The following is a 230,686-nucleotide window of genomic DNA, read 5'->3' on the forward strand; positions in this document are numbered from 1 at the left end:
AACTTACCAGGAGAAGATGGAATACAGCTTACCCGTGACGTGAGGAACATATCTGACATCGCCATCATCATGGTCACAGGCCGAACTGACCCCATCGATCGGATTTTAGGTCTTGAAATGGGCGCAGATGACTATGTCACCAAACCGGTAGAACCGAGAGAGCTGCTGGTACGTGCTAAAAACTTGTTATGGCGTATCCAGCTTACCCGTGATGCTTTGGAACAGGCAGAGGCAGCCTGGTCGCAACTGGAAAAGGATGATAGCAGATTCCGTTTTCTGGACTTTGAATTTGATGTTGCTCAGCGTCAGCTGTCAAAGGGCAACGATATGGTTAAGCTAACCAAAGCAGAATATGAGTTGCTGGTCGCTTTCATTACCCACCCATGCAGGGTGTTGGGTCGAGACCGGCTTCTAAATCTGATTTCTCATCGGGTTGATGCTCCGAGCGATCGTACCATTGACGTTTTGATCCGCCGGTTGAGAAACAAAATGGAGGAAAGCATTAAAAACCCCAAGATTTTTATCACCGTACACGGTGAAGGGTACCTTTTTGCGCCAGAGGTCGTTTAGATCCGTGAATATCACAATCAAAGCCAAGCTTTCACTCATTATGTGCGCCTCATTGCTGACAATGAGTGTTTTTTTTATCACAAACCTTATGCATACGGAAAAATATGTTCTAGAGGCGGAAAAAAACAATGTAAGTGTTAAGGTTGCTAAGTTATTGAATGATAATTTAAAGGGCCAGGTTGATACCGTTACCCGCTCGCTTTCCTATTATTACGAAAATTCGAAGCTGGGTAATATCAAGGCAGAATTAGCGACTGATATTACTACGTTCAGAGATACCATAGACAATATTTATTACAACAGTGCTTCTGCGGCCGATGCCGAAACCAGCATTCACGCATTTATCAATGAATACCGCTGGGACAATGGCCGCTATATTTTTGCCTATGATGCAGCCTCGATAGTGAACAAGGCAAACGGAATCAACGCCGGTATTATCGGTACCAGTGCTTATGATAAAAAAGATACCAATGGTAATTATTACGCCAGAAATATTGTCAGCGAAGCCAAAGCCAATGCGATTGGTTTTAGCAGCTATCATTTTTTAAACCCGGTAACCCAAAAAATCGAAGAAAAACTAACGGCCTCGTTTTACTTCGAACCGTTAAACCTGGTAATTGCGACGGGTGAGTACATCAGTACGCTAAGGCAAGATGAACTTGAGGCCGCTCTTAAGACCATCAGTTCATCAAAATACGGCCAAAATGGCTACTTTTGGGTACAAGATAAGAACGGTAAAGTTCTGGCGCATCCCAAGACTGAAATTATCGGCACTGTCATTCCATCAACGACATCAAGAATTGCCGCCAGAATACAAGGCCAATCCGAAGTCTTTGTTAAAATTGCTTACGAAAATCCGACCTCCAAACAAACAGAGAGCAAAATTGCCTATGCCCGAAATATTTTTCCCGAATGGGGCTGGACCATAGCTACGGGAACGTATGAGAGCGATATCACTAACATTCAGGATGGGCTGACGAGCGCAACGGCAGACATTTTCAATGACAGAGTATACATGAGCATTGCTACTGCCGCGGTACTGCTGATTATTGCGCTGCTGGTTGCAGCCTGGTCGATCAATAAGATCGTTAAAGGATTAGTGGTTCTCAAAGAGCGCATTGATACCTTATCGACCGGCGAAGCAGATTTAACCTCGAGAATTGATATTACGTCGCATGATGAGTTGGGTGATATTGGCAATTCGGTAAACAACTTTATTATTTACCTGCAATCGATGACCTTGGAAATCTCGCAAGCCTCTGCAGATATTACTGACGGTATTAAGCACGCTTCCGAAGCGGCCGCAAACACTCCAAAAGCCAATGACCAAGTACTGTTGGCAACAGATGATGTGTTTGAGGCTCCTGGCAGTATGACGGCCGTAATAAGAAAACTGGCGGCAGGTGATCTCTCCGTCGATATTCCGCAGGGAGAGAGTGACGAGATTGGCCACCTCGCGGATGCAATATCGGTATTTAAGAAAAATGCTGTGGCCCTGCGGGAGCACCAGAATGAACTGCAAAAACTGGTAGATGAACGTACTATGCAGCTTACCGAGGCTAATAACGCACTCAACAGTGAAGTCGCCAAGCATGCAAAAGCACGAGAACAAGCGGAACAGGCTAACAAAGCCAAATCGACTTTCCTTGCCCACATGAGCCATGAGATCCGTACCCCGATGAACGGGATAATGGGAACACTTCACCTCCTTGATGATACAGCTTTGGACAGCGCACAAAAACACTACACTAAAACCATTACGTCATCAGGCGAAATTTTGATGGGGGTACTCAATAATGTTCTGGATTATTCTAAAATCGAAGCTGGGTATTTTAATATAAATAAAACAAATTTTCACACCAAGTCGATTGTGGCCAATGTTGTCAACATGCTTAAAGCCAGAGCCAAAGAAAAGAACATCACACTCACCTACGCCATCGCAAACGATGTTCCCAACTATTTGTATGGCGACGTCAACAAGATCATTCAAATTCTCACTAATTTGGTTGGTAACGCGATTAAATTTACCAATATGGGAAGCGTCACAATCCGAGTGCAACTCAGCGAGCAACTGGCGGCAGAGTGTTTTTTGCTCACATTCGAGGTGTTAGATTCTGGCAAAGGCATTCCTGAAGCAAAACAGGCCGTTATTTTTGAGCCATTTGAACAGGCGACTCAATCAGAGCGCGGTACCGGATTAGGCTTGCCTATCAGTAAGCGATTCGCTGAGATGCTTGGCGGGGAGTTAACCGTATACAGTGAGCCCGATATCGGTAGCCGGTTTATTCTCACTCTGCCGTTGAATGCCGGGGAGAAAGATGAACTGATATCCACTGAAGAAAATGTTTCCCTTACCGTTCCGCCACTGAATATTTTACTGGTAGAAGATAATGAAACGAATGTCCTGGTCGCGAAAGGATTCCTGGACAAGCTTGGTCATAAGGTTTTTGTCGCCATGACAGGAGAAATGGCACAACGCGCAATAGATAACCATCATGTCGACATCATCTTAATGGATATTCATCTACCGGATACTGACGGTGTTACGCTGACGGCTAGATTAAGAGAGAAAGCGAATCGCTATATCCCCACTATCGCCTTCTCTGCCCATGTTTTCCGGCAAGACATTGAATCATATCTCGAGGCCGGCCTCGATGGTTTTTTAGGTAAACCGGTACAGTTTAAGCGAATGCAGACTGTCATCGCTAATGTCTATAACAGCCAACCCGGAAAGTTCGATGCAGTTAGGGATATAGAGCAGGACATGGATAAAAAAGAACCTGCCGTCACTCTTTTTGACCACTCGGTGTTGGAAAAGGACAGACAGATCCTTGGAGATGGGCTAGTACACGAAATAGTGGCGATGTTTTACGAACGCTCGGCCGCGCTGATCAAAGAGATAAAAACAGAGAGCTCCGCCCGAAAACTTGAGATGACAGTTCACAGCCTAAAAAGCTCCGCCGGAGCCATCGGTCTAATCGCCCTGAGTAAAGCCTGCGAGGAGCTGGAAATAGCTTGTAAGCAAGGTGCTGATGCTCAGGAGTTAACTGCATTGTCAGTAGCCTTACTTGCTATCTATCATCCTTCTATCGACAGACTGAAAGAAGAATTTTAAGGCAAAAACAAGGGCATGCCATTAAACATCAGAATGTTTCGGCATTGCCCCTTGTTTACTGGTTTCTCTTTTTTGTCTCCTCCTCATATCGCTTGCTTGTCCTGATTTCGTCCGTACTTTCAAAACACCTCTCATAATTAAACATCTCTTTCGCCTTACTAAAACGGACTGGATTGTATCTAAATCTTTGATATTTATTAGTTAGATCAGGCGCGACAACGCAGGGAAGGACAGTCTGTTCATAATTTTACGCATTTCTTTAATACTTGTTCCCAAAATAAATGCATGATTTGTACATCAACTGATTGCACTTTACCTGTTGCATAGGCTGAAAGAAACTTCTGAGACAAGAAGTACTTCTGTTGTATTTTTTAGAGGAATAGAAGAGATGTCACTACCACATGTAATTTTAACTGTGCTGAGCAATCGCGACGCAACCGGTTACGATATTACCAAAGAATTCTCACGCAGCATCGGTTATTTCTGGAAAGCGAGCCACCAACAAGTGTATCGCGAATTGAATAAAATGGCCGACAACAACTTGGCGATCGCCCGACTCGAACCGCAGAATGGTAAACCCGATCGTAAGGTCTACTCCATTACCGATCTGGGGCGCAAGGCTCTGTTTGAATGGTTCCAGCAGCCTGCTCAAAATCCAAAGATCCGCGATGAGTTCTTGGCCAAACTACTGGTTTGTGGTGTTCATAATTCAGAACCATTGCAACAACAGCTTGAGGCACTCATTCAAGAGTCTCACTCGTTAATGAACAACTATGATGAACTGGAAAAAAGCCACTTTGCAAATTACAAAGAGATGGATCGCCAGTCTCGTCTTGATCGCCTGACTCTGCGGCGCGGTATGCATAACCGCCAAGCGTGGATTAACTGGGCAGAAGAAGTCCTCATTGAGCTTAAAGCCATCGACGGTTCTGGAACCAGCGGTGCGGGAGAAGTCCTTCTTTGTGGATAGGTTGCCAGAGGTGGATGTGTTTACTTTCTCCTTATAGCACCCGTGCTTAACAGGTTGTTGATAATGTATTAAATAAGAAAAAGCCTATCGACAGCCTTCATGAATATCTTTTTCATGAGCGATCTAATTTAAATATAAAAAGAATGTTTTTTAAATGATGTGTGTAAAGATTAAGGTTTAGCCTCATGAATTTAACAATAAAAGCCAAGTTGGCTGCATTGCTGTGCGTACCATTGCTGACAATGAGTGGTTTTTTTATTACAAGTCTTATGAACACGGAAAATGCTGTTCTTGAGGCGGAACACAGCAATGTCAGTGTGAAGGTAACTCAGTTACTGAATGATAACTTAAAGGGGCAGGTTGATACCGTTACCCGCTCTCTCTCCTATTATTATGAGAGTTCGAAACTGGAAAATATCCAGGCAGAGTTGGCAACCGATATCGCTACATTCAGAGATACCATTGAGAGCATTTATAACAACAGTGCTTCTGCAGCCGATGCAGAAACCAGTATTTATGCTTTTATCAATGAATATCGATGGGATGATGGCCGGTATATTTTTGCGTATGATGCCGCAACGGTTGTGAACAAGGCCAACGGTGCCAACAGCAGGATTATCGGCACCAGTGCTTATGATAAAAAAGACACTAATGGCAGCTACTATGCTCAGAATATTGTCAGCTCTGCCAAAGCCAATAAAGTGGGTTTCACCCGTTATCATTTCATTAATCCAAAAACCAAAAAAACCGAAGAAAAACTAACGGCATCGGTCTACTTTGAACCGTTGAACCTGGTGATTGCGACGGGTGAATACATCAGTACCCTAAGGCAAGATGAACTAGAGGCGGGAGTTAGGGCCATCAGCTCATCAAAATACGGCCAGAATGGCTACTTTTGGGTGCAGGATAAGAACGGCAAGATCCTGGCCCACCCCAAAGCAGACCTTATTGGTACTGTTATCCCGAGCACAACATTAAAAATTGTCAACAGTATTAAAGGCCAGTCTGAAGCTTTTGTTAAAATAGCTTTCGAGAATCCGACGACCAAACAGACAGAAAGCAAATTTGTCTATGCCCGGAATATTTTCCCAGAATGGGGTTGGACCATTGCCACCGGCACTTATGATAGCGACGTCACCAGTATACAGGAAGGCTTAACGAGCGCCACGGCAGACATTTTTGATAACAAAGTGTCCATGAGTATTGCGATTGCCGCGGCACTCCTGATTATTGCTCTGCTGGTTGCAGCCTGGTCGATCAATAAGATTGTTAAAGGTTTAGTTATGCTCAAAGAGCGTATTGATACCTTATCGACAGGCGAAGCCGATTTGACCTCGCGGATTGATGTTACTTCTCATGATGAGCTGGGCGACATTGGCAATTCGGTCAACAACTTCATTATTTACCTGCAATCGATGGTTCTGGAAATTGCGCAAGCCTCTGCTCATATCACTGAGGGTATCAAGCAGCTTGATGTGCAGTCAGATCAAAATAACCAGGCGTTACTTAAACACGCGTCGGAGACGGATCAAGTCGTCACGGCGATTACGGAAATGAGCGCAACGGCAGAGACAGTCGCCCAGAATGCTACCGAGACAGCCACTAACACTCAAAAAGCCAATGACAAGGCGATGTTGGCAAAAGATGATGTGCTTGAGGCGTCTGGCAGTATGATGGTTCTGGTGGATGAAGTGGGTGCCGCATCTGCGAGCATCAACACCATGAACGAGAATACTCAGCAAATTGTCAGTGTGTTAGGTGTGATTGGTGAAATTGCTGACCAGACTAACTTGTTGGCACTCAATGCCGCTATCGAAGCTGCACGCGCCGGGGAGCAAGGACGCGGCTTCGCCGTGGTTGCCGATGAAGTACGATCGCTTGCCGCACGTACTCAGTCCAGCACTGCAGAAATCAATGAGATATTAACAATATTACGTCAGGATGCTGCTAGTGCGGTTGCTGCAATGGATGTGACGAAAACAAGCTGCGAACGTACCGCTGAAAATGCCGAGCGAGTATCTAACAGCCTGGATGCGGTGACCGGTTCGATTGTCGAAATCAATGATCTCAGCACCCAGATTGCAACCGCTTCTGAAGAGCAAAGCTCGGTAACCGAAGAAGTCAGCCGTAATATGAATAACATCCGCGAGATGGTTCATGAGTTGACCCAAAATGGACAAGCGACGGTAGACAGTACACAAAGCCTGGCTGCTGCCAACGCCCAACTGAACACCCTGGTCAGTAAGTTTAAATTACAATAGGCTTTTCAAGTAATGTAACAAAGACAATTTAGGTTAATACTGAACAGTTAAGGCTTCTAATCAATTTAGAAGCCTTTTTTATGCCACTATTTTAATTGTTTCTACATAGCGGGTCTTATTGTGCAAGCGACCAGGCGGTGACGGGGTGCCACTCAGTTTTGGTATCTGCCAGTAATTGCAAGGTTGTCACGTTATGGTGAGTAAAAAAGCGCGAACTCATTACGTATTCACCGTCATTAAGGAATATCTCCAGTGATGACCGATCCGCTAAAATCTGCAGTTTAATATCGGCCTGTTCGGTCATTTTTATTTCGCGGATCAACTCACCATCGGTTTTCATAGCATGGCTGCGATCAAGCACGATGCGCTGGCTATCACTGTCAACAATCAAATCGCAATAGTGCTCGCCATCATCCATCAAGCGCAGCGTTTTACTTCCCGATGCCGGCCAGTTCAACGTTGTTTGCAGTTCAACACTTTTGATCTCAAGGCTCAGTGTTTCGTGTTGAGTCGCCTGATCAAAGGTGAATAGCTGCTGCTGGCTTCGCAGTGTTTGTAGTTCACGTGCTGGGCGTTGATACAGCTTGCCATTTTTCCAGCTCAGTTCACGCAGACAGGTCAATTGATGTAACCAGCCATCAGTAACGCTTGGTTGGTTGATTTCATCAGGCAGTCCCATCCAGCCAACCATCAAACGACGACCGTCGGCGGCTTCAGCTGTCTGCGGGGCATAGAAATCAAAGCCATAATCTAATGTTGTTAGATCACTGAGAGTCAGTGCATCTTGCTTGCTGAGTGTCGCTTTTCCGTAGCCGTTATGGTGGGGAACTGTGTAATGTTCACTGTTTGATTCGATACCTTGCGGGCAGAGAATGCCCAACAGCTGATCGTTTAGTTCGAACAGGTCCGGACACTCCCACATGTATCCGAAATCACCCAATTCTTCCCCGAATAAGCCGACATAATCCCATTTACGCAGATCATTCGAACGGTAAATAACGAGTCGGCCTGTTTCACTCTCATGCTGAGCGCCAAGCAGCATGATCCAGTGATCACCGTGGCGTACTACTTTCGGATCGCGACAATGTGGTGTAATTCCAGGCGGTAACTCCGGAATAACCGGGCCGTGCTTGGTAAAATGGATACCATCTGTTGAAGTTGCAAGGCATTGGGTAGTGATACGGTCACGCTGTTCACCGATACGGACATTGCCGGTATAAAATAGCATTAGCTCGTCTCCCTGGCTGACGGCATGGCCAGAGAATACCCCGTGACTGTCGAACCAGTCTGACGGGCATAACGCAACAGGTTGTGAAGTCCAGTTGATTAAATCTGTACTGGTGACATGCGCCCAGTATTTGTCTTTATGAACACAGCCGTGAGGGTGCAGTTGATAGAACAAGTGGTACTCACCGTTGTGATAGATGAATCCATTCGGATCGTTCAGCAGCCCTTGCGGCGGGGCAATATGCCAAAGCGGTCGATGCGCCGACGGTTTTTCTTCTAAAGCAGAGGTCAATGCCTGACGCTGGTTTGTATCAATGATCTGGCCAAGGTATTGCCAGTCCTGCTCTGATAGCGGCGTGCCTGGTTGCCAGCTCAGCTGAGATAAAACATCGTTGAAAGGGAATGCCATGGCAACATCAGTGCGTAATGCTGGATCGGTTAATTCAACGATGAGTGCATTGTCGACTCGGAGTACTCGTTGAATATTTTGGCTCCCACCACAGGTGTTAATCAATTCAGTCAGTGTCATCAGGTTCAGGCCTTGCTGTAGTTGGGCTGAATGCGTTTCAGCAACATCATTTTAGTGTTCTTTATGGTTCATCCGATAATTTAAATTTCGGGAACGTTCCAAATATGGGTGAGGTTAGTTGGAATTGCAAGATAAGATCATGGGATCAAGAAAAAGCACACAAAAAGTGTGTGCCAGATCAAAAGAATCGTTAGGGAAGTGGGGGGATAAGTGGTTAGGAAAAGAGCCGGTACTAGCAGCTCTTACGTTGAACCCAGTCAAACCCAAGTACCAGCTTGGCAACTTGGCTACGGCCTTGCTCAATGATTTCCAGTAGCATTTTAGCGGCATTGCTGCCTGCGGGCTCAAAGGCATAGTCAAAGGTAGAGAGCCCCGGAGAGACCACTGATGCCATTTCGTCGTTACCGACACCGATAACCTTGATGTCTTTGCCTGGTGCTAAGCCTGCTGCTGCGATCGCCTGAATTGCACCGATAGCGATGCGATCGGTTGCGCAGAATACGCCGTCTGGCTTGGTGTTTTCACGCAGTAGCTGAGCCATTTCTTCACGGCCTGAATCAATCGAAAACTGGCCTTGAGTATGGAATGTTGGTACAGGTAATCCTATAAAACTCAATGCGTTACAGAACCCTTCGAAGCGCATCTTATCAACGGCGATGTCATCACTTTGCACACCTAAAAAGCCAACGTTGCGACAGCCAGCCTGATGCAGTTTTTCGGCTGCGCAATAACCCACACGATAGTCGTCGTGGATAACACTTGGGATGTTATGACTTGAACCATCCTGGCCGATTAATACGACCGGGGCCCCTGAGCGTTTGATGGCTTTGACCAGTTCGTCATCAATATGGGTGGCAAACATGACAATGCCTTCGACCCGTTTCTGGTTGAACAGATCCAGATATTGCAGTTCTTTACCTGCTTGCTGGCAACTGTTCGCAAGAAGTACTTGCTTGCCTGATTCCTCAAAAACCCGACTTAAGCCATCGACCCCTTGTGATACCGCATTCGAGGTAACGCGCGGCACAATGATACCTATCAGGTTGGTTTTATTGGACTTTAAATCCTTTGCGACTTGATTGACGACATAGCCACATTGTTCGACGGCACGGCGGACCTTCACTTTGGTCGCCTCTTTTACGCCGTATTCGTCATTAATGACGCGTGATACTGTTGATTTTGAAACGCCAGCAAGGCGTGCGACATCATGTAAGCTCGCCATAAATTCTCCTTTGTTTACGCCATGATCTTCTATTTTTGGGATAGTTTGCAAATAGCAGGGCTGATAATCCCGCAATAAAGTGATAGCGATCACGCATATTGGCGTGTGATGAAATTTTTCATCGATCTTGGTCACACAAGAAAACAAGTATCTTGACGACATTGACAGTATCAATAAAACTTTATTTCGGTAACGTTCCCGAAGCGAGTTGGCTCGTCATTTTTTTGGAAACAAAAAGAGACGAGGATCCTACAAGAGCTTAACGCCAATATTGGATTAAGCTGTAATTAACCAGGTGCAGAGAAGCAGGTAACAGTCTCTGGCCGCGACGGAGGTAGAAGATGGACTTTCCAAGCATAGCCCGACAACTGATTGAAAAACTGGGCGGTAAAGATAACATCGCAGCGGCGGCACATTGTGCGACTCGCCTGCGTTTGGCCCTGCATGATGAAAGTAAGGCAGATCTAGAAGCTATCGATAATATCGATGGTGTAAAAGGGCAGTTTCAGGTAGCAGGTCAAATCCAGATTATTTTTGGTTCCGGTATCGTGAATCAGGTTTATGCTGCGATGAGCAAGCTCACCGGGCAAAGCGAAATGTCGACCAAAGAGGTCTCATCTGCGGGTGCACAGAAACAGAATGTGGTGCAGCGGGCAGTAAAAGGATTATCGGATATTTTCGTACCGATTATTCCGGCTATCGTTGCTGGTGGTCTGTTAATGGGTTTGTTCAATGTTCTGACTGCAACAGGGCTGTTCATTGACGGGCAATCATTGATTGATGCCTATCCCGGCATGGCCGACTTAGCATCGATGATTAATACTTTTGCTAACGCGCCATTTGTTTATCTTCCTGTTTTATTAGCGTTCTCAGCAAGTAAGAAGTTTGGTGGTAATCCTTTCCTCGGTGCGGCGCTGGGTATGCTGATGGTTCACCCCGATCTATTAAATGGTTGGGGTTTCGGTGGCGCGAGTGTGAGCGGCGGCATTCCGGTCTGGAACATCTTCGGCTTCGAAATTCAGAAAGTCGGCTATCAGGGCTCGGTATTGCCTGTGCTGGTTTCAGCCTTCATTCTGGCAAAAGTTGAAAATGGTCTGCGCAAAGTGATCCCTTCGGTACTGGATAACCTGCTGACGCCAATGCTGGCCATCTTTATTACCGGTTTTCTTACCTTCACATTAGTGGGTCCTATCACTCGTGATGCGGGCTTCCTGCTTGGCGACGGTCTAAACTGGTTATACGAATCGGCCGGCTTTATAGGCGGCGCAGTGTTTGGCCTGGTGTACGCACCGTTTGTTATTACCGGCATGCACCATAGTTTCATCGCCTTTGAAACCCAGTTACTGGCAGATATTGCGGTGACGGGCGGTACGTTTATTTTCCCTATCGCGGCAATGTCTAATGTGGCGCAAGGCGCGGCAGCTCTGGCCTTTGGGTTTAGCACCAAAGATAAAAAAGCCAAAGGGATTGCGATGCCATCGGGTGTAACGGCACTACTGGGTATTACGGAACCTGCGATGTTTGGTGTGAACTTGAAACACCGCTATCCGTTCATCGCGGCAGTGGTTGGTGCCGCATCGGCAAGCGCATTTATCACCTTGTTCAAAGTGAAGGCGACGGCACTGGGTGCGGCAGGTCTCCCGGGTATCATCTCTATTGCTCCAAATAGCGTGTGGTTCTATGTCATTGGTATGGCGATTTCCTTTGCGGTAGCCTTTGGCCTGACATTGGTACTGGGCGCACGAGCAAAGTTTAAAGCGGTTGCAGCCACAGCCTGATCACTGCAATACGCAATATTACAGTCAGGTAACTTGGGTATATATAAGCCGGCATGATGCCGGCTTTGTTGTTTTTGCCTTTTCTTTTTGGCATGAGTATTAGCCGTAATGGGTGACTAGGCAAACGCAAATTTAATCAATCACTTGTCAATAACTCGATTTATCTGTTTACTATGTATGTTTTTTGCAGCTAAATCGGGTTAGTACGTGGAAAAAAGAAAAAGAACAACCATTGCAGATATCGCCAAACTGGCAGGCGTGTCAAAAACGACGGCTAGTATGGTGCTAAATGGCCGTGCATCTACATTTCGTATTAAAGAAGAGACCCGACTACGTGTGCTAGAGGTTGCGCGGGAGAATCACTATTCCCCGAATGTGCATGCGAAATCACTACAAGCCTCTCGCTCAGATGCGATCGGTTTGGTGATCCCTGATTTAACCAACTTTGGTTTTGCTTCAATTGCCCGTGAGTTAGAACGTTTATGCCGGGAATCGGGATTACAGTTGTTGATTGCCTGTTCTGAAGACGATCCAGCCGCCGAAAAAAAAGCGGTAGAAGGCCTGATCCGCCGTCAGGTTGATGCTTTAATTGTCGCGTCTAGCGAAACAGGTGATGAATATTATCAATCGCTTACAAAGCAGTTACCGGTCATCCAGTTAGACCGCCATATTGGCCAGTCTGTGTTGCCATTGGTGCTGACTGATGCAGCACGTGCGACTGCCGATTTAATTGAAAGCATTGCCAAAGAAGGGCTGTCAGAATTCTATTATTTCGGCGGCCAGCTTGAGCTGTCGCCAAGTCGTCACCGCCTGGCTGGTTTTGAACTCGGTCTTAAGCGTGCGGGGATCGAAACGAAACCAGAGTGGATCCGTCACCGTGATTACCAGACTGCATCAGGTTATCTGATGATGCAATCGCTGCATCAGGATCTTGGTCGCTTACCACAAGCGCTATTTACGGCTTCTTACACGTTATTAGAAGGCGTATTGCGGTATTTAAAAGATCACGAATGTCTTAATGCACTGGTTGATAAAGAAATGCGGCTGGCCACATTTGATAATCATGACTTACTTGATTGCCTGCCATTGAATATCGACTCGATAGCACAGAACAATCAACAGCTAGCCAAAACCTGTTTTGAGCTTACGTTATCCCTCATTAATGAAAAATCACCGGCAATATCTTCTGTTGTCCTCGATGCTGATATTTTCTGGCGCAGTAAAAATAAGTGATACAGATATGACCAATAACTGCACTTAAATACTATGAGGATGATTGATTAAAACAGTCGAAGTCAGTCATCCCAGAAACCGCCAAACACTGAACTTGCAGGCTTTCTCAAAATTCACCTGGCGGTTATCAAGGATCCATCATGCACGGAAGGTTCAGTGGATTGTGGATCCCGGATATTTCGTTCCTCTATTCCGGTCCGGGATGACGAAATTAATCTTCTTAGTATTATCCCGTCATATTTTCAAACGCAGATCAGATCCCTCTCTCTGCTTTTTTGATCTTATTAATTCCGCTTTTACTCAATTTCCCTATAACGCCAGCTCACAAAACCCCCTTGTTTTACTCTGTTGATCACAAAGCTAAACGGTTTTAGCGTAAAGATCTCGATATGCTAAATCGATTTAACAATAATGACGACGTTGTTTAGTGGTTTACAAATTAACTTGATAGATGGAATTAGAATGATGAAGAAAAGCCTCTTATCACTTGCCGTGTCTTTTGCTGTAACTTGTTCTGGTGCCGCCTGGGCACAAGGCGATGCGACAGACTTAGAGCAGAGAATAGCTAACTTAGAGCAGCGTTTAAAAAAAGCGGAACAAGTGGCAGGTGATGCCGAGAGCAAAGCCTCTGCTTTTGAATTTCATGGATATGCCCGGGCAGGCTTGTTGATTGATGACAACCTGAACGGTGCGACGGGAGTTGGGCCATACATGACTGCAGCCGGTGCGCTGGGTGGCGCTGTCGGTCGTCTGGGTATCGAAGATGATAACTATGTTGAGGTCGTGCTTGATCATAATATCAATCAGGAAGACGGTTCGTGGTCGAAATATCGGATCATGCTGGCAGACAGTGTAGAAACCAATAATGAATGGACTGCCGCTGATTCACAGCTGAATGTACGACAAGCGTTTGCGGAACTTGGTGGCTTGGAATCCTTTAGCGGTGCATTTACTTCTGCTTCCATCTGGGCGGGTAAGCGTTTTGATCGGGATAACTTTGATATTCACTTTATGGATACCGATATCGTCTTCCTTTCAGGGGCGGGTGCTGGTATTTATGATGTTCAGTTCAGCGATGACTGGCAAACGAATTTTTCTGTATATGGACGTGATTTCGGTACAATTGACAGCGAAAATCTGGACGTTGAAAACTACATTGTGACCATGAATAACTACTTTGGTCAATGGCAGTTGATGTTGAACGCAATGACCGCCGTAGACAATGAAGGTAGAGATGTAACCGACACGTCTCCGTCCAAACGGGCAGAAAATGGCTTCCATGGCATGCTGGCTTATCATGCAGACAGTTTTTACGGTGTGAGTGAAGGTTTTTCTAAATTCGGTGTGCTGTTCGGCCAGGGTTTAGGGGCCGAGCTCAAAGGCATTGGTTCTAATGGTGATCTTAATGAAGATGCTAAAGCGGCCCGCTTGTTCAGTTATGGCGTAACCCACTTTGCGGATAACTGGCGAATTGCGCCTGCATTTTTGGCAGAGTATAGCCAAGACCGAGTAAAAGACGGTGATGAGTTCATGTGGGCTACGGTCAATGTCCGTATGGCACAAGAACTGACCAAAAACTTCGAAATGGTTTACGAAGGTTCATACCAGTATATGGATCTGGATAACGGTACAGAGCAAGCCAACGGTAGTTATTACAAAGCCACTGTTGCGCCAACCTTTAAGTTAGATACCTCTGGCGGTTTTTTCCAGCGTCCTGAAATTCGTTTTGCGGCTTCTTATGTTGATTGGAGTAAAGATCTGAATGACTACTCAGTGAGCCTGGCAACTGACGCGAACACCATGGGCGAGGGGGGAGAGTTTATCTTCGCGATGCAGATGGAAACTTGGTTCTAATCGAAAAACTAAAAAGCCGAGCAATGCTCGGCTTTTTTATGCAACGATAACCGCAGATTACTCTGCAATTTCTGCGTTGTGGTAAACGTTCTGGACGTCGTCACAATCGTTCAGTGCATCAAGGAACTTCTCGAATGCTGCTACGTCATCACCTGACACTTCTGTCATGGTCTGAGGGACGAAAGCAATTTCTTCTACGTCCAGCACTGCGTCAGGCATTGTTGCTGCAAGTGCATTTTTAACCTTGAAGAATTCCGTATGAGGAGCATAAACAGTAATGACACCGTCTTCGCATTCGATGTCGCTAACATCAACATCTTCCATCATCAGGTTTTCTAGAACCGCTTCTTCATCGTCACCTTTAAACTGGAATACAGCTTGGTGCTCGAACATGTGACCAACAGTACCTGGACCGCCGATTTTTGCATTGTTTTTTACAAAGCACTGACGAATGTCCATAAAGGTACGGTTGTTATTGTCAGTCAGGCAATCAACGATAACCATACAGTTGCCCGGGCCGAAACCTTCGTAGCGCGCAGTAGCAAAATCTTCACCTGCACCACCTTTGGCCTTGTCGAGAGCCTTCTCGATGACATGGCTTGGTACCTGATCTTTTTTTGCTTTCTCGATCAAGCGCTTAAGTGAAAGGTTGCTGTCTGGGTCAATGCTACCGTTTTTCGCACAGACGTAGATCTCTTTACCGTATTTTGAGTAAACCTTGATCTTTGCGCCTGCTGTTTTTGCCATAGACAATTTGCGTACTTCGAACTTTCTTCCCATGAGGAATAACTCTCTTCTATCAGTTTTTGGGACTCTGTTGTCGCGAATTTTAACAGCTACCAGCCCGTAAAGGCTAGTAGGATTTGATTGGCTATTGTCTGATTTCCTGACATCAGTCAATTCCTGGTATTTTCAGTAACATTTATGAAAAGAATCAGGATGCTACCTTTAACTGTCAGCAACACTTTCGATTACATAAGCATCATCTGACATCATAATGGTTGTCGCTATTCTTAATTGAAGGCGGCAGAGATACGAATGCGAATTCATTATTTGAAAGCAAAAAATGCGGCTTTGCTTTTTGGTGCTATAGATTTGATCTTAACCTTCCATTAATGCTTGAATACTAGCCACTTAAACTGTTCGCCCCTTTACAGCCTTAAAAGAGGTGGGTATTATTCACCGCACTGGAGAGATGGCTGAGTGGTTGAAAGCACCGGTCTTGAAAACCGGCATACGTTTATAGCGTATCTAGGGTTCAAATCCCTATCTCTCCGCCAAATTAAAAAAGAAAAAGCCGTTGATTATCAACGGCTTTTTTCGTTTCTGGGCATTGCAAGCATCCACAATAGGATTGACTGAGGCAATGTACCTATGCCGCGCTGAAACTTGCACCTAGTATACCGACATCTGCCTGCCTAAATTGAAGTGGTCAATCAGTACGTCCATGAACAAAACCTGCGGCATGCTGCAAGAGATAAAATAAAGAAGAACGGCTACAGGAAATTGCGCGTTTACACAGGCGGAAGAAGCAGAAGTCGCTCTCGAATAATAGCCCGTATAATAAATGATGCGTCAATGGATCCTATGTTTGAATTTGAATGAAATTATTGTGATCAACTTATCATAGTTGGACTAAATTCAGCTAATAGAGCATTTAAATTACTGAGATTATATTCACAATTGACGAATCATTTATAAAAAAAAAGACATTAGAGCCAGAGTACCAGCATTATCGCGGATAATTAATCGTATAACTATCGTCAATTCTATTAATTGGCAATTCCTAGTGAAGTGATATTTTGATGCTTATCACATTTCCCCTAAATAAATTCACTTACCATAGCGCCACTTTAATCATTCTCTAAAAGAATGATCTATTAAAGATAATAATTACTTCTGTACTATATAATAAAGAGAAATTTGGACATGAGCAGCGATATCATTAAGCTTTCAAGAAATACTGAAAATGCACCCCAAAGTGCAGTGTCTACACAAACTGTAGCTTTTTCTCACTATAATAATTTTTCAGCTCAGCTGCCTGTAGATCCTAAAACTGGTGAAATTGTAGTTGGTACGGTAAAAGAGCAGGCAAAGCAGTGCTTAACCAACATTAAAGCAATCGTAGAAAGTATCGACCATGTTATGGACGATGTTGTTAAAATCAATATCTTCGTTAAGAATATCGCAGATATTGACGCGATCGACGAAGTGTACACAACCTTCTTCCAAGGTCCTCTTCCTACACGCACGGCAGTAGCTGTTGCAGCGTTACCGATGAGTGATGCTTTAGTGCAAATGGATGCGCTTATTTCAAACGGTGAAGGCACCGCTCCACAAGCACCTTGCGCACTGATCAAAGTATCAAGAAACACTGAAAATGCACCACAGGGTGTGTACACACAAACTGTCGCTTTTTCTCACTACAATAACTTGGCTTCTCAATTACCTATCGATCCAAAAACGGGTGCATTGGTAACGGGCGGTGTAAAAGAGCAAACAGAACAGTGCTTAAGCAACATTAAAGCTATTTTAGAAAGTATCGATCACGTAATGGATGATGTAGTTAAAACAACTGTCTTCCTGAAAGATATTTCGGATGCTGACGCTGTAAATGAAGTTTTTGCCAAATTCTTCCCTGGCTATGTTCCGGCTCGCACCGTTGTTAGCGCAGCAGCTTTACCTATGGATGCTTTGGTGCAAATTGATACTGCTGTGTCGCACGGCGACGGTACACCACCACAGCTTCCAGAAGACACTCGTCTACTTGTTATTGAAGCAAACAACACGGAAAATGCACCAGCAGTTCCATATTCACATACAGTCGCTTTCTCTCACTACAACCACATTTCAGGTCAATTACCTCTAGACCCTAAAACGAATGAAATTGTAGCTGGTGATGTAAAAGCGCAAGCTGAACAATGCCTAAACAATATTAAGGCAATTATTGAAAGTGTTGATCACGTGATGGACGACACTGTTAAAATCAATATCCAGCTTACTAATGTCGAAGATATTGACGCTGTAAACGAAGTTTACACTACGTTCTTCAAAGGCGATCTTCCGGCAAGAACAGTTGTTGGTGTTTCAGCTATCCCTATGGGTGCTTTAGTTCAAATTGATGCTGTTGTTTCTAACTGTGAAGGTACACCTCCACAAGCATAATTGGCATTTAATTTCGGCTAAGTAGTGCTTTAATGGCTATAAGCTGAATCCATTCTACAACGATTGGGCAGGTTTTATTATTTGATGGTTTAAATAACGGTCAAATTTAAAGCCTGCCCTTTTTTTTCTTCAATTTAGAAATAGCTCGCACGTTTATTCCTCCCGCTTTACCGACCAAACATTTAAGATCAATGACGTGGTATCAGTAAATTCTAGTATCGTGTCGGTTTAATGCTGATCGAGTGGGTTACCTGCCTAACAGTCGCGAGTTTGCATCAGCAGAAATGCTGGGGCTTTCTTGTCTAGCTTTCAGTGAAAGCGATTACGTACAGACTTGAGATACTTTTTTGCTAAATCGATGACTAGAGCACTATTGTTATTCATATACGGACCCCTTTAGTTGAAATTAACCGTAACGACTGGTTGTTCAACAATCTGCTAGAGGTAATTATGAAGAAACAGCTAAAAGTAGTCGTAACGGGCGGCCCCGGTGGCGGAAAGACCACGGCACTCGACCTTTTCCGGCGAGAGCTTTGCGATCAACTAGCGATTGTTCCAGAGGCGGCAACTGTTCTCTTCTCTGGTGGTATAACTCGTTCGAGCAATGAACCAGTACTTAAAAATGTTCAAAAAGCCATTTTTTCTCTTCAGCAAAATTTAGAGGACATCCAAAAAAACAAGTATCCCAATAGGCTTCTTGTCTGTGATCGAGGAACATTAGACGGTCTGGCTTACTGGCCGGGAACGGAAGAGAATTTTTTTCAGGAAGTAAACTCTAACTTTGAAAATGAAATCGTTCGCTACGATGCGGTCATTTTCTTTGAATCTGCTGCCGCAAGCGGGCATGATATTTCCAGTAACAATCCAGTCAGAAATGAAACGTCAAAACAGGCCGCTGAACTGGATAAAAAGTTACAGGACATTTGGTCGAAGCACCCCCATTATTACTTTGTTGGTAGCTCAGAATCCTTTGTAAGGAAAATCATGTTCGGAATCATGACCATCGAAAATGTTATCAACAGACACAATAAAGAGAATGGAAATTAAAACGAGCGGCTCCCGTCTTTGCACGTTAAAGCCCATAATGTTTTAGACACTATGGGCCATTTGGTATCAGGTTCGAATTAATTAATCAGTTAATTGCTAAATTAAACAACGAAAGTGGATACTTTAGCATTGAGTTGTGCGGCTTGATTACTTAGCGACTGTGCTTGCTGACGAGCTGCCTGGGCATCATCGGCAAGCTGATCCGTCACATCTTTAATCGATGTTGTATTTTGAGTGATTTCATCCGTCACTTGGGTTTGTTCTTCGGCTGCAGTCGCAATCTGGGTTGCCATATCACTGATTAATGCAACGGAATCATTGATCTGTTCAAGCGCCGCCGTTGCCTGATCTGCATCTTCAACCGAGCACTGGGCCAATTTAGAGCTGGTTCCCATCAAGCCAACCGCTTTAGATGTTGTTTGCTGCAAGGTTGCAATCATGCTCTGAATTTCTTCCGTTGAAGTGTGGGTGCGCTGTGACAAGACACGCACTTCATCGGCTACAACGGCAAAACCTCGACCTTGCTCACCCGCTCGAGCCGCTTCAATTGCAGCATTTAGGGCCAATAAATTTGTCTGCTCTGCAATACCCTGAATTGTCGACAATATACTGTTGATCCCTTGTGCATGTTCATTCAACTCGCTGATAACGTCCGTCGCCTGATTCACTTCTTCAGCAAGGTTGTTAATTGAGGCCCGGCTCTGTATGACCAGCTCACGACCGCTATTGGTGTGAGCTGTTGAATCTTGTGCGACACGAGCCGTTTGCTCGGCGTGAGAGGCAATCTCTTGCGTTGCTGAAGCCATTTCAGTTACAGCTGTCGCGACCATGCTAATTTCATCTTGCTGACGGTTTAATTCATAAGCAGACTTGTTTGCAAGGCTCTCGCCAGCTTCGGATGCCTGACTTAGCTCTGCACCTTGGGTTCGAATATGACCGATTAAGACCTGTAAGCTTGCAACAAACTGATTGAAGTTACGGGCTAGATCACCGACTTCATCATTTGAATCAAGCGTGATACGTTGGGTTAAATCACCACCGCCCTTAGCAATAACCGACAGCGCACTTGATACTTGCTGTAATGGCTTAAACAGGTAAGCACATAGCATGTTAAACAGAAACACGCAGATAACGACAACCAGTAGTGTCATCAACATCTGCTCATATAAAGTATTATAAAGAGGAGCAACAACAGAGTTGTAATTAACGACGATCACTGTCTTTAGGTCAGTGCCATGAATGGGAGAGACAAAGATATACCTGTCTTGACCGGTAATCCGTATTTTTTTAACGTAACCCTCACGAGCTATGCGTTTGAGCAGAGAGTCTGTTAATTCTTGGTCTTTTACCGTTACTGACTTGTTTAATAATGAGGTATCGGCGTCAGCAAAAATATTACCTTCGCTATTTGCAATGAACATATAGCCTTCGCCAGGCAGTAACACGTCATCAAGCTGCTTTATGATGCTAGACATTTCTACATCGGCACCTAGAACGGCTTGCTGACCAAAAATAGTGATAGCCTTGGCCATAGAAACCACGCTGGCCCCGGTGGCGGCGGCGACAGTTGGGTTCTCGACGGTTACTGTACCGTTTAGCGTGATTGCATGTTGATACCAGCCCCACTCACGGGGATCATCATTGCCCGGTGGTAAAATAACGTTATTAGCATTCTCCTGAGTCCCATCAGGAAAAGCTAAGAAAACATTATCAAAACCTGCTGAATCTCGAACTTGCTGAAGGCGTTGAAAAAGCGTTTCTCTTGTAATAGTGACTGGCATTGCAGACAGGGCTGCGCCTTTTGCATCCATCCAGTCAGCCACATAGTAATTATAAGCGGAAGCGGCACTTTTAAGCCGCTCGTTAATATCGTCGTCTAAGCGACCGAGGGAGGAAAAGAAGGAGAGCACAGTGACGACAAGAGCGCCGATAATTATGGCAGCACTAGCTGACAGCGCCAACTTTTGCCTGAGTGTCATGTTAAACATCATTATCCCTATGTTATGTAAAGTAAAAATAGCACTTAGCCGCTATTATTTTGGAGCTCGAATAAAATCGAGCTAATTATACATATTTAAGATTCAAAAACCTCTCAAATTCGTACGGTTAATTCCTTTAAGGGATACTGCTAGCTTCTTTAATTTATCGGCGTTTTTTTACATCAGCGAAAAATATAAACATGTCATCCTGGAATAGATTGGCATATATCCGGGATCCAGTTTTGACCTTGTGCTTCTTAGAAACCGTATAAGTTCGTTTCGCTTCTTGCGGGGGGACGATGTGTGGTGACGGAATTTAACAATGTGCAATGTACGGTAAAGGTGGTAGATATTGGTAAATCGACGCCAATTTATACCTTGTTGTCGATACCCGTTAGGCATTCTTTATGGACGTAAATCAGGGGGTAATATTTGTATCGGCGATAATAGTTGTTTGTATATAGCTCTGCAGGTTGCTGCTGATGTGAAAAATAAAAAAGGCGCCTGGAAGGGCGCCAAAAGGAAGTTGCGTGCAAGAACAACTTAATGAATGATCTGCTGTAAAAAGTTCTGGGTGCGATCAAATTGGGGGTGACTAAAAAATTCTTCCGGTGTGTTTTGCTCGATAATCTCGCCGGCATCCATGAAGATGACCCGATCGGCGACTTCGCGGGCAAACCCCATTTCATGGGTGACACATAACATGGTCATGCCGTCTGATGCCAGTTCACCCATAACATCCAATACTTCGCGGACCATTTCCGGGTCGAGGGCTGACGTTGGTTCATCAAACAACATGACCTGGGGCTGCATGCACAACGAACGCGCAATGGCGACACGCTGCTGCTGGCCGCCAGAGAGTTGGCCGGGATATTTGTGCGCCTGTTCGGCGATACGCACCCGTGTCAGGTATTCCATGGCGAGTTCTTCCGCTTCTTTTTGCGCCATCTTTTTCACCCAAATTGGCGCGAGGGTGCAGTTCTCTAATACCGTCAGGTGAGGAAAGAGGTTAAAATGCTGAAAGCACATCCCCACCTCACGGCGTACCAGTTCGATATTTTTCAGATCATCCGTCAGTTCCGTTCCTGCCACTTTGATCTGGCCGAGCTGATGTTCTTCAAGGTGATTGATACAACGTATCATGGTTGATTTTCCCGAACCAGATGGTCCGCAGATCACAATTTTTTCCCCTTTCTTAACATCCAGATTAATGTCTTTTAAGACATGAAAGTCACCGTACCATTTATTGACCTTCTGCAGGCGGATCACTGAATCCGGCGCGACACTCTGATAAACACTCTTCTTTAACATGTTAACTTCCTTGTAAATTATCGATGGCCGGTGTGGAGTTTATTTTCCAGATGGAGGCTGTATCGAGACATCCCAAAACACATTACCCAAAAGACCAATGCAGCAAACAGGTAACTCTCTGTCGAAAACCCAAGCCATGCCGGATCGCTGTTTGCCGACTGGGCAATACCCAAGACATCGAACATACCGATGATCAGTACCAGGCTGGTGTCTTTCAGCAAGGCGATGAAAGTATTCACAATCGATGGAATACTGATTTTCAATGCCTGTGGCAAGATCACCAACCGCGTTTTTTTCCAGTAGCTCAGGCCCAATGCCTCTGCTGCTTCATACTGGCCTTTAGGGACAGATTGCAGACCGCCACGGATCGCTTCTGCCATGTAAGCGGAGTTAAACAGCACCACGCCGATCAGGGCCCGTAGTAATTTATCGATCTCGGTACCGCCAGAGAGAAACAGTGGTAACATTACTGATGCCATGAACAGTACCGTGATCAATGGGATACCACGCCAGAACTCGATATAAATGGTGCTCATACTACGTAACACAGGCATCTCAGAGCGCCGGCCGAGTGCCAGAACGATCCCAAAAGGCAGTGAAGCCAGAATGCCGGTTAAGGCTATAATTAGGGTGACCAGCAAGCCGCCCCACATGTGGGTACTGACAACCGGTAAACCAAATACGCCACCATGCAGCAATAATGTTGAGATCACTGGAAACGGCAGCACGGTGAACCCCAGTGCCCACTTTTTGTGGGGGAGGCGTTCTACGAGTAGCCATGTCATGAGTCCGGCTAGCAGAGCAAAGAACAGTACCGGACGCCAGACCTCTGCCTCGGGGTAAAAGCCAAACATAAACTGTCCAAAACGCGCCTGAACAAATACCCAGCAGGCGCCTTCGCGGGAGCAGTCCTCACGGGTGACACCGACCCAGTCAGCATTGAGGACTGTCCATTGCAGAATGCGACTGGCTCCAATAATGATCATTCCGAGTAATGCGGCACTTACCACGGTATTCAACGCGCTGGAAAATAGATTCTTGCGCAGCCAGGCTGAGCTGCCTGTGATTTGCGACGGAGGTGCATCCGATGGTGCAAAATGAAATTTTCTCATAGCGGGTTACCTCTCCACCAACGCAATCTTGCGGTTATATATATTCATTAAGAGCGATGTCAGTAAACTGATCGTCAGGTACACCGCCATGGTCATGGCGATAATCTCGATGGCCTGTCCGGTTTGGTTTAACGTGGTCCCGGCAAATACCGACACCAGATCGGGGTAGCCAATGGCCATCGCCAGTGAAGAATTCTTCACGAGGTTGAGGTATTGGCTGGTTAACGGAGGAACAATTACCCGCATTGCCTGAGGAATGACGATCAGACGCAAGGTATGGCTTGTTTTCAGCCCCAAAGACCCGGCAGCCTCTGTTTGTCCGTGATTGACCGAACGAATACCGGACCGAACAATTTCAGCGATAAACGAGGCGGTATAGATACACAGTGCAATTAACAGGGCAAACAATTCTGGCATTACGCCAATACCGCCACGAAAGTTGAACCCTTTGAGTTCTGGAAACTCCAGGCTGATGGGGTGCCCTGCCAGCAGGTATGTGATGCTTGGTATCGCTACCAGCACACCCAGAGAATAACGCCAGGTATGGATCTGGACGCCGCTTTGTTGCTGCTTACGACGAGCCCAAAGCTGAATTGCCACAACAATGCTTAGACTCATGACCAGTGCGGCAATGACCACTTGATAGCCGGTCTCAAACACAGGGGCGGGCAGAAATAACCCTCTGACATTGAGGAAAATCATATCACCGAGTGCCAGGCTCTGTCTTGGTGATGGAAGCGCCTGCAAGACAACGAAATACCAGAATAAAATTTGCAACAGCAGCGGGATATTACGAAATATCTCGATGTAGACGTTAGCCAGGCGGCTCAATAGCCAGTTCTTCGACAACCGGGCGATACCAACGGCAAAGCCAAGTATTGTGGCAAAAGTAATACCCAACACCGCAACCAGTACGGTATTTAACAGTCCCACCAAAAAGGTACGGCCGTAGGTATAGCTTTCGTTATATTCAATCAGTGACATTCCTATCCCAAAGCCGGCGGTTTGGTTCAGGAACTCAAAACCGGTAGCAATTCCCCTTTGCTCGAGATTATCCAACGCGTTATTAACAACCGTGTATAAAAACAGCCCGACACTCAGAATAAGTAAAGCCTGAAAGAATATTGATCGCACGCCGGGATGATATATTAGCGAGCGAAGGTTAAATGATGGTTTGCTATTTTCTGCGTGAATCCCGCACTCCTGTGTTTTATTTTTAACGGAGGCTTGATCGTTAATTTTTAATAATTCGTTTTGAGCTTTGTCTTTATTACTGACAGTATAAAATTCTGCTTCACTCAGTGTCATACAACTACCCTATTGATACTATGGGGTGCTAACCCATACCTTTCGGAAGCGGACTAACCAGCGGGTGAGGCCAAAGCCTCACCGCATACTTCATCTTAAATTTACGTGGCTAGCGGACCGGGGGAGCGTACATAATGCCGCCATCAACCCATAGCGCATTCAAGCCACGAGCAATTTTCAACGGTGAACCGGTGCCAACCGTACGTTCAAAACTTTCGCCGTAGTTACCCACTTGTTTAATGACTTGATAAGACCAATCATCGCTCAAGCCAAGACCCGTACCTTTAGGACCATCCAACCCAAGCAGGCGGCGGACATTGGGATCGTCTGATTTCATCATAGTTTCAATATTCTGCGTAGACACACCATATTCTTCCGCATTCACCATCAGGCTCAGTGTCCACTTCACGATGTTGAACCATTTGTCATCACCTTGTCGAACCACGGGACCCAGCGGCTCTTTTGAGATCACTTCAGGCAGAACAACTGCTGATGTCGGATCAGCGAGCTTTATACGCAGAGAGTAAAGCTGTGATTGGTCAGAAGTCAGTACGTCACAACGACCCGCTTCAAAGCCTTTAACGGTCTGATCTGACGTATCAAATACCACAGGCTTGAAGCTCATGGCGTTAGCCCGGAAGTAATCTGCCAGATTTAATTCGGTGGTCGTACCCGACTGAATACACACAGACGCGCCATCAAGTTCTTTGGCCGAGGTTACCCCCAGATCTTTATCAACCATGAAGCCCTGACCATCGTAGTAGTTCACGCCGACAAAGTTGATACCCAAGGCGCTGTCACGCTGCAGTGTCCAAGTGGTATTGCGTGACAGTACATCGATTTCACCGGACTGAAGAGCCGTAAAACGTTCTTTTGCCGTCAGTGGAATAAACTGTACCTTAGTAGCATCTTCCAACACGGCAGAAGCGACGGCTCGGCAAAATTCCACATCAATGCCTTCCCACTTACCTTTAGCATCGGTGCTAGAGAAGCCCGGTAAGCCGGTACTGACGCCACATTTTAAGATACCGGCTGATTGAATCTTGGCCAATGTTGCCGAATCACTTGGAGTACCAGCATATGCTGTAGAGACGACTCCAGCCATTAATAATGATGATGTAATCAAAGATGCAGAAAATAATTTTACTGTTTTTTTCATGGTGACATCCTGTCTTTTTTTGAACAAGGTAGTGTTTATGTTTAAGCGGTTTTTCATATATGAATTACGGGCTCCACTGATTTTATTGTTTGTGTTTTGTTATTCATAAATAGGTGGTTTTTGTTTCCTGTTTCCTGTTTCTTATTTTGCAATCGTTATGCCATGAAAATACCAGAATCATGAATAGTGCAGTGTTTAGAGTTTTATTCCGATAATGTCCGGGTGTTAGGAGTGATTAACTATAAAATTTAAATTTAATGAAATATAAGGAATGTCATTATTTTATTGAGGTTTGCCGCACGACCATAACAGTGCACACCTGCACCATTTTAGTTTCAATCGTAAATATCTGATGCACCAACCTATAGCAATGAAAGCTCAAAATAGTGAGTAATATTAAAAGAGGGTGAAATAGCGACACTTCTAACGTTAGGTTGAACTTAAAATGGGCGTTCATATATGTGACTTAAAGAACGGTTGATGTATTAATTTTACTTGGTTATTATTTTATGGTTTAAGAAAATTTAAGAAGGAATTTAAAGTGATCAAAAAACGATTTTTCAAAACTAAAGATGAAGTAGAAGTGACATTTGAATGGCCTAAGGGGGATATTAACAATATTGCTCTTGCTGCTGATTTTAATCAGTGGCAAGCAACACCGATGAAGCTAAATAAAAAAACAAAAACCTATAACGTTAAAGTTAGGCTGCCGAAAAATCAGAGCTATCAATTTCGTTATATTATAAATGAAAGCCTGTGGGAAAATGATCCAAAAGCCGATGGCTATATCAAAAATAACTACGGTGACGATAATAGTATCTTATCAACATCAGTAACGGTATAGAATGCCCCAAAGGGCCGCCAGAAGACAGCCTCTTGATCACAGCTTGTGAACAAGAGGTTTCATCAACCGCTGATCCCAGGATAGTTTGTAAATTGCCCTTCTTTCTGATCGCGTTGGCCATTTTCGCGATAGGGTCATCTTTCCTTTCCCGGAGATTCACAATAATACGAAGCTGTAAGCTTAAACACGCTCTACCATCGCTCTGATTTTTTTGAGGTGTTCATCGAGATCATGATGGTGAAAACGATCGAAAATCGTTTTTTCTTTACCGCAAATAAGGCATTTTCTTTTCGGCATCTGATAGCCGGAACGTGAAATGGTTTGCCCATCGGTATCTAAGACATCCAGGTTCATGAGCCGACCGAGCTGATGTCCATGCTCAATTTTTATCATTGCGGCTTTTAAAAGGGTGCCTGAAGGCGCATCTATAATAAAAATGGCTTCTGGGCCGGTCATTTTATGCAGTATTTGCCTTGTCGTGATTGACCAACCACGATCGGCGCAAGCGAGAGTAAGTGCTTCAATCCCTTGCTCGAATATCGTCTTTGACTGAGAAGTGTTTTTTGCTGGCCCCGGAATATTAATCGTGAATGTCACTAAGGGCTGTGAGTAACGTTTCAGCCAATCCTGTTGTCTCTGTATCCTGTCTTCTACATTGACAAGGTGCTCAAATAAACCAGTGGCAGGTGCTGTTTCTGCATCAGAAAATATAAGCATAATTTCCCCTTTTTCTTATATGAGTCATTGAATTGATTAGTATTGATAGTGTTTGAAAACCCTGCCTGTCAGTTTGATCACCAGCTCATAGGCAATGGTGCCAATATGCGTGGCGACTTTTTCAATGGGCAGCTCTGAGGTACCCCAGAAGATCACCGAATCGCCGGCTTTATCATCGGCATTCGGGCCAAGATCGACCGTAAGCATATCCATAGAAACTCGACCGACAATGGGCACGATACGGCCATTAACCCATACGGGGGTACCTTCGGGCGCTGACCCCGGGTAGCCATCACCATATCCCATGGCCACCACGCCAATTTTTGTATTACGTGGTGAAGTCCAGATTTCGCCATAGCCAACGGGTTCGCCGAGTTGATGAGAACGGACTGCGATCAGCCGGGATCGTAACGTCATCACTGGGCGCAAACCTTGCTTAGCACCAGATCCATTACGCTTTGGTGAGATACCGTATAACGCGATCCCTGAACGAACCTGATCGAAGTGGGAATTGGGCCAGAATAAAACCCCGGCAGAGTTGGCGAGGGTTTTCTCTCCGGGAAATGCCCGGGTCAACTTTTCAAAACGGTGTAGTTGATCAAGGGTGGTTGTTGAATCCGGCTCATCGGCGCAGCTGAAGTGGGTGATAAACCCCGGCTCACCGTCAAGATTATCGCAAGCCTGTAATCGCGCCACGTAGCCTGAAAGTTCATCGGGATGTACGCCAAGGCGGTGCATCCCGGTATCGACTTTTAACCAGGTTTTGATTGGTCTTGTTAGTTGCATTGACTCCAGCGCGGCGAGCTGCTCTGGGTGATGAACAACGGTTTGTAAATTTTGCTCGGCGGCAATGATTAAGTCCTCTGAGCAAAAGCAGCCTTCTAGCAACAAGATTGGTTGTTGGATCCCGTCAGCTCTGAGTGATAACGCTTCTTCTAGGCGAGAGACGGCAAACATGTCTGCTGCCGGTAAGGCTTTCGCAATCTGGCTGGCGCCATGGCCATAGCCATCCCCTTTGAGAACCGCGATCAGCTTACTGTTCGGGCAATACCTTTTTAGCCTCTGGTAGTTGTGGTGCAAGGCTTGCAGATTGATCACGGCTTCAGCAGTTACCATACTTACTCCCTGTTGTTGCTTATGTGGTTGCAAAATCACGATGAAGTACTTGTAGTAAAAGGCAATAAACAGGCCAAAACAAATAGAATCAAAAATAAAGTACGGGATATGGGGGAAATTGAAGAGGTGTTTCAATTGAATATGTTTGAATATTTTTGATATCAACCTCAGTTGGATCTTAAATAGTGATAAAAGTTGTTCTGCACGCCATAAGCCGCCAATAGTAGTGATTTGCTCGCGGCTGCACTGCCAGTGTAATACTGATTGTCGTCTGGGCTTGGTGACATTCTGGCCTCGGTATTATCAGGCAGTTCCTCTTTGCATAATGTTATATGGTGCACTATAAAAATACATTTGCATCAGTTTAGTGCATTAATTGAGTGAGAAGTGATAGTTAAAAGACCAGGTGTATTTCAATAAAGCCAGATAATTAACTTAATTTATGCTGTCGAGAGAGAATTATTGAAGGGTACATTAAATCCGAACAATAACGGCAATGATGGCGTTTCTGCCTTCAAATTTATATCCGTCATCCAAAAAATATCAAGCTAAGAAATCGATTTTTCCAGTATGAAAATTCACAATAATCATATTAGATACATATTCTAACTATTGTCGCTCATAAAGAATAAAGCTCTTTATAGTGTGGTGTTATATAGAAGAGTAAAGCTCAGTATGACCACCTGAAAATTTTCAGCCATTCTGATTAGGTCATGGTGTGATTAGGACGGTTTTTGGAAATAAATATTGCCCCATGGACAAAAGTGTCACGGTTCTTGCTGGTAAGTGTTTGAGGGAATAACCGGTTTCTATTGTTCGAATTGAAACGATGGAGACAAACATTTAGTTATGTTTCAGGAGAGATATACATGGAACTTAAAAAGCCTTACTTGCTATTTCTTGGTGATGCCGCCGATCCTCTTGCCGCCAAAGTTGCTCAGGGGATCAAACAGTGGCACCCGGAACATTGTGTCGGTCAGTATCGCCTTTCTGGCTGTCAGGCAGACTGCGGGCTATCGGATATGGATATTACTGAGGCAAGCGATGCTGGTGCGAAAACCTTAGTGGTTGGAGTGGCTAACCGCGGAGGCATCATTTCTGAACAGTGGCTGGGTGTTTTGCTTGAAGCGCTTGACGCGGGGATGGATCTGGCTGCAGGCCTGCACAATCGCCTGAATGATATTCCCGAGCTGGTTGACTGCGCTAGCCGTGCTGGCCGTCAGCTGTTCGATGTTCGTTATCCGAGCCAAAGTTTTCCGGTGGCCAATGGCCGTAAGCGTACGGGCAAGCGTCTGCTGACAGTGGGTACTGATTGCTCCTGCGGTAAGATGTACACCTCGCTGGCAATTGAAAGAGAGATGCGCCGGTGCGGCATGAATGTCGATTTTCGCGCTACCGGTCAGACAGGGCTCTTGATCAACGGGGGCGGTGTCAGTGTCGACTGTGTGGTGTCGGATTTTATTGCTGGGGCGGTCGAAGTTATCACTCCGGATAATGTTGCGGATCATTGGGATATCATTGAAGGTCAGGGTTCTCTGTTCCACCCGTCATTTGCTGGCGTGACGACAGGGTTGATCCACGGTGCTCAACCCGATGCGCTGGTACTGTGCCATGAACCCACCCGAACCCACATGCGGGGTTTACCCGACTATGCCCTGCCTGAACTAAAAGCTTGTATGCAAGCCAATTTGGCAACCGCGAGGCTGACCAACCCTGATGTACGTTTTGTTGGGGTTTCGGTCAATACTTCCCAGCTTGAAGCCGCTGAAGCAAATTACATTATGGATAAAATCGAAACCGAATTAGGGCTTCCTGTCGTAGACCCATTTCGCCAAGGGGTTGATCGCATCATCGATCAACTCAGCGAAGGGAGAAAATGAAATGAAAATCCGACGCTATACCCAAAGCTGGCCGATCCGAGGCAGCTTTACAATCGCCAGGGGAAGCAGAACCCAAGTTGACGTGGTTATCGTCGAGCTGGAAGGGCAGGGCATAACCGGTCGAGGTGAATGTGTACCCTATAGTCGTTATGGTGAATCGGTGGCCACGGTATTGGCCCAGCTGGAACAGGTGATCCCTCAGCTTGAAGCTGGGCTTGATCGGATTGACCTGCAGGAGCTGCTTCCAGCAGGTGCAGCGCGCAATGCGCTGGATTGTGCTTTCTGGGATTGGGAATGTAAAGCTGCCGGTATGTCAATTTGGCAACGTCTGGGGTTGAGTCCGGAGCCTTTGGTTAGTGCTTACACACTTTCTTTGGACACCCCAGCCAAGATGGAACTTGTTGCACGGGAGCATGCAGCTCGCCCCTTGCTGAAACTGAAGCTTGGCGGTGCTGGCGATCTGGATCGGGTGGCTGCGGTGCGTCGAGGTGCACCCAAGGCAAAAATTATTCTCGACGCCAATGAGAGCTGGACTCCGGCACTTTATCAAGCGTTGGTTCCAGAACTGGTTAAGCTGGGTGTCACGATGATCGAGCAACCTTTACCGGCCGCAGAAGACGCCATACTGGCTGAGTTGCCGCATCCAATTCCCCTATGCGCCGATGAATCTTGCCATGATCGGCAGAGCCTTCCGGCGTTGATTGGCCGTTATGAAATGATCAATATCAAAACCGATAAAACCGGCGGTCTGACTGAAGCTCTGGCACTTAAACACGAAGCCGAACAAGCGGGTTTTGAAATCATGGTGGGCTGTATGCTTGCCACTTCTCTGGCCATGGCTCCGGCTTTTGTGGTGGCTCAAGGGGGGCAAATAGTCGATTTGGATGGGCCGTTGCTGCTTGATATTGACAGGGAAAACGGATTTGAATTCACTCAGCAAAAAATGCAGGTATTTCAATCTGGCTTATGGGGTTAAAGTTTCGTTAAATGGACAAAATTGTACTAGAAAAATAGAATAAGAGGGAACAAATTATGGAACGCATTGTTTATTTGAATGGTAAATATGTCAGCGAAGCGGATGCGAAGATCTCTATCTTTGACCGGGGCTTTTTGTTTGCTGACGCGGTATATGAAGTCACTGCTGTGCTGGATGGAAAATTAGTGGATAACGCCGGCCATCTGGCGCGCCTGAAGCGCTCCTGTGACGAGGTGGATTTAGAGCTGCCGGTGACGGCTGAAAAGTTGACGTCTATCCAAAAAGAGCTGGTCAGATTAAATAATCTTGAAGAGGGGGGAATTTACCTTCAGCTTAGCCGTGGTAATGCCGGTGACCGTGATTTTGCCTATCCCGCAGAGACTAAGCCAACTTTAGTTTTATTTACTCAGGCTCGCTCTTTGCTGGAAAGCCCGAAAGCGGAAAAAGGCATTAAAGTTATTTCATTGCCCGATATCCGCTGGAAACGGCGAGATATTAAAACCGTGGGTCTGCTCGCACCCTGTATGGCGAAACAGGCCGCGTTATCGGCTGGTGCTGACGATGCGTGGCTGGTGGAAGATGGCTATGTCACCGAGGGCAGCGCTAACAATGCCTATATCGTTACCGCAGACGGCACGTTGGTGACTCACCACCTTAGTAACGATGTCCTTCATGGGATAACTAGAAAAAGCCTGCTGAAATTGGCAGAGGAGGCTGGTATTCAAATTGAAGAGCGCAGATTTACCATAGAGGAGGCCTGTGAGGCCAAAGAAGCATTCATCAGCTCTGCAACCACTTTTGTCTGGCCGGTTATCAGCATTGACGATTACCCAATTGGTGATGGTAAGCCAGGACCAGTAGCGAGCATGCTGCGCACGATTTATATTGATATCGCCCTATCCTCGGCAGATTAAGTTCTACCATTGGTTGCTTAGAATATCCGTCGCCTTCATGAATATTCGTTCTACACTCAAAAGATAATAAATTTTGAGGAGTCTTCGGCATGGATATTGGCGTTATCAAGGAGATAAAAAACAGAGAGAACCGTGTCGCCCTGACCCCGAACGGGGCAGAGGCACTGGTGGCAGCCGGGCATACCGTGAAAATCGAGACGGGGGCCGGTGATGGCTCTGGCTTTTCCAATGAAGCCTATCGAACGGCTGGGTGCCAGATCGTTACGGTTGATACTGCCTGGGATAGTGAGCTGGTACTAAAGATCAAGGAGCCGCTGATAAGTGAATATCCCTACCTTAAAAGTCAGATCCTCTTTACCTATTTTCACCTTGCCGGAGTAGATCGAGCTCTTACCGAGGCGTTGTTGAATGGCGGAACGACGGCTATCGCTTACGAAACTGTTGAGAATGACCGAGGAAAGCTTCCCTTGCTGGCACCAATGAGTGCTGTTGCCGGTAATATGGCAATCACGATAGGTAGCTACTATCTGGCTAAATTTGCTGGAGGCAAAGGGATGCAGCTTGGTAGTGTCATGGGCAAGCGTTACGGAAAGGTCGTTGTACTTGGCGATGGTGTTGTCGGTCGTCATGCCGCGAAAGTTGCCGCCGGAATGGGTACTAATGTGGTGATATTTACCCGGCACCCCGACCGCAGCTCTGAACTGAAGCAAGATATATCAGGAAACCTTCGCGTGGTTTTGTCGTCGCCAGAGGTGATTGCAAAAGAATTGTTGGACGCCGATCTATTGATAGGAGCCGTGTTGTGTCCGGGTAGCCGTGCGCAGCACGTGGTATCAGAATCCATGGTGGCCACCATGCAACCAGGTAGTGTGATTGTTGATGTCAGTATTGATCAGGGCGGATGCATTGAAACCTCCCGGCCAACGTCGCACTCTGCTCCGGTTTTTCAGGAGCAGGGGGTCACTCACTACTGTGTAACTAATATGCCGGGAGCCTACCCGAGAACCTCGACAATAGCATTGACCAGCGCCACTTTAGATTACGTATTGCGCCTGGCCTCGGGAGGAATATCTGAATTAAGAAAGGATAACGGCTTCGGTAAGGGGCTCAACACTTACCATGGTCACATCACGTGCCGGCCGGTAGCGGAGAGCCTTCAGATGTTATCAAGATTCAGAGCATTCTCGGAAATTACCGGTTAGGGATCTGTTCTGAGCGTATTCTCAATTAAGATTGCTTTTTAGATTTTGCATCTTTGAGGATTTCTCTGATACGTTTATTAGATACTCGTTTAGCCATAAATAAACTCCTTCTTAATAATTAAAATCGGATACGCTAATTTGGATCGGGCGGTAATAACTATAGTTAAAGCGTAATACCTCCGATCTGACGTCAGTATTAATCCCTAGATATAAATGGAATACTGTCGTTCTGGTTTCAATATACAGAACTAAGTGATAAAGAGTATTTATAATTGCTGATTTTTCGCAGATATCAACTGCTATGTTTTATATAAATCTCTGAGCATTTGTTCTGGCTCGGTTTTAATTTTTGAATTATACAGCGAGGATAAAATAAACTCTTATGATTATGACACTAATAGGGGTTTTATAATTTTTATACAAAATGTGATGTTAGCCGTAAACTGAGGGGAAGGTTGACAATCTTCTTCGGTAGGCATTACTTGTGACCACTTTGTTCGTTTATTGCCCGATCGTCACTTATGTGGAAATTAAAACTTTACACTATTTCGAGCTGTCTGTATTATTCGCCGCACTGGAGAGATGGCTGAGTGGTTGAAAGCACCGGTCTTGAAAACCGGCATACGTTTATAGCGTATCTAGGGTTCAAATCCCTATCTCTCCGCCACTTTATGATGAAAACGGGAACTGAGAAATCAGTTCCCGTTTTTGCGTTTGCGATAGTATAAATCATCGCCATATTACAGCCATTGAATTCAATTTTTTTTGCTAAGTTAATATAGTTGCGATCAACCGTTGCGAGTAGCAGTTGCTTCAGTGATTCCTCATCAGCCGTTTTGATATAGTTCTGTATATTCAACACGAACTGTTCTAGATGTTTCTTTCCAAATTTTCGATCTGAACCAGCAGAAGCGACACTCACTCTCTCGGCCAGTTTTAATACATCGGCTTTAAAATCAGCAGAATGGATAGTGCGTTTTTCCTTGTTTGTCATGATTCACCTCATTAAGGATGTTACTCACTTAATTCAGTGTCTGAAACTGCCGGGACAGATCATGAGTTCGAATTCACAAAACAGAGATTTATTTGCAACGGTAAGCTTACATTACTGGTTGCATATTAGTCTTTTTGAACGTTATCACAGATAGACAAATTGAAAAGGAATTAAGCTTGCTTTACCTCATCCGAGGACTGACAAGGAGAAGTTACGTGAAAAAATATCTGATTCTACTCATAACACTGGTTTTACTGCCTTTTACTGCCCTGGCATTTTCTAACTATGCACAAGCTGAGACTAAAGGGTACACCGAAACCCAATATCCTATCGTTTTAGTTCATGGCTTATTCGGCTTTGATACCCTTGCAGGTGTCGACTACTTTTACGGGATCCCATATGCGCTTAGTAAAAGCGGCGCTAAAGTCTATGTTGCTCAAGTTTCCGCAACAAACAGTACAGAACTGCGAGGAGAGCAGTTGCTGGAGCAAGTGGAAAATGTGCTTGCAGTAACCGGAGCTGAGAAAGTTAACCTTATCGGCCATAGTCATGGGGCTCCGACAGCCCGTTATGTAGCGTCGGTTTCACCGGAACTAGTCGCTTCTGTTACTAGTATTGGTGGGGTGAATAAAGGCTCGGCCGTTGCTGATATTGTACGCGGTGTTGTGCCAGAAGGCTCTGTCGTAGAAGGCTTATCCGAGAAACTTGCGGCTGGCCTAACCACACTCATCGGCTTGTTATCTGGCGGTTCAGATTTACCGCAAGATGGTTTAGCTTCTTTGGAGGCTCTGACTACTGAGGGCTCATTAGCGTTTAATGTTTTATACCCGGAAGGCGTACCTACCTCGGCATGCGGTGAAGGTGAATTCTTGGCTAGTAACGATGTCTATTATTATTCTTGGTCAGGAAGCTCAACTTATACCAATATGTTGGATCCTATTGATCCGGCGCTGGCGATTTTGGGATTGGCTTTTAGCGAGCCTACTGATGGCCTTGTCGGGCACTGTAGTTCACACCTTGGAAAAGTGATTCGTGATGATTACAAAATGAATCACCTTGATGAAATTAATGGCCTTCTTGGGATACATCATCTTTTTGAAACAGATCCGGTTACACTGTATCGCCAACATGCTAATCGACTTCAATTACAAGGACTGTAATTCATGAAAAAGACTACGTTAGCTATAGTGGGTGTAATAGGGCTGCTTGTTGGCGTAGTCTTGTTATCGGATTTAACCAACATAGATAAACCGGGAGTACAAGTACGTTCTCAAGGCGACACAACTGTTGATAACGAAAGCCCCAAGGATTTATTTGAGTACATGCTGTCAGGTCTCGGCGAGTCAGATCTGCCTGGTATTGAAGCAAATTTCAAAACATATTCAGAACTGAATAGAAATATAATGCTTGAACAAGGGATGGATGAAGCTTTATTTGAAAAGTACCTGGCTTACAAACAAGCCTTACTTGAGTTTGCGCCACAATACACCGATGTCGATTTAAACACTTTAAGCGACCTACATCAGTTATTGCTTGCACTTCAACAGCAAATTTTCACTTCGGATGAAATCAAAAGAATTTTTAGCGATGAGAATATGCTACGTGAGCTGGCAATAAAAAAATTAACAATAACTCAGCAGGCAGGAAGTCCCGAAAAAATATACGAACAGTGGCAAGCTGAACTTGATAACCTGTCTCCCAATATAAAAGAAGCATTTAGCAATGCGGCTCTATTAGGCAGCATACAGCAAACGACCACTTTGGAGAGTCGGGAACGTTTTTTAGTCAGGCAGGAGTTGGTAGGACAAGAAGCTGCTGCCCGGCTGGAAGCCTTAGATCAACAACGTGTAATTTTTAATATGAAGGTGAAGGATTACTTGGCTGAACGCCTGTCAATCATAGAAAACACTTCGTTAGACAATGAGATGAAAGTTAGCAGTATAAACGAGCTACGACGACAGTGGTTTGATGACAAACAGCAGAAAAGGGTGCAGGCCCTGGAGAAAATTAGCGATAGTAAAGTGGTCACTCGTTAGTGAGTTTACACTTGATCTGAAGACTTAAAACTAAAGTTAATTATAATTATTTAATGTCCCATCGGATTATTGGCATCAAGCCCAAAAATCTGATCTTAATGACTGCACGGAATGACAAGTCGATCAAATATTGACCACGCCTATATATGAAGAGCCACATCAATCCTTTATAAAGCGAGATAATAATTAAAACAAAGGAATGAAACATGTCGTGCTATAAAATTAAACGTGGTCTGACTTTATCTATTACCCTGCTGCTATCTTTCAGTGTCAATGCATCTGAAAACGGAACCATGATGCAATACTTCCACTGGTACAACAGTAATGATGGGACGTTATGGAGTGATGTCCAAAATCACGCACCAGATCTTGCACAAAACGGTATTACGGCACTTTGGCTGCCACCCGCCTATAAAGGTGCCGGCGGTAATTCCGATGTCGGTTATGGTGTGTACGATATGTATGATCTGGGTGAGTTTAATCAGAAAGATTCTGTGCGAACCAAATATGGTACAAAAGAGCAATACCTTACTGCTATTAGCGAAGCCCATAAAAACAATATTCAAATCTATGGTGATGTTGTATTCAACCATCGTGGAGGAGCGGACAATAAAGTATGGGTAGATACTAAGAAAGTTGACTGGGACGACAGAAACAAAGAAATCGGCGACAAATGGATTGAAGCCTGGGTTGATTTTACCTTCCCGGGAAGAAACGATAAATACTCCAGCTTTCACTGGACCTGGTATCACTTTGATGGCGTAGACTGGGATGATGCTGGCAAAGAAAAAGCAATATTTAAGTTTAAAGGCATCGGCAAAGGGTGGGACTGGGAAGTCAGTTCAGAAAAAGGCAATTATGATTACCTGATGTATGCCGATTTAGATATGGATCACCCTGAAGTTAAGCAAGAGCTAAAGGATTGGGGCGAATGGTATATCAATACAACGGGAGTTGATGGTTTCAGATTAGATGCAGTAAAACACATCAAGTATCAATACCTACAGGAATGGATCCAATATCTGCGAAACAAAACAGGTAAAGAATTGTTTACTGTGGGTGAATATTGGAATTATAACGTTAATAATCTGCATAATTTCATCACTAAAACACAAGGTACGATGTCGTTATTCGACGCGCCGTTGCACATGAACTTTTATCAGGCATCGAAATCCGGTGGTAACTACGATATGAGACAACTCATGGACGGCACCTTGATGAAAGATAACCCTGTTAAAGCTGTTACTATTGTCGAAAACCATGATACGCAACCGCTGCAGGCATTAGAATCTACCGTCGATTGGTGGTTCAAGCCGTTGGCCTACGCCTTCATTTTGTTGAGAGAAGAAGGCTACCCCAATGTCTTTTATGCCGATTACTATGGCGCACAGTACACGGACAAAGGGCATGACATCAATATGGTACCGGTGAAGCACCTGAAAGAGTTAATCACAGCACGAAAAAATTATGCCTACGGTAAACAAAACAACTATATGGACGATCCGAACATTATCGGCTGGACGCGTGAAGGCGATCTGGAACATCCACAGTCCATGGCTGTTATCATGACCGATGCGGCAGGTGGTGGTAAATGGATGTACGCAGGTAAAGCGAGCACCGAATTTAAAGATCATCTGTCTAACAGATCAGAAAGCGTATGGACGAACAGCGATGGCTGGGCATACTTCCCCGTTAATGGTGGGTCCGTTTCAGTTTGGGTAAGCAAATAACGCAACCATGTTGCTCATCCTCATCGGGGGATGGGCCTCGTCGGCAAAGGTATTAACTTTCGGCGGGATCACGATATCGGCGTCCGGGAAGTGGTCTTCAACCGTCTGAAACACTGCATTAGTATCAGTTTTTTATCCAGAAACAACACTGTGAACCGACACGATAAAAGATAGGCGCTCTTTTTCCATCGAATGATAGGAAAAGAGCGCCTTAGGCCGAGAGTTTTAGCTGAAGTGCCGAGCTATGACTTATGCTTTACGAATTTTGGCTGGCAGAGACTGACGTGCTGCGGCACCAACCACCCAATCGAGCATGACGCCTTTCCCTTCTCTGGTTGGATCGATCAGGCCAATATCGTTGATATTCACGCCGTCATAGCCGTTGGTTTTGGCAGGCTGTTGTTTGTCACCAATCCAATGTGCACGCTGACCGAGTTCGGTATGGCCAAAGCCGTGTTCGAAGCCCAAGGTTCCCGGTCGAATCCCAGTTAATACCATGGCCAACGCTTTGATGCTGGCATTAGGCGTTTCGATGATAAACGGGTCACCGGTTTTGATGCCGGCTTGCTCGGCATCGCTCGGGTGGATGTAAACCGGATTGACACCTTTGAGCGAGTTCAGTCGTGGCGACAGGTTAGACACGGCACTGTGAATGTTGGATTTAAAGTTGGTCAGGCTGAATGGCCAATCTGAGCTTGGGTACTGCGTTTCAAGTGGTGTACCGTCAGCGAGTTTTTGAGGATGCCACGTTGGGCAGCCAGTATAAAATTCGCCGGTCATAGTATTTCTTGCGCTGCCGACACGTTCATTCCAGATCGCGATTGGACGATTCCATTTGTATTTCATCTGGTCGCCTCTATACGTTTCGGTTGCATTTTCAAAGCGTCCGCCCCGGGCAAAAATAAATGCCACGCGCTTCATTTCATCCGCAGTCAGTGTTTTTTGCATGCTTGGCAGTAGACGCTCAAGGCCTGACCAGGCAATATCTTCTGCAGTTACTGGCGGAACGCCTCCTTTGACATACGCCAGGTTTGCTGCTGAGCGCAGGTAGAAGTCTTCCGCAGAATGAATACCGTGCCATTGGCCGTTACTCCCCTGAATAGCGTTGTCACCAAAACCGCCCAGCTGCATTTTTTTTGCTACATCAATCAGGAAGTTTTCGAGACAGATTCTGCGACCGTCAGCGGTTTTTTCTGTGCGGGGCTCAACAATTGGCCAGCGCGCAGTGATCGATTTCACTGGCACGCCATGCCAAGGTGTTGCCATGCCCCAACTTTCGTAAGTGACCGTGTCAGGTACGATGTAATCTGACAGGGCAGTGGTTTCGTTGATGAAGGCATCGACTGAGATCAACAATCCTAACTGCTTTGGGTCTTTCAGTTTGTCTTCTAGTAGTGTTTTCAGCCCCGGTACGCCATAGATCGGATTCGCCATGTGGTTGATCCATGCTTTGGCGCGATAAGGGTAGCCATCAACCGCGGCGGATAAGTGTTCGGTCAGAAGCGGAGCCGAAATGGGATACCAGGGAGCGCGAGTTGGGTATGGCGATTCTCCTGCTGCGACGCGGCGTTTGTATTCGCTGGTTTTGTGATATGGAAATTTACTGCGCGATAGGAAGATGCCTTTTGGTGCGGTTTTACCGGCAAATTTGGTGAAGTCGTAACGCGGGCCATTGGCTGAGGTTGGGTAGCCGCCGGCTTTTGCCATGGCCCCGCCCTTCATGTTGATGTTTCCGATCAGTGCATTGAGCATCAAAATGGTGAACGCATTGTAGAAGCCATTGGTGTGCATGTTGCCACCATGGGTATCGACGATAGCTCTCGTTCCATGACTGGTAAAACGTTTCGCCAGTTCGATGATTTGAGGGACTGGAATTTCACACTGTTTGCTGTAGAAATCTAGATCGTATTTGAATGCTTCTTCCTTCAAACGCTGCAGGGAAGATTTAACCCGAACAGAACCCGACGCTAGCGTTACGTCGCGATCGATAAACAGAGCCGCGGGATCTGTTTGGGTGTGTAAACCGAATTCGTCGCTTTGGGCATCGACGATGACATAGGGATCAGAGTCTGATAATGCTTTACCTTCAAATGACATGTCCAGATCCGATGCGCGCAGAAAGGTGCCGTTACGAGGGTGTTTTTCATCACTGATAACTAGGTGAGTTGCGTTACACCAATGCGCCGTGCCTGCACGTTGCATCGCATTGACGCCAGGTTGAGCGAGGAAGGTTTTGTTGTAGCGCTCGTGGTCGATGATCCACTGAATCATGCCCAGAACCAACGCTGAATCGGTGCCCGGCTTGATTGGCAGCCAATGGTTGGTGTCTCCGGCCGCCAAGCTTGAAGAGCCTGCCGGTAAAGTCGGCGTGATGATCGTATATTCAAGGTTGCCTTCAGTACGGGCTTTCGCGAGTTGGCGAGCCTGACGTTTGAACGGGTTGCCCGCCTGGGCTGGCGACATTCCAATAAAAATCACGTATTCCGCGTTGTCGAAGTCTGGCTTCAAGTGCGCGTACTTATCCAGATCGTTCATTAATGCGCCGCTGCCTGCGCGGAAAGCGTAGCCACAATAAGAGCCATGGTGACCAAAGTTGCGCGTACCATAGCTGTTGAAGGCAAAACGTTTAAAGATGTCATCACGCCCTTCGTTGCCCGCATTCGTCATCAATAATTGGTTGGCTTTCGGGCCATATTCGGGATTTTGCGGATCGACAGGGGTCTCAAGATCGCGAATATCTCGCAAGCCGTCGACATGACCCTCACCAAATAAGTCGCCACCTTCTACCACTTCTTCGATCAATTGCTCGTAACTGATCGGCTCCCATTTACCTTCGCCTCGTTGACCAACACGTTTAAGGGGCTGGGTGATGCGATATGGACTGTTGCGAACTTCCAACATGCCGTTGCCACGAGCACAGGCGGTTGAGCGTCCTTCTAAACCAGATTCGCCTGCCATGCTCAGATATGCCTCTTTCACTGGCGTTTCGAAAGGAATGTGCTGTTGATGGGATAGGGGGTGGTAAGGATTTCCCCCAATTCGCAAGATTTCATCGTTGCGATTATCGATGCGTACCCTTAGCCCACACAGCGTCCAGCAACCAAAACACATTGACGGTGCCACGCGTTGATTCGGGTTTGGGATTAAGTTGCCTTTGTCATTGACCTTGTATTCTGGCTCCAGTGAGTTGCCGTGGTGAATATCACGGGTTTTCTTACCTGCAGTGCCTTCAACCACTCCTTCTATCATGTGTTTTGTGGTAGTGGAATAGCCTGCAGCAAAGGCACCAAGTCCACCGATGGCAAGGCCAGATTTCAAAAACTGACGGCGTTTGTTCTCCATAATGAAATCCTTTTAAATCAGTGTTCGGTTAAGGGGGTATGTGACAATGGTTTTTGTACTGGCTGGATCAGTTCAGAGCTCAGTAGTGCAAGCGCGAGCCAGAGTCCCAGCATGCCAATAATGCCCAGTAATCCGTTGCTTCCGATCGGGAAATCGTACGGATAAGGGCCAACATCAAATTTGGCGATGGTTTGAACTTCCATCATGGTGATCCAGCGAACCAGCCAGGTGGTCGTCAATGCCCCAATAGACATGATGATCAGGCCCATGATGCGATAGTTGTCACGTAGCATGATGAACGAAAGCAGTACACTGCCCAGCAATGTTGCGGTCAGCAAAGCGATGTTGTTGACCCACAGAGTGTCTGAATATAGTGAAAATGCCGCATTGTTCGATGCCCAGATAGGGACGAGCAATAACGCCAATACCCCGCAGATCGCTGTACATTGCCTTAAGAGGCGGGTATCGCCCGTCGTTAGTGCTTTTTCTTCCTTATCGCTAGGAAACAGCATCCAGATCAGCAATGAGAAGCCAACCGCACCAATGAATGCGGTGACAAACCATATTATCGGTGACGCTGGCTGGTGCCACAGAGAGCGTGATTGAACAACAGCAATTTCAGCGCCCGTGTACAGAGCGATAGTTAGGCCTGATAAAACGGTAACCACGGCTGCTATTAGCATGGTTCTACGGCTCGTTTCCCACTGACCCAACGACAACTTGGAAATCAAAGGCAGGATTTTGCCGGAATGATTACTGAGGCTCATCAGATCCTTACGCAGGTACAGCCATGCTGTGACAACTGCCAGCCCGGAGAAAACGGGCAGAAATAGAGAACCAAGTGACATCCAGGACCAAGGCGTTATATGAGCGTAGAAGTGCCAGGCGCGTCCCGGCTGGTGCAGGTCGCCTGTTAACGCTAATGGGCCAACGATGGCACCAATGGCGAGGGTCAGCACCAGTGCTGCTCGAAGGCGATGACTGGTATGATTGTCAAACAGCAACGCAATCAGAAACAGCATTGCAGCAGCGTAAGCTGAGCCGATGTAAAAAAAGTATTGGACGGCCCACGGAAGCCAGGCAATCGCCTGAGGTTGAACTAATACTTCGGTAATGTTCATGCCTTTTCTCCTTGCGGATCGTAAATTGCGGGTTGACCTTCAATTCGTTGTGTAAAGCGTTCGTTCATGCCGATGTAGAAGACGTGTGGTTTTGTATCTTCATCCGGCTTGAGTACTTTGATGTCTTCCTGATGTTCGCTCATCAGACGACGGATCTCACTTGATGGATCGTTCAGATCACCAATCACGCGAGCACCGCCGACGCAGGTTTCCACGCAGGCAGGTAATAGCCCCTCTTCTAAGCGATGCGCGCAGAACGTGCATTTGTCTGCGGTCAACGTATTTTTATTGATGAAGCGGGCATCGTAAGGGCACGCTTGCACGCAGTAGGCACAAGCGACACAGCGGCTGTTGTCGACCATGACGATGCCGTCTTCACGTTGGAAGGTGGCTTGCACCGGACATACCGCAACACACGGCGGGTTATCACAGTGGTTGCACAAACGTGGCAGCATAAGCGATTTTACTTCTTGGGTGGCTTTTGAGCCGTCTTCAAGTGTGACTTCATATTGCTTTACTGTGGTACGGAATTGGCCGATAGGGGCTTGGTTTTCGATGCTGCACCCGACGGTACACGCTTGGCAGCCTACGCATTTACGTAGGTCGATAATCATGGCGTAACGCTTGCCAACCTGACCTTTGCGATCGGGTTCGTTGTTGTTTCTAATAACGACCCCGGCCGTTGCGGTACCAATACCGGCAATGGGTATCAGCGCCGCACCCGCGGTGACGACGCTGAGGAAACGACGTTTGGTGGAATCCATAACTCACCTGCTAAGATTGATTAGTGCTTGTTTTCATTGTCAGAAATGCAGCGCTAAGTCGATATAGTGGATTTCCACATACCCCGCTCAAACTTGATCTAAAACAACTGTGGGTCACCCCATCTTGCTGCTATTCTTGTGTCTGTTATTTTCGAGGGATAAAAACAATTCACGATGAAAAAAAAAGCCATATTCATTCAGCTATGGATTGTTTTCTTAGGGTTTTTACCCGTTATAGCTCACTCTGTTCCGGTTACCATTTCCCTTAATAAAAGACCGGCCACGAAAGAGCTGATCGATGTGGGTGTACTCGCCATTCGCGGTCATCTTTACGCCCAGCAACGTTGGCTGCCGACGATGGATTGGCTGAATCAGCAGATCCCTGAGGTTCAATTTGTGCTGCATCCTCTGGACCTCGATGGCATGGCGGAAGCGGTGAAAAATCAGAGTATGGATTTCATTGTGACCAACCCCGGTCAGGCGGTACGGTTAGGTCGTCAGTATGCGCTCTCGTGGATAGCAACACTTATCAGTCAATCGCCAAATAACTCCAATTACGGCATTGGCTCTGCTTTGGTCGTACGAGCGGATTCTCCTTATATGACTTTGGAAGAGGTCGCGAGTCTACCCATTGCTGCCGTCTCTGAAAACGCATTCGGTGGCTATTTGACGTTGAGGTATCAAGTGGTCGAACAGGGTTTAGACCCGAATGATTTCTTCTCAGATGTTCGATATTTGGGCTTTCCAATCGACGCTAATCTGTATCAACTACGTGATCACAATGTCGAAGCGGCGGTTGTTCCTGCTTGTCTTGTTGAACAAATGGAGAAAGAAGGACTGGTGGAAGCGGGGCAATTTCGAGTACTGAATACTCGCGCGCTGGCGAACACTTCCTGTTTGGTTTCGACACCCTTGTATCCAAATTGGTCGTTTGCCAAAACCGAGCGCGGTTCATCCCAATTGGCGAAAAAGATCAGTCGCGCTTTGTTGGCGATGCCAGAAGACAACCCTGCAGCCGTTTTGGCTAAAGCATCCGGCTGGACCTCACCGGTGAGCCTGCTTTCCATCGATAAACTTTATCAGGCATTGGATCTTCATCCTTTACAGCAACCCTGGTGGAAAGAAGCACTGCGCTGGCTACGCTTACATCAAGAATGGGCGTGGGCGCTGTTTTTGTTTGTCATTGTGCTGAACGTTTATCATTTTTGGTTGGAATATCGTTTTAGCAAAAGTAAACAGGCGCTGGCTCAGACCTTGCTGCGTCTCAAAGAGAAGAGTGAGATGTTAGAGCACTCGCAGCGCGTGGCGATCGTCGGTGAGCTGGGGAGCAGTCTGGCACACGAGATCAACCAGCCATTGGCGGCAATTCGTAATTACAGCGAGGGTGGGTTGTTGCGGCTTGCCAAAAAACGCCCTTATGAAGATATTGTGCCGGTGCTGGAGAAAATTCAGACACAGGTTGAACGAGCAGATTCGATTGTTTGTCGCTTGCGTAAGCTGATTAAAAAACGCAGTGTGGATATGGCTCCCTGCAATGTTGAGCATCTGATTTCAGACACTGTGGAATTGCTTAACTTTCGCCTGCAAAAGCAGAGCGTCAGCATTGTTTGTACCACAGAAGGTCGCGCGCGGATGATTGAAGCTGATGCGGTCGGGCTGCAACAAGTGTTGGTGAATGTCATTAATAACTCAATAGACGCTTGCGTGACGTACAGAGAGGCGCACCTTGGTCACATTGAGGCAAAAGTGGCGCTGCATACTGATTATCACCATGATCATGTGTCTATTCATGTGGTCGACAACGGCACTGGGTTAGAGCAAAACAATCCGACAGAAGCGTTTGTCAGCACTAAACCAGAAGGGTTGGGGCTGGGCTTAGCGATTTGCCGTGATGTGGTGGAGCTTCATGGCGGCGAGTTTATTATTCAATCGATTCTGCCACACGGCTGTGTCGTGGAAATTTCGATACCATATCAGATATTGCGCGATTCGAGCCAACAAGCAGGCCATGTTTAAACCTCAGGGAGAGGCGAATGAACGATACCGATAAACAGCATCCGGTTTACGTTGTGGATGACGATGAGTCAGTGCGCGACTCTCTGGCGTTTATGCTTGAAGAATATGACTTTGCTGTCAGTACGTTTGAAGACGGACAGCTGTTTCTCGACTCTGTGGATATTCATCAGGCGGGATGTGTGATTCTTGACAGTCGGATGCCGAATTTGCGTGGTCAGCAAGTACACCAAATTCTCAATGAGGCCAAGAGTCCACTCGCGGTGATTTATCTCACCGGACATGGTGATGTGCCAATGGCCGTCGATGCCCTGCAAGCTGGCGCGATACATTTTTTCCAGAAGCCAGTGCGGGGCGTCGATTTAGCTGAGGCTATCCTACAAGGGCAGGTACAGTCGGCTGCTAACCTGGACATAATCGCGGCGAGAAGCGCGTATGAATCACTCACAACCAGAGAGAAAGATATTCTGCGTTTGATCATTTCCGGAAAACGTAACATTCGAATTGCCGATGAGCTATGCATTGCAATGAGAACCGTGGAAGTACATCGCGCCAGTTTGTTGAAGAAATTCTCTGCCAAGACCGTAGCGGAGTTGGCTTATGTGTTTGGCAAGTTGGTATGGTAACGCCATGGAACTGCACGGTGAATAACGGTCACTCAGGCATAAGGTTAGTCTGCGTCTTCACCTGAAGGCGGTTTTGGTAACATCAGATTAAGAAGCACCGTTGTAATCGTGCCCGTCGCGATACCTGAATGAAAGAAGGTCGCTATTTCATCCGGCAGGTGCTGGACTAAAAGAGGCTCAAATGTGACGGCCAAACCGGCTGCCAGCCCGACACAAACCACTAACGCGTTGCGTTTGGTATCACTGGCTTTAACCAGCATCCGGATCCCGGTATAGGCAATCATCCCGAACATCACCAGACCGACCCCGCCAATCACAGGTTTGGGGATCGTGACGGCAAGGGCGGCAAATTTTGGCAGCAGACTCGCCATGATCAGCAAGCCTCCGGTCGTCGCGACAACATAACGGCTGGCGACGCCTGTGAGGCCGACAATCCCGACATTCTGGCTGAAAGAGGCCAGTGGCATCGCTGTCAGAATGGCGGCCAGCGTACTCCCCAGCCCATCCGCTAATAGTCCCCGTTTTAAATCATGACCGGTGACGTTAACATGGCAATTATTGCCCAGGGCGATGAAATCCCCAGTGGCCTCGGCGATCACCACCAAATACACCAGACTCATACTGGCAATGGCTCCTAAGGAGAAGCTAAAACCATATTTGAATGGTTCAGGGCGAGCAAACCAATGGGCTTCAGAGATTTGCTGCCAGTCGACCATCTCCAAAGCCAGCGCGATGAGATAGCCGCCAGCAAGGCCGATAACAATCGCCGCCGCGGCCAGCGTGTTTCGGCCATAAGCTGAAATTGCAACGACGATCGCAAGCGAGATCAGAGCCAGAAACAGTTTTGGCAAGGAGGCAAAATCTGGACTGGCAACCGGGGCATCGCCGATCCAGTTAATGGCGATCGGTAAAATGGTCAAGCCGATCAGAGTGACGGCCACACCGCTGACAACGGGGGGGAAGAGTGCGCGCACCTTATGCATATAAAAGCTGGCTGCAATCACTACCAGTGAGCCGACTAAAGCCGCGCCCATGATGCTGCTGACTCCCCCTTCTTTGCCGATAACAATCGCGATGCCCAAAAATGCGAAACTGGAGCCCATTACCACAGGTAAGCGGATCCCGACAGGTCCGAGGCCTAGACACTGGATGATTGTCGCGATACCGGAGGCCAACAGAGAGGCATTGATCAGAGTGACAACGTCACTGGCTGGCAGGCCGATGGATGTGGCGACAATCAGCGGCATGGCAACGATACCCCCAATAGAAGCCAGCATGTGCTGGAGGGCTAACAACAGGGTTAAGCCAAGTGGCGGACGGGTATTGAGGGAATAGAGCAGCTTCATACTGACTGCGGGTGATGGTTGGCTTGTTGCTGATCCTGCTCTTGATAGTGAGCAATCAACTGCGCGGCGACAGAGACGGCGATCTCTGCCGGATGTTTTCCTTTCACCACCCGGATGCCGATAGGGCAGGTCATTCGTTCGATGTCCGTCTGGCTGTAACCGCGTTGGAGTAGCCTGTGGCTAAACTGCTTACATTTGGTTGTTGAACCAATCAGACCGAAATAGGCGGTATCATCGCGTTTGAGGATCGCGCGGGTAAGCTCGAAATCAAGTTGATGGCTGTGCGTCATCACCAGATAATAACTGCGGGGTGGTATCTGACTCACCTCAGCGACCGGATCATCGCTGATGACTTTTGTTGTGGCTGACGGAAGCGGATCAGGGAAGGCACCGTCGCGCTCGTCAATCCACGTCACCTTGAACGGGAGGGTCGAGACGATATGGATCAGAGCGTTGGCAACATGTCCGGCACCGAATAGCGCAAGGTGGTTTGCCTGCCGGCAGAGCGGTTCGAAGCTGAGAGTGGCAACACCGCCGCAGCATTGGCCAAGTCGGGCACTCAGGTTGAAGCGTTCTATTTTCAACTGGTGATCACCGGCCTGCAGCATCTCCCGCGCGATTTGTGTGGCCTGATATTCGAGGTGGCCCCCTCCGATGGTGGCAATCACTGAGTCACGGGTCACCACCATTTTGGTACCGATGTCGCGAGGCACCGATCCCTTTTCTTCCAATACGGTAACCAGTACGCAGGCTTCGCCTTGTTCTTGCAGCCGGGCCAGTTGGTGGATCCAGTCATCGCCGAACATACGCAGATCCTTCCGGGTCAGTTTGATGTGCGCTTAATTTCCGTTTTGATTTTGGCACTTTTTTTCAGTCTTTGAATCATCCGGTTGCTGTACGCTTTTAATCGCCCACAGTACCCGCTCCGGAGTCGCCGGGGTATCAAGTGTGGGCATTGTGCCGCTCTCCGAAGTATAGGTTATGGCATTTTTCAGCGCGCTCAGTACCGAGATTGCCAGCATAAACGGAGGCTCGCCAACGGCTTTCGAGTGAAAAATAGTCTGTTCCGGGTTTGCATTGTGCTCTAGCAGCTGGGTACGGAAATCAATCGGGACATCAGCAATGGTCGGGATTTTATAGCTGGCCGGACTGCTGGTGGCTAAGCGGCCATGCTGGTCCCAGACCAGCTCTTCTGTGGTCAGCCATCCCACCCCTTGGATAAAGCCGCCTTCGATCTGACCTTTGTCTATCGCCGGATTCAATGACGACCCCACATCATGACAAATATCGGTGCGGAGAATTTTGTATTCACCGGTCAGGATATCGACAATAACTTCGGAACAGGCGGCACCGAACACGTAGTAATAGAAGGGGCGACCACGTGCTTGCTTTTCGTCATAATGAACCTTCGGTGTGCGGTAGTAACCGGTACTCGATAGCGATACTTGATTGAAGTAAGCCAGCTGAACCAGCTCTGCAAACGGCAATTTATTATTACCGATGTGAACGAAACCTTTGGTGAAAACCACCTGATCTTCGCTGATCTTAAAGTGTGAGCTGGCAAACGTGATCAGCCTATGTTTGATGGTTTTAGCGGCATTTTGCGCCGCCTTGCCGTTCAGATCGGCTCCGGATGAGGCGGCAGTGGCCGATGTGTTCGGCACCTTATCGGTGGTGGTAGCGGTGATTTGGATCTGATTGATATCGACCTGAAATTCCTCTGCCACAATCTGGGCTATTTTGGTGTTCAGGCCTTGCCCCATTTCTGTTCCGCCGTGGTTGAGATGGATGCTGCCATCGGGGTAGATATGGATGAGGGCCCCCGCCTGGTTAAGGAACGACGCGGTAAATGAAATACCGAACTTCACCGGAGTGAGCGCCAGCCCTTTTTTGAGGATCGGGCTGTGTTGATTAAATGCATTGATAGCCAGGCGCCGGGCATGGTAGTCACTGCTGGTTTCAAGCTGCTCGGTAATAACTTGTAGCAGGTTATGTTCTACCGTCTGGTAGTAGTGGGTGATATTGCGCCCTTCGCCGCCATAGTAATTGGTTTTGCGTACCTCCAGCGGCTCTTTTTTGAGGTAGCTGGCGATCTCATCCATGATGTGCTCGATGGTCACCATGGCTTGTGGTCCGCCAAAGCCGCGGCAGGCGGTATTGGAGGCGATATTGGTTTTGCAGCAATACGCGGTAATGCTGACATTACTGAGGTAATACGCATTGTCGCAGTGGAACATGGCGCGATCGATAATGGCGGCAGACAGATCCGGGGAGAAGCCGCAGTTACTGGCCAGCGTGATTTCAATGCCCTGAATGGTGCCGTTGTCATCAAAGCCGACACGGTAGCGGTTATAGAACGGATGCCGCTTGCCTGTCATCAACATATCTTCATTCCGGTACAGGCGGATCTTAGCCGGACGTCCGGTCAGGTTGGCGACCACCGCAGCCATGCAGGCCGGGCCGGCCGCTTGTGTTTCTTTGCCGCCGAAGCCACCGCCGATCCGGCGGGTATCGACAGTCACATTGCGCATTGGTGTGCCCAGTACCTTTGCGACCTGCCTTTGGACATCGGTCGGGTTCTGGGTCGACGCATAGACGACCATCCCGCCGTCTTCGGTCGGCAAGGCACTGCTGGCCTGCGTTTCCAGATAGAAGTGCTCCTGCCCGCCGATATGGATCTCACCGCTCAAGACATGGGCGGCAGTGCTGAGTGCAGTGTGTGGATCTCCCCGTTTTTGCCAGTGGCGGTCATTGACAAAATGCTTTTTCGTCAATGCCTCTTTGATATCGAGAATAGCAGGCAGCGGATCGTATTCGATAATTGCCGCCTGTGCTGCCTGATAGGCCGTGTCGGGATCACTGGCGGCAACAACAAGTATTGGCTGACCGACGTATTCCACCTTGCCATCTGCCAGCAGAGGATCACCGGGGAAAATCGTCCCGATATCAATCTCGCCGGGAATGTCCTTGCTGGTGATAACAAGCGCCACCCCGTCATAGTCATAACAAGGGCTAATATCTAATTTGGTAATGTTGGCGTGTGCGTGGGGGCTTAACCGGGCATACAGGTGGAGCTGGTTCGGAAACTCAAGGCGGTCATCGACATATACGGCTTCGCCCGTGACATGTTTGCCAGCACTGTCGTGCTGTACGCTGTGACCAACGCCAGTTCTTAAGTCTTGGTTAACATCCGCGATAATGTCAGCGTGCTCTAGTGCAGTTTTTTTTGGTTTAGACATAAGAGGTCACCCTGGTTTCGATTTGGCTGTTTTGCTGCTCGATAAAAAAGCGGTAGAGCATGTTGGCCGCCGTTTGGCTACGATACGCTTTGCTGGCACGGAAATCTGACAAGGGGGCAAAATCAGACGCCAGTGCTGCCATCGCCGAGTTTATCGTGGCAATGTTCCACTTTTTTCCAATCAATTCCTGTTCACAGTGAACGGCCCGTTTGGGTATTTCCGCCATGCCGCCGAAGGCGATCCGGGCAAACGTGACGGTATCGTCTTCGAGTTCGATATTGAATCCGCCACAGGCGGCAGAAATATCATCTCCGAGCCGTTTCGATACCTTATAGGCACGGAACGTTTTGCTGGCCTCCGGTTTGGGAATGATGATTTTTTTGATAAATTCGGATGGCCGCAGGGCGGTTTCCTTATAGCCGAGATAATAATCTTCGACAGGAATGGTGCGAGACTCTCCACTTCGGCTCAGGGTGATGCCTGCATCCAGTGCGATCAGCAGCGGCGGGGTATCCCCGATGGGAGAAGCATTGCCGATGTTGCCCCCCAGCGTTGCTTGATTGCGGACCTGCTTTGATCCAAAGCGACGGAGGATCTCGCCAAAGTCCGGGTAGTGCTTGTTGAGTACGCCGTAGCAATCGCTGAGAGGCACGTTCGCCCCGATGACAAGGTGGTGATTGGTCTCATTCACTACCTTCATATCCATTACCCGACTGACATCAATCAGCGTCTCGATCTCACGGTGGCGCTGGGTGACGTCAACGGCCAGATCGGTGCCGCCTGCGACGATGCGAGCATGCGGATAAACCAGAAGCAATTCCGCCAGCTCATTTATCGTTGCGGGTGAAAAGCTGGAAAGATTGTTTAACTGCAGGGTTGCCGGTTCGTTGCTGATGCTATTGAGCTTATCGATGGTCGATTGCACCTGTTCGGCAAAGTGATCCTGCCAGGGCGCTTTTTTACTTAGCGACAATGCCGCGTCGATGATCGGGCGGTAGCCGGTACATCGGCACAAGTTACCGGACAGGAATTCGAGAACATCCTGTTTATCGGTCTTCGGATGGTTTTTGCTGAGCGCAAACATCGACATAATAATTCCGGGAGTACAATAGCCGCATTGCGAACCATGAAAGTCAACCAGCGCCTGCTGAACCGGGTGGAGAGAGCCGTCTTTGCTTTGCAGGTCTTCAACCGTGATGAGCTGCTTGCCGTGAAGGGCTGATACGAAGGTAAGACAGGCGTTAACAGAACGATACTGCAACTGTCCGTTGCTCAGTTCACCAAGAACCACTGTACATGCACCGCAATCACCTGAACCACAGCCTTCTTTGGTGCCGGTTTTCTTTGCTTTGGTACGCAGGTAATTGAGTACCGTCATGTTCGGTGAGAGCTGAGTTTCTTCTCGCTCTGCCTGGTTGAGTAAGAACTTAATCAAGAGACCTCCTTGGCTTGCCGCAGAGAGGGGAGAGGTATTTGGTCTTTACCAATTATGGCAGTGCTACCGTCTTCTGCCATTTCGATGGGTTGTCAGAATTAATGTTCTGCTTCAATGAAAGTAAAGCCAGTGTTTATTTTGAATATCAAAAGATTAAATTATCGTTTATTATTTTTTTAATAATATTTTATTATGTGGTGATTTGTGGTTAATCAAAAATGGCTGGCAACATTTATGATGTTGGTGAAGACAGGGCACTTTACTCACGCAGCAGAAAAAATGCACATGACCCAACCCGGGGTAAGCCAGCATATAAAAAAGCTGGAAGAACAGCTAAAAACAACGTTAATCAATCGCTACGGTAAACAATTTGAATTGAGTTTAGCGGGGGAGAAATTATATCAATACGGCCAACAAATGCTGGCATTAGAAGAGCAATTACACCAGGCAATCGAACAGGATGATCCCCTGCAGGGAGAATGTCGTTTTTCGTGCTCTGGTACTTTAGCCATGCATCTTTATCCCCATTTTCTTACTTATCAATGTAAACATAGCGGGTTAAACGTATCCGTAGAGGCAGCGCCAAACCAGAACATTATTGATGATCTTTTAGAGAACAAGATAGATATCGGCATCGTAACACAACAAGTGTATTCTGATGAATTAGTGCAATATCAGGTTGGTCAAGAAACGTTGCAGTTGGTGCTTCCCATTCAATATAAAAATGCAGAAATAGACTTTACCTTCCTCAATACACTCGGTTTTATTAATCATCCTGATGGTTTTTATTATCTGGATAAAGTATTAAAAGCCAATGATTTTAATTCATACAGAGGCCGTGATAGCCTCAATATTAAAAGTTATATCAATCAGTTAAGCCAAATATTGCTTCCTGTATCGCAAGGGGTAGGCTTTACTGTACTGCCAGCCAGAGCTATTGCTCAATTCGAACCACAGCAATCATTGTATGCCGCCCCGCTGACTCACAATGTGACCGAAAAACTCTACTTAACAAAAAAACGATACCGTCAACTCCCTGCACGCTATGAGTGGTTTGAGGAAACGATTTGCCAGTTGCTTAAGTTGTAGTTCTTTTTGTTAACGAGGGTCAAGTGCGCTGACGGGACTGTTTTACTCCGTTCATATTGGCGTACAACTCCGACAGAGTTAAGAATAATGGCATCAATAACGGGTTATCATGTACTAATAGCTATAATTTTAGTGAAGGTGTGACGGGTATCACGATGCTGTTACGAAATAAAATACAGTAAGCGCATTCTGCAACATTTAATATGCTGATTTAAAAAGATTTAGTGTATGGCGAGTGTCTTTTATCTGCGATCATCGGTATTTGGAAAATATTGAGACACCAGTAAATACCATTATGAATTAAGTCTATGTTTAATAAGAATAAATTTGGATGTAGTCAATCGCAAGCGCAAGACTGCGTAATAAAAACCACTATATATGTAGTGTGATCGAGGTATAGGTTTCGAATCATCGAGTTGTCTACGCAGTTTACGTAGCATAGTATCAACCAAAGAAAGCGCTTTCTTTGGTTGATTTTGAATCAATTTAATAAAAATGACCGGTCACGAAGCCGTCAAGCAATGAAGTGAGCGCTTTTTTAACGTTTCCCTTAATGTGAAGGATTATGTAATGCATAATAAAAAGGTTTTAGCTGCCTTAGTATGTGGCTTAATGTTCTCTGCAAATGGTGTTGCAGCTGATGAGATTAAGCAGGGTGGAACATTGACAGTGCCTATCATAGGTACTGGTTTTGTTGACAATTTCAATCCATATACGACTAAAGACTTGCTTCATGGTGTGATGTTTGAACCATTATTAGCTTTTAATAACATGACCGGTAAAACTGAATATCGTCTGGCGAAGTCGGCTGATTATTCTGATGATCTGAAGACAATTACGGTTAAATTACGTGATAGTCTGAAGTGGTCTGATGGCTCACCATTAACAGCAAAAGACGTAGCATTCAGTTTCACAATGACCAAAGACGCACCAGCGTTCGATCAAAAAGGTATTTGGACTGGTGGCAATCTTGCGAGTGTAACTGCTCAAGATGCTACGACAATTGTATTTGAATTAAATGAAGCTGATTCGACCTTTATCTGGAATCTGGCGAGTTATCATATTGTACCAGAGCAAATTTGGAGCAAGGCGAAAGACTTGACCACGTTTACTAACCCTGATCCTGTTGGTAGTGGCCCAATGACGGTGGTTAAGTATGTCAAGTCACAGCAGATGGAGCTTTGCCGTAACCCACATTACTACCTTGAGAACCGCCCATATCTTGATTGTATAACTTATCGTTCATACAATGATAATTCTCAAATTCAGCCGGCATTAATGAAAGGTGAAATTGACTGGGGCTCAAACTTCATTGCCGATATTGAAAATACTTTTGTTGCCGCAGATCCTGAAAATAATCATTTTTGGTATCCGGCTAATGATGCTATCCATCTTTATGTTAACACTAAAGAAAAGCCATTCGATGATCTTAATGTACGTAAAGCATTATCGATGGCATTGGATCGTGAAGCCATCGTTGATATTGCAGCCTACGGTTATCCAACAGCAAACTATAATGTAGGTGGTATTGCCGAACTTTATAGTACAAGCATTAGCAAGCAAGTTAACGATAAATATAAAGATATCACCAACTATAATCCTGAAAAAGCGAAGCAATTGCTTGATGCGGCCGGTTATAAAGATCTTGACGGCGATGGCTTCAGAGACACGGCTGATGGTAAGAAAATTGAATTTGATATTGAAGTAGTCAATGGCTGGACTGACTGGATCCAAGTTGTTCAGATGGTGACTGAATACTACGAAGAAATTGGTATTAAAGCGAATGTCAAAACCGTCGATTGGGCAGTGTATGATAAATCTCTGAAAGATAGCGAATACAAGATGTCGATTAACTGGTCAATGGTTGCGACTAACCCAATTTTGGCTTACCAGGAATATTTCTCAACATCACGTATTGGTAAAACCTGGCACGCTGGCCATGGCGTCCATTCAGAAGATATTGATGCCCTGATTGATAGCTTTGGTAAGACCAAAGATCCCGTAGAGCAGAAAAAGATTATTGATGAACTTCAGGAGTTTACAGCTGATAACTTGCCGTTTATTCCACTGTTTTCTAATCCAACTTGGTTCCAGTATAACAGCTCGAAAATTGTAGGCTGGCCGAACAAAGATAATCCGTATGTTCAACCGGTTTGGTATGATGGCGGTAAGCGAGTGTTAATTCTCAATAATCTTCACCTTAAGTAATTGTAAATAATTTAAAGAGCCATATTTGTGGCTCTTTAATTACCGGAATATTTTATGAGCTTTTTAATACGCAGACTGAGTTTTTATTTTATTGCTTTTCTTATAGCAATATCCTTTAATTTTTTACTGCCAAGATTGATGCCGGGAGACCCGGTTGATGCCTTATTCGCAGCTGCGCAAGGCCGTATGGATCCTGCTCAGATGGATGCAGTGAGAGAAATGTACGGTTTTATGGACGGCTCAGTATTCGAGCAATATATCGCATATATCCAAAGTGTTTTTACGCTTGATCTCGGGCCATCAGTATTAATGTTCCCGGTGAGTGTTACTGAAGTCATTGCGATGGCTCTGCCATGGACCATGTTTCTGGCTCTAGGTTCGCTCATTGTTGCTTTAATTATTGGTGTCAGCATCGGTACATATGCTTCATATCGTCGCGAAGGCCTGTTTGGACAAATCGCGCCGCCAGTATTAGCGTTTATTAGTAATTTCCCTTATATCGTTACAGCGCTGCTACTGTTTTATTTCTTTGGTTTGCAGCTTGAACTCTTGCCGCTTGCATACACGTACGACCCAGCCCTAGAGCCGGGATTGACACTCGAATTTATCGGAAGTGTTTTAAAGCATGCTGTTTTACCTTTGGGATCAATGATTATCGTTGGTATCTCAACGTGGGTCTTCAATATGCGTAATGCAATGATCAATGTGCTTGGTGAAGATTACGTCACCATGGCTGAAGCCAAAGGGCTGAGCAGTTATCGGGTGATGTCTCGATATGCGGGAAGAAATGCAATATTACCCGTAGCAACTGCAATCGCGATGGCGATTGGTTTCTCTTTTGCCGGTTCAATCATGACCGAGGTCGTGTTTAATTACCAGGGGCTGGGTAATATTCTGCTCAAAGGTATCGTTGCTCGAGATTATCCTCTTATCCAGGCAATTTTACTTATTCTGGTCTCTGCCGTGCTTACTGCAAACTTCATAGCAGATCTTCTTTATGTCTGGCTTGACCCACGGATTTCTAAATAAGGTTTGAATATGAGCAAGTTAATAGATTCAATCGACGATACAAATATGTCTGTTCAAAATTTTACTAACTCATTGATAAAGGTCAAAGAGAAGTGCTCAAAAATATTTGCATTCTTTCATGGCAACCCGCCAGCGATTATTGGTGGAGTATTAATATCAATGGTGTTGATCGGGGCGTTAATGGCCCCGGTTTTGGCGACACATAATCCGGATAAGCGTGTTGCTCGGCCACATATGCCGCCAAGTGCTGAGCATATTCTTGGTACAACACGAAGTGGCCGTGACGTGTATAGCCAGGTGCTTCACGGAGCGAGAAAGTCACTGACTGTTGCCTTATCGGCAGGTCTTATTGCGATGACGCTGGCAGTGACTATCGGGGTTTCATCCGGTTATCTGGGCGGAAAAGTGGATGAATGGCTTAACTTCATCACCAATGTTTTTCTGGTTTTCCCGCAACTACCGTTGCTCATCGTACTGGCTGCTTTTTTGGGACAGGTTGGTTCGATGGTTATCACACTATTACTCGGAATAACGTCATGGCCATGGGGGGCACGGGTAATACGGTCGCAAACTATGGCACTGAGAAACAAAGAATTCATCATTTCAGCGGAAGTCATGGGAGAGTCCAAACTGCGCATTATTTTTGTTGAAATTCTGCCTAATTTAGTTTCGATTGTGTTTGGTGGCTTCCTTGGCACGGTGATCTACGCGATGGGTTCAGAAGCAGGTCTGGGTATTCTTGGTTTAGGTGATGCAACTGAAGTCAGCTGGGGATCAATGCTGTATTGGGCGCAAACCTCGTCTGCTTTATATACCGGCGCGTGGTGGGAAATGATCGTACCGGCAATGGCACTAGCGATTACGGGCGGCTCACTGGCGTTAATCAACATGTCTATTGATGAAGTCAGCAATCCAAAACTTAGAACGGGTCCACACATGAAATTGTGGAAAAAACTCAAGAAAGAAGCTGATCAACGCCGGGGCTTATTATGAAAGACGTATTATTAGAGATTAATAATCTTTGTGTCGACTATGTTTCTCCAAACGGAGTCGCAAGGGCGGTCAATAATGTCAGCCTGAGCATCGCGCCTGGCGAAACTCTGGGTATTGCCGGTGAATCCGGCTGCGGAAAAAGCACCTTGGCATTTGCGATTTCACGTCTGCACAAAGCACCGGCGTTAATATCTGAAGGTGAAATTCTTTATAAGAATCGTGATGTTTTAAAAATGTCAGATAAAGAATTGCGAAACTTCCGCTGGAATGATGTTTCCATTGTCTTTCAGAGCGCAATGAACTCTTTAAATCCGGTTATCACCATTGGCGAGCAGCTTACTGATGTGATTGTGGCTCACAAAAGAATCAGCTTTAAAGACGCCTCTGCAAAAGCTGAAGAGTTGTTAGCCATCGTAGGTATACATGCCGACCGGATGGCCAGCTTTCCGCACCAGCTTAGCGGCGGCATGAGGCAGCGTGTTGTTATTGCCATTGCACTGGCACTTGAACCTAAGCTGATCATCATGGATGAGCCGACGACGGCATTAGATGTGGTGGTAGAGCGCGAAATTCTGAACGAGCTATACGATTTAAAAACCAAGTTCGGGTTTTCAATTCTGTTTATCAGCCATGACTTAAGTTTAATGGGTGAAATCGCTGATCGTATTGGTGTTATGTATGCCGGTAACCTGATTGAGATTGGTGATGCTGAAACAGTCTTTGGTAATCCGTCACACCCTTATACAAAAGGCCTGATTGCTTCATTCCCGACAATTCACGGGCCAAAAGAACGCTTGTATGGTATTCCCGGAAATCCTGTAAATTTATTAAGTATTCCCAAAGGATGTAATTTCCAGGACCGTTGTGGTGATTGCATGGCGGTATGTAAGACAGCTGAACCTCAACTGGCTCAGCTGAATGCCCATCACGAAGCAGCATGTCATAAATTATAAGGAATTAATGATGGGTACGATGAACAATCCAGAAGTAGTACTTTCAGTCCGTAACCTGGTAAAAGATTTTCCCGTTGGTCAATCAAGTAGTAAAAACAGCTTCATGCGTGCGGTTAACGACGTATCGTTTGATTTGTGTAAAGGTGAAGCGCTTGCCATTGTTGGTGAGTCTGGCTCTGGCAAGAGTACCGGCGCACGGATTCTAACGCGTATTTACGATGAGACTGCCGGCGATATCTACTTCAAGGGACAACCCTTAAAGGAATACATTAAAGAAAATGGCAGCCTGGAGTACGCGCGTCAGGTGCAGATGATCTTTCAGGACCCGTTTGGTTCTCTGAATCCGGTTCATACCATTTTCCACCATATTGCGCGCCCGTTACTGATCCATAAACGGGCAGAAAAAGAAGCGATAGCCAAGCTGGTTTATGAACTGCTTGAGCTCGTGGGTTTGTCACCGGTCGTTGAGACGGCCGAGAAATATCCTCATGAGTTAAGTGGCGGGCAAAGACAGCGAGTCGCGATAGCACGTGCCATTGCCGTTTCTCCTGAAGTAATCCTGGCAGATGAACCTATCTCAATGCTGGATGTTTCAGTTCGCCTTGGTATTTTAAACTTAATGGCGGATTTGAAAGATAAGCATGGTATTTCATTCATGTATATTACGCATGATATTGCAACCGCAAGATACTTTGCTGAAAAAACCGCGGTAATGTATGTCGGCCATATGGTGGAGTGGGGTAATAGCGATAAAGTCACACAAACCCCGCAGCATCCATATACCCAGCTATTACTTTCTGCCGTTCCAGAGCCAGGAAGGGGAGGACGTCGAGAGCTGAGTGCTAAAAAAGGCGAAATCCCATTGTGGAAGCCTGATACAAAAGGGTGTCCATTCGCAATGCGCTGTCCGCGAGCGATAGATTGTTGCGCCGAGAGTTTCCCTGCTGTTACTCAAATCGCAGATGATCACTTCATCCGGTGCCATAATATTTAGTTTTTCCAAATATTATTTTTAACTCATCGCTTAAAGAAAGCGCTTACTTTGGTTCAGTTAGTTATGACTACAGAAAACATTAATACTTCATCGGATGATATTTCAGGAAAGTTTGTATCATTAGATGGCGAGAAATACTATGTGATTGAGAATGTCGATCACATGAAGCCTTTTTTCATCAGTGTTGTATCGTCCAGCGATCACTGGTTATTCATTTCATCTACAGGCAGCTTATCTGCCGGTAGAATTATGCCTGAAAACGCCTTGTTCCCTTATAAATCAGTTGATTATATCCATGAGAGCGCTGAAAATACGGGTAGTAAGACAATCGTCAAGGTGTTAACCGAAGAAGGGACCATGCAATGGGAACCGTTCAATGTTCACCACAATGGCCTTTATCATACTCAGCGGAATCTTTATAAGAATGTCGCGGGTGATAAAATTGTTTTTGAAGAAGTTAACTTTGATCTATCGCTGACGTTTAAATATCAGTGGAACACCAGTGATCAATACGGTTTTGTCCGAACATCAACACTGAAAAACCACTCAACGCAACCGGTAAGGCTTGAGTTGGTTGACGGCATTCAAAATATTTTGCCTTCAGGGGCACCGTTGTCGGCATTGCAAGATCGTAGTGCGTTAGTCGATGCTTACAAGTGGAACGAACTACTGCCTGAATCTGCTCTGGCGACGTACAGCATGTATGCCAAGCTAAGTGATCGAGCTGAGCCTGCGGAATCATTACGAGCAACAACGGTGTTCAGTATTGCCGATGGTTGTGAGGCAATCTTACTTTCTAGCGAGCAACTTGGCGCTTTCCGCCGCGGCGAACAAATCGCGAATGAAACACTGCGACGTGGCTTGCGGGGGGCGTATTTTATTTATAAGCATTGTGAACTTGGTGCTGAAGAAGAAAATAGCTGGCAGATCATCGCTGACATCGATAAGACTCATGCTGATATTGTTGATTTAAAACACCACTTGATGTCTGCAGAAGCGGTTAAAAATGATATCAACCGGTCAATTAAAGACAACCACCAGGACCTCTTAATGCTGATGGCTGGCAGTGATGCCTCCCAGAAAACAGCAGAAGAAGAGACCACCGTTCATCACTATGCCAATGTACTGTTTAATAATATGCGTGGCGGTGTCGTGGTCGATCAGTACTGGCTGGATAAGAAAGATTTTGTGCAGACACTGACCAATTCAAACAAAGTCGTCGCATCCAGACATGCCGATTTTTTTGCTGGTTTGCCGGATCGTATCGGTTATGAAGCGCTGATGGCTTTAGCGACAGAGCAAAATGACAAGCAGCTTTTACGCCTTTGTTATGAGTACCTGCCTTTAACATTTGGCCGCCGCCATGGTGATCCGAGCCGCCCGTGGAACCATTTCGAGATTAAAGTAAAAGATACCAACGGTGAGCGATTGCTATCGTATCAGGGAAACTGGCGAGATATTTTCCAGAACTGGGAAGCGCTTGCTGTTAGCTATCCTAATTTCATAAAGTCGTTCATTGCCAAGTTTGTCAATGCATCGACAGTTGATGGCTATAACCCTTACCGAATTACCAAAGAGGGCGTTGACTGGGAAATTTTAGATCCGGAAGACGCATGGAGTAACATTGGTTATTGGGGCGATCACCAGATTATTTATCTGTTGAAGTTTCTTGAGCTGTCAAAAAAATATCAGCCACAGGAACTTAATGAGTTACTAAGCTGTGACATTTTCAGTTATTCGAATGTGCCTTATGAAATTAAGGCTTTTGATGAACTATTTGATGACCCTAAAAATACCGTTGTATTCAACCAAAATAAGCAAGAGCGTATTACTGATTGGGTCGCAGAGTTTGGTAGCGATGGTCGACTGCTGCTGAATGATAATTGCGATGTCTATCTGGTCAACCTGACTGAAAAGCTAATGGTGCCTTTGCTGGCGAAACTGGGCAACCTCGTTGTGGATGGTGGCATTTGGCTTAATACACAACGACCAGAATGGAATGATGCCAACAATGCCATTGTCGGAAATGGCCTGTCGATGGTGACGCTATATTATATGCGTCGCTATGTTGCCTTCTTACAAAATCTGCTGAAAGACAATACGATGAGTCTTGACTTGTCATCAGAATTGGTTGATTGGATTGTTGCTACAACACAGATCTTAAATGAAGTAAAAACCGAGCTAAAACAGAAGAGTATTACCCGACAAACTCGAAAAGCGCTATTGAATAAACTTGCTATTGCTGCAAGTGATTACCGCACTGCCATCTATGAAAATGGCGGGTTCTCCGGGAAGACTCGAATTGACACTGAGTTTATCAATAACCTGCTAGATGTCAGTCTCACGGTTATTGATGCAAGTATCAGTTCTAACCGACGTAAAGATGGTTTGTATAATGCTTATAATATCATCAGCTATTCATCTGAAAGTGCAAACGTTGATGAGCTCTATCCGATGCTTGAGGGGCAGGTTGCGGTATTAAGTTCGGGAGTATTAACACCAGAACAAGCCGTTGCCTTGTTAGATAAACTGTATTCCAGTGATTTATTCCGGGTTGATCAGCAAAGTTTCATGCTCTATCCGGACCGTGACTTAACCAGCTTCGCTAATAAAAACAAGCTGGATGCATCGCGCGTATACGGTAATATTTTGCTGAGAAAAATGGTCCAGAATGGTGATTATCGATTGGTTGAACCTGATACCGAAGGTTTTTACCATTTTAATGCAAATTTCGAAAATGCAGGATTTTTATTAGCTGTACTCAAAGATGTTGAGCGTGATTACAAGGAAACTGATAGCGAAACATTGACGGATGTACTGAATTGCTATGAAGAGGTGTTCAATCATCAGGCATTTACTGGACGTTCAGGCACGATGTTCGGCTATGAAGGACTTGGCTGTATTTATTGGCACATGGTGTCTAAGTTATTGCTTGCCGTTCAGGAAAATTATTTCGCTGCATCGAAGATTGATCCGCATTCTGAAACAACTCAAAAACTGGCTGAATACTATTACAGAGTACGATCAGGGATTGGATTTAATAAAACGCCTGAGAATTACGGCGCGTTCCCGACGGATCCTTATTCGCATACACCTAAACACGCTGGCGCTCAGCAGCCAGGTATGACAGGGCAGGTGAAAGAAGAGATCCTCACTCGATTTGGTGAACTAGGGCTATGCATTGAAGACGGTATGATTCACATCAAACCTTCCTTATTAAGAAAAGCTGAGTTTTTGTCTGCAAGTGCCCGCTTCGATTTCATTAACCTCGATAGCGAGAACGAGACAATTATCTTACCGGAAAATTCACTGGCGTTTACCTACTGCCAAGTTCCTGTTGTCTACCAGGCTCAGGAAGAAGGTGAAGGGCAGATCAAGGTCGTGCTGAATAATAATGAAAGCATTTATCTGTCGGGTATGTATTTGAATACCGAGATGAGCCGTCATCTGTTTTCCCGAACCGGTGAAATTAAAGAGATCACCGTGTCTATTCCGTCATCATTGTTAATGGCCTAGGTACTGCGGGAGCTAATGTGAATAGTCATCTAGTCGAGATGTCTGAATATGATGAGGTGGGCTACTCGCCATTGATTGATTTCCAGTCATGGCGAGTGGCAATACTGAATTATATCGATGAATTAGATGCTGATAAAATTGATAATTTTCAGTGTCATAACGAAACCGATGAGGTGTTTGTCTTGTTGTCAGGAAAGTGCATTCTGTTTTGCGCGGAGCTTGATGACGAACACAATATCATTGATATTTCCACTTGGGATATGGAACCAAATAAAACCTACAATATTAAGCGTGGCGTATACCATACGCATACGCTTAGTGATGATGGCAAGGTTCTGATTGTGGAGAACAGTGATACCAGTGACGGCAATTCCCCCAAAATAATGATTGATGACAGTATTCGCGACAGGTTGGTGAAATTAACATCTGGTTTGTGGGCGTAATTGTTTTCAGTACTCATAAAAGGCAGTTCATCTGCCTTTTATTTATGGGAGAAGCCGAGTCTGTTCGCTCGTTTATTCTTCATTGTCACGGAGAGTGTGGCTTTGATATCGGCCGAATAGCCCGGGGATTGTCCTGATTTGAGGTAAGGTAATGGGGAGAGTTACTTCCCATTACCTATCAACGTTGTTAATTTAATTTCTTAACGGAGTCTCTGATTATCAGCTCTGGTGTCAGTTTACCGTTCAGTGGGTAAGACTCATTATTGAGTAAAGACAGAACTCGTTTCGCGGCTTCTGTTCCCATTTCGCTGACAGGGAAGTTAACAGTAGTGAGCTTAGGGCGAATATGCTGGCTATAAGTGTCGTTATCGAAACCAACAATCGAGATATCGTCCCCCACCGACAGGTTTCTTTCACTGCATACATCATAGGCCGCTAAGGCGATATTATCATTTTGACAGAATATCGCAGTGATCTCGTTATTGCGATCGAGTAATCGCCTGACTGTTTCGTGATTACCTTCATGATCAAAACGGCCTTCGACAATTAAATTCGCATCATACGGAATGCCATATTCAGATAATGCATTCCTGTAGCCCTGTAAACGGTCACGGCTGTCAATTTTACTGAGCTGCCCGGTAATACATGCGATTTTTTCATGTCCATTATCAAGCAAGTACTTAGTGGCGAGATATCCACCTAACTCGTTATCAATGCAGATGCAGTTTTCTGATAATTCAGGAATGTAACGGTTAAGAATAACGGTCGGTGACGTTTCTTTCGCAATTTTAATCAATTCATCATCAGAGAGCATATCGGAATGAATGATCAAGCCATCAACTTGTTTAGACTGTAAAAATCGAATTGAGTCGCTCTCTTTTGTTTTTGATTCCTGACCGCTGGTAACAATTAAATGAAGATTTTTCTGACGAACAGTGTTTTCCGCTGTGTGCATCAAGGGACCATAAAAGGGACCATCCAGAGAGCCAACAAGCATCCCGATACTGTTTGAACGACTCGATGCCAGTGCCTGGGCAAATGCATTTGGTTTATAACCAAGTTGCTCTATGGCTTTAAATACCTTGATCTTATTTTCTTCTTTGACCGTAGGATGTCCATTTAAGGCTCTGGAAACCGTCGCTTGAGAAACCTGGGCAAGTTCGGATACATCTTTAATGGTGATCAACTTTATTTCCTTACGATGATTGTTTTTTGAACGGCTCAAACTCATCTGTTTTGCAGATAAGCAATACAGGTGCTGTCTTACTACGTCAACATCAATATTTTCGGACTCAATAATTCAATTTTGACCGTATCGTGATATTAGTGCAAGCGCTTTCTAGAAGATATGTGATGCTTGAGAGGGGAGTAAAAAAATGCATTTATATCAGCGAACTATAAGCATTATTGCTATCTGATGTTATATGCTGAAACCGGATATATCTCTGATTATAGTAAGTTGATAGAGGAGCCAACGACAAGAATATCGTCACGGTAATCAACAAATGAGAATCCTCTGTGGTAGTGCAGTGATATAACAGATTAATTTAACAATAATATCAATCTCTTAAGTGTAATTTTGGATGGGGTGTGATGATGGTCACATTTGTCAGGAAAGTGATGTTCTTGTTAATATTGTGAATTCGATCTCGTGAAAGCGCTTCCTTTGGTGATTGTGATCACTTTAAATGCAAATGTTTACTCCTATAATCGGTTTTAAAGGTGATTTAGGAGGTTGTTTAATAAGTTTCTCTTATTAATTCTGAATTAATAGTTAGCTTATCAAGCATACTACCCCTTTTTTTTACCTAATTGAGAAAGCGCTTTCTTTCTCAACGTTAATGGAAATACAAATAACAATTTTGGAGTTAGAATGAAATTATCAAACCTTACCCTTGCGTGCCTGTTAGCAACATCAACTTTATCGGCGTCCCATTTTGCTAATGCAGAATCAGACGATTTCGCATTCACTGGCTACGCACGTTATGGTATGCATTATGCGAATAATGGAAACGATTATGTAACCGCTGATGGACAACTTGCCGGTAACGCAGCAGGTCGTTTAGGAAATGAAACTAACGGTGGTGAATTCCAATTTTCTAAAGGTTTTGAAGGTCCCAATGGTACAAAATGGGATGTTGTACTTATGCTTGAAAACTGGTGGAAAATGCCAGGTTCATTAGAAAAAGAAGACTCTAATGGTGATACGTTCACTGATGATGTAGGTAATGGTGACGTCTTCCTGAAAAAATTCTATGCAGGCGCATCTAACGTATTCGCGTCACAGCCAAATGCCTATGTTTGGGCCGGTCGAGATTTCCACCAGCGTCCTCAGGAAGGCCTGAATGACTATTTCTTTATGACTCATGATGGTCAGGGTGCCGGTATCAAAAACCTTGAACTGGGTAACGTAAAATTAAATGTTGCCTTTGTGGCACAAACAGACGGTAGCAGTTGGACTGGCACTGGCGATAACGGTGACTATGCACTTACCACAAAACTACATGATATTAAGCTAGCCGATAACGTTGATCTAAGTATCTTTGCTAATTATGGCTTGTCTTCAGATGACTCAGCTGAAGCTGACATCAAGGCGTATCAAGTCGGTACGATCTTCAACTTTAATGGTAAAAAACTGAGTCTTCGTTACACGGATAACACCGATAACTCTGCATTCAACAAGACAGAAGATTTAAATACGATATATGCCAGTTTCCAAGGTGGTATGTCTTTGGGTGATAGCACTACGCTAGATTACCAGCTTGCTTATCACAACAATGACGGTGCTAATGATGCCGCTGATGATCGTACTAACTACAGTGCGATTGTTCGCCCAATGCATTCTTGGAACGATATCCATTCGACTTGGCTAGAAGCAGGTTACTCTCTGGTTGATTATGACAATGCTGATGAAAATGCAGCATGGAAGGTTACTCTGTCTCAAAACATTGCTATCGGTAAAAATTCTTGGGATCGCCCAATGCTACGTTTTTACGCAACAGTGGGTGATGCCGATAATAAAGTTGCGGGAGATGGTTCAGAAATCATTGGCGATACTACCCGTGACACATTTGCAGTTGGCGCAATGTGGGAAGCTTGGTGGTAAACCAATAATCTCTTCAATGTAAGTTGTCTATGGTATTCACTATTTTCAGCCTGATAGGGCCGAATATTAATTATTAAGCTTTCCGCTTTTGGAGAGCACCGCCAAACAGGTGGTGCTCTCACTTTTCCTTAATAAAAAATTAAAGTAAAGGATTACATAGTGCGTAATAATAAAAAAATACTACCATGTTTAATCGCGCTGGCATTAATTGCAGGGTGCAATGAATCAGATAATAATTCAGTTACCGATTTAACACAGTCTAAAGTCCCCTATTTTGGTGATTGGCCAGTTATTAAAAGTGCCATTCAGAAAAATGAAGTAATTGAAAATAAAATTATTGAAATACTGGTTCAAATGACGCTCGAAGAGAAAGTCGGTCAGATGATCCAGCCTAATCTTCTAGAGGTGACGCCGGAGGAAGCAAAACAGTATAAACTAGGTTCACTGTTAAATGGGGGAGGGGCTTGGCCCGGTGAAAATAAATACGCTACAGCAGAAGACTGGGCAAAAGAGTCAGACAAATATTGGCTTGCACTAGAAGACGCTTTTGCTGGCCGCGGATTTAAAATTCCATTTATGTGGGCAACGGATGCGGTTCACGGTCATAACAACGTTTTCCAAGCGACGGTTTTCCCGCATAACATTGGCTTAGGTGCGGCAAATAACCTAGATTTGATTTATGAAATTGGCAAGGCGACAGCGGAAGAAATTGCAGCAACAGGCCTGGATTGGACATTTGCACCCACGGTGGCCTCACCTCGTGATTACCGCTGGGGACGGGTTTACGAAGGCTACTCAGAAGACCCAGAAATCATTTATCAATACGCAGCTAAGATGGTTGAAGGTATTCAAGGTGGGGCTGACGGTCTGGCTGGCGAGCGAAATGTTATTTCAAATGTGAAGCACTGGGTCGGTGATGGCGGCACTCAAGATGGTGTCGACCGTGGCGAGAACCACTACTCCGAAGACTACCTGCGTAATATTCATGCCACAGGTTATTTCGCCGGGCTCAATGCCGGGGCCCAAGTAGTTATGTCTTCATTTAACTCCTGGCATAACGATGCTAATTACGATCAGGTTGAGGGCGGAGATTATAATAAAAAACTGCATGGCAGTAAGTATCTGATCTCCGATGTTCTTAAAAACAAAATGGGCTTTGACGGTATTGTCGTTACCGACTGGAACGGCCAGAACGAGCTCAATGATTGTAGTGCCTCAAATTGCCCAGCCGCTGTCAATGCAGGCAACGATGTGTTTATGGTTACCGCGAATAGCGACTGGAAGGCATTCTATACCAATGTGATTGCCCAGGTGAATGACGGCACGATTCCTATGGCGCGTATAGATGATGCGGTAAGCCGTATCCTGCGGGTAAAACTGCGTGCTAACTTGTGGGAAAAACCGATGCCCTCTGAGCGAACATTGGCTGGTCAGCAACAGCTGCTGGGCTCTGCAGAGCACCGTGCCCTCGCACGTGAAGCGGTTAGTCAGTCATTGGTATTGTTGAAAAATGAAGGCAGTATTTTGCCTCTATCGAATGATCAGAAAATCTTGATTGCAGGTAGTGCCATCAACAATATTCAGAAACAGACCGGTGGCTGGTCGCTGACCTGGCAGGGTAATGAAAACACCATAGAAGCTGACTTCCCGGGCGCGACAACCATGCAAATGGCGCTGGAGGATGTTGTCGGTAGTGAAAACATCATTACCGATATGAGTGAAGCGACCGAAAATACCGTAGCGGTCGTCGTTATCGGTGAAGACCCTTATGCGGAAATGTTTGGTGATATCAAGTCCAATAAGACATTGGAATTCTCTTCCATTAAGGCTTCTTATAGAGCTGACTTAGATAAAGTCAGAGAATTGAAGGACGCTGGCCTGAAAGTAGTGACCGTGTTCTATTCTGGTCGACCGCTATATGTGAATGAAGAAATCAACAATTCGGATGCCTTTGTTGCGGCATGGTTGCCAGGTACTGAAGCTGGTGGTATTACTGACGTCTTGTTTAACAAAGATGGTAAGGACTTTACAGGTCACTTGTCTTATTCATGGCCGATGAAAAAATGTTCGACCACCATCAACCGTATTGCGCCCAATATTAAGGATTACGTGACTCCGGCACCGGAGCAGGATATTAGCGGTGAGCACAAGCCCCTGTTCCCTTATGGTTATGGTCTGTCTTATAGTTCAACGACAACATCTGAAAATGACTTAAATAACCTCGTTCTCGACCCGCGTGATTATGGTTGTGGCCAGGAAGCCCCAGACAATGGTGTTGCAACATCGAATATGGAAGTGTTCGGTCGTGAATCTTCAGGGGAGTTTGTTGCACGGATCGGCGGTGCAGCAAATGGTTGGGCTGGCCTTGATGTGTCAAACGGTAGTACAACCTCGATTGGTGGTTTAGCTACGAGTCCAATCAACTATAAGCATCAGCAAGATGCTTTGAATGTTGTATTTGATGGCACCGATGTTGCGCAGCTGTACCTTCAGACAGAAGATACAAAGACGGTAGACAAAAATGCCTATTTTAACGCCGATTCCACGTTGCAGTTTGATATCAAAATGATCAAGTCACCGACGGCAGATACGACGCTTGCCATGCACTGTGAGTGGCCATGCCTTGGTGATGTCAAAATCAATAATGTGCTACCGGCCGTTTCGACGGAATGGACAACAATGAAGTTTGCGCTTAGCTGTTTTGCCGAGGAAGGTATGGAGTACTCAATGCTTAATACCCCGTTCCTGCTGACAACAACGGGCGAAATGGCGTTTGATTTAGGCGAAATCCGTTTTGTACCGCGTAGCCTCGATGCAGCCAGCGATGAAGTAGATTGTGCGGCATTAGCAGTACCTGCACTGCCAGCCTTAGATGAGGCTATCTCTTACATTTGGAGCGATACCTGGAGCCCGAGTGTCGGAGTGTGGAGTGCTCATACCGGCAGTGATTGGAGTCCTGCGCCAGATCATGTTTCAACCACAACGACTGTTGATGGTGACGGGGCGACAGTTGTGAATGTCACTTACAATGCGGCCAGTCCTGCAGATGACAAAGCGGTTATTTTCTTGAGCGGTGAAACGCAGAATTTAACGAACTATGTCGAGGCGGGTACTTTAGAGTTTGATCTGTTGGTTACTTCATATGGTGACAATGTTGATGGCTTAGTGATTAAAATGGAGTCATCACAGGAAAATGCAGCGAGTCCTGATTATTCTTTAGGGAATATAGCTACAGGAACATGGACCGCTATTTCAGTGCCTGTCAGCGGCTTAGGTATCGATGACATCGTAGAAAGTGTTGATAAACCTTTGGCGATACTACCAGCATGGGGCAATTCGCAAGCGGGTGTTGAATTTAGCGTTAAGAATGTTCGCTTAGTGAAGTAAAAAACAACAGGTGGAAGGAAGTAACCTTCCACCTGTTCTATTTTTAAATCGCTATCTATACCCAAGTGACCTCAAGATGCTTGTTCAGCGAGAATTTATTGGCTTCTAGGCAAGGCGCTGATTTGAAGACATATTGTTCTACGTTAATAATCAGCAACGCAGCATAGGAGCCAATAAAACTCGCCCTTCGGGAGTGAGTCAGTGTGCCCACTTCTGTGTCAAATGTGTTTGAAAGGGATGGCCATTCCTACACACATTTTCCTTGAATTGAACACGCTGAACTCACTCTGAATCCTGCACCTTGAGGTCACTTGGGTATATATATCCCAACTACTTGAGAGTACATATTTGTATGTCTTTCAGGTGGTTTGGGTATAAATGCCTTTTACCCCAAAATGGAATTCAAGAATATTATGAAAAAAATTCGCCAAACCTCGGTTATTAAACGTATGTATGCCGGGTTTGCATTAATGGTATCACTGCTTGTCGCGACAGTAATATTGATGTTGGATGGAACAACCCGCATTCATAATCAGCTTCAATCTGTAACCTCAGATGCTTTTCCTCTTGTCTCATTGGCTAACCAAACCAGTGTTAGATTATTAGCGGCAGATAAAATATTTAAAGATTTCCTTACCAGCCCAAATGCCGAACGAATGCAAGGCTACGAAGAAAAATTTAGTTTGGCGCATAACGGCTTTAGTTCTGCGCTTGGGAAACTATCTGAAATATCTAAAGACAATCCGGTATTAAATAGCCAGCTAACTGCACTGCTTGCGCTGGAAGATCGTTATTTCTCTGAATCCCAGAAAGCGATGGAAAATTACCGAACTCAGTTAAGTGCTCAGCAAGAGAGACAAAAAGCAGTCCGCCGTTTCCAACACCTGCAAACAGAGTTAAGGGTAGGGATGAAGGAGTACATCAACAACCAGGAAAATATTGCGGTTAAGTTGATGGCAAAAAGTTATTTTATCAAGCTTAAACAGACAGAAACGATCACTTCAGATGCATTGGCCAGTGACAATATAGAAACAATCACCAAAGCGCTTAAAGATAATAAGCGCAGCGTCACCCGGCTCAATTATGCTTATAGGGGACTGATAGCTCAGTTACCGTCGCTTAAGAATACCTTTGATCCTTCTGTAGAACAGTTTACCCGGGATATCGGTAAAAAAGGTGGCGTACTGAATCAGCACTTCAGTTATGTCGAGGCGGGTCACCGTCTGTATGCCAATATTTCTGTGCTTACCAGTGAAGTTGATCAAGCGATGGCTATCCTTGAAACGTTTCGTACTGAAGCCGATAAACTGATGGAAAATGCGATCGAAAGCGCGAATGAGAGCTACATTGACGGCTACACCCAAGCCATCGTCATGGGGGTTTTAGTGACTTTCTTTGCTGTTTTCCTGGGTTGGCTACTGGCGAGAAATGTACGTAAACCGTTAGTTTCTATGCTCAAAACCCTTGAAGCGTTAACGGGGGGGGATATGACCCAGCGAGTGGATGAGCATACGTTTACTGAGTTCAACCAGCTCAGTAATCACATCAATACACTGGCTTCTAATTTGCAGGATATCTTGCGAAAACTCAGTGTGGCCTCGGGCAACTTAGCTCAGGTTGCCGAGCAAAATCAGGCAACAACAACAGAGTCCAAATCGCGTTTGAATGATCAGCGGCAGCAAACGTCATCGGTTGCCACTGCGATGACAGAGATGGAGCAGTCGGTTAAAGATGTCGCTAATAGTGCGCAGAGCTCTATGGCTAAGGTTCATGAAGTTGAAGTTGCAGCTCGAACCGGTAGAGAGGTCATGAGCAGTAATATCTCGACGATCCACCAGCTATCAGAGCGCCTTGATGAATCAGTAACGGTGGTTTCTACGGTTCAGGTGATGAGTAGCGACATTGGCTCGATCTTGGATGTTATTCGCCATATTGCCGATCAAACCAACTTGTTAGCACTGAATGCTGCTATAGAAGCGGCTCGTGCCGGTGAGCAAGGACGGGGTTTTGCGGTTGTCGCCGATGAAGTCAGGGTGCTGGCAAAACGGACGACAGATTCGACAGCAGAGATTGAAAGCATGATTCAAAATTTGCAGCAGAGCTCTGGGCAAGCTTCATCAGTGATGCAAAGTTGTGTCAGGGAAATGCATAAAAGTATCTCCCAGTCATCCGATGCTAACAGCGCGATGGAAGAAATTCAGGGAATTATTATTGAGATCAGCCAGATGAGTAGCCATATAGCGCAGGCGGCTGAAGAGCAAAGCTCAACGTCCAATATGATAGCCCGCAGTCTCGAGGATATCAGTCATATAGCCGATGCCAATTATTTATCAATGGAGCAGGTTGCGGAAGTGAGCGGCAGACTAGATGAACTCGCCCATGAACAAAATGGCTTAGTGAATCGGTTTACAGTTTAGTGAATGACTTAAGTCTTGAGCGTGATGTGGTCGATGTACTGAATAATCAGGATCTAGGCTGTTATGTAAGAATGCCCGCTCGATCCATTCAGACCCTGACCATTGATTAATATCACTTTAGTTTATAGTAAAGAGCGCAAGACTGATAATTTCACAACCTTGCTCGGGATCTGACCTGTTTCCGACCGTGAAGAAATATTTAAAATATATTAAATCATTTAGTTAAGGTGTTTTTTGCGCTTTTTTCCTGAGCTGATAACGTCAAAAATATGTAAGCGCTTACGATAAAAGTAAAAGTTAAGGCCATATTCATAGCCTTAACTTTTACTTCTACTTACGTTCAGAACAGATCAGGCCGTACCATTGTGCATCGATACAAATACCTTTGACGGCTTTTTCATTGCTCACAACTTCGCAGCGATGGGTCACTTGTTTCAGTTTGCATGCTTGTTGTACATCATTCAGAGTTGGTGTAGAACTTTGTGCTGCTATTGTTGGAGGTAAAAACATCAACAATGCAACAGACATTGAAATTAACCATTTCATATAAAACTCCTCTATTATCGCCATTGTAACCAACGATAATTATAGACCTAGCTTCTGTACCACGATTCTCAATTCTGAGGTGAAGTGAATCTGCCTTATTCTGACTTTAAACCGCATGTTGTGATTGATAGTTGAGCAATCTATGGAAAAATAGCAAATATTGATTATCTGTTGAGCACTTGAGCTTGGAAGGTCTTTACAGCTTTTATTCAGCAGCGTATTATTCGCCGCACTGGAGAGATGGCTGAGTGGTTGAAAGCACCGGTCTTGAAAACCGGCATACGTTTATAGCGTATCTAGGGTTCAAATCCCTATCTCTCCGCCACATTCTAAAAAGCCAGCTTAATTGCTGGCTTTTTTTCATCTGTTACTTGAGAAAGAGACAGATAGAGAAAGGCGCAGATCTGTCTTTTTTACTCGTAAACAGGGTCGACTTCAGGCGTAACAGAACCTCCACTTTTAGCAATCATCAGTGATCCTAAAATAATAATCTATAGATCTGAATCTTAAATAAAAATCGTTGTTCGGACTTGAACTCAGGTATAAATTAATTCTCATTCTTTCTATTTAATCGAAGTTTCTAACGCAAGTTCCATCATTTGGTTGAAAGTGGTTTGACGATCAGCAGAGCTTATCTTTTCACCTGTGATGATATGGTCTGAAACGGTTAACATGCTCAATGCCTGTACTCTATTTTGTGCTGCGATCGTAAATAATGCCGCTGATTCCATATCCAAAGCCAATATGTTCATTTTAAGTAAGGCCGGTAGCAGGGCTTCAGGATCCTCGTAAAAAAAATCATTGGTAAAAATGTTACCGTAACGAACTGGTACGTCTTGCATATCTGCAGTTTGCCAGCAAGCTTTTAGTAATTCAAAGTCCGGAACTGCAGCGTAATCATAGCCAGCAAAACGCGCCCTGTTCATCGCATTCCCTGTACTAGCTCCATTGGGTACAATGATATCACGCAAGGAAATATCGCTTGCAACACCACCGCAACTGCCTATACGGATCAGTTTTTTGGCACCAAACTCTTTGATAAGTTCATTGGCATAAATCGCCATCGACGGGGTTCCCATACCGTGAGCCATCACAGATATTTCTTGCCCTTTATACTCTCCGGTATAGCCAAGCATGTTACGCACATCACACACTTGTTTGGCATTGCTCAAATATGTTTGGGCAATGTATTTTGCTCTAAGCGGATCGCCTGGCATCAATATCGTTTCTGCAAAATCACCACGATTAGCATTAATATGAGGAGTCATAATATCACCTTAGTTAGTCTCAATGGCTGCAATATAATTGACACGAAGGGCATAGTATTAGGACAATTGTCTGGTTATGGCCGATATAGCTCTCAGTTTTGGATAAAATATTCACCATGAAGTCAATAAATCAGATAATAAAGCATGGATATCAGCTGTTCTGTCAATCGATGGAAAGACACAACTTAGCGACAAAAATATTCCAGCCAGATCAATACCTTTTACGTCAAGGGCAACAGATCACCGAGCTGTATTGGGTTGATATTGGCCAGTTTTCGATAGTCTATACGGCTCAGAATTCTAGGCGTTATAGTCTTGGCCTTAACTTTGTTGATAACCATCTTTTTGGCGAAGATGAATTCTTGACCAGTAGTCCCTGTCAGTTTGACGTACAAGCAAGTGAAGTGATTGAAGCTAAAATCATTCCTGTCTTTGTTATGACGGAGATTCTTCAGCAAGATCCCAAGATTGCGATATGGCTAAGTAGTTCTATGTCAGAACGCTATCAAGATGGGATGGCAAACACTATGAACCGATTCCTATGTCCACTGTTGTTTAATATAGCTTGGGATATTTACCAGCGTCATATCGGAACTAAACCAACGGTTAATTATTCCCTGGTGTATAAAGAAGCGGAGCGGTTTGGTACATCAGAGCGGGTGTACCGGCGAGTAGTGAAGCAATTAATTGAGATGCAACTGATCATTAAGAGCGATAACCAGCTTCTAGTGAACGATTTAGATAAGTTACATAGATTCATTCAGCAACCTTAACACTGTAGTACCAGTCAAATCCTCCTATCTTCTTACATTCGGTACGAAAAAAAGGGCTTATTAGCGCGAGTGAACGCTTCAAAAATTCGCTGCTCAAGTCCACATCTTCTAGTTGATGATGATATTTGGTAATGAAAAGTAGTTCATTGACGTCGTAATATTTTCGTTTTATTAGCGTGACTAAAAATGATTACCGATATAAAGAATAAACATGGTTGCTGTCAGAAACTTCCCGGAAGACAGTAAAGAATTGAGTGAAAAATGGATTGTGATATTAGTCATGATTTGGATTCACGACATAAAAATTGCGTTGAATATATTATAGGTGACATTGGTCACAGAAGGGGTATGGAACCATTTGAGGGCGTTAATGGCTGGTTAAATATTGTTGTTGCATTGTTTGTTTGTTGTTGGGTTTGTTGTAGTAATCATCAATATTAATTCTTCCCATTCATTTTTATAATTTAGTTAATAGCCTCTATTTTGCTAGTTTGAGGGTGTTCGGAATACAAACTAACAGAATAATTCAATCACAATAGGAATCCAATATGGACATAAGTAGCATATGGCGCAAAGGTGATTGGGCTGCTTTTTTTGGCCTCTTCACAAACAATTTAACCAACCTACTAACAATGATGGGACTGTTGCTTTTCGTTGTTGGTCTCCCTAGAGACTTTGTTATGGGCCAGGTAGCACCAGCCTTTGGTCTTGCAGTAATGTGCGCAAGCGTTTTCTATGCTTGGTTTGCTTATAAACTGAAAAAGGAAACGGGTCGAGATGATGTAACAGCACTGCCTTCCGGTCCAAGTGCTCCATCAATATTTACGGTAACTTTTCTTGTTATCATGCCGGTTTACCAATCAACTCAAAACGCAGAATTTGCCATTCAAATTGCGCTAGTCTGGTGCTTCGTAGAAGCTATGATCTTGTTGATCGGCTCATTTTTTGGTGATGCTATTCGTCGCATCGTGCCAAGAACGGTCCTTCTTTCATGTCTTGCCGGGTTAGGATTAACTTTATTGGCAATGAACCCGATGCTTCAAGCGTTTACGACGCCAGTAGTATCGTTTGTTGTATTAGGGATTATTTTTATCAACTGGTTTGGGAAAAAGCCCATTTTTCCTAAGATCCCAACAGGGTTATTACTGATTATTGTAGGTACGGTGCTGTCTTGGATGTTCGGACTTCAGTCTGCGGACGCCATTGTTGCTTCCTTAGCCGACGCCGGTTTCAACCCCCCTCAAGTTCACATCAATGATTTTATTGACGGCATTCCTCATGCTCTTCCTTACTTAGCCTCTGCAGTACCACTGGGTCTGGCCAATTATGTGTTTGACTTAGAGAATATTGAAAGTGCGGATGCGGCTGGAGATTCTTATCCGACTCGAAAAATTATGACGGTGAATGGATTCTCTTCAATGCTTGGCGCATTTATGGGAAACCCTTTCCCTGTAACGGTATATGTCGGTCATGCTGCTTATAAAGAGATGGGTGCGAGTATTGGTTATACCTTGGTTAACGGCGTAACGATGTTCTTGGTTACAGTCTTAGGTTTAGGCGGAGTACTACTAAGCATCATTCCGGGTTCAGCAATTGCACCAATTCTTGTATATATCGGTATCGTAACGGCTAACCAAGTGGTTCGGGAATCACCAAAAACAGAAGTTCCGGTTATTTTTGTTTGTTTATTCCCTTGGATTGGTTATTGGGCTCTAACCATGTTTAAAAACACTTTGGCAACTGCCGGAACATCGGCTGCAGAGGTCGGAATAGATGCTCTGGCTGCTAAAGGTATCTATTATGAAGGCATGGTAGGGTTAGGAAATGGCGCGCCACTAGCAAGTTTATTGTGGGGTTGCATGGCGATATTTGCGATTAATAATACACCATTGCGCGCTATTGTTGCTGCGTTAGTCGCTGCTGGTCTTTCTCTTATCGGGTTTATTCATGCAAACGGTGTTGGATTCGCACAACCAGACTCCATGATGTTTGTTTATTCATATTTAATGTTGGCCGGATTATTTGGAATTAAGCATTACGTAAATGTAAAAGAAGAAAATATGTTGAAAAACCAAAATATTCAATCTGTATCAGAAACGGCATAAATTGGTGATTGAAATGGAAATAAAAGAAAAAGTATCGCTTCATGAACTTGTTAAAAATAATTCAATAAAAGAAATTATTGAAAATATAAATGAAGTTGATGATATAGATCATAGAGATAGTAACGGCTGCACACCGCTTATGGTTGCTGTTCAGTTAAATAATTTAGCTATTGCAAAAGTGTTGATAGATAACGGAGCTGATGTAAATGCTAGAGATGTGAATATGCTAACACCATATTTATGTGCTGGAGCAAATGGGTTTCATGAATTGTTGTCACTAACGCTGTCTGCGGGTGCTGATGTCAATAGCGTAAACCGCTTTGGGGGAACTCCGTTGCTTCCTTCAAGCGAAAAAGGCTTTTTACGGACCGTTCAGGTGAGCCTGAATGCGGGAATCCCTGTGAACCATGTTAACCAACTTGGTTGGTCGGCATTGCTAGAGTCCGTTATTCTGGGTGATGGCGGCTATTTATATAGTGATATTGTTGAAGTTTTAATTTCTTCAGGAGCCGATATTCATCTTAAGGATCGAAATGGTCTCAGTGCGCTTGATTATGCAAAAAAACTCGATCAAAAGCACATTGTCGATTTGATGGAAGATGGAGACTCAATCAAAAGTCAATACACAAAGTCATTGCAACTTATCAAGCGTCATATTCAGAATTTTGACTATGAAGCAGCACTAGACGTATTGAATGAAAACAAGCATGACTTCCCAGATGAGGTTATCTATTTCTACTATTACGGCTATGTGTTGACGGAGCTTAAACGCTACGATGAATCGATTATCGCTTATAGGAAAGGATTAACGGCTTCTGAAGGTAAAGTAGAGTTTTATCTTTATATTGCAAACAGTTACCGATTGAATAAGAAAGCCGAAGAAGCACTTATCGAATTTGATAATGGGATTAGTTCTGATCCGGGTAATGATTTTATACGCTATCATAAATCTAACTATTTACGAGAGCTTGGAATGCATTGTGAAGCGGTTGAGGAGATGACAACGTTGTTAAAGCAACAGCCTCAGAGATACGACTTCTCATTTCATAAAGCGAATAGTCTGCGTACATTAGGTTTACATGAAGAAGCTATTTCAGCCATTGAAAATGCAATTACTCATGATTGCGGGAATGCCCTATATCACCTGCATAAAGCACAGTCATTAGAACTTATCGGGCGTTATCAGCAAGCGTTAATGATTATTGATAATGCTTTATTAATTTGTGATGAGCAGTCAGATTTGATTAAGTACAAAGATAGATTATCCAATTTAATGGCATAGGGAAATACTGAAATATAACCTCGTCAATATGCCAAAAAATAATTTTGGTTGAAATGGTTGATGTAAGGTCTTCAGAGTTTTTATATATTTCGTAAGTATAATATTCGAGGCAAAAAATGGTCGTTAAAGTAATTATTAAAAAGAACACATATTTTGATTCGGTTTCATTAATGGCACTATCAACAAAAATTAATGAAATGGAAAATTTAGAACAAGCTGTTGTCGCAATGGCGACAGAAATGAACAAAGGTGTATTAGACAATGTAGGGCTTTTACTGCCAGAGGTAAAATCGGCGAATAGTGGTGACTTGTTTATTGTTGTGAAAGCAGATAGCGAAGCCATCTGTGATGAGGCTTTAGTAAAAGTAGAGGACCTTCTAAAAGGGCGTGATAAAGCTGTGTCGGGTTTAGGGGGCAATGAAAAGAAACACGCAACACTAAAGATCGCGATTGAGCATGTTCCGGATGCTAATCTGGCTATTATTTCTGTACCGGGTGAGTTCGCAAAACGTGAAGCCATGATTGCATTGAATAATGATCTTCATGTCTTGATGTTTAGTGACAATGTTTCTGTTTCTGATGAGGTTGAATTAAAAACATTTGCCCATGATAAAGGTCTATTAATGATGGGGCCTGACTGTGGTACCGCAATTATTAATCATGTCGGGCTTTGTTTTGCTAATGAAGTTCGGCATGGAAATATCGGTGTGGTTGGTGCCTCGGGAACCGGCAGTCAAGAAGTCACCGCCAGGATCCATGACTTCGGCGGTGGTATCTCACAACTTTTAGGTACAGGCGGCCGCGATCTTAGTGAAGAGGTTGGCGGTATCATGATGCTTGACGGTCTACGCGCATTAGAATCAGATCCGGCAACCGATGTGATTGTTATCGTGTCTAAACCTGCGGCAAAAAGCGTCGAGAAAAAAGTACTTGAATTGGTTAAAACGTTTAGCAAGCCAGTCGTCGTTTGTCTGCTTGGTGGGGATGAAGCACCGGTAATTGAAGCGGGTGCATATTTTGCTAAAACGACAAAAGAAGCGGCACTCCAAGCGGTTCTTCTTACCGGAGTGGATGAAGCAAGCATCAATAAGAGAGCATTGAATTTACCGTTGATTGAAGAAGTCAAAGCCAAGCTAGCACCAGAGCAAAAGTATGTTCGAGGCTTGTTCTGTGGCGGTACATTGTGCGAAGAAACGATGATGCTAACGCGTGAATTTTATAGCGATGTCTATAGTAATATTGCCAAGAATCCAGATCAGCGCCTAGCGGATATTAATGTGAGTCAAAGGCATACTTTCATTGACTTTGGTGATGACGATTTCACCAATGGTCGACCGCACCCGATGATTGATCCTTCTTCCCGTATTGAGCGTCTGCTACAAGAAGCTGACGATCCAGAAGTCGGTGTCATTGTTTTAGACTTTGTAATTGGTTATGGCTCGCATCTCGATCCTGTCGGGGTAACGCTGCCAGCGATTATTGAAGCAAAGAAAAAAGCTAAGGCGCGTGGTCAGCATCTGGAAATCTTAGGTTATGTGCTTGGCACCGACAGCGATACACCAAAACTAAGTGAACAAGTCAATAAATTAGCTGAAGTGGGCGTAACTGTTTCAAGTAGCAGTCAAAACACTGGGTTATTATCAAGAGCATTTGTGAGTAAGGGAGAATAATCAATGAATAAGATCGAAAAGCTATTTTCAAATGTGAACGTTATTAACGTTGGTGTTGAGTTTTTTAAAGATGATATTAGCAAGCAACAAGCGCCTGTCTCACAAGTAAATTGGCAACCCATTGCCGGTGGTAATGCGAAAATTATCGAAGCATTAGATAAATTAGCACAGCCAGAGATTGCAGAGCGAATTAATAGCGCGAATGAAGAAGCGGTGAGACGTATCATTGAATCTCACCCTCTACTGGTGGGTTATGAACGTGCGATTGATGTTGTTCCAGGGATGACCAAAACAACAATTTTACACGCAGGTCCCCCTGTTTGTTGGGAGGACATGAATGGTCCAATGCGTGGCGCAGTAAGCGGAGCCCTTATTTTTGAAGGCCTGGCCTCTAATATGGATGAAGCGTTTAAACTTGCTGCTTCTGGTGAGATTACATTCTCGCCATGTCATGAGCATGACTGTGTCGGTTCTATGGCTGGGATAACTTCTGCTTCGATGTATATGCATGTGGTGGAAAATAAGACTTTCGGTAACGTCGCATACACAAATTTAAGTGAGCAGATGGCAAAAATACTGAGAATGGGGGCGAATGATGAAAGTGTGATTGAGCGCCTTATCTGGATGCGAGATGTTCTTGGTCCGATGCTGAAAGCGGCCATGGATAAGGCAGAACCAATCGACTTACGCCTAATGCTGGCACAGGCTCTGCATATGGGTGATGAATGCCATAACCGCAACAATGCCGGAACAGTATTGTTGGCTCAAGCATTAACACCACTAATTCTTGAAACTGATTTCAGCACAGAAGAAAAAAGAGCAGTCTTTGACTTTATTGCTTCGAGTGATTATTTCTCGGGCCCGACATGGATGGCAATGTGTAAATGTGCGCTTGACGCCGGTCATGGTGTGGAAAATAGCACAATTGTAACAACCATGGCACGTAATGGTGTTGAGTTTGGTATTCGTATAAGTGGGATCCCTGGCTTCACATGGTTTACCGGTCCTGCACAAAAAGTGGTTGGTCCACTATTTGCCGGATATAAACCCGAAGATTCCGGTTTAGATATTGGAGATAGTGCAATCACAGAGACTTACGGGATAGGTGGTTTTGCGATGGCCACGGCACCAGCGATTGTTGCCCTCGTGGGGGGAACAATAGATGACGCGATTAATTATTCGATTACGATGGATGAAATCACAACCGCGCTTAATCCAAATGTAACCATCCCATTGTTGAACTTTAAAGGTATTTCCTCAGGTATAGATATACGGAAAGTTCTGGAAACGGGTATTTTACCTATTATAAATACGGCGATTGCGCATAAAGAACCGGGCGTAGGAATGATTGGTTGTGGTATTACTAACCCGCCTGTAGAGTGTTTCGAAAAAGCCTTGATTACGTTTGCTGAAAATATCAAATAATATCCATGGCGTTATTTTTTAAATTAATAAAATAATCATATTTTCTATCAATAGCGCATGTTTTAAAATTCATGCGCTATTACTATAGGAAAATCACCTGTGTATTACATCTTATTGTTTGTCTAGTAATTATTATTTAAATTTTCACTTAAACGGAGTTTTTATGAAAAATATAGCAATCGCTTTATCATTGTTCACTGCTTTTTCTGGTTCAGTAATGGCAGAGACTCTTTATAATGGTGATGTTGTTCAAGGACGTAAAGTAATCACGCAGTTAGATGTCTCTGACTTTGACAATAATACCGTAAATGAACTTTTTTTCCGTGCAGGAGATGAGATTAATACCGGACAGTACTATTATGTACCGGTCTCTGTATTGAAAGGGAAAAATCCGGGTAAAAGTGTCATGTTTGTCGCTGGTGTGCATGCTAATGAAATGAACCCATATTTAACGGCAAATCTCATAAAAGAAAATCTTAATACGGAACAAATGTCAGGTACTGTTACGATTGTCCATCAGTATAACATTCCTGGTCTTATCGCTAATATTAGAGAGTATGTTCCATCTGGCCCTGTAAAGGTGAACAGTAACCTTAACAGACAAGTGGCTTTAGTTACAAAAAAAAGTAGTAGCCAGCGATATTCTTATTCCCTTTGGAATAATTTACTAAAAGATAATGCTGATTATGCTTTAGATATGCATACGGCTAATCCAACTACATTTCCATTAGCAGCTTATTCGGATTTAAGTATCCCTGAAGTAAAAGAACTGACACGGTTGTTTCCCTTAAATGCAACAATCAATAGTTCAAGTGTTACTTCAGTAGCCGGTGCATTTAATAGTATTGGAATTCCCGCATTCACGCTAGAAATTGGTTCACGTGAGGTTTATGAGCCTGAATGGGTTGAAAAAGCACTTGAAGGGTCTATGAACTTATTGCGGTTCTCAGGTGTAATCAAAGGCAAGGTAGCAAAGTTTGATGATATCGTTGATACAAATGTATGGGTAGATGTAACGGCTGAACATGGTGGCTTTGTCGTACCAAAGGTAAAAGTGTTGGATACGGTTAAAAAGGGAGACTTGATGTTTGTTCAATACAGTGCGTTTGGTGAACAGATCAAAGAATATAATAGCCCCGCAGACGGCCTTGTTATTCAAGTAGTACAAAATCCAATGGCTGAGGCTGGATCACAATTAGGTTCTATTGCCTACTTTGACGAAACTAAGAGTCTTGCAGATAATGCAGGTTCCGGTTCAGTTATAGTTAAAGACATCTCAGAAAAAAAATAAATAGTATAAACAATAATTTCCGTTAAACGAGGTTGTTTGGGTATAAACAGCCTAAAGATGTTTAGGCTGTTTATTTATTTTAACCGATATTCCGCAGCAGTTTTAGGAATAAACCACTTCATATAGCTTGCCGAGATATAAACAGACGAAATCTGCATCTGCACGCCAAAGCTGAATGCGACGAACATTATGGGGTGCTCCATCGTTCTTATTGCCTCGAATGCCGGTCGACATGATGTCGGAGAATAGTGATAAAAACGTTTAGATACACACTGCCTACTTATAAATTATTTTTTTGAAGGTGAATCACATGACAAGTGAAAAAAATGATAATGTTTTTTTAGAGCCTGAATATGAACTTATTCCGGTACCGGTGGATAAAAGAAAATCTCTGCCGTCAGTCGCCGCAGTTTGGTTTGGATTTCCGATGGTACTGACAAGCTGTGTAATTGGCGGCGTGATCACATCCATGCTCGGATTCAAGCTAGGCGTTGCGTCGATTCTTGCTGGAAATCTACTTCTTTGCCTGATCGTTGGCACCTTGAGTTGGCTGGCAGGATCCACGGGAATGAGCTTTGCGATGACTGCGCAAAGAACATTTGGAAAGAAAGGCTATTGGATCGTTTCCGGTATGCTTTCTGTCGTTGTGGTGGGCTGGTTTGCGTTGATGGTAGGCTTGACCGGCGACACAATGTTTAAATCTTTCGGTGCAAGTTTGCTGGGAATGACTTTGTTGGGCGGCATTTTGTATGTCGCCGCGACGTTCATCGGCGTTAAGGCGTTGACCGCTCTCGGGTGGATTGCGGCGCCGCTGTATCTTGTTCTGGGTTCTCTTGGTGTTGCTTTTGCCATGGACTCGGGCAATGTCAGCTGGTCGGAGATTGTCAACTACCAGCCAGGTGAGATGGCGTCTGCATTCTCCTTTGGGGCGGCAGTTACTCTGATTTTTGCTACTTTTGCAGATTCAGGCACTATGACCGCAGATTTTACACGGTGGGCAAAAAATGGACGCGAGGGCTTTTTAGCTGCATTTTCTGCTTTTCCAGTCGGAAAGTTTTTGGCAGAGGTGATTGGGGCGATCATTGTGGCAACTGGAGTTATTGCCAACCCTGAGCTCGATGGCGGAAACTTTATGCTGGTCTTGTCAGGTCACGGTCCTCTACTGACAATCTTGGCAATCGTATTTATTTTTATCAACTTGGGAGTAGGATGCACTCATTGCCTTTATAACGCGGCTGTAGGTTTCTCTCATATGACTGGAAAAAGTATGAGAACGCTGACGGTGGTCCTGGGAGGGATAGGAATTTTGGTCGCGATGACAGGTATCTGGAATGCTTTTCAGGACTGGCTGAATCTGCTTGGCCTGATTGTCCCCCCGATTGCAACGATTATTATCGTGGACCAGGTGATTCTGCATAGAAAATTACACAATAATGCTCACCTGCTGAATTGGGAGCCGCGTGCATTTATCTCATGGGCCTTGGCCTCCTGTGTCGCATTGCTTGTCAATTTCAATGCGCCTCAGTATTCCGTGGTAATTTGCGGTATTGTTTCTGCTGCAGTTTTCTACCTGGCTGCAAGAACTCTATTCAAATTTGAACCATTGAGTGTTGAGCAGAGTGCTGAGTGATGAGTGTTTTCACATCAATCATAGAGGCATACTTCTCAGAACAGTTGTAAGGTTCTGAAAACATCGGAGCGACTCGCGGTTATTTTAACTGGGGGCGTTCCGTTTTTCAGGATTTACTGACTGTTTCAACCGGTATCCGGTCTTAAATCCGAGATTCCGCAGCAATTTCAGGAATAAACCGCTTCATATAGCTTACCGAGGAGTTTGACTAAACGTGTCTGATAATCTTTGATGCCTGTTATGAACCTTTGGTCGCCTAACTCAAGTGTATCTATCCCCTCAAACTTCAAGAATACCCAACGCGCGGTCGGTTTTGAGGTGGTCTTGTTCTTAACCATGCTGGGGAAGAATTCTTCGCTCATGGCTAACTGCTCACGGATTTTGTGCTCGAGCCCTGCATATAAACGGGTATCCCAGCTTGGTTCTCACAGATGGGCTCCAGTACCACTTGGTTTAATTCTGGGCGATGATAACGACTGTAACCTTTGACCAGTCGGATGGTATTGATGTATTTAAAGAAGTTTAAGCTGTTTTTTATTTGAAGGAAAGCCAAATAGTTTTACGCCTAAATAAATACCGCAAAGTGTGTCATGTCCAGATGAGTGGCCATATTTCATTACTTTGTCTAATCTATCCATAAAGAGAATTTCGTTGTCTATTGCGTTATAAAGATTGATAATATCTTCATTAAATTGCTTTTTGGTTGCAAGCAGTAGCATCTCCCTACTGATATCTGTTGTTTGATCAACACGGATCAGGCAGGAACTTGATATAACCTGAAAATAATCGTTTTTTGTATATACTAAGAACGACATTAAGCCAACAAGTAAATCATCGAATGATGGCGTTAAGCCTGCGCCGAATCCGATTGTGAATTTTAAATCAATAGAGTGGCTTTTATTTTCAAGTTCATTTATAAAATCATTTAAGTAAGGCGTGATATAATTTTCCATCATAGAGGAGTAGTATGATTTACTGCTTGAAATATCATCGTTATAATGCTTGCAAAGCAAGGGATAAATACCCATTTCCGTTTCATTTTTTGCTAGATATTTATTTATATTTCTCATTTGAGAAAAATCGATGAAATGATGACAAGGCAGAGAGGGATCGAAGATGTCTATATTGTCTGTATCGACATAGAGTTGGAAAAAACTTTCCTTTATGTTGCTGTTATTTGAAATTTTAGTTAATTCAACCGTATCTCCAATAGCCATTTGGCCATCAAAAAAAGATGAATCTAACATAATACTTGCTGGATTCATCTGTTTGTTCTTTAATAATAAAGAAATTAATCTATTTTCACTTTTAAGATTGCATGTCGATTTGTAAATAGAATGGATAGTCGTAGTTATAGTTCCATTCTTATCTATGATGTCACAAATTGGTCTCGAAATTTTAATTGCTTTCATGTTAATGTGCTTACAATGTTTTGTTGTGGTTTAAGATTGAACATTTTCACTAGTTCACTTGCTATTTTATTTATGATGATACTGTGGGAATCGCTCACATAAAGCGCCAAGTAGAAATCATTTACAGGGGCATGAATTTGTAATTCTTCTATTATTCTATGCTCAGATGTTTTGCATTTTTCAGGTAACAATGTAATACCGAACCCAACAGATGATGCAGTAATAATAGCTGATAGGTCACTGCTGCAATAATTAACACGACTACTATATCCTAATTTATCCAGTGAGTTTAGAATATGGTCTCTATATAAAGCACCAGTGGGGAATAGGACAAGCGGAATGATTTTTTTATCAAATGTTGGATGGTTTTCACTGTCAAGCCAGACGAGAGTCTCTCGTCGATAGGCGTAAGCATTTCCGAGTATGGGTTGCTTAACTAAAATCAGATCATACTTTCCTGTTAGGTAGGATTTGTATAGGTCATTACTCAACCCAGAGGTAAATTCAAATAAAATATTATAGTCTCTTTGAAACTCAACAATCCCTCGAGTCACGTCTACAGACAGATCATCAGGAACCCCTATTTTTATTACTTCTTGTTCTGAGTTTTTATTTAAATTGTCAATCATTAAATTATTTAAGTCTATAATTCTATGAGCATGGCGTAAAACAAACTCTCCTCTCTCTGTTAACTTAATCTTTTGAGATGAGCGTATTAGTAGTGTGCATCCTAGTATTGACTCAAGACGGTTTATTTGTTGGCTTATGGTAGATTGAGAATTATGGACTCTTTCTGCTGCTCTTGTAAAGCTACCCGTTTCACACACAGCAATGTAGGCTACAAATAGTTGCGGAGGGATTAGATTCATTATTGACACACCTATCATCACTGAAAAATGAAACGTATTTTCCAATATATTACACTATAATTAATAATATTAATTATAACTGATTCACATTTTTTATTCTAAATACAGATGAAATTATGTGTTGTAGGGGCGATTATACATATAGTGTTATCATCGTTTCAATATCGTTCAGTAATGTGTGATGTTTCTGGAAAAAATAAAAATGATTTTTATAGGTATTTTGTGATGGGTGTTTTAGTTGAAGTTCATGTTGCTATATCGCTTTTTTGTTGGCTTTGTATTGTATAGAGAAAGCGGGAGTATAATACTGATGACATATTTTCGCTTAATTTCTCAACAGCGGGGCGCTCGTTGTTAGAATAAAGAGTAATTACCATGGGGAGTTCGTTACCAAACCCTTTAAACGGCCTGACTCTTCGACCTATCGTTGCACCTACAGGAAGTAATGTTATACCAAGCCCCGCTTCTACCGCTGAAAGTACATTATTGATGCTACTGCTTGAAAAAGCGACATACCAATGTTTACCTTCGTGATTAATACGCTCAAACATTGTATCACGGTAAAGTCCACCGGGTGGAAAAGTAATTAGGGGTAATGGCTCTGTCCACGGGGGATGCAAATCAATAGATTCATACCAAGCCATCGGCTCTGGAAATACTGAACGCCGATCCGATGCAGGAGTTGATTCTTTGACAACGATAATATCGAATTCGTCATTTCGAAACCTTTGAATCAGATCTAAACTAAGCCCAGTTGTCACATCAAGGTGATTTTCTTTGTTTTGTTTAGCAAAATCAGCGAAAGCAAGGGTCATATCTGACGTCGCGATATCATCCGGCAAACCTATTTTTATCGATGCACTCCCTGCTGGGTTAGAGAGTAAAGCTTGAGCTTCAAATTGTAAGGATAATATTTTCCGCACATAACCTAATAGTTTTTCACCTGTACTCGTGAGTTTAATCGGTCTTTGAGTTCGATCGAATAACTCCCATCCAACGATGTCTTCTAGCCTGTTAATCTGCTGACTGACCGTAGATTGTGTAAGATGTAAATGATCGGCAGCTAAGGTAAAACTGCCTGTATCGGCGAGGGAAACAAAAGCACGCAGCAGGCGAGGTTCAAACATCACGATATTCTCATCATGGATATAGTTAATATTATTGTTTGCTATCGGGCGTCTGAAATTCAGAACCTGACAAATATTAAAAGCTTTTACCTGATATGGGAAATAGTATTTATTTTTTGAATACTATCTATTTATAGAATTAATTTCCTTATTTATGCAAAGTACACTTATAGTGACACCATGATGATTCGGACATTGTATTTTGAAATACCGGGAGGAAAAATGCAAAACCAAAATCCATTTCTTGAAGAAGCACTGATATTGGCACGTAATAACGTTGCTCAGGGGGGACGGCCATTTGGTGCGGTAGTTGTCAGAGATGGCAAGGTAGTTTCCCGTGGCGTTAACCGTATGCTGGAAAACAATGATCCGACGGCTCACGCTGAGCTTTTGGCACTGCGTGAGGCGGGTCAAGTTCTCAATTCAACGCGCCTTGATGGTTGTTCGGTCTACGCATCAGGACAACCTTGCCCAATGTGTCTGGCCGCGATACGGATGTCAGGGATAACAGAAGTCGTTTATGCTTATTCGAATGATCAGGCCGAACCTTACAATCTGTCGACTGCCAATATAGCGAAACAACTGTCCCTTCCTCTTGATCAGCAGAGTTGGGCATCCATCAAGCACATACCTCAAAGGGAATATGATAAAGAAGATCTTTATGAACTATGGGCTTCACACTCCTCTGATCCTAACTGAAAGTAAAACCAATGAAAAAGCACGGCTACTTGAGAACTCAGTTTAAGTTGTTGGCTCTTGTTGTTTTGATTGGCCTTAATCTAAGGCCATTTTTAGTTGCGCCTGGGCCCATTCTGGCTGATATCATAAATGAGATTGGACTGAGTTATAATCAGGTCTCTATTCTCACTCTACTGCCAATGCTACTGATGGGGCTTGGCGCATTTGGGGTAGCGATTATCCCACCTGTCGTTAGGTCACGTAGCGGTTTGCTTATTGCTTTAGGCTTATTAACCGGCGGATCTTTATTGCGACTGTTTGTAACTAACAGCACCACGCTCATTTTTACCGCGGCATTATGTGGGATAGGGGTTGCCTATATCCAATCGATCCTTCCCGGTATGATTAAAGCTCACTTTCCCCAAAGTACTCCGGCGATAACGGGTATTTACTCTGCGACGCTGATGGTAGGAGGGGCATTAGGCGCGCGGTTGATGCCTGTTTTTTTGGACTCAGGGTATGACTGGCAAGAAGCTCTGGCGTGGCTGGCACTGCCAAGTTTTATTGCATTTATTGTTGCTTTTTTTATTGTATCCGAAACAAAGGCAGCTTTACCTAACAAAGCCCGCGTTAGTCAGTTGCTGCGTCGGCCTCGAACCTGGACTCTGATAGCTGCGTTTGGCATGGTCAATGGAGGCTATGCTTCGATGGTCACTTGGTTAGCGCCTTTTTATCAAAGCTTAGGAGCCAGCATAGAAAGCTGTGGTAATTTAGTGGCGGTGATGGCCGTTAGCCAAGCGGTTTTTGCTATTGGTCTGCCAGCTTTAACCAGAAAACATAATGATCGCCGGCCTTGGTTGCTCGTGACAGTGATAATGCAAGGGGTAGGTTTTTGGGGGCTGACCTATTTACCTGATTTATCTCCTACACTTTGGGCGGGTGTCTGTGGGGCTGGCCTTGGAGGAGCTTTCGCCTTAGGGATTGTCACTGCACTCGATCACTCCCCCTGTCCCGAAACTGCGGGCTCCCTAGCGGCACTTATGCAAGGTGGCGGATTTTTGATCGCTTCTGTGTCTCCATTGCTATTTGCACAATTACATCAATGGACCTGCGAGTTTTCCTATGGTTGGGGTATGCACCTTATGTTGGTGATAGTAACATCAATTATTTATATAACCTTCAACCCAAAGCATTATGCCAATGAAATACGCATAACCCATGTTGTGTAGACGTTGGATAACCATTGAGGTTTATCCAACACCTCACTTAACTCGATATGTTAGCGGAAAAATAACTGACTAAATGGATTCAATAACGTCGCCACTCCGGAGGTGAAGCGTAACGGACCATCTAGCAGGGTTAAACAAAGGCAGTCCTGTCCCGCCCGGGTTTTCGGTGAGTGCTTATTTTCAGAGGTCTGAATAATAAAGTCTCCCGGTCCGTAGCTGTGATGTTCATCGATAAACCGTCCTGATAAAACCAGGGTGATTTCCTGTCCCTGATGGGTATGCTCCGGCAGGGAGCTATCAGGCGCCATGTAGATGAAGTTCATTTTGCTCTGACCACCTGTCGACACATGGGCCCGCTGTATTTTACCCGGCAGGCGACTCCAGTCCCCGATTTTATCTTTGTGACGTTGTAATACCCGCGGCAGGTGGAATTCTTTGTCACCCAGCTTTAGAACATCAGAACTCGCAACCGGCTCTAATACCTCAGGCTCTGCAGTCCGACAGAGAATTTGGCTTAACATTTCTGTCAACCCACTTGTCATAGGTTTGGTCGGTGTCGACTCCAGCTCCTGTGAATAACTGTCTTCAAGCTCATCGATACGCAGTCGGCATTCGATGCAGTATTCCAGATGGGCACTCATCATAATGCTGGAGGCTGGATCGAGATCGCCTGCGGCATAGCGGGCCAGAGTATCATCGCTCGGATGAAAGTGAACATTAGCCATCCAGTGCCTCCTTCATTTTTTGTAATGCTAATCGTAAACGGCTTTTTACTGTTCCTAATGGCACACCCAGCGCGTCCGCAGCCTCAAGGTGTGATACACCTTGAAGGCAAATCATCCTGACGACCTCGGCCTGAGCCGGAGGTAGCTGGTTTACCAATTCCTGTAACTCCTGCTTGACGATCGGTTCAAATTCTTTTGGCAGCCTGTCCGAATCCCGTTCGTCACTGAGTACCGGCCATAAGTCATCACCTTGTACCCAGTCTTGCTGATGCTTAGTCCGTCGCAGTAAATCGAATTTGACGTTACGGGCAACAGAGTAAATCCATGTTATTGCCGCTCCTTTAGATTCGTCATAAAGATGGGCCTTTAGCCATATTTTTAACATGGTTTCCTGGACCACTTCTAATGCCATTGACTCGTCCCTGAGTTGTTTCCGGGAGAAATTGAGCAGACGTGGAGCGACCTCGACGAACAGACGTTCGTAGCTTTGTTGACACCGTGTATGAGCAATATTGAACAATAAGTCGCCCATATCACTCACCGCGGAAGCTTCGCTGACCATAAGCTCCTTAATGTTGCCGAAATGAGATAACTGAATCGAATTTTTCATCGTATCACTTAGAAGCATGGTATCCATACCTCTTTAACGCAACTTTACGGTATAACGATCACTGCGATGTATGTTTTTTAAATGGGTAACGGCGGTAGATTTAAATAGATAAAAGAATTAATGACATACAGACAAAACAGAAAATAAGTCTTAAGTTGGCTGATCCAGCCTAAGCCTTGGGGTGTAATCACTCCTGACTAACAAAAACAGGAAGAGGGTAAAACCAAATGAATGCTTACTCGTTAGGATTAATGCTCGGCGCCACAACACTGCTATTTGGATGTAATGACTCAGACTCTGATCACCCGGAATCCCAGATCCGCGTAACACATGCCAGTGCTGATGCGCCGCTGGTTGATATTAAACTGAATGGCGCCACAGTTGAGGGGCTCAGCCAGGTCGATTATCAGGTTGGCAGCGGCCTCATCAGTCTTGAGTCCGGCGCCTACGATGTGAGTGTTGAGGCATTGCTGGCTGGCGACGCATCGGCAGAAGTGATTGGGGCCAACCTAAACTTTGCACCGGATATGCAATATGACATTGTCGCGCTGAACTACACCGCTGGCATTGAACCGGTGGTGTTATCCCGTGACGCTATCTCGCCGGCAAACAACGAGGTTCGGATTGATGTGTTGCACGCCCATCCCGATGTCCCTGGGGTCGATGTCTATCTGACCACGGACGATATTGCTGATCAGTCACCCGCTATCAGTGGCCTTGAATTTAAAGTCGACAGTGCTGATCTGCCTGTAAGCATCCCGGCGGGAACCTACCGAATCCGACTTACCCTCAGCGGTGATAAAGGTGTTGCCTTTGACAGCGGGGAACTGGATCTGGCTGGCGGCAGCGATCTGATGATCACCGCCGTACCCAACGTCGATGGTGGTGCTGTCTCGCCAGTCAATCTGCTGGTCGCTGATGGCACTGCGGTGAATATACTGCGCAGCACTGAAGAAAAAGCGGCCGTACGTGTCGTTCATACCGTAGATGATGCGCCGGCTGTGGATGTGCTGGCTTCCGGCTCTGCCGTAGTCGGTCTGACAGATATTGAATTCAAGGAATTTCGCAGTCTCGATCTTGCCCCTGACAGTTACGATCTGAGTGTTGTCGCTTCTGCAGATAACAGCCTGGTCGTGATCGATGCCCCGGGAACCAGTTTTGAGGCAGGAACTACCACCAGTATCTATGCTGTAGGTAAGTTAAATTCAGTGAACGATTCAACCATCGAACCCCTGGTGATAGGCGAAGATCTGCGCTCGGTTGCGACTTATGCCAAATTGCGGGTTGTTCATGCCAGTCCAGCCGCAGATAGTCTGGGACTTGTGGATATTCACGCCTCTGCCGATGGCGCATTTAATGAGACTACGGCTGTTCTGCAAGGGGTTGCGTTCAAAGGTACGGCTACATTGAATGTGCCTGCCGGAACCTACTTTCTGGCGGTGATCCTGGAGGGTGATGGCAGCTTTACTCCGGCAGTGTCGGCAACAGCAACCGTTGATGACGGCGGGGTTTACTCTGTTGTGGCAACCGATGATTTTGGCGGTGGTCTGGTGCTGAATGTCGATAACATAGCACCATGAAAGCTTAATGTAAGGAGTTGATTTTAGATTAATAATTGGTTGTTCTGATGCCGGTCAGAAGGTTTGGCCGGCATCGTCTATGTCAAAGTTTGTAAATAAAATGCGATGGGAGTGATCTTTTCTCAGTTCTGCCCTGTATACCTATATATAAGTTAGTGCTTAGTGTGAGGAAAAAGACAATGCGTATTCCAGTTGGTATAAGTGCCTGTGTACTTGGACAAAACGTTCGTTTTGATGGTGGACACAAAAGAAATCGTTTTGTTGCCGAAGATCTTGCACAATATTTTCAGTTCCAGCCAGTCTGTCCCGAAGTCGGTATTGGGTTACCAACCCCTAGGCCGGCTATTCGTCTGTTAGATATGGATGGGGAGCAGCGCCTGGTCGGCACGAAAGATGCGAGCCAGGATCACACTCAAAAGATGATGATTTTTAGCGATAAGAAGATCCCGCAACTTCAGGAACAGGAACTGTGCGGCTACATTGTGTGTGCCAAATCACCAACCTGCGGCATGGAGCGGGTAAAGCTATACATGGCCAATGGCAATACCATCCCGGGGGGAACAACCGGCATATTTACCCGTAAGCTGATGGAAAAAATGCCCTGGTTGCCTGTCGAAGAAGATGGCCGTCTGCAAGATCCGGTATTAAGAGAAAACTTCGTTTTTCGCGTATTTGCGCTTCATGACTTATACCAGTCACTCAACGGCAACCTGACCCGGGAGGCCATTGTTAAATTCCATTCCCGTTATAAGTTGGTGCTGATGGCACATAACCTGACTTCATACCAATCTCTGGGTCAGTTGGTGGCAGCAATTAAAGAGTGGGATATTGAAGAGTTCTTCATCGCGTACCGTCTGCAATTTATGACAGCGATTAAGCATAAAGCGAACAACCGTACTAATACTAATGTGTTAATGCACATGCAGGGTTATTTCAAACGGTTGCTGGATAAAGAACAAAAGGCAGAGCTGACGGCGTTAATTATTAATTATCGCAAAGGTCACCTGCCATTACTGGCACCTGTGACCTTGTTCAAGCATTATTTGCAGCAGCACCCCAATGAGTATTTGCAATCGCAACGATTCTTAAACCCTTATCCGGAAGAGCTTAAGCTGCGTTATTCGTTGTGAATTTAGAGGCAATCAATTTATTGCCTATGATGATTGGTAAAGGACACAGATGGAAAAAGTAATAACAACAGCGTTCTGGAAGAGTAATGTCAAGGTTTTTACAAGGAGCGGTAATGAGCAGTAAAGGAACGCATTTGCTGTGGTTCAGGGCTGATCTGCGGACTGTCGATAATACCGCGTTACGTTATGCCTGCATGTCGGGACAGCCCGTGGTGGCTTTGTATGTTGCGACGCCGAGGCAGTGGCTTGAACACGATGTGGCTCCGATCCAGGTTGATTTTATTCAGCGCCGATTGCGGGTATTACAACAACAACTCCGTGAATTGAATATCCCGTTGCTGATTTGCGAAGTTGGTGATTACCTTTCTATTCCTGAGTTAATAACAAATCTGGTTAAGCAGTACCAGATATCCCATGTGTTCTGTAATAAGCAGGATGAATGGAATGAGCAACAACGGGATCATCATGTTGGTCAGGCTATGGCTAGCATGCAGGTCGAATTCAGTGTTGTTGATGACAGTTGCGCCATAGCGCCGGGGAGAGTGAAAACCAAGCAGGGTCAGCCTTTTAAGGTGTTTACTCCCTTTCGGCGCGAGTGGCTGAACGTCTATCACTCATTATTGCCTGAAGCGCAGCCCGCGCCTCAAGCGGTCGTGGTGCATCCGGTAACAACATCACTGCTGGATCAGGAAAACACCTCAACGTCGTTTACTTATCCGAAAAAAGACAGTGTGTTATGGCCGGTCGAAGAAGATGCCATACGTCAGCGCTTAGAGGCCTTCTGTTCAGAAAAAGTACAGCTATATCATCAGCACAGAGATTTCCCCGCCATTGACGGCACTAGCTGTTTATCGCCTTACTTAGCAATTGGTGCTTTGTCGGCCAGGCAATGTCTCAGTATGTTAAGAAGTCTATTTCCTCAGTGTCTTGAACCCTCGGATCAAGGTGCGTTTTGCTGGTTGAATGAATTGATCTGGCGAGAATTCTACCGCCACCTGACAGAAGCTTACGGTAAGTTAAGTCGGAACCAGCCTTTTCATGCCTGGACATCGAAAATCAGATGGCGAGATGCGGATGAAGATCTGAAATGCTGGCAGCAGGGGCAAACGGGTTTTCCTATTGTTGATGCCGCGATGCGACAGCTGCTGGTGACGGGATGGATGCATAACCGGCTTCGGATGATTGTTGCCAGCTTCCTTACCAAAGACCTGTTAATTGACTGGCGGGCGGGAGAGCAATGGTTTATGTCTCACCTTATTGATGGTGATTTCGCCTCTAATAATGGCGGCTGGCAATGGGCCGCATCGACAGGTACCGATGCGCAGCCCTATTTCCGAGTGTTTAATCCGACCCTACAAGGCCAGCGATTTGATCCAAACGGTGATTTCATTCGTATATGGATAAAGGAGCTGAAAGATGTTCCAAATAAATATATCCATACCCCCCATCTTTGGGATGGGGCAAATACATTAGATTACCCGCGACCTATTGTGGATCATAAACAGGCCCGCTTGCTGGCCATCGAGAGCTTTAAGCAGGCTAAGGCATTAGTTCAGGAAAATATATAGGCGACTCAAAAGCGGGTAATAAAAGGAGAGCGAGATGTCAGCGCCATCAAATAAGACCATTGCACATTTTATTGATACTTATAGCCAGCTGACGAAAAACAATCTAGCCGAGCTTGAAGATATTTATCACCAGGATGTGGTATTTGAAGATCCGGCCCATCGTATTGATGGGTGGAATGATCTTCATCATTACTTTAAAAATCTATATAGCACGATTAATAGCTGTGAATTTGTCGTTCATTCCTGGCTGGCCGACGAGACGCAGGCGTTTGTGCAATGGACAATGACTTTCTCGCATCCTGATTTGGAAAAAGGCCGGTTGCGGCGTGTTGAGGGTTGCTCCCAGCTTCAGTTTAAAGATGACCGAGTTATTTATCATCGTGATTATTTCGATCTGGGGGAAATGATTTACGAGGGTGTGCCGCTGCTTGGCAAAGTTATTCGTCATATTAAAACGAGGTTGGGGCAATGAAACAGGTTTTAATTACCGGTGCCAGCTCGGGAATAGGTCGGCAGCTTGCGATTGACTATGCCGCGGAAGGGTGGCGAGTCATCGCTTGCGGTCAAAACCAGGATCGCCTCGCCGATCTGGCAGAAAATAATAATCTCATTACGCCTTTGTCATTTAGTGTGTCTAATATTGATCAGGTGAAGCAAGCAATTGAAAGTCTTGAAGACTTACCGGAACTGATCATTCTCAATGCCGGTACGTGTGAATATATCGAACATGGGGTTATTGATTCTGCGCTATTTAAGCGAGTTTTTGATGTCAATGTCTTCGGTTTGCTGCATTGCATTGAAGCCATGCAGTCACGATTTACGTCTTCGACCCACTTAGTGGTCGTTGGCTCGTCGGCGTCTCATGTGCCGCTGCCACGGGCTGAAGCGTATGGCGCGTCGAAAGCGGCGGTGGCCTATCTGACCCATACATTGGCAATTGATCTAGCGCCTCTAGGCGTTACGGTGACCTTAGTCAATCCTGGTTTTGTAAAAACGCCATTGACCGATAAAAACGATTTTCAGATGCCGATGCTGGTAACGGCAGACTATGCCTCGGAAAAAATCCGTCAGGGTATCTCTGCGGGCAAAATAGAAATCAATTTTCCACTAAAGTTTAGTTTGATACTTAAATTCATTGCGCTCTTGCCACTGGGTCTGCAGTTGATGGCGATTAAGCGGTTCACAAGGAAGTGATCATGAAAATAGCAATTATAGGTTCAGGTATTTCAGGATTAAGTTGCGCTTGGTATTTACATCAACAGCATGACATCAAGGTGTTTGAAGCGAATGATTACATCGGCGGACATACGGCCACGGTTGATGTCAGCGTACCGAGTGGGCGTTATGCGATAGATACCGGTTTTATTGTCTTCAACAACCGGACCTATCCGAATTTTGAACGCTTGCTGGCTGAAATTGGTATCGAGGGACAGCCAACTGAGATGAGCTTCAGCGTTTGCAATCAAGTAAACGGACTCGAATATAACGGCCACAGCTTTTCTTCCCTGTTTGCCCAGAAGCGAAATCTGCTCAATCCTCGTTTCTACTACTTTCTGTATGAGGTATTGCGGTTTAACCGGCTGGCGAAAAGCGCCGCCAACAGCGATACGCTCCGAACGGGAACCTTAGGAGACTTTTTATCCCGCCATGGCTTTGGTGAGTATTTCAGTGAAAACTATATTCTGCCGATGGGAGCCGCGATCTGGTCTTCATCCCTGTTTGATATGCGCGGATTCCCGCTCGAATTTTTCCTGCGTTTTTTCCTCAACCACGGTTTACTTGATATAGCCGACAGGCCTCAGTGGTCCGTGATCCCAGGTGGCTCCAGGGAGTATGTTCGCAAAATCACGCCGGCATTTGCCGATAGCATTGCATTGAATACCCCGGTTGTGGGCGTGACCCGCAGGGACGGTATCGTAGAGATTGAAACCGAGCACGGCGTTGAATGTTTTGATCAGGTGATCTTTGCCTGCCACAGTGATCAGGCGCTGGCGATGCTGAAAGATGCCACCACTGATGAGAAACGGGCACTGGGTGCTATTGAGTATCAGGATAATGAAGTCGTGCTTCATACCGATCCCCGGGTACTGCCTGAAGCCCGCGCTGCCTGGGCATCCTGGAACTATCGCCTGGAACCGGACAAGCAGACCGGTCGATCACAGGAGCATATGCTCGCAACCCTGACGTACAACATGAACATTCTGCAGGGGCTCGATGCGCCGGAAACCTTCTGCGTCACCCTTAATCAGAGCGAAAAGATTGATCCCGATAAAATATTGCGCCGTTTTGTGTATGCCCATCCGGTATTTTCGACCCAAAGTATCATTGCCCAGCAATCGCGTTCTGATATCAACGGTAAACAGGGCTGCTGGTTCTGTGGTGCCTACTGGTACAACGGTTTTCACGAAGATGGAGTAAGAAGTGCCTTAGATGTGGTGGCTGGGATCAATGCCAGCGAAGAGTCAGTGTTCACCAGTAGTAGTAGAAATACTACCAATGAAGATCTGGTTGGTGCCAGCCTGAACAGTAGGGCAGGTCTATGAACAGCGGGATCTATGTGGGCAGTATCAGGCACCGGCGTTTCACGCCGGTCAGTCATGAATTTGTTTACCCTTTATTCATGCCATTGATCGACCTGGACGAATTGGAGGAGTTAACTCAAACTATCCGTGGTTTTGGCTTGTCGCGGTTAAGTTTTGCCCGTTTTAAGCGTACCGATTATATGCAGGGTGAGTGTTCATTACGCGAGGCGGTCAGAGATAAGGTTGAGCACCTGACTGGGGAACGGGTGGGCGGAAAAATTCTGATGTTGTGCCAGCTTCGTTACTGCGGATTTTATTTTAGTCCGCTCAATCTTTATTACCTCTATGACAAGAATAACAAATGGCGGTATATGCTGGCGGAAGTCAGTAACACGCCGTGGAACGAGCGCCATTATTACGTTATTCCAGCCGTTTCGCAGTGGCAAGACAAGGTATGGAGTGAACCGAAAGCCTTTCATGTCTCGCCATTCAACCCAATGGCGCAACAATATCAATGGCGAATTAGTGAACCCGGTGACAGGGTGTTTGTGCATATGGAAAACCACCCCGATAATAACCGTTCACTCACAAACCACTCACTTGATAATAGCAACAACGACGGCAAAATTTTCGATGCCACTATGGCATTAAGCCGTCAGCCGTTTACATCAGGGGTATTGCTAAAGTTGTTGCTCAAAACGCCGGTAATGGCCGCCAAAGTGGTGTTTGGCATTTATTGGCAAGCACTCAGGCTTTGGATTAAAGGTGCACCATTTTACCCGCATCCCGCTAGCGAGAAAGATAAACCCGACAGAGCGGTTAGTGATACAGAATATGCCAAGGACGCCACCGTGCACAAGGCGGCAACTCGTAAAGAAAAATTGGGGGCTCATGATGTTAAGAAGTGACATTAACTATCCGGCGGTATCAGCTTCAAGGCCTGATAACGTTGCAAGAAAAGTCGTATTTAAAGTGTTGGCAAAATTACAGGGAGTAGGGCTGACGCTGGTTGAAAAAGAGGGGGATACCTATCATATCGGTGATCAGAGCGCCGAGCTGCAGGCGCAATTGATCGTTAATCATCCAGCTTTTTATAAACGCATTTTGACCGGAGGCAGCATTGCAGCGGGTGAAGCCTATGTTGATGGCTGGTGGGATTCTCCTGATATAACGCAAGTGGTTCGGGTGATGGCCCGCAACATGCCGATTCTGGATAAGTTGGAAGCCAAAGTAGGTTGGCTGACCAAACTTGCCTCTAAAATTACCCACAAGTTACGTCGTAACAATAAAGATAATGCCAGACAAAATATTTCCGCGCACTATGACTTGGGCAATACGCTGTATTCATCATTTCTCGATCCGAATATGCTCTATTCCTGTGCAATTTATCGAACAGAGGATGATGATCTGGTTTCGGCGCAAATCAATAAAATGGAACGCTTGTGTTGCCAGCTAAATCTTAAGCCGACCGATCATTTGTTAGAAATTGGCACCGGATGGGGCGCATTGGCGATTTATGCCGCTAAACATTATGGTTGTCGTGTCACTACCACCACAATATCTCAAGAGCAGCACGATTGGGCAAAAGAGCGTATCGAACAGGAAGACCTCTGTGATCAAATCACCCTGTTGCTTGATGATTACCGGGATTTAACCGGTCAGTACGACAAGGTTGTGTCTGTCGAGATGGTCGAGGCGGTCGGAAAAGAGTACTTAACAACTTATATTCAGAAGTGCCAGTCGTTATTAAAACCTGGGGGCTTACTGGCGCTCCAGACGATAACTATTAGTGATCAGCGTTATGATAGCTACAGCCGCGGGGTCGATTTTATCCAGAAGCATATCTTCCCGGGCGGTTTCTTGCCATCAATTACCGTATTGGTCAATCACATGACCAGACACAGTGATTTTGTAGTCAGAGATATAAAAGATATTGGCATCGACTATGCCAGAACCCTGTCAGACTGGCATCAGGCGTTTAATCAGAATGCAGATAAACTGGCTCAGTACGGTTATGACCAACGCTTTGTACGCATGTGGCGTTACTACTTCTGTTATTGCGAAGGCGGATTTTTAGAGCGCAGTATCAGCACTGTTCAGCTTGTTGTCAGTCGTCCGCACTGACGGGAGCTCAGAACGTGAATTTTCATCGCGACTTACCGACAGCAAAAGGCTCAGACATGCCAAGACTTCATTTTCTTGCCATTACCCTTGGTTTTAATCTTTATTGGTTGCTCGCTGTCTGGGGTCAGTTTGATTATATCTGGCTGTTAATTGTGATGCTTATTGGCTGCTGGTGGACATTCCGGGGGAGCTGGCGATTTGCCATTATTGCCGGTATTACCGGCATATCAATGGATATGTTGCTGAGTTATTTCGGAGTGTACCAGTTTGCCGGGAATGCTCTCCCGCTGTGGCTAATATTGCTCTGGCTCGGCTTTAGTTCCTTTGTCTGGCTGGTAAGAAAAGTGATCCAGAATTACCCCCCATACGTATTGGTTATTATAGGAAGTATTGGTGGAATGATCAGTTATTGGGCGGGATTTCGCTTAGAAGCCGTCAGCTGGCCATTGGGTATACCGGTTACTGTGATAATCCTTCTGGTGGCCTGGCTGGTTTATTTCATGATTCTTTTAGTACTCCTGAAAAAATGTATCCACCGTTGGGAGGGATAAAACATGACTGGTTATCAGCATATAAAACAATACCGGGCCAATATGTCGCTGACTGCTATTGTGAGCATGATCTTATTACTGGCCGTGACTTCAGCGAATGCCGGATCTTACTGGCAGATCTGGAAAACAGTCGGACGCGCAGAGCTGAGCTGGGGATTTTGGGTGATTTACGATTCGGAATTACGTACGCCGGATGGGACTTATAATATTGATCAACAAGAGATGGCATTGGTGATTCGTTATCGCCGAGATATCGATAAAGAGGATTTGCTGGAAGCGACGGATAAGCAGTGGGCGCATCTGGGGATTGACCGGTCGATGCGTCAGCAATGGTTAGGTCAGTTGTCGCTAATCTGGCCTGATGTGAAAAAAGGTGATCGACTGATTTTCGTAGTAAATGAGCAAGGTGCGGCATTTTATCTGGATCAGCGCTTGCTAGGCACCGTGGAGAGCGAGGAGATGGCGAAGGCTTTTCTCGGGATATGGCTGGATCCGAAAACTGCTTATCCTGAAATAAGAAGTCAGTTGATTGGATAATCTTCATAATAAAGGAATAAAAGGATGACTCAACGATTACGGTTCTGGTTCTTTTCGCTATCGATTTTACTCTTGTCTGCCTGCTCAACCTCTATCAGCGAATATGACCAATCGCAACCAAAGTTTGACCTGTTTGAGTATTTCGAAGGGGAAGTATTGGCATGGGGGATGGTTCAGAACTATAGCGGAAAGCAGATACGCCGGTTCGATGTCAGGATCCAGGGAACCGTCGACGGAGATGCACTGACCTTAAAAGAAGATTTCCTTTTCGATGATGGCGAGCAACAACAAAGAATATGGAAAATCACCCGCGGCAGTAACGACACTTATATTGGTAAAGCGGGTGATGTAGTGGGGGAGGCTAAAGGTGTGGCCGTTGGTAACGCATTGAATTGGCAATACACATTACGCGTGCCAATAGACGATACCAGCTACGATATTCGTTTTGACGACTGGATGTTCCGTCAGGATGAGACACGGATGTTTAATATTGCCGAAATGACAAAGTGGGGTTTTACAGTCGGAAAAGTAACCCTGTTTTTTGAAAAGCAATAACAGCTATGGTCACACTACTTCAAGATGCAGAATTCAGCGGGCTTTAGGCAAGGCCGCTCAGTACCGTAGGTGACAGCGATGAAACAACTTTTTCTTCTTCGCCATGCAAAATCCTCTTGGGATGATCCGACGCTGGATGATCATGATCGACCGTTGAACAAAAGGGGAATGAGAAATGCCTCTGCAATGGTCGAACGGTTAAATGCCTTGCTGGCAACACCGCAAAGGGTCGTTACAAGCAGTGCAATCAGGGCACAGCAGACGGCGCATATTTTCGCTCAGGGACTGGCCAATACACCGGAGCTTGAAATCAGTACTGAACTGTATACTGAATCGGCGTTTGAATTGCTCGCTCAGATTAAAGCAACCGACGATCGGCTGAAACGAGTGATGATGGTTTGCCATAATCCTGCGATTAATGATCTGATGAATATGCTTGGCTTTGAGATCGAAAATGTACCGACATGTGGCATTATCGTGTTTGGGTTTAATGTCTCATCGTGGCAGGAACTGGGGAATGGAAAAGTGATTCCGATTTATTATGATTATCCTAAGCGGCTTAAATCATAACAGATAGTTTCGTCGGGTGTGGTTGCTTATATATTTGAGGGATATTTATTCGTGTTGATGATAGTTTTGGCAGTTAACAATAAATTTTCCGTAAGCCACTTTACAGCTTGAACAGACCTCTGTATTATCCGCCGCACTGGAGAGATGGCTGAGTGGTTGAAAGCACCGGTCTTGAAAACCGGCATACGTTTATAGCGTATCTAGGGTTCAAATCCCTATCTCTCCGCCATATACAAAGAAACCGCTGACTTGTCAGCGGTTTTTTTATGCCTGATGCTTGGGAGAACCAAGGGTTCAAATCCCTATCTCTCTGCCACATTAAAAACAAAAAATCCGTTGATTATCAACGGCTTTTTTGTGTTCGAAGCTTATCAAGTTACGATACAGCAAAATTTTCATGTTGTAACCGCAGTTAAAGAAAGCTTACTGGCTTAACCGTTACTAGCTTTTGTGTTGTTCAAATACTCTTTGGACCAAAAAATGGATGCTTTATGTGAACAATTTACAGATCAAGTGGGTTTGATTGTAACGGTAAGCCTAGAATACCCCCCGATACCTAATGCTTGTCAATATTCGCGCAGAAAGGCGCAAGCAAAGGATGATTAGTTCGAACCATCTCTCTCAATTCAGAAATAATTTTACCTGTCGCATCTTTGCGCCAGCCAAAAGATATAGGGGAGTTACTGCGAGGATTTGCAACATTGCGAGTGATCAACTGCCCAGAATTAAGGAGTCGCATGGCAATGTTTTTAGGTAAAAAACCGACTCCAATGCCCTGAGTATGCATATGCACTTTAGTTTCAAAATCAGGGACAATTAACTCTTTTTGCCCCTTGAGCAACCATGCTTTACGTCGAACAAGATGACGACTGGTGTCTTCGACGTTAATCGCTGTGAATTTTCTAAGTTCATCATCTGACAGTATTTTATGACAACGGCTCACAGCATGGGTAGGTGAAGCAACAAACATCCATGTGATTTCCCCCATAGACGTAGATTCAAGATCATTACTGATCGAATGCCAACCCGGCGCACCAATAGCGAACTGAGAGTCTTCTGACAGCAGTGAACCCCAAACACCATTATACACTTCACGGAAAAAACAAATTTCGGTATTTGGGTATTTATCATGCAAGTAGCTGGTAAGTCTTGTAACGGCAAATCTATCATAAAGCAATTCGTTAACTGCGATACCGACAGATTGCTCAATATTATTTTTCATTTGATGAATGTCTGTACTTAGTCCAGAAAAATCATTAATAAGTACTTCCAGTCTGTTTTTTAAATACTCTCCGTCAGACGTTAACTTAACACAGCGTGTACTTCTTTTGATCAGTTCCACACCAAACTCTTTTTCTAGCGATTTGATGCGGTAAGTCACTGTTGCTGTTGAGCGATGAACCTGCTTTGCCGCCTGATTGAACGAGTTGCAATTTGCAACAGCTAAAAAGGTTCTGATTGATTCAAGGTCTAAGTTGAGCATTATCTAATTCCTATCTGCTCATTAAACCAGAGCAAGAATAACTATGTTGACGACAAGCAAAGCAAAACACGACATCAAGTAGAAAGGTTTTAACGCATTAACTGTGTCTGTGTACGACTCTCCGCCTATGTCTTTTGCGACAAAAAGACTCAAACCAAATGGCGGGGTAAACATACCAATGGCTCCGGTCACCGCCATAATAACACCAATAGCAACAAGTGATACATCAAGGCTCTTACTTATTGCTACAATAATACCACTGAGAATAACGGCCAAAGATGTAACATCAATCAGCATACCCAGGACTAAAAAAATAATATTGAGAAGTAATAAAGGTATAAAAAGGTTATCAAAGCCACTGAATAATGAATAAATAACATTAAGAACATTACTCTCAGCAATCAACCAACCAAGTAGACTGGCGGCAGCCATAATGATCATGATTTGGCTACAGGTTAAAGCTGATTGGACCGCAATTTGGAAAATTGACTTTAGCGATAAATCACGATAAATAAGGCTACCTAAAAAAATACCGTAGGCAATAATAATAACACCAGCTTCAGTTGGGCTTGTAATACCTGTTGAGATGCCAACTATAACAATAGTCGGAAGTAACAACGACGGTGCAGAATCGATAAACTGATTCACAAGTTCACGAAAAGAAGCCAATTTCTTTCGCGGATATCCATTAATTCTGGCATAAATAGCTGTTCCGAGCATAAATAAGCTGCCAAAAATAAATCCACCAATTGCACCGTACTTGAAGAGATCTTGAACGGATGATCCCGTTACGACACCATAAACGATTAGGAATATACTTGGAGGAATGACAATACCTAATGAGCCGGTACTGACAATGAGTCCCAAGGTAAACTTTTTACTGTATCCGCTATCAAGCATAGATTTAGTTGAAAGACGTCCAACCGTTAACACGGTTGCAGGAGCTGACCCACTGATCAGTGAAAAAAACATTGAACTTAAAACGGTTGAGATCGCCATTCCACCGTGGAGGTGGCCAAAAATTTTTTTCATAAATAAAACTATTTTTTCACCAATACAGGATGAAGAAATAATATTTCCAGCAAAAATGTATAATGGGATCGCGAGTAAAGAGTATTTGTCAATGCCACTATATAATTGTTGTGCTATAAGTTCAGGGTAAATATCACCTCGGATGAATATATACACCAACGAGGAAAATAAAATTGCGCCATAAATGGGCATTCCAATAATAATAAGTGCTAACAGCATGCAAACAAGTAAAATGATCATAAGGTCACCTCATAATTGCTTGCTGGTTTATTGAACAACATCATAATGAAAACAACAGGAATAATAACATAGTTAAGCCATGTCGGTAGTCCTGTGGTAGATGATGTCTGACCATAAGGTATAATAATATTTAAAAAGGAAATAGAAACTAAACCAACTGCAAGCTGGGTACTAAGCATAAGTAAACGTGTCACCTTCTTTAATATTGGAAATTTATCTTCAATTACAGTGATATTGATATGTCTTTCACGATAAGTTAGGTCGATAGCGCCGATATAAACCATCCAGATCATTAATGTACGTGCTATTTCGTAAGACCAACTGAGTGAAGTGCCAAACAGACTACGCAGTATAACCTCTGAAATAAGTAAAAGAGTAACACAGAGCATTAATCCCCCTAGAGCGACATAGAAGATTTTAGATCTGATCATTTTTCATTTCCTCTGATCCTAACAATCATCTTCTGAGTTTCAGGATCAGCTTCAACTTGAAGAAATTTACGTTTTAAAGGTGTGATAAAGTTTGACGAAACTAACTTGGTGGATCCTGAACTCAAAATTTCCTGCAGGTAACTCTGCTCAAGTTCTGATGAGATTCTGCGTTGCTCATTTCTAGCCGTTTGCTCTGCAGCGCGAAGGATTCGTTTTTCCTCGTCATTTAGCGAATCAAACCAACGTGATGATACAATAAACGCATATCCAAGATACCCGTGATTACTAAGAAGAAGCTCATTTTGAACTTCGTAAATTCGCATCTTTGCGATAGAGACAATTGGGTTTTCCTGACATTTAGCTAGACCATGCTGCAGGGCGACATAAATTTCACTGAAAGGGATCACTAGCGGAAGTGCCTTAGCTGCTTGATATTGCTTATTAAGAACATCACTCGCCATAATGCGAACGGGTATGCCTTTAAGAATTTCATCTTCTTCAGGCTTCTCTTGGCTAAAGACATTATTACAGGTAATTTGCTTGAAGCCGGATTCCCAGAAGCCAACTCCCTCGATGCCTTTACTTCGCATATCATCCAGCATCTCAGCTCCGATCGGGCCATCCAACACGCGATAAGCACTCTCTTTATTGCCAAACAGGTATGGGTAGTCAAGTGTTTTTAAACTGGGGCTAAAGTTGGCTAATTTTGATGTCGGAACAACGGCTACTTGAATAATACCAATTTGTAAAAGCTCAGTTGCATACTGATCGTCACCGAGACTGTTGGCAGGATAAAGTTCGACAGTCATTTTATTATCGCTCAACTTCGCCATTTCACGTTGAAATGCAATGGCACCTTCATGTAGCGCACTATTAATCGCCATATCGTGGTGAAAACGGATCGTCGAGTTGGCTTGTGCTGTACTTGAATATGAAATTCCGGAACATAGAACATAAAAAAAGACTGCAGCAGCTATATATTTCAAAATCACAATACATACTCAGTTATTAATTGTTAACGATTATATCAAATAAGGCAGATTCCAATGTGATGCGTACCCATTTTTTATAAAAGCAACATGTCTGCGTGGATTGTTTTATTGTCCATATTTATCAATAACTTAAAATTATTTTCCGCCTTAAATTTAAGGGTTTATTAAATATTCTAATTATACCAAACCCATTGTTTAAAAAACCTGAACAATGATTGTTACGTGATTTGCATCACTTTTAATATTCTTCTCAGTAAGCGTAAATATAAACAGAATTTAAATACCGTAAAAAGGGAATATTATGAACGAAAAGACTATTAGTAAGTCAGCTATACAAAAGGTGGGTATACCTGCGTGGTGGGTTACCGTTGGAATGTTCTGGTTAGGCTGGGTTTTTATGTATGCCGACCGAACTATTCTTAATCCTGTTATGGGAGATATTCAGAAAGAATTTTCTTTAAGCAATACCGAATTGGGTTTAATTAACTCTGCATTCTTCTTTGTTTATGCCGCGTTGCAAGTTCCATCGGGAATACTTGGTGACAAAATTGGCAAGAAAAAAGTCCTCGTACCTGGCTTCATCATTTTTGGTATTTTTACAGCCGTTACAGGTTGGGCGAAATCATTAACCGCGCTGCTTTTTGCTCGAGGAGCAACAGGTGCCGGTCAAGGTACATACTATGGCCCGCAATACGGCCTTTCAAGCGAGCATATTCCAGCAGACAAGCGTTCTTTCGGTACTGCCATAATCAACTCAGGTATGGCTGTTGGTACTGCTGGCGGTTTCATGGTTGCAAGTTGGCTTGTTTATGATCTTGGTTTTACATGGCGTATGCCGTTCTATGTGATGGCAATTCCAACGATTATCGTTGCCCTGCTAATCTTGTTTTTTGTAAAAGAGAAGAAAAAAGAAGCAAGCTCAGATCAAGAGACGGAGAAGGTTAGCTTTCTTGAGTTAATTAAAGACAAAAACTTGTTACGTGTTTATGTAACGGTATTCTGCTCACTATTTGGCTTTTTCGTTATCCTGACGTGGCTTCCGTATTATCTTCAGTCTGAACGTGGTATTGAAGGTAGTGAAATTGGCTTTATTTCATCTCTCGTTGCCTGGGTTTCTATCCCTGGTGCGCTACTGTGGTCAAAAATTTCTGACAAAATCGGCAAGCGAAAAGTTGTTGCTATTCCTCTACTTATCGCGGCAATCATCAGTGTTTCATGTATCGCGTATTTACCAACGATGCCAATGGTCATTGGAGCAATCTGTGTTTATGGCTTAGTCGGTAAGCTTGCACTAGACCCAATCCTAGTTGCATGTGTTGCTGACAGTGTTAAGCCATCACAATACTCATCGGCGTTCGGTCTTTTCAACTTTATCGGTATGAGTTCATCGATTGTCGCACCGACTCTTGCTGGTTTTATGACTGACACAACAGGAAGCCTAGCATCAAGCTTCTATTTATCTGCGGCTCTACTAATTGTTGGATTAATTTCATTTTCCGGCATTAATGAGAAAAAAGCGTAATTAACGGGAAGAGTTTCTTGCCATACAAATTACTCTAATTGAGGTACAAAATGATAAACGCGTTTATTAAATCAAGTTGCTTTCAAGATTCAGTAAGCTTGATGATTATTTCAAAAAAACTTTCGTCAATGGACTCCGTGAATCAAGTGTCCGTAATGATGGGCACACCAGCAAACAAAGATCTGTTTCAGACGACGGGTCTATGGCACGAAATGTTTGCAACAGCGACACCGAATGATATCTGTATTGCGGTTGATGCAGATACTGACTCTCAAGAAGTGCTTGAAGAGGTTTCAACCAACCTTGATGCGGAACTGGCTAATATTGCAAGTGGTTCAAAAGGTAAAATGTTACCTATGGCACGTAGCTGGACGCGTGCAGAAAAACTTCTTCCTGATGCAAACCTGGCATTGATCTCTGTTGCTGGTGAATATGCAACAGCAACGGCACAGCAGGCTTTAGATCGCGGCCTTAACGTGATGATGTTCTCAGACAATGTCTCTGCATCACAAGAGCGCGCATTGAAAGAACAGGCTCGTGATAAAGGTTTACTTGTTATGGGACCTGACTGCGGTACCGCGTACCTTTCAGGTATCCCTCTGGCATTTGCCAACAGAATGCCTAAAGGGCCAATCGGCATCGTCGGCGCATCTGGCACCGGTATCCAGGAGCTATGTTCTCAAATAGCATTACTGGGTGGTGGCGTGACTCATGCGCTGGGTCTGGGTGGCCGAGATTTGTCTGAAGAAGTTGGCGGTATCAGTGCCAAAATCGCATTAGAAATGCTGGACAAAGACAATGATACACAAGTGATTGCTTTTGTCTCTAAACCGCCGGCTCCTAGTGTTCGCAAAGATATTATTGAAAAAATGCAAACACTCAGCAAACCTGTTGTCGCATTGTTCCTCGGCGATAAACCGGAAGCTGAGAGAATGGGAAATGTGCACCTTTCCTATACATTAGATGAAGCGGCAAAAACGGCTAACCAACTCGCTGATGCTCTTGCATTCAGTTCACAGCTTGGTGGCTATTCATTTAAAGGTCAAAAGATTCGCGGTCTCTATACGGGCGGTACGCTTGCTGCTGAAGCCGGTATGCTGGTTGCAGAAAAATTTGGCTTGAAAGTGTCTAGTACACACGAAAATGGTGAGATGCTCAACGACCAGGGCCACCTGATCATTGACCTTGGTGATGATGCGTATACGGTTGGCCGACCGCATCCAATGATCGACCCATCAACCCGAACCGACCAAATTCACGACCTCATCGATCAGGATTTCGGCGTGCTCCTTATAGATGTGGTACTCGGTTTTGGTGGCCACATGGATCCTGCTGGTGCAATTGCTGACGCGGTAAAAGAACTTCGTGAAAAACGAAAAACGCCTTTTGCTGTCATCGCAACCGTAACCGGTACGACTGAAGATCCTCAAAATCGTGAAGAGCAAATTTCGACGCTTGAGAGTGCGGAAATCAAAGTTGTTGATTCAGTATCTGAAGCGGTGACATTCAGCTCGATTTTGACATCATGCGATCTGCCGCAAGAGTCAAACGAAGCACCGCATTATTTATTGCAGCAACCAAAAATTATCAACATCGGTCTATCCGGATTTGCGGAAGACTTGCTGACATGTAATGCAACCGCAATTCACTACCGCTGGGCTCCTGTCGCAGGCGGTAATGCACATCTGACTGAATTATTGAATAAATTGTCTTAATCTAGGTGAACGAACATGAAATACGATATGAATGAAGCAAACAAAGAAGTTGTAGCAAAAATCAAAGCAGCACGACCTTTTTGGGTTGGTGTAAAGCCTGCTGCAGATGTTATTCCTGAGCTTGCCGGTAAACGAACTCTGCTTCATGCTGGTCCACCAATTAAATGGGAAGACATGACGGGCCCAATGAAAGGCGCGTGCATTGGTGCGTCTTTATATGAAGGTTGGGTCAAGACAGAAGAAGAAGCTCTGGAGATCCTGAGTGCAGGCGAAATTGACTTCCTGCCATGCCACCATGCAAATGCAGTTGGCCCAATGGGTGGTATCACTTCTGCAACGATGCCTGTGATCGTTGTGAAGAACACCGAACATGGCAATACAGCGTACTGCAACCTTAACGAAGGTATCGGTAAAGTGATGCGTTTTGGTGCCTACGGCCCAGATGTACAAGAACGCCTTGTATGGATGCGTGATGATTTTGCTCCAATGCTGGACGAAGCGCTAAGCAAAATTGAAGGTGGCATTGATCTAACATCTATCATGGCACAGGCAATCACGATGGGTGATGAATTCCACCAGCGTAACATTGCTGCATCAGCGATTTTGGCAAAAACACTAGCGCCGCACATTGCACGCCAAGACAGAGACATTGCGAAAATCACAAAAGTACTTGAATTCCTGAGCGTTACGGATCAGTTCTTCTTAAACTTAACAATGGCATATTGCAAAGCGGTCATGGACGCAGCTGCATCTGTTGGTAAAGGTTCAATCGTTACAGCACTGACTCGTAACGGTAAAGACTTCGGTATCCGAGTAAGTGGCCTTGGCGACCAATGGTTTACAGCTCCGGTTAACACACCTGAAGGGCTATTCTTTACAGGTTACAGTCAGAGTGATGCAAACTCAGATATCGGCGACAGTGCTATCACTGAAGCATTCGGTGTCGGTGGCGCAGCGATGATTGCAGCGCCTGGTGTGACTCGCTTCGTTGGTGCGGGTGGCTTTGATGCAGCACTTGATACCTCTGATGAAATGAGCGAAATCTATATAGATAACAATGATATGCTTCAAATTCCAACATGGAACTTCAAAGGTGCATGTCTGGGCCTTGATATTCGTCGAGTTATCGAAACGGGTATCACACCATTAATCAATACCGGTATCGCACACAAAGATCCGGGTATTGGTCAGGTTGGTGCCGGTACTGTACGTGCACCAATTGGATGTTTTGAAACGGCACTAGAAGCACTTGCCGCAGAAGTCGACGCGTAACAACGTGAAAGAGGAGGGCAGCAGCAAAGAGTTGCTGACCCTAAGTGTCATTATGATTACATTACCGGCACAAGCAGTTTCTTCAAGCCTGAGATTACAGGGCGAATATAGTCTGTTGAGTATTCACGATAAAGCCATTAATTTAATCAATGAAGACGGGGTTTTATTCTCACTGCACCCTAATGTTCATTATATGAGCTCTTTCGGATTAACTTTAAGACGTGACGATTATGACTTTGTTAAATCGTTATTTCATACCATAACAGATGTTATTGTTGATATTAGCGGTACGATCAAAGTTGGACACGTCAGTATTATACCGGCAGTAAGAAAACTAACGCTAGCTGTCAAAAAAAATAGTGAATTGTGTTGTGTTCCATCATGCTTTTTTTTACCAGAAAAAGGCAATAATGGCTTTGGATACACAAACCACGTAATGTTAAAAGAGACATTACCTCCTATTGATAAATTAGTTGAGTTCCTCCAGAAGCCGAATGTAATGACTGCCAAATGCGTGGTAGACAAGATTGGTACAGGACAAGGATTAACCCCCAGCTTTGATGATGCTTTAGTTGGCGTGTTAGCAGTGATTTATTTGTCTGGTAAAGAAGATAAATATATTCCAATGATAATTGAAGCTCTGCAGCAGATAGATATCAATATGCAGACAACATCTATCAGCAAGAGCTTTATTGAGGATGCGGTCAAAGGTGACGTTTCCTATCCGTTATATCGTTTAATTTTAGCTTTTAATAAAGATATAAACAGAAAGCAATTTGAAATTAACCAATTCATCAAGCACGGACACACGTCTGGTCTCGATACACTTCTCGGGATCGGTTTAGCGTTCGAATACATACAATAAGAGATTATTATGAAACCAACAATTGTTATTGCATTAGGTGGTAATGCCCTATTACGTCGCGGGCAAGTGGCGTCATATGAAAATCAACTTGAAAGTGTAAAAGTTGCGGCGGCATCTATTGCTAAATTAAGCGAACATTATCAAGTTGCAATCGTGCACGGCAACGGTCCTCAAGTTGGCTTATTATGCCAGCAAAATGACGCCTACGATGCCGTGCCTTCTTATCCACTAAGCTGCTTGGTTGCAGAAACGCAGGGCATGATCGCCACCATGCTCGTACAAGAATTACGTAAGCTAGTGAAAAAAGATATTACGTCTATTCTGACTCACGTCGAAGTTGATGCGAATGATTCAGCTTTTGAAACCCCGTCAAAATTTATAGGCCAAGTGTACAGCTTTGAAGAAGCAACTGAACTGGCTGAAAAATTCAACTGGGTAGTACGCCCAGACGGTGAATACTACCGTCGTGTTGTTGGCTCACCAGCACCACAAAAAGTGTATGAAAGTGACGCCATTAAGCAAGCTCTTGCAAATGACAACATCGTTATCTGCGGTGGTGGTGGTGGTATCCCTGTGGCGAATAATAACGGAGAGCTAAATAATATTGATTGCGTGATTGATAAAGACTCTACCGCATCATTGCTTTCACGTGAAATTAGCGCTGATTATTTCCTTATTCTGACGGACGGTGATGGCGTTTACCTTAACTGGGGAAAACCAGATCAAGTTAAACTGGATTCGGTCACAACAACAAAACTTAAAGAGTACAGCTTTGACAAAGGCTCTATGCAGCCAAAAGTTGATGCGATCATTGGTTATGTTGAAGCAACCCCTTCAGCTGTCGGTGTTATTGCAGATCTCAACCTTGCTCTGGATTCTCTAAACGGCACAGCGGGTACTAAAATCACCCAAGAATAACAGCCTTAATAGATTGGCATGGTTATTGGTAATCATGCAAATACCGGTGTGTAAAAACGGTATTTGCATATTTACTTATGTCATTAATTGTATTTTGGATAGAAGTTACTGATTGTTTTAACCGATTAGGTAATTAATTAAAGAGAGATTTGATTTATGTCAAATTACAAAAGTTTAAGCCTGTCTGATGATAATGAGACGGGGTCTTTACTCAGTCGTAAAAATATAAGCCTGCTAGCAATCGTCTTTATGGGCTTTGTGCTTGCGTTTATTGCCCAAGGTGATTCAAGTACTGTTCTATACCGTTCCGTCAGTGTTCTGCCCCTTTTACTTATCCTAGTTTTGTTGTTTATGCAGGTTGATATGTTGGTTGCAGCATTGGCCGGTGGTGTTATGGCAATGATTTTGGGGGGGGTTGGTATCTCTACTGCCAATAAAATGCTACTTGATACTATTCCTTCGATGCTCAAGATAACCGTCCCAATTATTAACTCTGCTATTGCGGCTGCTGTTTTTAAAGCGGGTAGTTATACTGCAGCCTTAACGTTAGTACGTAGGTCTATTGGCGGAAGATTGGAGTATGTCGGCGCCTTCATTGTTATTTTACAAGCTGCGGCAACGTATATGTCAGGTATTGGTGGTGGTAGTGCAATGGTTATTGCGCCGCTTGCGTTTGCAGCAGTAGGAGCCATTCCTCCTGTTATTGCCGGTATGTCTATTGCCGCCGCGGCCTCCTTTACTACTTCACCAGCGTCATTAGAAAGTAGTATTGTTTCCAGTTTGTCCGGAACACCTGTGGCAGAATATGTCGCTTCTATGAGACCTTTCTGGTTATTATTTGTTGCTATCTCGATAGTGATTGCATTTGTTGGTATTAAGCGCAGTAAAAAATTATTTGTTGGTGAAGAGTCGGATGAGTTTAAAAATAAGACACCAGCAGAATTATGGCGACTAACTATTCCTGCAATTTTCTTACTTTTTGCTGTTATTGCTGGTCCTGGATTGAACTCTGTATTGGGTAGCCCATTATTCGGTCCATTGATGTATTCCATCGTGACTATCGCGTTAATCTTTATTTTCAGCAAGATGACATTATCGGAATCAGTTGATTCTATGATTGATGGTTCATCCTATATCTTGACCCGCCTTTTTGGTGTCGGGATCTTCCTAACCTTTATCAATATTATCGGAGAAACAGGCGCATTTGATAGTATTGCGGGTGTTGTTCAGCAAGCTCCTGGTGGCATAGTTGTTCCTGTCGCAATATTAGCCGGATTTTTTGTGGGTGTACCGGCTGGTGCCTATGTTGGTTCTATCCTAACGCTAGTTCTGCCGGTAACGGTATTATTAGGTTTTACACCAGTTCAAATTGGTTTTGTTTCTATTGCCGTCGGTCTGGGTAGCCAAATGAGTTTGGTTAATATTACAATGCAGGCATTATCATCAGGCTTCCGCATTCCAGTTATAGAAGTATCAAAAGGAAATACGCCATATGTTTTGGCTTGTCTCGCTTTATTGATAGTTATTTCAGTCTTTGTAGGTGGTTAAGATGAATTATGATTTAATTATAAGACAAGTAAGAATTACTGATGATTTTCATCTTGTTGATATAGGTATTATCGATGGCTATATCACAACGATAGAAGCATGCATAGAAGGCGTCGGTAACGATGAAATCGCGGGATTGGGTCGTGTCCTTGTTTCGGGGTTTGTAGAGAGCCATCTGCACCTTGAAAAAGCTTATGTTATGGATCGAAAGGCTAATGCTTCGGGTACATTGCAAGAAGCTATAGCCGTCACAGCAGCGTTGAAACCGACCTTCACGTCTGCTGATATCACTGAGCGTGCGACGAAAGCATTACGTGCACTGGTGCGTAATGGCACAACGCATGTTCGGGCCCATGCCGAATTTGACCCGACACAAGGCTTTACAGGTTTAGATGCTGTTTTGGCCCTGCGAGAGAAATATAAAGATATCATTACTATTCAAGTCGTTGCTTTTCCTCAGGAGGGGATTATAAAAGCAGAAGGCACAAAAGAAATGATGTATGAGGCAATGATGCGTGGAGCGGATGTTGTGGGTGGTATCCCATATAATGATTCTTCCGCAAAAGAGCATATTGATTTTGTTTTTGAATTAGCAAAAGAATTTGATAAGGATATCGATTTACATCAGGATTTTTCTGATAATGCCGATTCATTATCCATTGAGTATGTCGCTAATAAAACCATTGAACAAGGCTGGCAAGGAAGAGTAAGTGTGGGGCATCTGACAGCCTTAGATGCAGTCAATGCCGAGGAAAGAACACGTCTTATTTCCTTGATAAAAGCCGCAGAAATCAGTGTGATGTGTTTGCCCGCTACAGATATGCATCTGGGGGCGAGGGGAGATGAATACAGTGTTCGTCGTATGATTGCTCCTGTCAGGGCCTTACGAGATGGTGGGGTTAATGTCTGCCTAGCAACCAATAATATTCAAAACGCATTTACACCTTTTAGCACCGGTAATTTATTGCATATATCAATGCTTGCTATTCCTGCTTGTCATCTTGGTGGTGCAGATGATCAAAAAACAATTTTACCTATGTTGACATATAATCCAGCAAAAGCGTTAGGGCTTAAGGACTATGGTGTTGGTGTTGGCAAAAGGGCTGATTTGGTACTGCTTGATTGTGAAAAAGTCTCAAATGTTGTTATCGATATCCCCAATTGTGCCTATGTTTTAAAGGGCGGTTCTGTTGTTTCGAAAAACGATATCAGTAGTGCTGTTTCCTTTTAACCGGTATTAGTTCAAGACAGAAGTGAGGTCATTGTTTCTCACTTCTTTTTGATCTCTGTTGCCGCGTTTTCTTCATTGGATATATTCCATGGAATACTTAACTTAGCAATTGATCTGGTTTAATCGTTCTGGATACCATGATCGTAATGTTTTATCTTTTTATACAATGGCTTATCTTGGTTGATCTATCCTTTATAAGGGGAAATCAAATAGGGAATACCAAGCTTAATGTGCAAGTGTTTGCGCATCATGCTTTCCAATAAAGTAATATTTTTAATTGATTGATATTATTATCTTGATCCAGCCTCTTTAACCTCCGGGCGTTATTCCTTAAACTTGCATCTCAAATCATTCTAAGAAGTTTTTTGATATTTCTATGTTCATTATCTCGGGCTCAAAGTCTGCGGGTATGGACGTAGGAGCTGAAATTGACATGCAAGGCCATCAGGGTCGAGGGATAACACATGAGCAAAGCGAAAATCGGTATTGTGACAGTCAGTGACCGTGCAAGTGCGGGCGTTTACGAAGATATTTCTGGTCTGGCGATTATCGATACCTTGAATGACTATCTGACGTCACCTTGGGAGCCAGTGTATGAAGTGATCCCGGATGAGCAAGATGTGATTGAAGCAACACTGATCAAAATGGCCGATGAGCAGAACTGCAGCCTGATTGTGACAACGGGTGGCACCGGTCCGGCAAAGCGCGATGTTACACCGGAAGCAACCGAAGCGGTATGCGATCGTATGATGCCAGGTTTTGGCGAGCTCATGCGTGCTGAATCCTTGAAGTTTGTACCGACGGCGATTCTGTCTCGTCAGACTGCGGGTCTTCGCGGCGATAGCCTGATTGTAAACCTGCCGGGTAAGCCGAAATCTATCCGTGAATGCCTGGATGCGGTTTTTCCTGCGATACCTTATTGTATCGACCTGATGGACGGCCCATACTTTGAGTGTAATGAGGGCGTTATTAAGCCATTCCGTCCAAAGCAGAAGTAACAGCGATGGGTTAATTGATTTCTTTTCTGGTTAACGTCGCTTTCTGAGTCACTTTGATACCGATAGCCATTGATGTGGCTATCGGCTTCACAAAGAGGGTACTGCTATGAAATATCGAGCCGTTGTTATTGCACTGAGTCTGTTTGCTTTACCTGCCCATGCAACTTGGGAAGAGCTGAAGGAAACAGCGTCAGAGATTGGCACTAAAGTCAGCGAAAGCAGTAAGCAAGCCTGGGAAAGTGTGTCTGACTTCTCTAAAGAAACATGGGATTCAGTGTCTGACTGGGGAGAAGACGCATTCAATACTGCCGGCGAATGGACTGATAGTTCGATTGAGACGGGTAAGGAATGGCTTGATGCCGGTGAAGCCAAGTTGGATGAAATGCTGAAACCGGAAACGCCAGATGAGGCCCGTGAAGCACTCAATATTATGGCAGATACCGCTCTGGTTCGGTTGTTCAATAAACAGCCTTCAGCAAAGTTATTGTTCGACGTAGCTTACGGTTATGCGGTGTTCGATTCGCGTCAATTTTCATTGCTGCTTCACACCAACCAAGGGGCTGGGGTTGCGATAAATCGTCAAACGAACAGCCACACCTATATGAAGATGTTCGGGGCTGGATTAGCCGCGGGTTTTGGTGGCAAGTTTTATCAGCAAGTGATCTTTTTTGAAGATCAAAAGACCTTTGACGGCTTTGTCAGTGATGGTTGGGAAGCAACTTCAGAAATGAGCGTCGTTGCGGGAACTGAAAGTGCCGAGCTCACCGCTAAATACAACGGTGGAATGGTAATCTACCAGATTGGTGAAAAAGGACTGTTGATTGATGCCAATATTTCAGGATCAAAATACTGGATAGATACCGATCTGACAGAATAATTGAACACGCGATCTGAGGTAAAAGCTCACGAGTGCTTTTCTATGATTAGTTATCGAGCTCTTACTGGTCACTTATCATTCCGCAACGCTTAGTTATCAAGTAATAATATGAAATGAGTTCAAATTTATAGTTATTTCATTGCAATTGAATGCACTTTACTGCTTAATATGCACGCTTAATGTATCGTATTCTATGCATTTCAAGCCTTATTAATAAGGCAAAACTTACAATTCACGCACATTAAATGACGTGGATATATAGGAATTAGAAATAATGAAAAAACTATTTGCAGTGGCTGCTATTTCACTTCTTCCATTCAGCAACGCAATGGCTGATCAAGATATTGGTTGTGGTCTGGGTTCTATGGTTCTTCAAGGTCAAGAAGGTAAACCAATGAAGATCCTTGGCGCGACTCTGAACGGCACTTCTGGTAACCAGACGTTTGGTATTACTTTCGGTACTCTAGGTTGTGATGGTAACGGCCAGATCACATCTACTGAAAAACTTGCTATGTTCATCGACGGTAACATGGATACGCTTGCACGTGACATGGCTCGTGGCGAAGGTGACAGCCTAGCAACTCTTTCTGAAGTTTGGGGTATTGAAGAAGCAGACAAAGCTCACTTTGCAAAGCTTGTTCAATCACAATTCGCAAATGTATTCACATCGACTAATGTGACTTCTGACGAAGTAATGAACAACCTAAACAGCGTAGTTGCTAATGATTCAGCTCTAGCAGGCTATACACTGTCTTAATAACAGTTTTTCTGATTAGAGCGTCCATGCATTCGTGCTTGGGCGCTTTTCTATTTATGGTTACCCATGCTTAAAATTCCGTCATTAAAACAATTCATTACTTCTCTGTTTATTTTCTCTGCACCTGTCTTGTCGTTTGAAATACATGCACAGAACAATTTTAGCCAGGCTGACATCGAGACACTCTCAAAGCATTCCTATTGGCTCAAATTGGGGCATTATCAACCAGCAGTATTATCAGCATGGAAAAGTCAGGTTGATAGTCCGGAGTTCTTTCTCTCGCCAGAAGGTAAACAAAGCCCATTATCAGAACTTCAAGCGACGCTGGATAAGTTCAGTGGCAGTGACTATGAAAAATATGCTTGCCAGTACCCGGCGCGGTTTGCATGGTTAAAAGAGAGCCTGCAATTCGAGCAGGTTACTCCGGTTTGTGAGGATTTTGATGATTGGAAATCAACCATTTCCCCTCAGGGATTGACGATGGTCTTTCCTACCGCGTTTATCAATAACCCTGAGTCCATGTTTGGACACACGCTTCTGCGAATCGATGCGCATAATCAGACAAAACATAAAGAGCTGGTAGCATATGCTATCAATTTTGCCGCCGATCCGGATCCATCGGATAACCCTGCAACATTTGCCTTAAAGGGATTCGCAGGTAGCTACCCTGGCTATTTCAGTGTGATGCCGTACTACAGAAAGGTTCGTGAGTATAATGATTTAGAGTCTCGGGATATCTGGGAGTTTCCGCTTAATCTGACCGAAAGTGAAGTAGAGCGAATTATACTTCACCTGTGGGAGTTGCAACCGGCCATATTCGATTACTACTATATGGACGAAAATTGCTCATACCAATTACTGTCATTACTGCAACTGGCGCGTGACGATCTCAACTTAACTGATCAGTTTACATTCAGTGCTATACCATCAGATACAATCTCTGCGTTGAAGGATAAAGGCTTGCTGGAAGATGCCAGTTATCGCGCTTCCTATGGCACTCGCCTGCTACATTTCTCCGAACAGTTGGATAAGCATCAGCTACAGGCGGCTTACAAAGCGATGGAAGGTGAACTTCCAGAGCCCGACCAATATTCTGACACTGAGCGCGCAGCCATTATTGAGATGGCCTACGAATGGCTAAACTTCCGCTTTTATGATGAAGCCGATTTAGATCGAACAATCGCCGCCCCGCGACTTAATCAACTATTGATAGAACGCAGTAAAATTAAAGTCAGGTCACCTTTCCCCCCTGTAGAGGTTCCGCTAATCTCACCAGAGGAATCTCACGGCTCCGCACGTATTGGTATCGGGGCGATTTACAACCACCATGCGGGCAACAAAATGCATCTTGCATGGCGTGCGAACTATCATGACTTATTGGATCGTTCAGGTGGTTTTATTCCCGGAGCTCAAATCAGCCTTTACGATCTAGAATTAAGCGTTAGCGAGTCAGGGACATCACGCCTAGAAAAATTTCATATCCTCGATGTTATGTCCCTAGCGCCAGATAACGACATTTTCAACAGCTGGTCATGGAATGCTCGTGGGGGATTTGACCGTCAGCCCGATGATAGTCAATGGAAAGAACGCTGGTTCCTGCAAGGTGGTTTGGGCAAGTCCTGGGGCAATCCGAACACGATTCATAGCTACCTGTTGGCATCAGGCGAAATCAATACGGGCGATATCACCTCTCAATCAGCCGAATTGGGTATTGGGCTTGAGGGGGGCATTGTTATGCAGGTTAATCCGAATAACAAAATTGCTATCAATACGCAGGTATTGAAACTTATCGATACTGAAGCTGAACATCACTCCAAAGCAACACTTAGCTGGCAATGGTCGCCCGCTCGCCAGTGGGGAGTACGAAGCGAAATCGGCTATCAAATGTGGAATGGTGACGACGCATTTGGCAAAGTCACGGGATATTTATATTACTGACGAATGATCAGCACTGAATACAGCTATCATCGAATATTTAGGTGATAGCTGTACAAAACCGTTAACATAAAGCCCGATAAAGAATATGTAGCTCCCGTGAGCTCATGAACTTCAATCATAGATTTGCCATTATATCAGGCAAAATTTAATAGAAATTTCAGCCTCCTCAAAAAGAAACCCTACTTTCATCAATTTACCGAGGCTTTGTTGAAACGTTCAGATAACACCCAATTATTCCATTAGCACTGAGTTCCGTTATCATAGACGGCCTTTCATTCCGGTTAGCTTTTAATCCTTGTATAAAGGGCTGTGCTATTTTAATCAGCTTTTCTGCTTCTAATTTTAAGATAGTTTAATGAACCATTTGTTCCGAAACAACGAAGGTTGCTGAATAACTATTACCTTGGTGTGATCGTAAATGAATACCAGATGTTGGTTTTCCTAGATGATAAATAAAGGGGGAGTATTTTTTTAGCCGGGAATAATAATATTATCAATGTCTGAGAATGAATTGTCGCCATTTAATATTCAGGTGGTCATATAAATATCTGATTGCCACCGAGTCTCAGCTAACAAACGTGAGAAGAGGTATCGGTGTCGTTTGAATACTTGAAATATCAGGCATTTTCCGTTAGTTATTCTGTGTGTCTTGCCGCGCATTGACCAGGCTTGAGACGACAATGGCCATATAAAATACCCCGGCAATGGCTTCAAGATAGACTAACACTTGAGCCACCGGTGATACCGGGCTGATGTCGCCATACCCTAGCGTGGTCAGGGTAACAAAACTAAAATAGGCCGCTGTTGAGAAGTTATCACCCCAGGGGGCCGGTTCGAGGCCCTTAATGGCATAGGGCGAAAATTCAATAATAAGTAGATAGGCCATAGCCCAGATAAGGCCCAGCAATAAGAAAAGGGCGACAGATCCGATGATCTTGTTACCGTCAATCGCGCCGGTAAACAAGATCTGCCGAGCTGTCGATTTAAAAGTACCAGCGAAAAAAATCAGTACTAATGTCATCATGACAGTGTTAGTGGCCGTCAGGTTTAGGAAATTATGGACCAGGATGGTGGCCACCATACAGGCGCTGATGGTAAGAAGAAATCGATACCAGTTTTGATCGATTTTCAGACTGATTAAGCACACCAGAAAAACCACGATAATGAAAAATTGCAGGAAGTAATCGAGAAGCCCTTGAGGTAATGCCTGCGCCAGCGACGATGCAACCAGTAGAGCAATCAGGGAAAAGGTAAGATAAAAAAAGTTATTTTTCTTGGTAATGACTGTCATTGCCGGTTCCTCAGCGAATTCTTCAGTAGGGTATCACCTTTTAGTTAATCAAAAGAAAATACGTGAATAAAGACAATATTAGAATATGGCTGAAGGTCAGAAGGCAAAACCTAACACATCGTTATTAACCCTATCGGTTCGGATACAATTTGTATATAACCCAGCGAGTGTCACTCCTTCTTTTGCTTGTTTTAGCTACACTATTGTTAATTAAATTAATTTTAGAAATCTCTTGGTTACCTGAGATTGAATGGGAGGGAATAGAATGGATGGATTTATCAAAACCTTGCCGAAGGTCGAACTGCATCTTCATATCGAGGGAACATTAGAGCCTGAACTGATGTTTGAACTGGCACAGCGTAACAACATTGAATTACCTTATCAGAATGTGGATCAGGTTCGCCAGGCGTATGAGTTTGACGATCTGCAGTCATTTCTTGAGCTTTATTATCAAGGTGCTCAGGTACTGCAAACGGAGAGAGATTTTTATGATTTGACGTGGGCGTATTTGCAACGCTGTAAAATGGATCATGTTGTTCACACCGAGATCTTTTTTGATCCGCAAGCGCATACCGCGCGAGGGATTTCATTTGAGACGGTTATCAATGGTATTGCCAGGGCGCAGCAACATGGCAGAGAACAGTTAGAAATCAGTAGTCATCTTATCATGTGTTTCTTGCGTCACCTGAGTGAACAAGATGCCATTGAAACCTTGCAGCAGGCATTACCCTACAAAGATCAAATTATTGGGGTCGGGCTGGATTCATCCGAACAGGGACACCCGCCGGGTAAATTTCGTCATGTGTTTGAACAAGCGAGAGATCAGGGCTTTCTCACTGTTGCTCATGCTGGTGAAGAGGGGCCAGCCAGTAATATCTGGGATGGGATCAAATTACTTCATATCGCGCGTATTGACCATGGTGTGCGCTGTGTTGAGGATGAGGCATTGGTGAAGCACCTTGCGACGACCCGCATTCCATTGACGGTGTGCCCGCTATCGAACGTCAAGCTCAAGGTTTTTCCCACCATGGCCGATCATAATGTGCTCGAGTTGCTGCGCAAAGGTTTGTGTGTGACCATTAATTCCGATGATCCGGCCTATTTCGGCGGGTATATGACTGAGAATTATCTTGCCGTTGCCCATGCTCTTGACGCCTCCAAGCTGGAAATGGCGCAGTTCAGTCAAAATGCCATTGAAGCCAGTTTTCTTGATACCCGGCAAAAATCAGAATTACAGCAGCGGTTGCAGCATTATATGGATCAGCAATTCAAACCGATATTGTGAAATCAGGACAAGTTTTTCCACATAGGCTGAGCGAAAATCCATACGCTCAGCACTGAGGTGGTTAAGGTATAAAGTGATTACTTTAGCCACTTTTTGATGGTTTCAAACAGGGTTGCAGCGGAGGTGTTTTTGCTGGCCTGTTCGACCCCGATATAATATGCCCGCATAAAGCCGGAACGGGTTGGCTCGGCGGCATGTGTCGTTGAAGGCTCTAGCGAGCCTGGCATCAGTGCCTGTGCGATCTGTCCTGCATGATCATTGGCATAGCTGAAATCGATGCCAGTATAACCCTGCACCATAAACCACACTGTGGTGATCACCGTTAATCGTTGGCTATCCGTTGCCACAAATTTACCTGCATGGTCAGCGCCGACAGTGTCCTCGAAAACCTGCTTCATATTCTGCAGACTCTGACTCTTCTGTTGATAGTCTGCGACAGCTTCGTTCTGGGCCTTGGTCATCACGCCAAGCAGTAAATGATGTGGTGATTTGTCTGGCTTCTGTTGGCAAACAGAGACAAAAAAAGGAGAACATACCGCAATAAATTGGTCCAGTTCACTGCGTTCTTGTTCGCTAAAGGGCAGGTCATGTAATCCCATGACACATAATTCATTCAATAAGTCAGGCATGATTCTAACTATTAGGGACATTAATCAGATCGCAGTATACGGAATTTAGACTGAAAAAGCAGAGTCTGGTGCGGCCAAATTGATTGTGTGCGTTTTTTCTCCAGTCTCTGCTTTGGTTGTCCTTTTTCTATAGTCCAGTCCGATCAAACTTAACCGCGATCAGAATCTTTCATAATACCGCGGGTGTATTCAAGCCATAACAAAATGAATGCTCCGCGAAGGCGTCAAGATGCGAGAGAGATGAATATTTGTTGTCGTCGAGAACGATTATTGCGTGAGGGTAGAGCAAATATTCTACTTAGGTCTGAAAATGATATATTTTCAGTGTATAACATTAACTTGAATGACATTGTATTAAGCTAGTGTTACGCCCGATGAAATGGATAGCTAACGGGGCCATATTGTGACTATTTGCCCTGTGCTCAAGAGCCTAATAGGAGATGGATGATGACAAGTTTTTATGAACTTTCCGCTAATAACATTCGTGGTGAAAACGTATCGATGAGCGATTTCGCCGGTAAAGTGGTGCTGGTGGTCAATACCGCCAGTGAGTGTGGTTTGACGCCACAATATCAAGGGCTGCAAGATCTGTATGCTAAGTATAACGATCAGGGATTAGTGGTTTTAGGTTTCCCATGCAATCAATTTGGCGGGCAAGAGCCTGGCGAGAATCAACAAATAGCAGAAGCGTGTCAGATTAATTATGGTGTCGAATTTCCCATGTTCGAAAAGGTGGATGTGAACGGCCATAACAGCCATGAGATTTTTAAGTATCTGACCCAGGCTTTGCCAGGCACACTTGGCAAAAATGTGAAGTGGAACTTTACCAAGTTTCTGATCGGCCGGGATGGTAAGCCGTTAAAGCGTTATGCGCCAACGAAGAAGCCAGAATCACTGGAAGCCGATATTGTACGACAACTCAAGCGTTAACCAACGCATGGTATGGCGCTCATCGGTATAAGGATTGATAGCTGTCAATGTTTTGCTGGTCGGAAAAATCGATGAGCTGCTGAATAATCTGATGTTTTGCCGTAATATGTTGTTGCTCAGCAATGGCTAATAATCGTTCAACGGCCAGGTATCGGTGGCTGTTCGGCTTTCTTGCGGCCAGATAATCGGCTAAAAACACCTGTTGGATCGATGAATCATTAAACTCACCAAGCAGATCCTGTAACTGCTTTAAGGTTGAGATTTGTTTTTTTACCTGCTTGGCCGGAAACAGTGGCAAGAAGTATTCGAGCAGGTACCTCAGTTTTTTACACTCAATACGTAGTTGGTGAAGATTGCTATCCGGGCTGTCACTATCGATTGCCTGGCTGAGTATCAGCACTTTCTGAGCGCGCTTCCAAATAATCGTTGGACCAAATTTCCGGCAGGATATTTGTCCCGCTTCGGTGGGGGCCTGAGAGAGCCTTTCAAGATGTTCGTTGACTTGTCTGCACTGCTGCTTGTAATTGTCTGTTTTAATCCATTGTTTTAAATCCTTAAAAGCCTTGTTCCGCTTGTTTTGCAAGTCGTCAAAAAAGCGCGCTAACCCCTGATGATGCTTGTGTTCAAGGCCAGCATAGTAGTCATCCATCTTATGAAGATAGACATCTAAATCACGTAGCAGATTGGTTTTTTGCATCATCCTTTTTAAGGTAGTCGCCAGCATCTCGCTCTGCTCTGGCTGAAAAAGCCCTTTAAGCAGGCTGATAATAGCCCGGCTGCGACGCAGCGAAACCCGGTACTGATGTAAGAATTCATCATCGTCATCCCTCAATAATCCGGCTTCATGCAGGCGTGCATGGTGAAACTCGGTGATCAGGAAAGAAGAGGTAGGAAGATAAATGTCTGTTTTTGCATCAATATTAATCTTGTCTTTTTTTCGTTTTGGCAATTTAAGCTTATCTCTTTTTGTTACGTTCATTGTTTCCTCCCTACTATTAAATCTAGTACCACTTGGCCCAGAATTTGATTAATTCGTCAGTAAATCAAAATAAATAGACCCAAGGTACCTATCGCGATAGGAATGGCTGTCCCCCTCCATTGGCAAGCATGCTTTACAAATGCCGTTTACATTTTAATAACACTTCTCTCGTTGTGAACTTCTCATCTATTACTCATTAGTGCTAGTTCTATTAGTAGGCACAAATTGAGGAAAAACAGATGGAAAATCCCCGCTTTAATCCAATGGGAACGGATGGCTTTGAGTTTGTTGAATTTACCGCGCCAACCTCTAAGGGGATCGCGAATTTGAAAAACCTGTTTCGATTAATGGGGTTTGCTGAAATTGCGAAACACAAACACAAAGCTGTTTGGCTATACCGGCAGGGTGATATCAATTTTATCGTTAATGGTGAAACACATTGTCAGGCTGAAGGGTTCGCTTCTCTTCATGGTGCGAGTGTGAATGCGATGGCATTTCGCGTGGCGGACTCGAGCCAGGCACTGGCCTATGCGGTTAAACAGGGGGCAACAGCGTGTGTACCGCAGGCTGGCCCGATGGAGCTGAATATTCCTGCGATTTACGGTATCGGCGAATCGTTAATTTATCTGGTTGATCGCTTTGGCGAGCACGATATCTACGAAATCGATTTTGATTATTATCCAGACTATCAGCGTAAACTCGCTGATTTAGATGCCGGGTTAGAAGTTATCGATCATCTCACGCACAATGTTCAGCGTGGAAATATGGACTTATGGTCAAACTTCTATGAGAAAATTGCCAACTTCCATGAAATTCGCCACTTTGATATTAAAGGTAAAATGACGGGATTGCTGTCGCGGGCGATGACAGCCCCTTGCGGAAAGATCCGTATCCCGATCAATGAATCTCATGATGATAAATCACAAATTGCCGAGTACCTTGAAAAATACAATGGGGAAGGGATCCAGCATATCGCCCTGAGTACCCGGGATATTTACAGCACGGTGAGAAAACTTAAACAGGGCGGGCTGAGATTTATGGATACGCCGGATACCTATTACGAAGGGATAAATCAGCGCGTCAAGGGCCATGAAGAAGATGTAGAAAAGCTCAATGAGCTGAAGATCCTTATCGATGGTGACGAAACGGGTATTTTGTTGCAGATTTTTACCGATACCGTGATTGGTCCGGTTTTCTTCGAAATTATCCAGCGTAAAGGTAATCAGGGCTTTGGCGAAGGTAACTTCCAGGCTCTGTTTGAATCTATTGAGTTAGATCAGATCCGTCGTGGTGTTTTGGATGCGCCTGATTCGTAAGTGCTTCCATTAAGTCTATACCCAAACAGCATCTTGAACTGGTTTGGGTATCACCACTGATCTTAGAATCTAATTTGCGAGTCCAGAGTCACAACTGCGTTATAATTTTTGGCATCGATTAAACCGACAGGCACTATTCCTAAATTTAAGCTGAAGTGGGTCATGGGTAATATTCGCAGATAGGGTTGGGCTAATGGCACTACATCCATGCCTGACTCTGCTTTATATCCGGTCGCGCCACCCAGGCGAATGCCGAAACCCAGGTAGGGGTTAGCGTCGTACTCGAAGGCCTTGTATACCGCAACGCTTTGGCGGCTGTAACTATTCTTGAAGCTTATAACGCCGTACCCGGCATACTCAGCGCCAATGCCAAGGTTTGACTCATTCAGTTTAACGCATGGGTCATTTGCGCAGAAAAAATGTTTACTTGCCAGCGGGATTGTCATGCGAAAGTCACTGGCACTAGCCGGAACAGCAGCAAAGGCGAGTAAGATCGCTAATGCTATTTTCATTTTGGTTTCCTGTTATTGTATAAAATTTGATACTCATTGCGCACCAAAAGACCTTAAAGGCATAACCTTTAACGAACTGTCGTTTTGATAGCATTATTTTTAATTCAGAGAGTTAGCGGTAGATTATAAAACCGTTCAATCATTTAGTTTATCGTTATACTTTATCCATTAAGTCGCGGGTAAATAACGACATCTTCGTTATCCAATGCCAATAGAAATAACCCAGTTAATCGTAAGGCAATTGTTTATATATATCGTCTTTGTCTGCCAATATAGGCAACGTATCACGCTGAATATTGTCTGTAATATTTTTAACCAAGATGAGTTCAAACTGAATGTCGAGGTTGTCACGTGAATGCTAAAAAACGAAAATGTACCCCATGCTGTTGATTTTATTTGGCTTTGATTTTTATTTCTGTCTCTCCACATCTGTTGTTCTGGCTTGCATATGCAATGCCGACACTCTTCTTTCGTACGCCACATAGTGGCCAAAAAACACATTTAGTCAAATGGCTTTGTTCTAAAATGAGTGATAAAACCTTCTCAAAAATGAGAAATGTAACTATTTATCAAGATAACTTTTTGAGACAGAAAAGATTTAAATTTATAATTTTTTAATTAATGGAATCGCGTATTTTTTAACAGTAACAAAAACAAATGAAACATAAGGCATAATAAATTCACTTGTAACTTCTTGATAGTAAAATTTAGGCCTAATGTAATTTCTGTAAAAAGAAAATATTATAAACGTGATATGAAGCTCATTACTTTTGTCTGGTTTTTTGGTCACTGTGCGGCTTTCTGATTGCTCGTCGGACACAGTATATTGCAGTGGTTTGGTTTAGGTATTGACCTGAAAATTATTTCAGCGTACAGTTTTTCTGTTCAGCGTACACGTGTATGCTGAATGGTTTTTTAAACGTTCTAACGAGCTGAAGCGTTTACGTTTAACAGTTAAGTGGAACGAATCAGTCGACTTTAGCAGGCCAATATCTCGATAACCAAAGGTTAACAATAATGATGAAACGAATAAGAAACTGGTGGGTACTGAAATTACTCAGATCGGATGACGATTGGAGTACTGATTTTATTTCAGAATATTTTTGATACCAATGACTGAATTCAGCGGGTAGTTGGTAATAACAGACCGAACGTATTCACGTTCGGTCTGTTGTTGGATTTCGATGCGTGAGGTTATGAACCTGCTAGCGATCAATCAGGAGGGGATTAGCACTCTGCCTCGCCATGCCACTGATAATGGTTGTTGGGTTTTTTACTGACAAAGCCTTCAGCCAGTAGTTTTTTGAAGATCTCGTCGACTTCCTCACTGTTTGTTTTCAAAAAGCGAGTCATCGCACGTTTACTGCAGTTTACCTGATTCTGGCTAAGCGCCTCAATTGCTTGCTCATAGACGCTCTTAGGCTCTTCTGGCTCCTGTGCTTCAGCGATAACCGGATCATCAATCTCGCTGGTGCCAAATTCCGAAGGGTTTATCTGGTGGGTCAGCAACTCAGGATCGCGATGTTGTGTGCGATTGTAGGCGTCAATCGTAATCGGATTCAGGCGGCGAAATTGATTTCGAAACCGCAGCTCCTCACCAATGAGTCCAACAAAAAAGGCCGCGAAAAAATCAAGCAGTACCGAGAGAAAGACCACCAGGCCTAGCTGGGCTGTCTGGGTCTGAATATTGAGCGATTTTGCCAGGCTATCAATCAGGCCTAGCACCGAGCCCTGGCTGACGACGGGCAAACTATCGCGCTCTGTCGCCAACTCTTGCTGCTGCAGGCGCAACTTATCGTTGGCTTTTTGAATACGTGTCACCCCGGTGGCGATACGTTCCATCTGGATATATTTCTCGGCGGCAACATTATTGAGTTCAATCTGCTTCTCGATGGCATCGATCTGCATGTTGTAGCTATTCACCTTGCTCTGTTGAACATTAACGTGGTTCTGAGCCTTGTTCGTGGCGCTGTTTATGCCACCGACAGAGCCGCCAATCGAGATGGCGGCCAAAACGGTATAAAATGCAAAGGCAGAGAATGCCCCCGCGTAATGGCGACGGGCTTTACGTTCGCCGACTTCATACCAGGCAAAAAACTTACCCAGCTCAAAAATAACCGCGAGGCCACCGAACAGCACCTGCATCAGCGGATCATCATCAATTGACAGGAATAGAAGCAAAGAGAACACAATGGAGGCGAGAATCGACGCGCCGGTGAAGCTGTAAACCGTCCACATCGCGAACGTCCCTTTCGGGTATCTTACGGGTAAATTCTGGTTGTAAAGCATAAAAGAGTATCTGTGTCGATGAGCGCTAATGCACATTAGCTTGTCAGCTATGCCGCCAAGCAATAATAAAGGGACGGCAAGGATACCCTAAAAAACAAGCTGAACCCTTATAAAACCTGGCTTCGCAAGGTTTATCGATGAAAATTCACACGCAGCTTTCATAACTGTTCAATACTTAAGCATTCGTAGTTTGCAAACTCTTCCATAACAATATCTGCGTGCTACAAACCACGAGTAATTGGCTGCGGTGAAGTGCTCAATTCTAAAAATACTGACTCAAAATGGAACGGGAGTTGTTGCAAGAATGTTAGATTGGGGCTAGGTTAATTACTCTAACAATAGATAATTAGCCAACCTGAAGATCAGGTATAGCCATTTTATTTTTAAAAGAAATGACGGGAGCAAACATGGACGACATGCTGAAAGATTATCCGGTGATCACCGAAATTCCTGTTGCCTGGGGGGAGATGGATGCCCTGAATCATGTTAATAACGTCGTTTATTTTCGCTATTTTGAAACCGCCAGGATCGATTACTTCAATAAAGCCGCTTTGATGGCGGAAATGAAGCAAACAGGAGTGGGGCCGATATTGAGTGAAACAACCTGTCGATATAAGCTGCCCGTTACCTTCCCTGATACTTTATATGTCGGTTCACGCATTTCTGAGATTAAAGCCGACAGGTTCACAATGGCTTATGAAATTGTCAGTAAGAAACTCGGCAGAACCACGACGGTCGGTTGTGCTGAAGTGGTGATGTTTGACTTTAAAACGAATGAAAAAGCCAACTTGTCGCAACATCTGCTTGATACCATCTCATCAATAGAAGGCAGTGTTTGACAGAACAATAAGTGGTTTGATTGAATTAAAGTCTGTTAGCGATATCGACATTGCATCTGGCGTCGTTAATCAGCACTTTGGCGTAGGGGCTTCCAGTCAAAGGCACAAAGCGAACCTGTAACCGTTTCTTGGTGATCACCGAACCGCCCGCAGCTCTGCGCATGTCCAATGATTGCTGGGCCATATAAAGATTACATCTGTACCGCGGTCAGGCAAGAGGCTCATGTTGGTCCGTGCAACGGACCTCTTTCTGCCCGCCAGGCGCGCAACACCCGTGACAGCCAGGCGGCAATTTCCCTGTGTTCAGGGCGGGTCGACAGCCAGTTCAGCAGGGCATCGATCAGTTCATCATCCAGGTCCAAGTCGATGGTTTTTCCGCTTAGGGCGGCTTGTCGTGCCGCCAAACTGCGGTTATGAGCACGTTCAGCCCGCGCCAGGAATTCATCGATCAGCGGTTGCTCCGGAATGTTGTTCGAGAGGCGTCGCAGATCCCTTAACGCTTGCCTCTCGATATCCAGATGTAGCTCCACCCCTGAAGCCTGACGGTAGCGCTGCTGCCACTTGCGACACTTGACCACCAGGGGCCGCAGCGGTGGATCCAGCCAGTAGAGGAAACGCTGCATTTCGTTATCGAAGTCAAGCAGTGGGCCTGCACACTTCAGCTTGGTCCAGAGCGCCGCTTTCATGGTTGCGTTATCCGCCTGACTAACCAGCGCACCAGCGCTGTGCGTTGAACGGCATGACGCTGCTGAAGTCGCTCTATTTGGTTGGATGTTTCCTGGGCAAGCCGTTGCTGTTCGTTAGTCAATGCCTCGAGGTAGATCTGTTTCTCCTGTTCGAATGTCTGCTCCAGCGCGGTTAACTGCTCCTGGAGCTCATGTTCCAGTTGTTTACGTCTGTCGCTTAGTTGTTGCTCGGCGGCCGCTTCTGCCTGGCGGATTTTTTCGGCCGCCGCCTGTTCAGCTTCTGACAATTTAGCTACAAACTCTTCCAGCTCGTTCTGTTTCATAGCAGGCGGGCCTTTAATCGCTTGATCTGAAAGATTGTCTCCCTTTCTTTCTCCTCAAGTTGCTGTTCGATGCGATTTTTTTCCCGGGCCAGTTCGGGAATAATGACCTGATTCAGTGCATTTACCTGGCGGTGACACTGCTTTAAGGCAGCTGCGATCCGGCGGATATTGGTCTCAAGCGCCATCAATTTCACCAGTTCGGGCATCAGCTCCCCGAGCTTCCCGCGTACCTGTTCAGGGCGGATCCCGATCTGCGTGACCGACCCCAGCAGCTTAAGTGTCGGCTTCAGTTGGGAGAGCTCCGCCAGCTCGACCGACATCCAGCGGTGGCTGTTGTCTTGCAAGGGGGCGGGCTGTTCCACCGTGTCGGCTAACTGCTTCATTGTCTGAAAAGATTCATGTTTAAGCGTATCCAGCCAGTGATTCTGGATCACCGCCCAGGCTTGGGTGACCTCCTGCCTGAGTGTTTTGGCTTGTTTTAGCTGCTTCAGGCCCTCCGCCATCAGCATATCGCGTTTGCGCTCCAGCAGATCAAGGCCTTCCCGCGAAACCTTCAGCTCGGTCTTGATGCTGACCAGCTCTGCCTTGGTGGCTGGTCGGTGAACGGTGATCGGCATCAGTCTTTCTCCCTCTCAAGGTCCGGATCCAGACCTTCATTCAGAAGTGTTCCATGGGTTTCGAGCATCGTAGCACTCAACCGGCTCAGCTCTTCTCTGGGCAGACAGCCCAATACACGCCAGCCGATATCGAGGCTCTCTTCGATGCTGCGATCTTCGGTGAGATCCTGGGCAATAAATGACTGCTCCAGGCACTTGCCGAATTCAAGGTAGCATCTGTCGACTGATGACAGATCTCCTTCCCCCACGATGCGGGTCATCATGCGAACTTCTTCGGTACGGGCATAGGCGGCATAGAGTTGTTCCATCAGAGGTTGATGGTCACCGCGGGTCAACCCCTGGCCAACACCGTCGGCCATGAGCCGAGACAAGGAGGGCGGCAGGTTGATCGGGGGGTAGATGCGCTGTCGAAACAGGTCGCGGGAGAGGACAATCTGTCCCTCGGTGATGTAGCCTGTCAGATCTGGGATCGGATGGGTGATGTCATTGCTGGGCATGGTCAGGATCGGAATTTGGGTAATGGATCCGGACTTGTCCTTGATTCGCCCGGCACGTTCGAAAATCGTGGCGAGATCACTGTAGAGGTAACCGGGATAGCCCTTTCGGGAGGGGATGTCCCCCCGTGCGGTAGCGATTTCCCGCAGTGCTTCGCCGTATATTGTCATGTCGGTGAGTATGACCAGCACATGCAGGCCCAGCTCAAACGCGAGGTATTCGGCGGCAGTCAGGGCTACCCGTGGTGTCAGTAACCGTTCCATGACCGGATCGTCAGCCAGATTGAGAAAGGAGACCGTACGCCCGGATATCTCTTCGGCAAATCGTACGGCGACATCATGCTTGATGCCGATGGCCGCAAACACCACCACCAGTTCTTCACTGCTGCTTTCGCCCGCTGCACTGTTGCTCAGATCCGGGCGGATCCTGGCCTGCTGAGCAATCTGGATGGCCAGTTGGTCATGGGGTAGCCCCGATGAGGAGAAGATCGGCAGCTTTTGACCCCGAACCAGGGCATTCATGGCATCAATACCGGCGATACCTGTCTGGATAAAATCATGGGGATACGCCCTTGCCGTTGGGTTGAGCGGGTTGCCGTTTATGTTCAGTGCGACTCCGGTCAAAGGCGGCCCTCCATCAATGGGGTCACCTACGCCGTTAAGACGTCGGCCGATGATGGACTCACTGACCGTTAAGGTGATCGGATGACCGAGGAAGCGGATTCGCTGTGAGCCCTTGGCTAGCCCTGTCGTGCCCTGAAACACTTCGATCATTACCTTGTCACCATCCAGCTGCGCCACCCGACCATGGCGGATCCGTCCCTTCCGATCGGCCACCTGAACCGCTTCACCAAAACCGATCCCGGGCAGCGCTGCCACCAAGGCGATCAGAGGGCCTTCAATCTGCTCCAACTGCGTGTAGATGATGGGATCTTTCATGGTGTGTGCTGCCATTTCATGATTTTTTCCGTTTCATCCGAACCCAGTTCATCCTTAAGCCGGATCAGTTCATTGAGTTTGAATTTGGCGAACGCTTCTCGGGCCGGCGTTGTATCATCGAGTAGGGCGCGGATCTGCCTGATGATCACCCTTAGCAGGCAGGCTTGTTTTTCCGGTGACGCAAAACGATCTTTCGCACTGAAGGCTGACTGCTGCAGGAACCCCTCCTTGACCACACGCTCTGCCATCAGGGTCTTTCGTTGGTGATCGGACAGCCCCTCCTCGCCCAGGATCCTGACAATGCCCTTTAACTTGTCTGCGGTAAGCAACAGACCGAGCAGTTCATCGCGATCCTGTTGCCAGTCGGGGGAGATTTTTTCCCACCACGGGGCGAGATCCACATCAAATTCAGAGTACGACTCCAAGGGGTGAATGGCAGGGAAGAAGCGGGCGTAGGCCAGATTTTTGTCCAGCATCCAGTAGGCTTTCACAAAACGCTGGGTATGCAGGGTGACGGGTTCGGAGAAATCGCCCCCCGGGGGGGAAACTGCACCGATGGCGGTTACGGAGCCGGTTTCATTGGCCAGGGTACGAACTCTTCCCGCCCGTTCATAAAATTCGGCGGTGCGACTCGGCAGATAGGCGGGAAAGCCCTCTTCTGCCGGCATCTCTTCTAGTCTCCCTGATATCTCTCTCAGCGCTTCCGCCCAACGGGAGGTCGAATCGGCCATCAGGGCCACGTCCAGTCCCTGGTCCCGGAAGTATTCCGCGATCGTGATGCCGGTGTAGATCGACGCTTCTCTGGCCGCCACCGGCATGTTGGAGGTGTTGGCTATCATGACGGTGCGCTCGATCAACGGGCGGTCAGTCCTGGGGTCGCGGAGCCGGGGGAAGTCTTCGAGCACGCCGGTGATCTCGTTGCCTCGTTCACCGCAGCCGATGTAGATGATGATGTCAGCGTCGCACCATTTGGCCAGGTTTTGCTGGGTCACCGTTTTTCCGGTACCGAACCCTCCCGGCATGGCCGCAGTGCCTCCTTTGGCGAGAGGGAAGAGAGTGTCGATAATGCGTTGCCCGGTAATGAGCGGTTGGTCTGGCATCAGCCGGTGACTCACTGGACGTTTGATGCGGACGGGCCAGCGGTGATAAAGATAAACTGGGCGTTCTTGTCCGTCGGCACTGCGGATCCGGGCGATGGTGTCCTCCAGTGTGTATTCGCCAGGTTCAGCGATATGGACCAGCTGGCCGGAGAGGTCGGGGGGCAGCAGGATTTTGTGGCTGGTGGTGGGGGTTTCCCTCACCAGACCTATGATGGCTCCGCCGCTGAGCTCGGCTCCCGTCTCCTGACTGGGTTCAAATGGCCAGGCCCGGGTTCGGCTCAACGCTGGCGCTTGTGCGCCTTGGCGAATAGACGGCCCAACCTGTTCTCGAATCAGGGTCAGCGGACGCTGGATACCGTCATAAATGGTGGACAACAGGCCGGGACCCAGCTCCACCGCCAGTGATGATCCACTGCCTGTGACCGGTTCGCCGATTTTGAGCTCGGTGGTGTCCTCGTAGACTTGAAGAAAGCATTCAGTCGGGGTCAGGCGGATGACCTCACCAATCAGACCCACATCGCCAACGGCAACACGATCGCCCATTGCGAACTGCTCTGAATGGTCACAGACAACTACGGGGCCACTAATCCTGATCGTTCGTGCTGACATCTTCAAGCCACCTTTGCCAGAGCTCAGGGATCAGCCTCTCCAATCGCTGTTCCCAGGAGCCGTCTATTTCGATATGCCTTTCCTTATTTTCAAGAATGGCCCCGCCTAACATCGGAGCCGGTGAGATAGAGGTGCACTTGAGGGTAAGGCTCTTCGGATCAATCTTCTCCGACCATAGGGGAGATATTTTGAGGTGCCAATTTAAGGTGGGATCCAGCAGTGGTGATACCTGCTCTATCCAGGATTCCAGGTAGTTGTGGTCCGGCGGTTGTTGCACCAGTAGTTGACGAGTATCTGCCAGAATCTCGTCGATACACTCCTGCTGGCAGCGCCAGAGATGCTGCTGTTGACGGGTTTCTGTTTCTCGCGTCGACTTGAGGCGAAGTTGTCGCAGCCGATTGGCATGGCTCTGTCGCAGATGGCTGGTCCGGGCGTGATAAACGCGTTGTTGTTCCTGTTCTAGTTGTTCTGCTCGGGATCGGTGATCCTGCTCAATCTGATCCAGTCGATGCCGGAGCTTTTGTTCCAACTCTTCGTACAGCTTCTCCAGAGTGTTGTGAGTCATAGACGCACCTCCTCTAGGCCGATGGCGTGGCCCAGCATCTTGCTCAGTTGTTCAGTCTCGCGCGAAGGGTGGGCGGGATCCGGTAGTCTCAGGTACGGTATTCGGTCGGTTTCTTCGGGAGGTGGCTCGTTCGCTCCAAGAAGTAGTCCGCAAGGCTCATCGCTTTTTCTGGTGGCAATGCCGAGCAGTTGAAACAGCAACCGCTCCTCCTCTGTGCCCTGAATGCGCAGCTCCATCATCACAGGGCTGCAATAATGATGATGGAGATGATCAGACCGTAGATGGCGATCCCTTCGGCCAGGCCCAGAATTACTATCACTCGTCCAAACAGCTCCGGTTTTTCTGAGATCGCCGCCACTGCTGCAGCGCCGACCTGACTGACGGCGATACCAGCGCCGATACTGGAGAGCCCCGTCGCCACCGCTGCCGCCATGTAACTGCCCCAGTGAGGAAGCATTTTGACGGCTTCCTGAGAGGGTTCCGCAGCAGCTTTGGGCATGAAATACAGCAGCAGACTAGAGAGTAGGATAAAAGAGCCCGCAGTGGTGCAGAGCCCCCAAACCCATTTATTGACTGATATCGGCATACTCATCAAAATGCTCCACGGAAAGTTTGAGGGGCTCGAACGGAATACCGTCTCCTGAGATAAATTTAGTAAACAATTCGTAAAAGTGCAGGCGAATCACCTGAATACAGACCAGAACCCCTTCGATGACGGTGATCAGAATGTTGCCGATCACAAAGATGCTACAGGCTAGCCAGGCGTGACCGGATAACAGCTCCACAATAATAACTAGCGCCATCGAGAGCGCGATATGGGCAAAAGCAAAGGCCGCCAGACGAACGAAGGAGAGGGTATGGACCACAAACTTAATTACAAAATCGTAGGTTTCCAGGAGCGTTGCAAAGAGGCGTAACACGATTGGGAGCTGCTCTTGCCGGGTGAAGTTGTGTAAGGCCATGCTGATCAGCCCAGCAGAAGCCATGCTCAGGCTGAGGTCCTGAATGGCTGGCCACTGCGCCCAAAAACCAAGAGCCAGGCCGATAAGGGAAAGGTAAAACAGCAGGCCGACGAGGCCAAAATTATCCCATAGACGCTCTTTAATGTGCCCACTCAACCAAGCGTTAACCAGACCGATAAACATGCTTATGCAAAGTACGCATATGCCGACAATAACGCTGATGGCAAGAGAGGTATACACCTCGTCCATTGGATGATAGATAAGAGCGGGGATCCAGTCTTCGCGGGCGAACAGGCTTCCGAACAGGATGCCGAATATGGCAGCTGAGAATCCAATCGGTATCAGCAACAACCCGGCATGGCGCCTTAATGTCGAGTTCGATCTCGGCCACCGTTGACTACATAGCCACAAACCCAGCAGGATCAGGAGCAATCCCTGTCCCAGGTCGGCAAACATCATCCCAAACATGAGCGTAAAGCTGATGCACAGCAGCGGTGTCGGATCGAGCTCGCGATAACCGGTGATCCCATATAGCCGTATCAGGGCCGCAAACCCCTCCAGGATCTTAGGTCGGCGAAACAAGCTGGGGACTCGGGTCAGGGAAAGACCGCTATCCTCTGCCGGGGTCAAGGCGATGCGCTCATGGTGCAATAGCTCAGCAAATGTTTCCGTTTGTTCTCTGGGGATCCAGCCATCAATAATGGCCCAATCCTCGACGTGGCCGATCTGCTCTGCCGTGGCCAAAAGCAGGTGGCATTGTTGTTCGGTGAGCGGTTGTTCGGTAAGCGCCAGTGGCGGTTGGTCGGGTAGAGGGAAGTAGGATTTCAGATCGGTCGGTGGGGTGTCTCCCACCCAGAGAAAAAGCTCGTTGTCGACCGGAATCGCGTCCTGGGGAAGCGAGGCTGAGCCGGATAATATTCCTATCTTATAACTGAGCAGCGGCTTCTTTGGAAGTGCTTCGAACAACTGCTCTGCGGCGTGAAAGCGCTGATGGCGTTGTCTGGCCTGGATCAACAGTTTTAATGGCTGGAGATCTTCCCCCTCTCCCAGAGAATGGCGGTCGATCGGTTGGAAGGCTTCCGTTTCAGACAGCAGTTGGAGGCAGGCGGCCAGGCGTTCCTTGGAAACAATCCAAGTCAGACGTGTCATATCTTCCGGAAATAACATAGTTTTTCCTTTCCTGATGATACGATGTGATTTGTGTCTTTTGCGGCTAGATAAAGTATTGGTCAAGCTGGCTGATTGCGCAAATGTCGCGCTGTATTTGCGTTACACCCTAAGTCACCGGATCGTTCTGCTTTGGGGGCAATGGACTGTGTGCAGCACAAAGATGAGTACTATGTATTATGATCTTAGAATGAGTTCGGTTAGCTGACTCTTTCGCTTACGGTGAATTCAGAATGTCGGTAGCCAACTATGTACGTGAATTGCATGTACAGGCTGCGAATCATTGGATGCACGGTCAACGTGTTGAAGATAACAAACTCAAATGTTCAGCTTTGACAAACATTGCAAGAAGAATACCGATGATGTTTACATTACAAGTTGGTGACAGGGCACCTGATTTCGAGTTGCCGGCAACCGATGGGAAGGTCTATAGCTTGGCTGATTTTACCGAAGCCAAGTTGCTGGTAGTCTTTTTTACCTACAACCATTGCCCCTTCGTCATCGGGTCAGATGAAGTCACCCGAGCGACGGCTGACAGGTTTAAAGGTAAGAGCGTTGCTTTTGTGGGCATCAACGCCAACAGCGAGAAGCCCCCCCGACGGATGATTTTGAGCATATGCTGAAACGAATGGAGGGAAATAAGTTTCCGTGGGTGTATGCACGGGACAAGTCACAGGAAACTATGGAGCACTGAGAACGCCGCATTTCTACGTATTCAACCAGGAGCGAAAACTCGTCTATACTGGCCGCGGGGTTGATAATCCGCGCAATACGGCCAGGATGACGGTCAATGATCTCGACAATGCTCTGGAGGAGCTTTTGGCGGGCCTGCCTGTAACCGTACCGGTGACCAATCCGATTGGCTGCAATATCAAATGGGAAGGCAAAGGTGAGCACTGGATGCCACCGAGGCGTGCGATCTATTCATGAGCAATGTGGGTAAACCCAAAATATCACTCATTGAACGGCCCGACTATCAGGATATTGCCCATCATTTTGTCCAATTGAAATGCTACCGAAAGAAGCGTGAGTTCTACGGCATCAATCACAAGGTGGCATAAATGATGCCTTCGCTAATATAAAACGCCATCAGTCGCTAACTGACGGCGTTTATAGTGAGAAGACGATGCGTTGCTTGAGTTCTCGGTGTTAAGGCAACAAAAGCTTAGTGCATGCGACTTGGGCCATTACGGACAAGATCTTTACCATTGTCGTAAACATCTTGAGTAACCCAGTGTGCCAGAATAAGTTTCTGGCTATTGTCGAATACTGCAACGAAATGGCGGCCATCAGAATTATTGGTTGCCATGCCTACACCTGCAACGTCTTTCAAACCCAGACCGCCATTTTCAATTGACAATAGAAAGCGCTCTAGTTCTTCCAGGTTATCAATTACATCAAGTTCATTATTCATTTGTTCAACACTCTTTCTGACTTAGCAAATCCACCCGCTTTGTACAGCATACGGCGCTGTTAAAAGCGGGCGGTTAATTTGTTTGAATCACTACCGTTTACCAAAGGGCATCAGAGCCTTTAGAGGCAATGTTTTGCGTACTTTATAGGTGATGGAAGATGATTGGAACCATGTTTATGGCAACCGCTGTAAAACATATCAATACACCAAGTAGCTCCGTTACCAAACCGAAGAAGCCATTGAAACAAGAAGAAATCGGGATAAGATGAAATCGATTGGAAACTCGCCCTTCGGGAGTGATCTTAAGGTCACTTGGGTATCTTGGGTATAAATAATCAACAAGCAAATTCAGAGCGTTAGTGAAAGTCTCATTGTCTAATTCTAGTGGTGATAGAGTCCACATTAAACCGTTCTGAAAATTAAATCAGTTGATATTTCGATTCTATTATGATGTAAAATTCCTGCTCTACACATAATGAGGGCGGTTTATGACTAAGCCAATCCAACAGCAAATCGGTAATATTGCTCTAGTTGTCGAAAACTACGATGCTGCCATTGAATTCTATACACAAAAACTTCAATTCGAGCTGATCGAAGATACTGATTTAGGCGGTGGTAAGCGTTGGGTGCAAGTGTCTCCCCCAAATTCAAATGGTACAAATCTGCTTCTGGCTCAAGCAAGCACAGAAGAACAATTGAAGTCTGTTGGTAATCAAACAGGTGGTCGAGTGTTTCTGTTCTTACAAACCAACAACTTCTGGTGTGACTACCAAAAAATGAAAGAAAAAGGCGTTGTATTCAACGAAGAACCAAGGGTTGAGGAATATGGAACGGTCGTAGTATTCCAAGACCTTTATGGGAACAAATGGGACTTATTGCAATTAAATCAATCTACTAAATAGTATGTAAGGTTTGTTGTTGATTCAACCACAGGGTAGTGGTAGTGCTGATTCAGGGATGGGTAGCAATAGTTTACTATGTGTTCACTTAATACGATTAAGCTGAAAAGTGGATCAAAACTTATTGACCTTACCCCTGCTGGAAGCTTTATAGTTTCAGTGTATTCACTTGGATGAAGAAAGATGGCTCACACAGGCTCCCGATACAATTTGGTTGCTTTGATATTGGTTTTGATAGCAGCGATGTTATCAAACTCAGTCGTGGCTGCACGTTCTTCATCTGGCATGGTACACCTCTCTTCTTCTGCCATGGGTCAGATGACTCAAGCAAACGCTTCTATGGCTGACATGGACTGCCATGGTCAAAAGCATCACTCAGAAAACAACGAACTTGCACAGGCGAGCCAGATGCAGGTCGATTGTGGTTCTGACACTGATAACAGTACATTTGATCAATGCTGCAGTCAGCCGTTATGTATGAGCGTTATGGGGTATTTACCGCCATCAGCTTTTACGATCCCCTTATCGTTTAATCCCACCCCTGCTGCCCTTAGCGGTCTTTTTGAGCGGCGTCAGCGTATCGAATCACTGTTCCGTCCCCCAATCGCATAACTCTAATCCAATTATTTCGACCAATTGCACCGGTTGCTTATGTCTGTATCTGCCACTTAACATCTTGGCATAACTGCCTTTATCGAGTCAGTAATACAGCTGCACGACAGCACCCAAAGTGGATTGGTTATTTGTTAGCAATTACTTCATGTAATGGATTGAATTATGCGTTCAAAAATTTCGTGCCGCTTATTGGCAGTTAGCCTGGCTGCGATATTGATCAAACCTGCTTTTGCTGAAACGGAGCTAAATGAGCTGATAGCCTATGCCGTTGAGCAAGACGCAGGCAAAAGACAAATCACATATCAGGCCGATGCAATGCAAGATATGGGCGTCGCCAATTCCCAATGGATGGATCCTCAGCTAAAAGTCGGGGTTGGGGGGTTGCCCATTGATAGTTTCAGTTTCGATAAAGATCCGATGACCAACATCTCAGTGGGCCTGATGCAGAAATTCGGCCGGGGTGACGCCTTAGATCTACAGTTAAAACAAAGTACTGAGCAGGCCGACAGCATGCGCCAAAAGGCCAGTTTACGTGAACTGGAAGTCGCCAATGCGATCACCGTGTTGTGGATTGAGCTTTTTTATCAGCGCAAAGCCCAGCAGACATTAGAGCAAAACCGGGTCTTGTTTTCTGATCTTGAGCACTATCTAGGTACCAATTACGGGGTGGGGGTCAATCAGGCACAAGATCTTATCAAGGCGCAGCTTCAGGTTTCTGTACTTGATGAAAAGCTGCAGGCCAACCAGCAGCTGCAACAACGTATCCGTGCTCAGCTTAGTGAGTGGCTGGGTGACAGGGCGTTGGATATGAAAGTTAACCGTTACCCCGGCTGGAAGCCCTTGACGGAATACTTAGCGACCAAACCGCAGAGCCATTATAACGCCCTGTTAACGCACCCAACCGTCAAGATGGTTGATTATCTGGTTGCGAGCAGTGAAACCCAGGTTGATATAGCTCATGAAGCTTATAAGCCTCAATTCGGGGTGGAAATGATGTATGGCTATCGCCAGGCCAATGGCATGAATGGCCAGCCGGCATCTGATCTGGTGAGTTTTTTCTTAACGATGGATATCCCGCTGTTTACCGAGAAACGTCAGGATAAAAAGTTGTCCTCAGCGCAACACCTGGTCGGGGCGGTAAAATCTCAACGCGATCTGCTGCTCCAGCAGATGAATGCCAAAGTCGATGCCTTACTGGTGAATTACCACAACCTTCAGGAACGGTCTAATCGTTATAGCCATACGCTGCTAAAACGAGCCAAAGAGCGAACCCAGGCGGTAGAACGTGGTTATCAAAATAATACCAGCAATCTGGATGAATATATTCGAGCCGCGAGCGAAGAGTTAAATCTGGCATTGGAACAAGAGCGATTAAAAGCCGATTTACAGCTGACTAACAGCAATCTCGCTTTTCTGCTGAATAAAAAGTAAGGAATATAATAATGAAATCACTTTCTGTGGCTGTATTGGCCCTGGCAATCGGTGGCGCTCTGGGGTACTTCGCGTATCAACCTATTAATGAGGCTTTACATACTGAGGGGCAGAGTACGTCATCTTCCAATGATCCGCTGTACTGGGTCGCGCCGATGGACCCGAATTATAAGCGTGACAAACCCGGAAAATCACCAATGGGAATGGATTTAATTCCTGTTTATGAAGAAGAATCGGCGGGCGGGGAAAAAGATCCAGCAGGTACTGTCACTATCAACCCTGCGGTCGAAAATAATTTAGGCGTGAAAGTTGCCCCGGTACGACAGCAAATGTTATCGCCGCAAATTGAGACGGTCGGTTATGTCGCCTTTGATGAAAGCCGTTTATGGCAAATCAACAGCCGGGTAAGCGGCTGGATCCAAAAGTTAAATATTGATGCTATCGGTGAGAAGGTGAAGAAAGGCGAGGTACTTTTCGAACTTTATTCGCCGGATCTGGTGCGTGCCCAGGAAGAGCTGCTGAATGCTAAGCGCATGGGCAAAGCCGTACTGGTCAAAGGGGCCAAAGAACGCCTGATTTCACTCGGGGTGGATTCAGCACAGATTAACCAGATCCTCCGCAGTGGCAAAGCAAAGCGCAATATTGCCGTTAAAGCCCCTTCTGATGGGGTGATTGCAACCTTGAATGTGCGAGATGGCGCGTATTTATCACCGGCTCAGACGGTGATCAGCGGCGGATCGCTCAGTGAAGTCTGGGTGGATGCCGAAGTTTTTGAAAGACAATCGCACTGGGTAAAACAGGGCGCAGCAGCAGAGATGACGCTTGATGCGTTGCCCGGCAAGGTTTTGCAAGGAAATGTTGATTATGTGTACCCGGTATTGGATGCCAAAACCCGCACTTTGCGCGTGCGGTTGAAGTTTGACAATCAAAGCGGTGATCTTAAGCCAAACATGTTCGCCAACATCACCCTGATACCGAAAAGTGACGAACTGTCACGGGTTATTCCGCAACAAGCTGTGATCCGCTCAGGCAACATGACCCGCGTGGTATTGGCGTTAGGTGAAGGCAAGTTCCGCTCAACCCGTATTGTCACCGGGCGTGAAGCGGCAGGACAGATTGAAGTTCTTGAGGGACTGAGTGAGAACGATAAAGTGGTCACCTCAGCGCACTTCCTGCTTGATTCAGAGTCCAGTCAGAGTGCCGATTTCAGCCGTATGGAAGGGCTGGAAACCGCTGCTGCCAGTTCAGCCTGGGCAACAGGAACGATCACCGATGTGATGGCAGGTCACAGAATGTTAACCATTCAACATGCTCCAGTCGCTGAATGGGATTGGCCGGCGATGCAGATGAATTTTACCGTCAAAGAGGGAAGCGAGTTATCCCAGCTTGCGGAGGGGCAGTCAATTCGATTTTTAATTGAGAAAACAGAAGACGGCCAATACCTGATTGATCAAATCAGCATGGAACAAGACGGGACTGCCAACCAGATGAGTCCGGTCGGACAGCACGAAACCGCTGTTGCCAACACGGCCTGGGCGAAGGGAACGATCACCGATGTGATGGCAGACCACAGAATGTTAACCATTCAACACTCACCGATCCCTGAGTGGGACTGGCCGGCAATGCAGATGAACTTTACGGTCAAAGAGGGGGATGACTTATCGCAATTGATTGGGGGGGAGTCTATCCGATTTCTGATCGAGAAGACGGAAGCTGGCGACTATGTCATTTCTGAGATTCGGCCTGAGGGCGAGATGGATCACAGTCAGATGAACCACGGCGTAATGGATATGCCTTCAGCGGAGGATAACAAATGATAGGTGCCATTATTCGCTGGTCGATCGGGAACCGGTTCCTGGTGCTTGTCGCCACGCTTTTCCTGGTGGTGGCTGGATTGTACAGTGTTCGTCAGACCCCGATTGATGCCTTGCCGGATCTTTCTGATGTGCAGGTGATCATTAAAACCAGCTATCCGGGCCAAGCGCCGCAAGTGGTCGAGGATCAGGTGACCTATCCGTTGACGACGGCAATGCTCGCAGTACCGGGTGCTGAAACCGTGCGCGGTTACTCTTTCTTCGGCGATTCATACGTGTACATCATTTTTAATGATGATACCGATATGTATTGGGCGCGTTCACGGGTACTGGAGTACCTCAGTCAGGTCGCACCTAACCTTCCGGCCAATGCCAAGCCGACGTTAGGGCCGGATGCGACGGGGGTGGGCTGGATATATAGCTATGTGCTGCAGGATAAAACCGGCCAGCACGATCTCAGTGAGCTGCGCAGCCTGCAAGACTGGTTCTTGAAATATGAGCTGCAAACGGTTGAGGGCGTCTCTGAAATTGCCACCGTCGGCGGAATGGTGAAGCAGTATCAGGTGCAAATTGATCCGGCCAAACTACGCGCTTACGATCTTACATTGCAGCAAGTCAATAGTGCCATCCAAAATGGCAACCAGGAAGCCGGCGCATCGGTTATTGAAGTGGCTGAAGCCGAACATATGGTCCGGGCGACCGGCTACCTTTCAAACATTGAAGACTTACAATCTATACCGTTAAAAGTGACGGAAAGAGGCACACCGTTACTCTTGGGGGATATTGCCGATATTAACTTAGGGCCTCAGATGCGTCGCGGGATCTCTGAGCTCAATGGCGAGGGCGAAGCTGTCGGTGCGGTCGTGGTGATGCGCTTTGGGGAAAATGCGCGGGATGTCATCCAGAACGTAAAATCCAAACTGGAAGAGCTGCAGCGAAGTCTGCCTGAAGGGGTGGAAATTGTCCCAACCTATGATCGTTCTGGCTTGATTGATCATGCCGTGGAAAACCTGTATGAAAAACTGCTGGAAGAGTTCATTGTAGTCGTCATCGTGTGTGCCTTGTTCTTGTTCCACTTCCGTTCGTCACTGGTGGTGGTACTCAGTCTTCCTGTCGGTATTTTAGTCGCATTCATCGTGATGCACTCGCAAGGTATTAATGCCAATATCATGTCTCTGGGCGGGATTGCTATCGCTATCGGGGCCATGGTGGATGGTGCCATCGTGATGATTGAAAATGTTCACAAGCATATTGAACGTACTCCGCTGACCGACAAAAACCGCTGGCAAGTGATAGCAAAAGCGACTGAAGAAGTCGGGGCACCGCTGTTCTTCTCGCTGATGATCATTACATTGAGCTTTGTGCCCGTGTTTGCCCTGGAGGGACAGGAAGGCAAGATGTTCTCACCGCTGGCCTTCACTAAAACTTTTGCCATGGCAGCATCGGCGGGTCTTTCTATTACCCTGGTACCCGTGTTGATGGGGTACTTTATTCGCGGGAAGATCCTGCCGGAGCATAAAAACCCGATAAATCGCAGCCTGGTTGCCTTGTACCGTCCCTTGCTCAATACAAGCATGCGTTACCCCAAAACCGTGTTGCTATTGGCTGCGGTATTGCTGGGCTCTGCCTATTATCCGGTGCAAAAAATGGGAAGTGAATTTATTCCGCCTCTGGATGAAGGCGATTTAATGTACATGCCAACGACATTCCCGGGTATTTCGATTGGTAAGGCGCGTGAGCTGCTTCAGCAAACCAACAAACTGATCAAAACCGTACCGGAAGTGGAAACCGCCTGGGGCAAAATTGGCCGCGCTGAAACCGCGACCGATCCGGCGCCGCTTACCATGATTGAAACCTTTATCCAGTTAAAGCCGAAGAGTGAATGGCGTGAAGGAATGACGTCGGAAGGTTTGCGCCAAGAGCTCGACAGCTTAATTCAGTTCCCCGGTATCACCAATGCGTGGGTAATGCCGATTAAAACCCGGATTGACATGTTGGCGACAGGGATCAAAACACCGATAGGGGTCAAGATTGCCGGTCCTGATCTTAAACAAATTGAAGCTATTGGTGCGCGGCTGGAACCGATCCTAAACGGCATTGAAGGGACGGCTTCCGTCTATGCTGAACGGGTTGCCGGCGGGCGTTATGTCACCATTGATATTAAGCGCCGGCAAGCGGCGCGTTACGGATTGAATATCAAAGATATTCAGCAAGTGATCAGCACTGCTATCGGTGGCATGAATGTGGGGGAAACAATTGAAGGGCTTGAGCGTTACCCAATCAATGTACGCTACCCGCAAGCTTACCGTGACTCGCTGGACAAGTTGAATAATCTGCCGTTGGTGACGCCGAATGGTGCCCGTATTGCGCTGGCCGATGTGGCGGATATCCGCTTTGAAGACGGTCCGCCAATGATCAAGACCGAAAACGCGCGCCCGAACGGCTGGGTATTTGTCGACATTGATGGCCGTGATCTTGGCTCCTATGTGCAAGATGCCCAGCAGGTCGTGGCAGAGCAATTAGACATGCCTGCCGGCTACTCGCTGGTCTGGTCCGGTCAGTATGAATATATGGAACGGGCGAAAGAGCGTCTCCGTGTGGTAACGCCGGCAACCCTTGCTATCATCATGATGCTGCTCTATCTCAGCTTCCGTCGTGTCGGTGAAGTGCTGATTATTATGGCAACCTTACCACTCGCATTGGTGGGCGGACTCTGGTTGATGCATGTACTTGGTTTTAACTTCTCGATAGCGGTCGGTGTCGGCTTTATTGCCCTTTCCGGTGTAGCGGTGGAGATTGGCGTCATCATGTTGGTTTATCTCAATCAGGCCTGGAATTACAAGTTGCTGGATCTAAAAGAAAAAGATCAGCAAGTCACGGCCAATGATTTGACTGAGGCGATTAAAGAAGGAGCCGGCCTGCGTGTGCGACCTGTGCTGATGACAGTAATTACCGTCATTGTCGGCCTTGTTCCTATCATGTATGGCTCAGGTACCGGCTCGGAAGTGATGCAACGTATTGCGGCCCCGATGATCGGTGGCATGGTCTCTGCCCTTTTATTGACTCTGGTTGTTTTGCCTGCGGTCTTCAAGCTGTGGAAAGAAACCAGTCATAAATTGAACTAACTAATATTTACCAATTGATTTTCAATAAAAAACAGCCTGTCGTCATGTTGGAGTGATAAGGCGACAAGGCTGAAATAAGGAGTAAGTTATGAAAAAAAGTATGCTAAAAACAGGACTGGCGATAAGTGCATTGCTGGCTTCATCACTGGTGTATTCCCAGACGGAATCGGAATACTTTACTTCCTTAACCCCGCAAGAAGCCGTTAAACAGAGTCAGGCATGGCGAAGTGAAGGCAAAGAGACCAAAGTCATCATTACGCCGACGACAATCATGGCTAAGTTTGCCAATCAACCTGCTGCCGAGGTGCCATTGGGTGACGAGTTTTTTCTCTCTATCGCCCCTTGGATGACATTTACTCACCCATGCACTAACCATGTGCCGACGGGCTGTACCGGAGAGCTGAAGAACGTCGCAATGATGATGACGGTCAAAGATGTTGAGACCGGTGAGACGGTATCAAATGGTATGGTTCGCACCCAAAATGACGGCTTTATTGATCTTTGGCTACCCCGCAATAAAGCATTTGATGTGTCTTTCTCTTATCAGGGACTGATGTCAACAGAGCGTTTAACCACCAGCAATCGCAGTCGTACTTGTATTACGACAATGAAGCTGGAAAAAGCATAAATTAATATCGAGCTGACGAATTAGCTCCCCTGTTACAAGAGGAAGTATACATGAAACTACTGAGCACCCTTGGATTAGCAATAGCGCTGTCATCAGTACCCGCATTGGCAGACAGCAATGGCCATGATAATAAAAACATGGGTCATGAAAATATGGGTCATGAAAAGATGAGCCATGAAGGTATGGATCATGGTCAAATGGGACATGTCATGTCGGAAGTCGGCATGCCGGCTAAAGCAGCTCAATCCATTCAGACGGTTAACGTGACATTAACGGACGACATGAAGTTAAGGTTTGATCAACCGTTGAAAATTAAGCAAGGGGATACCGTTCGCTTTATTGTAACCAACAAAGGCGCATTGCCACATGAATTTGCGATTGGCAGTAAACAAGAGCAGTTAAAGCATCGTGAAATGATGCGCAGCATGCCCAACATGGAACACAATGACGGCAGCGTATTGAGTTTGGGGGCGGGAAAACAGGGTGAGCTGACCTGGCATTTTATGGGGAAATCCCATGTTGAGTTTGCCTGTAACGCTCCGGGCCATGCAGAAGCCGGCATGACCATGGATTATATGTTACGTAACCAATAATCGAAGCGAGCACCTCAAGAGGTGGGGTGCTCATTCGTTTATCAAAAACACCCCATAAAGGTATTTTGATCTAAAATCTTCTGTTGCTGAGGCTCCAGGCTCTGATAGACGTTAGCCAGTGCGGCCGAATAGGCGGTCATACTGGTGAATCGCTCGCTCATCATTTGGGTGTGACGGTCAATACGTTCCGGAAGCGTTAGTGATTGACCGCTCTGGAAGTAATCTAGCATCTTCTGGTGGTGTTCGAGCATAGAGTTTGCCTGTTGTTCGACAACTTTCTCGAACTCATTCCACTTAACTTGCTGTTCCTCATTCAGTTTGAGTTGGCTTTCCAGTTCGTTGAACTGTTCCTGCATCGTTGCAATGCCCATACTACCGGCCATCGTCCCGCGTCCTTGCATCATGCTGTGATTTTTTGCCATCATGCCCGGACCGCCCCCCATCATGCAGCCTCCGGCCATCATTCCAGGGCCTCCCATCATGCCCGTCATGCCTCTTTGCCAATCTTGCGCGGCATAAGCCAAGGTCGTTGTCAGTCCGATGGCTGCCGTTACAGCAATGAATAACATTCGATTGTATTTCATGGTTTTGCTCCTTAAAACGCACTGATTGGACAGGGTAAATATAAATTAGACCATACTAATATAGACGACTTATCGCGCTACCGAAATTTTGGTATGGATTTTTTGAGTTTTTGTCCAATGTATGAGCTTAGTGTATTCTGGCCGTTCTCGAGGAACTTTACCTATTAGCGCCTGTTAACGTCGAGAAATGGAAAAATAATAATGCCACCTCAGAATCCCTTCCTTGTATTACACGTACTATCATTTGTTATGTAAATATCTTGAATTATTTAAATCTTCTTTCGTGTAGAGGACGATAAATATGAAAATTGAAACCTTAAGAGATGTCCTGCATTGGACGCGTGAGTTTCATCAGTATCTGGCAACGTGCTTGCAGCACGGTGTCAACGAAAATGCGAGCGAGCGGGCAAAGCTGTTACTTCAATATCTTGGCGAACATGAGCAGAGACTGGTGAAGACCTTGAAGGGGTTTGAGAAGGGGGCCGATAAAAGTGCCTTAGATACATGGTGTTATGATTACCTTGATAAAAATCCCATCCATCATGATATACAGTGTGAAAGTGCATTTTCAACACTTGAACCAGCCGACATTATGACGGAAATTGTCGCTCTGCACCAACAGCTCACTGAACTCTATCGTTATTTGCAAAGCCGGGCAGAGTCAACATCCAGCCGCGAATTGCTGGCTCAAATGGCAGAATTGGAGAAGCATGAGGCAATGCTGATGGTACATAGCGCAAACCGATTCCAGGATATGTAATTAGCCATGACAGTACTCTACTAACAAGATTATGGCTGATCAGTGACTCAGTTATATTTTGGAATAAAGGCACTTAATTCTCGCTGAACGCTGTATTTAGATGTGGTTTGGCAATATAGAGAGAAAACTCATGAAAATTATTTTTTTGGGTGGTTGCGAAACGGTGACGGGATCTAAGTTTCTGGTTGAAACCAAAACCACCCGCGTGCTGGTGGATTGCGGGCTTTACCAAGGGTATAAGTGGCTCAGAAGGCGTAATTGGCAGCCCTTACTGTCTGTTGATGTCGATAAAATTGACGCGATTCTTTTAACCCATGCTCATCTTGATCATTCCGGCTATATTCCCGTTTTATATAAACAAGGCTACCGTGGGCCGGTTATTACCCACCGTGCCACTAAAGAGCTTTGCGCGATCTTACTGGCAGACAGTGGTCATATTCAGGAAGAAGATGCCCGGTTTTATCGTAAATATAAACTGAGTAAGCATGAAGAACCCGAACCTCTGTATGATCGTGCTACGGCTGATAAATCCATGACGTTGTTTGAAACTGTGGAATATGAAGAGCGTTTTACGGTAGGTGATATCAAGGTTTATTTGCAAAATGTCGGTCATATCCTGGGAGCGGCAAGTATTATTATCGAAGCGGAAGGCAAAAAAATCGGATTTTCCGGCGATGTCGGTCGGCCTGACGATGTGCTTATGAGACCCCCTAACCCCTTACCAGATCTTGATTTACTGTTACTCGAATCGACCTACGGTAATCGCCGTCATGATAAAACGGATCAGTTCCAGCAGTTAGCCGATGTTGTAAACGAAACCTCAAAAGCGGGTGGGGTGTTATTGATCCCCTGTTTTGCCGTCGGTCGTGCGCAAACGCTGCAGCATATGCTGGTCACGTTGCTGGAGGCCAAGCGCATTCCCAAGTTGCCCATCTATCTCGATAGTCCGATGGCGATAAACGTCTCTGATATTTATCGGCGTTATGCTTATGAGCACCGTCTGACGCCGGCACAGTGTCATTCTATGGGGCAGAAAATCACTTATACCCGAAGTGTTGAAGACTCTAAAGCCATAGCAGAGATGACTTTCCCTCATATTATTATTGCAGGCAGTGGTATGGTCACGGGGGGCAGGATCCTCCACCACCTTAAACAGCTGTTACCCGATCATCGGACAACGGTGTTATTTACCGGCTATCAGGCCGGGGGAACCCGTGGCGCAAAAATGCAGGAAGGCATGGAGAGTGTTAAAATTCACGGTGAATGGATTCCCAACCATGCGCGGATCGAAGTGATGAATGGTCTGTCGGGGCACGGGGATTTTGTCGATATTGAGCAATGGCTTAAGCTGTCTTCTCTGCGAAAGGACATGCCGATTAAACTTATTCATGGTGATCCTGACGCGCTGGAAGGAATGCGGGATCATTTACGGCGTACAACGAATTTTGATATTGAAGTAGCAGGCTATCAAAGCATTCTTACGGTGTAGCTTGATTGGCATATAAATCAAAAAATTATGTTTGTAGATTTTAGCCAGTTGGCGACCATACACGCGATTCGACCTCGCTAAAGAATATGGGTTCTGGCCAACCAGAACCCTTTTAATGATTAAACCGTGTATGACGCAGCAATTGAGTTACTTTCTCGATTCAGGATGCAACCAGAACCACCAGACAATCAGGCCAATAATGGCAAGGCCGATAATATTAACCATTCTTTTTCTCCTCTGTCTTGCGTGGGGTGAACAGGCGTAACCGGTTCGCATTGCTGACGACGGTAATTGATGAGAGCGCCATCGCGGCACCTGCGACAACCGGGCTCAGCAGAGTGCCAGTGAGCGGGAACAAGACTCCCGCCGCGACCGGAATGCCAAGAGAGTTATAAACAAACGCGCCAAATAAATTCTGCTTCATATTGCGCAGGGTGGCCTTTGACAAGGCGATGGCATCGGCCGCGCCGTGAAGCGAGTGACGCATCAGGGTAAACTGACCACTTTCTATTGCGACGTCACTGCCGCTGCCCATGGCGATACCGACCTCGGCCTGAGCCAGCGCAGGCGCATCATTGATGCCGTCACCGACCATTGCGACCTTGTTGCCCTGCTGCTGCAACGTGACTATCTGCTCCGCTTTGCCGTCGGGTAACACCCCGGCGATAACGGTTGTGATCCCGGCTTGTTTGGCGATAGCTTCCGCGGTAATTTGAGTGTCACCTGTCAGCATAATGACATTGAGCTTCATAGCCTGAAGGCGCTTGACCGCTTCGACAGAATCAGCCCGTAGCGGATCGCTGATGCCAATCAGACCAATCAGCTGCTGATTGGCTGCAACATAAATTGGGGTTGCACCTTGTTTGGCAATATTCTGGGCCTCTTGCTCAGCAAGACGGGTATCCACCCCCTTCTGCTGCATCAGGCGCTGGTTCCCGAGTAGAACGGTGATATCACCGATGATGCCAGAAACACCGAAGCCGGGAAGTGCCTGAAAGTCCTGCTGCGGATGCAGGATAACGCCTTCTTTTTGTCCCATTTTTACAATGGCTTGTGCCAATGGGTGTTCTGAGCCTTGCTCAAGGCTGGCGGTCAGGCTCAATAAACCGGTTTTGTCAGTATCGTGGTAAGTAAACAGGGAAGTAACCTGCGGCTTGCCTTCGGTCAGAGTGCCGGTTTTATCCAGCACTACGGTATCAATATCGGCGGCAAGCTGCAGTGCCTCTGCGTCACGGATCAGGACGCCGAACTCGGCCGCCCGGCCGACCCCGACGGTAACCGACATCGGGGTTGCCAGTCCTAGGGCGCAAGGGCAGGCAATGATCAGCACCGTCGTGGCAGCAACCAGCATATAAATCATGGTGGGCTGTGGGCCGAAGTTGTACCAGGCCATGGCCGTTAACGTGGCAATGATCATCACGACAGGAACAAAAATGGCTGAAATCTTATCGGCCAGGCGGGCCAATGCGGGTTTGCTGCTCTGGGCCCGGCGCACTAGCTGAATGATGCGTGACAACATCGTATCGCTGCCGATCCGCTCGGCCCGGAAAAGCAGACTGCCGTTCTGGTTGATGGTACCGGCATGTAATTGATGCCCGGTCTTTTTATGCGCCGGTAGCGGCTCTCCGGTCAGCATTGACTCGTCTAAATAGCTTTCCCCTTGTTCTATCACCCCGTCAACCGGTACTTTGGCCCCGGGGCGAAGGCGTAGCATCATGCCGACAGAAACATGCTCCAGCGGCAACTCTTTTTCAACCCCGTCAATGACTGCGATAGCCTTCTGGGGCTGAAGATCGATCAGGCGTTCGAGCGCCTTGGAGGTGCGGCTGCGGGCTCTTGCTTCAAGGGCGTGGCCCAAGGTGATTAAACCCAGAATCATCGCCGAGGCTTCAAAGTAAACATGCCGCGCCTGTTCGGGGAACACACTCGGGAAAAGAACAACAGCGATGGAATATAACCAGGCCGAGCCGGTGCCTAAGGCGACCAGGGTATCCATACTCGCTCGGTGGTGAGTAAAGGCCTTGTACGCATTAACAAAAAAGTGGCGTCCTGCGGTGATCAGCAAGATAAAGGTAATAACGCCGATCCCTCCCCAGGAAAGCTGGCTGGTTGTAGAGTTGATCGACATACTGCCGCCGAAAACACCCCACGCCATCAGAGGTACACCAATCGCCAGGGCGATAATGGCATTATGTAAATGTGTACGGTAGATTTTTACATTTTGTGCTTGCTGGCGTTGGCGACGGGTTTGTTCATCTTCGCTCTGTTCGGCACCGTAACCGGCATCGATAACCGCACTGATCAGGGCTTCTGGGGTGGCATTACCTAAAATGTAGGCGCTTCTTTCTGCCAGGTTAACATTGACCTGCTCAACGCCGGCCACGCTGTTTAAGGCCTTTTCAACTGAAGACACGCAGCTGGCACAGGTCATCCCGCTCAGCAGCAGTTGAATGTACTCCCCATCGCTTTTAACTGAGGGAGGAGTGGCTTCTGCTTCAGAAATCCTGCGCTCTGGTGCAGAAGCCGAAGCGTCAGTTTCAGAGACCACATTATCAGCTTCATCCTGGCGGGGATCTTGATCCAAGACATCATAGCCTAAGGCATTGATAATACCGATCAGCTCAGACTTTTCGAGAGTGGTTGACACAACGGCCTGGTTTTTAGTGACGGAAAATTCGGTGATAGCGCCATGTTCGCGAAAGGCTTGCTCTACTTTCGCCACACATTTACCGCAAGAAAGGCCAGCCAAGGCTAACGTGTATTGCTGCGCATTCGGCACGCTGTAACCCAGGCTCTCAATTTCAGCGATCAGCTCTGCATCACTGAGGCTACCATTTGCCTTCAGCCAGGTTTTAGTGATCTGGTGTGAATAAACATCATCACGGCGGTTGAGCGCTTGTTCTAGTTTGGCGACACACTTGCCGCAGGAGAGACCGGCCAGAGGCATTGAAAATGTATTTCCGACCCCATATCCCAGTACTTGTATCGCTTCAACCAGCTCATTCACAGCCGCATCGCCCTGGATCTCGGCCTGCTGGGTATCAACGCTGGCTTGCTGAACACCGGGTAAGGTTTCCAGCGTCTTCTGGATTTTCTTGGCGCATCCCATGCAAGACACATTGTGCAAGGGGAGGATAATGGTAGACATAATTTCGACCTCTTGAGTAAGGTAACGATAAAACTTGAAAAGTGTTCGGATAAGTCGTCTACTATCAAGATTAATCCTTCCAGTGACTGGAAGGTCAAGATCTATTTGGAGCTGAATATGAATATCAGTGAAGTTGCTAAACAAACCGGCCTGACGGCGAAAAATATCCGTTTCTATGAAGAAAAGCAGGTGGCGTCCTTACCAGAACGAGGCGTAAACGGGTATCGGGTCTATAATCCGCAACAGGTGGCTGAACTGCACCTGATCCGGCGCTCAAGAATTGTCGGTTTCAGCTTAGAAGAGATCAAGGCGTTGCTGCAGCTTACCCGCGATCCTCACCGCAAGAGCGCTGACGTCAAAGCCCGCGTTATGGCGAAAATTGAAGAAGTCGAAGAAAAAATAAAAGAGCTCCATGAAATGAAAAAGACATTGAAAGCGTTAGCCGAAGACTGTCCGGGTGACGGCGGAGCCCGGTGTCCTATTATTGAAAAATTAACCGCTTAATTTTAACGTCAGGCATATGGTGTTACGCACTTCTTCTATACTTTTATGTGACAGCGGAGGAGTGCCTATATGTTTATCGCTATTCAGCATGAAATTACCGATCCTAAAGAATTCTGGCAAAAAGCCAATGGTGCACTAAGCCATTTGCCGGCAGGGATGAGATTACACTCTACCCTAGGCAGCCAAAGCGACAGCCGGTGTCAGTGTATGTGGGAAGCTGAATCAATCGATATGGTGAGGGAGTTTCTGGAGCCAGAACTGGCGGATTCGAGTGTGAACACTTACTTTCAAATCGACCCGGATAAAGCGATAGGATAGGAGCAAGTGTCTAGGGGGCGAGAATCGAGTCACTCGCCCCCTAGAATCTTTGATCTATTTCCCCGCAATACTCAGGCGGCTGAAACGGATCTGAGGCGCGTAGAAGTCACGCTCGTAATCATGAGCAAGGGTATTTCCTACCGCATCAATCTCTTTCAGCATCTGATAGAAGTTGCCTGCAACGGTAATACCACGCACCGCTTGAACACGTTTGCCATCTCGGCACAAGAAACCACTCGCGCCAAACGAGAAGTCACCGCTGACGGCATCGGCACCGGAGTGGACACCCTGTAGCTCAATCAGTTCCAGGTATTCACCGGCAGTTACTTCTGCTGCTGAACTGGTACCTGCGGCAATGACCGTATGACGCGGGGCAACCCCTAAACCGCCTTTTGCCGAACGCGCTGCATTCGCGGTATTCTCAATGCCAAAGAAGCTGGCAGTGTGGCTGTTGTGCAGCAGACTCTGCAGCTGGCCTTCACCAATCAAAATGGTATCGCGAGCCGCAAACCCTTCGCTGTCGAAGTGTTTAATGGCAAATCCGCCGTCAACAAAGGCGCTATCAGACACGGTCAGCAACGGGCTGGCAACTTGCTCATGAAGCGAGTGGCGCCACGGGTTAATGCCTTTCATGGCTGACTGACCAGACAGGCACATGCTGAATCCGCTGAACAGGCTGCTGAGTGAGCTGAGATCGAAAATGACCGGATAGCTTTTGGTGGCAACCGGTCCGCCTTCAAGCAGTGCCTGAGCAACATCGTAACCGTGATTGATGCAGTAAGCAGGATCAAGCTGATCAAAACGACGACCAGACGACATGCCGCCGTGCATCGATTGCTTACCATCCTGTTCATACAGGGTATATGCATAGCAGTAGGTCGAGCGTTCCTGGTGCTGGCATAATGTGCCCTGGGTATTGGCCAGTATGACCTGGCTGTCAGATTCGGCAAATCCATTGTATGGCGAGCTTTTCGCGTGAGGTTTAGTCACCACACCGTTTTCCAGCGCGAGAGCCAGTTCGATTTTGTCGTCTGCCGTTGCATCATCTTGCTGATAGATTTCTGCCACATCAGTGGTGATCTTGCTGTCAATGCAGCTGATGGTCTGATGGGCATCTTGCTGAGTGAACTGCGCGTTCTGCAGCGCCCGTTCAAGCATGATATCCAGGCTGGCCGGCTCCAATGATTCAGAATAGCTGGTGGCAACACGCTGGTCTTTGACCACGCGAATGCCGATCACCTGACCTGACGTGACTTTGTATTCCGCCAGTTCACCATCATTAGCCTTGAGCGAAAAGTTGTTGCTGCAATTGGCAATCACATCCGCTTCGGCACCGGAGGCTTTGACTTTTTCTAATACGTGGTCAATCGCGTGTTGAAGTTTGTTTTGATCAGCCATTAGTTGCCACCTCCCACCAGAATATTATCGACTTTCAATGCCGGTTGTCCCACGGTCGTTGGAACCGAGCCGCTGACCGAGCCGCACATACCGGCTGCCAGTGCGAAGTCGTTGCCGATCATGCTGATTTCTTTGAGTACTTTAGGACCGGTACTGATCAGGGTCGCAGATTTGAGTGGCTTGGTGATTTTGCCGTCTTCGATTAAATACGCTTCCTGTACTGCAAAGTTAAATTCGCCGGTGCCGGGCTGAACAGAGCCGCCGCCCATTTTCGGCGCGTAGATCCCACGTTCAACACTAGCCACCATCTCATCCAGCGAGCTGTTGCCGGCTTCAATGAAGGTATTGCGCATCCGTGACGTTGGCGCGTATTTGTAGGATTCACGACGGCCAGACCCGGTTGGCGCATAACCGGTCTTCATTGCGCCCAGTTTATCGACCATGAAGCTGGTCAACTTGCCGTCTTTAATGAGCTGGGTACGCTGGGTTTCCATCCCTTCATCATCGATATTGATGGAGCCCCATTGGTTGGACAGGGTGCCGTCATCGACCGCACTCACCACAGAGTTGGCGATCATTTCGTTCATTTTGTCGTGGAATACCGAAGCCTTCTTCGCCACCGAAGTGGTCTCCAGCAGGTGACCGCAGGCTTCGTGGAAAATTACCCCGCCGAAACCGTTACCGATGATCACCGGCATTTCACCGGATGGGCAGGTTTCTGCAAACAGTTTGACGATGGCTTGTTTTGCAACTTGCTGGCCAAGTTGTTTCGCATCAAGGGTGTGATGAAATTCCCATCCCGTCAGCGCCCCCGGTGCTTCAAAACCGGTAGATTGCTCGCTGCCGTTCTGGGCCATTGCCGTCGCAGCAACACGGGTATAGTGACGGGTATCGCCGATGTGCAGGCCGTTAGAGTTGAAGATTTCAATCTGTTGTTCTCGCTGCAGCAGGCGGCCAATAAACTGCGAGATTTTTTCGTGTTCAGTGCGGGCGGCATGATCGACTTCTTTCAAAAAGGCAATTTTCTGTGCCAGTTCCGCACCCTGGCTAAGCGAATAGCGGCAAGAATGCTTACTGGTGTAGCGGTTGAGGTTCAGCGCGGTGCCGTCAACAATTTGATCGCGCTTGTCTTTAGCGGCAAGCAGGCTGGTGACGCGTTTTAACTCTTCTTCGTCGGTACTGTTGGTATAGCCGTACAGCACTTTATGGCCGAAGAACAGGCGAATACCAATACCAAAATCAATCCCGGAATTGACTTTATCCACGTCGCCGGAAATGAGTTCGACCGAACTGGATTGGTGATGCTCGATAAATAATTCGGCAAAATCTGCGCCATGAAATAGCGCATGATCAATTACTGCTTTTGCAGTAGCAGGGTTTAGCATAGTTGCTCCTTGCTAATTTATAATATGTTTACACTATCAGTGTTGCGTGCAGTTCTCGGTGTTTTTCAAGATTGCATTCAGTGATATTAAAGTGCTGTATCGCTTTGAACCAACGAGCACAAAATACTCTCTAGCTCATCCCAGGGAAGCAGTTCTTTGTCGATCACTTCAATGCGTGATTCAAATCCTTCCAGAGATAGTTCGTTGACAGATACCACTCGGTTGACGACATTAAAGGCAAAACAGCCTTGCTCGGTATTTACAACGGCTTTTATACGTTGGGCATTTATATTTGAGAATAGTTTAAATAGATCTGAAAAACTGAATATCTGATCGGCGGCGAAGAACCAGCCGCAGCTGCGATAGCCCTGGCCACTATTTTCTTTACGCAGATAAGTTTGGCCCGGTGCCAGCTCAATCTCCGGAAGCGGCACGACTTCGTTATCGCTCGCATGATGATGGTCATGGCTGTGAGCAGCCTGGCGTTCAATACGTTCGATATCGAGCCAGTTAAGGTCCAACAGCCCTTGCTCGACTCTGCCAATCGCGGCTTTGGCAGGCTGGCATTGTTCGATAAAGGTATCAAATGCGGTGATATCGTCATCGACGCACTCGTCGATTTTGTTGGCAACCACGACATCGGCCAGGCTCAGTTGATCCTGGAAATTCTGATTGTTGGTGTACTGCAGATCGGCAAAGTGGCGCGGGTCGACCACGGTGATAGTGGCTTTCAGATCGATATAGTTCTGATAGATATCAGAGGTTAGCTTATTGATGACCTCTTTAGGATGGCCTAACCCGGTTGGTTCAAGCAGCAGGCGGTCGGGTTTCTGCGCTAACAGAGCATTTATACCGACCGACATGGGTAAGCCTGTCACACAGCACATGCAGCCGCCCGGTACTTCTTTAACAATGGCACCCTGCTGGCTCAGAATGGCTCCATCAACCCCGACGTTGCCGAATTCATTAATGAGGACGGCCCATTTTTCATTTTCTGGCTTGCGCGCCAGCAATGAAAGAATCGAGGTTGTTTTTCCGGCACCCAAAAAGCCGGTAATAATATTGGTCGGTATACGCTTCATAATGAGTATTTGAGCCACTTAGATGCTGAATGATTTAGCACCATATTACTGCAAAAAATCCTCCATGTAGAAATAAACGATTCAGGGAGTATAAATAGCGGGTGAATTGTCGGCGGGGACTTGAGTGGTGCGCAATTGGCTACTCCAGCTCTTTATGCCCTTTAAATTGTTCCAAAGCTTGCGGATTGGCCAGTGCGCCGACGTTTTTTACCGGTTGACCATGAACGATATTGCGTACCGCCAGTTCGACCAGTTTTCCTGATTTAGTGCGGGGAATATCATTTACTGCCAGGATCACGTCAGGAACATGACGGGGAGAGCAGTGGGTTCTGATGCGCTCGCGAATGGTATTTTTCAGTTCGTCGTTGAGTTCGCAGTTGTCTGCGAGCTGGACGAACAGCACCACACGGACATCGTTTTTCCAGTGCTGGCCAATAACGACGGAGTCCACAATCGCTGCTAACGGATTAACCTGCCGGTAAATTTCTGCCGTGCCGATGCGCACTCCGCCCGGATTTAACACGGCATCGGAACGGCCGAAGAAAATGATGCCGCCGGATTGTGTCAGTTTGACAAAATCACCGTGATGCCAGACGTTGGGGAAGGTATTCCAGTAGGCATTTTGGTAGCGGCTGCCGTCGGGATCATTCCAGAATCCGACCGGTTGATTCGGGAAACTGTTGCAGCAGACTAATTCCCCTTGTTTATTGAATTCAGGCTCACCCTGTTCATTGAAAACCTGTACATCCATGGCTAATGCGCGTCCCTGACATTCACCGCGATAGACCGGATTGATAGGGTTACCAATCGCAAAACAGCCGCATATGTCAGTGCCGCCGGAAATGGAGGCCAGCTGCAGATCTTTTTTTATTGCCCGGTAAACATAATCAAATTGCTCAGGTGCTAATACTGAACCGGTTGAGCACAGGGTTCTTAGTTGGGGCAGGGTATGGGATTGAATGGGTTGATAGCCTTGCTTTTCCAGTGCCTCAAGGTATTTTGCCGAGGTGCCGAACAGGGTCACGCCTTCTTGTTCTGCCATATTCCACAGTACATTGCCATCGGGGCAGAAGGGAGAGCCGTCGTACAAGATGATTGTTGCGCCAGACGCTAATCCGCTGATCAGCCAGTTCCACATCATCCAGCCACAGGTGGTGAAGTAGAATATACGATCACCGGGCTGTACATTGCTGTGAAGCTGATGCTCTTTTAAGTGGTTGAGCAAGGTGCCGCCGGTGCTGTGCACAATGCATTTCGGTTTACCGGTCGTACCTGACGAGTAGAGGATATAGAGCGGGTGGTTGAACATAAACTTCTTAAATTCAATAAATTGTGGCTCATACTTGTTTAAAATGTCATGCCATTGTGCAAGGCTTATTTTTAAGGTAGTGCTTAATGGTGCCAGTTCAGCGAGATTGACATCGGTGCGGGTATAAGGGATCACAACCAGATGTTCAACACTGGGTAGTTTGGTCAGTATCTCAGCCAGCTTGGGTAAGCTGCTGTGGGCTTTGCCATTATAGAAATAGCCATCAGAACAAAACAGGACTTTGGGTTTGGTTTGTCCGAAGCGTTCGGCCACACTGTCGATGCCAAAGTCGGGTGACGTCGATGTCCAGACCGCGCCTAATGCCGTGGTCGCTAACATAGCAATAACCGCCTGTGGCAGATTGGCGATATAACCGGCGACGACATCGCCTTGTGTTACACCGCTTGCGGATAAGAACTGAACCAGCTGCGAGGTCTGCCGATATAGCTGCTGCCAGCTAATATGCTGGCGGCGTTCAGGCTGGCCTTCGCAATGAAAGATCAGGGCATCAGCTGCCGCGCGGTAATTCCAATTTTTTAGCAGGTTTTCGGCAAAGTTAAGCGAGGTATGGGGGAACCACTGGGTTTCTTTCGCGGGTTGGCTGGATTGCTCCGGACAGAAGCTGACAGGCTGGCATTTTTCGCCGATGACGCCACAAAAATCCCATACCTGATCCCAGAATGCGTCACTGTTGTTGACTGACCAGTGGTGAAGTTGGTTGTAGTCGTGAAACAGCGTGTTTTTTTTGTCGCTGAGCTGAACCATGAACTGATAGAGCAAACTGCTATGGATGCATTCCCTTGACGGTAACCACATCATCTGCGGGATTTCCGGGTTCTGATTATTTCCACCGTTGCCATCAAAGTGAACGACAGGGTCGTTGCGAGCAGTTTGGCTGTCATTTTTGTCCATCACTTTTTACTCCGTTATAGGCTCGCCTGCCTTTGTATGCTGTATTGGTATAAAAATGAGAGCTCTTTAAACGCTAGCTCTGATTGTCAGGATGGGCCTGAATAAAGGCATCCAGCTGCTGACAATGGTGATCGATACGCACCAGGGTCGGATAAGGGCTGAGATCAAACCCAAATCGGTTGGCGTTATAAAGCTGCGGTACCAGGCAGATGTCGGCCAAAGTGGGGCTGTCACCGCAGCAGAAAAGGTCACTGGCATTGTCTCTTGTTCGGTTATTGACGATTATCGTTTCCAAAGCCTGACAACCACGCGCCAACCAATGGTGATACCACACCATCTTTTCGTTTTTATTGGTTCCGAATTCACTGTTAAGGTAGTTGAGTACTTGCAGGTTATTCAGCGGGTGAATATCGCACGCAATCAGTTGTGCCAGTGAGCGGCATTGTGCCCTCAGCCAGGGATCGGCCGGGAGCAGTGCATGCTCTGGATACGTCTCTTCGAGGTATTCAATGATAGCCAGCGACTGGCCAAGCACCCCCTGGTCGGTATCCAGGCAGGGAACCAGGCCATTGGGATTAAGCGACAAATAGCGAGCGCTTTTCTGCTCACTGTCTAACAGAGAAACAGGGCATTGCTGGTAGCTCAGCCCTTTTAGATTGAATGCAATACGAACCCGGTATGACGCTGAAGATCGAGAGTAATCATAGAGTTTCATTCTGATCCTTTCTCTGCTATTTACATTGGCTTATACCCAGCTACTTGGGCATATGGTGGTTCAAATCTTCGTCATCGTAGATATTAGTGTAACGCACGACTTTTTGCTCGATGGCACCGAAGATAGAGTGACCGCTGTCGTCAAGCATCTCGATCCGCACCTGATCGCCAAATTTCATAAACGGTGTTTTCGCGGCACCCTCATCAATCATTTCGAGCATCCGCCGTTCTGCGATACAGCAAGAGCCGCTGGAACGATCTTTATTGGAGACGGTACCTGACCCAATAATGGTTCCGGCGCATAGACGGCGGGTCTTGGCGACATGCTGGATCAGCTCTGCAAAGTTAAATGTCATGTCGGTGCCAGCGTGGGGCTGGCCAAATAACGTGTTATTGAAGTGGATGGTTAACCGATGATGTACTTTAAAGTCGTGCCAGCTATTCCCCAGCTCATCAGGGGTCACAGCGACCGGAGAAAAAGCCGAAGCCGGTTTTGACTGGAAGAAACCAAACCCTTTTGCCAGCTCGCCGGGGATCAGGTTACGGAGCGAAACATCATTAACCAGCATCAGCAGTTTGATATGGCCGTGAACCTGTTCGGTACGGGCCCCCATCGGAACATCATCGGTGATGATGGCTATTTCCCCCTCGAAATCAATGCCCCACTTTTCATCGGCGGCTGGAATGTCTTGATACGGGCCAAGAAAAGCGTCAGACATTCCCTGATAGATCAGCGGATCAGTCCAGAAACTATCGGGCATCTCTGCGCCGCGAGCCTTACGTACCAGTTCGACGTGATTGACATAGGCACTGCCATCAGCCCATTGGTAAGCTCTGGGCAGGGGAGAGGAACAGAGTTTCGGATTGAACGGGAAGATATCGTGGGCGATGTCATCATTCAGGTTGCGGTACAGATGTTGTAAATCGGTTTCTACCTGATCCCAGTTATCGAGGGCAAACTGCAACGTAGGGGCAATGTTATGGGCATGGACAGCCCGGGTTAAATCTCTCGAAACAACAATGAGCTGTCCATCACGACCATGGTTAAGAGACGCTAATTTCACGTTGGACTCCTTATATTTACATTGTAAATTTTTTAACTTTTTTCATGTCGCCATGAGTAGACATAATCTTTATTTTCGACCCCATCCGGCAAATCCGCAATTTCCAGCGGGAAGCGGGCATCGATCATTACCGCCACTTCATCGGTTTCTTTCTTAGGATGTTGCTGGCTGGTGGCTAAGGCCTTTGGGTGCGGGCCGTGCGAGAATCCGCAAGGATGGTGGGTGATCATGCCGGCTTCGATGTTATCGCGGCTGAAGAAGTTACCGCGGTGGTAGAATAAGACTTCATCGTAGTCGTCATTGTTATGGTAGAACGGCACTTTGAGTGCGTTCGGATCACTTTCAATCGGCCTTGGTACAAAAGTACATATCACAAAGCCATTAGCCACAAAGGTGCTATGTGCTGATGGCGGTAAATGATAGCGGTGGCTCATCAGCGGGCGAATATCACGCCAGTTCAGTTTGAACACCGTAAGATCGCCTTTCCAGCCCTGGGCATCTAACGGGTTATACGGGTAGGTGATGGTATTCATTTGATTGCGGGCTTTAAGCAAGACGAGCCAGTGCTGATCGCTGTTTTGTTGCGCCAGAAAGGACTCATCTAGGCGGGCGTATTCGAGGATCGCCGGATCAAAGATCGCATGCTGTCCCACCAAGCCCCGCTCAGCCATCTGATAGCCGCTGTTAGTCGCTTCAATGAGCAGCAGCGAGACGGGTTTGTCAACTTCAATTCGCCAACTGGTAGCACGTGGGATCACAATGTAATCGCCATCGCGGAAAGAGAGGTGGCCGTAATCACAATAGAGATGGCCGCTACCCTGGTGGACGAATAAAACCTCATCGCCGTCACCGTTGCGAACCAGGTGGTTCATATTCTGCCGGCTATTCCATACTCGCAGTTTCAGGTTGTCGTTATACAGCAGCAACGAGGCATCCCACGGTGTGACGCCCGGTTGTTCCAGCCGAGTGGTATCAATAGCCCGGGGATGTAAGGGCCCCTCCCAGTTTATCCAGCCTGTTGGCGGATGTGTATGGTACATGTGGCTGGCAGGGCCGAAGAAGCCCTCTTTACCGCATTCCCGCTCGTAGGTTCCGTCGGGTAAATCACAGTGTGCCTGCCGGGAAGCCTTTCCCTCAATGATTGGAAATTGAAACCAGTGCCGCATCCTCTAGCCCCTCTTCATGTTAATAAAGCTGTTTGATGAGTTGGTAGCGCCCTTTATTCACTTTGGTTGAGACTGAGCGAACAAGCAATAATATCAATGAGTATAATCCTTGATCTGATGGGCTGAATAATTACGCTGATTGGTATGAACCCCTTAATTATGCGGGTGAAAACCGTATCGATTTTTGTTTGTAACGTTATGTATTTTATTGTTTTTTTTCTTACCATTCTGGAGTCGGTGAAGACAAGGGCGGGAGGCTCAAAACTGTTAATGTAAAATAATTATTACAGAGTGGGCGTGGCGATTCTCATTCAGCGGTTCCGGTTGCTCCCTTAAAGCACCTAACCTTAACAGATGAACTCGCATCGCAGATACGGTAGCCGGTTGGTATTTCCAAGGTTGGTGGATGATGGGAAAAGCGGCAAAGTATGTATCGAAGAAACCAGATGAGAATGGGTATATTGACTGGAGTCATGAAGAAAACCAGATCTGGCATGACTTAATTATTCGTCAGCTCAACTGTATTGATGGCCGGGCTTGTGATGAATATATTGCCGGGCTGGAACTGTTGAACCTGCCAACCGAACGCGTGCCGCAACTCGACGAAATCAACCAGGTTCTGGGCAATACCACGGGGTGGCAATGTGTAAAAGTACCGGCGTTGATCAACTTTGATCGCTTTTTCGGCATGCTTTCCAATAAGCAGTTCCCGGTCGCGACATTCCTGCGTCACCGTGATGAGTTTGACTATTTGCAAGAGCCTGATTTTTTTCATGAAGTCTTTGGACATTGTGCCATGTTAACGAATCCTGCGTTTGCTGAATTTACCCACACTTATGGTCGTTTAGGCTACGAGGCGAGTAAAGAAGATCGGGTATACCTGGCTCGCCTGTATTGGTTTACCGTTGAATTTGGTTTGCTAAGTGTTAACGAGCAGCGAAAAATTTATGGCGGCGGCATTTTGTCCTCTCCGGGCGAAACGGAGTATGCGATGACGGGCACGACTGCGATTTATAAACCGTTTGAACCTGTTGATGTGATGCGCACGCCATATCGCATTGACATCATGCAGCCGATTTACTTTGTGCTTGATAATATCAACCAACTTTATGAGCTGGCGCAGCAAGACATAATGGCGATGGTGCAAGAGGCCAAGGCGCTGGGGCTGCATACGCCGTTATTTCAACCACAAAACAGGGAGAGCATGGGAGACTATGTCTGATTTACATCAATTGAAATGCGAAGCTTGCCATAGCGACGCCGAAAAAGTGACTGATCAGGAATTGACCGAACTGTCACAAGGGATCCCGCTCTGGAACGTGGTAGAGCGACAGGGCATTATGCAGTTAGAGCGTCATTTTACATTCAAGAACTTTAAACTGGCATGGGCGTTCAGTAATCAAGTGGCTGAATTAGCGGAGAAGGAATTTCATCACCCGTCCATTACCCTGGAGTGGGGTAAAGTCACCGTGATCTGGTGGAGTCATTCGGTGAAGGGACTACATAAAAATGACTTCATCTGTGCGGCAAAAACCGATATGTTATTTGAAGGCAGTGCTGCTTGAAGACTAAGCTATATGAAGACCAAGCCATTTGAAAACCAAGCTATAACATAATACTTCATCATTTAAGCCTTCCAAATTGGAAGGTTCTTTTCTCTCACATATAAGCTGATTACCGTTTTATAACCTATCAGCAGATAAAATCATGATCCCACCCTCGGCGGTTTGTCATCCCGTTATTATCCGCATATCCTCTTGTATTTTCAGGTTTTATATTACCTGTTCACTGATGGTGTTCGAAAACTCTCCTATACTGAGTTGATAAGTGTTAACTGGATCCTACCCGTATATGACGGAACACAGCACACCTGAACCGATGATAGCCTGTGAAGAGTGTGGATTAGTCATCGCGCTGCCGACATTATCTGATGGGCAAAAAGCGGCCTGTCCGCGTTGCCATCATACCCTGATCAAGCAGATCAGCCTGCCATTCCAGCGTCCTTTCGCTTATGGTTTTGCGTGTTTAATTATGCTGGTGCTGAGTGTCAGCTTTCCTTTTATGTCATTCAGTGTACAAGGGATCACCCAGGAAATAACCTTGCTGCATGCTGCCAAAATGCTTCAGTATTTTGAAAATAGCCTGTTGGCGATGCTGCTGTTATTAACGGTCGTGGTATTGCCCGGAAGTTATATTACCGCCGTACTGTATTTGTACCGCCAGGCATCGAGGCACCAGTATCGCAAGAGTTCCAGTCAGCATATGCGTATTCTTAAACGAGTGTATCGGGGAACTTTTCGAATCGAACCCTGGATCATGGTTGATGTGTTTCTGATCGGAGTACTGGTCAGTCTGATCAAGATTGCCTCGCTGGCTGATGTCGGCCTCGGTATGTCGTTCTGGGCGTTTTGTGTGTATGCCATGCTGGTCGTGAAATGTGTTTCGATGGTTGACCGAACTTGGCTATGGCAACAGTTTGTTCCGATACAAACGTTAGAAGGCGTGAAGCTTGGTGATACGCACATGTCGGATAACCATGTGAGCTGCCACACTTGCTCACAATTGAATCCACTGCCTGCAACCTCGGATGCGAAATGCAGCCGCTGTGGCAGCCTGTTACATCGCTACAATCCCAATCAGAGTCTGCAACGGGCATGGGCGTTGCTGATAGCTTCAGCGGTGTTCTATATTCCGGCTAATTTATATCCGATTATGTATACCGTCAGCCTCGGTAATAGTGAAGGTTCGACGATTCTGGGAGGGGTTGTTCTGTTGTGGCAGTTTGGATCCTATCCTATTGCGATGGTCATTTTTCTGGCCAGTGTGGTGATCCCGCTCGCCAAAATGTTTTCTTTGGCCTGGCTATATATCAGTGCACAGCGTATTCGCGACAGATCGACCACGCAAGTTATTCAGCGGTTACGCTTATATCGCATGACAGAGCTGATAGGCCGCTGGTCGATGATTGATGTTTTTGTGGTTGCGATTTTGGTTGCTCTGGTGCAGTTACATAATTTAATGGCGGTTCTTCCCGGGCCTGCCGCGCTGTCTTTTGCTGCGGTTGTGGTTTTTACCATGCTATCCGCGATGACATTTGATCCCCGTGCATTTTGGACCTTATCGGACATTCAGCAAGATGAGCGCGATCAAGATATAACCATTACATCCCCACCGAAGAGGGGCGTTTCAAACCATGGCGCTTAGTTGAAAATAACTACTAACTTTAATGGGATGCCTGACTATGAGTGATAACAAGCCCGCGAAGGCTGAAGTCGAAAACCTGAGACAGATATCAACAATATGGCTGGTGCCGGTTATTGCCGTGGTGATAGGGATTTGGATGCTGGTTCAGTATGTCAGCAGTAAAGGGCCAATAGTGACCTTGCAACTGAATACAGCGGAAGGGATTGAAGTGGGTAAAACCGAAATTAAATCGCTGAATGTCAAAGTCGGGGTGATCACCGATGTGAAATTGAGCGACGACTACACCTATATCATTGCCGAAGCTCAGATGAATAAAGATGCTGAGCGCATGCTGAAAGCAGATACCCGCTTTTGGGTGGTGAAACCGCGTATTGGTAAAGAAGGTATTTCTGGGCTCGATACGCTGCTGTCGGGTTCTTACATCGAATTGCAGCCCGGGGTTGATAAAGAGGAACAGCTGAAATTTACCGTACTGGAAACGCCACCTGTCGGCCCTGCAGATGCGAAGGGGCTGCGTTTGGTACTGACTCACGATGAAGCCGGAAAGCTGGGCGTGGGTGATCCGGTATTGTATGAAGGTTTTACCGTCGGTCGGGTTGAGACGGTGAGTTTTGATACTAAGACCAAGAAAGCAAACTATCAGTTATTTATTTTCCAGCCTTATGACAGTTTGATCCGCTCTCGCACCAAGTTCTGGTTGAGCTCAGGTATCGATCTTAAGATGTCGGCGGATGGACTTAACTTGACGATTGGTTCTATAGAGTCACTGATCACCGGAGGAGTAAGCTTCCGGGTACCGGAAGGCTCCGAAGAAGGAAAGCTGATCACTAAACAGATGAGCAAGTTTAAGCTGTATAACGATCTGAAATCAGTACGTGAACGGGTGTTCGACGAGTATCTAGAGTTTGTCATGATGTTTGATGAATCGGTACGAGGCTTGAACGAAGGCGCTCCGGTTGAATACCGAGGAATTCGTATTGGTACCGTGAAGAAAGTACCGCTGCGTTTGGCAACCAGGGAAAAAGGTTTTTCGAATAAGCAGATCCCCGTATTGGTGCGCATCGAACTTGGTCGTGTTAACGATCATTTAAGCTATAAAACGTCACTGGAATTAAAAACCAGCCTGGTTAGCGAATTCAAGCTGGGTCTGCGGGCAACATTGAAAACCGGTAGTTTTCTGACAGGGGCTTTGTTCATTGATACTGAGGTGTATCCGGAAGAGAAAATGCCCGACATTGTCAAATATGATGAGTATGACCTATTTCCGACTCGTGCTGGTGGCTTTGCCGAAATTCAGAAGCAAGTCAGTAGTTTACTGATCAAGTTTAATGACCTGCCCGTTGATGAGACATTAACGTCACTGACCCGGAGTTTAAATGCGTCACAGAAAAGTTTATTGGCGGCAGAAAAGGTGGCTAATCAGTTAAATACATTGTTAGCACAGAAAGAGACACAAGCAATTCCGGGTGAAATCCTTGAGAGTCTGCAACAGATCCAATCGATACTAAATGGATTTGGCCCGGATGCAGTGCCTTATCGCAACCTCGAAGAGGCATTATTGCGTTTTGAACAAGTGATGACTGAACTGCAGCCGGTATTAAGGCAGCTTAATGAAAAACCCAATTCTTTAATCTTTAGCAGTGAAAAAGCCAAAGATCCGATTCCTGCCGGGGGGCACCAATAATGCGAAAGTGGTTATTACTATCGGCCTTAGCGCTAACAGCGTGTAGCAGTCAGCCAGATGTGGTGAGCAACACCTATCTTCTTCCTGCCAGCGGGCAGGCTGCGATAATTCAGGCGGATACTCAACAACCAATGTTGGTGGTACGCCCGGTCGAAATGGCGGAACATTTAGCAGGTACGGGGTTGGTTTATCAGCTGAGTGAGACCGAGATCGTACGGGCTCAGCAAAACCTGTGGGCTGAAAGTATCAGTGAGCAGTTAACACGTCGTATTAATGATGATCTTCGCCAGAAACAGACAACATACTGGCCAATAGAGCTGACACCGGCACTGGCTACCGCGGGCTTGCCAAGATTGCAGGTGAAAATCAATCAGTTTAATGGCCATTTCTCAGGTATGGCGCATATTAGTGGTGAGTGGTTAGTCGTCGATGGTAAAGGTGATCTGCAAGGAGTGTTTCCGTTTAAGTTTCAGGTGCCGCTGGAACAAGAGGGTTATAATGCTCAGGTGAAAGCCTTGTCGGTAGGGGTGTCTCAGTTAACCTCGCAGATTGCCCGACGATTGGCAACGATGCCGGTTAAAGCACCGTTGAAGTTGTAATTAGGTATTTATTTTTGTTTGAACCGGTAATAACCGTTAATCCAGCATTCAGGCAGTTCTTCACCAGAGGGAAAAGCCAGATTCTGTTTGTCAATGGCCACTGGCTCCGCCAGATCTTCCCCTGATTGATACTGCACATTTACCTGCTGTGAAAACGGGTTTATCAATGCGCCCATATCAATCACATCGACCAGATCACCGGTGCGTGTCTCTTTTAGAAACATAATGCGACTCTCCTTAAGTATTGGGTCTGTTGCTATGAGTATAAGTATGGTCGATTTTTATCATTCGGTAATTGAACATTTCAATCTGTCAGCAACGGCGATTTCTAAGAGGGTTGCTGATCCGCTCACTATTTGGGTAATTTGCTAGGTGGCTAACTGAATTAATTTGCGTAATGCTATTATCATATCCAACTCATTTTTAAGATGATTTGGATATGTCAGGCAGACATGAAATTTAGCCGAGGGAGTAGGCCATGAGCCAGTATTATTGGGGCGTCGATCTTGGCGGTACCAAGATTGAGTGCGCAGTGATGTCACGAAAAGATAACCGTTGTGTCGTACGTAAACGTGTTTTGACACAAAGTGATAAGGGTTATGTACACACCTTACAGCGGATTAAATTATTAATTGATCAGTGCGTCGAAGTGGTAGGAGAATATCCTGATGCCATTGGTTTTGGCACGCCGGGGGCTCTCGATCCCCAAACGGGTGTGATGAAAAACTGCAACTCGACGGCGCTCAACGGCCAGGCGCTTGATAAAGATTTAGAAGAGGTGCTTGGCATAAAAGTCGTATTAGCCAATGATGCAAATTGTTTCGCATTGGCAGAAACACATTTAGGCGTCGTGAAGCGTTTAAAACCAGAAGCTGAAGTGGTCTTTGGTATCATTATGGGAACCGGTGTTGGCTCGGGTCTGGTTGTCAATGGCAGATTGATTAATGGCTTACATGGCATTGCCGGTGAATGGGGACACAATGTACTTGAGCCAAATGGTGCGCCTTGTTATTGCGGTAAAAACGGTTGCCTTGAAACGGTTATTTCAGGAAAAGGCCTTGAAGCCCACTACAACAACCTGGCGAAGAAGGCTCTATCGCTACCTGAAATAGTCAAGCAAGCCGCTCGAGCTGACAGCTATGCTCAACATACCTTGACGCGTCTGATTGAAAAGTTCGGTCTGGCTGTCGCTCAGGTGATCAATATTATTGATCCTGACGTCATTATTGTGGGTGGCGGGGTGGGAAATATTGGCGCACTTTACCAGCATGCGCCTAAAGCGATTGAACGGCATTTATTCAACCCCAGACTAGAAACGCTGATTGTGAAACCTGACTTAGGTGACAGCGCAGGGGTATTTGGAGCCGCGATGCTGGTGAAATAGCCGTGCACCATTCTTATCTTCGTCTGGTGATCTGCCCAGGCGACGATCGGGAATCAACGGGCACTACCCACTTCAAAATACAAAGTTCAGCATCAGCGTGTAAAGTTGTACATCCTTGCTTTCATTGTTAAGAGTTGGCGATGTAATAAATTGCCCCATAGAGCCGCTGTTGTAATCTTCCTGGCCCATAAATATGTTTTGCCATTCGGCATTAATTGAAACGGAGTTGGTGAGATCAAGGCGAAGGCCTGCGGTGAGGTTGTTAGACTTTCTGCGGTGATGGCTTTCGCCGTAGACTAAGTATGGCGTGAACTGATCGAAATGGTAAGCACTGCTGAAATACCAGCTTGTCTGCAAATTATCGGTTTCCAGCTCTGACATAAACAGCCATTGCTTGAAAGAATATTCTGCACCTAATGTATACATGTTCAACCTGTCGTAGGTTGGTTCTGGCAGCATATTAAAGTCGGCGTACATGTACCCTGCATGTACCCGGAAATTAAAGCCATTGACGTCGAATGAGATGCCCGTTACTCGTTCCGCATCAAACAGGAGCTCATCATTGCCGAGCTCAGTTTTGTATTTTTTTGAAGAACCATAATACGGGCTAATAGTCAGAATAGCTTCGTCTGAGAGGGCATAGTCCCAATGAAGGGATAATCCGTCGTAAAAGGTAAAACCGAGAATACTGTCATAAACTTCTTGGGGAGGACGGGCCCAGGTATAAGCCTGACCAACGTAGTAATACTCAGAGGCAAGGAACAGCGGCAACCTTAACCGGCCACCTTTGAAAGACCAGTTATTGTCGTTATAGGCAAGATACGCCCATTCAATTTCAGGATCAGACCAGTCATCTTGCGGGCGTTTCACGACTTGTATCGACGTATTAAACGTATCAGTAATGACCAGATCAGCCTGTAAACCGAAGATAGTGTCACAGTCATAACACGTTTTGTCCGTGATCTCACGATGAACAAACAGCGGGGTTTTATTATCAGACTGGGTGATCGAAGCTGAACCAAAGCCGCTGACTGAAAAGTTATCGGTAATTTTTATTGCGGCATGAGAATGTAATGGAGCGATCGCAATGAAAAGTAATAAAGAAAATGATTTTTTCATAACCTTACTCTCCCTGTAAGATTGTGATAAGGATATTCGCATTATCTGGTACTGATTCGATCGGCGCATAAGCTATGCCATTAGGATTATTATTAAGCCACTCGATAATGTCTTTAATATCATCGCCATTGAGTTCTTCCGGTGGTGTACCTTTACCTGAAAAGGAGAGGCTAGCCCAATAGCCATTCATCTGGGGTATGGACTTTCCAAGTAACATGTCATAAAACTCTTCTCGGTGAATAGAGCTTTCGGGCAGATCAACCAGAACAATTTTAATGTTGCTGTTTAAATTTTTAGTTCTTCCTTTATATAGCATTCTAGCTTTACTTTTACTGAGTGCCGGAAAGGTACTGTTTAGGGAAAATACGGAAAAACCGGCTTCTTTTTCTTTGTTTTTAGCAGCAAATGTGGGAAAGCAGAGAAATGTGATTAATAATCCTAACAACATGTTGGCCTGAATGTGTCGAACATGAAATTCACTATCCATTAATTCTTTTCCATTCACCCTTAATTAGTCCTAATATAGATAATAGTAGGCATAAATGTAACTACAAATAGACAGGCGTGTGGCAATAAATAAATGTGATTTGGGTTCAAGTTCAAGGAGATGAGATGAGCCTGTTGAATAAAATATCGATAAAAAAAAGGGTACGGCTTCTGGTAATATTTCCCTTGCTATTCACCTGTGTATTTGCAGGTTTAGAGATCAATAATCTGTATCATGAGGTACAGGATTTGAATACATTAAATGCTCGTATTGAGTTATTGACAGAACAATCTAAAATTTCATCGGCGATACATGCCTTAAAAACAGAGCGATTACAGGGTGAGGATAGCACTCTGGCTGAAAAACAAGTTTCAGCGTCGATCGATAATGTTTCACATTTACTCTCTGGGGCCTTTAATGGCGATCTTTTGGCAGAAATGTCACAGGTAATGGCTGAGATGGGAAAAGCGAGCGAAGAGGTTAAGGTACTCGCTAAAGAAGACTTAAATGATTGGTCACTTTGGGTGGATGACTTAATTTATCAGTCTTTAATCAATTTTGAAAAAGAGATCATACACACTGGAAATACTGATATTGAGCAGAATGTAAGTGTTTTATACCAACTGCAGTGGCTGTTGTTCTGGGCACAAGAAGAAAATTGGTATGTTCATCAATTTCTAGCCAAAAATAACATAGACTATAAAGCATCCTTGTCGGCAGTCATCGAACGTCAGCAGTTATATATTGATCGATTTATTTCAATTAACGCGCAACCTGAACAAATTGAATTATTGCTTAAAACGTTTTCCCACCCGGCATTCGCAAGCAGCTATAAACTTCGAGAAGGTATCTTAACGGGTGAGATTAAAAGCAGTGAGATCAGGAAGGGGCTGACCGCATTTAATCAACGATTTAAACTGATCCAGTTTGTGGTGTATAAAGTTAATCGACAGTTAGTTGATGAAATCCAGACATCAATGAATAATGCTAAGTTGCTGATGGGCATTTTTTTGGTAGTGATTGTTCTGTCACTGGCGCTGATGAGTTATCTAGGGGCTAATCTTTCTCGGCGTATAATCAATTACTTACAGCAGGTAATTCGGACAATGTCTCAGATTGAAGAGACTCGTGATTACTCGTTGAGAATCGTTCAAGACGGTAACGATGAATTCACGCTGTTTAGTAACAAGTTAAACAAGCTGATCGAAGAACGTGCGATTAACGAAACTAAGATCATAAAGGCCAAAGAAGAGGCAGAAAAGGCGAACCTCGCAAAAAGTTCATTCCTTGCCAATATGTCGCATGAGATCCGGACTCCCCTCAATGGCATCGTCGGTATGTCAGCTATCCTGGCTGATACCGATTTAAATCCATCACAGTCGGAATATTTGCGCACAATAGAAACCTCATCGCAGACACTATTTATGTTGATTAACGATATTTTAGATCTGTCTAAAATTGAATCAGGTAAATTAGTGCTGACGCCATATGAGTCAGATATTTATGAGGTCGCTTATGACACCATGGCGGTCGTATTGGCTAGAGCGTCTGAAAAAGGCCTCGATCTGCAACTCAATCTCGATCCAAGGCTACCTCAATTTATCATCATTGATGAGCACCGCTTGCGTCAGGTGTTAATGAACCTGATATCTAATGCGGTTAAATTCACTCAAAATGGGACCGTTGTTTTATCCATTAATTGTGATTCAATCAATGAGCATAAAGCGACACTACTATTTTCAGTTCAGGATTCAGGCATAGGTATCGCCAAAAATAAACAACATCAGATCTTTGAACCATTTACTCAAGAAGATGGCTCTATCACTCGACAGTTTGGCGGTACAGGATTAGGGCTGGCGATTTGTTGTCAGCTGGTTGAGCTCATGGGAGGAAGTATCGGTTTGGATTCAGAGAAAGGGAAAGGCAGCCATTTTTTCTTTTCTCTTGAGGTCGATATACAACAAGTGGAGCCTAAGACTGTTCCTGAGTTTACAGATATAAGATGCTTGCTATTGTGTAATAAGGCACCCTTTGCAATGCAGTTAGCTGATGAGTGTAAGAAATACGGCTTGGATGTCTCTTTGTTCACCTCGCCTCCGGAGCTCGCCCTACCGATGATGGGGCAATATGATTTGCTGCTGTATTGCCAACGTACGATGGAGCAAACCACACAATATATTGAACGACTGCGGGCAAATTCCTTAAGCCCTGTTTTGGTTATATGCGGTAGTCACAGAGATGGACAATATGATTATGGTAACGCCATTAATGGCGTCGTGACGTTGCCAATACTGGGTGAACGCTTTGTGAAAGTGATCAGTGACTCATTATGTTTGGAAAAACATAAAAGGGAGTCTTTGCACCGTCACCTTTTAACACAAACTGATACCTTGGTGACTGACTCTGATAATAACCATCTTGGTTTAGTGGCAACAGATACCACCACTGCTGAAAGAGTGAATAAAGCCCTTATTTTGATTGTTGAAGATAACCGGATTAACCAGAGAGTGGCTTCCATTTTACTTGAAAAATCGGGTTATGCAGTTGACGTCGCGGAAAATGGAAAAGAGGCTGTTGATGCCGTAATGAAGGGCACCCGCTATAAAGCCATTCTGATGGATTGCATGATGCCCGTTATGGACGGCTTCACTGCGACACAAGAAATCCGGCGCTGGGAAACTGTGAATCAGATTGATCGGTTGCCGATTATCGCCTTGACAGCCAGTGTACTTGATGAAGATGTTAAGAAATGTTTTGAAGTCGGAATGGATGACTATATTGCAAAGCCATTTAAGAAAGAACACTTATTAGAGAAGTTAGAGACCTTGATGGAATTGGTATAAAAATAAAATATCCCCGTGGGCGCATAGTGATTCTATTTGAAGTTAGCTAATGTGGTGAAAAGTGGCGTTGAGGTAAAAATAGCCAGAAAATCGGTCCGGTAGTCTGGGTCATAATAACGATTTTTAATCGGCCTCGGGGAGAAAGCCAGCCTGGCATTCTTCTTCTTGTGCGAGATCTCTTACAAATCTGTGCGAGATGATATTAAAATCGTTAATATCAATTCTTTTTGGGTGAATAAAATGCTTTTATTATCAATATGATAGTTTTTGTTTTTATGTTTTTATCAAATATTCAGGTAAAAGTGTGAACTCAGTTCATTGATTAGAATTATAAAACAAGTAGTCTGTTTATGTCAGATGGAACTGACGGAACGGAACAGGAAAAAGCCAGGGACATTGGCAGCCTCAGGATGAGGGCGGTGAATCAGGATGATTTATCGGACATGGACTGTGAAGGGATAATCGGAAGGAAACGATATAGTAAGCAGGATGACTTACTAGTCAGGACGACAAAAACGGACCACTTCAGGATGAAGTCAGGGACACCTCCAGGACGGAGAGGAGAGTCGGAACAGGATGATTCGACGGATCAAGGTAAGATCAAGGACATCTCTGGGATAGAGAATAAAGGACTGAGCTGAAGGAATCGGCGATATCATGGAATGATGCAGGGAGCACCATAGTAGCGGGATTGCTGCAAGTAAGACCTAAGGGCGCGACGAAAGTCGCGCCCGCTCTTTTTGTAACTAGTTAGCCAGAATTTGAGGCTTACGTTTAATACATGCAAACAGCATATATATTGCCGTGCTTAACAGCACAATGAAGAAAAAGTCCATTAGTCCATTTTTTTCAATCATGAATCGATTCGCAATCATCGGGCCCGACGCTGAGCCTACGCTGTAGCTAAAAAGCATTATTTGTGTCGCTGAGACGATAAAGGAAGAATCAAGATCGTCACAAGCCAAAGTTATTGCAATTGGGTACAGCGCAAAAGCAGACATCCCCAGTAAGGCCAATGCGAGCATTAATACAAAATAATCATTATTCAGATATATTAGCCCCATCGCAAATACACCGACTAAGCACATCATCGCTAATAGTAGTGTCTTACTCATACGATGAGCTAATGCACTGATGATAGGTTGAATTACCATACCACCAAGAATGATTGCCGCCATTAAAAGACCAATTTTTTCATCACTAATGCCGCTTTGACGTAATCCTAAAGGCATTAATCCATAAATGCTGCCCATGACGATACCAGAGGTGGCACAACCGATAACGGCTGGCTTACTTAAGCGTGTAATCTGCTTCAAGGTCAGGTTACGGTGCGATTCACAAACGGGCTGACCTTGCTTAATCAATAATGGCGGTAAGATCGCGATTAAGATCAGGGTTAAGATTACGATAAAAGGTCCGAAGCCACTAATCCCAAATAAACCGATACCAAACTGACCTAGCGTTGTGCCGCCGTATAGCGCCGTCATATAAAAGCCAAGTCGTTTCGCGCGCTCTTTTTTATCGTCGCCAATCAGCAGCCATGATTCAACAACGACAAAGATACCGGCTACTGCCATCCCCGCAACAAGCCGGGCGAATAGCCACACTTCTTTGTGTGGAAATAGCGGCATTATTGCAACCGTTAATGCTAATGATGCAAGAAAACCAATAAAAGCGAAACGGTGACCAATCTTATAGATCACCGGTTCAATCATCATCGAGCCAATAAGAAGACCGACATAGAAAATACTGGCTAACCAACTGGCATAACTTGTATCTATCTTGAATTCTCCCATCGCGAGTGGGATAAAACTCATTAAATAGCCAGATGCAATGGCAAAAATAGTCAGCCCGGCAACAGGTACAAAGATACCTCCGCCTTTGCGACAAGTAGTGGTATTAGTCACTACCGCGGTCTCCAATATCAGTAAGGTTTTTCGAATAACTGCAGTAGAAAAAAGCAGCATATGATTGTTCAGGAAGAGGAATATGAACTTAAAAATTACGATCGTAAAATGAGAAAAACTTATCCGAATGATAACTTTTATTTGTATTACATAAGTGGACTATTTTACATTTAGAACAAGATGAATTATGACTGCCGATTATGAGCAATAAGGTTAATTAAGTTATTGTTATTAAATGAACATGACGAGAAAATCAGTGATTTCACAACATTCATTTCATCGCTAATGTTTAGTGTTATAAATGAATGTTTTTCTGACTAATTGGTGAGTTAGCCGAAAATTATTTAATATGGGGTTATTATCGCTCGGAGTTCTCGAGCTAGCTATGTTGCGGGGGGAGTGAGGCAATTTCAGAAGTGCTATCTGGCAAACAACCACCATCAAATAATGTAACAACAATCGATTTCGCTGTTTGGTAGGGACACGGTTCAAGATCGCCAGGATCATTCAATACGCTGGAAGCGGGAAAGATAGCGACCATCACGAGAGAAAATGATAATTTCGCGGGTTGTATCATTGTCATTTCGGTTGATACGAATTCGATTATCTATCCCTTTTGCCATGAGACTGTTTTTGTTTTGTATCACGAGTGGAATATTGAATTGATTCACTTTTGCCATTAGTAGCCCATCCGTGTATCTGACTTGTAAAGGTACGCCATATTTGTCCCGATAATTTCCAATCACATCAATATCATTTTGCCACATAGCCAAGTTGGTTTTTTGAGGTATCACTTTGTTGATTGGATTTTTCCCGTCTAAGATCCTGATAAGATCAAATGTCAGTAAATCAATATTGGTATTGCTGAAATTACTCAGTGCAACAACGGTTAGTCCTTGTTTGGGCTCATGGACTAATACGGTCTTAAAGCCATCGATAGCACCGTTATGCTCATAGTAATTGACCCCACCGATCTCTCTCGCAAATATGCCATATTGGTTGTCAAACATTAGCTGTACTAACTCAGGCGATATGATGTGACCACGGGTAAGGGCTCGGCTCCAAATATACAAATCCCTACTGGTGGAAATCAGCTCGCCAGCTGACCACGCACAACCTGCTGGTGTAATGTAGGCATTAACGATCCCTGACAGTTCATAAGATTTTGCTAATTGGAACGATAACGTAAGTTTCATCGAACTGTCTTTCATTCCAAGCGGGCGAAGTAATTCTTGCGTAATGTAATCGTTGTAACTGACACCTGTAACCTGCTCTATGATCCCACCTAATAAGTGATAACCCGCATTACTGTAGTTATACATGAGTACTGGTGGATAGGTTTTTGACGTCGTTGTGATGCGCTTGAGCAAGTGCGTTGAGTGACATGAGGTATTTTCTTCACGCCAGGATGTGTCTCTGCCAAGCCCTGATGTGTGGTTAAGAAGCATGGCTATGGTGATCTTATTACCGTTTTTTAATTTTGGGAAATAACGGGAGATCTGCTCATCAATAGACAGCTTTTGTTGTTCGTGAAGGCGAAGAATCGCAACGGCTGTCAGTTGCTTGGTAATAGAACCGACTTTGAATAAGTTGTTTTTTGAGATATTGCGTTGAGACTGAACATCGGCAAAACCGACAGAGTGTTCAAAAACAATGTCATTGCCTTTTGCAATCAATATATTGCCGCTAAAACGGCCATATTTATTTTGGTGGGTAAGGTAATCGGCTAAAATTTGACTTGTATCATCAGTAAATGGCTGCGCATTGAGTAATGATGGGGTTAATTGGCTTAGTCCAATAAGGGCCCAAAGCATGCCGTGAAGTAATTTCATTATTTCCTCTAAGATACGCTTAATAGTGGCCGACTATCTTGGTGAAGAAGCAATATATCACTATCGATATTCCATCAGAGCAGAATAAGGTCAATCTACTAAAATATTCATTTATAGTGTGAGCTGCTTTCTGGAAAAAAATATTGGTCATCGTGCTATTACATAAAAATGCATGCTTGGCCGAAAATTTAATCTCTGTTTACCGGTGGAATATGAATTGATTTTTAGTCAGAAAAATTTCGTTTGAACACGGTAATAATTAGTATTGTCAAAATACATTTTGAGCGCGTTTTTAGTAAGGCCAATACAAAAAGCCGTTCAGCTATTGTTTATGATAATAGCTGAACGGCTTTGGTTATTTTTTGATGCTAAGTTGATAACTGATATAGCCTAGCGTTTGTTCTTTAAGTAGCGTTTTCTGCGCTCTTCTTTCTTTTTAATTTGCTGTTCTTTCTTAAGCTCGGCTTCAATGGCCACATTGACCAGCTCTTCGGTGATCATCTCAGGGCGTTCCATGGTGATCTTGCCCAAAGTACCGTTACGCAGTTCGTTGATCAGAATTTCTGATGCTTTGTGTAAATCGATACGGCCACCGGGACGTAGACAACCCCGCTTGCGGCCAATTTCTTCCATCAGCTCGATATCAGTTTCAGGTAATTCATCATCAAGGTCGTAACGGGCTTTGATTAAGTCCGGGTAAGCGGCAGCCAAATATTCAATTGTGAAAAAAGCGACATCCATGTAGTCCATGGCAGTATCTTTAACGGCACCTGTTGCCGCCAGACGGAAACCACTGTGTGGGTTCTCAACTTTAGGCCATAAGATCCCAGGCGTATCAGACAGCACGATGCCGTTTTGTAGGTTAATACGCTGCTGTTGGCGAGTTACCGCTGGTTGGTTACCCGTTACAGCAACGGAACGACCAGCCAAAGTATTAATGATGGTCGATTTACCGACATTCGGAATACCCATGATCATGGTGCGAATATTTTTGCCCATTTCTTCACGACCAGGGGCTAGCTTACGGCAAAGCTCGGTGATTTTGTTGACTTCGTTGATATTTTCTGTGGTGATGGCAATCGCTTTGACACCTTGTTCTTTTTCAAGGTGTTCAATCCACATCTGGGTCATTTCGGGATCGGCCAGATCTCGCTTGTTCAGCACTTTAACGACAGGCTTGGCGTTTTTTTCTCGGAAAGTTTTGATCAGCGGGTTTTCACTACTGAAAGGAATACGCGCATCAAGTACCTCAATGATGACATCGATCTTTGGTAGTACTTCTTCGATTTCTTTTCGAGCCTTGTGCATGTGGCCCGGGAACCACTGGATTGTCTGACTACTCATTTGATCTATAACTCTTTTTTATTTCCGCTGTGCTATGTGGGGTACAAAATGGGGTACTAAAAACACAAGCTAACAGAATGGGGTATGTAACCGGTGACGGCGTAAGACTTGTTACGCTTGCTGTGTCATGCATGTTGTCACCAGTGCTTATTTGTTTGTGGATGTTGCAACTTGGCGTGAAGTTTAACGCACTGAGACTGAGACATAAATGACTTTAATATTAGGCCATATCATGCTGCTTGTCAGAGTATCTCCGAACGGAGATGCTCTGATGCGATTTCACCCAACTTTTCGGTATATTAAATGCCATTTCATGTTCAGATTGTCGGGGATGGCAGCGTTCTGCCTCGATAGGCAGTCAATGCCAATCCGCCCAGCCCGAATTGTACAATTGCCAGCGTTACCTCCATTTTCTGGGGGTTGTAATTTAAAGCTGAATGAGCGGAGAGCAGTTGAAGGCGGGCAGGCCAAAGCAGCGCAGGGCGTCAATATAGCAATCACGCTTCACTTTACCTTCCGGGTATGTGAAAGAGAGCAGGCCGTCTTCGACTGCGCAATGGGTAAAATGGATTGTGCTATGCCTTTCTCGCCATTGCAGCGTGTCGAACAATACCTGTGATCGATGAACATGAATGGACGCACTGACCAGCGTTGCGCGATGGATATGGTGACGTTCCAGTAGTGCTAAGCTGAACCGGGCATTGTCTATGGTATTGGTGGCCTGATCTTCTTCAATGACACGGTTCCCTGAGACCCCGTGATCTACCAGCCAGGCTTTCATGGCCTGTGACTCAGTTATTCCCGCTTTTTCTAGTCCGCCGGTGACTATGATGACACTGTGTGGGTATCGCTTTGAGAGATCTACAGTGAGGCTCAGTCGTTGCAATAGCTGGGGAGCTATTGAGCCATCATCATTTAGCTTGAACCCTAATGTGATGATGGCATGGTTGAAATGCTCATCTTCAGCGGGGAACTCACTTTCTCGCAACTCACCATGCCAATAGTGAACAGGCGTCGACACAATGCCTTCAATTTTACTCAATAAGCATGCTACCTTATCAGCTAAGGGCTTATCCGCCGTAACGAGCTGTTCGAGGTACTGCCGGGACTCGGGAAAATTGCCTTGGTAGTAGTGCCATACCGTCAGGTAAACCAGGGCCGATTTTTTATCGGATGTTGATGTTGCCGACGAAAGGGCTTGTTGGTAGGAGTGCAATGCGAGCTCTATGTTACCGCGAAAGGTTTGCATATTCGCCAAGGTGATCTGTAAGTCTTGTCGCTTCGGCGCTAGGGCGATTGCTTGCGTTAAATAATATTCTACGGCTTCAAGGTTACTGACATCACGTCCTTGCTGCGGGTAACAGTCTCGATTTGGGTAGTTAAAAGCAGTCAGAGCGTTATGCAATAGTTGGATCATCAGTAAATACCTCTGTCTGTTTGATAATTAGGACGCTGGCGAGTAAAAATTAAATTTCCCTCATACACGGAACGGGTTCTGCTGAGTGTGATTCTCTAGACCTAGTGAACCTTGCCTGTTATATTCAAATTACTCTAATTCATTGATCTGACCTAACAAATCCAGCGATAGCACAAACCAATTATTCAATATCGGCATATAAATCGGTATCCTGACGACTCTTTTGCTCTTTTCGGTTTTAGTCTAGGAGAAACGAAATGCCATACGATACGCTAATCACACTCGGTGTGCTTATAGTTGTTGCTATTGTCTTTATTGCGTCAGGTGTCAAAACTGTTCCTCAGGGAAGTCATTGGACAGTAGAGCGCTTTGGCCGATATACCAAAACCATCCACCCTGGTTTAAATCTGATTGTGCCGTTTTTTGATCGGATCGGAAACAAGATTAGTGTGATGGAGCGAGTACTCGATATTCCTGCCCAAGAAGTGATTTCTCGTGATAATGCGAGTGTGACCATTGATGCTGTCTGTTTTATTCAAGTCATTGATGCGGCAAAAGCAGCCTATGAAGTGAATGATCTCGAACATGCCATTCGTAATCTGACCTTAACAAATATGCGTACAGTATTGGGCTCGATGGAACTGGATGAAATGTTGTCGCAACGAGATACCATTAATACCCGATTATTAGCAATTGTTGATCAGGCGACTAATTCTTGGGGCGTTAAAGTCACTCGAATTGAGATCCGAGATGTTCAACCACCGGCGGATCTTATTGCGGCGATGAATGCGCAAATGAAGGCGGAACGTAACAAGCGTGCCGATATTTTGGAAGCGGAAGGGGTTCGTCAGGGCGAAATTCTTCGGGCTGAAGGCCATAAGCAGTCTGAAATTTTACGAGCCGAAGGCGACAAGCAGGCGGTAATTCTTCAGGCGGAAGCCCGCGAGCGAGCAGCCGAAGCGGAAGCAAGGGCAACGACAATGGTTTCTGAAGCGATAGCCCAAGGTGATGTTAGAGCTATAAACTACTTTATCGCACAGGGTTATACCGACGCATTGAAATCTATTGGTCAGTCTGAAAATGGCAAAGTTATTATGTTGCCACTTGAAGCGACGGGTTTAATGGGATCTGTGGCGGGAATTGCTGAACTGCTGAGTTCCAAATCAGAACCATCGAAAGGGACAAAAGCATGATTGAATTGCTTGAACAGATGAATGGCTGGCATTGGCTGGCTTTCGGTTTAGCATTGCTGGCATTTGAGCTTTTAGGAACTGCTGGTTATTTGCTCTGGCTGGGTATATCAGCTGTTCTGGTTGGGTTAATTATGTCATTTATGCCACTGAGCTGGTCAGTTCAATGGCTGACATTTGTGGTGTTTTCTCTTTTTACTACCTGGTTATGGTGGCGCTATCAACACCGTCAGGATCGTGCCGAGGATAAACACCGGACATTGAACAGGCGTACCGAGCAACTGGTTGGTCAGATCTGTATACTGGACCAGCCGGTCCCAGTCGGCCCGGGCCGGATGAAGCTGGGAGATACCACCTGGGCAGTTCGATCGGATGTTGAGATTGATGCCGGTACGCTGGTCGAAGTGATTGCCGTTGACGGCATTACTTTAGTGATAAGGCCAAAACTGAAGGGCAGTTCTCAGCCATAGGTAAATACAACTGCTGAATTCAATACCGTAGCTATTCTGAAAGTCAGACATCAGAAGTCGCTGCGGTTTTTGATGTCGAGAATTGCTTGAGTCACTGAAAGCGCGCACTCCATCATAAGCATGCAGAATATGGCTTCTGTTCATGATTGATTCATCTTTCTCAGATATGCTGTATTGAAGTAGTGTGGGTATTAACTGAACTGTTACAGGCTGGAAGCCTGAATTGAATTATTGAAAAGAGGCACGAATATGAGAAATCTTATTGCTGGTTTTATTGCTTTGGTCGTTGGCCTTTTCACCGTGTCATTTGCTGCAATCCTGGGGCTGTTTATTGCCGTTGCAGCGTTATTAACCAGACCATTGATTAAAAAAAGAATGGCGTATGCGCAGGCAGGCTATTCGCAAGCGGACTCCTCACGAACCCGAGATACCCAAGCGGGCTCTTATGCCAAAGCCAATATGGCAGAATCTCACACCGTGATTGACGGTGAATGTGAAGACATCACCCAGAGCCGCAAGTTTTGAGGTTAGTAGCGATTCACTGTGAAACGCTACTCGGAACTCCAGATTAAAAATCAAATATTAAACGCCAGTTATTTCCCTTCGCTGGCGTTTTTAGTGGTACCTGCTGACGATATCCCCAAGTTACCTCAAAAGGCCCATTCCTTCCTTCGTATATTTTCTTTGAATTGGCTGACATCATTCTGAATCCTGCATATTGGGATAACTTAGGTACATGTGTAGAAACAGCCATAAGATCATAGCCGAGCCTGGCTAAATGTTAGAACTTGGCGTTAGGCCAAGGTCAGCCAGGTACCTTTCAGATTCAATGACTACTTTGTTATATAAACTGACACCAAGATGACAGAATTGTCATCTTGGTGTCAGTCTAGTGAAAGTACTGATTCGTATAGTAAATAGTTGTATATAGCGTTTGTTGCAAAGCCACTCAGGTTAATAATCTGCCATATCATTGATATTCATGATTGAAGTCGAGGCTTTGTTTTAACTAGAAATGAAAGTGCGACGTAGGCGGCTTCTACACTTAGAGTAACAGAGCATAAATTCAGTGAGGAATAACTAATGACTTTCAAGAAGGTAGTTGCGATATTCGATGAACTTCGATTGGGTGCTGTGAAAGCTAGCCTGTTCAAGCATGGTATTACAGGTTTTACTGTTAATGAAGTGTATGGTCGTGGAAACTATTTTAATGCCATAAATGAAGAGCACATGATCAAACATATCCAGTTGAATATTTATACCATTGCAGAGAATGCGGAAAAAATCGCCAAGCTCATTGTTAAAATTGCGCATGTTAATGCGGATGCAGAAGGACTGGTTGCTATTGAAGCTGTCGACAACCTTTATTGGATCCATACCCAGTTACCTTCAACTGCCGAAGATCATAAGTTCCATGGGGACAGCTAATGGCAAGGCAATCACGTTCTTTTTGGACAACGCCGAGTGGTTGGTCTGCTATCGCTTTGATAGCAGCTGTTAGTTATTTCCTCATAGCCGAACATCGCGAGCATGTCTTTGAGTATTTGCCATTACTAATTCTTCTATTATGTCCTGTCATGCATATTTTTATGCATCGTGGTCATGGCCATCATCATAATGCTCATCATGGTGAATCTGAGAAGCGAGGTGAGACTCCGTCTTCAGGCATTGTTAAGGATGCTTACAAGAAAGGTCTGGAAGAGGGTAGGCGGCAGGCTCAAAACTCGGCTTCAAACGAGGGTAAAAATGATGAACGAGGGAAGTGATTACGGGCTCTGGGGATTGGTGTTGATGAACTCAGCAATCTTCATCTTCTTTGCCTTTAGTTTTGCTAAACCGAAAAGCCAGACCGACTGGCGCAGCTTAGGTGCCTTTTCGGCATTCATTGTCGCTTTGTTCACAGAAATGTACGGCTTTCCGCTGACTATCTATCTGTTGTCTGGTTGGTTGACTGAGCAATTTCCCAATGTTGACTTTTTTGCCCATGAAAACGGGCATTTATGGCATACTTTGTTGGGTTTCGAGGGTAATCCCCATTGGGACCCGTTACATATATTGAGTATGCTTGTTATTTTCTTTGGCTTCTATATGTTAGCAACGGCGTGGAGTGTACTTCATCGAGCTCAGCAAGAATATGTTCTTGCAAAGACTGGATGGTATGCTCGCTGTCGGCATCCGCAATATGTTGCTTTTATTCTTATCATGTTCGGCTTCTTATTACAGTGGCCTACAATTCCTACCCTAGTTATGTTTCCAATCCTTGTGGTGTTATATGTACGCCTTGCCAGACGTGAAGAGAAAAACTCAATTCAGGAATTCGGCAATGAATATCTTCAGTATATGGAGAATACCCCAGGTTGGTTTCCTAAGCGGCTTTGATGTCAAAGCGGTGTGGAAATAACCAGGAACCTAGTTCGCCAATTTCCGTTGATATTTCACCTTAGTTTCGTTGCAAGACGAAGGAGTTCACTATGAGCACAGATAAACACCGCCCGGGTGTTAATGAAGTGAATTGCGTTGAGCGCTTAATAAAAATCGTGGGGCTGACGGCTGATAATACTGCTCAGCTAATAGCAGCAATAGACAGTTTGCAGGGAATGGATCAAGTTTCTGTTGATGAAAAGCGTTCTGAGCTAATCGTTATCTATGATGCTTCGCACTGCAATATTAACTTGATTGAAGACGTGATTAATGGATGCGGCTTACGTATAGCTGATAACTGGTGGTCCCGAATGAAGGGAAGCTACTATCAATTTGTCGATCAGAATGTGAAAGATAACGCTGCCCATGAGCCTTGGAGTTGCCATAAACCGCCTCCAGGAAGCAAGCGGAAGTAGGCAATAGCAGAAGGGGTATTTGGTGCTTTGGCTATAATTTGACTATCTCCCAAAGGAGGTAACTAATGAAAGTGAAGCAGTCAGCAACGTTATCTAAGACCTGCTCTCGAAGACGTTTTGTCCAGGGGCTGCTACGGTCGGAGCTTTTGCTTTTTGGCCGTTAAAGAGCCCTCAAGCGACAAATATTCACGGGCTTAGGTATGCTTTGACAAGAAGTGCCCCGGTACTTAGCGGCACCGAAATTAATCTCGAGGTTTCGGAAGCGCTAGTTAATTTCAATGGCCAGGTGTGAATCGCGACGGCGATTAATCACTCTATTCCCGCCCCGACGTTGAGATTAAAAGAGGGAGATACCGTTACCATCCGAGTCAAGAATAGGCTGAATGCGACTACTTCGATTCATTGGCATGGAATTTTGCTGCCGTTTCAAATGGATGGTGTACCAGGTATCAGTTTCCCCGGTATCCTTCCCAATAGTACTTTTACCTATCGATTTACTCTCAAACAGTCCGGCACATACTGGTATCACTCCCATTCGGCAATGCAGAAAATAACGGGGATGTACGGAGCTATTATCGTTGAGCCCGTATCGGTAGACGAATTCAGGTTCGGTCCGGGTGAAACCTACGATGTTATTGTCAAACCTAAAGACGGGGCATACACGATTTTTGCCCAATCCATCGACCGGACAGGTTTTGCTCGAGGGACTCTTGCTGAGCGTCCGGGGCTTACGGCATCCGTACCTCCGCTTGATCGCGCGAAGTGGTTAACGATGACCGATATGATGGGAGCAATGGATCACTCAGCTATGCTGCATGGGGTAACAATGACGCCGATGGATCATAGTCCTGATAATCATAGCACTATGGATCATTCAGCGATGGGCCATAGTCAGGAATTCATGATTGAAAATACACGGCATAAGCCAACTACTAAAGTACGTCACGCGCATACGGAATATGGTCCGAGTACGGATATGCGGGTAGATATGCCGAGAACAAATCTGGATGACCCCGGTATTGGTTTGCGCAATAACGGCAGGAGAGTGCTGACATTGGCGGATCTTTCGTCTATCGGTGGCCTACTTGATAACAGAATGGCCGAGCGTGAGCTTGAGCTCCATCTGACCGGTAATATGGAACGTTATACCTGGTCATTCGACGGACTGGAGTTCGGCCAAAGTACGCCGGTGCATTTCAGATATGGCGAGCGGGTCCGCATTATTCTTCATAACGATACAATGATGACACACCCGATGCATTTGCATGGGATGTGGAGTGAATTAGAAACGCCTGGTGGTCAATTTCAGGTTCGCCGTCATACTGTGCCGGTACAGCCTGCACAACGCGTAAGCTTCCTGGTAACAGCCGATGTGCTCGGACGCTGGGCTTGGCAGCGTCTAACTGACGGTTCGTTAGGTTTGCGCATGCGTTATGAGTTCTCCCGGCAATTTTCACCCTACCTTGGCGTGGAGTGGGCCGCTAAGTTTGGTGATACAAAATCCATGGCTGAGGATGCAGGGAAACAAACAGATGAGATCAGCTGGTTGGCTGGTATACGTTTCTGGTTTTAGCGCTCATTGCCCGAGATATCCGGATTGCATTGATTGGCATTGTCCTTAGCGATAGTGCTTTTTTATTGCGGTAAGAAAGCCGTGGAAAGCCTGACGCTATACAGATTTTTAACATTACAATTTTGTCATGTCGCACTTAGAGGGCTAAAGTTTTGGTAAACTGCTGTTGAACTAAAAAAGGTATAAAAATGAAACTATTAATCGTAGAGGATGAACCTAAGACCGGTGAATATTTACGTCAGGGTTTGGCAGAATCCGGGTTTGTTACCGATCTGGCTCAGAATGGCGTTGATGGCTTGCACCTTGCTTTGACGGATGAATACGATTTGATTGTGCTTGATGTAATGTTACCTGAGCTAAACGGCTGGCAATTATTACAAACACTACGACGCAGCAACCGAGATACCCCGGTATTATTTCTAACAGCACGCGATCAGGTGGAAGATAGGGTTAAAGGACTAGAACTCGGTGCTGACGATTATCTGGTTAAACCTTTTGCCTTTACCGAGTTATTGGCCCGCATTCGTTCAATTTTGAAACGAGGGCGTACTATAGCTTCAGAGCCGACGACGTTAGTGATTGCTGATTTGGAGCTTGATCTGCTGAGACGACGCGTATATCGGGTCGGGAAGAAAATAGAGCTAACGGCCAAGGAGTTTTCGCTGTTAGAACTGTTCATGCGTCGTCAGGGAGAAGTATTGTCACGGTCTTTAATTGCTTCTCAGGTCTGGGATATGAATTTTGATAGTGATACCAATGTTATTGATGTAGCTGTACGCCGGTTACGCAATAAAGTGGATGTGCCATTTGAGCCTAAGCTGATCCAAACTATTCGTGGTATGGGCTATGTGCTAGAAATACCGGAGGAGGAGTGATTCTTCAGCGCTCGCTGTCATTTCGGTTAACTTGTTTTTTCTCTGCTGCTTCAATGATCGTATTAACCTCTCTGGGCTGGTTGATATATGTTGCAATAGACAAGCACTTCATTGAGCAGGATCGGACAATCCTGAACGATAAGGCACTTGTTGTGCAGGATTTTGTTCACGGAAGTAAGCTAAATAATGATTTATCAATACTGTCTAGCCAGCTCGGAGATATATTTGAAGAGCATCATATTTTAGTCACTAATGTAACCAATATAGACAGGGTTATTTACTCATCACCAAATGTGAATTTTCCTGATGATGTCACTGCATATTATCTTGATGATGAGCAGATGATTTTTGAATGGTCGGATAATGATGAACTATACCGAGGCATGCGATTTCATATATTGACGGAGCTTCCGGTTGCTACCGAATATATTGTGACAATCGCTATTAATATCAATCATCACCGGCAGTTTTTGGATAGTTTTAAAGATACATTAATCAAATTTATTGTTGTCGCAGGGATAGTAAGCGGAATTTTAGGTTGGTTTGCAACGCAGCGAGGGCTGCTTCCTCTGCAAATATTGAGGAAGCGTGCGGAGTCGGTGACGGTTACCCACCTGGATCACCGTATGCCTGTCGATACGATGCCGATAGAAATCGCGGATTTGTCGGTAACGCTTAACCAAATGCTAGAGCGGCTGGAAGGAGCTGTTAAGCGGTTATCTGATTTTTCTTCAGATATTGCCCATGAATTACGCACACCTATCAGTAATCTGATGACCCAGACCCATGTCTCGCTATCTAGGCCTCGTACCGCCCGGGAATACCAGGACATTCTTGCGTCAAATTCGGAGGAGTTTGAACGTCTGGCCCGGATGATTGCTGATATGCTGTACCTTGCAAAATCTGATAACGGCTTATTACTGGCAACCCCTAAGCATGTTCCGGTCGAGAAAGAAGTCTGTGAGTTGTTTGAGTTCTATGATGCTCTGGCGGAAGAAAAAAGTGTCACCCTTCGCTTGAGAGGCGCAGCCCAGATTAAGGGGGATAGGCTTATGTTGCGCCGTGCCTTCGGTAATTTGATATCGAATGCATTGCGCCATAGCTCGGATGGTGGCTATGTGGAAATCAGAATTATCCCAAAAAAAGAAGTAGTTATTGTTGAGGTTGAGAATCAGGGGGAAACGATCTCTCCGGAGGACTTACCTCACTTGTTTGAACGTTTCTACAGGGCTGATAAGTCCAGAACGCACGGTAAATCGGATGGGGTCGGTTTGGGGCTTGCTATCACTAAATCTATTGTTGCCGCTCATGGTGGTGAGATTGCAGCCAGCTCTTCAGGCGGTATCACTATCTTTTCACTGACACTGGCAAGCAATAGGAAGCCATAGTAAACGACGTTACATAAAGATGACAATATTGTCATCTTAGGGACAGATTTTGGTCATTGTGCATTGAATAAAATTACCTTGTTTTAAGGGATTGGGGAACAAGGTAATGAAAGAATTCATGTAGAACAGGTTGGGCCAAGGAATCATATGGGGAGGAAGAAATGTCTCTTAATGCTGTGAAATTTGCTATTGCTTCGTCACTTAGCTTTTCAATTGTCTGGATCATTTGTTCGCTATTGGTTTTGGGGATGCCTGAAATGATGATGGCTACCTCTGGAGATATGGTACATATGAACTTAGCCCAGCTGGGCTGGGAAATATCATTTATCGGCATTTTGGTGGGACTGGTCGGTTGGAGCTTGAGCGCAGGCGTAATTGCTTGGTTATTAGCAACAATCTATAACAAAATGCTTTAGCGAAAGTTATCGGCTTTTCTGAACGATGAGGGGCATCACCACGGGGGCCAAAATTGCTGTACACATAGTCATAAAGACAATAGAAATCATACTGTGGTGCCCGAGGTGGCCTTGCTGCATTCCTACACTGGCGATGACGATAGCGACTTCTGCACGAGGTACCAGTGCCCAGCCAATAATATTGCGCTCATTTGCAGTGGTACTGTTAATAAGAATCCATGGACTAAGTAGCTTACCTGCGATTGCGGCAATCAACACTAAGGTTCCAAGCTGAATCATATGGGGGCTATGCATGTCCAGTTGGGTGATCTGCAGGCCAATGTTGAAGAAAAAAAAGGGTGCAAGGAAGCCAGAAATCTTATCAAAGAAAGCTTCGTCAGGAGAGCGGACACAGCAAACTGAAAAGGACATGGTTGCACCGGCGGCAAACGCACCGACAGCGGCAGACAGACCGAAATGGTGTGTACCGAAAGCGCTGGCCCCGACAATGCTAGCTGTCAGTATCCGGCGCAGTGCTTTATGTCTTTCAGGTATCTTTTTGATGAGATAAGAATTAAATAGCGAGACAATTAAGACAGCCAGGCCCAGGCTCAACATACCCGCTAACAGAGATAATATTATCGAAATCATGCTGTTGTCTGATGTGAAGCTGGCATGTAACACAGAAAGCAAATAAAGCGCAGCGACATCATCGACTACTGCTGCGGCCAGTAAAATTTGCCCGGCATTGCTGTTTAGTAGATTGAAGCGAGTCAGTAATGGGATGCTCAGTCCGATACTTGTTGCTGATAAAGCTGCACCGACATAGAGTGCTTCATCGAGCTTCTGAGTAAGAGAAATAACGACGATAGTACCGAGTGTGAAGCTGATGGCTATACCCATCAACCCCACCAGAAGACCGGGTTTTATCGCTTTGAAAAAATTGTGCCACCTAATTTCAAGCCCTGCAGAGAAGAGCATGAATACAACAGTAGATTCAGCAATCCATGCTAAGGAGTCGGATGGCGTTAACCAATTCAATGCCAGCGGGCCAATTATAACGCCTATCAGTATGTAAAATGCCGGGGCCGGGAAATAGTGTGATTTTATATTTTTCACCAGCGAGTAAAGAGCTAATGTGATGGCAATGAAGAGTAAGGTATTTGTGACCATTGGCGTCAGGAAGATCTAGTCAGGAGAATCGTTGACATATTTTCTAGTGTAGCCGCTTCATCACCTTTCTATTTTTAAAGGGCGGGTGCTAAACTGAAATCTAGCTACAGCGCTGGCAGCATAACCAAAGGAAAGATCGATGCTATCAAGGCAAGATGTTCAGAGATTATATCAAGCTGGTGCAAAGAACTATGACTTTACAACACTTCTTTTCAGGCTGATCGGACTAAGAATGAATACCTATCGTTCGATAGCTATTGAACGGTTGTCATTGAAGCGCGGAGATGTCGTCGTCGAGCTCGGCTGCGGAACAGGTTTGAACTTTCCTTTGCTGCTTGAGAAAATTGGGGAAAAAGGGCGTCTGATTGGTGTGGATCTAACGCCAGGCATGCTGGATATCGCCAGGAAAAGAGTTGAACAAAACAGCTGGCAGAATGTAGAACTGATTCAGTCAGATATTGCGGCATATGAGTTTCCGCAGCCGTTAAATGCGGTGCTTGTTACTGGCGTACTGGGCTATATTCCTGAATATGACCAGGTGATAAAAGCTGTGGCGGATGCGCTTAAGCCTGATGGACATTTATCGATCCTTGACGGAAAACAGCCAGAAAATCTGCCGTTATGGCTAATTAAAATTGTACTGAAACTCGGTGGGCAGTTCGGCTATACACCTGAGTACTTCAGTGTCCGTCCATGGGTGTCTGTTGAGCACTATTTTAAGGAAATGTCTTTTGAAACCCATTATGGCGGAATGATCTATATAGCATCGGGAACTACTGGGCAGTAATTTTTAGCCGTTCTTCAGGGTGCTGCTAAGCCCTGTGATTGCTGGTGCGGCGATGGATTTTTCTTCGTTAACGGTAGTCAGTAATGCTAACCGCTTACGGCTGTTCAAGGCACAAGAGCATTAACGGGATGACATTATATGATAATAATTATTCTGCTGGGCTGTCGCTAATCAGTTTAATTGTTTGGTGGTTTTGGCTATATAAACCGAAAGAGGTTACTGCCGATGAGGGAGTGATCACGATAACGGTTGAAAACGGTACCTATGAGCCATCACGTATTCGCTTACAGGCAGGCAAGCCGGCAACATTGCCGATTTCGATATCAGTGAGAAGTTACCACGGGACAAAAATAAGGATGTTTTTCTGCCTCCCAGAGAGCCTGGTGAATATAGTTTTACCTGCCAGATGCAAATGTATCGTGGCGAATTAATTGTAACGGATGAGAAGTGAAACACCTCAAGACTGTGGCTGTGTAATCTTGAGGTGTTTTCTACTACTTGTTAGTCGAGTGAAATGCAAAGCGGGATTCTGAGGTTGTTGCGTCAGGTTTAGTAACTTGATATTTAATTGAGCGAGAGTTTTCAAGGGTTAACGGAATGAATACTCGTCCATTTTCATCTGTGATATAGGTTGCTTTTTGTTGTGGTACGTTTTTTACTGTCACTTCTGCACCTTGAATTGGTGAACCGTCGTGTGACACTGAGACCCATGCACCATTGTGGGTGTCCGCGACTCTTATATCGGCCAGGGTTGTACCTGATAAAAGAAGTAAGCCTGAAGCAATAATAGTTTTAGTGGTAGTCATAGCACTTTTCCTCTTAATTCATTGTTTAGGCCTATGCCTGTTTTTTTTATCTTACGTTGATAATTATGAAGTAAGGCGCTGACATTTCTCTGACGCAATAATGACAATGTTGTAATCATATTTTTGAATGTCCAGCCGAGGGTAAACTTGGATGTCATCCTCAGTAAGGACTTTTAATCCCCTTCTCATCTCATCTCATCTCGCGCATGTTGTCGTTGTGCTTCATACAACAATATTTGAAGAGCAAATTCAAAATGGAAACATGCATCGAACTCTAGATCGGACTTTACGGTATGGATAGAGTCAGTTTTGATGCTTACAAAACGAGATATGTTTTTAGTTGACGAGTTTTTTAGGGGGCGCTTTTTCATAGAAAGTAAACTTACTAAAGCATGGTATGCTTTAGTAAGCTATTTCAAGGTATGGTTACTTTTATTTCAACGTATGGTTGTTCTTACACCCTCGCTGGCGTTTTTAGTGACTTTAGTATGATCACTCTGCATTGTAGATTTTGGCTTTGACCATTTTCCGGTACTTGCTTGGGGTTATACTGAACTGTTGCTGAAATCGGGTCGAAAAATGATAGGCATCTTTGTAGCCGACTTGCTCTGCCACGTCTTGTACCGACATACCAAAATCTCGTAATAACTGTTGTGCTGTTTCCATTCTTATTTTTTGCAGATATTGATGGGGAGACTGGCCAACCTGTTCTTTGAATTTTCGATTAAAGGTTCTGAGCGGCAACCCGCATTGGATCGCCACACTTTGAGCGGTCATCGATTGTGACAAATTTCGTTTCATCCAGTCTTGAGCAAGCGCAATGGACTCATCAAACTGCACCTGCCCGCCAATCTGGTAGAAAGGCTGTTGCGCTGATTTCGAAATTTCATGGCCGAAATGAGTTTCAATGGTATTAGCTATCTTCTGACCAAAGTTTTCTGCGATCAAATACAAAATCATCTCTGACTGGGAGTTAATACTGCCGGTACAGAACAGGCCGTTGGCAGCCGTAATCGAAGCTTGTCGGTTCAGCTGTACACGGGGATAACGCGCTGCAAACTTTTCATAAAAATACCAATGGGTTGTTGCGACCTGATTATTAAGTAATCCGGTTTCAGCCAGCCAGGAGACACCGGTGCCGGTCGCGACCAGTTTTGCGCCATGCTGATATTGCCTGATCAACCAGGGAACGATCTCGGGGGTATGGCTGAGCGATGATATCGGATTTCCCCACATAGGGGGCAGTACGACGATATCGAAAATGTGTTCGTCTTCAAAGGTCATATCGGGCTGAAGCTTGATCCCTGCGGTAAGTTTGGGCGACGTCAAAGAAGGGGCGATCAGTTTGATATCAAAAGGGTTGTCACGTTGTTGCTTTCGTTCTCGTAAACTTGCGGCGCTGCTCAGCATTTCGGCAGCCAGCGATACGCCGGTGATCAGAGCACGATGGTATAAGACAAATCCCACTTTCATCTATTCACTCTCGTTCATATAAATAATGCCAAAATATCTCTCCGGCCTGAATGGCAGTGATTTTGGCATATTTGCAAGGTGATTAACCAGTGTAAGTTGATATCCTTCTGTTTAAAACAATGTTTGATATAGGTTCAGAATGACTAAGTTACCTCTTATCGTTGGTTTTGGTGGCATTAACGCTGCTGGCCGTAGTTCAGGCTTTCACAGTTATAAGCGTATGGTCGCCGATGTATTAACCGCAGATGAGATGAATATGACCTGGCAGGATCTGGCTCGCCGCATGGGGCTGGATAACGGTGCGGACGTCAATGACGGCGCTGTCAGTGAGGATATTATCGCAGCGATTAAAGCGGGTACGCTGGTGCGTCGAATTGACTCCTTTGATCCTGAGAACTTGCTATATCAATACAAAACCGCATTAAGCTCAGAAAACGATCAGATTTCGTTCACATTACGAAAGTCCAAACTGCCTGCTGTGATCCCGGACAACTGGATCGTGGAAGAGCAGGGCAGCAAAGTGACCGTGACGGTAAACGGTAACCTGGATGCGCTGCTGGAAGATCGTGTGACTTTTCCTGTGAGCAGCGGCGGTAATATTCCTGCCGGTTTCGACCCGGGTACACGGTATAACTCCCGTTTCCACCCCCGGGGTTTGAAGCTGACCGTTTACGGCGCGTCGGATGCCCTGAATTCACTGGGGGTGGATTGGTCAGAGGTTCTTCAGCATATCAAGCCAGACGAAGTGTCTGTGTATGCCGGTAGCGGGCTGGGGCAAATCGACGATCAATCACTGGCGGGTATGCTGGCTGCGCCATTAACCGGCGGCCGTGTCAGTACGAAGATGATGGCTTTATCATTTGCAGAAATGCCTGCAGATTTTATTAATGGTTACGTGATTAACAGCGTTGGTACCACTGGTACAAATATGGGGGCTTGTGCAACCTTCCTGTATAACTTGCGTCAGGGAATGCATGACATTCAGCATGGCAAATCTAAAGTCGCGATTGTGGGTAATGCAGAAGCGCCGGTTGTTGCCGAAATCATGGAAGGTTTCCGCGTGATGGGCGCGTTGGCCGAAGATGAGCAATTAAAAGCATTAGATAATAGCGATACGGTTGATAACAGCCGTGCATGTCGACCATTTTCCTCGAATGCCGGCTTTACGATGGCAGAATCTGCCCAGTTTGTGGTGTTGATGGATGATGAGCTGGCCTTAACGCTGGGGCTTAATATATATGGTTCGGTCGCTGATGTATTTATCAATGCTGATGCCAACAAAAAATCCATCTCAGCGCCGGGTGTTGGTAATTACGTAACGGTTGCTAAAGCGACAGCTCTGGCGAAAGCGATCCTCGGTGAAGCTGGCGTCAAGCAGACCTATGTTCAGGCGCATGGTACCGGCACACCGCAGAACCGTGTTACCGAGAGCCATATTCTGAATGAAGTAGCGAAAACCTTTGCCATTGATAACTGGCCGGTTACCGCGATTAAATCGTATGTCGGTCACTCGATGAGTGTCGCTGCGGGCGATCAGTTAATTGCTTCGTTAGGTGTTTGGCAATATGGCTGGATCCCGGGCATTCAAACCATCGATCATATCGCTGATGATGTACACCAGTCGAACCTGAATATTCTGACAGATCATGTTTTTGCGGGTCAGAAAGGGGATGACTATAAAGCGGTGATCCTTAATGCCAAAGGTTTTGGTGGTAATAATGCAACCGGTCTGGTGTTATCGCCGGCTCAGAGCCTTGAGATGTTACTGGCTAAATATGGCGCTGATGCGCTGGCGGCTTATTATGATAGGAATGTCGAGATCAAGGCGCGTACCGAGATCTGCGATCAAGAAGCTTGCCTGGGTAATGAAACCATTCGCTATCATTTTGGTGAAAGTGTAATGGATGAAACGTCGGTATCGATGACACAAAATGAGTTACGTCTTTCTGAGTTTGAACAGGCAATCCCATTGCCGCAAGAGAATCCATACGCGGATTATTGTTGAACGTTAATTAACTCTTGCCTCATATAAAGACCGCGCTACCAATTTTTTCCGGAATGGGTAGCGCGACCTCGCGTTTTTACCTCTTTCATGATCTAATCTAAGACTAACCAAAAAATTGTACTGATCGGTATTAGGGATGCACCTGCTCCATTTAATGACGAGAACGCAGGAAAACGAGTAATTATGGCGAATATTCTTCTGTTAGCTAACTTAAATTGTGACCGCGTTTTACAGCTTGATAGACCGTTGATCATGGGAGGGCGTCACCATTATAAAGATGCTGGTCGACGATTAGGTGGGGGTGGGGCCAATACAGGTTTAGGCTTGATATGGGCGGGACACCGTGTGGCTTTAGTCAGCCAGGTTGGTCGGGATGAAACCGCAGACTGGCTATTGGCAGAAGCCAGCTTGCAAGGTTTAGATTGTCACCTGTTGCAACGAAATGATGTCGTGACGCCTGAATTAATCTTGATGATGACGCCTGATGGCGAAAGAACCATTATTCGCCCTGAACGGCCTGTTTTTAAATTGGGTAACGCACCTGATTTTACCCAATGGGATGCGCTGTATATTAACTCATCGGCTTTAGGTGGTGAGATCTGGGCTGAAGCGGCATTGGATAAAACCCTGGTTGTCGCCCAGTTAGCCAAAGATGAGCGCTCTCGGCCTTGTCACGTGTTGATTTCATCTGAGTCTGATATGGCAGGCCGTACTTGGCGATCGGGGCGTGAACTGTCAGTGTGGCAATATGGTCAGCAAATCGCAGGAAGCCATTTGCGCTATTTCATTATCACCGATGGTGAGAAGGGGGCGACGGCTTATACCGAGCATGAACAGTTTCATGTTCCCGCGGTATCAGCAGACGTTATCGACACGACTGGGGCTGGTGATGCCTTTGCTTCTGGCTTAATTAACGGTTTGCTAAAGGAGTCATCGATTACGGATGCGATGTCGGAGGGCGCAATGTGGGCATCATTCGCCGTTGCAACGAAAAGTTCTATTCCGGGGGCGGCATTAAAGCGCTATCTGAGCGATACCCAAAACTGATCTTATCCTGATAGATATGGCTATCGACTGATCAAAAAAACGCTGATAAGCAGTCGCTAATCAGCGTTCTATTTTTACTATGTATTTGTTATACCTAGTATTAGGCTATTTCACGTAAATTATTTCTTCATAGTCGTGATTTTAGCTTTGTTTTTAATCGCCTGACGTAATTTGACCCGACGCTCTGCCGCAGATTGATCGGTTGGGTTGTTAGTACGGCCTTTGCGATCTTTGAATGCCGATTTGGTCTGCATCTTCTGTAGCAGCGCATCACGGCTGGCAGGCTCATAGCCGGTAAGCTGTACGCGGTGAATGCGCTGACCAATCAGTGTTTCTACCTGTACCAAGGTTAATTCTTCTTCGCGGCTGACAAAAGAGACAGCGTGACCCTTTTGACCGGCACGGCCGGTTCGGCCAATACGGTGCACATAGTCTTCGGCCAGGAACGGCATATCATAGTTCACCACATGTGGCAGACCTTGAATATCAAGACCACGGGCAGCAACCTCAGTTGCGACCATCACGCGGGCTTTGCCTTCTTTGAACTCGTCCAGGGCACGACGACGGGCACTCTGTGCTTTGTCACCATGACACAGTACGGTTTTAATACCATCGAGTTTCAGTTCTTCAACCAGCATGTTTGCTGTTTCTTTGTAGTTCACGAAAACCAGCACTTGCTGCCAGTTTTTCTTGCCGATAAGTTCAGATAACAACTCGCGCTTGCGATCTTCATCAACAGGGTAAACAACATGCGAAACAGTATCTGCAGTGGCATTCTCGCGGTCAACAGAAATACGCTTAGGTTTACGCAGAATTTCGGTTGATAGCTTGTTCATCTGGCTAGAGAAGGTTGCTGAGAACAACATCGTCTGAGGCCGGGAGCGAATATCGCTCATGATCGTGCGAATGTCTGTAATAAAGCCCATGTCCAACATGCGGTCGGCTTCATCGAAAACCAGGAATTCCAGGTTTGCCAGAGAAACATTTTTCAGTTCCAGGTGCTCAAGCAAACGGCCCGGGGTCGCTACCAGGATATCTAAGCCTTGTTCCAGCTTTTTCTCTTGAGATGACATTTTGGTGCCGCCGTAAATAGCAGCAACATTGACTGAAACATATTTGGTGTAGTCTTCAATGTTTTTTGCGATCTGTGCCGCTAGCTCACGAGTCGGAGCGAGGATAAGAGCACGAACATTGAAACGGCTACTCGGCTTAGGGGTGTTGCAGATCTGCTGGATAATAGGCAAAGCAAATGCGGCAGTTTTACCTGTCCCTGTTTGTGCATTGGCAAGGATATCATGTCCACGACGAGCGTGTGGGATAGCCTGCTTCTGAATCGGAGTTAACTTTTCGTAACCACATTCAGTAAGGGCGCGCACAATTTCCGGAGAAAAGTTTTGTGATGAAAATGACATTCTTTGTTCCTAAAGCAGACGGCTAAATTACCCATATATTGAATATTGACGTGTCGTTAAACCACCAAATGTAATACAAGCCGGACTAAAAATACGGTGGCAGATTATAGAGTAATAATCATAGCCTGTGGGCACTAATTTTGCTTGTTTGCCGATTATTTGTCCATTTTTATCAGTAATGGGTCCAGATGAGTAATGAAACGTGGTTTTGGTCGTTACGTTATCACTGTTAGTATCTGATCCGGTGAATTTTCCATTCTTGAGGGGCTGGCTAAGAATGGCCTTGTCATCGAGGTGCGTTTATACCTGCGGTATTGTCTTGCGGTTCAGTTTTTCCCTTTAGCTCTGTCGGTAAAGCTCGTAAACTAGTCAGCCTATTTCATTACTGCCTTGAATGCCATGCCCGTAAATTCTGCAACAGTTTCTCACTCTTCTTCTTATCCGGATTTAGCCCGGCATCTGTTTCAAATGACGTGGCCGATGTTATTTGGGGTATTGTCATTGATGAGCTTTCAGCTTGTTGATAGTGCCTTTATCGGTCAGCTTGGCGTCTTGCCGCTTGCGGCACAAGGTTTTACCCTGCCGATGCAAATGGTGGTTATTGGCCTGCAGGTCGGCTTGGGGATTGCGACGACATCACTGATTTCCCGTGTTCTCGGGGCAAATGAACCGCAACGTGCGAAACAGCTGGGCGGATTGGTGGTACTCACAGGTGGCATTGGTGTGTTTGTCATCTGCTGGTTGATCTGGCTGCTGCGCGGACCGATTCTGAGCTTATTGGGCGCTCCGGAAAACGTTTATCCTGTCATTGATGCCTATTGGCCGGTATGGCTGGGGAGTGCATGGACCGGTGCGATGGTCTATTTTGCTTACAGCTTATGCCGTGCCAATGGTAATACCATGGTGCCCGGCATCATGATGGTTGTGACCAGCTTGCTGAATATAGCCTTGGATCCACTGTTCATCTTTACTTTTGATATGGGGTTGGCGGGAGCTGCATGGGCAACCATTGTTTCTTTCGCAACGGGTATGCTGGTGGTATATCCTCTGGTCTTTAAACGGCATTGGATGAGCTTTCAATGGCAAGGGCTTGATGTCTTATCATCAGTCAAAGAACTGGGAGATATCATGGCACCGGCTATGCTAAGTCAGTTACTTCCGTCTCTGTCATCCATGCTCGCGACCAAACTCGTGGCTGGCTTCGGTGCTGCAACCGTTGCGGCCTGGGCGTTGGGCTCGCGATTAGAGTTTTTCTCGATTGTGGTGATCCTTGCGCTTACCATGTCGATGCCGCCGATGGTCGGCCGGTTACTGGGTGCTGGTGATATCAATAAAATAAAAGCACTGGTCGGTATTGCCGTTAAGTTTGTTTTGATCTGGCAGCTGCTGATTGCGGCGATTTTGTTTTTTGCATCGCCCTATTTGTCACAATTACTAACCAGTGAAGTCAGTGTCGGAAATGTACTGTCTCTTCATCTGACGTGGCTGCCAATTAGTCTCGGTCCGCTAGGGGTGTGCATGTTGATGGTATCGATTTGCAATGCTCTGTCTCTGCCAATGCGAGCGTTACTGATTTCAGGTCTGCGTTTATTTGTCTGCTTTTTGCCGATCCTATGGTTAGGTGCTTACCTTGCGGGGCTCGAAGGGATGTTTGTTGGTGCTATGCTGGGTAATTTTGCTGCTGGTATTACTGCTTGGGTGCTCTATCAAAAGGGGCTACAAACCGTGATGAACAAATATTGTAAATGAAAAATGAAAACGATAAAAAGGAACAATCAATGAAAACGTTCACCATAGATTCTAAAACCATGCACTATATCGACAAGGGTGAAGGACCTGTATTGGTCTTTGGTCACAGTTACCTATGGGATAGTAAAATGTGGGCACCTCAGCTTGAGGTGCTGAGCAAACAGTACCGTTGTATTGTTCCAGATTTGTGGAGCCATGGTCAGTCGGATGCGGCTCCGGCGAAGACGCGTAACCTTCGAGATTACGCGCAAGATATACTGAGCCTGATGGATCACCTTGAGATCGAGACTTTTTCATTAGTGGGACTGTCGGTTGGTGGTATGTGGGGAGCAGAGCTGACCGTGTTGGCCCCAAGCCGTGTTAAGTCTTTAGTGCTGATGGATACCTTTGTCGGTCTTGAGCCAGAGGTTATGCACAAGAAGTATTTTGACATGATGGATATGATTGCCGCCGCGCAGCAAGTTCCGGCTCAGATGGTCGATGCGATCACCCCGATGTTCTTTGCGCGCAATGCGGAGCAGGAAAACCCTGAGTTAGTCGCTGCATTCCGTTCTCACCTGGCGTCAATATCCGGCCAGCATGCCGTCGATCTTACCCAGATTGGCCGAATGGTCTTTGGCCGTCGTGATGCCTTCGATGATATTGAAAATTTTGCGCTGCCGACGTTGATCATGGTTGGTGCACAAGACATGCCTCGTCCGCCATTAGAAGCGCAACTGATGCAAGATGCAATTACAGGCAGTGAATTGGTGATTGTGCCCGATGCGGGGCACATCAGTAATTTGGAACAGCCGCAATTCGTCACCGAGAAGCTGGTCAGCTTCTTTGCTAAGGTTTATGCCTAGCACTTAATTCATTGTTTTAAAAGGTGATAAAGCCAGGCGGAGTGTTGAATTCGTCTGGCTTTTCTGCTGAACAAGTTGTAGATGCATTCTCTGTTACACGTTACCGCGTAACAGTTTGTCATGATGGAAACGAAAGGACTGGCCGAAAATTCAATGGCCAATCCTGCAACAGTATTAATACCGGTTGGTATAATTTATTAGAAGTAGCAGAGTAGAACATGCAGTTAACCACTCAAGCGTTAATGGTTCAGGGAACAACGTCAGATGCCGGTAAAAGTGTACTGACTGCGGGATTATGTCGGATACTGGCCCGCAAAGGCATTAAAGTTGCGCCATTTAAATCTCAGAACATGGCATTGAACAGTGCCGTGACCAAAGATGGTGGTGAGATTGGCCGTGCTCAGGCTGTACAGGCACAGGCCTGCGGTATTGAACCGACCGTGCACATGAATCCGGTATTATTAAAACCCAATACAGACATTGGGGCGCAAGTCATTGTGCAAGGCAAAGCTCTTGCTGATATGGATGCGATTGGCTATCACGGCTACAAAAAAGTTGTGATGGGACCGGTAATGGATTCGTTTTCACGTTTACAGAATGAATACCAAACGGTAATTATCGAAGGGGCGGGGAGTCCGGCTGAAGTCAACCTGCGTGACAATGATGTTGCCAACATGGGCTTTGCTGAAAAAGCCGACATCCCGGTGATCATTGTCGCCGATATTGACCGTGGTGGGGTCTTTGCTCATCTGTATGGCACACTGGCGCTGCTGTCTGAATCTGAACAGGCGCGCGTAAAAGGCTTCGTTATTAATCGCTTTCGCGGCGATATTAAACTACTTGAGTCAGGTCTGGACTGGCTGGAAGAAAAAACCGGTAAACCCGTACTTGGTGTGCTGCCGTATTTGCACGGATTAATGCTGGAAGCGGAAGATGCGATCAATGTTCAGCAGGTTGAAGCGGCCGAAGAGCAGTTGAACGTGGTTGTACCGGTACTGACCCGGGTGAGTAACCATACTGACTTTGATCCTTTGCGCATGCATCCACAAGTCAATTTACAGTTTGTCGGCAAAGGTCAGCAGATGCCGCCGACGGATCTGATTATTATTCCAGGGACCAAGAGTGTTCGCAGTGACTTAGCCTTTTTACGCGAACAAGGCTGGGACAAACAAATTGAACGCCACCTACGTCTGGGCGGCAAAGTGATGGGGATCTGCGGCGGTTACCAGATACTGGGTGAACATATCTCAGATCCTGATGGTATCGAAGGTGATGCGGGCGACAGTCGAGGCCTTGGATACCTCAATACCTCTACGGTGTTAGCGCCCGATAAGCAGCTAAAACAAACGACAGGAACATTACAACTTCCCGCTCAGAGTGCTGTACCTGTGCGTGGCTACGAAATTCATGCCGGTGTAACCTCAGGCGTAGCTGCAAATGCGCCGGTGCAACTGCAAGATGGCCCTGACGGGCAACTCGGTGTCGATAATCAGGTATTCGGCACTTACTTGCATGGTATTTTCGAGCAGGCAGAAGCGTGTGATGCGATCCTGTCGTGGGCTGGTCTGGAAGCCACGCAGACGCCGGATTTTGATGCTATTCGCGAGCAGAGTATTGATCGATTAGCCGATACCATCGAAGAACATATGGATCTCGCCAAGCTCTGGCCGGAATGGAGAGAGCTTTTTAACGAGAAATAGCGTTATTTTTTTTGGGGGCGGGTGAAGTCACCGTAGAGATCGAGTCTGCGGTGTCGCAGGTTGGTTACAGAACCTTCGGTATTGAGGTATTTGAGCTTATCAAGTTCGACATCGGCAAATACGATCATTTCAGTGTTAGGGCTGGCCTCGGTGATTGTTGCATCGTGCGGGAAGTAAATGTCTGACGGAGAAAACACCGCAGACTGTGCGTACTGGATATCGACATTATTGACTCGCGGCAGGTTACCGATGCTGCCGCCGATGGCGACGTAGCATTCATTTTCAATGGCACGTGCCTGGGCGCATAGCCTTACCCGCAGGTAGCCATTTTTGGTATCAGTCCAGAAGGGAACAAACACGATCTGCACGCCTTGCTCTGCCAGCATACGTCCTAGCTCAGGAAATTCCGCGTCGTAGCAGATCAGGATGCCGACGCGCCCGGCATCGGTCTCGAATACCTTGACCTTATCACCGCCATCAATAACCCAGTCCCGCTGTTCATGGGGAGTGATATGAATTTTATACTGTTCGTCAATGCAGCCGTCGCGGTGCAGCAAGTAAGAAACATTATACAAACGATCGTTTTCCAGTACAGGCATGCTGCCCGAGATAATATTGATGTTGTATGTGACCGCCATCTGAGAAAAGCGTTGCTTGATATCTTCGGTAAACTCGCTCAAAAAACGGATGGCTTCTACCGAACTTTGCTCGGTCTTCAATCCCATTAGCGGGGCATTGAAAAATTCCGGGAAAAGGGCAAAGTCGGCTTGATAGTTAGAGAGTGATGAGACAAAAAACTCGGCCTGATCGATCAGATCGTCCACAGAGATCATCGCCCGCATCTGCCACTGGACAATCCCCAGACGAACCAGCGTTTTCTCGGTATCGAGAATTGACGGGAGATCCGCTTCGTAAAAAATATTGCTCCATTCCAGCAAGGTGGCATATCCGCAGGACTTATCATCTTCAGGCAGGTAGCGCTTCATCAGGCGTTTAACGTCGAAGTCGTTGGACAGCTGAAAAGACAGAATGGGATCATACAGTTCCTTACGCTTGACCTTTTCGATGTACTCGGGAACGGAGAGTTCATCGGCAACCTTATGGTAGCCGGGTATGCGGCCGCCGGCTAAGATGGCTTTCAGGTTGGCGCTCCGGCAAAGTTCCTTGCGTGCTTTGTACAGTCGCCGTCCAAGGCGCAGGCCTCGGTAATCCGGATGCACAAATACATCCAGGCCGTACAGGGCGTCCCCGCTGGCTTGGTGCTGAATCACATTTTGCTCAGTGATAATATCGGTATAGGTGTGGCTGAGTGAAAAGCGGTTGTAATCAACCTTGATGGTGAGGGCGGCGCCGACTATTTTACCGCTATCTTCAATACAGATCTGACCGTCAGGAAATTGGTGGATCAAATCCATAATCGTCATTCGCGGCCATGCGCCCCCGACGTCATCAAACACCAAGTCCATTAAGGTTGCCAGTTCGTTATAATCACCGGGTTCGATAATGCGAAGGTTTAACAGGGGAGTAATGTTGTCCACACTGATTTTCTCCTTGTGTTTTTTCGGGGCTTACTACATCCAGTAGCTTTGTGACCGAGCTCCCCCTAATTCCTGAGGGGCGAGTGTCGATGGTAATGATACTACGTTAACCACACTCCAAATAGAATCACTATTTGTTCCTATATCAGCCAGGTATAAAGCCACTAAATTCTCGCAGGACACTGTATCCCGAATTGTTTTAGGGACATATAAGTATGGATCACTGAATTGCCATCGGTTTTTTAATTTTTTCTGTAGGGCTGGTGATTTCTCTAAATTACCAACGGATTCACGTGTCACAAATACGTAATAAATCAGATCTGGATCACAAAATAAAACTCAGGTATAGTCTTTGTGTAATTTAGTTACGGAACTTAGTTACATTTTGCCTTTTAAGGCTTTTGGGAGAAACAAAAATGAAAAAATTACGAAACTTTCTAATGCTATTCACTGTTCAGCTTGACTTTGATCGTAATGAACTGGCGATCCGTGCTAATCGTTCACTGAACTAGCCATGGCAACTGACTACACCGCTTAGCTGAACAGGGCGGCGGGGGAAAACTCGAACCGATCTACTTGCGATCGATCGGGTTAAGGCAAAGGGAGTTTGTCTCACAGGTGCCGTTTTAAGACATCCCCCCTTTACTCATTACTTTAGACTTATCGCCAATATGGCTTTCACTTTAAGTGGATAAGACACGTTTCCTCAACGCGATCTCACCAATAAACAACCCGCTAAATATCACTTTGCCACTCTGAATTTATCCAGATTCGGTGAAGCCATTGCTCCGGTTGATCTCCTTGTTTATCTGCATTATTTTATACCCAAGTAATCTTAAGATGCTCGTTTCAGCGATAATTCACTGGCTTTTAGTCAAAGCCGAGAGTTGATTGGATAGAGTTCTGTTTAAATAACCTATCAAAACCAAGGAACTGCCGATGTCAGAAGTTCCAACACGTTGCCCGTGGCTCGATACGAGCAAGCCGGATTATGTTGCCTATCATGATCTTGAGTGGGGCGTACCACTGCATGACGACAATAAGATTTTTGAATTTCTGGTGCTAGAATCTGCTCAAGCAGGCCTTAGCTGGTACACCATTTTAAAAAAGCGGGAAAACTATCGTCAAGCCTTTGCCAATTTTGATCCCGCTGTCGTTGCCTCTTTTGATGAAGAAGACGTTGAGCAACTGATGAATAACTCGGGTATTGTTCGTAACCGACGTAAAATTGAAGCTGCCATCAATAATGCCCAACGATTTCTTGAAGTCCAAACTGAATTTGGCTGTTTTGCCGATTATATCTGGGGCTTTGTATCAGGTACGCCAAAGACCAATCATCTGAAATGTCTCGCGGATTATCCGGCGACCTCTGCGGAGTCAGATAGACTGGCAAGCGATCTGAAAAAGAGAGGTTTTAAATTTCTCGGCTCTACGACGATTTATGCCCATATGCAAGCAACCGGCATGGTGAACGATCACAGTATCGATTGCTTTCGCAGGGCCGAAATTATAGACGCTTCATCAGACAGGAAATGACAGAGAGCACTAAAGAAGCCCATTGCTGCATGGAATAATCTAGTCTTGAAGAACTCTTCTGATGGAGGCGGATATGCATCAATTGATACAGCTGGAGCAGGGGTCGGAATTCGAGATATATTTCATATCCGACATACACGGCCAGTTCGGCCTGCTGATGGATGTTCTGAACATAATCGGATTCAGGTTTCCTGTCGATGGCAGAGTTCAGGACAGGCTGTTTATTCTTGGCGACTTAATCGACCGTGGAAATCAGTCATTATCGGTTCTCGGGGCTGCACGGTACAATCCCGCGATAGTCAGCCTGGCTGGTAATCACGAAATAATGGCACACAAAGCGCTCTCTGGAGATGCTCAGAGTGCACTTCTATGGGCTTATAATGGTGGTTTATGGCGTGATGATCATGACCTGTACCATTTAACGGATATGATACGCTATGCTGCTGCACAACCTGTGGCTATAACGCTTGAGGTTGGCGGAGACAGAATCGGCCTTGTACATGCAGGGGTACCCGCTCCTTATCACTGGGATGTACTTGTTACTTCGATTGATAACGCCACTGTCAGTGAGTCCGATCTTGATTGGATGCTGTCCGATCGGTCAGCCTTTCTCAGTGGAGCCGCGACAATAGTACAGGGTGTTGGTGCTGTTCTGCACGGGCACAATATAGTGGAAGCACTATGGCCAGTCGTCAGGGGGAACTGCTGCTACATCGACGGGGGCATGGCATATGGTGACAGGGCCCTAGTGCTCAAATATCAGCAAAAGGGAACAATACTGGGAATGTTTGAGGCATATTCCTTCCGGCGTGACCCTATTTCATCAAAGCTGTTTAGGCTGTAATCAGTGAAAATGCCTTCTTCATCTTCACTCTCTCTGTTTATGCTTCTGGCTGTATTTTTCTAACCGGCCGAACAGCAGCGACAGTCCCAGGCACAGTACCAGATATCCAGCGCCGACAAGCAACCAGATTTCGAAAATTAAGCCGGACGAGTTCGCCATTTCACTGCCAACAAACGTCAGCTCCTGGATCGAAATCAGTGAGATAATCGACGAATCTTTAACCAGTGATATAAACTGACCGGCCAGCGGGGGCACAATACCCGCTAATGCTTGTGGGAAAATGATATCGCGAAAGCGATCCCAGCGAGAAAGGCCCAGCGAATCGGCGGCTTCCCATTGGCCTTTGCTAATTGCATCAATTCCCGATCGAACGATTTCGGCTATATAAGCTGCGGAGATCAGGCCGACACAAAGTACACCAGAGAACAGGTTTTCCCACAGTTTTGAAGGGCCAAACAGAAAGTGCTGAATGCCGTTAATCTCACCGTTGTGGTAGCGCAGAAGGTTATCTAAACCGATCGCCGGTACTAGCTGGCTGGAAATAAAAAAGTAGAAAATGAAAACGAATACCAGCGGTGGAATATTTCGTACCAGCTGGATATAGGCCTGAGCGGGCAGCCGAAGCATCATTAATGGTGATCGGCGCGCTAACCCGAGCAGTAAACCTAGCAGACCGGCAAACACTATTCCCCATAGGCTCAGCCGAATGGTCGTCACAAATCCCTGGAAGAAATAGGGCAGTTCACCCGTTTTTCCGGATGCGAAAATTAAGCTGAACGCTCTCGGCCAGTTCCACTGATAGTGAATACCCACTGAGGAACGGTAATAAAGCCAGCCCGAAAACACGCCGATAATGGCGAGCAGCAGCCAGTCGAGTTTATTGAGCCTGGACAAGGCCGAGAATGTTTTTCTCGGCTTTGTCGTTTGCTTTTCAAGCAACGTTAATATATTGCAGTGCGGCAAGATTACTGTCCCTCTGACACTTGGTCTTGCCAGTCTAAGGTGGTGAACCAGTAATCATGGCGCGCTTTCAGCCAGCCGTCTTCTGTGCGCAGCAGAATCCAGTTATTAAAGAAGTTCAGTAGATCGTGCTCACCGTGGCGAAGAGCAAATGCTTCAGAGCCCCGGCTTAAACGTTCGGTTAGCGGGATGTGTAGTTTTTCATTGTACTGAATCGTCATTTGTTCAGGCTTTGGTGAAGATGCCAGTACCGCATGCGCATTACCATTCAATACTTCCTGGAAAGCTTGTGCATCATCGTCAAACTGGCGCAATTTGGCTTTTGGAAAATACTTCTTAGCCGTTTGCACGGTAAATGCGCCGCGACGAACAGCCAGAGTTACGCTGCGCTTGTTGTAGTCAGCAATGGTGGTCTTGTCGCCGGCTATCTCTTTGTTGGCTGCAAGCTGAACCCCTGAATGGGCATACGGAGAAGTAAATAACACACTCATATTACGCTGCGCAGTGATTGACATGCCTCCGATGATGACATCGAATTTACCCGCAAGCAGGGCTGGAATAATGCCGTCCCATGCGGTTGGAATGAATTCGACCTTCAGGCCGGCATCCTCAGCCAGGCGACGGGCAACATCGACTTCAAAACCAATAAGCTCGCCTTGTTTGTCTCTCATTGCCCATGGTACAAAAGTTGATAGCCCGACCCGTAACGTGCCTCGTTCTTTTATGTCTACAAGCGTGCTTTTATCTGCCGCGAGGGCGGAAGATCCTGCCGTTAATGTCAATATTGCAAGAAAAGCGGTGAGTAGTCGTTTCATGCTTCCTTTCTCCTTAAATGGCGGGGTTCAGTGCTTTGGATCCCGCACAATGAATAATATTGGTATTAAGCCGGTACATTCATTTTATGTTCTAACCAGGCGGCAAAGCCGGATAAGACCAGGGTGACTGACAGGTAAATGCCGGCCACCGTAAACCATACTTCGAATGGCATGGCGGTATCTGCAACGATATTGCGTCCCTCGGTGGTTAAATCAAAGATCGCCATAATGCTGACAATAGAAGAGTTCTTGACCAGTGAGACCGTTTCATTGGTCAGTGGCGGTAAAATACGCCGGATCACTTGCGGCAAAATAACAAATCGGTAGCTGTCGATGTGAGACAAGCCGAGGCTCTCAGATGCCTCAAACTGGCCTTTGGCAATACTGTTCAACCCCGCCCGAAAAATTTCTGAGGTATAGGCTCCCTGGAACAGGGAAAGAGCCAGTACCGCAGTGGTAAAGCGCTCCAACCCTAATACCGGGCCAAACACAAAATAGAGCAGGTAAATCTGAACCAGCAGTGGTGTATTGCGGATAAGCTCGATGTAGCTACGGGCAAGGCCACGGCCGACGATAGAATCAGACAACCTTAGCAGGGCGGTAGTCAGGCCGATAAGAAGGGTAAAGAATAGGCTGATCGCCGAAATTTTCAGGGTGATCCATAGCCCCGCCAGTAATTCCGCCGGAAACCATTCACCGTCTTCCACAAACCATAAATATTGCGGAATACGATACCATTGCCAGCGATAGTTCATCGCTTCTGCACCACTGTTTAATAGCCAGATCAGGGCCATTACTACAAGCGCTATTTGTAATAGGCCTGAGACTACCGGCTTTATGATGTTGTACCCGACAGTGAGAGAGCGCTTATTTAACATAGATATCAAATATCCGAAATCAATAACTCAGGATTTGTTCAAGGAATTGCTTGGTACGTTGCTGTTTCGGTGTATCGAACAACGCAGCGGGCGGTGCAATCTCAACGATCTCGCCTTCATCCATAAAGACAACCCGATCGGCGACCTGGCGGGCAAAGCCCATTTCATGGGTGACACAGACCATGGTGATGCCTTCATCCGCCAGTTCTTTCATGACATCCAGCACTTCTCTAATCATTTCAGGATCTAAGGCAGACGTTGGCTCGTCAAATAACAAAATGTCAGGTTTCATACATAAAGATCGCGCGATAGCGACCCGCTGCTGTTGCCCGCCAGAAAGCTGTGCCGGATATTTTCCTGCCTGATGACCAATATGAACGCGTTCCAGATATTCCCTTGCCTGCGTCTCTGCCTCGGTTTTCGACATTTTCAACGTACGCCGAGGTGCCAAAGTCAGGTTATCGAGTACTGTCATATGCGGAAACAGATTGAAATGCTGAAAAACCATTCCGACGCTGCCGCGAATAGTTTTTAAGTGTTTTTTATCAAGGGATTGGCCTGATACAACAAGCTGACCTGCATTGAACTTCTCAAGGCCGTTAATACAGCGAAGAAGGGTTGATTTACCCGATCCCGACGGTCCGCAAATAACCAGGCGTTCACCATGGTCGATGGAAAGGTTGATGTTTTTTAGGGCATGGAAATCTCCATACCATTTATCAACTTGTTTAAATGAAATGATAGCGTCTTCAGGCAAAAACACGACCTCAGTATTTTATGAGAATGTTTAAGCCATGTTATTGCTTTGATGAGGAAATTTCAAAGAAATAGCTTTAAAATGACCAATTAATTTCAATATTACCCAATCTGAGTGGTTCATAAGGTAGTGAATATGTCATTTTTACATTCTTTAGTGTAGTGAAACTCGCATCTTGAAGTGGCTTGGGTATAAATATGTAATTATATTTCAATAAGCATTTGCACATGCGGTTTGAAGGCGATAAGTTAGTTTTATCTTTTTTGGAGTATGGAAGACATTACTTACGTATTTGACCGAATCTGTAGTGATGTTGTAACACAGGAAGTAAAGAAGTATGTACAAGACCGATGACGTACGCATTCGCGAAATTAAAGAACTATTACCACCGGTGGCGGTATTAGAAAGATATCCTGCTACTGAGAAGGCCTCTGAAGTTGTTTTTCAGTCGCGTCAGGCTATTCACAATATTCTCAATGATGAAGATGACCGTTTGCTGGTTATTGTGGGACCTTGTTCTATTCACGATACTGAAGCAGCCATTGAATATGGTAAGAAGCTGACAGCACTACGGGAAGAATTGAAAGATCGTTTAGAAATAGTGATGCGTGTGTATTTTGAAAAACCACGTACAACCGTCGGCTGGAAGGGACTGATCAATGACCCTTATATGGATGGTAGCTTCCAGCTGAATGATGGTTTGCGTATTGGACGTAAGTTGCTGCTTGACCTGACCGACATGGGCATGCCGACTGCGGGTGAGTTCCTGGATATGATCACACCACAATATACCGGTGATTTAATCAGTTGGGGCGCAATTGGTGCCCGTACGACGGAATCTCAGGTTCACCGCGAGCTTTCCTCGGGTTTGTCTTGTCCGGTAGGCTTTAAGAACGGGACGGATGGCAACATCAAAATTGCGACCGATGCAATTGGTTCTGCCAGCGCACCGCACCACTTTTTATCGGTGACCAAGTATGGCCACTCGGCGATCGTATCAACCGCAGGTAATGAAGACTGTCATATTATTCTTCGTGGGGGCAAAGAACCCAATTACAGTGCGGAAGATGTAAATACCGTCACGGAACAATTGGAGAAAGCCGGTCAGCGCAAGAAAGTGATGATCGACTTTAGTCACGCGAACAGCCTGAAGCAGTTCAAGCGTCAGATCATTGTTTCTGAAGACGTCGGCAAGCAGGTTGCAGAGGGGAACCGTGATATTTTCGGTGTGATGATCGAAAGCCATCTGGTAGAAGGCCGTCAGGATATTATTGAAGGCACCGAGCCGACTTATGGCCAAAGCATTACCGATGGCTGTATTGGCTGGGCAGATACGGAAAAAGTTCTGCGTCAGTTAGCGGATGATGTTGTTAAGCGTCGTCAGGCGAAATAAGCTTTCAAGCTGCTATATAAATACATGAGTTATGATTTGAAAGCCCTGCATTGCAGGGCTTTTTTGATGGAATTATTTATGGTTTATCATTTTTTTTATTCTTGAGAGGAGTTGTATTATCTGAATACAGTTTTGATAGGTTGGCCTAAATCACAAAAATGAACATTGTCGTATGACTAGTGAAAAAACATTAATTATTAAAAACTTACAAATCACCTTGTATTTAGCCTACAAAGAGTGACCTGCCTAAGTATTGGTGCATATTTTTTGTTCTTTAATGACGAGTCTAAGCCTGACTTGTGTGAGTTATTTCAAATTTTATATTCTCTCCACCCTCAGTCTCATCCCCCTGACCTTATCAACAAGGTTGATTTCATTGTCATTGATTCATTTATCATTTTTTTAATAATTGATCGTTTCTATATTCGTCGCCAATTTTTTAATTGAATAATGGATTATAACTGTGAAAAAAAGCACTAATAAATTTAAATATTCAGCACTTGCGAAAATAATTATACCGCTATGCTCTGCTGTTGCCGTTGTTGGCTGTAATAATTCATCTTCTGATGTTAGTCCTAGTGGAGGAGATAAGGGGGGGAGTGAGAGTGGCAAGCTTGTGTCGATTTCTCAAAACCAAGCTGCGATTTATTTTAAGCGTGACTCTCGACAAGTGGCTAAATCATCAACGGCTGATCAGTATGAAGGTTATACCTTACATATCTGGAATGATGATTCTTGTGGAAGTTATGACGGTGAAAACTCAGATTGGAGTCAAGGGGTACCTTTAAGTGGCGTCGACGAAACATTAGGAGCATATTGGGTTATCGATTTGAAAGATGATGACTCGCAGTGTGTTAACTTTATTCCGCGAGACTCAGAATTAAACAAACCTCTCGGTGATTTCAATGCCAAATTGGATCTGAACCAGGTTCATAATGACGGTAATTATGTTTTCACTACAGAAGGCATTACCAGCGTTTTTCCTGAACGAGTACCTGAACTACCTGAAAATACATCACGTATTTATATAAATCTTGAAGGTGAAGATTATTCGGACTTGTCGTTACATGTATGGAATGATGATACATGTGGCAGTTTTGAGGGGTCTGCGACCGACTGGGAGGCAGGCTTACCATTAACGGGCACAAGTAAAACATACGGTGCTTATTGGGATATTGCGACGAAGGATGATCCAAGCCAGTGTGTTAACTTTATTCCACATATTGGTAATGAGAAACCTTTATTAGATAACACACAACTTGATCTAGAAAAAGCAGCAGCAATTGGTAATGCAGCATTTACCTTTGAGGGTAGCTCGACAGTTTATTATGAGCCGCTGGTGAAATTACCATCGGCTCAGTTCGCTGGTGCGTCCGCACATTGGTTGACGAGTAATGTTCTAGCCGTTGAAGCCGGTGCGGCTAACGTTGAGCTGTTATATTCAAGTAAAGGTGGAATTGAATACGACAGTAAACAACAATCTTTTTCAGGTGTAGAGAAGACAATTTCTACAATGAAAGCGACGGGCAATGATTGGTCGCTTAAGTTCCCACATCTGAATAACCTGGAAAGCTGGACGCTGGATTTTGAAGGCGCAGATGTTTCACCGAAAGACATCTTAAAGGGGCAGCTATTTACAGTAACCTATGATGCGAGTGGTAATGTGTTGCTAGCCACTCAAGTTCAGTCTTCAGCGGCTATTGACGATCTCTATGCAGGTGATGCCGGTACTGCAGATGACCTGGCCTATGGTGCAATTATCGGAAGCCCTGATGTGACATTCCGTCTCTGGGCACCAACGGCCCAGTCGGTTGCTGTAGTGAAATACTCTGATGATAAAGCCGTTGTAAAAACCTTACCAATGGTGTTCGACGAAGCTAGCGGCTCTTGGAGTTTGGCTACAAGTGATCTTCAAGCATTTGACTACTATCGCTACAAAATTAATGTCTATCATCCTGTTGCGAAATCCATTGTAGAGTATGAAGTAACGGATCCGTACTCATTGAGCTTATCAATGAATTCAGAGTTTAGTCAGGTTGTAGATTTAACTGATCGTTCATTAAAACCCGCGGGATGGGATTCTTTAGCACGACCAGTTACACAAACCAACCCTGCAGAGTTTGTGATATATGAATCGCATGTTCGTGATTTCTCAGCTCTAGATGAGTCAACGCCTAAGGCACAACGTGGTAAATTTACTGCTTTCACAAGTGCTGAATCTGTACCGGTCAAACATCTGAAGTCTCTAAAAGACAATGGTGTTACCCACCTTCATTTATTGCCGTTTTTTGATATTGCGACAATCAATGAAGATCCGCAACAGGTCGCTAATATTGACGCTGCGTTTAGCAAATTATGTACAGTGAATCCAAATGTCGAGAAATCAGAGACGTTTGCACCTTATTGCAAATCCCCTTCAACGATTGCCGATGTGTTGGCGACAGTACAGAAAACTGATTCAGCATCAAATCCGGTGGTTCAGGAGCTGAATCGCTACGTATCGGAGACAGACGGATTTAACTGGGGCTATGATCCATTTCATTACACGGTGCCTGAAGGTTCGTACTCAACCGATCCAGATGGTACACAACGAATCCTTGAGCTTCGTGAAGCTGTAATGGCGGTGAAGACAAATATTGGTATGAACGTCGTGATGGATGTGGTGTATAACCATACCAATTCTGCAGGGCCAGAGTCACGCACATCTGTTCTGGATAAGATTGTACCTTGGTACTACAACCGGCTGGATCCCGTTTCCGGTAATGTTACAAACTCAACGTGTTGTTCCAATACAGCGCCTGAGCGGGCAATGATGGAAAAATTGATCACTGATTCACTTGTCGTTTGGTCACGTGATTATAAGATTGATTCATTCCGCTTTGACCTGATGGGGCACCACCCGTTAGATCAGATCAAGAACTCACTGGCAGCAGTACAGAAAGTTGATAAAAATACCTACTTCTACGGCGAAGGGTGGAACTTCGGTGAAGTTGAAAACGACACGCGCTTTGTTCAGGCGACCCAAAAACACTTAGGTGGTACAGGTATTGGTTCATTCTCTGACCGACTGCGTGATGCTGTTCGTGGTGGTGGCCCATTCGATGGTGGTGATGGTCTACGCCAAAACCAGGGCTTTGGTAACGGTGCCCATGTACTGCCGAACGATATGAGCAAAACTAGCCTAGAAACAGCGCTGCATCTTGCTGATATCACGCGCCTGGGTATGGCCGGTAATCTCAAGAATTTCATCTTGATCGACTCTAAAGGTACGAAGAAATGTGGTGATGAAGTGGATTACAACGGCCAGCCAGCAGGTTATGCCGTCGATCCCACAGAAATTCAGAACTACGTCTCTAAGCACGATAATCAGACTTTTTGGGATAACAACCAGTATAAAATCGCTTATACCGTTGATGCTGATACCCGAGTAAGAATGCAAGCTGTGTCGTTGGCAACAACGTTGCTTGGTCAGGGCGTACCATTCACCCATATGGGGGCTGAACTGCTACGTTCTAAATCGATGCAGCGTGATTCTTATGATTCAGGTGACTGGTACAATAAGGTTGACTTTACCTTACAGGATAACAACTGGGATAAAGGCTTACCTCGGCAGGACAAAGATGGCAGCAACTACGATATCATTACTAAAGTGATTGACGGTGCGGGAGTAAACGCTCAAGCATCGCCAGAGAATATGGCACAAATGGTCGAGTTCTATAAAGAGCTAGCGAACCTGCGTCAGTCTTACTCTCTGATCACTTTAGGGAAAGGTACTGAAGTCAACGCACGTGTGGATTTCCATAATACAGGTGCAGCTCAGGAGCCGGGTCTCATTGTGATGTCGATTGATAACGGTGAAAATTCGGGTGTCGATATTGATAGCAGCATGGATGGGCTGGTGATTGTGATTAATGCGTCAAATTCAGTTCAAGATATTGCGATTGATAATGTATCTGGCTTAACGTTAAGCCCGCTACACACGTCATCTCTTGCTCAAGGGGCAACATTTACGGATGGCAAGATGACAGTACCAGCATGGACGCCGGCAGTATTCGTTCAAGTTCGTAACGGTCAACGAGGTGCTGGTATTCCAGTGACAACTAAATAACTGATTAAAAAGGTATCCACTCAAATTAAAAAGTCCTCAATTGAGGACTTTTTTATACATATAAATCGGTCGCATAATTATCTGACTGACCAATAAGAATTAAAGACACCGGCAGACAGACGGTCACTGCGGCGGATACTGCTTGAACATTTCGCTAATTTGCTTATCGATGAATTCAATTCTGGAGCTTGGTGTCATGGTTTCAGTGAGTTTTCGCTGTGAAACAGCGCGCCACACCACTTGGTTGGAGCTGTTTTCGATTAGCTCGACAATCAGTTTTCCGTAGTTGTACTCTTTGTAACGGGTGGGAGAACTGAATCCGATCCCCACGTTTCTGGAAGCGTAGCCAAAGCCAACGCTGGTACCATAAGATTCAAAGTCTGATTGTTTCTGAATGTAGTGTTTGATCGTGAGGTCAGCGTTAGTCTCTGAGGCGTGCCGCAAGCCTTTCATTGCCAGTTGTGTCGCAATGGCTTCTTCGACTCGCGTAGCGTCAAGGCTGACGGCGGTCTGGCTTGGCGGTGCAGCAAACAGGTATGTGTTGAACTGACTATAGTCAACCTGGCTATTGTAATCGGTTGAGACATCAGTACTACAGCCAGCAAGTAACAGGCTTAAACAGGCAGAGCGAAATAGATTGGCCATAGCAATATCTCGTTATCGTTTCTGAAATCAGTATAGCAAAGGGATATCAGTTAGTTGGTTGTGAAAAGAGTTTATGCTGTGTGATTAAACGTTAATCTCCGTCAGGTTGATTATTGCTAGATAAAGATCTATCATCGTTATTCGACGATTGACGAAGTGGGCTGATAACTATGTCTGATAAAAAAATGCCGCCTAAGCAAACAGCACCATGTGTAACCGTACTTGACTGCATTGATGTTGATGAAGCACAAGAGCAGGCAATTGCCGCGGCGGCTAAAGCGTTGTCTCATCCGGCAAGGATCCGAATTCTACGTATACTCGCTCGCCAGCAAGGTTGTTTGAATAGTGATTTGGTGGGTGAACTGGGTTTGGCACAATCGACAGTTTCCGAACATTTACGAATATTGCGCGAAGCGGGTTTTGTTATTGCTGAACCTAAGCCGCCGAGAACGTGCTTTACCATCAATGCGGATAAACTTAACGAATTTCGTTCTATGCTGACTTATCTGTAGTCATGTTTAAACGGATAAATCATTGGCGAATAACTTTTTTATGAGTCATACAAATCGATAATCGACGATTTGCTATATGTTGGGCTATCAATAAATAGAAACGATCTGATGGCTGTTCGATTTTCAGGTGTGAAAATTAAAGGTATTGAAAATTATGGGTATTTTTGAACGCTTTCTAAGTGTATGGGTGGGGCTTGGCATGCTGGCTGGTATTGCTGGTGGGATGCTGTTTTCTGATTTTTTTGCCTTCCTTGGCCGGTTGCAGTATGCGCAGATAAATATGGTTATTGCAGTACTGATCTGGCTGATGATTTATCCGATGATGATGAATATCGATTTTTCTGCGGTGCGTAATATTCACCGTCGACCAAAAGGTTTGATTGTTACCATTGTGGTGAACTGGTTGATAAAGCCATTCACGATGGCGCTGCTGGCAGTGCTATTTATGCGCTATATTTTTGGCGCTTGGATTTCCCCCGAACTCGGTGAGCAATACATTGCTGGAATGATTTTATTGGGGGTTGCCCCGTGTACCGCAATGGTATTTGTCTGGAGCCAACTCACAAAAGGCGATGCTAACTATACCGTGGTCCAGGTTGCCATTAATGACTTGATCATGGTCGTTGCATTTGCGCCCATTGCCGCGTTTTTACTCGGTGTTACTGATGTGATTGTACCGTGGGATACCTTATTGCTATCCGTCAGCCTGTTTGTGGTTATACCATTGGTTGCCGGGACAATGACACGCCACTTCATTCGAGATCCGATCCGGCTTGATAAGCTAGGCGCCCGTATTAAGCCGCTTTCAATTGTCGGCCTTATTAGCACGGTGATTTTGCTGTTTGGTTTTCAGGCCCAGACAATTATTGATAATCCCATTGATATTGTATTCATTGCGATTCCACTGCTTATTCAGACCTACCTTATTTTTGCGGTAACCTACTTTTGGATGAAAAAATGGAAGCAGCCTCATTGCGTCGCAGCTCCAGGCAGTATGATTGGAGCATCAAACTTTTTTGAACTGGCCGTAGCGGTCGCAATCAGTCTGTTTGGTATTCATTCTGGTGCGGCCTTGGCGACTATTGTCGGGGTCTTGGTTGAGGTGCCGGTAATGCTATCGCTGGTCGCTTATGCCAACCGCACCCGAGGGCAGTTTCCAGTACAGAGTTAAGGTTTAGTGACTCTTGTTTCCTTATGGCAGTACATAAAATGCCATTTTAGACTGTTTCATCTATGGTCTATTTAATCGTGTCGTTAATCTGGTCGCCATGATCAGTTACTGATATCGAAGACAGTGCAGATAGTTTAGCTATGAAAGACCGAACCATTGTTACCATTTCAAATGTTCATGGAACCAGAGACCTTCATTTTGGCAAGTGGATTAGGGTCGGTTTGAAGAGCACTGTAGCACTGATATTGGTTGTGTGTGTTTTTACAGCAGGACTTATCTATTACCTGAGTAATGAAGTCGACTATTTCAAGTACCAGGAAGAAACCTTGTTGACTCAGTCTGTTTCTCAACAGCAGGCGTTAAGACAGCTTGAATTACAAAAGCAAGATTTGGCTCATGACCTTGTGCAGAGGGATGGACGGTTGTTATCTGTCTCGAATCGTCTGAGTGATCTGGAAATATTTTTAGGTGTTAACCGTGATGAAGCAGTTGACCTTGAATCTCGTTTAAATGTTGCCGCGTTGAATTCAGCGGTCAGAGTCAAACTGCTGCAACAATTGCCAAATGGCTCACCAGTTAAAGGACATAAAGTATCATCTGGTTTCGGTATCAGAACTCATCCGATCACAGGTAAAAGGCGTCAACATCGGGGAATCGATTTTTTAGTCAATACCGGAACACGGGTTTATGCAACGGCAGATGGTGTGATAGGAACCGTCAGGCCGAGTCGTAAAGGCTCAGGTAATTTTTTAAAGGTTCAGCATGCGTTTGGTTTTACGACGTCCTTCTCACACTTAAAGTCCTTTAAAGTTAAAGCCGGTGACTTTGTTGAAAAAGGTGATTTAATTGCGCTTTCAGGGAACACCGGTTTGTCGTCTGGGCCCCATCTGCACTATGAAGTGCGTTTTGTCGGCAGAGCATTAGATCCTCTCACTTTTGTTGAGTGGAAACTGGATAATTATGAGTCAATTTTTAAAAAAGAGAAGAAGGTCAAATGGGAATTTTTGGTAAAAAAAGTCGAACAGCGTATCAGCTCTCAGCTACAACTATTATCGCAAAAGGATGCCGAATTACTGGTTCAATCCAATTAGCCTGCGATATCCAGGTTGATGGTGAAATTCACGGTAAGCTGAGTTCAGAAAAGTCAATCGTGGTCAGTAAAGAGGGGCGAATCGAAGGCGAGATCTATGCCGATAAAATTATCGTCAATGGCATTATTGAGGGAACGTGTTATGCCAATTCGATTGAAGTTTTGGAAAACGGGAAAATTAATGGGGCAACATACAGCGATGATTTAAGTATTGAACGAGGTGGCGTTTTCCTCGGTGAGACTCATGTTATGGATAAAGAACAGGTCGTTAATATTACAGAGAAAGAAAAAACGGTAGATGAGCCTGTCAGAAAAACGGGAAGTTAGTAACGCTATTTATTACCGCAGCTGAACCCGTCATTAAACTCGATATGGCGAGCTTCCGAGAGCCTGTATTCACGGGTGTGTTTGTCACTGTGGGGAAACTGACAGTAAATGGGGTACTCTCTGTGTAAGCCGTTATCCAGAAAGGCTTCCAGAACATCCTGAGTATCTGCAATTAATGTTATTTCTTTCATCACAGTCCCTCCCTAAATAGTCAGACCTTTCTTCTAGTAAAGTTGTTATTTCATTGTCACATTGTCTTAATAATAAGAAGCTTGGAACAGCGTTCTGGCAGATGAGCGGTAAGCCACCGCAGAGGTGTTGGTCAATCAAGCGTATTAGCAATTTAGTGACTACTTACCCACAGCGTAAAAAATAATAGGGTTAAATTTCATCCGGAAGGTTAATTGTGTGTTAAATTTATCTGGACAGACCAGATGAGGGTAAACCAAATGACATGGAATAAGTTATCCGTTACCGAAGGCAATGGCATTGTCACGGTCGCATTGAATCGACCGGAAAAACTCAATGCCTTAGACATGGAAATGTTCACTGAGTTAGATGCTGTCAGTAAACAGTTACGTAAGCGCAAAGACATACGAGCTGTGATTCTGACTGGTAATGGTGGCACATTCAGCAGTGGATTGGATATTAAAAGTATCGCGGCAAAAAAATCTAAGATCTTAAGTTTATTAGCCAAAATACTGCCGGGTAATGCGAACCTGGTGCAGCGAGTTTCAAGAAACTGGCGTCTGATCCCTGTTCCGGTGATAGCGGTTATCGAAGGGCGTTGTTATGGGGGAGGGCTACAAATTGTAATGGGGGCTGATTTACGTATTGCCGCACGCGATGCTGAATTATCGGTCATGGAGATCCGCTGGGGGTTGGTGCCGGACATGGGCGGGCTACTGGCTCTGCGAGAAGTGATGTCTAAAGATGTCGCGATGCAGTTAACGCTAACCGGAGACATTATTTCTGCTCAAGATGCCTTAGAGTATGGCATGGTGACAGAGGTGAGTGAAAACCCGATGGAAACCGCGCTCAGTATATGTCGCAAAATTGCCACAGCGTCACCAGATGCCATTGCGGCCATTAAATACACCACCAATCGTTGCTGGCTAAGCAGCGAACGAGCGCTGTTAGCGAGAGAAACGATTTGTCAGATTCGATTACTGCTGGGAAGAAATTCTTCGATAGCCGCAAAACGCCAGCGAACAAAAACAGATATTGATTATCAGGATCGGCAATCGTTCTGGTGATCCAATCCCCAAATTGCCTCAAGACGAGCGAAATGTACCTGTAAATAAGATATCTTTTCAAACATATTCTCTTTCAAAGAGATTCTCTTATAAAAGAGTATTCCTTATATAGATTGTATAAAAGGCGCTATATGCGCCTTTATCGTTATTTGCGGGCAGTATCTGTAAGACACGTCGGGACTATCCGTTGGATCTATGTCAGGCTGACGAACAAAGAGCGATAGCTATACTAATTAACGGATGTCTTGAAACCGAAAATCATCGGCAGAGGATCTGTTAATGAGAGGGAATAAATACAGTGGCAATATTGGACGAGAAAAATAAAGACGCAATTAAGTTGATCGTGATTATCAGCCTGCTGTGTCTTGTGGTTCATGTAGCCAATATTTGGCTAGGCGGCGCACTCAATGATTATGGTCTATTGCCTCGCCATATTACCCACTTAACCGGACTGGTGGCTTATCCTTTCTTACATGGTTCCTGGGAGCATTTGATCAGCAATCTGATCTCGTTTGCTCTGCTAGCGCTACTTGTCTCTCGTTCAGGGCTTGCCCGGTTGCTGGTGGTGATGCTGATCAGTTGGGTGGGGAGTGGTATTGGTGTCTGGTTCTTCGGACGGTTAAGTTTTCATATCGGGCTGAGTGGGATCATCTATGGATTGTGGGCCTACTTATTAATCTATGCTTTGATGTATAGAAGTCTGAAGTCCATTGTGATTGCCGTAATTGTCATGTTTCTTTATGGCTCAATGGTGTGGGGGGTCCTTCCAGTTCATCAGTGGGTGAGTTTTGAAAGCCATCTGTTTGGCGCATTAGCCGGGGTTGTTGCCGGTTACTTGTTTGCTAAGCGCGACAAAATGAGAAAGAAAGAAGTTTTACAATAGATTCCACACGAAAACCTGATGCCAACCTAAGCAGATAAAACGAGAACTAGAATTGGATCAACAAAAATAAGGAGTCATCATGTTAATTACCTTTAGTTGCAAAGTAAGCGGCAACGTCACAATGTTCGGCGATATAGCAAAGCAACTGCTTAAAATGATGGGATTCAGTGAGACAGTACCCGGTGCGATAGATGCTGAAGATGTTCCCCAGGCACTCGCGAATTTAAAACAGGCGATTGATGAGGCCAAACAACGTCAGCGTCAGGAAATGCAAGGGGGAACCGACGCTAAAAAGATGGCAGAAGATGAACTGGATGATGCGGATTATGAACCTGAAATCAGCATCGCCATACGTGCCATACCGTTAATAGAAATGCTGCAAGCGGCAGAAAAAGAGCAATGTTACATTATGTGGGAATAGAGTCAGCGGACAATATGAAGAGGAGCAAAAGGGTCATCTCTGGGATCGTTCTGCCAGAGGTATTCAGCATGAATAGCCACCTTTCTTGCGACTTCTTCACCGTGCCGGTGGCCAATAAATGCCAGTGTCATATCGATACCTGCTGCAACACCGGAAGAGGTGAAAATATCCCCATCTTGTACCCAGCGAGCGACAGGCTGCCAGTTAATTTCGTTACCGAAGCGTGTTACCCAATGATAATTCTTTTTATTGGTTGTGGCAGATTTGTTCTCAAGTAACCCGGCATTAGCCAATAAAGCGGCACCGGTACAGACCGAGCAAAGATACTGAGTGTGAGCGGCTGTTCGCTGTAGCCACGATAATACCTTGCGGTTTTCGACTTCGACGCGCGTTCCAATACCGCCCGGAATTAATAATATGTCGCTGTGAAAGGCATCCTGGAAGCTGTGATCCACCATTATTTGAGGCCCTTGGACGCTGGTCACAGGCTGACCGGTTTCAGACACCAGTTTTAGCCGGTAATCATTGTTTAGTACACCGAACATCTCCAACGGCCCGAATGCATCTAACAGTTCAAATTGATTGAAGAGCAGGGTCGTGACAGTCAGCTTTGATGACATAGGGATCCTTAGTTTACTTAACGGTGAAAGGCCTTTGTTTTACCAGAACTTATATAAAGCATAGTTAAAGATGAGTGAGGAAGGGAAAGGAGACGAAAATATCCGGTATTAATATTGTACGATCATAGCTTGTCGTCCATATTTATATCAATTGTTCATCCAGTAAAATCGAATAGAACCCAATGCCCGGTTTGGGTACGGCACAATAAAAAGAGTTAATCGCCTGCATTTTCTGTCACCTTTTGACTAAGGAATAATGTTATGACAGCCCAAATACCACCTCAAACACCCGGTCAGAACAGTAACACCGATATTATCCGTTGGTATGAGCATCTGGGTATTGCCGATATTGCCCTTGTGGGGGGGAAAAATGCCAGTTTGGGAGAAATGATAAGTAAAATGGCGGCAGACGGTATCTGTGTCCCGACGGGGTTTGCAACCAGTGCCCAATTGTATCGTGATTTTCTTAGCCAAAACGATCTCGATGGACCGATTGCGGAGCATTTGGATGGGTTGTCGAACGGGGCCGAAAATCTCGCCCAAACCGGTTTTGCCATCAGGCAGATGATTTCACAGGGCGAATTTACCGAGATACAGAAGCAGGCGATCGAACAAGCATATCAACAATTATGCACTCGTATTGGCTGTGAAAATGTCAGTGTGGCGGTAAGAAGCTCAGCCACAGCAGAAGATTTGCCTGAAGCCAGTTTCGCCGGTCAGCAAGAAAGTTACTTAAACATAACCGGCATAGATGATTTGTTAGAAGCCTGTCGTCAGTGTTTTGCCTCACTGTATACCGATAGAGCGATTATCTACCGTCAGGAGCAGGGGTTCTCCCATCAACAGGTGGCGCTTTCTGTTGGGGTACAGCAAATGATTGAATCAGAAGCCGCGGGGGTAATGTTCAGCCTCGATACTGAAAATGGCTTTCCTGATGTGGTGATGATTAATGGGGCGTGGGGGTTGGGTGAAACGATTGTTAAAGGCAGTGTGACGCCCGATCGGTTTATGGTTTACAAACCGCTGCTGAAAAACCCTGAGTTACGCCCGATTATTGAAAAACAAGCAGGCAGTAAATTACAAAAGATGGTTTATGCCTCATTGGCGCAAGAGCCGACCTTAATAGTGGCAACAGATGAGTCAGAACGTTCATCGCTGGTCCTATCCGATGATGAAGTGCTGAGCCTGGCGCGTTGGGCGGTTAAAATAGAACAGCATTATGCTTGCCCCATGGATATGGAATGGGCCAAAGACAGCCGCAGCAAGCAGCTGTATATTGTGCAGGCGCGTCCGGAAACCGTTGAATCCCTCAAAGATACTGCGGTATTAATGAATTACAAGCTGAAGGGACAATCCCCGGTACTGTTAGAAGGTGCCAGTGTCGGCAGTGCCATTGCAACTGGCGCGGTATTTAAGATCCTAAGCCCTGATGATATTGAACAATTCCCAGACGGTGCAATATTGGTTACTGAACGTACCGATCCTGACTGGGTACCGTTAATGCGTAAGGCCTCCGGGATTATCACCGATACCGGAGGGCCGACCAGTCATGCCGCGATCGTCAGCCGTGAGCTGAAGGTGCCGGCGATTGTCGGCACCGAAAATGCCACGCAAGTGCTGAATACTGGCAAAGAGATTACACTCAGTTGTGCTGGTGGAGCCGTTGGTAAGGTTTACGAAGGCATACTTGAATTTGAAACTGAGCAAGTTAATCTCGATGATATCCCTCATACTCAGACAGATATCATGATTAATGCGGCAATGCCCGACGGTATTTTCCGCTGGTGGCAATTGCCAGTATCGGGTATTGGTTTGACACGGATCGAGTTTATTATATCCAGCCAGATTGGCGTGCATCCCATGGCGCTGGTTGACCCTGAACGTATTTCCGACCTTGTAACAAAAGATAGAATTGCCCGGCTGACTAACGGTTATAAACACCAGCCCGATTATTTTGTCGAGAATCTCGCCTTAGGTGTTGGCAAAATTGCCGCTTCGCAATATCCAAAACCGGTGATTGTCAGAATGTCAGATTTTAAGTCGAATGAATATCGGGGTTTGCTGGGCGGTGAGTTTTTTGAAATTAATGAAGAAAACCCGATGCTTGGTTTGCGTGGTGCCTCACGCTATTACCACCCGCTTTATCGGGAGGCCTTTAAACTGGAATGTCAGGCGATAGTCAAAGCCAGGGAAGAGATGGGGTTTGACAATATCATCGTGATGATTCCATTTTGCCGTACCACGGGTGAAGCTGATCGGGTGTTGGATGTGATGGCCGAAGCGGGCCTTAAGCGTGGTGTCAACGGCTTGCAGGTTTACGTGATGTGTGAGATCCCCTCCAATGTGATCTTAGCGGATCAGTTTGCCAAGCGGTTTGATGGTTTTTCTATTGGCAGCAACGATCTCACTCAGCTGGTGTTGGGTATTGACCGAGACTCTGCCGAATTAAAGCCCCTGTTTGATGCCCGCGATGAGGCAGTAAAAAGCATGATTGCCCAGGTGATCAAAGTGGCACATCAATATGGTTGTAAAGTGGGGATCTGTGGTCAGGCTCCGTCAGATCATCCGGAATTTGCCGAGTTTCTGGTCGACTGCGGTATTGATTCGATTTCTCTGAATCCTGATTCCGTCGCCAAGGCGAGTCAGCATATTGCCCGGGCCGAGAAAAAGCGTGATTAGAGGGCTATCCGAGATAGAGTTATGTTGCGCTTGCCGCCATGTGGCTCTGCTATGTTCTTCATAATGAAAAGCCCATCAAGAAATGGGCTTCTAGATTCAAATTACATTGCAGCTGTGATGTAAAATAGGCTTTTTTACCACTTAGCCATTCGATTATTGACCTGATGGGTATTGAACTCATCGGGATCAATCACACCGTCTTTATTTGTGTCAATGACATCGAACCTGTTAGCTTGATTTTGATTCTTCATCATACGCCCTTCAGCTTTTCGTTCGCTTATCCTTTGTTGACGGAATTGTTCGAACTCTGTTGGGCTGATGGCTTGATCCTGGTCGAGGTCAATTTGGCTGAACTGAGGCATATTGCTATTCATTTGCATACCGCTGTTCTTCGCTGCCAAGCTTGTACCAGATATCAGACTAAGACCAATTAAAGCAATGATGGTGATTTTTGTGTTCATTATGATAGCCTCCTTTGCTCTCGCTCATCTATAGAGTACTACTTTATAGGTATACGGGTGTCAGGCTATGTAAAGTAACGTAAGCACGGTGTGTAAATATAAAGTAACAACTCTATATCACAATATGCCCGTCGAGAGAAAGGGATAGGGATCATATGACCCCTTTCCCACGCTTGATAGGTATTATTACTTACGACGTGACTTTGAACAGGAGCTAGGGTTACTGGCCGAGATCCAGTTCATTGTGGATCAATACCACACACTGGGAGGCGAACAGCATCTTTGGTCCCAAGCTGATCTTTTTTGCTCCCAGTCGTTTCAAACTGTTAAAGCTCTTTTTTGGCATCGGAATATGATCTGTAAGTAAAAAGCAGGGGTTGCCTTCAAACTCTTGCTCGCGAATAGAGGTGCCTTTTTTGTCCATCATAAACAGCTGATAGTCTTCGGCTAGCTCCTGAACGAGCTTTTCAAAGCTGATGGTGCGAACGATGATACCGGGCTCTACGCTACGCTCTTGCTCCTTGCTCATCCCCTTGGAGACGTCCAAGGCCCTGGCGACCTTATGCAGCAGCGCTTGTTCGTGAAAACCGCCGATATTACTAAGCTCGTTAGAATCAAAGCTAATGGTGCGGGAAAAGTCCTGTGTGCTTTCCAGTACCAGGTGAACGATGACATCATCGCGGTGCGATTGTGCCACAAAAATAGTGTTCATCAGGGTGTGAGCCAAAATTTCGGTGTGGGCCTCCTGACCAACTGACGCCAATAGTAGTTGACTGTCGGTAGGTGCTGATCTGGCTCTTAGTACAAAGGCGCGCATAGATGAATATCCTAGATGTTAGAGTATTGCACTTATATAAGTGCTGATGTTTGTGGTTATTTAGCGGCCGGCTATTATCACAGTTTTGATGGGGTATGTAAAAAGGCATTAGATGATTTTGATTATGTGTCAGTGTGTTACTGATGAATAGGTATAAAAATGATGAAGAAAGCCCCCGGCATGCGGAGGCTTTCAATGATTTTTTACTATTTATTCAGCGCCTTAGTGATAATGATGTCTCGCTCGATTTGGCGCTTATCGGCATCGTTAGTCGTTGCTATTAACTGAGTTTCCAGTTGGGCTATATAGGCGTCGAATTTGGCTTTATCACTGAACATTTTGTCTTTCACGTTGATCGACTCAATGTTGGTATAGCGGCCGTCTTCGCTGACGGGAACAGAAATTTCACCGGCGTTAATCAGATTTTTCACGATTTCACGCTGTTTTTCGTAGCCTTCCAGGCCACTTAAATGCCAGCGATTCATTGGTTTACCCTGATAAACACCACCTTTTACTTCTGACAAGTAACGAATAGTCAGGTTACGAATGGTGCCGGCTTCTTCGCCGTATTCTTCTTCGGTATCAAAAATAACCGGGAATTTACGGCCTTCCAGTATGCCGCCATTTTTAGTCAGGTGGCCCATGCGATAGCTGTTCATGCCAATTTTGATTGGTGTGCTATCGGTGATCATTTTTCCATCGGCAAATTTCAGCTCTTTAATGCGTTGGCCTGCTGGCTCGGTTAAATCAATGGTGTAGGTAACGCCAGCAAAGAAGTCGTTGGTCGAGTATTTTGACGAGCGCCGCTCCGGGTTGAAGCTGTAAGTCACGTCGCCATCTTTGACGCTGTTAAAGTATCCCGCGGACCATTCCATGTAGGTTTTCAGTTCTTTTCCCGTCAGTTCATATACCGTGATTTCACCGCCGGCATACTGGTAGTTGTAGGCAATATCTTTAGCTTTGATTTGACCAACATCCAGCTCAGCGTTGTCGTTGTCGATTTGCAGTGCAATCACATTTGCGATAGGTGCGTAATGCATGCTGGCTTCCTGAAACAGGGCGCTGATCCCTGTGTCTTGAATGTGTACCTGCGGAATACCCTTGATTTCATTTTCAGGTACCAGATCGACACCTTTTAGCTGTGCGACAATGCGATTGGCATTTTCACGCAGGCGTTTATGGTAAGGCGCATACAGCTCTTCCATTTTATCATCCGAGGCTATGCCCTGGATCTTGTAGGTGTAGCTGTCTTTGTTTACGAGAGTGAATTTGCCTGCTTTCTCTTCAAATTGCAGATCGATACGGGAAAGGGCACGGCCATATTTATCGGGTTCTGTAATGATCACGCCATTCACAACAGCCTTATCGATGCGGGTATGCATGTGGCCTGCGACAATGGCATCCAGCTCTGGGTTGGCTTCGGCAATGTCGCGAACGCCAGTCGCTTCAATGTTGTTTTCATTATCTAAGCCCATGTGTGCAACAAGCACGATGGCATCCACTTTGCTGTCAATTTGCTTGATGACTTTCTTCACTTCCAAAGATGGATTGGTGAAAGTCATGCCTTCCAGGCGGTTTGTGCCTTCAGCAAAGACTTGGGTCATTGGGGTATCCATACCAATCACACCGATTTTCACGCCATTTCGTTCAATAATAGTGTAAGAAGGCAAAAATGGGTTGCCATCGGCGCGTGTGATATTTCCCGCGAGAGACTGGCCGTTAAACTGTGAGAGTGAACGGTTAAGTACTTTTAACCCGAAATCGAATTCGTGGTTACCGAGCACCCAAACATCATAGGCCATTTCGTTAAATCCCAGCATCATTGGATCAACAGGTTCATCTTTAAAGGTTTCAACAAAGTTGCCCTGAATAGTGTCACCGGCGTCAACCAGTATGACGTTAGATTGCTCGGTACGGATATTTTTCACTTTAGTGGCAATCTGGCTCAGGCTGCCGCGCATATTGAGTTTGTCACTGGCGTAATCCCAAGGCATGAAGTGACCATGAATGTCAGAGGTTCCGAGAATTGTAACATCAAGAATATCACCATCAGCGGCTATTGCTGGGCCGGCCATAGACAGAAAAATAGCGGAGGCTAAAATTCGTTTTTTCATCGAAGACTCTTTTTTTAATTAGGTTATTTGTGCGGGCATATTAGGCTTTATTGGCAGATAAATACCCGGCCCATCTCTCATTTGTAATGTAATAATGTCAGTCTATTTAATGAATTGTGAGACATGTGCATGCTGCTATAGCCAAAGCAGGCTTGTGACTGGCATTATTTGCTCTGTCATTTGGTTGCTGTGTGGGGGAGACTAAACATTCATACTCTTTATTAAGCAGTAGTAAGGTGACTTCATCTGGTTTGAAGGGATAGATCTCAGATTAATCTCATCGGCACTTTTCTGCTTCATACTTCTATTTCACGTTGTTTTCAGGTTAAAGAAATTGTTGCAATGACAAATCGTGCTTGTTATTGGCCTGAGAGGCTTTACAATCAGGGCATCGAAACCCCGGTTCTTTTATGAACCTTTTGAATGTGATCGACAGAACACGATGAATAGAAAGAAAAAAGTAAACGAGATCCTTAAAAAAAGATTGAAAAAATCTAATGCGAAATTACAGACTAGTAATAAGCCGCGTTACATTTCTAAAGCTGAACGTGCAAAAATGGAATTAGAAGCAGCACAACAAGCTGCTGAACAAGATGTGACTGCAACAGAAGAGCAAGCCACTGCGGATGTGGTTGCCGATGAGTCTGACTCTAAATAGTGATAATCATGTCATCTGAATCAAGAAAGAATCTTAATCCGTAAACACCATGGAAAGGCGTTAGATAACGCCTTTTTTAATGGTTTTTCAGTAGCTTTAACAAGGGTCAAAACTGAGTATTAATAGTACTTAGCCGCGATATCCTGTAGGCTACACGCCCTCCCGCCGTCGAGGCGGTCTAAACTGTGATAAATAATGACAAGAGATGATCTTATGAGTTTTGCCTCTCTGGGCCTATCTGCCCCAATCCTTGAAGCTGTAGCCAAACAAGGCTATGACACACCTTCGCCTATTCAGGCTCAGGCGATTCCTGCTGTGATCGAAGGTAAGGATGTAATGGCAGCGGCTCAAACCGGCACTGGTAAGACAGCAGGTTTCACACTTCCTGTTTTAGAGCGTTTATCAAAAGGCCAACGTGCTAAACCTAATCAGGTGCGTGCGCTAATTCTGACTCCAACACGTGAACTTGCAGCGCAGGTTGCTGAAAGTGTTGCTTTATACGGGAAGAACCTGCCTTTAAGTTCTGCAGTTGTATTTGGTGGCGTTAAAATTAACCCTCAAATGATGAGATTGCGTAAAGGGGCTGATGTTTTGGTGGCAACACCAGGTCGCTTACTTGATCTGTATAACCAGAATGTAGTGAAATTTAGCCAGTTAGAAGTACTGGTTCTGGATGAAGCTGATCGCATGTTAGATATGGGCTTTATCCGCGATATCCGTAAAATCTTAGCGGTATTGCCTAAGCAGCGTCAGAACTTACTTTTCTCTGCGACATTCTCTGATGAAATTCGTCAGCTGGCGAAAGGTCTGGTTAATAACCCGGTTGAAATTTCTGTTAGCCCGCGTAATACAACGGCACCTTCAGTAAAACAGTGGATTTGCCCGGTAGATAAGAACAAGAAGCCAAA

Annotated in this window: 191 protein-coding genes, 4 tRNA genes and 2 pseudogenes (2 of these 197 cut by a window edge); 122 read left to right on the forward strand and 75 right to left on the reverse strand. The window is 45.6% G+C overall.

The genetic code is table 11. The features are described 5' to 3' along the window. From torR to AC2204_RS03480, 4 genes are all read left to right on the forward strand, one after another. On the forward strand, window positions 1-570 hold the 3' portion of the coding sequence (gene torR, locus AC2204_RS03465; protein WP_318924097.1) for a two-component system response regulator TorR. The gene continues 162 nt to the left of window position 1, outside the view; only the last 570 of its 732 coding nucleotides appear in the window; its start codon lies beyond the left edge, outside the window; the stop codon is at window positions 568-570. Window positions 571-724: 154 nt separating this feature from the next. Continuing rightward, a complete protein-coding gene (locus AC2204_RS03470; RefSeq protein WP_413466662.1) occupies window positions 725-3,685 on the forward strand; it encodes a cache domain-containing protein in 2,961 nt (986 codons plus the stop codon). 388 nt (window positions 3,686-4,073) lie between these two features. Further along, window positions 4,074-4,655, forward strand: a complete 582-nt coding sequence (locus AC2204_RS03475) for a PadR family transcriptional regulator (RefSeq protein ID WP_318924099.1) — start codon at window positions 4,074-4,076, stop codon at window positions 4,653-4,655. A gap of 185 nt (window positions 4,656-4,840) precedes the next feature. Continuing rightward, window positions 4,841-6,916, forward strand: a complete 2,076-nt coding sequence (locus AC2204_RS03480) for a methyl-accepting chemotaxis protein (RefSeq protein ID WP_318924100.1) — start codon at window positions 4,841-4,843, stop codon at window positions 6,914-6,916. Window positions 6,917-7,031: 115 nt separating this feature from the next. Here the strand turns inward: AC2204_RS03480 and AC2204_RS03485 are convergent, their stop codons facing one another. Together AC2204_RS03485 and AC2204_RS03490 are read right to left on the reverse strand one after the other, a co-directional pair. Then, window positions 7,032-8,672: a glycoside hydrolase family 32 protein gene (locus tag AC2204_RS03485; RefSeq protein ID WP_318924101.1), complete on the reverse strand. Its 1,641-nt coding sequence runs from the start codon at window positions 8,670-8,672 to the stop codon at window positions 7,032-7,034. Window positions 8,673-8,904: 232 nt separating this feature from the next. Then, window positions 8,905-9,894: a LacI family DNA-binding transcriptional regulator gene (locus AC2204_RS03490; protein ID WP_318924102.1), complete on the reverse strand. Its 990-nt coding sequence runs from the start codon at window positions 9,892-9,894 to the stop codon at window positions 8,905-8,907. Window positions 9,895-10,235: 341 nt separating this feature from the next. Between AC2204_RS03490 and AC2204_RS03495 the strand changes: the two genes are divergently transcribed. The 3 genes from AC2204_RS03495 (at window position 10,236) to AC2204_RS03505 (ending at window position 14,759) form a co-directional block, all read left to right on the forward strand. Continuing rightward, window positions 10,236-11,672 (forward strand): sucrose-specific PTS transporter subunit IIBC, encoded by a 1,437-nt coding sequence (locus AC2204_RS03495; RefSeq protein ID WP_318924103.1) that lies wholly within the window; start codon window positions 10,236-10,238, stop codon window positions 11,670-11,672. A gap of 207 nt (window positions 11,673-11,879) precedes the next feature. Further along, window positions 11,880-12,905, forward strand: coding sequence for a LacI family DNA-binding transcriptional regulator (locus AC2204_RS03500; protein WP_318924104.1), 1,026 nt, complete (start codon window positions 11,880-11,882; stop codon window positions 12,903-12,905). 465 nt (window positions 12,906-13,370) lie between these two features. Beyond that, the gene (locus AC2204_RS03505) at window positions 13,371-14,759 is read left to right on the forward strand and encodes a carbohydrate porin (RefSeq protein ID WP_318924284.1); all 1,389 of its coding nucleotides are present in this window, start codon (window positions 13,371-13,373) and stop codon (window positions 14,757-14,759) included. Between the two features lie 57 nt (window positions 14,760-14,816). Here AC2204_RS03505 and AC2204_RS03510 read toward each other — a convergent pair whose 3' ends face one another. Beyond that, window positions 14,817-15,539, reverse strand: a complete 723-nt coding sequence (locus AC2204_RS03510) for a YebC/PmpR family DNA-binding transcriptional regulator (protein ID WP_318924105.1) — start codon at window positions 15,537-15,539, stop codon at window positions 14,817-14,819. A gap of 409 nt (window positions 15,540-15,948) precedes the next feature. On the opposite strand from AC2204_RS03510, the gene AC2204_RS03515 reads away from it, so the two are divergent. The 3 genes from AC2204_RS03515 (at window position 15,949) to AC2204_RS03525 (ending at window position 18,971) form a co-directional block, all read left to right on the forward strand. Beyond that, window positions 15,949-16,039 (forward strand) — tRNA-Ser (locus AC2204_RS03515). 649 nt (window positions 16,040-16,688) lie between these two features. Then, window positions 16,689-17,924, forward strand: coding sequence for a RidA family protein (locus tag AC2204_RS03520; protein ID WP_318924106.1), 1,236 nt, complete (start codon window positions 16,689-16,691; stop codon window positions 17,922-17,924). A 450-nt stretch (window positions 17,925-18,374) separates the two neighbouring features. Next, complete coding sequence (locus AC2204_RS03525; protein ID WP_318924107.1) at window positions 18,375-18,971, forward strand: AAA family ATPase; 597 nt, start codon at window positions 18,375-18,377, stop codon at window positions 18,969-18,971. Window positions 18,972-19,072: 101 nt separating this feature from the next. On the opposite strand, the gene AC2204_RS03530 is transcribed toward AC2204_RS03525, so the two are convergent. The 5 genes from AC2204_RS03530 to AC2204_RS03550 all read right to left on the reverse strand — a co-directional run bounded on the left by AC2204_RS03530 (window position 19,073) and on the right by AC2204_RS03550 (window position 25,840). Next, window positions 19,073-20,962: a methyl-accepting chemotaxis protein gene (locus AC2204_RS03530; protein ID WP_318924108.1), complete on the reverse strand. Its 1,890-nt coding sequence runs from the start codon at window positions 20,960-20,962 to the stop codon at window positions 19,073-19,075. 531 nt (window positions 20,963-21,493) lie between these two features. Then, entirely contained in the window at window positions 21,494-22,261 is a 768-nt protein-coding gene (locus AC2204_RS03535) for an amino acid ABC transporter ATP-binding protein (protein WP_318924109.1), read from the reverse strand. A 17-nt stretch (window positions 22,262-22,278) separates the two neighbouring features. Beyond that, complete coding sequence (locus tag AC2204_RS03540; protein ID WP_318924110.1) at window positions 22,279-23,373, reverse strand: amino acid ABC transporter permease; 1,095 nt, start codon at window positions 23,371-23,373, stop codon at window positions 22,279-22,281. A 6-nt stretch (window positions 23,374-23,379) separates the two neighbouring features. Continuing rightward, window positions 23,380-24,681 (reverse strand): amino acid ABC transporter permease, encoded by a 1,302-nt coding sequence (locus AC2204_RS03545; protein WP_318924111.1) that lies wholly within the window; start codon window positions 24,679-24,681, stop codon window positions 23,380-23,382. A 109-nt stretch (window positions 24,682-24,790) separates the two neighbouring features. Beyond that, entirely contained in the window at window positions 24,791-25,840 is a 1,050-nt protein-coding gene (locus tag AC2204_RS03550; protein ID WP_318924112.1) for an amino acid ABC transporter substrate-binding protein, read from the reverse strand. A gap of 541 nt (window positions 25,841-26,381) precedes the next feature. Here AC2204_RS03550 and AC2204_RS03555 point away from each other — a divergent pair. Then, window positions 26,382-26,684: an isoamylase early set domain-containing protein gene (locus tag AC2204_RS03555; protein WP_318924113.1), complete on the forward strand. Its 303-nt coding sequence runs from the start codon at window positions 26,382-26,384 to the stop codon at window positions 26,682-26,684. A gap of 180 nt (window positions 26,685-26,864) precedes the next feature. Here the strand turns inward: AC2204_RS03555 and citX are convergent, their stop codons facing one another. Together citX and alr are read right to left on the reverse strand one after the other, a co-directional pair. Next, window positions 26,865-27,401 (reverse strand): citrate lyase holo-[acyl-carrier protein] synthase, encoded by a 537-nt coding sequence (gene citX / locus AC2204_RS03560; RefSeq protein ID WP_318924114.1) that lies wholly within the window; start codon window positions 27,399-27,401, stop codon window positions 26,865-26,867. Between the two features lie 36 nt (window positions 27,402-27,437). After that, the gene (gene alr / locus AC2204_RS03565) at window positions 27,438-28,517 is read right to left on the reverse strand and encodes an alanine racemase (protein ID WP_318924115.1); all 1,080 of its coding nucleotides are present in this window, start codon (window positions 28,515-28,517) and stop codon (window positions 27,438-27,440) included. Between the two features lie 869 nt (window positions 28,518-29,386). Here alr and dgcN point away from each other — a divergent pair. The 8 genes from dgcN (at window position 29,387) to amyS (ending at window position 38,249) form a co-directional block, all read left to right on the forward strand. After that, complete coding sequence (dgcN, locus tag AC2204_RS03570) at window positions 29,387-30,397, forward strand: N-acetyltransferase DgcN (RefSeq protein ID WP_318924116.1); 1,011 nt, start codon at window positions 29,387-29,389, stop codon at window positions 30,395-30,397. 1 nt (window position 30,398) lies between these two features. Further along, complete coding sequence (dgcA, locus tag AC2204_RS03575; protein ID WP_318924117.1) at window positions 30,399-31,373, forward strand: N-acetyl-D-Glu racemase DgcA; 975 nt, start codon at window positions 30,399-30,401, stop codon at window positions 31,371-31,373. Between the two features lie 56 nt (window positions 31,374-31,429). After that, window positions 31,430-32,287, forward strand: a complete 858-nt coding sequence (locus AC2204_RS03580; protein ID WP_318924118.1) for a D-amino-acid transaminase — start codon at window positions 31,430-31,432, stop codon at window positions 32,285-32,287. 89 nt (window positions 32,288-32,376) lie between these two features. Further along, complete coding sequence (gene ald / locus AC2204_RS03585; protein ID WP_318924119.1) at window positions 32,377-33,489, forward strand: alanine dehydrogenase; 1,113 nt, start codon at window positions 32,377-32,379, stop codon at window positions 33,487-33,489. 576 nt (window positions 33,490-34,065) lie between these two features. Beyond that, a tRNA-Ser gene (locus AC2204_RS03590) sits at window positions 34,066-34,156 on the forward strand. A 542-nt stretch (window positions 34,157-34,698) separates the two neighbouring features. Next, complete coding sequence (locus AC2204_RS03595; protein WP_413466664.1) at window positions 34,699-35,643, forward strand: lipase family alpha/beta hydrolase; 945 nt, start codon at window positions 34,699-34,701, stop codon at window positions 35,641-35,643. Window positions 35,644-35,646: 3 nt separating this feature from the next. After that, window positions 35,647-36,519 carry a lipase secretion chaperone gene (locus AC2204_RS03600; RefSeq protein ID WP_318924120.1) on the forward strand — a complete coding sequence of 291 codons (873 nt, stop codon included), beginning with the start codon at window positions 35,647-35,649 and terminating at the stop codon, window positions 36,517-36,519. Between the two features lie 206 nt (window positions 36,520-36,725). Further along, window positions 36,726-38,249 (forward strand): alpha-amylase, encoded by a 1,524-nt coding sequence (gene amyS, locus AC2204_RS03605; protein WP_318924121.1) that lies wholly within the window; start codon window positions 36,726-36,728, stop codon window positions 38,247-38,249. A gap of 249 nt (window positions 38,250-38,498) precedes the next feature. Here the strand turns inward: amyS and AC2204_RS03610 are convergent, their stop codons facing one another. From AC2204_RS03610 to dsrO, 3 genes are read right to left on the reverse strand one after another with little or no spacing between them, the layout of a single operon-like run. Then, window positions 38,499-41,591, reverse strand: a complete 3,093-nt coding sequence (locus tag AC2204_RS03610) for a tetrathionate reductase subunit A (protein WP_318924122.1) — start codon at window positions 41,589-41,591, stop codon at window positions 38,499-38,501. Between the two features lie 17 nt (window positions 41,592-41,608). Further along, complete coding sequence (gene nrfD / locus AC2204_RS03615; RefSeq protein WP_318924123.1) at window positions 41,609-42,712, reverse strand: NrfD/PsrC family molybdoenzyme membrane anchor subunit; 1,104 nt, start codon at window positions 42,710-42,712, stop codon at window positions 41,609-41,611. Beyond that, the gene (gene dsrO, locus AC2204_RS03620) at window positions 42,709-43,476 is read right to left on the reverse strand and encodes a sulfate reduction electron transfer complex DsrMKJOP subunit DsrO (RefSeq protein ID WP_318924124.1); all 768 of its coding nucleotides are present in this window, start codon (window positions 43,474-43,476) and stop codon (window positions 42,709-42,711) included. Before dsrO ends, nrfD begins: the two co-directional genes overlap by 4 nt. Before the next feature lie 174 nt (window positions 43,477-43,650). Here dsrO and AC2204_RS03625 point away from each other — a divergent pair, with 174 nt between their 5' ends. Continuing rightward, entirely contained in the window at window positions 43,651-45,492 is a 1,842-nt protein-coding gene (locus tag AC2204_RS03625; protein WP_318924125.1) for a sensor histidine kinase, read from the forward strand. A gap of 17 nt (window positions 45,493-45,509) precedes the next feature. Further along, window positions 45,510-46,115 carry a response regulator transcription factor gene (locus AC2204_RS03630; RefSeq protein ID WP_318924126.1) on the forward strand — a complete coding sequence of 202 codons (606 nt, stop codon included), beginning with the start codon at window positions 45,510-45,512 and terminating at the stop codon, window positions 46,113-46,115. 44 nt (window positions 46,116-46,159) lie between these two features. Here the strand turns inward: AC2204_RS03630 and AC2204_RS03635 are convergent, their stop codons facing one another. From AC2204_RS03635 to xdhA, 4 genes are read right to left on the reverse strand one after another with little or no spacing between them, the layout of a single operon-like run. Next, window positions 46,160-47,461: a nucleobase:cation symporter-2 family protein gene (locus AC2204_RS03635; protein ID WP_318924127.1), complete on the reverse strand. Its 1,302-nt coding sequence runs from the start codon at window positions 47,459-47,461 to the stop codon at window positions 46,160-46,162. Beyond that, on the reverse strand, window positions 47,458-48,267 hold the full coding sequence (gene xdhC / locus AC2204_RS03640; RefSeq protein WP_318924128.1) for a xanthine dehydrogenase accessory protein XdhC: 810 nt from the start codon (window positions 48,265-48,267) through the stop codon (window positions 47,458-47,460). The genes AC2204_RS03635 and xdhC overlap by 4 nt, the downstream gene beginning before the upstream one ends. Window positions 48,268-48,300: 33 nt before the next feature. Beyond that, window positions 48,301-50,700, reverse strand: a complete 2,400-nt coding sequence (gene xdhB, locus AC2204_RS03645) for a xanthine dehydrogenase molybdopterin binding subunit (protein ID WP_318924129.1) — start codon at window positions 50,698-50,700, stop codon at window positions 48,301-48,303. Further along, window positions 50,693-52,135, reverse strand: coding sequence for a xanthine dehydrogenase small subunit (gene xdhA / locus AC2204_RS03650; RefSeq protein ID WP_318924130.1), 1,443 nt, complete (start codon window positions 52,133-52,135; stop codon window positions 50,693-50,695). The genes xdhB and xdhA overlap by 8 nt, the downstream gene beginning before the upstream one ends. A 204-nt stretch (window positions 52,136-52,339) precedes the next feature. Here xdhA and AC2204_RS03655 point away from each other — a divergent pair, with 204 nt between their 5' ends. From AC2204_RS03655 to AC2204_RS03690, 8 genes are all read left to right on the forward strand, one after another. Then, window positions 52,340-53,224 (forward strand): LysR family transcriptional regulator, encoded by an 885-nt coding sequence (locus AC2204_RS03655; protein ID WP_318924131.1) that lies wholly within the window; start codon window positions 52,340-52,342, stop codon window positions 53,222-53,224. A gap of 570 nt (window positions 53,225-53,794) precedes the next feature. Continuing rightward, the gene (locus AC2204_RS03660; RefSeq protein WP_318924132.1) at window positions 53,795-55,432 is read left to right on the forward strand and encodes an ABC transporter substrate-binding protein; all 1,638 of its coding nucleotides are present in this window, start codon (window positions 53,795-53,797) and stop codon (window positions 55,430-55,432) included. A gap of 54 nt (window positions 55,433-55,486) precedes the next feature. Then, a complete protein-coding gene (locus tag AC2204_RS03665) occupies window positions 55,487-56,461 on the forward strand; it encodes an ABC transporter permease (RefSeq protein WP_318924133.1) in 975 nt (324 codons plus the stop codon). Window positions 56,462-56,506: 45 nt separating this feature from the next. Beyond that, a complete protein-coding gene (locus tag AC2204_RS03670; RefSeq protein WP_318924286.1) occupies window positions 56,507-57,454 on the forward strand; it encodes an ABC transporter permease in 948 nt (315 codons plus the stop codon). Next, window positions 57,451-58,407, forward strand: a complete 957-nt coding sequence (locus tag AC2204_RS03675; RefSeq protein WP_318924134.1) for an ABC transporter ATP-binding protein — start codon at window positions 57,451-57,453, stop codon at window positions 58,405-58,407. The genes AC2204_RS03670 and AC2204_RS03675 overlap by 4 nt, the downstream gene beginning before the upstream one ends. A gap of 10 nt (window positions 58,408-58,417) precedes the next feature. Next, on the forward strand, window positions 58,418-59,401 hold the full coding sequence (locus tag AC2204_RS03680) for an ABC transporter ATP-binding protein (protein WP_318924135.1): 984 nt from the start codon (window positions 58,418-58,420) through the stop codon (window positions 59,399-59,401). Window positions 59,402-59,464: 63 nt separating this feature from the next. Then, entirely contained in the window at window positions 59,465-62,917 is a 3,453-nt protein-coding gene (locus AC2204_RS03685; RefSeq protein WP_318924136.1) for a hypothetical protein, read from the forward strand. Between the two features lie 17 nt (window positions 62,918-62,934). Next, window positions 62,935-63,360: a hypothetical protein gene (locus AC2204_RS03690; RefSeq protein WP_318924137.1), complete on the forward strand. Its 426-nt coding sequence runs from the start codon at window positions 62,935-62,937 to the stop codon at window positions 63,358-63,360. 187 nt (window positions 63,361-63,547) lie between these two features. Here the strand turns inward: AC2204_RS03690 and AC2204_RS03695 are convergent, their stop codons facing one another. Next, window positions 63,548-64,546, reverse strand: a complete 999-nt coding sequence (locus AC2204_RS03695) for a LacI family DNA-binding transcriptional regulator (protein ID WP_318924138.1) — start codon at window positions 64,544-64,546, stop codon at window positions 63,548-63,550. Between the two features lie 687 nt (window positions 64,547-65,233). Between AC2204_RS03695 and AC2204_RS03700 the strand changes: the two genes are divergently transcribed. The 3 genes from AC2204_RS03700 (at window position 65,234) to AC2204_RS03710 (ending at window position 72,270) form a co-directional block, all read left to right on the forward strand. Beyond that, window positions 65,234-66,466, forward strand: a complete 1,233-nt coding sequence (locus AC2204_RS03700) for a carbohydrate porin (protein ID WP_318924139.1) — start codon at window positions 65,234-65,236, stop codon at window positions 66,464-66,466. A gap of 159 nt (window positions 66,467-66,625) precedes the next feature. Then, window positions 66,626-69,853: a glycoside hydrolase family 3 protein gene (locus AC2204_RS03705; protein ID WP_318924140.1), complete on the forward strand. Its 3,228-nt coding sequence runs from the start codon at window positions 66,626-66,628 to the stop codon at window positions 69,851-69,853. 413 nt (window positions 69,854-70,266) lie between these two features. Next, window positions 70,267-72,270 (forward strand): methyl-accepting chemotaxis protein, encoded by a 2,004-nt coding sequence (locus tag AC2204_RS03710; protein ID WP_318924141.1) that lies wholly within the window; start codon window positions 70,267-70,269, stop codon window positions 72,268-72,270. A 330-nt stretch (window positions 72,271-72,600) separates the two neighbouring features. On the opposite strand, the gene AC2204_RS03715 is transcribed toward AC2204_RS03710, so the two are convergent. Further along, entirely contained in the window at window positions 72,601-72,816 is a 216-nt protein-coding gene (locus tag AC2204_RS03715; protein ID WP_318924142.1) for a hypothetical protein, read from the reverse strand. A 234-nt stretch (window positions 72,817-73,050) separates the two neighbouring features. Here AC2204_RS03715 and AC2204_RS03720 point away from each other — a divergent pair. Further along, a tRNA-Ser gene (locus tag AC2204_RS03720) sits at window positions 73,051-73,141 on the forward strand. Window positions 73,142-73,379: 238 nt separating this feature from the next. Here AC2204_RS03720 and deoD read toward each other — a convergent pair. After that, window positions 73,380-74,087 carry a purine-nucleoside phosphorylase gene (gene deoD, locus AC2204_RS03725; RefSeq protein ID WP_318924287.1) on the reverse strand — a complete coding sequence of 236 codons (708 nt, stop codon included), beginning with the start codon at window positions 74,085-74,087 and terminating at the stop codon, window positions 73,380-73,382. A 167-nt stretch (window positions 74,088-74,254) separates the two neighbouring features. Between deoD and AC2204_RS03730 the strand changes: the two genes are divergently transcribed. The 7 genes from AC2204_RS03730 (at window position 74,255) to AC2204_RS03760 (ending at window position 84,260) form a co-directional block, all read left to right on the forward strand. Then, window positions 74,255-74,857 (forward strand): Crp/Fnr family transcriptional regulator, encoded by a 603-nt coding sequence (locus tag AC2204_RS03730; RefSeq protein WP_318924143.1) that lies wholly within the window; start codon window positions 74,255-74,257, stop codon window positions 74,855-74,857. Between the two features lie 548 nt (window positions 74,858-75,405). Beyond that, window positions 75,406-76,962, forward strand: coding sequence for a SulP family inorganic anion transporter (locus AC2204_RS03735; RefSeq protein ID WP_318924144.1), 1,557 nt, complete (start codon window positions 75,406-75,408; stop codon window positions 76,960-76,962). Between the two features lie 13 nt (window positions 76,963-76,975). After that, a complete protein-coding gene (locus AC2204_RS03740) occupies window positions 76,976-78,244 on the forward strand; it encodes an ankyrin repeat domain-containing protein (protein ID WP_318924145.1) in 1,269 nt (422 codons plus the stop codon). A 116-nt stretch (window positions 78,245-78,360) separates the two neighbouring features. After that, a complete protein-coding gene (gene fdrA / locus AC2204_RS03745; RefSeq protein ID WP_318924146.1) occupies window positions 78,361-79,914 on the forward strand; it encodes an acyl-CoA synthetase FdrA in 1,554 nt (517 codons plus the stop codon). A 3-nt stretch (window positions 79,915-79,917) separates the two neighbouring features. Beyond that, complete coding sequence (locus AC2204_RS03750; RefSeq protein ID WP_318924147.1) at window positions 79,918-81,339, forward strand: YlbE family protein; 1,422 nt, start codon at window positions 79,918-79,920, stop codon at window positions 81,337-81,339. A gap of 163 nt (window positions 81,340-81,502) precedes the next feature. Further along, window positions 81,503-82,630, forward strand: a complete 1,128-nt coding sequence (locus tag AC2204_RS03755; protein ID WP_318924148.1) for a succinylglutamate desuccinylase/aspartoacylase family protein — start codon at window positions 81,503-81,505, stop codon at window positions 82,628-82,630. Window positions 82,631-82,940: 310 nt separating this feature from the next. Then, window positions 82,941-84,260, forward strand: a complete 1,320-nt coding sequence (locus AC2204_RS03760) for a cytosine permease (protein ID WP_318924149.1) — start codon at window positions 82,941-82,943, stop codon at window positions 84,258-84,260. A gap of 167 nt (window positions 84,261-84,427) precedes the next feature. Here the strand turns inward: AC2204_RS03760 and AC2204_RS03765 are convergent. From AC2204_RS03765 to AC2204_RS03780, 4 genes and pseudogenes are all read right to left on the reverse strand, one after another. After that, window positions 84,428-84,664 (reverse strand): annotated as a pseudogene (locus AC2204_RS03765) (IS1634 family transposase); the annotation flags it as partial. A gap of 108 nt (window positions 84,665-84,772) precedes the next feature. After that, on the reverse strand, window positions 84,773-85,672 hold the full coding sequence (locus AC2204_RS03770) for an oxamate carbamoyltransferase subunit AllH family protein (RefSeq protein ID WP_318924150.1): 900 nt from the start codon (window positions 85,670-85,672) through the stop codon (window positions 84,773-84,775). Further along, window positions 85,669-86,541, reverse strand: a complete 873-nt coding sequence (locus tag AC2204_RS03775) for a LysR family transcriptional regulator (protein ID WP_318924151.1) — start codon at window positions 86,539-86,541, stop codon at window positions 85,669-85,671. The genes AC2204_RS03770 and AC2204_RS03775 overlap by 4 nt, the downstream gene beginning before the upstream one ends. 245 nt (window positions 86,542-86,786) lie before the next feature. Next, window positions 86,787-87,668, reverse strand: a complete 882-nt coding sequence (locus AC2204_RS03780) for a LysR family transcriptional regulator (protein ID WP_318924288.1) — start codon at window positions 87,666-87,668, stop codon at window positions 86,787-86,789. A 222-nt stretch (window positions 87,669-87,890) separates the two neighbouring features. On the opposite strand from AC2204_RS03780, the gene AC2204_RS03785 reads away from it, so the two are divergent. Both AC2204_RS03785 and AC2204_RS03790 read left to right on the forward strand, forming a co-directional pair. Continuing rightward, the gene (locus tag AC2204_RS03785; RefSeq protein WP_318924152.1) at window positions 87,891-88,367 is read left to right on the forward strand and encodes a nucleoside deaminase; all 477 of its coding nucleotides are present in this window, start codon (window positions 87,891-87,893) and stop codon (window positions 88,365-88,367) included. Between the two features lie 11 nt (window positions 88,368-88,378). Next, a complete protein-coding gene (locus tag AC2204_RS03790) occupies window positions 88,379-89,575 on the forward strand; it encodes a cyanate transporter (RefSeq protein WP_318924153.1) in 1,197 nt (398 codons plus the stop codon). 50 nt (window positions 89,576-89,625) lie between these two features. Here AC2204_RS03790 and AC2204_RS03795 read toward each other — a convergent pair whose 3' ends face one another. Next, window positions 89,626-90,300, reverse strand: a complete 675-nt coding sequence (locus AC2204_RS03795) for a ChrR family anti-sigma-E factor (protein WP_318924154.1) — start codon at window positions 90,298-90,300, stop codon at window positions 89,626-89,628. Further along, window positions 90,293-90,910, reverse strand: a complete 618-nt coding sequence (locus AC2204_RS03800) for a sigma-70 family RNA polymerase sigma factor (RefSeq protein WP_318924155.1) — start codon at window positions 90,908-90,910, stop codon at window positions 90,293-90,295. Before AC2204_RS03800 ends, AC2204_RS03795 begins: the two co-directional genes overlap by 8 nt. Before the next feature lie 227 nt (window positions 90,911-91,137). On the opposite strand from AC2204_RS03800, the gene AC2204_RS03805 reads away from it, so the two are divergent. The 13 genes from AC2204_RS03805 to AC2204_RS03865 all read left to right on the forward strand — a co-directional run bounded on the left by AC2204_RS03805 (window position 91,138) and on the right by AC2204_RS03865 (window position 102,276). Continuing rightward, the gene (locus AC2204_RS03805) at window positions 91,138-92,490 is read left to right on the forward strand and encodes a DUF4397 domain-containing protein (RefSeq protein WP_318924156.1); all 1,353 of its coding nucleotides are present in this window, start codon (window positions 91,138-91,140) and stop codon (window positions 92,488-92,490) included. A 179-nt stretch (window positions 92,491-92,669) separates the two neighbouring features. Beyond that, on the forward strand, window positions 92,670-93,620 hold the full coding sequence (locus tag AC2204_RS03810) for a YbgA family protein (protein ID WP_318924157.1): 951 nt from the start codon (window positions 92,670-92,672) through the stop codon (window positions 93,618-93,620). Between the two features lie 113 nt (window positions 93,621-93,733). Beyond that, complete coding sequence (gene phrB, locus AC2204_RS03815) at window positions 93,734-95,188, forward strand: deoxyribodipyrimidine photo-lyase (RefSeq protein WP_318924158.1); 1,455 nt, start codon at window positions 93,734-93,736, stop codon at window positions 95,186-95,188. A gap of 34 nt (window positions 95,189-95,222) precedes the next feature. Next, entirely contained in the window at window positions 95,223-95,660 is a 438-nt protein-coding gene (locus tag AC2204_RS03820; RefSeq protein WP_318924159.1) for a nuclear transport factor 2 family protein, read from the forward strand. Then, a complete protein-coding gene (locus AC2204_RS03825) occupies window positions 95,657-96,382 on the forward strand; it encodes an SDR family NAD(P)-dependent oxidoreductase (RefSeq protein ID WP_318924160.1) in 726 nt (241 codons plus the stop codon). The genes AC2204_RS03820 and AC2204_RS03825 overlap by 4 nt, the downstream gene beginning before the upstream one ends. A gap of 2 nt (window positions 96,383-96,384) precedes the next feature. Further along, window positions 96,385-97,731: an NAD(P)/FAD-dependent oxidoreductase gene (locus AC2204_RS03830; protein ID WP_318924161.1), complete on the forward strand. Its 1,347-nt coding sequence runs from the start codon at window positions 96,385-96,387 to the stop codon at window positions 97,729-97,731. After that, window positions 97,728-98,618, forward strand: a complete 891-nt coding sequence (locus AC2204_RS03835; RefSeq protein ID WP_318924162.1) for a DUF1365 domain-containing protein — start codon at window positions 97,728-97,730, stop codon at window positions 98,616-98,618. Before AC2204_RS03830 ends, AC2204_RS03835 begins: the two co-directional genes overlap by 4 nt. Next, window positions 98,605-99,834, forward strand: a complete 1,230-nt coding sequence (locus AC2204_RS03840; protein WP_318924289.1) for a cyclopropane-fatty-acyl-phospholipid synthase family protein — start codon at window positions 98,605-98,607, stop codon at window positions 99,832-99,834. Before AC2204_RS03835 ends, AC2204_RS03840 begins: the two co-directional genes overlap by 14 nt. Before the next feature lie 14 nt (window positions 99,835-99,848). Then, the gene (locus AC2204_RS03845) at window positions 99,849-100,385 is read left to right on the forward strand and encodes a DUF2878 domain-containing protein (protein WP_318924163.1); all 537 of its coding nucleotides are present in this window, start codon (window positions 99,849-99,851) and stop codon (window positions 100,383-100,385) included. Window positions 100,386-100,388: 3 nt separating this feature from the next. Beyond that, window positions 100,389-100,922, forward strand: a complete 534-nt coding sequence (locus tag AC2204_RS03850; protein WP_318924164.1) for a chalcone isomerase family protein — start codon at window positions 100,389-100,391, stop codon at window positions 100,920-100,922. Between the two features lie 24 nt (window positions 100,923-100,946). Beyond that, the gene (locus tag AC2204_RS03855; protein ID WP_318924165.1) at window positions 100,947-101,477 is read left to right on the forward strand and encodes a DUF3833 domain-containing protein; all 531 of its coding nucleotides are present in this window, start codon (window positions 100,947-100,949) and stop codon (window positions 101,475-101,477) included. 78 nt (window positions 101,478-101,555) lie between these two features. After that, window positions 101,556-102,047 (forward strand): SixA phosphatase family protein, encoded by a 492-nt coding sequence (locus AC2204_RS03860; RefSeq protein WP_318924166.1) that lies wholly within the window; start codon window positions 101,556-101,558, stop codon window positions 102,045-102,047. A gap of 138 nt (window positions 102,048-102,185) precedes the next feature. Continuing rightward, window positions 102,186-102,276, forward strand: a tRNA-Ser gene (locus tag AC2204_RS03865). A gap of 327 nt (window positions 102,277-102,603) precedes the next feature. Here the strand turns inward: AC2204_RS03865 and AC2204_RS03870 are convergent. From AC2204_RS03870 to AC2204_RS03885, 4 genes are read right to left on the reverse strand one after another with little or no spacing between them, the layout of a single operon-like run. Continuing rightward, a complete protein-coding gene (locus AC2204_RS03870; RefSeq protein ID WP_318924167.1) occupies window positions 102,604-103,530 on the reverse strand; it encodes a LysR family transcriptional regulator in 927 nt (308 codons plus the stop codon). 21 nt (window positions 103,531-103,551) lie between these two features. Next, window positions 103,552-104,802 (reverse strand): TRAP transporter large permease, encoded by a 1,251-nt coding sequence (locus AC2204_RS03875; RefSeq protein ID WP_318924168.1) that lies wholly within the window; start codon window positions 104,800-104,802, stop codon window positions 103,552-103,554. After that, the gene (locus AC2204_RS03880; RefSeq protein ID WP_318924169.1) at window positions 104,799-105,233 is read right to left on the reverse strand and encodes a TRAP transporter small permease; all 435 of its coding nucleotides are present in this window, start codon (window positions 105,231-105,233) and stop codon (window positions 104,799-104,801) included. The genes AC2204_RS03875 and AC2204_RS03880 overlap by 4 nt, the downstream gene beginning before the upstream one ends. Beyond that, entirely contained in the window at window positions 105,230-106,225 is a 996-nt protein-coding gene (locus tag AC2204_RS03885) for a TRAP transporter substrate-binding protein (protein ID WP_318924170.1), read from the reverse strand. The genes AC2204_RS03880 and AC2204_RS03885 overlap by 4 nt, the downstream gene beginning before the upstream one ends. Window positions 106,226-106,526: 301 nt before the next feature. Here AC2204_RS03885 and AC2204_RS03890 point away from each other — a divergent pair, with 301 nt between their 5' ends. The 11 genes from AC2204_RS03890 to AC2204_RS03940 all read left to right on the forward strand — a co-directional run bounded on the left by AC2204_RS03890 (window position 106,527) and on the right by AC2204_RS03940 (window position 119,866). Next, window positions 106,527-107,747, forward strand: coding sequence for an MFS transporter (locus AC2204_RS03890; RefSeq protein WP_318924171.1), 1,221 nt, complete (start codon window positions 106,527-106,529; stop codon window positions 107,745-107,747). Between the two features lie 50 nt (window positions 107,748-107,797). Then, window positions 107,798-109,462: an acyl-CoA synthetase FdrA gene (fdrA, locus tag AC2204_RS03895; protein WP_318924172.1), complete on the forward strand. Its 1,665-nt coding sequence runs from the start codon at window positions 107,798-107,800 to the stop codon at window positions 109,460-109,462. A 15-nt stretch (window positions 109,463-109,477) separates the two neighbouring features. Then, window positions 109,478-110,734, forward strand: a complete 1,257-nt coding sequence (locus AC2204_RS03900; protein WP_318924173.1) for a YlbE family protein — start codon at window positions 109,478-109,480, stop codon at window positions 110,732-110,734. Window positions 110,735-110,786: 52 nt separating this feature from the next. Next, window positions 110,787-111,599, forward strand: coding sequence for an oxamate carbamoyltransferase subunit AllH family protein (locus tag AC2204_RS03905; protein ID WP_318924174.1), 813 nt, complete (start codon window positions 110,787-110,789; stop codon window positions 111,597-111,599). 9 nt (window positions 111,600-111,608) lie between these two features. Further along, window positions 111,609-112,517, forward strand: a complete 909-nt coding sequence (locus tag AC2204_RS03910; protein WP_318924175.1) for a carbamate kinase — start codon at window positions 111,609-111,611, stop codon at window positions 112,515-112,517. A gap of 156 nt (window positions 112,518-112,673) precedes the next feature. Next, entirely contained in the window at window positions 112,674-114,065 is a 1,392-nt protein-coding gene (locus AC2204_RS03915; RefSeq protein WP_318924176.1) for a hypothetical protein, read from the forward strand. Window position 114,066: 1 nt separating this feature from the next. Then, window positions 114,067-115,296, forward strand: coding sequence for an amidohydrolase family protein (locus AC2204_RS03920; RefSeq protein ID WP_318924177.1), 1,230 nt, complete (start codon window positions 114,067-114,069; stop codon window positions 115,294-115,296). Between the two features lie 464 nt (window positions 115,297-115,760). After that, window positions 115,761-116,294 (forward strand): molybdopterin adenylyltransferase, encoded by a 534-nt coding sequence (gene mog, locus AC2204_RS03925; RefSeq protein ID WP_318924178.1) that lies wholly within the window; start codon window positions 115,761-115,763, stop codon window positions 116,292-116,294. 106 nt (window positions 116,295-116,400) lie between these two features. Beyond that, entirely contained in the window at window positions 116,401-117,171 is a 771-nt protein-coding gene (locus tag AC2204_RS03930; RefSeq protein ID WP_318924179.1) for a lipid-binding SYLF domain-containing protein, read from the forward strand. Window positions 117,172-117,445: 274 nt separating this feature from the next. Continuing rightward, window positions 117,446-117,928 carry a DUF3015 family protein gene (locus AC2204_RS03935; RefSeq protein ID WP_318924180.1) on the forward strand — a complete coding sequence of 161 codons (483 nt, stop codon included), beginning with the start codon at window positions 117,446-117,448 and terminating at the stop codon, window positions 117,926-117,928. Window positions 117,929-117,994: 66 nt separating this feature from the next. Beyond that, a complete protein-coding gene (locus tag AC2204_RS03940; protein ID WP_318924181.1) occupies window positions 117,995-119,866 on the forward strand; it encodes an Lnb N-terminal periplasmic domain-containing protein in 1,872 nt (623 codons plus the stop codon). A 631-nt stretch (window positions 119,867-120,497) separates the two neighbouring features. Here the strand turns inward: AC2204_RS03940 and AC2204_RS03945 are convergent. Continuing rightward, on the reverse strand, window positions 120,498-121,157 hold the full coding sequence (locus tag AC2204_RS03945) for a potassium channel family protein (protein ID WP_318924182.1): 660 nt from the start codon (window positions 121,155-121,157) through the stop codon (window positions 120,498-120,500). Between the two features lie 265 nt (window positions 121,158-121,422). On the opposite strand from AC2204_RS03945, the gene AC2204_RS03950 reads away from it, so the two are divergent. Continuing rightward, a complete protein-coding gene (locus AC2204_RS03950; protein ID WP_318924183.1) occupies window positions 121,423-122,442 on the forward strand; it encodes an adenosine deaminase in 1,020 nt (339 codons plus the stop codon). A 77-nt stretch (window positions 122,443-122,519) separates the two neighbouring features. Here the strand turns inward: AC2204_RS03950 and AC2204_RS03955 are convergent, their stop codons facing one another. After that, window positions 122,520-123,071 (reverse strand): hypothetical protein, encoded by a 552-nt coding sequence (locus tag AC2204_RS03955; RefSeq protein WP_318924184.1) that lies wholly within the window; start codon window positions 123,069-123,071, stop codon window positions 122,520-122,522. A 447-nt stretch (window positions 123,072-123,518) separates the two neighbouring features. Here AC2204_RS03955 and AC2204_RS03960 point away from each other — a divergent pair, with 447 nt between their 5' ends. Beyond that, window positions 123,519-124,001: a glutathione peroxidase gene (locus tag AC2204_RS03960; RefSeq protein ID WP_318924185.1), complete on the forward strand. Its 483-nt coding sequence runs from the start codon at window positions 123,519-123,521 to the stop codon at window positions 123,999-124,001. 19 nt (window positions 124,002-124,020) lie between these two features. Here AC2204_RS03960 and AC2204_RS03965 read toward each other — a convergent pair whose 3' ends face one another. Continuing rightward, window positions 124,021-124,980, reverse strand: coding sequence for a CHAD domain-containing protein (locus tag AC2204_RS03965; protein ID WP_318924186.1), 960 nt, complete (start codon window positions 124,978-124,980; stop codon window positions 124,021-124,023). 239 nt (window positions 124,981-125,219) lie between these two features. Here AC2204_RS03965 and hppD point away from each other — a divergent pair, with 239 nt between their 5' ends. After that, window positions 125,220-126,296 carry a 4-hydroxyphenylpyruvate dioxygenase gene (gene hppD / locus AC2204_RS03970; protein ID WP_318924187.1) on the forward strand — a complete coding sequence of 359 codons (1,077 nt, stop codon included), beginning with the start codon at window positions 125,220-125,222 and terminating at the stop codon, window positions 126,294-126,296. A 62-nt stretch (window positions 126,297-126,358) separates the two neighbouring features. Here hppD and AC2204_RS03975 read toward each other — a convergent pair whose 3' ends face one another. Together AC2204_RS03975 and AC2204_RS03980 are read right to left on the reverse strand one after the other, a co-directional pair. Then, entirely contained in the window at window positions 126,359-126,808 is a 450-nt protein-coding gene (locus AC2204_RS03975) for a hypothetical protein (protein WP_318924188.1), read from the reverse strand. A gap of 1,227 nt (window positions 126,809-128,035) precedes the next feature. Further along, complete coding sequence (locus AC2204_RS03980; RefSeq protein WP_413466669.1) at window positions 128,036-129,097, reverse strand: Preprotein translocase subunit SecY; 1,062 nt, start codon at window positions 129,095-129,097, stop codon at window positions 128,036-128,038. Window positions 129,098-129,504: 407 nt separating this feature from the next. Between AC2204_RS03980 and AC2204_RS03985 the strand changes: the two genes are divergently transcribed. Continuing rightward, window positions 129,505-129,936 carry an acyl-CoA thioesterase gene (locus AC2204_RS03985; protein ID WP_318924190.1) on the forward strand — a complete coding sequence of 144 codons (432 nt, stop codon included), beginning with the start codon at window positions 129,505-129,507 and terminating at the stop codon, window positions 129,934-129,936. A 221-nt stretch (window positions 129,937-130,157) separates the two neighbouring features. Here AC2204_RS03985 and AC2204_RS03990 read toward each other — a convergent pair whose 3' ends face one another. The 8 genes from AC2204_RS03990 to AC2204_RS04025 form a co-directional block, all read right to left on the reverse strand. Beyond that, window positions 130,158-130,622 (reverse strand): hypothetical protein, encoded by a 465-nt coding sequence (locus AC2204_RS03990; protein ID WP_318924191.1) that lies wholly within the window; start codon window positions 130,620-130,622, stop codon window positions 130,158-130,160. Next, complete coding sequence (locus AC2204_RS03995) at window positions 130,619-130,945, reverse strand: hypothetical protein (protein WP_318924192.1); 327 nt, start codon at window positions 130,943-130,945, stop codon at window positions 130,619-130,621. The genes AC2204_RS03990 and AC2204_RS03995 overlap by 4 nt, the downstream gene beginning before the upstream one ends. Next, window positions 130,942-131,562, reverse strand: a complete 621-nt coding sequence (locus AC2204_RS04000; protein WP_318924193.1) for a V-type ATP synthase subunit D — start codon at window positions 131,560-131,562, stop codon at window positions 130,942-130,944. The genes AC2204_RS03995 and AC2204_RS04000 overlap by 4 nt, the downstream gene beginning before the upstream one ends. Beyond that, window positions 131,562-133,010, reverse strand: a complete 1,449-nt coding sequence (locus AC2204_RS04005; protein ID WP_318924194.1) for a V-type ATP synthase subunit B — start codon at window positions 133,008-133,010, stop codon at window positions 131,562-131,564. The genes AC2204_RS04000 and AC2204_RS04005 overlap by 1 nt, the downstream gene beginning before the upstream one ends. Then, window positions 132,992-134,704 carry a V-type ATP synthase subunit A gene (locus AC2204_RS04010; protein WP_318924195.1) on the reverse strand — a complete coding sequence of 571 codons (1,713 nt, stop codon included), beginning with the start codon at window positions 134,702-134,704 and terminating at the stop codon, window positions 132,992-132,994. The genes AC2204_RS04005 and AC2204_RS04010 overlap by 19 nt, the downstream gene beginning before the upstream one ends. Continuing rightward, window positions 134,679-135,269: a hypothetical protein gene (locus AC2204_RS04015; RefSeq protein WP_318924196.1), complete on the reverse strand. Its 591-nt coding sequence runs from the start codon at window positions 135,267-135,269 to the stop codon at window positions 134,679-134,681. The genes AC2204_RS04010 and AC2204_RS04015 overlap by 26 nt, the downstream gene beginning before the upstream one ends. A gap of 238 nt (window positions 135,270-135,507) precedes the next feature. Beyond that, entirely contained in the window at window positions 135,508-135,855 is a 348-nt protein-coding gene (locus AC2204_RS04020) for an ATP synthase subunit C (RefSeq protein ID WP_318924197.1), read from the reverse strand. Beyond that, window positions 135,836-137,398, reverse strand: coding sequence for a V-type ATPase 116kDa subunit family protein (locus AC2204_RS04025; protein ID WP_318924198.1), 1,563 nt, complete (start codon window positions 137,396-137,398; stop codon window positions 135,836-135,838). The genes AC2204_RS04020 and AC2204_RS04025 overlap by 20 nt, the downstream gene beginning before the upstream one ends. Before the next feature lie 233 nt (window positions 137,399-137,631). On the opposite strand from AC2204_RS04025, the gene AC2204_RS04030 reads away from it, so the two are divergent. Next, entirely contained in the window at window positions 137,632-138,021 is a 390-nt protein-coding gene (locus AC2204_RS04030; RefSeq protein ID WP_318924199.1) for a redoxin family protein, read from the forward strand. 25 nt (window positions 138,022-138,046) lie between these two features. Further along, complete coding sequence (locus AC2204_RS04035) at window positions 138,047-138,328, forward strand: thioredoxin domain-containing protein (protein ID WP_318924200.1); 282 nt, start codon at window positions 138,047-138,049, stop codon at window positions 138,326-138,328. A gap of 235 nt (window positions 138,329-138,563) precedes the next feature. On the opposite strand, the gene AC2204_RS04040 is transcribed toward AC2204_RS04035, so the two are convergent. Further along, window positions 138,564-138,812 (reverse strand): hypothetical protein, encoded by a 249-nt coding sequence (locus AC2204_RS04040; protein ID WP_318924201.1) that lies wholly within the window; start codon window positions 138,810-138,812, stop codon window positions 138,564-138,566. A 488-nt stretch (window positions 138,813-139,300) separates the two neighbouring features. Here AC2204_RS04040 and AC2204_RS04045 point away from each other — a divergent pair, with 488 nt between their 5' ends. From AC2204_RS04045 to AC2204_RS04075, 7 genes are all read left to right on the forward strand, one after another. Next, on the forward strand, window positions 139,301-139,714 hold the full coding sequence (locus AC2204_RS04045; protein WP_318924202.1) for a VOC family protein: 414 nt from the start codon (window positions 139,301-139,303) through the stop codon (window positions 139,712-139,714). A 180-nt stretch (window positions 139,715-139,894) separates the two neighbouring features. Then, window positions 139,895-140,323 carry a CopL family metal-binding regulatory protein gene (locus tag AC2204_RS04050; RefSeq protein WP_318924203.1) on the forward strand — a complete coding sequence of 143 codons (429 nt, stop codon included), beginning with the start codon at window positions 139,895-139,897 and terminating at the stop codon, window positions 140,321-140,323. Between the two features lie 165 nt (window positions 140,324-140,488). Continuing rightward, window positions 140,489-141,757 carry a TolC family protein gene (locus AC2204_RS04055; RefSeq protein ID WP_318924204.1) on the forward strand — a complete coding sequence of 423 codons (1,269 nt, stop codon included), beginning with the start codon at window positions 140,489-140,491 and terminating at the stop codon, window positions 141,755-141,757. An 11-nt stretch (window positions 141,758-141,768) separates the two neighbouring features. Further along, window positions 141,769-143,574: an efflux RND transporter periplasmic adaptor subunit gene (locus AC2204_RS04060; protein ID WP_318924205.1), complete on the forward strand. Its 1,806-nt coding sequence runs from the start codon at window positions 141,769-141,771 to the stop codon at window positions 143,572-143,574. Next, window positions 143,571-146,696, forward strand: a complete 3,126-nt coding sequence (locus tag AC2204_RS04065) for an efflux RND transporter permease subunit (RefSeq protein WP_318924206.1) — start codon at window positions 143,571-143,573, stop codon at window positions 146,694-146,696. Before AC2204_RS04060 ends, AC2204_RS04065 begins: the two co-directional genes overlap by 4 nt. A gap of 88 nt (window positions 146,697-146,784) precedes the next feature. Beyond that, on the forward strand, window positions 146,785-147,324 hold the full coding sequence (locus AC2204_RS04070; RefSeq protein WP_318924207.1) for a CueP family metal-binding protein: 540 nt from the start codon (window positions 146,785-146,787) through the stop codon (window positions 147,322-147,324). A 50-nt stretch (window positions 147,325-147,374) separates the two neighbouring features. Further along, the gene (locus AC2204_RS04075) at window positions 147,375-147,917 is read left to right on the forward strand and encodes a cupredoxin domain-containing protein (RefSeq protein WP_318924208.1); all 543 of its coding nucleotides are present in this window, start codon (window positions 147,375-147,377) and stop codon (window positions 147,915-147,917) included. Between the two features lie 41 nt (window positions 147,918-147,958). Here the strand turns inward: AC2204_RS04075 and AC2204_RS04080 are convergent, their stop codons facing one another. Continuing rightward, window positions 147,959-148,501 carry a Spy/CpxP family protein refolding chaperone gene (locus AC2204_RS04080; RefSeq protein ID WP_318924209.1) on the reverse strand — a complete coding sequence of 181 codons (543 nt, stop codon included), beginning with the start codon at window positions 148,499-148,501 and terminating at the stop codon, window positions 147,959-147,961. 301 nt (window positions 148,502-148,802) lie between these two features. On the opposite strand from AC2204_RS04080, the gene AC2204_RS04085 reads away from it, so the two are divergent. Together AC2204_RS04085 and AC2204_RS04090 are read left to right on the forward strand one after the other, a co-directional pair. Beyond that, window positions 148,803-149,261, forward strand: coding sequence for an ATPase (locus AC2204_RS04085; protein ID WP_318924210.1), 459 nt, complete (start codon window positions 148,803-148,805; stop codon window positions 149,259-149,261). 130 nt (window positions 149,262-149,391) lie between these two features. After that, window positions 149,392-150,750 (forward strand): MBL fold metallo-hydrolase, encoded by a 1,359-nt coding sequence (locus AC2204_RS04090; protein ID WP_318924211.1) that lies wholly within the window; start codon window positions 149,392-149,394, stop codon window positions 150,748-150,750. Between the two features lie 217 nt (window positions 150,751-150,967). Here AC2204_RS04090 and AC2204_RS04095 read toward each other — a convergent pair whose 3' ends face one another. Beyond that, window positions 150,968-153,898: a cation transporter gene (locus AC2204_RS04095; protein ID WP_318924212.1), complete on the reverse strand. Its 2,931-nt coding sequence runs from the start codon at window positions 153,896-153,898 to the stop codon at window positions 150,968-150,970. Between the two features lie 117 nt (window positions 153,899-154,015). Between AC2204_RS04095 and cueR the strand changes: the two genes are divergently transcribed. Both cueR and AC2204_RS04105 read left to right on the forward strand, forming a co-directional pair. Beyond that, window positions 154,016-154,402 (forward strand): Cu(I)-responsive transcriptional regulator, encoded by a 387-nt coding sequence (gene cueR, locus AC2204_RS04100; protein ID WP_318924213.1) that lies wholly within the window; start codon window positions 154,016-154,018, stop codon window positions 154,400-154,402. Between the two features lie 69 nt (window positions 154,403-154,471). Next, the gene (locus AC2204_RS04105) at window positions 154,472-154,720 is read left to right on the forward strand and encodes a hypothetical protein (protein ID WP_318924214.1); all 249 of its coding nucleotides are present in this window, start codon (window positions 154,472-154,474) and stop codon (window positions 154,718-154,720) included. Window positions 154,721-154,774: 54 nt separating this feature from the next. Here AC2204_RS04105 and AC2204_RS04110 read toward each other — a convergent pair whose 3' ends face one another. The 7 genes from AC2204_RS04110 to AC2204_RS04140 form a co-directional block, all read right to left on the reverse strand. Further along, the gene (locus AC2204_RS04110) at window positions 154,775-156,118 is read right to left on the reverse strand and encodes a TldD/PmbA family protein (protein ID WP_318924215.1); all 1,344 of its coding nucleotides are present in this window, start codon (window positions 156,116-156,118) and stop codon (window positions 154,775-154,777) included. Beyond that, window positions 156,118-157,503: a TldD/PmbA family protein gene (locus AC2204_RS04115; RefSeq protein WP_318924216.1), complete on the reverse strand. Its 1,386-nt coding sequence runs from the start codon at window positions 157,501-157,503 to the stop codon at window positions 156,118-156,120. The genes AC2204_RS04110 and AC2204_RS04115 overlap by 1 nt, the downstream gene beginning before the upstream one ends. A gap of 86 nt (window positions 157,504-157,589) precedes the next feature. After that, window positions 157,590-158,585 carry a CobW family GTP-binding protein gene (locus AC2204_RS04120; protein ID WP_318924290.1) on the reverse strand — a complete coding sequence of 332 codons (996 nt, stop codon included), beginning with the start codon at window positions 158,583-158,585 and terminating at the stop codon, window positions 157,590-157,592. A gap of 139 nt (window positions 158,586-158,724) precedes the next feature. Further along, window positions 158,725-160,713, reverse strand: coding sequence for an acetoacetate--CoA ligase (locus AC2204_RS04125; protein WP_318924291.1), 1,989 nt, complete (start codon window positions 160,711-160,713; stop codon window positions 158,725-158,727). A 166-nt stretch (window positions 160,714-160,879) separates the two neighbouring features. Beyond that, window positions 160,880-161,521 carry a maleylacetoacetate isomerase gene (gene maiA, locus AC2204_RS04130; RefSeq protein WP_318924217.1) on the reverse strand — a complete coding sequence of 214 codons (642 nt, stop codon included), beginning with the start codon at window positions 161,519-161,521 and terminating at the stop codon, window positions 160,880-160,882. A 40-nt stretch (window positions 161,522-161,561) separates the two neighbouring features. Next, window positions 161,562-162,584 (reverse strand): fumarylacetoacetate hydrolase family protein, encoded by a 1,023-nt coding sequence (locus AC2204_RS04135; RefSeq protein WP_318924218.1) that lies wholly within the window; start codon window positions 162,582-162,584, stop codon window positions 161,562-161,564. A gap of 32 nt (window positions 162,585-162,616) precedes the next feature. Further along, complete coding sequence (locus tag AC2204_RS04140; RefSeq protein WP_318924219.1) at window positions 162,617-163,750, reverse strand: homogentisate 1,2-dioxygenase; 1,134 nt, start codon at window positions 163,748-163,750, stop codon at window positions 162,617-162,619. Between the two features lie 409 nt (window positions 163,751-164,159). Between AC2204_RS04140 and phhA the strand changes: the two genes are divergently transcribed. The 5 genes from phhA (at window position 164,160) to AC2204_RS04165 (ending at window position 169,237) form a co-directional block, all read left to right on the forward strand. Beyond that, entirely contained in the window at window positions 164,160-164,972 is an 813-nt protein-coding gene (gene phhA, locus AC2204_RS04145; protein WP_318924292.1) for a phenylalanine 4-monooxygenase, read from the forward strand. After that, the gene (locus tag AC2204_RS04150) at window positions 164,965-165,315 is read left to right on the forward strand and encodes a 4a-hydroxytetrahydrobiopterin dehydratase (RefSeq protein WP_318924220.1); all 351 of its coding nucleotides are present in this window, start codon (window positions 164,965-164,967) and stop codon (window positions 165,313-165,315) included. The genes phhA and AC2204_RS04150 overlap by 8 nt, the downstream gene beginning before the upstream one ends. A 286-nt stretch (window positions 165,316-165,601) precedes the next feature. Further along, window positions 165,602-166,954, forward strand: a complete 1,353-nt coding sequence (locus tag AC2204_RS04155) for a paraquat-inducible protein A (RefSeq protein WP_318924221.1) — start codon at window positions 165,602-165,604, stop codon at window positions 166,952-166,954. Between the two features lie 37 nt (window positions 166,955-166,991). Then, window positions 166,992-168,638 (forward strand): intermembrane transport protein PqiB, encoded by a 1,647-nt coding sequence (gene pqiB / locus AC2204_RS04160; RefSeq protein WP_318924222.1) that lies wholly within the window; start codon window positions 166,992-166,994, stop codon window positions 168,636-168,638. Then, window positions 168,638-169,237 carry a PqiC family protein gene (locus AC2204_RS04165; RefSeq protein WP_318924223.1) on the forward strand — a complete coding sequence of 200 codons (600 nt, stop codon included), beginning with the start codon at window positions 168,638-168,640 and terminating at the stop codon, window positions 169,235-169,237. Before pqiB ends, AC2204_RS04165 begins: the two co-directional genes overlap by 1 nt. Before the next feature lie 8 nt (window positions 169,238-169,245). Here the strand turns inward: AC2204_RS04165 and AC2204_RS04170 are convergent, their stop codons facing one another. Beyond that, window positions 169,246-169,461, reverse strand: a complete 216-nt coding sequence (locus AC2204_RS04170; protein WP_318924224.1) for an acetyltransferase — start codon at window positions 169,459-169,461, stop codon at window positions 169,246-169,248. A 254-nt stretch (window positions 169,462-169,715) separates the two neighbouring features. Between AC2204_RS04170 and AC2204_RS04175 the strand changes: the two genes are divergently transcribed. Next, window positions 169,716-170,621 carry an ROK family protein gene (locus AC2204_RS04175; protein ID WP_318924225.1) on the forward strand — a complete coding sequence of 302 codons (906 nt, stop codon included), beginning with the start codon at window positions 169,716-169,718 and terminating at the stop codon, window positions 170,619-170,621. A 72-nt stretch (window positions 170,622-170,693) separates the two neighbouring features. On the opposite strand, the gene AC2204_RS04180 is transcribed toward AC2204_RS04175, so the two are convergent. After that, a complete protein-coding gene (locus AC2204_RS04180; protein ID WP_318924226.1) occupies window positions 170,694-171,740 on the reverse strand; it encodes a hypothetical protein in 1,047 nt (348 codons plus the stop codon). Between the two features lie 4 nt (window positions 171,741-171,744). Continuing rightward, window positions 171,745-172,227, reverse strand: coding sequence for a hypothetical protein (locus tag AC2204_RS04185; protein WP_318924227.1), 483 nt, complete (start codon window positions 172,225-172,227; stop codon window positions 171,745-171,747). A gap of 248 nt (window positions 172,228-172,475) precedes the next feature. Between AC2204_RS04185 and AC2204_RS04190 the strand changes: the two genes are divergently transcribed. Then, window positions 172,476-175,070: a hybrid sensor histidine kinase/response regulator gene (locus AC2204_RS04190; RefSeq protein ID WP_318924228.1), complete on the forward strand. Its 2,595-nt coding sequence runs from the start codon at window positions 172,476-172,478 to the stop codon at window positions 175,068-175,070. Window positions 175,071-175,816: 746 nt separating this feature from the next. Here AC2204_RS04190 and AC2204_RS04195 read toward each other — a convergent pair. The 4 genes from AC2204_RS04195 to AC2204_RS04210 form a co-directional block, all read right to left on the reverse strand. Next, window positions 175,817-176,977, reverse strand: a complete 1,161-nt coding sequence (locus tag AC2204_RS04195) for an MFS transporter (RefSeq protein WP_318924229.1) — start codon at window positions 176,975-176,977, stop codon at window positions 175,817-175,819. Window positions 176,978-177,480: 503 nt separating this feature from the next. Continuing rightward, a complete protein-coding gene (locus AC2204_RS04200) occupies window positions 177,481-178,809 on the reverse strand; it encodes a serine hydrolase domain-containing protein (protein WP_318924230.1) in 1,329 nt (442 codons plus the stop codon). 390 nt (window positions 178,810-179,199) lie between these two features. Beyond that, window positions 179,200-180,153, reverse strand: coding sequence for a ribosome biogenesis GTPase YlqF (gene ylqF / locus AC2204_RS04205; protein ID WP_318924231.1), 954 nt, complete (start codon window positions 180,151-180,153; stop codon window positions 179,200-179,202). A gap of 427 nt (window positions 180,154-180,580) precedes the next feature. Then, window positions 180,581-181,570 carry an ElyC/SanA/YdcF family protein gene (locus AC2204_RS04210; protein ID WP_318924232.1) on the reverse strand — a complete coding sequence of 330 codons (990 nt, stop codon included), beginning with the start codon at window positions 181,568-181,570 and terminating at the stop codon, window positions 180,581-180,583. A gap of 257 nt (window positions 181,571-181,827) precedes the next feature. Between AC2204_RS04210 and AC2204_RS04215 the strand changes: the two genes are divergently transcribed. The 11 genes from AC2204_RS04215 to AC2204_RS04265 all read left to right on the forward strand — a co-directional run bounded on the left by AC2204_RS04215 (window position 181,828) and on the right by AC2204_RS04265 (window position 190,319). Continuing rightward, window positions 181,828-182,763, forward strand: coding sequence for an SPFH domain-containing protein (locus AC2204_RS04215; protein WP_318924233.1), 936 nt, complete (start codon window positions 181,828-181,830; stop codon window positions 182,761-182,763). Beyond that, a complete protein-coding gene (locus tag AC2204_RS04220) occupies window positions 182,760-183,230 on the forward strand; it encodes an NfeD family protein (RefSeq protein WP_318924234.1) in 471 nt (156 codons plus the stop codon). Before AC2204_RS04215 ends, AC2204_RS04220 begins: the two co-directional genes overlap by 4 nt. A 249-nt stretch (window positions 183,231-183,479) precedes the next feature. Further along, a complete protein-coding gene (locus AC2204_RS04225; protein ID WP_318924235.1) occupies window positions 183,480-183,755 on the forward strand; it encodes a hypothetical protein in 276 nt (91 codons plus the stop codon). Window positions 183,756-184,313: 558 nt separating this feature from the next. After that, window positions 184,314-184,658, forward strand: a complete 345-nt coding sequence (locus AC2204_RS04230) for a P-II family nitrogen regulator (protein ID WP_318924236.1) — start codon at window positions 184,314-184,316, stop codon at window positions 184,656-184,658. Beyond that, the gene (locus AC2204_RS04235; protein ID WP_318924237.1) at window positions 184,658-184,996 is read left to right on the forward strand and encodes a DUF2933 domain-containing protein; all 339 of its coding nucleotides are present in this window, start codon (window positions 184,658-184,660) and stop codon (window positions 184,994-184,996) included. The genes AC2204_RS04230 and AC2204_RS04235 overlap by 1 nt, the downstream gene beginning before the upstream one ends. After that, on the forward strand, window positions 184,977-185,609 hold the full coding sequence (locus tag AC2204_RS04240) for a methyltransferase family protein (RefSeq protein ID WP_318924238.1): 633 nt from the start codon (window positions 184,977-184,979) through the stop codon (window positions 185,607-185,609). Before AC2204_RS04235 ends, AC2204_RS04240 begins: the two co-directional genes overlap by 20 nt. A 92-nt stretch (window positions 185,610-185,701) precedes the next feature. After that, entirely contained in the window at window positions 185,702-186,067 is a 366-nt protein-coding gene (locus AC2204_RS04245) for a cation transporter (protein ID WP_318924239.1), read from the forward strand. A 304-nt stretch (window positions 186,068-186,371) separates the two neighbouring features. Next, a complete protein-coding gene (locus tag AC2204_RS04250; RefSeq protein ID WP_486766996.1) occupies window positions 186,372-187,640 on the forward strand; it encodes a multicopper oxidase domain-containing protein in 1,269 nt (422 codons plus the stop codon). 188 nt (window positions 187,641-187,828) lie between these two features. Then, the gene (locus AC2204_RS04255) at window positions 187,829-188,515 is read left to right on the forward strand and encodes a heavy metal response regulator transcription factor (RefSeq protein WP_318924240.1); all 687 of its coding nucleotides are present in this window, start codon (window positions 187,829-187,831) and stop codon (window positions 188,513-188,515) included. Next, window positions 188,512-189,903 (forward strand): heavy metal sensor histidine kinase, encoded by a 1,392-nt coding sequence (locus AC2204_RS04260; RefSeq protein ID WP_318924241.1) that lies wholly within the window; start codon window positions 188,512-188,514, stop codon window positions 189,901-189,903. Before AC2204_RS04255 ends, AC2204_RS04260 begins: the two co-directional genes overlap by 4 nt. A gap of 161 nt (window positions 189,904-190,064) precedes the next feature. Beyond that, the gene (locus AC2204_RS04265; protein WP_318924242.1) at window positions 190,065-190,319 is read left to right on the forward strand and encodes a DUF5676 family membrane protein; all 255 of its coding nucleotides are present in this window, start codon (window positions 190,065-190,067) and stop codon (window positions 190,317-190,319) included. 6 nt (window positions 190,320-190,325) lie between these two features. On the opposite strand, the gene AC2204_RS04270 is transcribed toward AC2204_RS04265, so the two are convergent. Then, entirely contained in the window at window positions 190,326-191,471 is a 1,146-nt protein-coding gene (locus tag AC2204_RS04270) for a cation:proton antiporter (protein ID WP_318924243.1), read from the reverse strand. A gap of 139 nt (window positions 191,472-191,610) precedes the next feature. On the opposite strand from AC2204_RS04270, the gene AC2204_RS04275 reads away from it, so the two are divergent. Together AC2204_RS04275 and AC2204_RS04280 are read left to right on the forward strand one after the other, a co-directional pair. After that, window positions 191,611-192,258, forward strand: coding sequence for a class I SAM-dependent methyltransferase (locus tag AC2204_RS04275; protein ID WP_318924244.1), 648 nt, complete (start codon window positions 191,611-191,613; stop codon window positions 192,256-192,258). Between the two features lie 128 nt (window positions 192,259-192,386). Next, a pseudogene (locus tag AC2204_RS04280) lies at window positions 192,387-192,709 on the forward strand (cupredoxin domain-containing protein). 43 nt (window positions 192,710-192,752) lie between these two features. On the opposite strand, the gene AC2204_RS04285 reads toward AC2204_RS04280, so the two are convergent. Next, window positions 192,753-193,064, reverse strand: a complete 312-nt coding sequence (locus tag AC2204_RS04285; RefSeq protein ID WP_318924245.1) for a hypothetical protein — start codon at window positions 193,062-193,064, stop codon at window positions 192,753-192,755. A gap of 492 nt (window positions 193,065-193,556) precedes the next feature. Beyond that, the gene (locus AC2204_RS04290; RefSeq protein ID WP_318924246.1) at window positions 193,557-194,537 is read right to left on the reverse strand and encodes a GlxA family transcriptional regulator; all 981 of its coding nucleotides are present in this window, start codon (window positions 194,535-194,537) and stop codon (window positions 193,557-193,559) included. A 139-nt stretch (window positions 194,538-194,676) separates the two neighbouring features. On the opposite strand from AC2204_RS04290, the gene AC2204_RS04295 reads away from it, so the two are divergent. Together AC2204_RS04295 and AC2204_RS04300 are read left to right on the forward strand one after the other, a co-directional pair. Continuing rightward, window positions 194,677-196,542 carry a beta-ketoacyl synthase gene (locus AC2204_RS04295; RefSeq protein ID WP_318924247.1) on the forward strand — a complete coding sequence of 622 codons (1,866 nt, stop codon included), beginning with the start codon at window positions 194,677-194,679 and terminating at the stop codon, window positions 196,540-196,542. Between the two features lie 183 nt (window positions 196,543-196,725). Continuing rightward, on the forward strand, window positions 196,726-197,589 hold the full coding sequence (locus AC2204_RS04300) for a PfkB family carbohydrate kinase (RefSeq protein ID WP_318924248.1): 864 nt from the start codon (window positions 196,726-196,728) through the stop codon (window positions 197,587-197,589). Between the two features lie 119 nt (window positions 197,590-197,708). On the opposite strand, the gene AC2204_RS04305 is transcribed toward AC2204_RS04300, so the two are convergent. Then, window positions 197,709-199,001 carry a DEAD/DEAH box helicase gene (locus tag AC2204_RS04305; protein WP_318924249.1) on the reverse strand — a complete coding sequence of 431 codons (1,293 nt, stop codon included), beginning with the start codon at window positions 198,999-199,001 and terminating at the stop codon, window positions 197,709-197,711. 399 nt (window positions 199,002-199,400) lie between these two features. Between AC2204_RS04305 and AC2204_RS04310 the strand changes: the two genes are divergently transcribed. From AC2204_RS04310 to AC2204_RS04320, 3 genes are all read left to right on the forward strand, one after another. Then, window positions 199,401-200,750 carry an MATE family efflux transporter gene (locus AC2204_RS04310; RefSeq protein ID WP_318924250.1) on the forward strand — a complete coding sequence of 450 codons (1,350 nt, stop codon included), beginning with the start codon at window positions 199,401-199,403 and terminating at the stop codon, window positions 200,748-200,750. Window positions 200,751-200,779: 29 nt separating this feature from the next. Further along, entirely contained in the window at window positions 200,780-201,595 is an 816-nt protein-coding gene (locus AC2204_RS04315) for an alpha/beta fold hydrolase (RefSeq protein ID WP_318924251.1), read from the forward strand. Window positions 201,596-201,813: 218 nt separating this feature from the next. Beyond that, entirely contained in the window at window positions 201,814-203,295 is a 1,482-nt protein-coding gene (locus tag AC2204_RS04320; protein ID WP_318924252.1) for a cobyric acid synthase, read from the forward strand. 2 nt (window positions 203,296-203,297) lie between these two features. Here AC2204_RS04320 and AC2204_RS04325 read toward each other — a convergent pair whose 3' ends face one another. Then, complete coding sequence (locus tag AC2204_RS04325) at window positions 203,298-204,833, reverse strand: bifunctional GNAT family N-acetyltransferase/carbon-nitrogen hydrolase family protein (RefSeq protein ID WP_318924253.1); 1,536 nt, start codon at window positions 204,831-204,833, stop codon at window positions 203,298-203,300. A gap of 939 nt (window positions 204,834-205,772) precedes the next feature. Between AC2204_RS04325 and AC2204_RS04330 the strand changes: the two genes are divergently transcribed. Further along, window positions 205,773-206,369: a DNA-3-methyladenine glycosylase I gene (locus AC2204_RS04330; protein ID WP_318924254.1), complete on the forward strand. Its 597-nt coding sequence runs from the start codon at window positions 205,773-205,775 to the stop codon at window positions 206,367-206,369. A 73-nt stretch (window positions 206,370-206,442) separates the two neighbouring features. Next, window positions 206,443-207,213 (forward strand): metallophosphoesterase, encoded by a 771-nt coding sequence (locus AC2204_RS04335; protein WP_318924255.1) that lies wholly within the window; start codon window positions 206,443-206,445, stop codon window positions 207,211-207,213. Between the two features lie 24 nt (window positions 207,214-207,237). Here the strand turns inward: AC2204_RS04335 and AC2204_RS04340 are convergent, their stop codons facing one another. The 4 genes from AC2204_RS04340 to AC2204_RS04355 form a co-directional block, all read right to left on the reverse strand. Next, complete coding sequence (locus tag AC2204_RS04340; protein WP_318924294.1) at window positions 207,238-208,152, reverse strand: amino acid ABC transporter permease; 915 nt, start codon at window positions 208,150-208,152, stop codon at window positions 207,238-207,240. Window positions 208,153-208,178: 26 nt separating this feature from the next. Then, window positions 208,179-208,988 carry a transporter substrate-binding domain-containing protein gene (locus tag AC2204_RS04345; protein WP_318924256.1) on the reverse strand — a complete coding sequence of 270 codons (810 nt, stop codon included), beginning with the start codon at window positions 208,986-208,988 and terminating at the stop codon, window positions 208,179-208,181. Between the two features lie 65 nt (window positions 208,989-209,053). Continuing rightward, complete coding sequence (locus AC2204_RS04350; protein WP_318924257.1) at window positions 209,054-209,866, reverse strand: amino acid ABC transporter permease; 813 nt, start codon at window positions 209,864-209,866, stop codon at window positions 209,054-209,056. Between the two features lie 19 nt (window positions 209,867-209,885). Next, window positions 209,886-210,623 carry an amino acid ABC transporter ATP-binding protein gene (locus AC2204_RS04355; protein ID WP_318924258.1) on the reverse strand — a complete coding sequence of 246 codons (738 nt, stop codon included), beginning with the start codon at window positions 210,621-210,623 and terminating at the stop codon, window positions 209,886-209,888. Window positions 210,624-210,960: 337 nt separating this feature from the next. Here AC2204_RS04355 and aroG point away from each other — a divergent pair, with 337 nt between their 5' ends. After that, entirely contained in the window at window positions 210,961-212,016 is a 1,056-nt protein-coding gene (gene aroG / locus AC2204_RS04360) for a 3-deoxy-7-phosphoheptulonate synthase AroG (RefSeq protein ID WP_318924259.1), read from the forward strand. Between the two features lie 463 nt (window positions 212,017-212,479). Then, window positions 212,480-216,124 (forward strand): pullulanase-type alpha-1,6-glucosidase, encoded by a 3,645-nt coding sequence (pulA, locus tag AC2204_RS04365; RefSeq protein ID WP_318924260.1) that lies wholly within the window; start codon window positions 212,480-212,482, stop codon window positions 216,122-216,124. Between the two features lie 123 nt (window positions 216,125-216,247). On the opposite strand, the gene AC2204_RS04370 is transcribed toward pulA, so the two are convergent. Continuing rightward, the gene (locus AC2204_RS04370) at window positions 216,248-216,769 is read right to left on the reverse strand and encodes a DUF4136 domain-containing protein (protein WP_318924261.1); all 522 of its coding nucleotides are present in this window, start codon (window positions 216,767-216,769) and stop codon (window positions 216,248-216,250) included. Between the two features lie 185 nt (window positions 216,770-216,954). Here AC2204_RS04370 and AC2204_RS04375 point away from each other — a divergent pair, with 185 nt between their 5' ends. The 4 genes from AC2204_RS04375 to AC2204_RS04390 all read left to right on the forward strand — a co-directional run bounded on the left by AC2204_RS04375 (window position 216,955) and on the right by AC2204_RS04390 (window position 219,869). Further along, window positions 216,955-217,281: an ArsR/SmtB family transcription factor gene (locus AC2204_RS04375; RefSeq protein WP_413466673.1), complete on the forward strand. Its 327-nt coding sequence runs from the start codon at window positions 216,955-216,957 to the stop codon at window positions 217,279-217,281. Between the two features lie 154 nt (window positions 217,282-217,435). Then, window positions 217,436-218,452 (forward strand): ACR3 family arsenite efflux transporter, encoded by a 1,017-nt coding sequence (gene arsB, locus AC2204_RS04380; protein ID WP_318924263.1) that lies wholly within the window; start codon window positions 217,436-217,438, stop codon window positions 218,450-218,452. 140 nt (window positions 218,453-218,592) lie between these two features. Next, entirely contained in the window at window positions 218,593-219,543 is a 951-nt protein-coding gene (locus AC2204_RS04385) for a M23 family metallopeptidase (RefSeq protein ID WP_318924264.1), read from the forward strand. A gap of 8 nt (window positions 219,544-219,551) precedes the next feature. Further along, the gene (locus AC2204_RS04390; protein ID WP_318924295.1) at window positions 219,552-219,869 is read left to right on the forward strand and encodes a bactofilin family protein; all 318 of its coding nucleotides are present in this window, start codon (window positions 219,552-219,554) and stop codon (window positions 219,867-219,869) included. A gap of 5 nt (window positions 219,870-219,874) precedes the next feature. Here the strand turns inward: AC2204_RS04390 and AC2204_RS04395 are convergent, their stop codons facing one another. Beyond that, window positions 219,875-220,060, reverse strand: a complete 186-nt coding sequence (locus AC2204_RS04395; protein WP_318924265.1) for a hypothetical protein — start codon at window positions 220,058-220,060, stop codon at window positions 219,875-219,877. Window positions 220,061-220,318: 258 nt separating this feature from the next. Here AC2204_RS04395 and AC2204_RS04400 point away from each other — a divergent pair, with 258 nt between their 5' ends. The 3 genes from AC2204_RS04400 (at window position 220,319) to AC2204_RS04410 (ending at window position 222,429) form a co-directional block, all read left to right on the forward strand. Next, window positions 220,319-221,125, forward strand: coding sequence for a crotonase/enoyl-CoA hydratase family protein (locus AC2204_RS04400; protein ID WP_318924266.1), 807 nt, complete (start codon window positions 220,319-220,321; stop codon window positions 221,123-221,125). Between the two features lie 298 nt (window positions 221,126-221,423). Continuing rightward, the gene (locus AC2204_RS04405; RefSeq protein WP_318924267.1) at window positions 221,424-222,008 is read left to right on the forward strand and encodes a rhomboid family intramembrane serine protease; all 585 of its coding nucleotides are present in this window, start codon (window positions 221,424-221,426) and stop codon (window positions 222,006-222,008) included. Between the two features lie 79 nt (window positions 222,009-222,087). Next, entirely contained in the window at window positions 222,088-222,429 is a 342-nt protein-coding gene (locus tag AC2204_RS04410) for a DUF1840 domain-containing protein (protein WP_318924268.1), read from the forward strand. A gap of 2 nt (window positions 222,430-222,431) precedes the next feature. Here AC2204_RS04410 and AC2204_RS04415 read toward each other — a convergent pair whose 3' ends face one another. Next, window positions 222,432-223,049, reverse strand: coding sequence for a DJ-1/PfpI family protein (locus AC2204_RS04415; protein WP_318924269.1), 618 nt, complete (start codon window positions 223,047-223,049; stop codon window positions 222,432-222,434). Window positions 223,050-223,310: 261 nt separating this feature from the next. Here AC2204_RS04415 and ppsA point away from each other — a divergent pair, with 261 nt between their 5' ends. Continuing rightward, the gene (ppsA, locus tag AC2204_RS04420; protein WP_318924270.1) at window positions 223,311-225,728 is read left to right on the forward strand and encodes a phosphoenolpyruvate synthase; all 2,418 of its coding nucleotides are present in this window, start codon (window positions 223,311-223,313) and stop codon (window positions 225,726-225,728) included. A 134-nt stretch (window positions 225,729-225,862) separates the two neighbouring features. Here the strand turns inward: ppsA and AC2204_RS04425 are convergent, their stop codons facing one another. The 3 genes from AC2204_RS04425 to AC2204_RS04435 form a co-directional block, all read right to left on the reverse strand. Further along, complete coding sequence (locus AC2204_RS04425) at window positions 225,863-226,189, reverse strand: EF-hand domain-containing protein (RefSeq protein WP_318924271.1); 327 nt, start codon at window positions 226,187-226,189, stop codon at window positions 225,863-225,865. 220 nt (window positions 226,190-226,409) lie between these two features. Continuing rightward, complete coding sequence (gene trmY / locus AC2204_RS04430; RefSeq protein WP_318924272.1) at window positions 226,410-227,006, reverse strand: tRNA (pseudouridine(54)-N(1))-methyltransferase TrmY; 597 nt, start codon at window positions 227,004-227,006, stop codon at window positions 226,410-226,412. Between the two features lie 206 nt (window positions 227,007-227,212). Continuing rightward, window positions 227,213-229,120, reverse strand: a complete 1,908-nt coding sequence (locus AC2204_RS04435; protein WP_318924273.1) for a bifunctional metallophosphatase/5'-nucleotidase — start codon at window positions 229,118-229,120, stop codon at window positions 227,213-227,215. A 442-nt stretch (window positions 229,121-229,562) separates the two neighbouring features. Here AC2204_RS04435 and AC2204_RS04440 point away from each other — a divergent pair, with 442 nt between their 5' ends. Both AC2204_RS04440 and AC2204_RS04445 read left to right on the forward strand, forming a co-directional pair. Next, window positions 229,563-229,778, forward strand: coding sequence for a DUF2986 domain-containing protein (locus tag AC2204_RS04440; protein ID WP_318924274.1), 216 nt, complete (start codon window positions 229,563-229,565; stop codon window positions 229,776-229,778). Window positions 229,779-229,991: 213 nt separating this feature from the next. Continuing rightward, window positions 229,992-230,686, forward strand: the 5' portion of a protein-coding gene (locus tag AC2204_RS04445) for a DEAD/DEAH box helicase (RefSeq protein ID WP_318924275.1). It continues 664 nt past the right edge of the window; the window shows 695 of its 1,359 coding nt (coding positions 1-695); its start codon is at window positions 229,992-229,994; its stop codon lies off the right edge, out of view.

This window comes from Photobacterium sp., from assembly GCF_057456235.1.

Coding starts and splice junctions, on each gene's coding strand:
- AC2204_RS04155 (WP_318924221.1), top strand. CDS start 165,602: ATGACGGAACACAGCACACCTGAACCGATGATAGCCTGTGAAGAGTGT.
- fdrA (WP_318924172.1), top strand. CDS start 107,798: ATGATAAACGCGTTTATTAAATCAAGTTGCTTTCAAGATTCAGTAAGC.
- AC2204_RS03475 (WP_318924099.1), top strand. CDS start 4,074: ATGTCACTACCACATGTAATTTTAACTGTGCTGAGCAATCGCGACGCA.
- nrfD (WP_318924123.1), bottom strand. CDS start 42,712: ATGAACATTACCGAAGTATTAGTTCAACCTCAGGCGATTGCCTGGCTT.
- AC2204_RS03955 (WP_318924184.1), bottom strand. CDS start 123,071: ATGCCTGACTTATTGAATGAATTATGTGTCATGGGATTACATGACCTG.
- AC2204_RS03855 (WP_318924165.1), top strand. CDS start 100,947: ATGACTCAACGATTACGGTTCTGGTTCTTTTCGCTATCGATTTTACTC.
- AC2204_RS03850 (WP_318924164.1), top strand. CDS start 100,389: ATGACTGGTTATCAGCATATAAAACAATACCGGGCCAATATGTCGCTG.
- maiA (WP_318924217.1), bottom strand. CDS start 161,521: ATGAAACTCTATGATTACTCTCGATCTTCAGCGTCATACCGGGTTCGT.
- AC2204_RS04315 (WP_318924251.1), top strand. CDS start 200,780: ATGAAAACGTTCACCATAGATTCTAAAACCATGCACTATATCGACAAG.
- AC2204_RS03805 (WP_318924156.1), top strand. CDS start 91,138: ATGAATGCTTACTCGTTAGGATTAATGCTCGGCGCCACAACACTGCTA.
- AC2204_RS03660 (WP_318924132.1), top strand. CDS start 53,795: ATGCATAATAAAAAGGTTTTAGCTGCCTTAGTATGTGGCTTAATGTTC.
- AC2204_RS03550 (WP_318924112.1), bottom strand. CDS start 25,840: ATGAAAAAAACAGTAAAATTATTTTCTGCATCTTTGATTACATCATCA.
- AC2204_RS04275 (WP_318924244.1), top strand. CDS start 191,611: ATGCTATCAAGGCAAGATGTTCAGAGATTATATCAAGCTGGTGCAAAG.
- AC2204_RS04300 (WP_318924248.1), top strand. CDS start 196,726: ATGGCGAATATTCTTCTGTTAGCTAACTTAAATTGTGACCGCGTTTTA.
- AC2204_RS04270 (WP_318924243.1), bottom strand. CDS start 191,471: ATGGTCACAAATACCTTACTCTTCATTGCCATCACATTAGCTCTTTAC.
- AC2204_RS03965 (WP_318924186.1), bottom strand. CDS start 124,980: ATGAACGTAACAAAAAGAGATAAGCTTAAATTGCCAAAACGAAAAAAA.
- AC2204_RS03900 (WP_318924173.1), top strand. CDS start 109,478: ATGAAATACGATATGAATGAAGCAAACAAAGAAGTTGTAGCAAAAATC.
- AC2204_RS04005 (WP_318924194.1), bottom strand. CDS start 133,010: ATGGCAGCACACACCATGAAAGATCCCATCATCTACACGCAGTTGGAG.
- AC2204_RS03625 (WP_318924125.1), top strand. CDS start 43,651: ATGAAAAAAAAAGCCATATTCATTCAGCTATGGATTGTTTTCTTAGGG.
- ppsA (WP_318924270.1), top strand. CDS start 223,311: ATGACAGCCCAAATACCACCTCAAACACCCGGTCAGAACAGTAACACC.
- AC2204_RS04125 (WP_318924291.1), bottom strand. CDS start 160,713: ATGATGTGGTTACCGTCAAGGGAATGCATCCATAGCAGTTTGCTCTAT.
- AC2204_RS03525 (WP_318924107.1), top strand. CDS start 18,375: ATGAAGAAACAGCTAAAAGTAGTCGTAACGGGCGGCCCCGGTGGCGGA.
- AC2204_RS03950 (WP_318924183.1), top strand. CDS start 121,423: ATGGATGGATTTATCAAAACCTTGCCGAAGGTCGAACTGCATCTTCAT.
- AC2204_RS04045 (WP_318924202.1), top strand. CDS start 139,301: ATGACTAAGCCAATCCAACAGCAAATCGGTAATATTGCTCTAGTTGTC.
- AC2204_RS04410 (WP_318924268.1), top strand. CDS start 222,088: ATGTTAATTACCTTTAGTTGCAAAGTAAGCGGCAACGTCACAATGTTC.
- AC2204_RS04335 (WP_318924255.1), top strand. CDS start 206,443: ATGCATCAATTGATACAGCTGGAGCAGGGGTCGGAATTCGAGATATAT.
- AC2204_RS03920 (WP_318924177.1), top strand. CDS start 114,067: ATGAATTATGATTTAATTATAAGACAAGTAAGAATTACTGATGATTTT.
- AC2204_RS03810 (WP_318924157.1), top strand. CDS start 92,670: ATGCGTATTCCAGTTGGTATAAGTGCCTGTGTACTTGGACAAAACGTT.
- AC2204_RS03580 (WP_318924118.1), top strand. CDS start 31,430: ATGGAACGCATTGTTTATTTGAATGGTAAATATGTCAGCGAAGCGGAT.
- AC2204_RS04015 (WP_318924196.1), bottom strand. CDS start 135,269: ATGACTCACAACACTCTGGAGAAGCTGTACGAAGAGTTGGAACAAAAG.
- AC2204_RS03545 (WP_318924111.1), bottom strand. CDS start 24,681: ATGACACTGAGTGAAGCAGAATTTTATACTGTCAGTAATAAAGACAAA.
- AC2204_RS04400 (WP_318924266.1), top strand. CDS start 220,319: ATGACATGGAATAAGTTATCCGTTACCGAAGGCAATGGCATTGTCACG.
- aroG (WP_318924259.1), top strand. CDS start 210,961: ATGTACAAGACCGATGACGTACGCATTCGCGAAATTAAAGAACTATTA.
- dgcN (WP_318924116.1), top strand. CDS start 29,387: ATGGAACTTAAAAAGCCTTACTTGCTATTTCTTGGTGATGCCGCCGAT.
- AC2204_RS04175 (WP_318924225.1), top strand. CDS start 169,716: ATGAGCCAGTATTATTGGGGCGTCGATCTTGGCGGTACCAAGATTGAG.
- AC2204_RS04070 (WP_318924207.1), top strand. CDS start 146,785: ATGAAAAAAAGTATGCTAAAAACAGGACTGGCGATAAGTGCATTGCTG.
- AC2204_RS04210 (WP_318924232.1), bottom strand. CDS start 181,570: ATGATCCAACTATTGCATAACGCTCTGACTGCTTTTAACTACCCAAAT.
- AC2204_RS03675 (WP_318924134.1), top strand. CDS start 57,451: ATGAAAGACGTATTATTAGAGATTAATAATCTTTGTGTCGACTATGTT.
- AC2204_RS03880 (WP_318924169.1), bottom strand. CDS start 105,233: ATGATCAGATCTAAAATCTTCTATGTCGCTCTAGGGGGATTAATGCTC.
- AC2204_RS04375 (WP_413466673.1), top strand. CDS start 216,955: ATGCCGCCTAAGCAAACAGCACCATGTGTAACCGTACTTGACTGCATT.
- AC2204_RS03840 (WP_318924289.1), top strand. CDS start 98,605: ATGTTAAGAAGTGACATTAACTATCCGGCGGTATCAGCTTCAAGGCCT.
- AC2204_RS04030 (WP_318924199.1), top strand. CDS start 137,632: ATGTCGGTAGCCAACTATGTACGTGAATTGCATGTACAGGCTGCGAAT.
- AC2204_RS03685 (WP_318924136.1), top strand. CDS start 59,465: ATGACTACAGAAAACATTAATACTTCATCGGATGATATTTCAGGAAAG.
- AC2204_RS03510 (WP_318924105.1), bottom strand. CDS start 15,539: ATGGGAAGAAAGTTCGAAGTACGCAAATTGTCTATGGCAAAAACAGCA.
- AC2204_RS04180 (WP_318924226.1), bottom strand. CDS start 171,740: ATGAAAAAATCATTTTCTTTATTACTTTTCATTGCGATCGCTCCATTA.
- AC2204_RS04200 (WP_318924230.1), bottom strand. CDS start 178,809: ATGAAATTACTTCACGGCATGCTTTGGGCCCTTATTGGACTAAGCCAA.
- ylqF (WP_318924231.1), bottom strand. CDS start 180,153: ATGAGTAGTCAGACAATCCAGTGGTTCCCGGGCCACATGCACAAGGCT.
- AC2204_RS03635 (WP_318924127.1), bottom strand. CDS start 47,461: ATGAAGCTGCTCTATTCCCTCAATACCCGTCCGCCACTTGGCTTAACC.
- AC2204_RS03940 (WP_318924181.1), top strand. CDS start 117,995: ATGCTTAAAATTCCGTCATTAAAACAATTCATTACTTCTCTGTTTATT.
- AC2204_RS04440 (WP_318924274.1), top strand. CDS start 229,563: ATGAATAGAAAGAAAAAAGTAAACGAGATCCTTAAAAAAAGATTGAAA.
- AC2204_RS04090 (WP_318924211.1), top strand. CDS start 149,392: ATGAAAATTATTTTTTTGGGTGGTTGCGAAACGGTGACGGGATCTAAG.
- fdrA (WP_318924146.1), top strand. CDS start 78,361: ATGGTCGTTAAAGTAATTATTAAAAAGAACACATATTTTGATTCGGTT.
- AC2204_RS04080 (WP_318924209.1), bottom strand. CDS start 148,501: ATGAAATACAATCGAATGTTATTCATTGCTGTAACGGCAGCCATCGGA.
- AC2204_RS03945 (WP_318924182.1), bottom strand. CDS start 121,157: ATGACAGTCATTACCAAGAAAAATAACTTTTTTTATCTTACCTTTTCC.
- trmY (WP_318924272.1), bottom strand. CDS start 227,006: ATGCGCGCCTTTGTACTAAGAGCCAGATCAGCACCTACCGACAGTCAA.
- AC2204_RS04330 (WP_318924254.1), top strand. CDS start 205,773: ATGTCAGAAGTTCCAACACGTTGCCCGTGGCTCGATACGAGCAAGCCG.
- AC2204_RS03490 (WP_318924102.1), bottom strand. CDS start 9,894: ATGGCGAGCTTACATGATGTCGCACGCCTTGCTGGCGTTTCAAAATCA.
- AC2204_RS03480 (WP_318924100.1), top strand. CDS start 4,841: ATGAATTTAACAATAAAAGCCAAGTTGGCTGCATTGCTGTGCGTACCA.
- xdhC (WP_318924128.1), bottom strand. CDS start 48,267: ATGTTCGGCGATGACTGGATCCACCAACTGGCCCGGCTGCAAGAACAA.
- AC2204_RS04150 (WP_318924220.1), top strand. CDS start 164,965: ATGTCTGATTTACATCAATTGAAATGCGAAGCTTGCCATAGCGACGCC.
- AC2204_RS03870 (WP_318924167.1), bottom strand. CDS start 103,530: ATGCTCAACTTAGACCTTGAATCAATCAGAACCTTTTTAGCTGTTGCA.
- AC2204_RS03665 (WP_318924133.1), top strand. CDS start 55,487: ATGAGCTTTTTAATACGCAGACTGAGTTTTTATTTTATTGCTTTTCTT.
- AC2204_RS04170 (WP_318924224.1), bottom strand. CDS start 169,461: ATGTTTCTAAAAGAGACACGCACCGGTGATCTGGTCGATGTGATTGAT.
- AC2204_RS03520 (WP_318924106.1), top strand. CDS start 16,689: ATGAGCAGCGATATCATTAAGCTTTCAAGAAATACTGAAAATGCACCC.
- AC2204_RS04245 (WP_318924239.1), top strand. CDS start 185,702: ATGAGCACAGATAAACACCGCCCGGGTGTTAATGAAGTGAATTGCGTT.
- AC2204_RS03835 (WP_318924162.1), top strand. CDS start 97,728: ATGAACAGCGGGATCTATGTGGGCAGTATCAGGCACCGGCGTTTCACG.
- AC2204_RS04075 (WP_318924208.1), top strand. CDS start 147,375: ATGAAACTACTGAGCACCCTTGGATTAGCAATAGCGCTGTCATCAGTA.
- AC2204_RS03670 (WP_318924286.1), top strand. CDS start 56,507: ATGTCTGTTCAAAATTTTACTAACTCATTGATAAAGGTCAAAGAGAAG.
- AC2204_RS03680 (WP_318924135.1), top strand. CDS start 58,418: ATGGGTACGATGAACAATCCAGAAGTAGTACTTTCAGTCCGTAACCTG.
- AC2204_RS03935 (WP_318924180.1), top strand. CDS start 117,446: ATGAAAAAACTATTTGCAGTGGCTGCTATTTCACTTCTTCCATTCAGC.
- AC2204_RS04010 (WP_318924195.1), bottom strand. CDS start 134,704: ATGTCAGCACGAACGATCAGGATTAGTGGCCCCGTAGTTGTCTGTGAC.
- AC2204_RS04050 (WP_318924203.1), top strand. CDS start 139,895: ATGGCTCACACAGGCTCCCGATACAATTTGGTTGCTTTGATATTGGTT.
- AC2204_RS04040 (WP_318924201.1), bottom strand. CDS start 138,812: ATGAATAATGAACTTGATGTAATTGATAACCTGGAAGAACTAGAGCGC.
- phrB (WP_318924158.1), top strand. CDS start 93,734: ATGAGCAGTAAAGGAACGCATTTGCTGTGGTTCAGGGCTGATCTGCGG.
- AC2204_RS03540 (WP_318924110.1), bottom strand. CDS start 23,373: ATGAGAAAATTTCATTTTGCACCATCGGATGCACCTCCGTCGCAAATC.
- AC2204_RS03750 (WP_318924147.1), top strand. CDS start 79,918: ATGAATAAGATCGAAAAGCTATTTTCAAATGTGAACGTTATTAACGTT.
- phhA (WP_318924292.1), top strand. CDS start 164,160: ATGGGAAAAGCGGCAAAGTATGTATCGAAGAAACCAGATGAGAATGGG.
- AC2204_RS03760 (WP_318924149.1), top strand. CDS start 82,941: ATGACAAGTGAAAAAAATGATAATGTTTTTTTAGAGCCTGAATATGAA.
- AC2204_RS04370 (WP_318924261.1), bottom strand. CDS start 216,769: ATGGCCAATCTATTTCGCTCTGCCTGTTTAAGCCTGTTACTTGCTGGC.
- AC2204_RS03600 (WP_318924120.1), top strand. CDS start 35,647: ATGAAAAAGACTACGTTAGCTATAGTGGGTGTAATAGGGCTGCTTGTT.
- cueR (WP_318924213.1), top strand. CDS start 154,016: ATGAATATCAGTGAAGTTGCTAAACAAACCGGCCTGACGGCGAAAAAT.
- AC2204_RS04240 (WP_318924238.1), top strand. CDS start 184,977: ATGATGAACGAGGGAAGTGATTACGGGCTCTGGGGATTGGTGTTGATG.
- AC2204_RS04320 (WP_318924252.1), top strand. CDS start 201,814: ATGCAGTTAACCACTCAAGCGTTAATGGTTCAGGGAACAACGTCAGAT.
- AC2204_RS03495 (WP_318924103.1), top strand. CDS start 10,236: ATGGACTTTCCAAGCATAGCCCGACAACTGATTGAAAAACTGGGCGGT.
- ald (WP_318924119.1), top strand. CDS start 32,377: ATGGATATTGGCGTTATCAAGGAGATAAAAAACAGAGAGAACCGTGTC.
- AC2204_RS04255 (WP_318924240.1), top strand. CDS start 187,829: ATGAAACTATTAATCGTAGAGGATGAACCTAAGACCGGTGAATATTTA.
- AC2204_RS04220 (WP_318924234.1), top strand. CDS start 182,760: ATGATTGAATTGCTTGAACAGATGAATGGCTGGCATTGGCTGGCTTTC.
- AC2204_RS03610 (WP_318924122.1), bottom strand. CDS start 41,591: ATGGAGAACAAACGCCGTCAGTTTTTGAAATCTGGCCTTGCCATCGGT.
- citX (WP_318924114.1), bottom strand. CDS start 27,401: ATGCTTATATTTTCTGATGCAGAAACAGCACCTGCCACTGGTTTATTT.
- AC2204_RS04165 (WP_318924223.1), top strand. CDS start 168,638: ATGCGAAAGTGGTTATTACTATCGGCCTTAGCGCTAACAGCGTGTAGC.
- AC2204_RS04020 (WP_318924197.1), bottom strand. CDS start 135,855: ATGCCGATATCAGTCAATAAATGGGTTTGGGGGCTCTGCACCACTGCG.
- AC2204_RS03905 (WP_318924174.1), top strand. CDS start 110,787: ATGATTACATTACCGGCACAAGCAGTTTCTTCAAGCCTGAGATTACAG.
- AC2204_RS03530 (WP_318924108.1), bottom strand. CDS start 20,962: ATGATGTTTAACATGACACTCAGGCAAAAGTTGGCGCTGTCAGCTAGT.
- AC2204_RS04185 (WP_318924227.1), bottom strand. CDS start 172,227: ATGGATAGTGAATTTCATGTTCGACACATTCAGGCCAACATGTTGTTA.
- AC2204_RS04000 (WP_318924193.1), bottom strand. CDS start 131,562: ATGCCGATCACCGTTCACCGACCAGCCACCAAGGCAGAGCTGGTCAGC.
- AC2204_RS03630 (WP_318924126.1), top strand. CDS start 45,510: ATGAACGATACCGATAAACAGCATCCGGTTTACGTTGTGGATGACGAT.
- AC2204_RS04265 (WP_318924242.1), top strand. CDS start 190,065: ATGTCTCTTAATGCTGTGAAATTTGCTATTGCTTCGTCACTTAGCTTT.
- AC2204_RS03795 (WP_318924154.1), bottom strand. CDS start 90,300: ATGGCTAATGTTCACTTTCATCCGAGCGATGATACTCTGGCCCGCTAT.
- AC2204_RS03790 (WP_318924153.1), top strand. CDS start 88,379: ATGAAAAAGCACGGCTACTTGAGAACTCAGTTTAAGTTGTTGGCTCTT.
- AC2204_RS04225 (WP_318924235.1), top strand. CDS start 183,480: ATGAGAAATCTTATTGCTGGTTTTATTGCTTTGGTCGTTGGCCTTTTC.
- AC2204_RS03820 (WP_318924159.1), top strand. CDS start 95,223: ATGTCAGCGCCATCAAATAAGACCATTGCACATTTTATTGATACTTAT.
- AC2204_RS03890 (WP_318924171.1), top strand. CDS start 106,527: ATGAACGAAAAGACTATTAGTAAGTCAGCTATACAAAAGGTGGGTATA.
- AC2204_RS03535 (WP_318924109.1), bottom strand. CDS start 22,261: ATGTTAAAGAAGAGTGTTTATCAGAGTGTCGCGCCGGATTCAGTGATC.
- AC2204_RS04140 (WP_318924219.1), bottom strand. CDS start 163,750: ATGCGGCACTGGTTTCAATTTCCAATCATTGAGGGAAAGGCTTCCCGG.
- AC2204_RS03735 (WP_318924144.1), top strand. CDS start 75,406: ATGGACATAAGTAGCATATGGCGCAAAGGTGATTGGGCTGCTTTTTTT.
- AC2204_RS03830 (WP_318924161.1), top strand. CDS start 96,385: ATGAAAATAGCAATTATAGGTTCAGGTATTTCAGGATTAAGTTGCGCT.
- AC2204_RS03715 (WP_318924142.1), bottom strand. CDS start 72,816: ATGAAATGGTTAATTTCAATGTCTGTTGCATTGTTGATGTTTTTACCT.
- AC2204_RS04435 (WP_318924273.1), bottom strand. CDS start 229,120: ATGAAAAAACGAATTTTAGCCTCCGCTATTTTTCTGTCTATGGCCGGC.
- mog (WP_318924178.1), top strand. CDS start 115,761: ATGAGCAAAGCGAAAATCGGTATTGTGACAGTCAGTGACCGTGCAAGT.
- AC2204_RS04425 (WP_318924271.1), bottom strand. CDS start 226,189: ATGAACACAAAAATCACCATCATTGCTTTAATTGGTCTTAGTCTGATA.
- amyS (WP_318924121.1), top strand. CDS start 36,726: ATGTCGTGCTATAAAATTAAACGTGGTCTGACTTTATCTATTACCCTG.
- AC2204_RS03985 (WP_318924190.1), top strand. CDS start 129,505: ATGGACGACATGCTGAAAGATTATCCGGTGATCACCGAAATTCCTGTT.
- AC2204_RS03785 (WP_318924152.1), top strand. CDS start 87,891: ATGCAAAACCAAAATCCATTTCTTGAAGAAGCACTGATATTGGCACGT.
- hppD (WP_318924187.1), top strand. CDS start 125,220: ATGGAAAATCCCCGCTTTAATCCAATGGGAACGGATGGCTTTGAGTTT.
- AC2204_RS03930 (WP_318924179.1), top strand. CDS start 116,401: ATGAAATATCGAGCCGTTGTTATTGCACTGAGTCTGTTTGCTTTACCT.
- AC2204_RS04345 (WP_318924256.1), bottom strand. CDS start 208,988: ATGAAACGACTACTCACCGCTTTTCTTGCAATATTGACATTAACGGCA.
- AC2204_RS04110 (WP_318924215.1), bottom strand. CDS start 156,118: ATGGCTGATCAAAACAAACTTCAACACGCGATTGACCACGTATTAGAA.
- AC2204_RS04235 (WP_318924237.1), top strand. CDS start 184,658: ATGGCAAGGCAATCACGTTCTTTTTGGACAACGCCGAGTGGTTGGTCT.
- AC2204_RS03740 (WP_318924145.1), top strand. CDS start 76,976: ATGGAAATAAAAGAAAAAGTATCGCTTCATGAACTTGTTAAAAATAAT.
- dsrO (WP_318924124.1), bottom strand. CDS start 43,476: ATGGATTCCACCAAACGTCGTTTCCTCAGCGTCGTCACCGCGGGTGCG.
- AC2204_RS04025 (WP_318924198.1), bottom strand. CDS start 137,398: ATGTTATTTCCGGAAGATATGACACGTCTGACTTGGATTGTTTCCAAG.
- AC2204_RS03755 (WP_318924148.1), top strand. CDS start 81,503: ATGAAAAATATAGCAATCGCTTTATCATTGTTCACTGCTTTTTCTGGT.
- AC2204_RS03505 (WP_318924284.1), top strand. CDS start 13,371: ATGAAGAAAAGCCTCTTATCACTTGCCGTGTCTTTTGCTGTAACTTGT.
- AC2204_RS03800 (WP_318924155.1), bottom strand. CDS start 90,910: ATGAAAAATTCGATTCAGTTATCTCATTTCGGCAACATTAAGGAGCTT.
- AC2204_RS03770 (WP_318924150.1), bottom strand. CDS start 85,672: ATGAAAGCAATTAAAATTTCGAGACCAATTTGTGACATCATAGATAAG.
- AC2204_RS04415 (WP_318924269.1), bottom strand. CDS start 223,049: ATGTCATCAAAGCTGACTGTCACGACCCTGCTCTTCAATCAATTTGAA.
- AC2204_RS03995 (WP_318924192.1), bottom strand. CDS start 130,945: ATGAAACAGAACGAGCTGGAAGAGTTTGTAGCTAAATTGTCAGAAGCT.
- AC2204_RS04105 (WP_318924214.1), top strand. CDS start 154,472: ATGTTTATCGCTATTCAGCATGAAATTACCGATCCTAAAGAATTCTGG.
- AC2204_RS04120 (WP_318924290.1), bottom strand. CDS start 158,585: ATGAAGCGTATACCGACCAATATTATTACCGGCTTTTTGGGTGCCGGA.
- AC2204_RS04060 (WP_318924205.1), top strand. CDS start 141,769: ATGAAATCACTTTCTGTGGCTGTATTGGCCCTGGCAATCGGTGGCGCT.
- AC2204_RS03980 (WP_413466669.1), bottom strand. CDS start 129,097: ATGCTTTACAACCAGAATTTACCCGTAAGATACCCGAAAGGGACGTTC.
- AC2204_RS03975 (WP_318924188.1), bottom strand. CDS start 126,808: ATGAAAATAGCATTAGCGATCTTACTCGCCTTTGCTGCTGTTCCGGCT.
- AC2204_RS03915 (WP_318924176.1), top strand. CDS start 112,674: ATGTCAAATTACAAAAGTTTAAGCCTGTCTGATGATAATGAGACGGGG.
- AC2204_RS04095 (WP_318924212.1), bottom strand. CDS start 153,898: ATGTCTACCATTATCCTCCCCTTGCACAATGTGTCTTGCATGGGATGC.
- AC2204_RS03990 (WP_318924191.1), bottom strand. CDS start 130,622: ATGAAAGCGGCGCTCTGGACCAAGCTGAAGTGTGCAGGCCCACTGCTT.
- dgcA (WP_318924117.1), top strand. CDS start 30,399: ATGAAAATCCGACGCTATACCCAAAGCTGGCCGATCCGAGGCAGCTTT.
- AC2204_RS04215 (WP_318924233.1), top strand. CDS start 181,828: ATGCCATACGATACGCTAATCACACTCGGTGTGCTTATAGTTGTTGCT.
- arsB (WP_318924263.1), top strand. CDS start 217,436: ATGGGTATTTTTGAACGCTTTCTAAGTGTATGGGTGGGGCTTGGCATG.
- AC2204_RS03780 (WP_318924288.1), bottom strand. CDS start 87,668: ATGTTTGAACCTCGCCTGCTGCGTGCTTTTGTTTCCCTCGCCGATACA.
- AC2204_RS03485 (WP_318924101.1), bottom strand. CDS start 8,672: ATGACACTGACTGAATTGATTAACACCTGTGGTGGGAGCCAAAATATT.
- AC2204_RS04305 (WP_318924249.1), bottom strand. CDS start 199,001: ATGTCATTTTCATCACAAAACTTTTCTCCGGAAATTGTGCGCGCCCTT.
- AC2204_RS04055 (WP_318924204.1), top strand. CDS start 140,489: ATGCGTTCAAAAATTTCGTGCCGCTTATTGGCAGTTAGCCTGGCTGCG.
- AC2204_RS04285 (WP_318924245.1), bottom strand. CDS start 193,064: ATGACTACCACTAAAACTATTATTGCTTCAGGCTTACTTCTTTTATCA.
- AC2204_RS03875 (WP_318924168.1), bottom strand. CDS start 104,802: ATGATCATTTTACTTGTTTGCATGCTGTTAGCACTTATTATTATTGGA.
- AC2204_RS04230 (WP_318924236.1), top strand. CDS start 184,314: ATGACTTTCAAGAAGGTAGTTGCGATATTCGATGAACTTCGATTGGGT.
- AC2204_RS03960 (WP_318924185.1), top strand. CDS start 123,519: ATGACAAGTTTTTATGAACTTTCCGCTAATAACATTCGTGGTGAAAAC.
- AC2204_RS04395 (WP_318924265.1), bottom strand. CDS start 220,060: ATGAAAGAAATAACATTAATTGCAGATACTCAGGATGTTCTGGAAGCC.
- AC2204_RS03825 (WP_318924160.1), top strand. CDS start 95,657: ATGAAACAGGTTTTAATTACCGGTGCCAGCTCGGGAATAGGTCGGCAG.
- AC2204_RS04350 (WP_318924257.1), bottom strand. CDS start 209,866: ATGTTAAATAAGCGCTCTCTCACTGTCGGGTACAACATCATAAAGCCG.
- AC2204_RS04310 (WP_318924250.1), top strand. CDS start 199,401: ATGCCCGTAAATTCTGCAACAGTTTCTCACTCTTCTTCTTATCCGGAT.
- AC2204_RS04085 (WP_318924210.1), top strand. CDS start 148,803: ATGAAAATTGAAACCTTAAGAGATGTCCTGCATTGGACGCGTGAGTTT.
- AC2204_RS03775 (WP_318924151.1), bottom strand. CDS start 86,541: ATGAATCTAATCCCTCCGCAACTATTTGTAGCCTACATTGCTGTGTGT.
- AC2204_RS04385 (WP_318924264.1), top strand. CDS start 218,593: ATGAAAGACCGAACCATTGTTACCATTTCAAATGTTCATGGAACCAGA.
- alr (WP_318924115.1), bottom strand. CDS start 28,517: ATGGTAACTGCTGAAGCCGTGATCAATCTGCAAGCCTTGCACCACAAC.
- AC2204_RS03730 (WP_318924143.1), top strand. CDS start 74,255: ATGGAAAGACACAACTTAGCGACAAAAATATTCCAGCCAGATCAATAC.
- AC2204_RS03860 (WP_318924166.1), top strand. CDS start 101,556: ATGAAACAACTTTTTCTTCTTCGCCATGCAAAATCCTCTTGGGATGAT.
- AC2204_RS04295 (WP_318924247.1), top strand. CDS start 194,677: ATGACTAAGTTACCTCTTATCGTTGGTTTTGGTGGCATTAACGCTGCT.
- AC2204_RS03700 (WP_318924139.1), top strand. CDS start 65,234: ATGAAATTATCAAACCTTACCCTTGCGTGCCTGTTAGCAACATCAACT.
- AC2204_RS03710 (WP_318924141.1), top strand. CDS start 70,267: ATGAAAAAAATTCGCCAAACCTCGGTTATTAAACGTATGTATGCCGGG.
- AC2204_RS04065 (WP_318924206.1), top strand. CDS start 143,571: ATGATAGGTGCCATTATTCGCTGGTCGATCGGGAACCGGTTCCTGGTG.
- xdhB (WP_318924129.1), bottom strand. CDS start 50,700: ATGTCTAAACCAAAAAAAACTGCACTAGAGCACGCTGACATTATCGCG.
- pqiB (WP_318924222.1), top strand. CDS start 166,992: ATGAGTGATAACAAGCCCGCGAAGGCTGAAGTCGAAAACCTGAGACAG.
- AC2204_RS03910 (WP_318924175.1), top strand. CDS start 111,609: ATGAAACCAACAATTGTTATTGCATTAGGTGGTAATGCCCTATTACGT.
- AC2204_RS04290 (WP_318924246.1), bottom strand. CDS start 194,537: ATGAAAGTGGGATTTGTCTTATACCATCGTGCTCTGATCACCGGCGTA.
- AC2204_RS04115 (WP_318924216.1), bottom strand. CDS start 157,503: ATGCTAAACCCTGCTACTGCAAAAGCAGTAATTGATCATGCGCTATTT.